189 protein-coding genes, 5 tRNA genes, 1 other RNA gene and 9 pseudogenes (2 of these 204 cut by a window edge) are annotated in these 230,686 nt (G+C 71.2%); 109 read left to right on the plus strand and 95 right to left on the minus strand.

Annotated features, from left to right (window positions below):
- Positions 1–326 (minus strand): annotated as a pseudogene (locus ACSMXO_RS06440) (hypothetical protein); its annotated part reaches 682 nt to the left of the window's first position; the annotation flags it as partial.
- Positions 327–702: 376 nt separating this feature from the next.
- On the opposite strand from ACSMXO_RS06440, the gene pruA reads away from it, so the two are divergent.
- From pruA to ACSMXO_RS06485, 9 genes are all read left to right on the plus strand, one after another.
- On the plus strand, positions 703–2,331 hold the full coding sequence (pruA, locus tag ACSMXO_RS06445; RefSeq protein ID WP_346260077.1) for an L-glutamate gamma-semialdehyde dehydrogenase: 1,629 nt from the start codon (positions 703–705) through the stop codon (positions 2,329–2,331).
- Between the two features lie 506 nt (positions 2,332–2,837).
- Complete coding sequence (locus ACSMXO_RS06450) at positions 2,838–4,469, plus strand: protein kinase domain-containing protein (protein WP_455417032.1); 1,632 nt, start codon at positions 2,838–2,840, stop codon at positions 4,467–4,469.
- Between the two features lie 426 nt (positions 4,470–4,895).
- On the plus strand, positions 4,896–5,408 hold the full coding sequence (locus ACSMXO_RS06455; RefSeq protein ID WP_346260076.1) for a PadR family transcriptional regulator: 513 nt from the start codon (positions 4,896–4,898) through the stop codon (positions 5,406–5,408).
- 109 nt (positions 5,409–5,517) lie between these two features.
- Entirely contained in the window at positions 5,518–6,639 is a 1,122-nt protein-coding gene (prfB, locus tag ACSMXO_RS06460) for a peptide chain release factor 2 (RefSeq protein ID WP_346260075.1), read from the plus strand.
- 164 nt (positions 6,640–6,803) lie between these two features.
- Positions 6,804–7,484: a cell division ATP-binding protein FtsE gene (gene ftsE / locus ACSMXO_RS06465; RefSeq protein ID WP_101369892.1), complete on the plus strand. Its 681-nt coding sequence runs from the start codon at positions 6,804–6,806 to the stop codon at positions 7,482–7,484.
- 100 nt (positions 7,485–7,584) lie between these two features.
- Positions 7,585–8,460 (plus strand): permease-like cell division protein FtsX, encoded by an 876-nt coding sequence (gene ftsX, locus ACSMXO_RS06470; RefSeq protein ID WP_346260074.1) that lies wholly within the window; start codon positions 7,585–7,587, stop codon positions 8,458–8,460.
- Positions 8,461–8,595: 135 nt separating this feature from the next.
- Positions 8,596–9,072: an SsrA-binding protein SmpB gene (smpB, locus tag ACSMXO_RS06475; RefSeq protein WP_346260073.1), complete on the plus strand. Its 477-nt coding sequence runs from the start codon at positions 8,596–8,598 to the stop codon at positions 9,070–9,072.
- A 213-nt stretch (positions 9,073–9,285) separates the two neighbouring features.
- Positions 9,286–9,661: a transfer-messenger RNA gene (ssrA, locus tag ACSMXO_RS06480) on the plus strand.
- A 218-nt stretch (positions 9,662–9,879) separates the two neighbouring features.
- Complete coding sequence (locus ACSMXO_RS06485) at positions 9,880–10,386, plus strand: hypothetical protein (protein WP_455417033.1); 507 nt, start codon at positions 9,880–9,882, stop codon at positions 10,384–10,386.
- Positions 10,387–10,465: 79 nt separating this feature from the next.
- Here the strand turns inward: ACSMXO_RS06485 and ACSMXO_RS06490 are convergent, their stop codons facing one another.
- Positions 10,466–11,269, minus strand: a complete 804-nt coding sequence (locus tag ACSMXO_RS06490) for an S-methyl-5'-thioadenosine phosphorylase (protein ID WP_455417034.1) — start codon at positions 11,267–11,269, stop codon at positions 10,466–10,468.
- 115 nt (positions 11,270–11,384) lie between these two features.
- Here ACSMXO_RS06490 and ACSMXO_RS06495 point away from each other — a divergent pair, with 115 nt between their 5' ends.
- From ACSMXO_RS06495 to ACSMXO_RS06505, 3 genes are all read left to right on the plus strand, one after another.
- Positions 11,385–11,522: a hypothetical protein gene (locus tag ACSMXO_RS06495; protein WP_318402074.1), complete on the plus strand. Its 138-nt coding sequence runs from the start codon at positions 11,385–11,387 to the stop codon at positions 11,520–11,522.
- An 11-nt stretch (positions 11,523–11,533) separates the two neighbouring features.
- Positions 11,534–12,124, plus strand: coding sequence for a YqgE/AlgH family protein (locus ACSMXO_RS06500; protein ID WP_318402109.1), 591 nt, complete (start codon positions 11,534–11,536; stop codon positions 12,122–12,124).
- 94 nt (positions 12,125–12,218) lie between these two features.
- Positions 12,219–12,291: transfer RNA gene (locus ACSMXO_RS06505), tRNA-Ala, on the plus strand.
- A 59-nt stretch (positions 12,292–12,350) separates the two neighbouring features.
- On the opposite strand, the gene ACSMXO_RS06510 is transcribed toward ACSMXO_RS06505, so the two are convergent.
- Together ACSMXO_RS06510 and ACSMXO_RS06515 are read right to left on the minus strand one after the other, a co-directional pair.
- A complete protein-coding gene (locus ACSMXO_RS06510) occupies positions 12,351–12,614 on the minus strand; it encodes a hypothetical protein (protein ID WP_455417035.1) in 264 nt (87 codons plus the stop codon).
- Complete coding sequence (locus ACSMXO_RS06515) at positions 12,611–13,177, minus strand: hypothetical protein (protein ID WP_346260065.1); 567 nt, start codon at positions 13,175–13,177, stop codon at positions 12,611–12,613. Before ACSMXO_RS06515 ends, ACSMXO_RS06510 begins: the two co-directional genes overlap by 4 nt.
- A gap of 156 nt (positions 13,178–13,333) precedes the next feature.
- Between ACSMXO_RS06515 and ACSMXO_RS06520 the strand changes: the two genes are divergently transcribed.
- Entirely contained in the window at positions 13,334–13,735 is a 402-nt protein-coding gene (locus ACSMXO_RS06520; protein ID WP_455417036.1) for a YbaB/EbfC family nucleoid-associated protein, read from the plus strand.
- Positions 13,736–13,766: 31 nt separating this feature from the next.
- Here ACSMXO_RS06520 and ACSMXO_RS06525 read toward each other — a convergent pair.
- Positions 13,767–15,182, minus strand: a pseudogene (locus ACSMXO_RS06525) (O-acetylhomoserine aminocarboxypropyltransferase/cysteine synthase family protein).
- Complete coding sequence (locus ACSMXO_RS06530) at positions 15,100–15,705, minus strand: fatty acid desaturase (protein WP_455417037.1); 606 nt, start codon at positions 15,703–15,705, stop codon at positions 15,100–15,102. The pseudogene ACSMXO_RS06525 and the gene ACSMXO_RS06530 overlap by 83 nt, the downstream one beginning before the upstream one ends.
- Before the next feature lie 177 nt (positions 15,706–15,882).
- On the opposite strand from ACSMXO_RS06530, the gene ACSMXO_RS06535 reads away from it, so the two are divergent.
- Positions 15,883–16,155: a hypothetical protein gene (locus tag ACSMXO_RS06535; protein WP_455417038.1), complete on the plus strand. Its 273-nt coding sequence runs from the start codon at positions 15,883–15,885 to the stop codon at positions 16,153–16,155.
- A gap of 117 nt (positions 16,156–16,272) precedes the next feature.
- A complete protein-coding gene (locus tag ACSMXO_RS06540) occupies positions 16,273–16,806 on the plus strand; it encodes a GNAT family N-acetyltransferase (protein WP_455417039.1) in 534 nt (177 codons plus the stop codon).
- A 91-nt stretch (positions 16,807–16,897) separates the two neighbouring features.
- On the opposite strand, the gene ACSMXO_RS06545 is transcribed toward ACSMXO_RS06540, so the two are convergent.
- Both ACSMXO_RS06545 and ACSMXO_RS06550 read right to left on the minus strand, forming a co-directional pair.
- Positions 16,898–17,185: a hypothetical protein gene (locus ACSMXO_RS06545; protein WP_455417040.1), complete on the minus strand. Its 288-nt coding sequence runs from the start codon at positions 17,183–17,185 to the stop codon at positions 16,898–16,900.
- A gap of 90 nt (positions 17,186–17,275) precedes the next feature.
- Entirely contained in the window at positions 17,276–18,634 is a 1,359-nt protein-coding gene (locus ACSMXO_RS06550) for an MFS transporter (RefSeq protein WP_455417041.1), read from the minus strand.
- Between ACSMXO_RS06550 and ACSMXO_RS06555 the strand changes: the two genes are divergently transcribed.
- Positions 18,624–19,844 carry a DUF5937 family protein gene (locus tag ACSMXO_RS06555; RefSeq protein ID WP_346260059.1) on the plus strand — a complete coding sequence of 407 codons (1,221 nt, stop codon included), beginning with the start codon at positions 18,624–18,626 and terminating at the stop codon, positions 19,842–19,844. The genes ACSMXO_RS06550 and ACSMXO_RS06555 overlap by 11 nt on opposite strands.
- Positions 19,845–20,039: 195 nt before the next feature.
- Here ACSMXO_RS06555 and ACSMXO_RS06560 read toward each other — a convergent pair whose 3' ends face one another.
- Positions 20,040–20,399 (minus strand): hypothetical protein, encoded by a 360-nt coding sequence (locus ACSMXO_RS06560; protein ID WP_346260058.1) that lies wholly within the window; start codon positions 20,397–20,399, stop codon positions 20,040–20,042.
- A 278-nt stretch (positions 20,400–20,677) separates the two neighbouring features.
- On the opposite strand from ACSMXO_RS06560, the pseudogene ACSMXO_RS06565 reads away from it, so the two are divergent.
- Both ACSMXO_RS06565 and ACSMXO_RS06570 read left to right on the plus strand, forming a co-directional pair.
- A pseudogene (locus tag ACSMXO_RS06565) lies at positions 20,678–21,076 on the plus strand (RNA polymerase sigma factor); the annotation flags it as partial.
- A 1,277-nt stretch (positions 21,077–22,353) separates the two neighbouring features.
- Positions 22,354–22,968: a hypothetical protein gene (locus ACSMXO_RS06570; RefSeq protein ID WP_455417042.1), complete on the plus strand. Its 615-nt coding sequence runs from the start codon at positions 22,354–22,356 to the stop codon at positions 22,966–22,968.
- A gap of 50 nt (positions 22,969–23,018) precedes the next feature.
- On the opposite strand, the gene ACSMXO_RS06575 is transcribed toward ACSMXO_RS06570, so the two are convergent.
- The 9 genes from ACSMXO_RS06575 to ACSMXO_RS06615 all read right to left on the minus strand — a co-directional run bounded on the left by ACSMXO_RS06575 (position 23,019) and on the right by ACSMXO_RS06615 (position 39,699).
- Entirely contained in the window at positions 23,019–24,575 is a 1,557-nt protein-coding gene (locus ACSMXO_RS06575; RefSeq protein WP_455417043.1) for a phospholipase D-like domain-containing protein, read from the minus strand.
- Positions 24,568–25,746, minus strand: a complete 1,179-nt coding sequence (locus tag ACSMXO_RS06580) for a hypothetical protein (protein WP_455417044.1) — start codon at positions 25,744–25,746, stop codon at positions 24,568–24,570. Before ACSMXO_RS06580 ends, ACSMXO_RS06575 begins: the two co-directional genes overlap by 8 nt.
- A gap of 16 nt (positions 25,747–25,762) precedes the next feature.
- Positions 25,763–29,074 carry an AAA domain-containing protein gene (locus ACSMXO_RS06585; RefSeq protein ID WP_455417045.1) on the minus strand — a complete coding sequence of 1,104 codons (3,312 nt, stop codon included), beginning with the start codon at positions 29,072–29,074 and terminating at the stop codon, positions 25,763–25,765.
- A gap of 11 nt (positions 29,075–29,085) precedes the next feature.
- Entirely contained in the window at positions 29,086–30,531 is a 1,446-nt protein-coding gene (locus ACSMXO_RS06590; RefSeq protein WP_455417046.1) for a TIGR02710 family CRISPR-associated CARF protein, read from the minus strand.
- A 331-nt stretch (positions 30,532–30,862) separates the two neighbouring features.
- Positions 30,863–32,110, minus strand: a complete 1,248-nt coding sequence (locus ACSMXO_RS06595) for a TIGR02679 family protein (RefSeq protein WP_455417047.1) — start codon at positions 32,108–32,110, stop codon at positions 30,863–30,865.
- Entirely contained in the window at positions 32,107–36,405 is a 4,299-nt protein-coding gene (locus ACSMXO_RS06600; RefSeq protein WP_455417048.1) for a TIGR02680 family protein, read from the minus strand. Before ACSMXO_RS06600 ends, ACSMXO_RS06595 begins: the two co-directional genes overlap by 4 nt.
- Entirely contained in the window at positions 36,402–37,613 is a 1,212-nt protein-coding gene (locus tag ACSMXO_RS06605; RefSeq protein ID WP_455417049.1) for a TIGR02678 family protein, read from the minus strand. Before ACSMXO_RS06605 ends, ACSMXO_RS06600 begins: the two co-directional genes overlap by 4 nt.
- A complete protein-coding gene (locus ACSMXO_RS06610) occupies positions 37,610–39,175 on the minus strand; it encodes a TIGR02677 family protein (RefSeq protein WP_455417050.1) in 1,566 nt (521 codons plus the stop codon). The genes ACSMXO_RS06605 and ACSMXO_RS06610 overlap by 4 nt, the downstream gene beginning before the upstream one ends.
- Before the next feature lie 119 nt (positions 39,176–39,294).
- Entirely contained in the window at positions 39,295–39,699 is a 405-nt protein-coding gene (locus tag ACSMXO_RS06615; RefSeq protein ID WP_455417051.1) for a cellulose binding domain-containing protein, read from the minus strand.
- Positions 39,700–39,860: 161 nt separating this feature from the next.
- On the opposite strand from ACSMXO_RS06615, the gene ACSMXO_RS06620 reads away from it, so the two are divergent.
- The 6 genes from ACSMXO_RS06620 (at position 39,861) to ACSMXO_RS06645 (ending at position 46,798) form a co-directional block, all read left to right on the plus strand.
- Complete coding sequence (locus ACSMXO_RS06620) at positions 39,861–41,255, plus strand: cellulase family glycosylhydrolase (RefSeq protein ID WP_455417052.1); 1,395 nt, start codon at positions 39,861–39,863, stop codon at positions 41,253–41,255.
- Positions 41,256–41,286: 31 nt separating this feature from the next.
- Positions 41,287–41,685 (plus strand): hypothetical protein, encoded by a 399-nt coding sequence (locus ACSMXO_RS06625; RefSeq protein WP_346260042.1) that lies wholly within the window; start codon positions 41,287–41,289, stop codon positions 41,683–41,685.
- Between the two features lie 121 nt (positions 41,686–41,806).
- Positions 41,807–42,838 carry a WXG100 family type VII secretion target gene (locus tag ACSMXO_RS06630; RefSeq protein WP_346260041.1) on the plus strand — a complete coding sequence of 344 codons (1,032 nt, stop codon included), beginning with the start codon at positions 41,807–41,809 and terminating at the stop codon, positions 42,836–42,838.
- Positions 42,835–43,212 (plus strand): hypothetical protein, encoded by a 378-nt coding sequence (locus ACSMXO_RS06635; RefSeq protein WP_346260040.1) that lies wholly within the window; start codon positions 42,835–42,837, stop codon positions 43,210–43,212. The genes ACSMXO_RS06630 and ACSMXO_RS06635 overlap by 4 nt, the downstream gene beginning before the upstream one ends.
- Positions 43,213–43,518: 306 nt before the next feature.
- Positions 43,519–46,224 carry a rhamnogalacturonan lyase family protein gene (locus ACSMXO_RS06640; protein WP_455417053.1) on the plus strand — a complete coding sequence of 902 codons (2,706 nt, stop codon included), beginning with the start codon at positions 43,519–43,521 and terminating at the stop codon, positions 46,222–46,224.
- Positions 46,225–46,318: 94 nt separating this feature from the next.
- Positions 46,319–46,798, plus strand: a complete 480-nt coding sequence (locus ACSMXO_RS06645) for an OsmC family protein (protein ID WP_455417054.1) — start codon at positions 46,319–46,321, stop codon at positions 46,796–46,798.
- 56 nt (positions 46,799–46,854) lie between these two features.
- Here ACSMXO_RS06645 and ACSMXO_RS06650 read toward each other — a convergent pair whose 3' ends face one another.
- On the minus strand, positions 46,855–47,793 hold the full coding sequence (locus ACSMXO_RS06650; RefSeq protein WP_455417055.1) for a DUF6282 family protein: 939 nt from the start codon (positions 47,791–47,793) through the stop codon (positions 46,855–46,857).
- A 36-nt stretch (positions 47,794–47,829) separates the two neighbouring features.
- Entirely contained in the window at positions 47,830–48,657 is an 828-nt protein-coding gene (locus ACSMXO_RS06655; protein WP_455417056.1) for a GntR family transcriptional regulator, read from the minus strand.
- A 585-nt stretch (positions 48,658–49,242) separates the two neighbouring features.
- Between ACSMXO_RS06655 and ACSMXO_RS06660 the strand changes: the two genes are divergently transcribed.
- The 4 genes from ACSMXO_RS06660 (at position 49,243) to ACSMXO_RS06675 (ending at position 52,688) form a co-directional block, all read left to right on the plus strand.
- Positions 49,243–50,262, plus strand: coding sequence for an ABC transporter substrate-binding protein (locus ACSMXO_RS06660; protein WP_455417057.1), 1,020 nt, complete (start codon positions 49,243–49,245; stop codon positions 50,260–50,262).
- 173 nt (positions 50,263–50,435) lie between these two features.
- Positions 50,436–51,224: an ABC transporter permease gene (locus ACSMXO_RS06665; protein WP_455417058.1), complete on the plus strand. Its 789-nt coding sequence runs from the start codon at positions 50,436–50,438 to the stop codon at positions 51,222–51,224.
- Positions 51,225–51,366: 142 nt separating this feature from the next.
- Positions 51,367–51,768 carry a cold shock domain-containing protein gene (locus ACSMXO_RS06670; protein ID WP_455417059.1) on the plus strand — a complete coding sequence of 134 codons (402 nt, stop codon included), beginning with the start codon at positions 51,367–51,369 and terminating at the stop codon, positions 51,766–51,768.
- 44 nt (positions 51,769–51,812) lie between these two features.
- Entirely contained in the window at positions 51,813–52,688 is an 876-nt protein-coding gene (locus ACSMXO_RS06675) for a metallophosphoesterase family protein (protein ID WP_455417060.1), read from the plus strand.
- Positions 52,689–52,703: 15 nt separating this feature from the next.
- Here ACSMXO_RS06675 and ACSMXO_RS06680 read toward each other — a convergent pair whose 3' ends face one another.
- Positions 52,704–53,555, minus strand: coding sequence for a class I SAM-dependent methyltransferase (locus ACSMXO_RS06680; protein WP_346259488.1), 852 nt, complete (start codon positions 53,553–53,555; stop codon positions 52,704–52,706).
- 107 nt (positions 53,556–53,662) lie between these two features.
- On the opposite strand from ACSMXO_RS06680, the gene ACSMXO_RS06685 reads away from it, so the two are divergent.
- The 3 genes from ACSMXO_RS06685 (at position 53,663) to ACSMXO_RS06695 (ending at position 56,251) form a co-directional block, all read left to right on the plus strand.
- Positions 53,663–54,163, plus strand: a complete 501-nt coding sequence (locus ACSMXO_RS06685) for a hemerythrin domain-containing protein (RefSeq protein ID WP_455417061.1) — start codon at positions 53,663–53,665, stop codon at positions 54,161–54,163.
- Between the two features lie 57 nt (positions 54,164–54,220).
- Positions 54,221–55,495: a sensor histidine kinase gene (locus tag ACSMXO_RS06690; RefSeq protein WP_455417062.1), complete on the plus strand. Its 1,275-nt coding sequence runs from the start codon at positions 54,221–54,223 to the stop codon at positions 55,493–55,495.
- Between the two features lie 96 nt (positions 55,496–55,591).
- The gene (locus ACSMXO_RS06695; RefSeq protein ID WP_346259485.1) at positions 55,592–56,251 is read left to right on the plus strand and encodes a response regulator transcription factor; all 660 of its coding nucleotides are present in this window, start codon (positions 55,592–55,594) and stop codon (positions 56,249–56,251) included.
- Between the two features lie 464 nt (positions 56,252–56,715).
- On the opposite strand, the gene ACSMXO_RS06700 is transcribed toward ACSMXO_RS06695, so the two are convergent.
- Positions 56,716–57,546 (minus strand): peptidylprolyl isomerase, encoded by an 831-nt coding sequence (locus ACSMXO_RS06700; protein WP_455417063.1) that lies wholly within the window; start codon positions 57,544–57,546, stop codon positions 56,716–56,718.
- Between the two features lie 86 nt (positions 57,547–57,632).
- Here ACSMXO_RS06700 and ACSMXO_RS06705 point away from each other — a divergent pair, with 86 nt between their 5' ends.
- Complete coding sequence (locus tag ACSMXO_RS06705; protein WP_346259483.1) at positions 57,633–58,409, plus strand: N-acetyltransferase; 777 nt, start codon at positions 57,633–57,635, stop codon at positions 58,407–58,409.
- Here ACSMXO_RS06705 and ACSMXO_RS06710 read toward each other — a convergent pair.
- Together ACSMXO_RS06710 and ACSMXO_RS06715 are read right to left on the minus strand one after the other, a co-directional pair.
- Positions 58,387–58,575 (minus strand): DUF397 domain-containing protein, encoded by a 189-nt coding sequence (locus ACSMXO_RS06710; RefSeq protein WP_455417064.1) that lies wholly within the window; start codon positions 58,573–58,575, stop codon positions 58,387–58,389. The two genes, ACSMXO_RS06705 and ACSMXO_RS06710, sit on opposite strands and share 23 nt — an antisense overlap.
- A complete protein-coding gene (locus tag ACSMXO_RS06715) occupies positions 58,566–59,369 on the minus strand; it encodes a helix-turn-helix domain-containing protein (protein WP_455417065.1) in 804 nt (267 codons plus the stop codon). The genes ACSMXO_RS06710 and ACSMXO_RS06715 overlap by 10 nt, the downstream gene beginning before the upstream one ends.
- A gap of 572 nt (positions 59,370–59,941) precedes the next feature.
- Between ACSMXO_RS06715 and ACSMXO_RS06720 the strand changes: the two genes are divergently transcribed.
- The 3 genes from ACSMXO_RS06720 to ACSMXO_RS06730 all read left to right on the plus strand — a co-directional run bounded on the left by ACSMXO_RS06720 (position 59,942) and on the right by ACSMXO_RS06730 (position 62,466).
- Positions 59,942–60,331: a hypothetical protein gene (locus ACSMXO_RS06720; RefSeq protein WP_346259480.1), complete on the plus strand. Its 390-nt coding sequence runs from the start codon at positions 59,942–59,944 to the stop codon at positions 60,329–60,331.
- A gap of 190 nt (positions 60,332–60,521) precedes the next feature.
- Positions 60,522–61,223 carry a class I SAM-dependent methyltransferase gene (locus ACSMXO_RS06725; RefSeq protein WP_455417066.1) on the plus strand — a complete coding sequence of 234 codons (702 nt, stop codon included), beginning with the start codon at positions 60,522–60,524 and terminating at the stop codon, positions 61,221–61,223.
- 154 nt (positions 61,224–61,377) lie between these two features.
- The gene (locus ACSMXO_RS06730) at positions 61,378–62,466 is read left to right on the plus strand and encodes a hypothetical protein (RefSeq protein ID WP_455417067.1); all 1,089 of its coding nucleotides are present in this window, start codon (positions 61,378–61,380) and stop codon (positions 62,464–62,466) included.
- 94 nt (positions 62,467–62,560) lie between these two features.
- Here the strand turns inward: ACSMXO_RS06730 and ACSMXO_RS06735 are convergent, their stop codons facing one another.
- A complete protein-coding gene (locus ACSMXO_RS06735) occupies positions 62,561–62,758 on the minus strand; it encodes a hypothetical protein (RefSeq protein ID WP_346259475.1) in 198 nt (65 codons plus the stop codon).
- A gap of 97 nt (positions 62,759–62,855) precedes the next feature.
- On the opposite strand from ACSMXO_RS06735, the gene ACSMXO_RS06740 reads away from it, so the two are divergent.
- Positions 62,856–64,388, plus strand: a complete 1,533-nt coding sequence (locus ACSMXO_RS06740; protein WP_455417068.1) for a magnesium chelatase — start codon at positions 62,856–62,858, stop codon at positions 64,386–64,388.
- A 2-nt stretch (positions 64,389–64,390) separates the two neighbouring features.
- Positions 64,391–66,346 (plus strand): hypothetical protein, encoded by a 1,956-nt coding sequence (locus tag ACSMXO_RS06745; protein ID WP_455417069.1) that lies wholly within the window; start codon positions 64,391–64,393, stop codon positions 66,344–66,346.
- Between the two features lie 21 nt (positions 66,347–66,367).
- Here the strand turns inward: ACSMXO_RS06745 and ACSMXO_RS06750 are convergent, their stop codons facing one another.
- Positions 66,368–68,578 carry an Hsp70 family protein gene (locus tag ACSMXO_RS06750; protein ID WP_455417070.1) on the minus strand — a complete coding sequence of 737 codons (2,211 nt, stop codon included), beginning with the start codon at positions 68,576–68,578 and terminating at the stop codon, positions 66,368–66,370.
- Positions 68,579–68,686: 108 nt separating this feature from the next.
- Between ACSMXO_RS06750 and ACSMXO_RS06755 the strand changes: the two genes are divergently transcribed.
- Both ACSMXO_RS06755 and ACSMXO_RS06760 read left to right on the plus strand, forming a co-directional pair.
- Entirely contained in the window at positions 68,687–69,157 is a 471-nt protein-coding gene (locus ACSMXO_RS06755) for a hypothetical protein (protein ID WP_346259472.1), read from the plus strand.
- A gap of 89 nt (positions 69,158–69,246) precedes the next feature.
- Complete coding sequence (locus ACSMXO_RS06760; RefSeq protein ID WP_455417071.1) at positions 69,247–70,818, plus strand: PQQ-dependent sugar dehydrogenase; 1,572 nt, start codon at positions 69,247–69,249, stop codon at positions 70,816–70,818.
- 71 nt (positions 70,819–70,889) lie between these two features.
- On the opposite strand, the gene ACSMXO_RS06765 is transcribed toward ACSMXO_RS06760, so the two are convergent.
- Positions 70,890–71,936 carry a GlxA family transcriptional regulator gene (locus ACSMXO_RS06765; RefSeq protein ID WP_455419186.1) on the minus strand — a complete coding sequence of 349 codons (1,047 nt, stop codon included), beginning with the start codon at positions 71,934–71,936 and terminating at the stop codon, positions 70,890–70,892.
- A gap of 157 nt (positions 71,937–72,093) precedes the next feature.
- On the opposite strand from ACSMXO_RS06765, the gene ACSMXO_RS06770 reads away from it, so the two are divergent.
- Genes ACSMXO_RS06770 through groEL form a run of 3 tightly spaced genes read left to right on the plus strand, consistent with a single transcriptional unit; the run spans position 72,094 to position 76,330 of the window.
- The gene (locus tag ACSMXO_RS06770) at positions 72,094–73,410 is read left to right on the plus strand and encodes an MFS transporter (protein WP_455417072.1); all 1,317 of its coding nucleotides are present in this window, start codon (positions 72,094–72,096) and stop codon (positions 73,408–73,410) included.
- Positions 73,411–73,467: 57 nt separating this feature from the next.
- Entirely contained in the window at positions 73,468–73,980 is a 513-nt protein-coding gene (locus ACSMXO_RS06775; protein WP_346259469.1) for a hypothetical protein, read from the plus strand.
- Positions 73,970–76,330 (plus strand): chaperonin GroEL, encoded by a 2,361-nt coding sequence (gene groEL, locus ACSMXO_RS06780; protein WP_455417073.1) that lies wholly within the window; start codon positions 73,970–73,972, stop codon positions 76,328–76,330. Before ACSMXO_RS06775 ends, groEL begins: the two co-directional genes overlap by 11 nt.
- A gap of 99 nt (positions 76,331–76,429) precedes the next feature.
- Here groEL and ACSMXO_RS06785 read toward each other — a convergent pair whose 3' ends face one another.
- A complete protein-coding gene (locus ACSMXO_RS06785; protein WP_346259467.1) occupies positions 76,430–76,966 on the minus strand; it encodes a roadblock/LC7 domain-containing protein in 537 nt (178 codons plus the stop codon).
- A 606-nt stretch (positions 76,967–77,572) separates the two neighbouring features.
- Here ACSMXO_RS06785 and ACSMXO_RS06790 point away from each other — a divergent pair.
- Both ACSMXO_RS06790 and ACSMXO_RS06795 read left to right on the plus strand, forming a co-directional pair.
- The gene (locus ACSMXO_RS06790) at positions 77,573–78,094 is read left to right on the plus strand and encodes a hypothetical protein (RefSeq protein ID WP_346259466.1); all 522 of its coding nucleotides are present in this window, start codon (positions 77,573–77,575) and stop codon (positions 78,092–78,094) included.
- Between the two features lie 946 nt (positions 78,095–79,040).
- Positions 79,041–80,213 (plus strand): hypothetical protein, encoded by a 1,173-nt coding sequence (locus tag ACSMXO_RS06795; protein ID WP_455417074.1) that lies wholly within the window; start codon positions 79,041–79,043, stop codon positions 80,211–80,213.
- Positions 80,214–80,226: 13 nt separating this feature from the next.
- On the opposite strand, the gene ACSMXO_RS06800 is transcribed toward ACSMXO_RS06795, so the two are convergent.
- From ACSMXO_RS06800 to ACSMXO_RS06820, 5 genes are all read right to left on the minus strand, one after another.
- Positions 80,227–80,859 carry a hypothetical protein gene (locus tag ACSMXO_RS06800; RefSeq protein ID WP_346259464.1) on the minus strand — a complete coding sequence of 211 codons (633 nt, stop codon included), beginning with the start codon at positions 80,857–80,859 and terminating at the stop codon, positions 80,227–80,229.
- A 132-nt stretch (positions 80,860–80,991) separates the two neighbouring features.
- A complete protein-coding gene (locus ACSMXO_RS06805) occupies positions 80,992–82,224 on the minus strand; it encodes a serine hydrolase domain-containing protein (protein WP_346259463.1) in 1,233 nt (410 codons plus the stop codon).
- Between the two features lie 98 nt (positions 82,225–82,322).
- The gene (locus ACSMXO_RS06810) at positions 82,323–83,132 is read right to left on the minus strand and encodes a YqeB family protein (protein WP_455417075.1); all 810 of its coding nucleotides are present in this window, start codon (positions 83,130–83,132) and stop codon (positions 82,323–82,325) included.
- Between the two features lies 1 nt (position 83,133).
- Positions 83,134–83,967: an ABC transporter permease gene (locus tag ACSMXO_RS06815; RefSeq protein ID WP_455417076.1), complete on the minus strand. Its 834-nt coding sequence runs from the start codon at positions 83,965–83,967 to the stop codon at positions 83,134–83,136.
- Complete coding sequence (locus ACSMXO_RS06820) at positions 83,964–84,863, minus strand: ABC transporter ATP-binding protein (protein ID WP_455417077.1); 900 nt, start codon at positions 84,861–84,863, stop codon at positions 83,964–83,966. The genes ACSMXO_RS06815 and ACSMXO_RS06820 overlap by 4 nt, the downstream gene beginning before the upstream one ends.
- Positions 84,864–84,993: 130 nt before the next feature.
- Between ACSMXO_RS06820 and ACSMXO_RS06825 the strand changes: the two genes are divergently transcribed.
- Complete coding sequence (locus ACSMXO_RS06825) at positions 84,994–86,394, plus strand: sensor histidine kinase (protein ID WP_455417078.1); 1,401 nt, start codon at positions 84,994–84,996, stop codon at positions 86,392–86,394.
- Positions 86,382–87,116 (plus strand): response regulator transcription factor, encoded by a 735-nt coding sequence (locus tag ACSMXO_RS06830; protein WP_455417079.1) that lies wholly within the window; start codon positions 86,382–86,384, stop codon positions 87,114–87,116. Before ACSMXO_RS06825 ends, ACSMXO_RS06830 begins: the two co-directional genes overlap by 13 nt.
- A 28-nt stretch (positions 87,117–87,144) precedes the next feature.
- Here ACSMXO_RS06830 and ACSMXO_RS06835 read toward each other — a convergent pair whose 3' ends face one another.
- Both ACSMXO_RS06835 and ACSMXO_RS06840 read right to left on the minus strand, forming a co-directional pair.
- The gene (locus ACSMXO_RS06835) at positions 87,145–89,955 is read right to left on the minus strand and encodes a hypothetical protein (protein ID WP_455417080.1); all 2,811 of its coding nucleotides are present in this window, start codon (positions 89,953–89,955) and stop codon (positions 87,145–87,147) included.
- A 416-nt stretch (positions 89,956–90,371) separates the two neighbouring features.
- On the minus strand, positions 90,372–90,887 hold the full coding sequence (locus ACSMXO_RS06840) for a winged helix-turn-helix transcriptional regulator (protein WP_455417081.1): 516 nt from the start codon (positions 90,885–90,887) through the stop codon (positions 90,372–90,374).
- Between the two features lie 88 nt (positions 90,888–90,975).
- Between ACSMXO_RS06840 and ACSMXO_RS06845 the strand changes: the two genes are divergently transcribed.
- The 5 genes from ACSMXO_RS06845 to ACSMXO_RS06865 all read left to right on the plus strand — a co-directional run bounded on the left by ACSMXO_RS06845 (position 90,976) and on the right by ACSMXO_RS06865 (position 95,249).
- A complete protein-coding gene (locus ACSMXO_RS06845) occupies positions 90,976–91,308 on the plus strand; it encodes a nuclear transport factor 2 family protein (RefSeq protein ID WP_455417082.1) in 333 nt (110 codons plus the stop codon).
- A gap of 236 nt (positions 91,309–91,544) precedes the next feature.
- Complete coding sequence (locus ACSMXO_RS06850) at positions 91,545–92,285, plus strand: hypothetical protein (protein WP_455417083.1); 741 nt, start codon at positions 91,545–91,547, stop codon at positions 92,283–92,285.
- A gap of 145 nt (positions 92,286–92,430) precedes the next feature.
- Positions 92,431–92,883 (plus strand): sigma-70 family RNA polymerase sigma factor, encoded by a 453-nt coding sequence (locus tag ACSMXO_RS06855; protein WP_455419187.1) that lies wholly within the window; start codon positions 92,431–92,433, stop codon positions 92,881–92,883.
- Positions 92,880–93,644 carry a hypothetical protein gene (locus tag ACSMXO_RS06860; protein ID WP_455417084.1) on the plus strand — a complete coding sequence of 255 codons (765 nt, stop codon included), beginning with the start codon at positions 92,880–92,882 and terminating at the stop codon, positions 93,642–93,644. The genes ACSMXO_RS06855 and ACSMXO_RS06860 overlap by 4 nt, the downstream gene beginning before the upstream one ends.
- Positions 93,645–93,740: 96 nt before the next feature.
- A complete protein-coding gene (locus ACSMXO_RS06865; protein ID WP_346259452.1) occupies positions 93,741–95,249 on the plus strand; it encodes an Nramp family divalent metal transporter in 1,509 nt (502 codons plus the stop codon).
- A gap of 77 nt (positions 95,250–95,326) precedes the next feature.
- On the opposite strand, the gene ACSMXO_RS06870 is transcribed toward ACSMXO_RS06865, so the two are convergent.
- Positions 95,327–96,148, minus strand: coding sequence for an ABC transporter permease (locus ACSMXO_RS06870; RefSeq protein ID WP_346259451.1), 822 nt, complete (start codon positions 96,146–96,148; stop codon positions 95,327–95,329).
- Position 96,149: 1 nt separating this feature from the next.
- The gene (locus ACSMXO_RS06875) at positions 96,150–97,166 is read right to left on the minus strand and encodes an ABC transporter substrate-binding protein (RefSeq protein ID WP_455417085.1); all 1,017 of its coding nucleotides are present in this window, start codon (positions 97,164–97,166) and stop codon (positions 96,150–96,152) included.
- A 292-nt stretch (positions 97,167–97,458) separates the two neighbouring features.
- Here ACSMXO_RS06875 and ACSMXO_RS06880 point away from each other — a divergent pair, with 292 nt between their 5' ends.
- The gene (locus ACSMXO_RS06880) at positions 97,459–98,403 is read left to right on the plus strand and encodes an LLM class F420-dependent oxidoreductase (RefSeq protein ID WP_346259449.1); all 945 of its coding nucleotides are present in this window, start codon (positions 97,459–97,461) and stop codon (positions 98,401–98,403) included.
- A 65-nt stretch (positions 98,404–98,468) separates the two neighbouring features.
- Entirely contained in the window at positions 98,469–99,104 is a 636-nt protein-coding gene (locus tag ACSMXO_RS06885) for a pyridoxamine 5'-phosphate oxidase family protein (protein ID WP_346259448.1), read from the plus strand.
- A 38-nt stretch (positions 99,105–99,142) separates the two neighbouring features.
- Here the strand turns inward: ACSMXO_RS06885 and ACSMXO_RS06890 are convergent, their stop codons facing one another.
- The 5 genes from ACSMXO_RS06890 to ACSMXO_RS06910 form a co-directional block, all read right to left on the minus strand.
- A complete protein-coding gene (locus tag ACSMXO_RS06890; RefSeq protein ID WP_455417086.1) occupies positions 99,143–100,618 on the minus strand; it encodes a (Fe-S)-binding protein in 1,476 nt (491 codons plus the stop codon).
- The gene (locus tag ACSMXO_RS06895; RefSeq protein WP_455417087.1) at positions 100,618–102,009 is read right to left on the minus strand and encodes an FAD-binding oxidoreductase; all 1,392 of its coding nucleotides are present in this window, start codon (positions 102,007–102,009) and stop codon (positions 100,618–100,620) included. The genes ACSMXO_RS06890 and ACSMXO_RS06895 overlap by 1 nt, the downstream gene beginning before the upstream one ends.
- Before the next feature lie 3 nt (positions 102,010–102,012).
- The gene (locus tag ACSMXO_RS06900) at positions 102,013–103,479 is read right to left on the minus strand and encodes an FAD-linked oxidase C-terminal domain-containing protein (protein ID WP_455417088.1); all 1,467 of its coding nucleotides are present in this window, start codon (positions 103,477–103,479) and stop codon (positions 102,013–102,015) included.
- Between the two features lie 123 nt (positions 103,480–103,602).
- Entirely contained in the window at positions 103,603–105,183 is a 1,581-nt protein-coding gene (aceB, locus tag ACSMXO_RS06905) for a malate synthase A (protein ID WP_455417089.1), read from the minus strand.
- A 105-nt stretch (positions 105,184–105,288) separates the two neighbouring features.
- Positions 105,289–106,599: a phospholipase D-like domain-containing protein gene (locus ACSMXO_RS06910; RefSeq protein WP_346259443.1), complete on the minus strand. Its 1,311-nt coding sequence runs from the start codon at positions 106,597–106,599 to the stop codon at positions 105,289–105,291.
- A gap of 82 nt (positions 106,600–106,681) precedes the next feature.
- On the opposite strand from ACSMXO_RS06910, the gene ACSMXO_RS06915 reads away from it, so the two are divergent.
- From ACSMXO_RS06915 to ACSMXO_RS06925, 3 genes are all read left to right on the plus strand, one after another.
- Positions 106,682–107,767 carry an NAD(P)-binding domain-containing protein gene (locus tag ACSMXO_RS06915; RefSeq protein ID WP_455417090.1) on the plus strand — a complete coding sequence of 362 codons (1,086 nt, stop codon included), beginning with the start codon at positions 106,682–106,684 and terminating at the stop codon, positions 107,765–107,767.
- A 326-nt stretch (positions 107,768–108,093) separates the two neighbouring features.
- On the plus strand, positions 108,094–108,384 hold the full coding sequence (locus tag ACSMXO_RS06920) for a HesB/IscA family protein (RefSeq protein ID WP_346259441.1): 291 nt from the start codon (positions 108,094–108,096) through the stop codon (positions 108,382–108,384).
- Between the two features lie 255 nt (positions 108,385–108,639).
- Complete coding sequence (locus tag ACSMXO_RS06925) at positions 108,640–109,563, plus strand: DMT family transporter (RefSeq protein ID WP_455417091.1); 924 nt, start codon at positions 108,640–108,642, stop codon at positions 109,561–109,563.
- A gap of 131 nt (positions 109,564–109,694) precedes the next feature.
- Here ACSMXO_RS06925 and ACSMXO_RS06930 read toward each other — a convergent pair.
- Positions 109,695–110,516: pseudogene (locus ACSMXO_RS06930) on the minus strand (NAD-dependent protein deacetylase); the annotation flags it as partial.
- Positions 110,517–110,642: 126 nt separating this feature from the next.
- Positions 110,643–111,104: a fibronectin type III domain-containing protein gene (locus tag ACSMXO_RS06935; protein ID WP_455417092.1), complete on the minus strand. Its 462-nt coding sequence runs from the start codon at positions 111,102–111,104 to the stop codon at positions 110,643–110,645.
- A gap of 641 nt (positions 111,105–111,745) precedes the next feature.
- Between ACSMXO_RS06935 and ACSMXO_RS06940 the strand changes: the two genes are divergently transcribed.
- A complete protein-coding gene (locus ACSMXO_RS06940) occupies positions 111,746–112,138 on the plus strand; it encodes a cupin domain-containing protein (protein ID WP_107267926.1) in 393 nt (130 codons plus the stop codon).
- A gap of 16 nt (positions 112,139–112,154) precedes the next feature.
- On the opposite strand, the gene ACSMXO_RS06945 is transcribed toward ACSMXO_RS06940, so the two are convergent.
- From ACSMXO_RS06945 to ACSMXO_RS06955, 3 genes are all read right to left on the minus strand, one after another.
- Positions 112,155–113,651, minus strand: a complete 1,497-nt coding sequence (locus tag ACSMXO_RS06945) for an MGH1-like glycoside hydrolase domain-containing protein (RefSeq protein ID WP_455417093.1) — start codon at positions 113,649–113,651, stop codon at positions 112,155–112,157.
- 147 nt (positions 113,652–113,798) lie between these two features.
- Positions 113,799–115,001: a threonine synthase gene (locus ACSMXO_RS06950; RefSeq protein ID WP_455417094.1), complete on the minus strand. Its 1,203-nt coding sequence runs from the start codon at positions 114,999–115,001 to the stop codon at positions 113,799–113,801.
- Positions 115,002–115,151: 150 nt separating this feature from the next.
- Positions 115,152–116,249 (minus strand): DNA polymerase ligase N-terminal domain-containing protein, encoded by a 1,098-nt coding sequence (locus tag ACSMXO_RS06955; RefSeq protein ID WP_455417095.1) that lies wholly within the window; start codon positions 116,247–116,249, stop codon positions 115,152–115,154.
- Between the two features lie 74 nt (positions 116,250–116,323).
- Between ACSMXO_RS06955 and ACSMXO_RS06960 the strand changes: the two genes are divergently transcribed.
- Both ACSMXO_RS06960 and ACSMXO_RS06965 read left to right on the plus strand, forming a co-directional pair.
- Positions 116,324–117,112, plus strand: coding sequence for an aldo/keto reductase (locus tag ACSMXO_RS06960; RefSeq protein ID WP_455417096.1), 789 nt, complete (start codon positions 116,324–116,326; stop codon positions 117,110–117,112).
- Positions 117,113–117,281: 169 nt separating this feature from the next.
- Entirely contained in the window at positions 117,282–118,283 is a 1,002-nt protein-coding gene (locus tag ACSMXO_RS06965) for a hypothetical protein (protein WP_455417097.1), read from the plus strand.
- Positions 118,284–118,381: 98 nt separating this feature from the next.
- On the opposite strand, the gene ACSMXO_RS06970 is transcribed toward ACSMXO_RS06965, so the two are convergent.
- Together ACSMXO_RS06970 and ACSMXO_RS06975 are read right to left on the minus strand one after the other, a co-directional pair.
- Positions 118,382–119,518: a GH12 family glycosyl hydrolase domain-containing protein gene (locus ACSMXO_RS06970; protein WP_455417098.1), complete on the minus strand. Its 1,137-nt coding sequence runs from the start codon at positions 119,516–119,518 to the stop codon at positions 118,382–118,384.
- Positions 119,519–119,763: 245 nt separating this feature from the next.
- Positions 119,764–120,687: an IclR family transcriptional regulator gene (locus ACSMXO_RS06975; protein ID WP_455417099.1), complete on the minus strand. Its 924-nt coding sequence runs from the start codon at positions 120,685–120,687 to the stop codon at positions 119,764–119,766.
- 54 nt (positions 120,688–120,741) lie between these two features.
- On the opposite strand from ACSMXO_RS06975, the gene ACSMXO_RS06980 reads away from it, so the two are divergent.
- The 4 genes from ACSMXO_RS06980 to ctaD all read left to right on the plus strand — a co-directional run bounded on the left by ACSMXO_RS06980 (position 120,742) and on the right by ctaD (position 125,979).
- Positions 120,742–121,401, plus strand: coding sequence for a bifunctional 4-hydroxy-2-oxoglutarate aldolase/2-dehydro-3-deoxy-phosphogluconate aldolase (locus tag ACSMXO_RS06980; RefSeq protein ID WP_346259431.1), 660 nt, complete (start codon positions 120,742–120,744; stop codon positions 121,399–121,401).
- A 114-nt stretch (positions 121,402–121,515) separates the two neighbouring features.
- On the plus strand, positions 121,516–122,613 hold the full coding sequence (locus ACSMXO_RS06985) for a sugar kinase (protein WP_455417100.1): 1,098 nt from the start codon (positions 121,516–121,518) through the stop codon (positions 122,611–122,613).
- 165 nt (positions 122,614–122,778) lie between these two features.
- Positions 122,779–123,885 (plus strand): FAD-dependent monooxygenase, encoded by a 1,107-nt coding sequence (locus ACSMXO_RS06990; protein WP_455417101.1) that lies wholly within the window; start codon positions 122,779–122,781, stop codon positions 123,883–123,885.
- Between the two features lie 333 nt (positions 123,886–124,218).
- Positions 124,219–125,979: an aa3-type cytochrome oxidase subunit I gene (gene ctaD, locus ACSMXO_RS06995; protein WP_346259428.1), complete on the plus strand. Its 1,761-nt coding sequence runs from the start codon at positions 124,219–124,221 to the stop codon at positions 125,977–125,979.
- 162 nt (positions 125,980–126,141) lie between these two features.
- Here the strand turns inward: ctaD and ACSMXO_RS07000 are convergent, their stop codons facing one another.
- From ACSMXO_RS07000 to ACSMXO_RS07015, 4 genes are all read right to left on the minus strand, one after another.
- A complete protein-coding gene (locus ACSMXO_RS07000; RefSeq protein WP_455417102.1) occupies positions 126,142–127,404 on the minus strand; it encodes an MFS transporter in 1,263 nt (420 codons plus the stop codon).
- Positions 127,405–127,453: 49 nt separating this feature from the next.
- On the minus strand, positions 127,454–128,038 hold the full coding sequence (locus tag ACSMXO_RS07005; RefSeq protein ID WP_455417103.1) for an isochorismatase family protein: 585 nt from the start codon (positions 128,036–128,038) through the stop codon (positions 127,454–127,456).
- 2 nt (positions 128,039–128,040) lie between these two features.
- Positions 128,041–129,336 (minus strand): nicotinate phosphoribosyltransferase, encoded by a 1,296-nt coding sequence (locus tag ACSMXO_RS07010; protein ID WP_455417104.1) that lies wholly within the window; start codon positions 129,334–129,336, stop codon positions 128,041–128,043.
- Positions 129,337–129,398: 62 nt separating this feature from the next.
- Positions 129,399–132,077: a LuxR C-terminal-related transcriptional regulator gene (locus ACSMXO_RS07015; RefSeq protein WP_346259424.1), complete on the minus strand. Its 2,679-nt coding sequence runs from the start codon at positions 132,075–132,077 to the stop codon at positions 129,399–129,401.
- Positions 132,078–132,301: 224 nt separating this feature from the next.
- Here ACSMXO_RS07015 and ACSMXO_RS07020 point away from each other — a divergent pair, with 224 nt between their 5' ends.
- From ACSMXO_RS07020 to ACSMXO_RS07030, 3 genes are all read left to right on the plus strand, one after another.
- On the plus strand, positions 132,302–133,897 hold the full coding sequence (locus ACSMXO_RS07020; RefSeq protein WP_455417105.1) for a hypothetical protein: 1,596 nt from the start codon (positions 132,302–132,304) through the stop codon (positions 133,895–133,897).
- Between the two features lie 71 nt (positions 133,898–133,968).
- Positions 133,969–134,259, plus strand: coding sequence for an ATP-dependent Clp protease adapter ClpS (gene clpS / locus ACSMXO_RS07025; RefSeq protein WP_318401841.1), 291 nt, complete (start codon positions 133,969–133,971; stop codon positions 134,257–134,259).
- Positions 134,235–134,771, plus strand: a complete 537-nt coding sequence (locus ACSMXO_RS07030; protein ID WP_346259422.1) for a DUF2017 domain-containing protein — start codon at positions 134,235–134,237, stop codon at positions 134,769–134,771. Before clpS ends, ACSMXO_RS07030 begins: the two co-directional genes overlap by 25 nt.
- A 73-nt stretch (positions 134,772–134,844) precedes the next feature.
- On the opposite strand, the gene ACSMXO_RS07035 is transcribed toward ACSMXO_RS07030, so the two are convergent.
- Positions 134,845–135,705 carry an aldo/keto reductase gene (locus tag ACSMXO_RS07035; protein ID WP_346259421.1) on the minus strand — a complete coding sequence of 287 codons (861 nt, stop codon included), beginning with the start codon at positions 135,703–135,705 and terminating at the stop codon, positions 134,845–134,847.
- A gap of 179 nt (positions 135,706–135,884) precedes the next feature.
- Between ACSMXO_RS07035 and ACSMXO_RS07040 the strand changes: the two genes are divergently transcribed.
- The 7 genes from ACSMXO_RS07040 to rdgB all read left to right on the plus strand — a co-directional run bounded on the left by ACSMXO_RS07040 (position 135,885) and on the right by rdgB (position 140,893).
- Positions 135,885–136,373, plus strand: a complete 489-nt coding sequence (locus tag ACSMXO_RS07040) for a Mov34/MPN/PAD-1 family protein (RefSeq protein ID WP_101370024.1) — start codon at positions 135,885–135,887, stop codon at positions 136,371–136,373.
- Positions 136,374–136,442: 69 nt separating this feature from the next.
- Positions 136,443–136,820, plus strand: coding sequence for a MoaD/ThiS family protein (locus ACSMXO_RS07045; RefSeq protein WP_346259420.1), 378 nt, complete (start codon positions 136,443–136,445; stop codon positions 136,818–136,820).
- A 10-nt stretch (positions 136,821–136,830) separates the two neighbouring features.
- Positions 136,831–137,796: a PLP-dependent cysteine synthase family protein gene (locus tag ACSMXO_RS07050; protein WP_346259419.1), complete on the plus strand. Its 966-nt coding sequence runs from the start codon at positions 136,831–136,833 to the stop codon at positions 137,794–137,796.
- A 137-nt stretch (positions 137,797–137,933) separates the two neighbouring features.
- Positions 137,934–138,410 carry a hypothetical protein gene (locus ACSMXO_RS07055; RefSeq protein WP_455417106.1) on the plus strand — a complete coding sequence of 159 codons (477 nt, stop codon included), beginning with the start codon at positions 137,934–137,936 and terminating at the stop codon, positions 138,408–138,410.
- A gap of 279 nt (positions 138,411–138,689) precedes the next feature.
- Entirely contained in the window at positions 138,690–139,436 is a 747-nt protein-coding gene (locus ACSMXO_RS07060) for an MBL fold metallo-hydrolase (protein ID WP_346259417.1), read from the plus strand.
- A 108-nt stretch (positions 139,437–139,544) separates the two neighbouring features.
- Complete coding sequence (gene rph / locus ACSMXO_RS07065) at positions 139,545–140,273, plus strand: ribonuclease PH (RefSeq protein WP_346259416.1); 729 nt, start codon at positions 139,545–139,547, stop codon at positions 140,271–140,273.
- Entirely contained in the window at positions 140,270–140,893 is a 624-nt protein-coding gene (rdgB, locus tag ACSMXO_RS07070) for an RdgB/HAM1 family non-canonical purine NTP pyrophosphatase (RefSeq protein WP_455417107.1), read from the plus strand. The genes rph and rdgB overlap by 4 nt, the downstream gene beginning before the upstream one ends.
- Positions 140,894–140,959: 66 nt before the next feature.
- Here the strand turns inward: rdgB and ACSMXO_RS07075 are convergent, their stop codons facing one another.
- Positions 140,960–142,141, minus strand: a complete 1,182-nt coding sequence (locus tag ACSMXO_RS07075; RefSeq protein WP_455417108.1) for a low temperature requirement protein A — start codon at positions 142,139–142,141, stop codon at positions 140,960–140,962.
- Between the two features lie 191 nt (positions 142,142–142,332).
- Here ACSMXO_RS07075 and ACSMXO_RS07080 point away from each other — a divergent pair, with 191 nt between their 5' ends.
- Entirely contained in the window at positions 142,333–143,517 is a 1,185-nt protein-coding gene (locus ACSMXO_RS07080) for a low temperature requirement protein A (protein WP_455417109.1), read from the plus strand.
- Between the two features lie 63 nt (positions 143,518–143,580).
- Here the strand turns inward: ACSMXO_RS07080 and ACSMXO_RS07085 are convergent, their stop codons facing one another.
- Complete coding sequence (locus ACSMXO_RS07085; protein WP_455417110.1) at positions 143,581–144,078, minus strand: hypothetical protein; 498 nt, start codon at positions 144,076–144,078, stop codon at positions 143,581–143,583.
- Between the two features lie 187 nt (positions 144,079–144,265).
- Between ACSMXO_RS07085 and ACSMXO_RS07090 the strand changes: the two genes are divergently transcribed.
- Positions 144,266–145,306: an NBR1-Ig-like domain-containing protein gene (locus ACSMXO_RS07090; protein ID WP_455417111.1), complete on the plus strand. Its 1,041-nt coding sequence runs from the start codon at positions 144,266–144,268 to the stop codon at positions 145,304–145,306.
- A 100-nt stretch (positions 145,307–145,406) separates the two neighbouring features.
- Here the strand turns inward: ACSMXO_RS07090 and ACSMXO_RS07095 are convergent, their stop codons facing one another.
- Positions 145,407–145,988 (minus strand): TIGR03086 family metal-binding protein, encoded by a 582-nt coding sequence (locus ACSMXO_RS07095; RefSeq protein WP_455417112.1) that lies wholly within the window; start codon positions 145,986–145,988, stop codon positions 145,407–145,409.
- 63 nt (positions 145,989–146,051) lie between these two features.
- On the opposite strand from ACSMXO_RS07095, the gene ACSMXO_RS07100 reads away from it, so the two are divergent.
- Entirely contained in the window at positions 146,052–146,795 is a 744-nt protein-coding gene (locus tag ACSMXO_RS07100) for an AraC family transcriptional regulator (RefSeq protein ID WP_455417113.1), read from the plus strand.
- Between the two features lie 55 nt (positions 146,796–146,850).
- Here ACSMXO_RS07100 and ACSMXO_RS07105 read toward each other — a convergent pair whose 3' ends face one another.
- Complete coding sequence (locus tag ACSMXO_RS07105) at positions 146,851–147,378, minus strand: CGNR zinc finger domain-containing protein (RefSeq protein ID WP_346259408.1); 528 nt, start codon at positions 147,376–147,378, stop codon at positions 146,851–146,853.
- A 25-nt stretch (positions 147,379–147,403) separates the two neighbouring features.
- Here ACSMXO_RS07105 and ACSMXO_RS07110 point away from each other — a divergent pair, with 25 nt between their 5' ends.
- The gene (locus tag ACSMXO_RS07110) at positions 147,404–147,619 is read left to right on the plus strand and encodes a hypothetical protein (protein WP_346259407.1); all 216 of its coding nucleotides are present in this window, start codon (positions 147,404–147,406) and stop codon (positions 147,617–147,619) included.
- An 81-nt stretch (positions 147,620–147,700) separates the two neighbouring features.
- Here ACSMXO_RS07110 and ACSMXO_RS07115 read toward each other — a convergent pair whose 3' ends face one another.
- The 8 genes from ACSMXO_RS07115 to ACSMXO_RS07150 form a co-directional block, all read right to left on the minus strand.
- Positions 147,701–147,976 (minus strand): DUF4190 domain-containing protein, encoded by a 276-nt coding sequence (locus tag ACSMXO_RS07115; protein WP_346259406.1) that lies wholly within the window; start codon positions 147,974–147,976, stop codon positions 147,701–147,703.
- Positions 147,977–148,136: 160 nt separating this feature from the next.
- Positions 148,137–148,829: a hypothetical protein gene (locus tag ACSMXO_RS07120; RefSeq protein WP_455417114.1), complete on the minus strand. Its 693-nt coding sequence runs from the start codon at positions 148,827–148,829 to the stop codon at positions 148,137–148,139.
- A 10-nt stretch (positions 148,830–148,839) separates the two neighbouring features.
- Positions 148,840–150,393: a histidine ammonia-lyase gene (gene hutH, locus ACSMXO_RS07125; RefSeq protein ID WP_455417115.1), complete on the minus strand. Its 1,554-nt coding sequence runs from the start codon at positions 150,391–150,393 to the stop codon at positions 148,840–148,842.
- A complete protein-coding gene (hutI, locus tag ACSMXO_RS07130) occupies positions 150,381–151,553 on the minus strand; it encodes an imidazolonepropionase (RefSeq protein WP_455417116.1) in 1,173 nt (390 codons plus the stop codon). The genes hutH and hutI overlap by 13 nt, the downstream gene beginning before the upstream one ends.
- 83 nt (positions 151,554–151,636) lie before the next feature.
- A complete protein-coding gene (locus ACSMXO_RS07135; RefSeq protein WP_455417117.1) occupies positions 151,637–152,977 on the minus strand; it encodes a formimidoylglutamate deiminase in 1,341 nt (446 codons plus the stop codon).
- Entirely contained in the window at positions 152,974–154,197 is a 1,224-nt protein-coding gene (locus tag ACSMXO_RS07140) for an allantoate amidohydrolase (RefSeq protein WP_455417118.1), read from the minus strand. Before ACSMXO_RS07140 ends, ACSMXO_RS07135 begins: the two co-directional genes overlap by 4 nt.
- Before the next feature lie 7 nt (positions 154,198–154,204).
- On the minus strand, positions 154,205–155,854 hold the full coding sequence (gene hutU / locus ACSMXO_RS07145; protein ID WP_455417119.1) for a urocanate hydratase: 1,650 nt from the start codon (positions 155,852–155,854) through the stop codon (positions 154,205–154,207).
- A gap of 79 nt (positions 155,855–155,933) precedes the next feature.
- The gene (locus tag ACSMXO_RS07150; protein WP_346259399.1) at positions 155,934–156,800 is read right to left on the minus strand and encodes a MurR/RpiR family transcriptional regulator; all 867 of its coding nucleotides are present in this window, start codon (positions 156,798–156,800) and stop codon (positions 155,934–155,936) included.
- Positions 156,801–156,851: 51 nt separating this feature from the next.
- On the opposite strand from ACSMXO_RS07150, the gene ACSMXO_RS07155 reads away from it, so the two are divergent.
- The 3 genes from ACSMXO_RS07155 (at position 156,852) to ACSMXO_RS07165 (ending at position 159,817) form a co-directional block, all read left to right on the plus strand.
- Entirely contained in the window at positions 156,852–157,700 is an 849-nt protein-coding gene (locus ACSMXO_RS07155) for an O-methyltransferase (protein ID WP_455417120.1), read from the plus strand.
- Positions 157,701–157,780: 80 nt separating this feature from the next.
- Positions 157,781–158,617, plus strand: a complete 837-nt coding sequence (locus tag ACSMXO_RS07160) for an MOSC domain-containing protein (RefSeq protein WP_455417121.1) — start codon at positions 157,781–157,783, stop codon at positions 158,615–158,617.
- A 132-nt stretch (positions 158,618–158,749) separates the two neighbouring features.
- Entirely contained in the window at positions 158,750–159,817 is a 1,068-nt protein-coding gene (locus ACSMXO_RS07165; protein WP_455417122.1) for an expansin EXLX1 family cellulose-binding protein, read from the plus strand.
- 24 nt (positions 159,818–159,841) lie between these two features.
- Here ACSMXO_RS07165 and ACSMXO_RS07170 read toward each other — a convergent pair whose 3' ends face one another.
- From ACSMXO_RS07170 to bcp, 3 genes are all read right to left on the minus strand, one after another.
- The gene (locus ACSMXO_RS07170) at positions 159,842–160,360 is read right to left on the minus strand and encodes an N-acetyltransferase family protein (RefSeq protein ID WP_455417123.1); all 519 of its coding nucleotides are present in this window, start codon (positions 160,358–160,360) and stop codon (positions 159,842–159,844) included.
- 108 nt (positions 160,361–160,468) lie between these two features.
- A tRNA-Leu gene (locus ACSMXO_RS07175) sits at positions 160,469–160,549 on the minus strand.
- 30 nt (positions 160,550–160,579) lie between these two features.
- Positions 160,580–161,056 (minus strand): thioredoxin-dependent thiol peroxidase, encoded by a 477-nt coding sequence (gene bcp, locus ACSMXO_RS07180; RefSeq protein WP_346259394.1) that lies wholly within the window; start codon positions 161,054–161,056, stop codon positions 160,580–160,582.
- 139 nt (positions 161,057–161,195) lie between these two features.
- Here bcp and ACSMXO_RS07185 point away from each other — a divergent pair, with 139 nt between their 5' ends.
- From ACSMXO_RS07185 to ACSMXO_RS07200, 4 genes are read left to right on the plus strand one after another with little or no spacing between them, the layout of a single operon-like run.
- On the plus strand, positions 161,196–161,915 hold the full coding sequence (locus tag ACSMXO_RS07185; protein ID WP_455417124.1) for an energy-coupling factor ABC transporter permease: 720 nt from the start codon (positions 161,196–161,198) through the stop codon (positions 161,913–161,915).
- 17 nt (positions 161,916–161,932) lie between these two features.
- Entirely contained in the window at positions 161,933–162,427 is a 495-nt protein-coding gene (locus ACSMXO_RS07190; protein ID WP_455419188.1) for a PDGLE domain-containing protein, read from the plus strand.
- A gap of 11 nt (positions 162,428–162,438) precedes the next feature.
- The gene (gene cbiQ, locus ACSMXO_RS07195; protein ID WP_455417125.1) at positions 162,439–163,209 is read left to right on the plus strand and encodes a cobalt ECF transporter T component CbiQ; all 771 of its coding nucleotides are present in this window, start codon (positions 162,439–162,441) and stop codon (positions 163,207–163,209) included.
- The gene (locus tag ACSMXO_RS07200) at positions 163,206–164,024 is read left to right on the plus strand and encodes an energy-coupling factor ABC transporter ATP-binding protein (protein ID WP_455417126.1); all 819 of its coding nucleotides are present in this window, start codon (positions 163,206–163,208) and stop codon (positions 164,022–164,024) included. Before cbiQ ends, ACSMXO_RS07200 begins: the two co-directional genes overlap by 4 nt.
- Here the strand turns inward: ACSMXO_RS07200 and ACSMXO_RS07205 are convergent.
- From ACSMXO_RS07205 to ACSMXO_RS07215, 3 genes are read right to left on the minus strand one after another with little or no spacing between them, the layout of a single operon-like run.
- Complete coding sequence (locus ACSMXO_RS07205; protein WP_455417127.1) at positions 164,014–165,261, minus strand: hypothetical protein; 1,248 nt, start codon at positions 165,259–165,261, stop codon at positions 164,014–164,016. The genes ACSMXO_RS07200 and ACSMXO_RS07205 overlap by 11 nt on opposite strands.
- Positions 165,258–165,977: a DsbA family protein gene (locus ACSMXO_RS07210; RefSeq protein ID WP_346259389.1), complete on the minus strand. Its 720-nt coding sequence runs from the start codon at positions 165,975–165,977 to the stop codon at positions 165,258–165,260. Before ACSMXO_RS07210 ends, ACSMXO_RS07205 begins: the two co-directional genes overlap by 4 nt.
- Entirely contained in the window at positions 165,970–166,515 is a 546-nt protein-coding gene (locus tag ACSMXO_RS07215) for a MauE/DoxX family redox-associated membrane protein (RefSeq protein ID WP_455417128.1), read from the minus strand. The genes ACSMXO_RS07210 and ACSMXO_RS07215 overlap by 8 nt, the downstream gene beginning before the upstream one ends.
- 527 nt (positions 166,516–167,042) lie before the next feature.
- Here ACSMXO_RS07215 and ACSMXO_RS07220 point away from each other — a divergent pair.
- The 3 genes from ACSMXO_RS07220 (at position 167,043) to ACSMXO_RS07230 (ending at position 171,881) form a co-directional block, all read left to right on the plus strand.
- Entirely contained in the window at positions 167,043–169,019 is a 1,977-nt protein-coding gene (locus ACSMXO_RS07220; RefSeq protein ID WP_455417129.1) for a copper resistance protein CopC, read from the plus strand.
- Between the two features lie 11 nt (positions 169,020–169,030).
- The gene (locus ACSMXO_RS07225) at positions 169,031–169,780 is read left to right on the plus strand and encodes a YcnI family copper-binding membrane protein (protein WP_455417130.1); all 750 of its coding nucleotides are present in this window, start codon (positions 169,031–169,033) and stop codon (positions 169,778–169,780) included.
- A gap of 190 nt (positions 169,781–169,970) precedes the next feature.
- The gene (locus ACSMXO_RS07230; protein WP_455417131.1) at positions 169,971–171,881 is read left to right on the plus strand and encodes a hypothetical protein; all 1,911 of its coding nucleotides are present in this window, start codon (positions 169,971–169,973) and stop codon (positions 171,879–171,881) included.
- 283 nt (positions 171,882–172,164) lie between these two features.
- On the opposite strand, the gene ACSMXO_RS07235 is transcribed toward ACSMXO_RS07230, so the two are convergent.
- Positions 172,165–173,463 (minus strand): glycosyltransferase family 87 protein, encoded by a 1,299-nt coding sequence (locus tag ACSMXO_RS07235; RefSeq protein WP_455417132.1) that lies wholly within the window; start codon positions 173,461–173,463, stop codon positions 172,165–172,167.
- Positions 173,464–173,531: 68 nt separating this feature from the next.
- Between ACSMXO_RS07235 and orn the strand changes: the two genes are divergently transcribed.
- Together orn and ACSMXO_RS07245 are read left to right on the plus strand one after the other, a co-directional pair.
- Entirely contained in the window at positions 173,532–174,128 is a 597-nt protein-coding gene (gene orn, locus ACSMXO_RS07240) for an oligoribonuclease (protein ID WP_346259493.1), read from the plus strand.
- A gap of 145 nt (positions 174,129–174,273) precedes the next feature.
- A tRNA-His gene (locus ACSMXO_RS07245) sits at positions 174,274–174,349 on the plus strand.
- A gap of 154 nt (positions 174,350–174,503) precedes the next feature.
- On the opposite strand, the gene ACSMXO_RS07250 is transcribed toward ACSMXO_RS07245, so the two are convergent.
- The gene (locus ACSMXO_RS07250; RefSeq protein ID WP_455417133.1) at positions 174,504–175,817 is read right to left on the minus strand and encodes a L,D-transpeptidase; all 1,314 of its coding nucleotides are present in this window, start codon (positions 175,815–175,817) and stop codon (positions 174,504–174,506) included.
- A gap of 178 nt (positions 175,818–175,995) precedes the next feature.
- A complete protein-coding gene (locus ACSMXO_RS07255) occupies positions 175,996–177,234 on the minus strand; it encodes an Ig-like domain-containing protein (protein WP_455417134.1) in 1,239 nt (412 codons plus the stop codon).
- A gap of 188 nt (positions 177,235–177,422) precedes the next feature.
- On the opposite strand from ACSMXO_RS07255, the gene ACSMXO_RS07260 reads away from it, so the two are divergent.
- Positions 177,423–177,498 (plus strand) — tRNA-Lys (locus tag ACSMXO_RS07260).
- A gap of 230 nt (positions 177,499–177,728) precedes the next feature.
- Here the strand turns inward: ACSMXO_RS07260 and ACSMXO_RS07265 are convergent.
- Positions 177,729–178,778, minus strand: a pseudogene (locus tag ACSMXO_RS07265) (tyrosine-type recombinase/integrase); the annotation flags it as partial.
- Here ACSMXO_RS07265 and ACSMXO_RS07270 point away from each other — a divergent pair.
- The gene (locus ACSMXO_RS07270) at positions 178,764–179,087 is read left to right on the plus strand and encodes a hypothetical protein (RefSeq protein WP_455417135.1); all 324 of its coding nucleotides are present in this window, start codon (positions 178,764–178,766) and stop codon (positions 179,085–179,087) included. The pseudogene ACSMXO_RS07265 and the gene ACSMXO_RS07270 overlap by 15 nt on opposite strands.
- 939 nt (positions 179,088–180,026) lie before the next feature.
- Here ACSMXO_RS07270 and ACSMXO_RS07275 read toward each other — a convergent pair.
- On the minus strand, positions 180,027–181,436 hold the full coding sequence (locus ACSMXO_RS07275; protein WP_455416449.1) for an IS1380 family transposase: 1,410 nt from the start codon (positions 181,434–181,436) through the stop codon (positions 180,027–180,029).
- A gap of 185 nt (positions 181,437–181,621) precedes the next feature.
- Positions 181,622–182,236 carry a hypothetical protein gene (locus ACSMXO_RS07280; RefSeq protein WP_455417136.1) on the minus strand — a complete coding sequence of 205 codons (615 nt, stop codon included), beginning with the start codon at positions 182,234–182,236 and terminating at the stop codon, positions 181,622–181,624.
- A 216-nt stretch (positions 182,237–182,452) separates the two neighbouring features.
- Between ACSMXO_RS07280 and ACSMXO_RS07285 the strand changes: the two genes are divergently transcribed.
- Positions 182,453–182,523, plus strand: a tRNA-Met gene (locus ACSMXO_RS07285).
- Between the two features lie 384 nt (positions 182,524–182,907).
- On the opposite strand, the gene ACSMXO_RS07290 is transcribed toward ACSMXO_RS07285, so the two are convergent.
- Positions 182,908–183,354 carry a helix-turn-helix domain-containing protein gene (locus tag ACSMXO_RS07290; protein WP_455417137.1) on the minus strand — a complete coding sequence of 149 codons (447 nt, stop codon included), beginning with the start codon at positions 183,352–183,354 and terminating at the stop codon, positions 182,908–182,910.
- A gap of 163 nt (positions 183,355–183,517) precedes the next feature.
- On the opposite strand from ACSMXO_RS07290, the gene ACSMXO_RS07295 reads away from it, so the two are divergent.
- Positions 183,518–183,739, plus strand: a complete 222-nt coding sequence (locus tag ACSMXO_RS07295; protein ID WP_455417138.1) for a helix-turn-helix domain-containing protein — start codon at positions 183,518–183,520, stop codon at positions 183,737–183,739.
- 238 nt (positions 183,740–183,977) lie between these two features.
- Here ACSMXO_RS07295 and ACSMXO_RS07300 read toward each other — a convergent pair.
- Positions 183,978–185,563: pseudogene (locus tag ACSMXO_RS07300) on the minus strand (IS1634 family transposase).
- A 109-nt stretch (positions 185,564–185,672) separates the two neighbouring features.
- Here ACSMXO_RS07300 and ACSMXO_RS07305 point away from each other — a divergent pair.
- The 3 genes from ACSMXO_RS07305 (at position 185,673) to ACSMXO_RS07315 (ending at position 187,732) form a co-directional block, all read left to right on the plus strand.
- Positions 185,673–185,819, plus strand: a complete 147-nt coding sequence (locus ACSMXO_RS07305) for a hypothetical protein (RefSeq protein WP_455414517.1) — start codon at positions 185,673–185,675, stop codon at positions 185,817–185,819.
- Between the two features lie 56 nt (positions 185,820–185,875).
- Positions 185,876–186,616, plus strand: a complete 741-nt coding sequence (locus ACSMXO_RS07310; protein WP_346258464.1) for a hypothetical protein — start codon at positions 185,876–185,878, stop codon at positions 186,614–186,616.
- A 333-nt stretch (positions 186,617–186,949) separates the two neighbouring features.
- The gene (locus ACSMXO_RS07315) at positions 186,950–187,732 is read left to right on the plus strand and encodes a transposase family protein (protein ID WP_455417139.1); all 783 of its coding nucleotides are present in this window, start codon (positions 186,950–186,952) and stop codon (positions 187,730–187,732) included.
- Positions 187,733–187,992: 260 nt separating this feature from the next.
- Here the strand turns inward: ACSMXO_RS07315 and ACSMXO_RS07320 are convergent, their stop codons facing one another.
- Positions 187,993–188,907 carry a helix-turn-helix transcriptional regulator gene (locus tag ACSMXO_RS07320; protein WP_455417140.1) on the minus strand — a complete coding sequence of 305 codons (915 nt, stop codon included), beginning with the start codon at positions 188,905–188,907 and terminating at the stop codon, positions 187,993–187,995.
- Between the two features lie 130 nt (positions 188,908–189,037).
- Between ACSMXO_RS07320 and ACSMXO_RS07325 the strand changes: the two genes are divergently transcribed.
- Positions 189,038–189,943, plus strand: coding sequence for an oxidoreductase (locus ACSMXO_RS07325; protein ID WP_455417141.1), 906 nt, complete (start codon positions 189,038–189,040; stop codon positions 189,941–189,943).
- 261 nt (positions 189,944–190,204) lie between these two features.
- On the opposite strand, the pseudogene ACSMXO_RS07330 reads toward ACSMXO_RS07325, so the two are convergent.
- Positions 190,205–191,026: pseudogene (locus ACSMXO_RS07330) on the minus strand (MFS transporter); the annotation flags it as partial.
- Positions 191,027–191,168: 142 nt separating this feature from the next.
- Positions 191,169–195,563, minus strand: coding sequence for an FG-GAP-like repeat-containing protein (locus tag ACSMXO_RS07335; protein WP_455417142.1), 4,395 nt, complete (start codon positions 195,561–195,563; stop codon positions 191,169–191,171).
- A 280-nt stretch (positions 195,564–195,843) separates the two neighbouring features.
- Between ACSMXO_RS07335 and ACSMXO_RS07340 the strand changes: the two genes are divergently transcribed.
- The 3 genes and pseudogenes from ACSMXO_RS07340 to ACSMXO_RS07350 all read left to right on the plus strand — a co-directional run bounded on the left by ACSMXO_RS07340 (position 195,844) and on the right by ACSMXO_RS07350 (position 203,434).
- Positions 195,844–202,272 carry an RHS repeat-associated core domain-containing protein gene (locus ACSMXO_RS07340; protein WP_455417143.1) on the plus strand — a complete coding sequence of 2,143 codons (6,429 nt, stop codon included), beginning with the start codon at positions 195,844–195,846 and terminating at the stop codon, positions 202,270–202,272.
- A 448-nt stretch (positions 202,273–202,720) separates the two neighbouring features.
- Positions 202,721–203,271, plus strand: a pseudogene (locus ACSMXO_RS07345) (NYN domain-containing protein).
- Positions 203,198–203,434 (plus strand): OST-HTH/LOTUS domain-containing protein, encoded by a 237-nt coding sequence (locus ACSMXO_RS07350; protein WP_455417144.1) that lies wholly within the window; start codon positions 203,198–203,200, stop codon positions 203,432–203,434. The pseudogene ACSMXO_RS07345 and the gene ACSMXO_RS07350 overlap by 74 nt, the downstream one beginning before the upstream one ends.
- On the opposite strand, the gene ACSMXO_RS07355 is transcribed toward ACSMXO_RS07350, so the two are convergent.
- From ACSMXO_RS07355 to ACSMXO_RS07390, 8 genes and pseudogenes are all read right to left on the minus strand, one after another.
- Complete coding sequence (locus tag ACSMXO_RS07355) at positions 203,422–204,204, minus strand: transposase family protein (protein ID WP_455417139.1); 783 nt, start codon at positions 204,202–204,204, stop codon at positions 203,422–203,424. The genes ACSMXO_RS07350 and ACSMXO_RS07355 overlap by 13 nt on opposite strands.
- 59 nt (positions 204,205–204,263) lie before the next feature.
- Positions 204,264–204,548, minus strand: coding sequence for a hypothetical protein (locus tag ACSMXO_RS07360; RefSeq protein WP_455417145.1), 285 nt, complete (start codon positions 204,546–204,548; stop codon positions 204,264–204,266).
- Between the two features lie 765 nt (positions 204,549–205,313).
- Positions 205,314–205,448 carry a hypothetical protein gene (locus tag ACSMXO_RS07365; RefSeq protein WP_455417146.1) on the minus strand — a complete coding sequence of 45 codons (135 nt, stop codon included), beginning with the start codon at positions 205,446–205,448 and terminating at the stop codon, positions 205,314–205,316.
- 550 nt (positions 205,449–205,998) lie between these two features.
- Positions 205,999–206,349, minus strand: a complete 351-nt coding sequence (locus ACSMXO_RS07370; protein ID WP_455417147.1) for a hypothetical protein — start codon at positions 206,347–206,349, stop codon at positions 205,999–206,001.
- Positions 206,350–206,371: 22 nt separating this feature from the next.
- Positions 206,372–207,628 carry an IS256 family transposase gene (locus tag ACSMXO_RS07375; protein WP_455419189.1) on the minus strand — a complete coding sequence of 419 codons (1,257 nt, stop codon included), beginning with the start codon at positions 207,626–207,628 and terminating at the stop codon, positions 206,372–206,374.
- A gap of 995 nt (positions 207,629–208,623) precedes the next feature.
- Positions 208,624–208,911, minus strand: a pseudogene (locus ACSMXO_RS07380) (IS701 family transposase); the annotation flags it as partial.
- A gap of 53 nt (positions 208,912–208,964) precedes the next feature.
- Positions 208,965–209,564 (minus strand): hypothetical protein, encoded by a 600-nt coding sequence (locus ACSMXO_RS07385; RefSeq protein WP_455417148.1) that lies wholly within the window; start codon positions 209,562–209,564, stop codon positions 208,965–208,967.
- Positions 209,561–210,859 carry a glycosyltransferase gene (locus tag ACSMXO_RS07390; protein WP_455417149.1) on the minus strand — a complete coding sequence of 433 codons (1,299 nt, stop codon included), beginning with the start codon at positions 210,857–210,859 and terminating at the stop codon, positions 209,561–209,563. The genes ACSMXO_RS07385 and ACSMXO_RS07390 overlap by 4 nt, the downstream gene beginning before the upstream one ends.
- A gap of 184 nt (positions 210,860–211,043) precedes the next feature.
- Here ACSMXO_RS07390 and ACSMXO_RS07395 point away from each other — a divergent pair, with 184 nt between their 5' ends.
- Positions 211,044–211,613, plus strand: a complete 570-nt coding sequence (locus ACSMXO_RS07395; RefSeq protein WP_455417150.1) for a TetR/AcrR family transcriptional regulator — start codon at positions 211,044–211,046, stop codon at positions 211,611–211,613.
- Positions 211,614–211,921: 308 nt separating this feature from the next.
- Here the strand turns inward: ACSMXO_RS07395 and ACSMXO_RS07400 are convergent, their stop codons facing one another.
- On the minus strand, positions 211,922–212,524 hold the full coding sequence (locus tag ACSMXO_RS07400; protein WP_455417151.1) for a hypothetical protein: 603 nt from the start codon (positions 212,522–212,524) through the stop codon (positions 211,922–211,924).
- A gap of 771 nt (positions 212,525–213,295) precedes the next feature.
- On the opposite strand from ACSMXO_RS07400, the gene ACSMXO_RS07405 reads away from it, so the two are divergent.
- Together ACSMXO_RS07405 and ACSMXO_RS07410 are read left to right on the plus strand one after the other, a co-directional pair.
- On the plus strand, positions 213,296–215,797 hold the full coding sequence (locus ACSMXO_RS07405) for a non-reducing end alpha-L-arabinofuranosidase family hydrolase (RefSeq protein ID WP_455417152.1): 2,502 nt from the start codon (positions 213,296–213,298) through the stop codon (positions 215,795–215,797).
- Positions 215,798–216,015: 218 nt separating this feature from the next.
- Positions 216,016–218,712 (plus strand): RICIN domain-containing protein, encoded by a 2,697-nt coding sequence (locus ACSMXO_RS07410; protein WP_455417153.1) that lies wholly within the window; start codon positions 216,016–216,018, stop codon positions 218,710–218,712.
- Between the two features lie 637 nt (positions 218,713–219,349).
- Here ACSMXO_RS07410 and ACSMXO_RS07415 read toward each other — a convergent pair.
- Together ACSMXO_RS07415 and ACSMXO_RS07420 are read right to left on the minus strand one after the other, a co-directional pair.
- On the minus strand, positions 219,350–220,225 hold the full coding sequence (locus ACSMXO_RS07415; protein WP_455417154.1) for an alpha/beta fold hydrolase: 876 nt from the start codon (positions 220,223–220,225) through the stop codon (positions 219,350–219,352).
- Positions 220,226–220,429: 204 nt separating this feature from the next.
- The gene (locus tag ACSMXO_RS07420; RefSeq protein ID WP_455417155.1) at positions 220,430–221,878 is read right to left on the minus strand and encodes an alkaline phosphatase PhoX; all 1,449 of its coding nucleotides are present in this window, start codon (positions 221,876–221,878) and stop codon (positions 220,430–220,432) included.
- A gap of 955 nt (positions 221,879–222,833) precedes the next feature.
- Between ACSMXO_RS07420 and ACSMXO_RS07425 the strand changes: the two genes are divergently transcribed.
- The 3 genes from ACSMXO_RS07425 (at position 222,834) to ACSMXO_RS07435 (ending at position 226,630) form a co-directional block, all read left to right on the plus strand.
- The gene (locus tag ACSMXO_RS07425; protein WP_455417156.1) at positions 222,834–225,560 is read left to right on the plus strand and encodes a type 2 lanthipeptide synthetase LanM family protein; all 2,727 of its coding nucleotides are present in this window, start codon (positions 222,834–222,836) and stop codon (positions 225,558–225,560) included.
- Positions 225,557–225,769: a hypothetical protein gene (locus tag ACSMXO_RS07430; RefSeq protein ID WP_455417157.1), complete on the plus strand. Its 213-nt coding sequence runs from the start codon at positions 225,557–225,559 to the stop codon at positions 225,767–225,769. The genes ACSMXO_RS07425 and ACSMXO_RS07430 overlap by 4 nt, the downstream gene beginning before the upstream one ends.
- 267 nt (positions 225,770–226,036) lie before the next feature.
- Complete coding sequence (locus tag ACSMXO_RS07435) at positions 226,037–226,630, plus strand: hypothetical protein (protein WP_455417158.1); 594 nt, start codon at positions 226,037–226,039, stop codon at positions 226,628–226,630.
- A gap of 6 nt (positions 226,631–226,636) precedes the next feature.
- Here ACSMXO_RS07435 and ACSMXO_RS07440 read toward each other — a convergent pair whose 3' ends face one another.
- Complete coding sequence (locus tag ACSMXO_RS07440; protein WP_455417159.1) at positions 226,637–227,131, minus strand: tetratricopeptide repeat protein; 495 nt, start codon at positions 227,129–227,131, stop codon at positions 226,637–226,639.
- 160 nt (positions 227,132–227,291) lie between these two features.
- Between ACSMXO_RS07440 and ACSMXO_RS07445 the strand changes: the two genes are divergently transcribed.
- The 3 genes from ACSMXO_RS07445 to ACSMXO_RS07455 all read left to right on the plus strand — a co-directional run.
- Positions 227,292–227,471, plus strand: coding sequence for a hypothetical protein (locus ACSMXO_RS07445; protein ID WP_455417160.1), 180 nt, complete (start codon positions 227,292–227,294; stop codon positions 227,469–227,471).
- Positions 227,472–228,103: 632 nt separating this feature from the next.
- Positions 228,104–230,317, plus strand: coding sequence for a catalase/peroxidase HPI (gene katG / locus ACSMXO_RS07450; RefSeq protein ID WP_455417161.1), 2,214 nt, complete (start codon positions 228,104–228,106; stop codon positions 230,315–230,317).
- A gap of 160 nt (positions 230,318–230,477) precedes the next feature.
- Positions 230,478–230,686, plus strand: partial view of a hypothetical protein gene (locus ACSMXO_RS07455; RefSeq protein ID WP_455417162.1) — the start only. It continues 796 nt past the right edge of the window; the window shows 209 of its 1,005 coding nt (coding positions 1–209); the start codon lies at positions 230,478–230,480; its stop codon lies off the right edge, out of view.

Below are 230,686 nucleotides of genomic sequence, written 5' to 3' on the forward strand. Positions count from 1 at the left end.
AGGAATCGGGGAGTGCTGCGCCACACCCCGAGCCGGGTCATCAGGTTGCCCAGGACCAGACTGACCGCGGCACCGCTGACCAGGCTCGCCGAGATGACCCCGGGCAGGGCGTACGCGGCCGAGGTGATCGCCATCGAGGTGATGCCGGAGGAAGAGATCTCGGCCTTGGCCGACCAGAGCATCGCGGCCAGCCAGCCCAGGGCGAGCAGTGCGAGGACGAGCGCGCCGGGCGCCGGCACCAGGGACGGGGCGGCCGTCACCGGCGCCTCCGGCTCGACCGGTTGGTCGGGAGCGGAGGTCGCGGTCGTGCCGGACTCTTTCGTCATCATCTCCCCTTCAGCAGGTGGCCGGCCGTGGCGGCGGGGCGGCGACGGGGCTGCGGTGGCGTGGCCCAGCCGCCGGTCCCTCAGCGTACGCGGGCCCGTCGGGGCGGTGGCTCGGTGCCGGTACCGACGGGACGGAACGGACCTCCGCGGCGGTCGGCGCTGCCCGGGAAGTACCGGACGGGTGATGATCCGGTACGGCCGCCGCGGTCGCCCACCGGCGAGGGGGCCGGCGGCGGCAACCATGTAAGGATTGGCGCAGGTCCCGCCCCCGTACTCCCGGCATCTCCCGGGGCACGGGGTCGAGGTGCCCGGCCGACCGGTCGGCACCCGCGGGTCCGGTTTCGCCGTCGCTGTCGAGATCGCCCAGGAGAATCCCATGGACGCCGTTCTCTCCGTACCCGAACCGCGCAACGAGCCGGTCCGTGACTACGCGCCCGGCAGCGCCGAGCGGGCCAGCCTGCAACGCCGGCTCGGCGAGCTGGCAGCCGTTCGGCTCGAACTGCCGATGACGATCGGCGGTACGCAACGGATGGGCGCGGGTGCCGCGATCGACGTCGTAGCGCCGCACCGGCACCAGCATGTGCTGGGGGTCACCCACAACGCAACCAACGCGGATGCGCAGGCGGCGGTGACGGCTGCGAAGCAAGCCGCCCCGATGTGGCGTAATTTGTCCTTTGCCGACCGTGCCGCCGTTTTCCTCCGGGCCGCCGACCTGCTCGCCGGACCCTGGCGGGACACCCTGAACGCGGCGACGATGCTCGGCCAGTCCAAGACGGCGATCCAGGCCGAGATCGACTCCGCCTGTGAGCTGATCGACTTCCTGCGCTTCAACGTCGCCTTCGCCCGCAAGCTCCTTGCCGAGCAGCCGCTGTCGTCGAGCGGAGTGTGGAACCGGTTCGACCACCGGCCGCTGGAGGGCTTCGTCTACGCCGTCACGCCGTTCAACTTCACCGCGATCGCCGGCAACCTGCCGGCCGCGCCCGCGCTGGTCGGCAACACGGTGGTCTGGAAGCCGGCACCGACCCAGCAACTCGCGGCACACTTCACCATGCGGCTCTTCGAGGCGGCCGGCCTGCCGCCCGGCGTGATCAACATGGTCACCGGGGATGGCATCGCGGTCTCCGAGGTCGCCCTCGCCGACCCCGACCTGGCCGGCATCCACTTCACCGGGTCGACGAAGGTGTTCCAGAAGCTGTGGCAGGGCGTCGGCGCGAACATCGCGAACTACCGGGGCTACCCCCGGCTGGTCGGCGAGACCGGCGGCAAGGACTTCGTGGTCGCGCACCCGAGCGCCGACGTGGACGCACTGCACACCGCGCTGATCCGCGGTGCGTACGAGTACCAGGGGCAGAAGTGCTCGGCCGCGTCCCGGGCGTACGTGCCCCGCTCGCTCTGGGAGGGCGGCCTGCGGGACCGGCTGGCCGCCACCGCCGACGGGCTGGCGTACGGCGACGTCACCGACTTCACCAACTTCGGCGGTGCGGTGATCGACGCCAAGGCGTTCGCCCGGCACACCGCCGCACTCGACATGATCTCCGGTGACCCCGCCTGCCGGATCGTGGCCGGCGGCACCGCCGACGACTCGGTCGGCTGGTTCGTCCGGCCGACCCTCTTCGAGTGCGACGACCCGGGGCACAAGTCGTTCACCACCGAGTACTTCGGGCCGATCCTCGGGGTGCACGTCTACGAGGACGCGCGATTCGAGGACGCGGTGCGGCAGGCCGAGTCGGTCGCCCCGTACGCCCTGACCGGCTCGATCTTCGCGACCGATCGCCGGGTGGTCGACTGGGCCACCGAGACCCTGCGGTACGCGGCCGGCAACTTCTACATCAACGACAAGCCGACCGGTGCGGTGGTCGGGCAGCAGCCGTTCGGCGGTGCCCGGGCGAGTGGTACCAACGACAAGGCCGGCTCCTGGCACAACCTGGCCCGGTGGATGTCGCCGCGCACCGTGAAGGAGACCTTCGCCCCGCCAACCGACCACCGCTACCCGCACATGGACTGACCCCCCCCGGGGCTCGACTCCCGGCGGTCATTGAACCTGTTCCAACCTCCCCTTGCGGTCCGGCGGACCGCAAGGTCGGACGCGGTGCGTGGGCGCCGCGCGGTTCAGGTTGAAAAGTTCATCGGGTCATCGCCCGCGCCTGACTCCGCCGTCTCGGCGTCGCGTTCCGGCTCCGGGCTGATCGGGCCGGCGGCGGTCGACCAAAGTCCGGCCCCGTTCCGGCTCCTGCTCCGACACCCCGGGCGTCCGGTCCGGCTCCTGCTCCGACACCCCGGGGCCCGGCACACCGCCGGGCCCCGGTTCCGTGTCGGGTCCGGGCCGGCGCCGGGTCCCGGGTTCGTGCCAGCCGGTCCCGCCCGGCGTCCCCGGTTCGTGCCAGCCCGGCCGGGGCCGGCTCGCCACCTGATCCGATCGACCTAGCGTCACTTCCAGACAGCGGAAGGTGACCGCCCGTCGGCCAGCGGCGGTGGGACGGACGGCGACCCGGGGTCAGGGGAGGGCATGTGATGGATCGGGTGCTGTACGGCCGTTACCGGCTCAGACGGGAGGTCGCCTCCGGCGCGACCGGGGTCGTCTGGCGGGCCGTCGACCTGCGCGACGGCGAGCCGGTGGCGGTCAAGTTGCTGCGCCCGCTGGCCGCGACCCGGCCGGACCTGGTGGCAGCGTTCGCCGCCGAGACGGAGATCGTCGTCGGCCTCGACCACCCGTGCCTGGTACGCCCCCGCGACGTGCTCGGGCACGGGCGGGACCGCGCGCTGGTGATGGAGCTGGTCGAGGGGGTGGATCTGCGCCGGCGGCTGCACCGCACCGGACCGGTCCCGCCAGCGATCGCGGCCGAGGTGGCGGCACAACTCGCCGGTGCGCTGGCGTACCTGCACGGCCGGGACATCGTGCACGGTGACGTGAAACCGGGCAACCTCGTCGTGCCGGCCGACGGCGGCCTGGTCCGGCTGGTCGACTTCGGCGCGGCCCGCCGGGTGGGTGCCGGACCCGCCTGGCCGAACACCCAGGCCACTCCCGAGTACGTGGCGCCGGAGGTGGTCGACGGCGCCCCACCCACCCCGGCCAGCGACGTGTACGCGCTCGGCATCGTGCTCTTCGAACTGGTCAGCGGGCGCAGCCCGTATCGGGGCGGGCCGCCGGCCGAGATACTCGACCGGCACCGGCACTGCCGCCCCGTGCCGCCGCCGGGCCTGCCGCCGATGGTCTGGCAGTTCATCGAGGACTGCCTGGCGGCCGATCCGGCCGACCGCCCCGACGCGGCGCGGGCCGCCGCCCGGCTACGGGGCATGGAGCCGGCGCTGGACGGCCTGGCCGCGCTGCCCCGGCCCGCCGCGGACCAGGTCACCTGGTGGCCCCGGGCCGCCGGCACGGCCACCGGGACGGCCCCGGTCGGCTGCTCGCCCGCCCCGGCCGCCGGCCGCGCCCCCTACCGACCGGGCACTTCTGTACTCGCAGGCCGGGGCTGGTCCGGTTCGGCTGACACCGTTCCGCCCGGCCCGGGCGCGTCCGTTTCCGCTGGGCGGCGCCGGTCCGGTTCGGCCGACAACAGTGCGCCGCCCGCCCCGTCGACGGTGCCGGGTCTCGTCCGCCGCCATCGGCCACCCGTCGCGGCGGTGCTGGTGGGTGCCGGTGCGATCGTCACCGCCGCAGTGCTGGCCGCCCTGTCGGCCGGTGCGGGGACGATGCCCGATCGGCACCGGGGAGCCGTCCCCGTCGCACCGAGTCTGGTCGGATCGGCGCCGGAGGGTGCCGGGTCGCCGGCTGGCAGCCTGCCGCCGACGTCCGGTGCCGGGCCGACGCGTACCGCCCACGGGGTGCCGTCGGCCGCTCCGACCGGGGCGGTCGACGGCGAGCCGGCACCGGGCGGGACGATCCCGGTGCCCGGCGACACCCCGGGACCCGGGGACCCGGACGCGCCGGAGAGCGGCCGGGATCCGCTGGTCGGTCCCGACGAGCCGGGTACGACGCCGCCCGGCGAGCCCGACGCCCGGCTGGAGCGGTCCGGGCCGGAGCCGACCTGCCCCCGTTCGCCGAACCGCCCGCCCTCAGCGCGGAACGGCCAGGCGTACGGCAGGATGCTGTCCAGCCTCGACGGCCCGGACCGGTGCGGGTGTACGCCCTGTGCCGGCCGGTGAGCCGCCCATCGGTGGGCGGACGGCCAGGCAGCACCTTGCGGCAAAAGCCCACATAAGCGATGAAAGTTGACTAACCTCCGCAATTGACACTTGCCCTGACCAGGGAGCCGCCGGCTGTCGACCGAGGAGCCGCGCGGGAGCGGACCCCCAGGGGTACCCGATCCCGCCGGACCGCGAAGTTGACCGTCCCGGCCGCCGACGGCGATCGGGACCCGCGCGGTGCGGCCGCCGGGAGGGCGCCGGGACGGCGCCACCGGGGCCGGTACGCGCCCGTCGGGTGGTCGGCTCCGCCGTGCCCGGTGAGCCCCGATCCATCGATCGTCCTCATCCGACTGTCGTCCCAGAACAGTGCACAATGGAGATGACGAACCAGCGGATAGTGCCAAATCCTGGACGCGGCGCCAGCAAAGTGGCAGCGTGGAGGGCATGGCGGATGTTGCAATCAATCCCACCGCGGCAGCCCTGCTCGGGCTGCTCCACGAAGGACCGATGACAGGCGGCCAACTGATGGCTGCCGCCGAGCGGCGCTTGGCGCCGTACTGGTCGATGACCCGGAGCCAGGTCTACCGGGAGTTGCCGGCGTTGGCCGAGCAGGGACTGGTCCGGCTCGGCAAGCCCGGCCCCCGGTCCAGCCAGCCGTACGCGATCACCGCGGCCGGGAAACGGACGTTTTCCCGCTGGCTCACCGAGACGCCGGGGCGGGACACGGTGCGTAACCCGACCGCACTCCGGGTGGCCTTCGGCCCGCAGCACTCGGCCACCCAGTTGCGCACCCTGGTGAGCAGCGCCAACGAGTACCACACCGAGGCGCTCGCGGCAGCCCGGGAGCAGGCCAGGGACGCCAAGAAGGCCGGTGACTCGTACGGTGCCGCCGCCCTGGAGTTCGCGGTGGCGTACCACAAGGCGGCCCTGTCCTGGCTGAAGAGCGCGCCGGTCTGACCCGGATCCGGCCCGGCCGGCCGGTCCGGGTGACGCCCGGCGGACGCGCCGAAGCGCTTCGCTGGCGGTGGCGACCCGGTCCCGCGGACGACCAGTACTCTTGACTGTCGTGACCGCTGCCGAATACGCCGACCAACTCAAGGATCTTGACGCTACGCTCCGCAACATCGAGGCCGTCCTCGATGTCGATCGTCTGCGTCAGGCCAAGGCGGAGCTGGAGGAGGCGGCCTCCGCGCCGGACCTGTGGGACGACCAGGCTCGCGCGCAGGAGGTGACCTCCAAGCTTTCGTACGTCAACGGGGAGATCGCCAAGCTGGAGAGCCTGCGCGGTCGGCTCGACGACGCCCGGGTGCTGCTGGAACTCGCCGAGGCGGAGGCCGACGCGGGCGTGCTCGGCGAGGTCGGGACGGAGATCGGCGGGCTGACCAAGGCCATCCAGGAGATGGAGGTTCGCACCCTGCTGTCCGGGGAGTACGACTCCCGGGAGGCGCTGGTGGCGATCCGGGCGGGTGCCGGTGGCGTGGACGCGGCCGACTTCGCCGAGATGCTGCTCCGGATGTACCTGCGCTGGGCCGAGCGGCACGGCTACCCGACCGAGGTCTACGAGACGTCGTACGCCGAGGAGGCGGGCCTGAAGTCGGCCACCTTCGCGGTCAAGGTCCCGTACGCCTACGGGACGCTCAGTGTCGAGGCCGGCACGCACCGGCTGGTCCGGATCAGCCCGTTCGACAACCAGGGGCGCCGGCAGACCAGTTTCGCCGGGGTCGAGGTGCTGCCAGTCACCGAACAGACGGACCATATCGACATTCCGGAAAACGAGCTGCGGGTAGACGTCTACCGTTCGTCGGGGCCGGGTGGGCAGAGCGTGAACACCACGGACTCGGCGGTGCGGATCACACACATCCCGACGGGCATCGTGGTCACCTGCCAGAACGAGAAGTCCCAACTCCAGAACAAGGCGTCCGCGCTGCGCGTGCTCCAGGCCCGGCTGCTGGAGCGGAAGCGCCAGGAGGAGCAGGCCAAACTGGAGGGCCTGAAGACCGACGCCGCGGGGTCGTGGGGGGACCAGATGCGGTCGTACGTCCTGCACCCGTATCAGATGGTGAAGGATCTGCGTACGGAGCAGGAGACCGGCAACCCGGCTTCGGTGTTCGACGGTGATTTGGACGGATTTATCGAGGCGGGCATCCGGTGGCGCAAGCAGCGCCAGCTCGCCGGTGACGCCGCGTGAACACGGCTCGCGTCCACCTCGCTGCGGTGCGTCGACATCGGTGATCGTTTCCATGTGCAGGGCGTGAGGGACGCCGGACGCAGTGCAGTTTCGCGATAAATGTCGGCCGGACAGGCCGGGCTCCGGGCTTGGCCTTTTCGTTACGACGCGTAGACTCACCACCCGTGATTCAGCTTGAGCAAGTGACGAAGACGTACCCGAAGGCGTCCCGGCCGTCGCTCGACAGCGTGTCGGTCTCGATCGAGAAGGGTGAGTTCGTCTTCTTCATCGGCCCCTCCGGTTCCGGCAAGTCGACAATCATCAAGCTGCTGCTGCACGAGGTGACCCCGAACAAGGGTCGGGTCATGGTCAACAACAAGGACGTCACCTCGATGCGCTCCTGGAAGATCCCGAACTTCCGGCGCTCGATCGGCTGCGTCTTCCAGGACTTCCGGCTGCTGCCCAACCGCACCGCGTACGAGAACGTCGCGTTCGCCCTCGAGGTCATCGGCAAGACCAAGGCGGTCGCCCGCCGGGTCGTGCCCGAGGTGCTGGAGCTGGTCGGGCTCGGCGGCAAGGAGCACCGCTACCCGCACGAACTCTCCGGCGGTGAGCAGCAGCGCGTCGCGGTGGCGCGGGCCTTCGTCAACCGGCCACTGATCCTGCTGGCCGACGAGCCGACCGGAAACCTCGACCCGGACACCTCGATCGAGATCATGCGCCTGCTGGACCGGATCAACCGCACCGGCACCACGGTCGTGATGGTCACCCACGACTCCAACATCGTCAACCAGATGCGCCGTCGCGTCATCGAGATCGAGAGTGGTCGCATCGTGCGTGACCAGGCCCGGGGCGTCTACGGCTGACCTCCCCGTCGTGCCGTCGCGGCCAGCCCTCGGTCGCGCCCGGCACCGGCCCTGATTCGACGACGAACGACTCCTGCGGAGATCCGGAAGGAACCCCCCGATGCGCTTGAAATACGTCCTGTCCGAGGTGTTGGTCGGGCTGTGGCGCAACGTGACCATGACCATCGCGATGATCATCACGATGGCGGTCTCACTCACCATGCTCGGCGCGAGCGGCCTGATGTACCTCCAGGTCGACGCCATGAAAGACGCGTACTACAAGGACATCGAGGTGTCGATCTTCCTCGTCGCGGGCGTGACCGAGGAGCAGCGCACCCAGTTGCAGACCGACCTGGAGGGCGACCCGCTCGTCCGGGAGGTCAAGTACGAGTCCAAGCAGGAGGCGTACGAGCGCTTCCAGAAGCTGTTCGCGGACTCACCCGACCTGGTCAAGGCGGTGCAGGCGGACAAGCTTCCCGAGTCGTTCCGGGTCAACCTCGTCGACCCGGAGCAGTACCAGAAGATCTTCGACACCTACAAGGGCCGCGAGGGCATCGACGACATCATCGACCAGCGCCGGCTGCTCGAACAGATCTTCAACATCCTCGGCGCGATCCAGAACATGGCGCTGGTCTCGGCGTCGGTGATGGCGATCGCCGCGCTGCTGCTGGTCGCGAACACGATCCAGGTGGCCGCCTACAGCAAGCGCCGTGAGGTCGCGGTGATGAAGCTGGTCGGTGCCTCCAACTGGTTCATCCAGGCACCGTTCGTGCTGGAGGCCGTGGTGGCCGGCCTGCTCGGCGCGATCATCGGGTTCGGCGCGCTCGTGCTGGGCAAGATCTTCCTGCTCGACGGCTCGCTGCGGGACCTGACCGACCTGCTCACGCCGATCGAGTGGAGCACGGTGCTGCTGATGTTCCCGTTCATGGCCGGAGTCGGTGGCCTGGTCAGCGCGATCACCGCGTGGGTGACGCTCCGGTTCTACCTGAGGGTCTAGCTCTCTGCCGCGGTCGCGGCTGTCGATCAACCGCAGGGCCCCTGGCGCGCGTGAAAAGCGCGCGCCAGGGGCCCTGTGTCGCGAGGTAGCATTGCGCGGTTGTCCACGGGTACGACGAGGAAGGGGTGTGTGCCGATGCCACGGGAGAAGGGGCGGAAGGTCGTCGCCTCCAACCGCAAGGCGCGGCACGACTACGCCATCCTCGACACCTACGAGGCGGGCATGGCGCTGACCGGCACCGAGGTCAAGTCGCTGCGTGCCGGCCGGGCGTCCCTGGTCGACGCCTTCGCCCAGGAGCGGGACGGCGAGATCTACCTGCACGGCATGCACATCCCGGAGTACGCCCAGGGGACGTGGACCAACCACGAACCCCGGCGTACCCGCAAACTGCTGCTCAACCGCCAGGAGATCAGCCGGCTGATCGGCAAGCTGAAGGAGAGCGGCCTGACCCTGGTGCCGCTCTCGGTCTACTTCTCCGACGGCTGGGCCAAGGTCGAGATCGGCCTGGCCAAGGGCAAGAAGTCGTACGACAAGCGGCAGGATCTGGCCAAGCGGGACGCCGAACGCGAGATCTCCCGGGTCGCCGGCCGGCGTGGCAAGGGCATGGGCTGACGGTCTGGTCCGGCCGTCCGGCGGCGCCCGTCGCGGCCCCGGAGTCGCGTCTGGAACGGCTGTGACGGACGTTACCGCCGAGTCGTCCGGTTCGAGCGGTGTGGCGGGGCGGTATCTGGAATGAAGTCGGCGGGCCGAGGCGTTAGGCTTGGGGTGGCCGCCGACAGGCGGTGCGGAAACTCCACCGGTCCGCGTCCGGACCAGTGGGACACAGGGGGTGACTGGTTTCGACTTCGTACGTTACGGCAGGGGAAGCGAGCCGAGGAAGCCGACGTCGTCTCGAGAATCGTTCGTCGGAAACCAATAAGCGCCAAGCAGAATCGCGCTGACTTCGCTCTCGCCGCCTGAGGCGGGTAGCAAGTCTGTCGGCCTGGGAGTGCCTTCGACCCAGTTAGCCGGCATCAGCTAGGAGGCTGGCCAACCGGACCCGGTCGCGGGGTCCGTGCGGCGAGATTAATCAGCGACTGGGCCCGTCACACCGACTCGCTCGCGTGATCGGAGGGGCCGAGTAGAGGCACAGCGAGCTGCGCTCGGAGAAGCCCTGGCAAGGCGACGAAGGACCCGGGTTCGATTCCCGGCACCTCCACGACAACAGCGGCGCCCCGGTCCGGCAGGACCGGGGCGCCGCCGTCTCCACGTCAGCCCGACCCGGCTGGGACTCGGAGCCGTCGCCGTGGCTGGTGGGGCCGCTGTGCCCGGTGGGACGTACGGGACAAATGAGCCGGACCGCAAGGGTCGACAGCGGTGCACGGCGGGCCGCACCATCGGGGTTACGTTCCGGTAGGTGCCGCTCTGCGGGAGGTGGTCATGCCGACCGACCCGAACCAGCACCAACTATCGATCTCCGTGCCGTCCGCGGCGCCGTCGTTGGCAACGCCGACCGGGTCGACGACGTTACGGATGGCCCGACGGCGCCGGGCCGCACTGCTGGGCGAGATCCACGTCCTTGAGCAGGCGATCGCCGCGCCGGCCCGGGATCCCGGCTGGCGACCCCGGGTCCGGTCCAGCCTGGGTGGACTGCGGGGCGCCTTCGCCGAGCACATGGTGAGCACCGAGGGACCTGACGGGCTCTACGCCGAACTGCTGGACCACGCGCCGCGACTGGCTCGGGGCGTACACGTGCTGATCCGGGAACACGCGGCGGTGGTCGCCACGATGGCCGCCCTGCAACGCCGGGTCGACCTGCCGGACATCGGCGTGACCGAACTCCGGAACCGGGCCACCGATCTGCTCCGGGAACTGTCCCGGCACCGGCAGCGCGGTGCGGACCTGGTCTACGAGGCGTACCAGACGGACATCGGCGGGGAGACCTGACCGGACTTCCGCATTGGCCGCGCCCGTGCGCAGGGCAGCTCGACCGGCGGCGTGGTGCCGTCGAGGCTGTCGGCCCTGCTCAGGGCAGCTCGACCGGCAGCTTGATGCCGTCGAGGCTGTGCGGGCACGGGCAGTCGCGGTCGGTGGAGAGCCGGCCGACCGCGTCGAGCAACACCTCGCGCAGCCGCGCGGTGTTCTCGCCGAAGACCCGGAACACCTCCTCCTGGGTCACAGCGTGCCCACCCTCCACCCCGGCGTCGAGATCGGTGACCAGCGCCACAGCGGTGTAGCAGAGCGCCAACTCGCGGGCGAGTACCGCCTCCGGGTGCCCGGTCATGTTGATGACCGCGCCACCGATCGCGGAGAACCAGCGCGACTCGGCCCGGGTGGAGAACCTGGGCCCCTCCACCACCACCATCGCGCCACCGTTGTGCGCCTCGATCCCATGCGCGGCCGTGGCGGCCAGCACGGTGTCCCGGCCCCGGGGGCAGTACGGGTCGGCGAACGAGACGTGCACCGCGCCCCGGTCGTAGTAGGTCTGGGCGCGGCCGCTCGTCCGGTCGATGAGCTGGTCCGGAATCACGAACGTCCCCGGGCCGAGTTCCGGCCGCAGCCCGCCAACCGCGCAGGGGGCGAGAATCTGGCGTACGCCGAGCGACCGCAGCGCCCACAGGTTCGCCCGGTAGGGAATCAGATGCGGTGGAAACCGGTGGTCGCGTCCGTGCCGGGGCAGGAAGGCGACCGTACGACCCGCCACCTGCGCCACCGTGATCGGATCGGACGGCGGCCCGTACGGCGTCTCGACCCGGTGCTCGGTGGCCTCCTCAAGCAGGGCGTAGAGCCCGGATCCGCCGATCACCGCGAGTTCCGCCTGCGGACCCATGCCCCCGCCTCTCCTGCTCAGCTCTCGTCCGGGCTGCCAATTGTCGTCAAAGCGCTCTGTGGACTAGCCCTACAGACCTTAACCAGCACCAGTGCCGCAAGCTATGGTGCGTGGCATGGCGTTTACTGCGCGCAGGATCACCATCGATCCTGCGGATCCGGCGAGGCCGGTGAAGGGCCGGGTCGTGGTGACCGACGACGAGACGCGGCGGCGGTCCGGGGAGTGGTTCCTGGTCCTCGGGCCGGCCGAGTAGCGGTGGCTGGCGTGTTCGGCGAGGGGCAGGCGATCGGGGGACGGTCGATGGAGTCGATGACCGGGCAGTTGCTGGTCGCGACCCCTGCGCTGAAGGACCCGAACTTCGACCGGACCGTGGTGCTGCTGGTCGCCCACGAGGCGGGCGGCGCACTCGGGGTGGTGCTCAACCGGGCCACCGAGGTACCGGTCTCCGAGGTGCTCGGCGCCTGGGGCGGACTGGCCCGGGACCCGGCAGTGCTCTTCGAGGGTGGTCCGGTGCAGCCGGAGTCGGCGATCTGCCTGGCCCGGATGCGTACCCCGACCCAGCGGGTGAAGGGCATCCACCAGGTCACCGGGGCGGTCGGCACGGTGGACCTCTCGGTCGACCCGGACCGGCTCCGGGATTCCGTCACCGGGATACGCGTCTTCGCCGGCTATTCGGGCTGGTCGCCGGGGCAGGTCGAGGAGGAGGTCGCCCGGGGCTCCTGGTTCGTCCTGGACGCGCTGCCCGGCGACGCGTTCATGGAGCGCCCCGACGACCTGTGGCCGATGGTGCTCCGCCGGCAGGGCGGGATCATGGCGGCGGTCGCGCACTTCCCGCCGGACGTACTGCTCAACTGACCCAGGGCGGCACGGTAGCCCCTCGGATGACCCGGGCCGCGAGGGTGTGTACTATTGCGCGGGTGCCCGGGAGACCGGGCAGGCAGTAAAGCAAGGGGCCGTGGCGCAGCTGGTAGCGCACCACACTGGCAGTGTGGGGGTCAGGGGTTCGAGTCCCCTCGGCTCCACCCTTGCGTGAGACATGGCGATAGCCCTGGTCGGGAGTGATCCCGGGGAACCAGGGCTATCACTGTCTTAGGGTGTCGAATTCCTCTACGTGCCAGATCTGTGCCAGATCAGGCGGCGGCCGTGCTTCTTGCCTGTAGCGTGCCAAAACTCTCCAGACCGTGGCGGCCTGCTCTCCGACGGGGAGTTCGGGGAACTGGCTCCGGTCCGGCACCGCGCCCCCGTCGCTGAGGCCGCGGGACAGGACGTCAACCCGGCCCGCCAGCTCTGCCAGCCTGGCTGCGACGCCGCGCAGGTGATCTGGGTCGGCCGATATGTCGCTCATGAGGTCTCCTCGATTTGGGGAAACTGCTCGGTCGGGTAGAGATCGGGAAATCGGCCGCCGGATGCCGAACGTATGACCCTCACCAGCGCCTCCGGTGGCTGCTCGAAGCGGTCGAGGGGTACGTCAAGGATCCAGCGGGACGGGTTGACCAGGCGTTGCACGAGATGTCTCACGGGGGAGGCCTGGACGGTCGCGTCGGTCGGGCCGGCCTGTCCGGGTACCCGCCTTGCGAAGATCAGCCGACGCGACCGGCGGGGTCGGGCCGTGACGACGACGTGGTCCAGCTCCGTCCAGGCGACGGATCCGGCGACGGCGCCGGACCAGTGCGCTCCGGCGTCGTCGAGCACCAACGTGAAGTCTCTGAGCAGCGCTGCCTGGCGACGGAGGTACCTGCCGACGAACATCAGCGGTGCGGCGACGCAGATCCCTCGTCCCGCCCAGAGGAACAGACTGGTGGCGAATCGTAGGTCGTCCCCGGACACCCACCGGATGCCGAGCAGCACGACGGCGACGATCGCCACGACGGTCGAGGCGGCCAGCAGCGCGGCGCCCGCGAATTCCATACCTCGGCCGAGCGCCGAGCGGGACGCGCCACCGGCAGGACGAGTTCGGATCGTCGATCGCGCCTCGGGCGATACATCCATTCGCGGCCTCCGATCGAACGTGCATCGACGGTATGGTGAGGCATCGCTGGGTGGTCGAGAGGTGGACCCATGGTAATGAGCCGCGAGCCCGAGCGGGACCCCGTCGCCGATCCGGTGCTGGCTGCCCTTGACCGGGTCAGCGGACATGGGCGATCGGAGGACGGGCTGGTGGGGGCCGCCATCAACGGTGGCGGCATCCCCAGCGAACTCACCATCGACGCCGAGGCGATGCGGCAGGCCCCTGCGGCGCTGAGCGCGTCGATCCTGGAGGCGCTGCGCCACGCGCACGAGGATCTGGGCGTTCAGGTGGGACAGGAGCTTGCCAGGGCCGCCGATGCTGGTGACCCTGCCGGTACTCCGTCCGCTGCGGCCGCTGCCGCCCGAGCTGCCGATGATTTCGATCGAATGGCCCAGGACGTGTCCGGGGAGTTCGAGGTGATGCGCCGGCGCCTCTTCGACGCTATCGACGGCAGGTAGGAGTCGAAGTTCCCCACCCGTCGCCGGCCGGTCACGCCCGCTCCAACGCCTGCGCGAGATCGGCGATGAGGTCGTCCGGATGCTCGACGCCGACCGCCACGCGGACGCCGCCCGGCGTCACCCCGGCCGCCCGCTGCTCGGCTTCCGGAAGCTGCGCGTGGGTCGTCGAGGCGGGATGGGTGGCGTACGACCGCACGTCCCCGATATTCGTAACATGAGATCAGCCGGAGCGTCTCCATGAACCGGACGCCCATCGCGTGGCCGCCGGTCAGTTCGAAGAAGACCAGGGGCCCGAAGCCACCGTTCAGGTAGCGCGCGACGCGCTCGGCTTCCGTCCCGGTGGCCAGACTCGGATGGATGACACCGGCAACCTTAGGGTGCTCGGCAAGGAACCGTGCGACGGCCAGCGCGTTGTCCGAGTGCGCGCGGATCCGCAGCGGAAGTGTCTCCAGGCCCTGCAGCAGAAGGAAGGCGTTGAACGGGCTCAGGCAGGGTCCGAGATCACGCAGCAGCGTCTCGCGCATCTTCAGTAGATAGGCACTGCGTCCGAGCGCGCCGCTCAGCTTCGTGCCCGTCCGGGTCCACACCACACCGCCGTGCGCCTCGTCGGGTTGGGTCAGCAGCGGGAACCGGCGTGCATGCTCAGCCCAGTCGAAGCGCCCGCTGTCCACGATCAGGCCACCCAACGTCGAGCCGTGCCCGCCGATGCACTTGGTCGCGAATAGATCAGGATATCGGCGCCGTGTTCGATCGGCCGGCAGGCGTACGGAAGCATCGTGTTGTCGAGGATCAGCGGAACGCCCAAGGCACGACCCAGCTTGGCCACCTCCTCGATTGGGAACAGTCGCAACCGTGGATTGGGCAGCGTCTCTCCGAAGTAGCATCGGGTCCGGTCGTCGGTCGCGGCCGCGAAGTTCTTCGGGTCGTCCGGGCTGACGAAGCGCGTCTCGATGCCGAACCGGCTCAGGGTCTTGGCCAGCGGCAGCCAGCTGCCGCCGTACAACTCCTGCGAGCTGACCAGGTTGTCGCCGGCCTGGCACAGGTTGAGCACCGCCAGGGCGGTCGCCGCCTGTCCGGACGCCACCGCGAGCGCGGCGACGCCGCCGTCGATCCGCGCCATCCGCTCCTCGAGCACGTCACAGGTCGGGTTGTTCAACCGGCTGTAGGCGTGCCCGTCCGCTTGGAGATCGAAAATGCCGGCTGCCGCTTCGACGCTGGGAAGCATGAACGCCGCGGTCTGGAAGATGGGCGTCACCACCGGTGTTGTCAGGCCCAGCCGAACCTCGGAACCGCCATGGACGGCGGCGCTCTCCCGGTTGACGTAGGCCCCGCCCGGTTCCGCACCTTGGGCGCGGCCCGCCTCGTCATGCCGCGACACGGTGCGGCTCCGTCCTACCGGCCGGTGCTGGTTGCTCGTTGAGCATGCGGATGATGCTGGTGAGGGCACTCGTTTGGTCCTCCGGACCCTTGGTGCAGAGTCCGCCGGTGGCCGCGTCCAGCGCCGCGTAGTTGGGATCCCGCAGCCGGATCTGCCGGGCCTTGTGCAGATTCCAGAACGGCGTCCGAGGATCCAGATGATGTTCCAGGTGGTAGTTGTCATTGTGAATTCCGGTCAGCCATTTTTCCAGGCCGCGGCTCTTGCGGTTGCGTGTCATGTAGAGATCGATGCTGTGGTCCCGGACCAGTGGCGTGTGCTCGGACAGTTCGATGTACCAACCGAGGATCTGGAAGCTGGTCAGGAACGGGATTACCCAGAACAGCAGCAGTCCGTCGAGGGCGCCTGCGTACCAGCACAGACCGGCGACGACGGTCCAGAACGACCAGAAGGCCGCCACGTCCAAGCGCTTCTTCCGGCGCTGAACCGGTGACCGCGTCTGTTCGGGCCGGCCCTTGCCCTGCAAGACCAGGTACCGGTTGCGGACCAGGTAACGCAGATATGCGACGGTCTGTCGGCCGAGAGCCGGCCACACCAGTACGCGACCGATGTACCGGGCCCGCGAGGCTGGCGTGTAAACCTCTCCTCCATGAAGAACTGCAGGTCCGGGTCACCATCCGGATCTCCCAGTCTGGGTTGATGGGTGAAGACGTGGGAGGTCTTGTAGGCATAGTGCGTCTGGAAGATCGGGTACGCTGTCAGCACCGTACCGATGATCATTCGCGGCCTCCTGTCGGCGGCGGCCGACGCCGTGGGCGCAGTCGTGCAGAATGGTCGACAGGCCGCGCTGGCGCGCGCCGATGACAAGGACCGCTACCGGATACAGCCACCACGAGATCAGATGGCAGGCGGCGGCGTATCCGGCGATCAGGGCGATGTCCGTGCTCCAGGCGAGCAGGGGTGCCAGTTGTCGCTCGTGTTGAGCGTCTTGATGTCCTTCTCGACGTCGGCCGGGAAACGGTACATCGTGTACCGCCTGCCCTGATACGCCCATGTGATGGCGCCCAAGACCGAACCTCCATGATCTCTCAAGTCTCGTGATGCCGAACTGGTGCACAACAGCGATCCCCGTCGCGCTCCGCCGACCCGTAGCCTGATCGTCGTGTCCTTTGACCGACAACCCGTGCTCACCGGCACCCTCGTCCGTCTCCGGCCGCTCACCGCCGACGACCTGTCCGGTCTGCAACTGGTGGCTTCCGATCCGCTGATCTGGGCGCAGCACCCGGACCGGCAGCGTCACACCCCGCAGGCGTTCCGCCGCTTCTTCGACGACGCGCTCGGTTCCGGCGGCGCGCTGATCGCCGAGGACACCTCCGACGGCGAGATCATGGGCGCGTCCCGGTATCACGGGTACGACCCCGAGGCCAGCGAGATCGAGATTGGGTGGACGTTCCTCGCTCGGAAGTACTGGGGTGGAGCCGTCAACGGCGAAATGAAACAGCTTATGTTGCGCCACGCGTTTCGCCAGGTCGACTCGGTGATCTTCCTGATCGCTCCGGAGAACGCCCGCTCCCGGCGTGCTGTCGAAAAGATCGGTGCGGTCCCGGACGGTCGTCGCCTGGACGGCGGTGGCCGGGACTGCCTGCTCTACCGAATGACGGCGGCGGCGTGGAAGGCTGCTCATCAGGACACATAGAGATACTCCTGCTCGATCTCGCGGATCCGGGCGCAGTCGTTGATGATCTGCTGCCGATCCGGTGAGATGAGATAGACGAAGCCCGGTGAGGTCACCACGTCGATCGTCCGTGGGATCTGGTGTCCAGCCGGGAACGCCAGCAGTCGTGAGCGTACGACGGCAGCGCGCGGATCTCGGCCAGCGCATCGTCGGGCGGCACCCGTCCCCACGCGTACGGATTGATGAGGGAAACGTGACGCGGACGCTCGATGATCCGGTAGGCGATGTCGTCGAGCGTGGCGAATGCCCTGGGATCGGTGAGGGAGAGCGCCAGCAGATCCACCGCCGACGCGCATGACACGACGTTGTCCGTACCCGCGCTCGCCACTGGCTTCAGCACGACGGGCCACCCCACGGACAACTCCGCCCACTGGACTACCTCGCCTGGGACGCACGATCAGGGTGAGCCGGGACCAAGCGTTTGGTGCTCTCAGGTCGAGTAGCCGGGAGGGGTCCAACCTCCGGCTTTCACAGATCTGGACGTAACAGTCTCACCGTGAACGCTCTTGGTCAGGGGACCATCGACGGCCGGGCTTTCGCCATCTGCCGCGGCATGACTCATGGACTGCCCGGGCGATCGGTGGAGACGATGCCGTCGAGTGCCCAGGCGCACCGTCGTTGCGCCCAGCAGGGTCGCGGCGGCCAGCGGCAGCCACAGCGCCGCCGCGCCCAGGGTGAGCAGACCGGTGATGATGATGGGATCGACGGCCCGGGCCAGGCCGTAGCTGAGCTGCCAGCGGGCGAGCGCGCGCCCCATCAGGTGTGGCGGTGCTGACTCGATCACCAGCGGCACGCTGCTGCCGGTGTAGAGAATTTCACCCAGCGTGTAAGGCACGATGACCAGCGCGACGAGCGCCGTGCCGGGGCCGCCGCCGGTCGCGCCGCCGAGCCAGAAGGCGAGGTAGGAGCCGGCGAGCAACAGGCCGGACCAGAAGAGCACGGTGCGGTGTGGCCACTTCGCGAGGCGCACGACAACGACCAGCTGCAGCGCAATCACCATGACGGTGTTGGCGACGAAGATGCCCGAGGGCCACGCCAGGGACGCGTGCAGGTCCTGCACCAGCAGCAGCGGCAGGGCGATCTCGAGGATGTCGGCGTAAAACGCGTACGGAATGCCGGCCAGAGCCAGGATGGTAACGGTGCGTAGGCCGGCACCGCGCGCTTCCTTCGTCGCCGCAGCCGGGGCGGGGGCCGGAACATCTTGATGGGGCAGCGGCACCCGGGCGATCACCGCCGCGCCGAACGCGCACCCGAGCGCCGTCGCCAGCGCGAGCCAGCGGAGCACCTCCGGCCCGCTCGCGACCAGAACCGTGCCGAGCAGGGCGCCGGCGCCCAGGCCGGCGTTGCGCAGCGAGCGGCCCGCGGCCAGCGCCGCCGTACGCTGGGCCGGGCCAGCCAGCGCGGCGACCAGCGCGGAATTGGTGGGTGGAGCGATCTGCGTGCCGACGCCGATGAGCACCGCACCGATCGCGAATCCGGCGATGCCGGGCACCAGGGCAAGCAGCAGCGACCCCACCGCTCGCACCAGTAGCGCGGCGACGGCGGGGGCCCGCCGCGCTCCGTGGTCGATCCACCATCCGGCGAGCGGGACGGCGCCGAGGCCGGCCAGCATGCCGACGGTCAGCGTCATACCGGCCTGCCACGCGCTGAGCCCGATCAGCACGGCGTAGATCACGATGAACGGGCGCAGCATCCCGGAGGTCGCTGCCTCGACTGTGGCGCTGAGCGCGTAGCGGCCGCCGCCCGGGATGCGGACCAGCTCACGAAGCGTCGTACGGGTGGTCGTCACGGCTCCGATCGTCCGGCCGTACGGCTGCGAAGGGACCCCGGTTGGCCAGCGTCGTCAATCCATGCCTCGTCGATTGACAAACCACGTCAATCGGTATGACCGGGCGCGGACCCCTGCCATGATCGGTACTGTGGTTACCTCGGTCGACATCGCCGGCGTACCAGCCGATCGGATCCGGATAACGCCGTCGCCGCTCGCGGAGCTCGGCGCGGTGCTGCACGTGCTCGCGGAGCCGCAGCATCATCCGGACACCGCCGCGGCGGTTGCGATGATGGCGGCTGCCCTTCCCGCAGAGCTGGCTCCAGACCTCGAGGAATTTGGTCTGCTCTGGCACTCCGGCCGGGCCGACTTTCTGTTCCCGTCCGACCCACGGCCGAGCCTGCGCGAGGAACTGGACGACGTCGACCGCCTGGACGACGAGCGCTGGGTCGCTGCGGCGCTCGCCGCCCATCGGGCCGTCTCACCGGCGCCGCGAATGTGGTCGCCGCTGCGTGACCCGATCGTGCGGCAGCGGGCGCTGGCCGCGGCCCGCGCCCGAGGGCCGCGGCAGGCGGCGTGGGCCGAGCGGGTGCTCGCCGATCCGGCCGCCGAGCGCGAGCGGGTACGACGCTTTCTGCTCGCCTGCGAGTCCGCCTTCTTCGCCCCGGTCTGGAAACGCGTCCGCCCAGCGCTCGCCGAGGAAGCCGACCGTCGACGCTTCGACCTGGCCCGCGAGGGTATCGGCGCCCTCGGCCGGATCTCGCACGCAATCGGGGTCGACACCGAGCGCGGCATGTTGACGATCGACAAGCTGCAGGACCAGACCGCAGACGGTCGCGGCGGCGGGATGACGCTCATCCCGAGCGCGTACGGCGCACCGCATATGACCGTCGTGTACGCGCCCGGCTGGCTGCCCGTGCTGCAGTACCCGGCGCCGGGCTGGGACCCGCGCCCGGTGTTGCGGGTGGACGAGCTGGATGCTCGGCTGACCGCGCTTGCGCACCCGCTGCGGCTACGTTTCTGCCGCACGCTCGCCCGAGGTCCGCACACGACCGGCGAGCTGGCCGACTTTTGGCGGGTGACGGCGCCGGAGGTGTCCAGGCACCTCGCGGTGCTGAAGGCGGCCGGGCTGCTGATCTCGGCGCGCCGCGGCCGCTACGTGACGTACCGCCTGGACATGGAGGCCTGCACCGGCCTGGGGCAGCAACTGGTGGACGTCCTCGGGCGCTGAACAGCCAGGACCCGTACGTGGGCAGGAAGACGAGGTCGACGTTGGTTCGTTGCTTCCGCCTGAGGGGTCCGGGGCAAAATCCGGCCCCGACCTGCTGGCGGCCTCCGGCCAGCATTGGCCGGCCGACCACGCACAACGGGGGAGCAGCGTGCCAGATCCGTGCCAGGTCAGTAGGTTACGTTGGGTGATTGACGCCTACCGCAACCACCGGAGTGCGGCGTCGGCGGTGTCCTCGGGACTGCTGTTGAAGGCGATGGCCGCGCCGGGTGCATGCTGCCGGACAAGGTTGACCACCTTCTCGAAGAACTCGAGCAACGGCTCGTGCTTGCGAATACCGCCCCCGATGACCACGCAGGCGTAGTCCGTTCGGGTCAGCGCCTCGACGATCGCTCCCTCGGGGTTCTCGTCGGGTACCACCAAACACAGGTCGGCCTCGATGCCGTGATCGGCGAAACGGGCCTGGCCACGGGCTATCGCCGCGACGACAGGCTCAGGATCCCAGCCAGGGATCCTGACGGGATCGATACCGATCACCAGCGTTCGCCCCAGCGTCATGCGTCCTCCTACCGGCAGAAAACCGTCCACCACAGCATCGGCGCTTGCCGCCCAGTGGCATGGACGCCACGTCGATGGTGGCGGGCCGCAGGCTTCGAGAGGTCGGTACGTCCGACTACGAATCGGACCAGCTCGGGCTGTCGTCTGCGGGCGGGAGACCTCGGCCGCTGGTCGTCGACGGTTCCGGCGGAACGTCTGGTCGCTAATGTGACTGAGGCCATAGACATCCGAGAACTCCGAGGGGTCTGCCCGTCGTCTTGCCTGGTGTGAGAGGGAGCTTGGACGGGCTCGACGAGGGTGAGCTGCTGCGCCGCGTCGCGCGGAGCGACCGGCGTGCCTTCGACGAGCTGTACCGGCGTACCGCGCCCTGGCTGACGGTACGGCTGCGCCGGCGCTGCGCCGACGACGACGTGGTGGCCGAGGTGCTGCAGGAGACCTACCTGGCGGTGTGGCGTTCGGCCAGCAGCCAGGCGCACGCCTCGGCCGGGGGCAGCGCCCTGGGCTGGCTCTGGACGATCGCCGCCCACCGGCTGATAGACGCGTTCCGCCACCGGGCCCGCCGGGAGCGGGTCCCGGCGGTACGGACCTTCGAGACCGTGGCTCCGGCGGCCGAGGAGGAGGCGCTGGCCGGCGGGATCGACGCCGATCTGGAGCGGGCCCTGCTGTCGTTCCCCCAGGGCTTCGCGGGGCGCTGGATGCAGCTGGCGGTGGCCGTCCGGTTGATGCTGATGCTGTCGTGGCCGCTGGCGCTGGCCGGTGGAGCGTGGCTGGGCCGCCGCGACGCGCGCAGCCGGGTCGACGAGTTGTTCGCCAGCACCGCCAGGCCGCGGTGGCAGCGGGTCCTGCCGACCGCCGCCGCGCTCGCGGTCACGCTGGTGGCCGGGTACGCCCTGACGTTCCTCGTCGCCGCCGGGTGGGTGGTCCCGACGGCGGGATACTTCCCGATCACCGCGATCGCGGTCACCGCGGTCGGCGCGCTGTCGGTGATCGCCGCGGGCTGGCTGGGCATGGCCGTTGGTCGGGCGGTGCCCCGGCTGGTCACCGCACCCGCCCTCGCCGTGGCCGGGGTCGCCCTGGCGGGGTTGCTCCCGGACTGGCTGAGTGCCGCCGCCTACGCGGGCGATCCCGTGGTCCGGCCCGAGCCGGCGGCACTGCTGCTCACGCCGGTCTACATGGGGGAGTTGCACGACTTCCAGACGGTCGTGGCGCGGGTCAACCTCACCCAGGCGTTGTGGCTGGCGGCCCTCGCGGCCACCGGGCTCCTGCTGCTCGGCGCGGTCGGCCGTCGGGCGGTCGCGCTGGCCGTGCTCCCGGCGGTGCTCGGCGCCGCGGTGGCCGTACCGCTGATGCCCACCGGGGGCTACGACGCGGCGGCGGCCGTCGATCCGGGCGCCGTCGAACTGGTCTGCGACAACGACGGCCCGCAGGTCTGCGTGACCCGGGTGCACGCCAGTCTGCTGCCCGACGTGGTCAGCCCGGCCCGGCAGGCCCTGACCATGATGGCGGCCAAGCTGCCCGACGCTCCCGTCCGCGCGGTGGAGAGCCGACAGATCACCCTCCCCGCCCGGCCGGTCCCGGCCACGGCCGGGCCCCGGTCCGACACGCTCGTCTTTCCCGGACCACCGATCGGGCGTACCGGCCGGGCCGACGTCTCTGTCGAGCCGGTCCTGCCGTCCCTGCTGCGGGCGGCCTGGCAGCCGGACTGCGGCGACGGGTCGGAGCAGAGCGCCGAGGCGTACCTGGCCCGCGCCGTGGCCGCTGCCTGGCTGACCGGTCAACCACCGGCCCCGGAGGACTGGTGGGCATCCGGGGAGCGCAGGCGGGTGGAGCGCGCGTACCAGGCGCTGGTCGGCCTGCCGCAGGACGAGCAGCGACGCCGGATGGCGGCAGCGCGCGAGGCCGTGCTGGACTGCCGGAGCGACGCCCTGCTGTCGATCCTGCCCAGGGAGACCCTGTGAGGTGGCTCGGGTTGTACCTGCGCTCCCGGCGGGTCCCGCTCGCGCTGACCACCGCCGCGGCGGCGGTCGCGGCGACCTGGGCGCTGTGGTCGGTCTTCGCCGAGACGCCGACGATCAGCCCACGGCTGCTGAGCCTCACCGTGATGCTCGCGGCGGTCGCGTTCGCGCACACCCTCAACGGCGCCGACGATGCCCTCGACCGTACTGCCTCGATCAACTGGCCGGTACGTCGTGCCGGTCACCTGGTGGTCACCGCAACCGCGATCATCGCGCTGCTGCTCGCCACCGCCACCACCGACGCGCGCTTCGAGCCGCTCTCCCTCGTGCTGCGCGACACCGCGGGCATGCTCGGGCTCACCGCCCTCGGCGCTGCTCTGCTCGGCGCCGCCCGCTGCTGGATCGCCCCGCTGACCTGGACCCTCGTCACGGTCCTGCCGTTCATGGGACCCAGCCCGAACCTGAACATGCAGGTCGCCGGCTGGCTGGTTCAACCGGCCGGCAGCACCGCCGCGACCGTCTGCGCCACCGTCCTGGCGGTGAGCGGTCTGCTCGGGTACACCCTGCGTGGCGGGCCGCCGCGCCCCGCCGCCGAGACGGCCCCGGACCACTGACGCAGCGCGGACGATCGGGCCGAACGCCCGGTACGCCGCGCCGAGCCGGGTCAGCGGAGCCGGGTCAGCAGGGCCGGGCAGCAGCCCCGCTTCGGCCGAGCGGTGCCGGTGCCGGTGCCGGCGCGCTCGGCGTACCAATCCCGCATCCGGGTGGCGGCGTCGGGCCGGCTCTCCGCCACGGTGAGCTGGAACCGCGCCGATCGCGCCGGCCGGAGGGTGGCGACGACCTCCCCGACGTACAGCCGGAGGTCCTCCGCCTCCTCCCAGAGCACCGGCCCGGTGGCGGCCGCGTCGACCAGCCGCCGCCAGTCGGCGTCCGCCGCCGACACCGTGAGCCGTTCGCCGTGTGGCCAGCGGCGCCGCCACCGGGCGCCGAGCCCCTGATCGAGTTCGCGCTGCGTCGGCGCCGGCACGAAGGCCAGGTCGGCGTGCTCCATGGCGTGCCGGAAGTATCGCCGGGCCTCGGCCAGGGCCGGTCGGCCGTCGAGCCGGGTGCCGACCTCGACACCGGAGAACATCCCGTGTACGGCGTCGAAGTTCGCCGAGAAGAGCGCACCGTACCGGCCGTCGGCGATCACACCCTTGGCGTGGGTGTCCGAGTCGCCGTGGACCGTCACGCCCAGTTCGGCCAGGGCCGCCGTGTCGGCCCGGTGCTCGGGGACGTTGTTGCGGGCCCGGACCAGCAGCCGTACGTCGAGGTCGTGCGCGGCCATCGCCCGGCGCAGCGGATCGAGCAGCAGGTCGGGCCGGTCCCGGATGCCGACCAGGCTGAAGGTGGCGAGCAGCAGCTCCCGCCGGGCCCGACCGATCACGTCGTGTACGGCTTCGAGGATGCCCCGCTCCCGGTGCGGCCCGGCACCGTCCTCGCCGTCGTACGTCCAGATCACGCCCGGCCCGCCGGCCAGCGGTGGCACGGTGACCGGGCTCGGTGCCGGAGTACGCCGGTGCAGCGCGTACTCGGCACCGGGCAGCGCCGCCCAGGTGCAGCCGGCGAACCAGAGCCGGGTGAAGAACCGGGCCAGCCGGTCGACCTCGGCCGGGTCGCCGACCAGCACCCCGTTTTCCCCGGTCGCCCGCTTCCGTTCGGTGTCGACCAGGGCGCTGGTCTCCAGGTTGGCGCTGGAGACCAGCGCCACGCTGTCATCGACGACCAGGAACTTGGCGTGGCAGCCCTCGTGCCCGCGCAGCGCGATCCCGCGCCGGGTCAGCTCGTCGAACTGCTTCTTCTGGGCCTGCACGTCGACCTCGTCGACGTCCTCCAGACTGGACAGGTCGCGCTTGAGCGACTGCTCGGTCCAGGAGGTGACGACGTAGACCCCGCCGTGCAGCCGGTCCACGGCGGCGAAGAGCGCGTCCAGCAGTTCCCGGTCGCCGATCCGGAAACTGGCCAGGAAAATCTTGTGCCGGGCGCCCTGGATCAACTCGATCGCCGCCCGCCGGATCGAGGTGACGGAACCCCGGTAGGTGAACCGGTGCCGGTATTCCCGGTCGGTGTCGGGCGCGTCGAGGAACGGCTGCCCGGGTGCGTTCCGGAGCAGGAAATATCCCTCCGGTGCGGTGACCGCGCCCAGATCCAGCTCCTCCGGCAGCACAGCACCGTCAGGCATAACGGAAGTCCTCCGCCTCGCGCAGCGCGTACACCAGACCGGGGAATCCCAGCCGCCAGGCCCGGTCGCGCAGCTCGGGGCTGCGGGGCAGGGCCGTGACGTCGGCACCCGGCTCGGCAGCGGCGGTGATCCGGCGATCCACCTCGATCAGCGCCTCGGCCGTCCGGTCGGCACCGACCAGGTCGATCGCCACCTCGACCACGGCGTCCTCGCTCCGGGCGGCCAACCCGAGCGGCAGCGCGAGATTCCGGCCCTGGTCGGCGAGGCGCCGGGCGATCGCCCCGGAGATCGAGCAGCGCCACCGGCCCGGTCCGGTCCGGTCCGTCCGGGGCGCCACCCGCTGCGTCCAACCGAGCAGCCCGTCCCAGGCCCGGGCCCGGGTTGCCGGGTCGTGCAGCGCGTCGACCAGCCCGAGCCAGTGCTCGGCGAGCCCGACCGCGCCGGGCAGGTCGAGGCTCACCGGATCGCGCTTGCCGTCCCCGGGCAGGGTGAGGACCGGGCGGTACCGGTCGCCGTCGACCCGCAGCTCGCCCCGGCACCGGTACACCGGGCACCAGCCGTTGCGGCTGATCACCGGCGACTGGGTCACGGGCTCTGCCACCTCGGTGGTCTCCTCGCCCACCCCGGCGACCGTGCCGGCGGCCAGCCGGGCGCGCAGTTCGTCGGTGAGCGTGCTGCCGGCCAGCCGGGGCGGCATCGGGGCGTTCCCGGCCGCCCGGGGGCGGAGCCGCTCGACCTCGCGCAGCCCGGAGGAGCGCGGGTCGAGCACGAGCAGGTCGCCGGTGCGCGGCAGGAGTACGACGTCCAGGCTGACCTGCCGCTTCCGGTACACCGTCCGGGTCCGGGCGGCCCGCTCGGCGCCGGGCGACAGTGGCCGGTACCCGTCGCCGTCCCGGCCCAGTGCCCCGGCGGCGACCAGCCGGCGCGCCGCCACCGGCAGCAGCGTCACCCCGGGCAGGTTGGTGATCTCGAAGAACTCGTCCGGGTCGGCCCGGCCGGTGGTCATCGCCAACTCCAGCACGAACCGCTCCAGCGGGGTCATCTGCACCGGCGCGGCGCGTTCGAACGACACCCCGCGCCACCAGCGGATCGGCACCAGCACCTCGGGCAGTACGGCGACGGTCCCGGGCGCCGGCTCGGCGGGCGGGTCGGCCGGGACGAACTCGATCATGCGACACCCCGCACGGTCACCCGACGCCCTTCGCGATCTCCATGTCGGACCGCTTGTCGAGCAGCCCGAACAGGTTGCGGTAGAACTCCTCCGCCGCCGGTACGCCGTTCAGCCCGCGCAGCGTCGGGGCGTGCCCGACCAGCACCAGCCCCCGGCGGGCCCGGGTGCAGGCGACGTTGAGCCGGCGGATGTCCTGCAACCAGCGGCCGTACCGGGCCGACGGGGTGCCCCGGCCGACGAAGGCCCGGCAGAACGACAGGAAGACGAGGTCGCTCTCCTGGCCCTGGATCTTGTCGATCGCGTCGACCACCTGGAAGTCGAGGGCCCGGAAGTCGTCGAACGCCGGCCCGCCGAGCCGACCCCTGATCTCGGCGGCCTGCCGGCGATAGAACGTCAGCACGCTGACCGTCACCCGGTCGCCGCCCGACCGTCGCAGCCGCGCCTCCCACGAGCGGCACATCCGGGCGACCAGGTCCGCCTCGAGTTCGTTGACGAAGCCACTGCCGACGGTGCGCTCCTTCGCCCGGCCGCCGTAGACCGAGGTGTCCACCAGTACCACCGGGGTGTTGGTGCCGCCGTACCGCAGCGGGGTCACGTCCGGCCGGTCCGGCGTCAGGTAGTCGCCGCCGTAGACCGGACCCGAGACCAGCGACGCGATCGGCTCGATCATCCGGCGCTGCACCCGCAACCGTTGCCGCAACGCTGGCGGCACACCGGCGACCGAGACCTCGAAGAGGCTGCGCACCAGGTGGTCGCGCATCGCGGTCAGCAGGGTACGTTCGGCGTCCGCACCGTCGGAGCCCAGCCGGCGCCACGCGGCCTCGAAGGTGCGCTGGTACCGCTGCCGCCAGCTCCCCGACTCCCGCAGCCGCTCCGCCGTCGCCAGTACGGTGTCGGTGCGGAACTGGTGCAGCTCCTCGTCCTCGGTCCAGATCGCGGCGAGCTGGTCGACCGCGGCCCGCAGGTCGGCGGCGGCGCCCCGGCCGACCATGTGCAGCGCGGCGAGCGCGTGCAGGTGGTGCTCGTCGGTCGGCTCCACGTACGGCGGGAGCTGGTGCTCGTCGCCGACCAGCACCCAGCGGCGGGCCCGGACCGCCCCGATCAGGAACTCGCTGTCCACCACCCGGCTCGCCTCGTCCACGATCAGCGTGTCGAAGTCGGCGTCGCCGAGATCGCGGTTCACCCCGGTGGTCGTGCAGCAGATCAGGTTCGCCGACCGGCGCAGGTCGGCGTCGACCTGGTCGGCCAGCGACTCCGGGGAGCCGCCGACCAGCCCGGAGAGCGCGAACCAGCGCTGCTCCAGGTGGATCCGCTGCTCGCGCCGGGTCAGCTCGGCGTCGAACCGGTCCCGCCAGCGCCGTACCTCCGGTTCGGGCCGGCCGACCGGGTCCTGGTCGGTCAGCGTCCGTACCCGGTCTCCGGCGCGCCCGGCCTCGGCGCGGGCCGCCTCGGTCTCGGCCTGCCGGCGCTGCACCTCGGCGCCGTGCCATCGCTCCCCGGTGACCCGCTCCGCCTCCAGCGCGGCGGCCCGGGTCCGGGCCGCCTCCCAGCGCCCGGACCAGGACCGCCGGTCGTGGTCGAGCCGGCGGCGTTCCGCCTCGCTCGCCCGGTAGGCCTCGCCCAGCCGGGCCACCTCGTCGGGAGCCTCGAAGAAGACCCGGACCCGGGACCAGAACCGCCGGCTCAGCGGCACCGCCGCGAGTTGCGCGCGCAGCGCCTCGGTCCGGGCCGCCACCGGGGGCAGGGCCGCCGCCAGCCGCTCCAGCGCCGCGGCCGCCTCGATCTCCCCGGCCCGGCTGCCGGCCAGGTCGGCCGCCAGCCGTTCCCGCCAGGCGCGGCGATCGTGCTCCGCCGACCGCAGCGCCTCGGCCCCCGCCCGCCGCCGGGCGTCGGCGGCCAGGAAGGCGTCCACCGCGTCGCGCCGGTCCCGCAGCCGGTCGGCCTCGGCCTGCCAGCGCCCGGCCTGCGAGTTCGCCGGCCGGCGGGCCTGCCGCAGGTACGTCCGGCTGACCTCCTTCGGCAGGTACCGGCGGAGTTCCTTGGCGACCCGGGACTCGTCCCAGGAGATCCGCAGCGCCAGGATCCCCGGCTGGTCGGCGAGTCGGCGCAGCACCTCGTCGACGGCCACGTGCATCGGGGCGAGCAGCAGCACCCGCTCGCCCCGACCGACGAGTTGGCGCACGACCTCGGTGATCACCGTCGTCTTGCCGGTGCCGGGCGGGCCCTGCACGTGGTAGACGTGCGGGGTACGGACGGCACCGCTCACCGCGGCCCGCTGCTCCGGGTTGAGCCGGTCGTCGAAGTACGCCGGCAGTGGCGGCAACTCCACCGCCGGCAGCCGCCCCGGGGCGCCGAGCAGCAGTGCCAGGTGCTCCCAGTCGCCCTCGACCTGCTCGTCGAGGAACCGGCTCAGCGCGGCGCTGTGCTTGCCGAGCGCGAACCGGCCCTGCTGCTCCAGCCGGACCGGGGTCTGCGGCGCGATCGGCGTACGGGGTGCGGCCAGGGCGAGCATCGGGGCGGCGCCGTCCGGTTCGACCGAGAGCAGCCGCAGCTCCGCCGTTGCCTCCGGGACGTTTGCCGTCACCGCGTCCCGGCCCGCTGTCGCATCCGGAGCGCGCACCGTCACGGTACGCCCCTCGGCGAAGGTGGCCGGCTGGTCGAGCCGGAGCCAGAGCACCGGCTGCTCCGCCAGCCGACCCTCGCCGACCACGGTCGCGCTGCCGCGTACCGTGCCCTCGTGAATGCTGCGCTGCTCCAGCAGCTCCAGCATCTGGAGCAGCGGCTGGTAGCGGCGCCGGATCCGGGCGTGCAGGTCGCCCCGGGGCCGGGGTTGCGCGGCACCGCGGTGCAGCTCGCGGCCGGCCGAGTCCCGCAGCGACCGTCGCCGTTGGACGATCCGCAGCCCCTCGGTGAACGTCTCCACCAGCTCCGGGAGGTAGCAGTACTCCTCGTCCCAGACCGGCACCAGGCGGACCTGTCCGGGCCGGACCGTCTCGGTGCGGCCCAGTCCACGCGCCGGCTTCACCGAGGTGACGTACGCCTGCGGTACGCCGCTGTCCCGGGCGCCGCGGGACTGGGCGTAGACCTCGAACCGGGTACCGGTCAGCCGGTAGTACCGGCCGTCCTTCCCGGTCAACTCCTCGACCAGCAGACCCCCGGCGAGGTCCGCCCGGATCTCGTCGAGGCCGTGCTCGGCGAGCCAGCGGGCCCGTTGCGGGTACGACAGGCACACCTCGGTCTGCTCGGCCTCGCTCGGCGCGAACAGCTCGGGCTCGGTCGCTCGGCAGTACTCGTCGGCCCACGACTGCGGAATGCGGAGCGGTGCCATCCCGGGCACCGTCACCGGTCGTCGCGGAGGAAGCGGAGTTCGACGCAGAGCTCGTCGACGTCGTTCCCGTCCCCGTGCAGCGCCCAGTACGCGGTGAGCAGCCCGGACGCCTCCGCCCGGAGCGACTCGGTGTGCTCGGCCGCGATCGGCTGCGTGCCGTGCGCCAGCACCGACTTGTTCCGGGCCCAGGTCCGGTCGCGCAGCTCGCGCAGCCGCTCCGGGTCGACCAGCCCGGTACGCCGGGCCAGTTCGTCGTCGAGCGAGGCGAGCAGGATGGCGGCGGCGAACAGCGTCAGCTTGTTGGGCGGCCCGGCGGAGGCGGGCGGGGCGAGCGAGCGGGACACCTCGGCGTAGCCGGCCCGGACGGCGGCGGGGTCACCGAGGTGGGACCAGTCGCAGTCGTCCGGGTCGAATCCGGGATAGCGGTGCCGCAGCCGCGTGGTCAGGCAGGCCTCGACGGTCCGGTAGAACAGCAGCGCCGCGAAGTCGTGCCGGCCGAGCTGCTGGTAGTGCAGCCCGAGCACGTAGAAGCAGACCACGAAGGCGGTGGTGTCGCCGGCCGCCAACCGGCGGGCGAAGGAGAGCTGCCGGTCGATGGTCGCCGAGGTGTCCGGCCGGAGGTGCCGGCGGCCCTGCCTTAGGCCCTGCTCCACCCCGGCGACCGCGGCCGGCAGCGCGGCCAGGTCGAGGTCGCACCAGGTCCGGTACAGCTCGGCGAGGGCACGCATCAGCCGGGCCCGGCCGGGCACCGCGATCCGTTCGGCGATCTCGTCGTAGCGGCGCCGGGCCGCCTCGAACGCGCCGGACCGGAACATCTCCAGCGCCCGGGCGAGTTCCTGCTCGCCGAAGAGCGTGGTCGGGTTCTCCAGGGAGATGAGCCGGACCTCGCCGTGCCGGAGCTGCCGGGTCACCGGGTCGAACTGGTTCTCGATGTAGGTCAGCCCGAGGTTGAGCTGCCAGGCGGCCAGCGCCGCGGCGGCACTCATCACCTTCCGGCCACCGGTGATGTCGATGACCGCGTGCCGCCCGTCGCGCCCGGCCAGCTCCCGGGCGATCTGCTGGTACATGTCGAGCGGGTCGCTGGCGTCCACCGGTACGTGCCGGAAGTCCTGGTGCCGCAGCCGGTCCGGGCCGACCAGCCGCTGGCCGATCAGGTCCACACTGTCCGGTGCGTCCCGGGAGGTGATCACGACGAGCCGGCTCGGGCGGAGCAACTCGTAGGTGAGCACCGTCGGGGTGGCCGCGAAGCCGCAGAGGCTGATCAGCACCTCGACCTTGCGCCGGGGCAGGTCGCTGGCGGCCCGGGCCCGGGCGACCGCGTCGGCGAGCAGATGGTCGAGATAGTACGCGGTGGCCTGGAGGGCGGGGCTGCCGTCGGCGTACCGCTGCTCGCCGCGTTCGATCCGGCGCATCGTCTCGACCCGTTCGGCGAAGGATCCCGCTTCGTCAGACGGCATGCCTGACCCTATCGAACGGGGTCGCTCACTGCGCGACGATGTGATCCGGCGTGCTGGCCGGTAGACCGCGAGTTGGTCTACCGAGCGCTGCTTGGCCGGCGTGAGGACCAGGGGCCGGGTCTGCTTCTGAAAGGGGTGACCCCGGGTTGGTCAGAAATGTGACAGCGTAGGCGATTCGCAATCGGGCGCCTGACGACAATGGTCCGGCTCCGTTCAGGCGACGGACCCGGCGACGGCACCACTTGACGCGTCATAGGGTCGTCCGCGCAGACGGAGAACTGCCAGGTGATCCGATCGGTGCTGAACGGCCCGGGCCGGCGCGGTGGACCGGTCAGCGTGGGGTCGACAGGTCCAGGAGCAACTCGTCGAGGACCAACTCCTCCTCGACCCGTACGCCGTGCCGGCGCATGGCCGTGGTCAGCCCGGTATCCCACGTCGCCTCGGCCGGAGTTCCGCGCAGCGACCCCGGCACGCCGGCGTGGACCGCACCCAGGTACGCGGAGGTGTCGTACCGCCACGGCTGCCACGGCACCCGGGCCCGGAGCAGGTTGGCGATCCGCACCCCGCCCCAGTCGAAGTCGCCGTGGTAGCGCAGCTCGCATCCGCCGACCGCCAGGGCGGCGAGCAGGCGCAGCGCCGCGGTCGTCGGCTGGCCGTTGACACAGACCAGCGGCGGGCACGCCCGGCCGAGCCGGTCCGCCGCGGCGGCGAGAATCGTCGGATTCTCACAGACGTGCACGCGGGCCGCGTGGAAGCCGGGTCGCGCACGAGCGATCTGCCGCAGGGTGAGCACCACCGGTTCGCCGAGGTCGGCAGCGGACGCGGTGAGGGCGTGCAGCCGGCTGCCGGCCACGGCGGGCAGGTTGAGCGCGAGCACGGTCGAGGACAACTCGTCGACGAGTACGCCGACCGCGTCCCACAGCGCGCGCCGCTGCTCCGCGGCGGAGGCGGGCAGCGGTCCGGCCCGCCACCAGGTGGCCCGGACGGCGGAGAGCGCGAGCGTCGAAAGCGGACGGTCGGGGTCGAGCGCGTGCGCGTCGCCGGTGGCGTGCACCGCGAGCCGCGCCAGTGGTACGCCGCCAGCGGGCAGTTCGCCGAGCACGGCAACCAGGTCGGCGGTGAGCCGGGCCGCCGCCTCCGGGGTCCGGCCGAGCCGCCGGAGCAGCGGGAGCGTGCCCGGGTCGGCGTACCAGCCGGACAACTCTGCCCTGCGCTCGCGCAACGCCGCCAGCGGCGCCTGTGCGGTACGCCAGGCGGCCGCCTCCGCGGCCCGGACGTCCGCGACTACCGCGACTGCTCCACCGAGCAACTCGACCGCGGCGGCCAGGCCCTCGCTGTGCATTCCGCTGCGCCGGACGACGCGGTCGAGTTCGTCGAGGTTGACGGTGAGCGAGGTGCCACGCCCGGGGCGCCGCCCCAGCAGCCGCTCCACCGCCCGTCGCTCATCCTCCGTGGCATGGTCGAGCGAGAGGACGCCGGTGAGGGCCCGGCCGTGGGCCAGCCGGTGACGCAGCCGTTGCACGAGCCGGGCCGTATCCGCCCCGCCGAGTTGGCGGCGCAGTCGCTCCGGGTCGGTCACTCGACAGCCCGCAGGCCCGGCGACTGTTCGTCGGGCCCGGCGAAGGTCGCCGGGTCGCCGGGCTCCGAATCACGCTGCCGGGGCGGCTGCGGTGTGGTAGGGGGCAACAGGTGCCGCTCACGGCCGTCCCACCGCCACGGCGTGACCAGTACGGCGTCGATGCCCTCGTGCCGGGCCAGCTGAGCGATGCCGAGGCCGGGGACCTGCGGGTAGCAGCCCCACTCGCGCTCGCTGGTCATCACCACGTCCAGGTCGAAGGTGGCGAGCAACCCGAGGCATTTGGCCCGGGAGTCGTCGTCGACCCCGGCGAACGCCTCGTCCAGGGCGATCAGCCTCGGGGCGTACGGGTTGCCGGCGGAGCCGTAGTACGACGAGGCCGCCGCGAACAGCGGGATGCTGGCGGCGAGTACCCGTTCGCCGCCGGAGGCGGGGCCGGTCGCCGGACGCCACTGCCCGTCCTGGCGGCGCTGCACGGCGAACTCGTGCCAGGCGCGGTAGTCCAGTGCCCGGGTGAGCTGTTCGGTCCAGGTGGCCGCCTCGTCGCGCAGGCGTTCCCGGTCGATCTGCTGTTGCAGGAACGCGCCGACGGTACGGCGGTCCTCCTCGTTCCACACGTCGGTGCTCTGCCGCAGTTGCCGGGCGCGCAACTCGGCGAGGCCGGCGGGCGCGTCCCGGGTCGGCCGCCACAGCAGGCGCAGCCGCATCCCGGTCGACGTCGGGCGCGCCTCCAGCTCGCTGTTCATGCTCTCGACCTGCCGTTCGGCGCCGGAGATGAGTTCCTGGAGGGCGCCGGCGACCTCGTTGACCAGGTGGGTCTCCAGCACCTCCCGCTCGTGGGCCGAGAGCACCCGTTGCCGTTCCTCGATCTCGCCGACGAGCGCTGCGGCGAGGTCCGCGACGGTACGGGCCTGCCCCTGGAAACCCACCTCCACGATCATCGTTTCTTCCCGTACAGCGGGCAGCACCTGGTGCCCGTGCCGGGAGAGATTGTCGGCGAGCAGCTTGATGTCGACGCTGACCTGCTGTTGCAGGCGTTCCCACCGGGCGTGGTCGGTGTCGACCTCGGCGAGTGACCGGTCGATGCCACGGGCGAGCGCCACCGCCGGGGTGGCGGCCCAGGGCTGCCGTGGATCGGGCACGTCCTGCCCGGGGCAGACCAGGCCGATCAGGCCGGTGCCGGCGAAGGCGCGCAGGGCCTCCACGGCCTCGTCCCGGCCGCGGCTGACCTCGTCGAGTTCCCGTTCGAGCCCGTCCCGCCGGCCGCTGGCGACACCACGCGCGTCACGGGCCGCGCCCTCCTGCTCGCGGGTGCTGCGCTGCGTCTCCGCACACCGGGCCAGTGCCCCGGTCACCTCGCCGATCTGCCGTTGCAGTTCGGCGACGGAGGCTCCGGCGGTCGCGTCGAGCGTATCGAACTCGATCTGGGCCGCGGCGGCCTGCCGCTGGGCCGAGGCGGCCTCCTCGGCGGCCGGTTCGAGCCGGGCCAGCCGCTCCTGGTACGCCCGCCGCGCCTCGCCGTACCGCCGCGCCGTCGTCCATGCGCCGCCCACCGTCGGCCACCACGCGGCGAGCGCCACCCGGTACGCCTGCAACCCCTCGCGTACGTCGGCGAGCTGCTCGGCGGCGTACGGCAGCCCGACGTCACCGGCGAAGTCGGTTGCCTCGGCCAGCGTGGCGGCGGCTACTGCGGCGGCCGCCTCCAGTTCCGTCCGCGCCTCGTCCCGCCGGGCGAGCGTCTCCCGGCGGTGGTCGTAGGCGGCCCGGACGAGGGTGTGCGCCTCGTGCACCGGTTGGTCGGCGGGAAGCGCCTCGGCCTCCTCGACGATCCGTCGGCGTCGCCCGTCGAGCGCGGTGCGCTGCTCGGTGAGGTCGTCCGCCAGCGCCGACAGCTCGGCGGCCTCGTGCCGCAGCCGGCTGACCCGGGCACGTCTCGCCGCCGCCCGGGCCCCGTCGCCGATGTGTTCCGCCGCCGGCTTCGTCCACCGCCCGGCGACGATGCCGGTGCCGTATCGGCCGTTCGGGTCGACCCACGTCACCGCCGACCCGGCGCCGTACCCGATCGCGGCCAGTACGTCGGCCACCTGCCGGTCGGTGAGCGCGGCGGCGCCGGGATCGGCGGCGTCGATGGCCGGCCGGAGCAGGCCGTCGAGGTTCACCGGACCGGAACCGGTCGGTCGCGGCACCGGGTCGCCGGAGACCGGGTCGGTCGGTCGCAGCACCGTGTCGCCGGAGACCGGGTCGCGCAGCGAGCCGTCCGGGTCGAGCCAGGCGTCGAGCACTCCGGCGGCCTCCAGGGCGGCCTCGATGCCGGCCCGGTCGGCGTCCGGCACGCTCTCCGCGAAGTCCACCACCCGCCACAGCGGCGCACCGGGCCGGTCCGCCCGTACCTCCGGCACCCGGGTGTGCGGCGTCGGCGGCGGCTGGTGTACGCCGTCGGCGAGCCGGCGCAACTCCGCGTCGATCTCGTCCAGCCGGTCCCGGGTACGGCGCTGCTCGGCCTCCAGCGCGGCGTCGCGCCGGGCGACCACCTCGGTCGCCGAGGTGGCGGCCCGGGCGATCTCCCTGGTCGCCGGGTTGTCACCGGCCAGCCCGGAGACCCACTGCTCCAGTTGGGCGAGGACGGCCTCGGGGTCGGAGATCGGCAGCTCGACCAGGCCGGCGAGGTGTTCCCGGACCCGCCGGACCAGCAGGTCGCCCTGCTGTGTCGCGGACGTCTCCGCGTCGGCGATCCGCAGGTCGGCGGCGGCCAGCTCCCCGTCGAGCCGGTCGAGTTCCCGGCGCGCCCGGTCCGCCCGTACCTTCGCGGCGTCGGCCGCCTCGCGCAGCCGGTCGAGGGTACGCAGCGCGGTGGTCCAGGTGTCGACCAGCTCGGCGGCGGCGCGGCTCGCCTCGGTCAGTCCGCCGGTCGCGGTGTGGCCCGCCGTCCCAGGCTCGGCGGTCCCGGTGCGGTCCGCTTCGGCTGGCCCATCGGTGCCCGGACGGTCGGCGGCCTCGGTCGGCTCGCCGGTCGGCCCGGTCGGCAGTGCGGCGACCACCCGGTTACGGTGCCGATCCGCGATCATCGCCCGTTCCGCGCTCTCCGCCACCTCCTGCCGGGCAGCCGTCTCGGCTTCCTCGGCGTGCCGCAGCTCCTCGGTCATCTCGTCGAGGAGGCGGCGGTTGCGGGCGACGTCCGACTCGACGTCGTGCAGATGTTCCCGCTGGCGGCGGGCGAGCCGGGCCCGTTCCTGGGCGATCTCCCGCAGCCGGTGCAGGTGCTCCGCCGTCCGGGCCTCCGGGCTCTCCGCGAGCGCCTGCCGCCGTGCCGCCAAGTCGCGGTTCTGGTGCTCCAACTCGTCGAGGCGGGCCTGCGCCTGCCGGACCCGCTCGTCCGCCTCCGCGTACGCCCGCTGGGCCTCGACGAGGTCGCGGCCGAGGTGCTCGTAGCGGCTGTGCCGTTGGCGTAGCACGCCGGCCTTGCGTTTGGTCGCCACCTGCGCGTACCGCCGGTAGCGGGCCAGGAAGTCGTCGGCGGCACGTTTCGTCTCCGCCAGCTCCCGCAGCGTCTCCCGCTCGTCGTCGAGGCTGCGGAACGCCTCGGCCACCTGGGCGATCAGGTTCTCGTCCAGCGGTGGCAGGGCGTCGCCGAGCGCCCGGGACAGGCTCTTCTCGTCCGGCCGCTTCGACAGCTGTGGCTGGCGTAGCTTGATCAGCAGCGAGATCAGCGCCTCGTACCGGTTGCCGAGCCCGAACAGTGCCTCGTCGACGGCCCGCCGGTAGTCGCCGGCCCGGTCGTAGACCATGCCCGCGCCGCCGAGCGCGTCGCGGAGCCGTTCCCGGGCCAGTGCCGTGCCGGCCGGGGTGAGCAACCGCAGGTCCGGGCCGATCCGTTGACTGGTGACGAAGAACCAGTGCCGGGCGATGCCGCGCCCGGCGACCGCCTTCAGCCCGGCGCCGAGGGTCAGGAAGTGGTACCGGCCGTCGGCGTCCCGGCGGCCGAACTCCAGCCAGGTGTAGCCGAGCCGCTCGGGGTGCGGGTGCCGGCCGCCGAGCAGCAGGTTCCATTCCATCCGCTTGTTCGGGTCGCCGTCCGGCTCCACCCGGTACGGCGCGAGTTCCCCGTCGAGCAGGAACGGCAGGGTCAGCGCCAGCACCTTCGACTTGCCGGTGCCGTTGTTGCCGCGCAGCAGCAGGCTCCCGCCGTGGAAGTGGAACTCCTCCTGGTCGTAGTAGAAGATGTCCACCAGGCCGGCACGCAGCGGCTGCCAGCGCTCCCGCTCGGGCAGGGGCAGTGCCGGGGGCGTGGGCACCGTCACAGCGCGGGTTCCTTCCGTTCGCGGATGGTCGGGTCGGCCAGGGCGTACCGGGCGATCGCCGGACGGGCGACCACGAGCGGGTCGTCGGCCGGCTCGACGGTGATCAGCTTGAGCGCGCGCAGCGCCTCCAGCGCGGTCGCCACCAGGTCGAGCTCGGCGCCCGGGTCGGTCGCGTGCTTGCGCCAGTAGGACCGGTGTTCCCGGGCCAGCGTCCGGGTGTGCCGGTGCAGCTCGCTGACCCGTACGCCCCGGTCGGCCGTGGCGATCCGCTCGGCCAGCAGCAGGGTCAGGTGGCTCTGCATACCCTCCGCGGGCATCCGCACGTCGGTCAGTTCGTCGTCCGGGTCCACCATCGCGATCCCCTCGGCCCGCACCTCCGCGACCAGTCCGGTCAGCTGGGTGATCCGGTTGAGCAGCGCGAAACGCTGACTGGTCAGATAGGCCCGTTCGGGGTCGGAGAGTTCGTCGTAGTAGACCACGGGTTGTTCCAGCAGCAGCCGGGTCAGCCGGTGGCGCAGCGCGCGGTTCCGTGCGTCGTCGAGGTCGAGTACGACCTCCCGGGTCAGCGCGTCCAGCCGCCCGGTCGGGGTCGACTCGGAGATCATCGACGGGCCGCGTGCGGCGGCGAGCAGCCCGGAGACGACCCGGCGGTCCACGTCGTAGAGGACGTCTCCGCTGGCGCCCAGATACGCCTCCTCGTCGCCGGCCACCCGGCGCAGCACCCCCCAGCGCAGCAGCAGCCGGACCACGGCCACCATGTCGGCGCGGCGTTCCCGTCTGTCGAGGGTGAACGTGAACCCGGTGTCCGCCAGCGCCGGCTCGGCGGCGGCCAGCACGATCTCCTCGGCCAGCCGGCCGAGCGTGACCTGACCGTCGGCGCGCTCCAGCGCGGCCATGGCCAGGCAGGTCAGTACGTACCGCTGCCGGGAGAACGGGGTCTTCGCGCGCGGGTCGCGGGCGGGATGGGTCTCGTCGTACGGGTCGGCGGTGAGCTTCATCAGCCGGATCGTCTGCGCGTCGGCGACGAGACGCCAGCCGGTCTCGCGTTCGAACCACTCCCGCAGCTCCGAGGCGCACGCCCGGACCAGCCGGAACTCTTCGGTGTCGGTGATACCGGCGACCAGCAGTGGACGGGCGAGCAGGATCCGCGCCGCCTGCCGCAGCCGTACCGCCGGCTCGTCGCCGGCCGAGATCCTGGTTCTTCTCATCGGGCGGCCAGGGCCGGGGCGAGATCGGTGATCTCGATCAGGTGGTCGGGGCCGGTGAGCACGCCGTCCCGGGTGACGACGCGTACCGGAGGAGCATGCTCCAGCCGGGCGAGCCGGACCAGCAGCGTGCCGTCGGACGTGGTGGTGACCACCTCGTCGGCGTCCGGTCGCCGCGCGGCGAGCGCGTCGCCGAGCAGTTGCAGGAAGAGCCGGAACTCGGCGCTGTCCAGCTCGCCGAGCTGCGAGAGCATGATCGGGCCGGGGGTGGCGAGCGCCGCCCGAGCCCTCGCCACCTGCGCGGACTGGAGTTCCATCCGCTCGGCGAGGAGCCGCCGCTGCTCGGAACGGTCGATCACCCGGTTCGGGGAGCCCCGCCGCTCGTACGACCCGGTCCGCCGCAGTCGGGGGCTGATCTCCAGCCGCGGTGCCTGGGCCCAGGGTGTCGAGGCGGAGACCGGCTGCTCCTCGGCCAGGGCGAGGCTCTCCGCCGTGGTGCTGAGATGACGTGCGGGGGAGAGCCCGAAGGCGGTGTGCCAGAGCCGGTGCGCGGACTCGTCGTCCGGGGCCTGGGCGAACCAGAGCGCCAGGGTCCGGAAGTCGGCCGAGCGGTCGGATCGGCCGGCCCGCCGTTCGTTGATCGCCGCCACCGTGCCCAGTAGCTGGCGGATCGCACCGATCGCCGCCGACCGCAGCAGCCTGGCCTGCGACTGCCGGCCGCTGTCGGCGCTGACGAACCAGTCGCGCAGGCCCTGCCAGCGCTGCTGCCACGCGGCCAGCGCCTCCCGGGTGGCTCTCTGCCGCGCCTGCTCGTCGGTGTTGTCGACCGGGGCGGCGTCGATCGCCTCGCGCCGCGCCGCCACCTCCAGGAGCGGATCTACGCCCGCCGCCTCGATCTGCCCGGCCAGCGCGGCGATCTCGGCGCCACGGTTGGCGAGATCGGCGATGAACCGCTCGATGTACGAGATCAGTTGCTCCTTGTACGCGAGGAAGACCTCCACCTCCGCGTCGGCGAAGTCGACGGTACGGCGTAGCGAGGCCATGAACGCCTGCGCGTTGTCGGCCAGCCCGGTGAACCGGTCGACCAGACTCATCAACAGCAGGTGCGTCTTGGCCGCGTCCGGCGGATCGCCGGCCCCCGCCTCGGTGGCGACGACCAGCAGCGCGCGCAACTGACCCGCGATGTCCGACAGCGCGACCGACTGGAGCGCCCCGCGCCGCGCCACCGACTCCTCGTAGACGGCGATCGCCTGCTCGGCGGCGTGCCCGTGCGGACTGAGCTGGTAGAGGTAGCGGGCCCGGTGGAAGTCCTCGACGGTGGTGACCCGGCCGGTGTCGGGGTCGGCCCGTAGGTTTCCCCACTCGGCGAGCTGGGTCAGGGCGGCGGTGACGGCCTCGGCTGACGTACCGGCGCCGAGTTCGGCGAGTACGTCCTCCGGGCGCAGGTGCACCGTGAAGCGCTGCTTGGCGCGGACGAAGGTCGCCAGGACGGCCCGGTAGAGCGCGACGTTCTGGGCTTGCAGGTGTGCGAAGGGCTGCACGGAGGGCTCGGTCCGGGCGGACATCGAGCCATCATCGCATCGGCGAGGCCGGGCCGGTCGTACCGGCCGGCCCTGGCGTTTCGAGCTGGCCGGTGGCGCTGGCGCTGGTACCTCGTGATCTGTTCAGCCGAGCGGTGCCTCGGTCACGGGCGCGTTGTCGACGAGCAGACGACCTGGGGTATGGCAGGGTGCCCGGTGCCGTTGTAACCCCACCGGTAGCTCTGCTTCGGCGCGATGAACTCGCCGTACCGCTCCGGGACGATGATGTGCCTGCCGTTGGCGTATGTGGTGGTCACGCCCCACGCGGTGGAGAGTGTCCCGCCCTGCAACGTCAGCGTCGCTCGCCAGGTGATCGTCGCATCGCTGGTGTTCGTGATGGTGACGCTCACCGTGAAGCCGTTGCCCCACGAGTTCGTCGTCGTGGTGACCTCGCACAACAACGGATCCGCCGACCCGGTGGCCGGCACCGCGCTCGCCGGTGCGGCGTGCAGCGCCACGGCGAACACGGTGAGTGCGGCCAGTGCTGCGATGCGTATCCGGAGGGCCATGGAGGCAATATACAGCTATCGATGTGGCGTGGGAATGCGTTCATCGACGCCGGGTGCGGCCCTTGTGTTGCGGGCACAGTTAGTTGTCCTTATAGTTCGACAGGAGTTGATGGCTCGCCGTGTGCCGGTCGGGTCGCCGTCGTCGAGCGCCGGGAGGAATCGTGAGGCGTACCCGCAGATTGCTGCTGTTGGTCGGGCTCGTCGCGGCGGTCGCGGCGGCACCGGTGGCGGTGGTCGCCCAGGCGGCGTCGACCCCGACCGCCTCGTTCGCCAAGGTCTCCGAGTGGGGGTCGGGCTGGGAAGGCCGCTACACCATCACCAACGGCGGCAGCACCGAGATCACCTCGTGGCGGGTGGAGTTCGACCTCCCGGCCGGGACCACCCTCGGCTCCCACTGGAACGCGACGCTGGCCAGCAGCGGCCAGCGGCACATCTTCGGCAACCTCTCCTGGAACGGCCGGATCGCCCCCGGTGCCTCGGTGACCTTCGGCTTCATCGGAAGCGGTACCGGCGCCCCGAACGGCTGCCAGCTCAACGGTCAGCCCTGCGGCGGCGGTACCGGGCCCACCCCGACCCCGACGGTGAGCCCGACCGGGGTACCACCGACGGTGCCGCCGGGCGGGCGCACGCCGGTGGCGGCGAACGGGCAGCTCCGGGTCTGCGGCCGGCAGCTCTGCAACGCCGCCGGCAAGGCGATCCAGTTGCGCGGGATGAGCACGCACGGTCTCCAGTGGTACGCCAACTGCGCCACCCCGGCCTCGCTGGACGTACTCGCCCGGGAGTGGCAGGCCGACGTACTGCGGATCTCGATGTACATCCAGGAGGGCGGCTACGAGACCGACCCGCGTCGCTTCACCGACCTGGTGCACAACTACATCGAGCTGGCCAGCGCCCGGGGCATGTACGCCATCGTGGACTGGCACATGCTCACCCCCGGCGACCCCAACCACAACCTGGAGCGGGCGCGTACCTTCTTCGCGGAGATCGCCGATCGACACCGGGCCAAGAACAACGTGATCTACGAGATCGCGAACGAGCCGAACGGGGTGGCCTGGAGCGCCATCAAGAGCTACGCCGACCAGATCATCCCGGTGATCCGTACCCGGGACGCCGACGCGGTGGTGCTGGTCGGTACCCCCGACTGGTCGTCGTTGGGCGCCTCCGGCGAGGGCGGCGGCGCGGACGTCATCGCCGCCAACCCGGTGAGCGCCGGCAACGTGATGTACGTCTTCCACTTCTACGCCGCCTCCCACGACGACTACTACCTCGACACGGTGACCCGGGCGGCGGACCTGTTGCCGCTCTTCGTCACGGAGTTCGGCACCCAGGACTACTCCGGGGACGGCCCCAACGACTTCACGATGGCCCAGCGCTACCTGGACCTCTTCGCCAGCCGGAAGATCAGTTGGGTGAACTGGAACTTCTCCGACGACTTCCGCTCGGGCGCGGTCTTCACCACCGGCACCTGCGCGGCCGGCGCGTTCGGCGGTACCGCTCGGCTCAAGGAGGCGGGCGTCTGGGTCCGCAGCCGGATCAACACTCCCGACGACTTCTGACACGGTCGCCCGCATCGACTACGGTGGCGGTGTGTCCGAGCAGAGACGTGAGCCGACCGAGGCGGACGGCCCGCTGTTCCGGGCGGCGTACGAGCGGGCAGGTGAGATCGACGACGCGCCGGACTCCGGCGGGCGCCGCCGGGGGTGGGGCGGCTTCCTACGGGCCGCCGCGGTCGCGCTGGCCGAGGGATTTCTCCGGGAAACCTTCGTCTGGGGCGCGGTCCTCTTCTCTCTCCTGGCCGCCGTGTTCGGGGCGACCGGCGGGGACATCGCCTGGATGGTGCCGATGATCGGGTCCGGGGTCGCCGGTATCGCGCTGGTGTTCTGGTCGATCGCCCGGCGCTGGTCGTTCGGTCGCCAGTGGCTTGTCCTGCTGGGCGTCGTCGCCGTCCAGATCGTCCTGGTCGTGACGTTCTGGCGGACCCACTGACGCCTGCCGCGCGGTCCGGTGACAGGTTGTAGCGCGGCGGACCCGATGGCACAATCCACCATGGCCGATCGCGGGGCGGATGGTACCCGGGGCGGACACGTGGAATCGGGGGAGGTCTGTCGTGACGGCTGTCTCAGTTGAACTTTCCGACCTGCGGGGCTGGGCCCAGCAGGTCGGACGGGTGTCCACGGACATGGGCTCGGCCCGGGAATACGCCGCCGGGCAGATCGCCGACGCCGACTTCGGCCGGATCCTGGAGCTCATCACCGGCCCGTACGCCGCCATGATCCCGAAGTTTCACAATGTGCTGTCCGAGGACAGTCTCCGGCTCGGCAAGACGCGGGACGGGCTCAACTCCTCCGCCGCCGCGTACCGGGAGGCCGACGAACGGTCGAGTGGCCGGCTGACCAGGTTGGCCGGTGGGCAGACCGGGCTCATCACCGACGACGGTGAGGCCAACGGGTTCAACGATCCCGGTTCGCCGGCCGGTGCTCTGGTCGCACCGGGAGGCGGTGGCGCCGGCATGCCGGACCTGCCGGAGGTCTCCTTCGGCTTCGTCTTCGACAAGGTCTGCGACCTCGTGGTCTGGGTCGGCGGTCCGGACCCGCGCGAGAAGGTCACCCGGTGGCTCGCCGGTGATATCGACAAGGCCGCCCGGCACGTCGAGGCGTGGCGGGCGGTAGCCCAGTGTCTCGATCTCGCGCAGGCGAACCTGGCCTCGGGTCGGCAGGCGATCACCAGGACCTGGAGCGGGGACGCGGCCAGCGCGGCGACCGCCCACGTGGACCGGTGGAGTTCCAGCCTGACCGAGCAGGCGGGTGCGATGCGGAAGATGGGCGACCACCTCTGGGACATGATCGACCATGCGGTGAAGATGGCCCAGGTGGTGGTCGACATCATCAGGACCCTGGTCAGCCTGGTCAGCGCGGCGCTGTCGAACGCCGCGATCCCCGCCTACGGGCAGTGGAAGCTGATCCAGACGGTCAAGGAGGGGATCACGATGGTCTGGAAGGCCATCAAGGTCGTCCAGGTCTTCCTGAACGCGCTGACCATGCTGATCAGCACCATTGAACTCTGCGTCGACTACTTCAGCGTCGCGAAGCTGCCGCCCGCCCCGGTGACCGGCCCGGTCCCGGCGATGGGTGCGGTATGACCTCGCCCGACTTCGCCTACATCGAGCAGCGGATGCGGGCCGCAACGGCCGAGCTGCGCGAGGCGATGGAGTCCGCGTTGCAGGAGATGCTCCGGTTCCAGCGGGAGAACCGGCCGACCGAGGAAGAACGCCGGGCCCTCCAGGAGGCCGCGCTGCGCGGTGATCTCGGCGACGACATGCGTACTCTGGCCCGGCTGGTGGAGGCCGGCGAGGAGGACTGGGACCGGATCTACTCCGGCGAGTCGCCCAACGCCGGGTTGCTGCGCGGGCATCTCGACCGGATGGTCGCGGAACACCGGGACGACATCGTCCGGGCGATCGAGGAGGACGAGGAGTTCGACCCGATGGACCCGGAGAGCCGGCCCAGCAGGTAGCCTGCCGGCCCGGCCCGGCCCGACCCGAATTGATCGACCCGTACGGATCGGGAGCGGCGCGGCGCCGTGCCCCCGGAAAGCCCTTCCCTTCCTGGCTTCCGGAAGTCTTGACAGCTCAGCGAGGCGGCGGCTAGCTTCGGAGAAGCGGCGATCTTGAAACGATTCACCCACGTCCGGCGCCGTCCCGTCGACGCTGTCGTCCGCCTCCGTACCCCTCGCCGCCGTACCGCTCGCCGCACCATCCGATTCGCCGACACCACCCCGGGGGCCCGTTCCTGGCCACCCCCTGGCGGAAGGAACGCACCGATGCGTCGTACCGCACCATCCGATATCCCACCCCGCCGCTGGTCGCCCCGCCGCGCCGTCGCGCTGCTCGCCGCCGTACCGCTGGTGCTGGCGGGGCCGCTGCCTCCGGCGGCCGCCCAGGCGAAGGCCCCGAAGGGCAAGCCCGTGCTGCGCCAGCTCGAACACCTCGACCGGGGACTGGTCGCGGTGAAGGTGCCCGAGGGGGTCTACCTGAGCTGGCGTTTCCTCGGTGACGAGCCGGACGACGTCCGGTACCGGATCTACCGGGACGGCACGGTGCTGACCACTGTCTCCGGGGCCAGCAACTACACCGACACCGACGGCACCGCCAGCTCCGCCTACCGGGTGGCGGCGATCGTGCACGGGGTGACCCGGCCACTGTCGCCGGCCACCACCCCGCTGGCCCAGCAGTACCGGGACATCCCGCTGCAACGGCCGGCGGCCGCGCCGTACCCGCTGGTCCAGACCTATCCGACCAGCACCACCGGCAAGCAGTTCGAGCCGGTCGACATGGAGTTGCTGCGCCGGATCCGGACCGCGCACGCCAACCGGCAGGGCATCACCGAGGCCGAGTTCGCCGCGCTGATCAGCCCGTTCCGGACCTACTTCGCCGATCCGGAGTGGGCCCCGCGCAACCCGTTCGGCACCCGGGCCACGCACGTCTCGGGGGACCGCTACCGGATCAGCGACAGGCTCTTCGCCGAGCTGGATCGGGCCTTCACCCGGTACGTCGACGAACTCGACCGGGGCAAGAAGCTGCCCTGGCAGCGCAACGCCGACGGGTCGATCCGGACCACCATGGCCGAGTACACCCCCGGGGACGCCACCGTCGGCGACCTGGACGGCGACGGCGGCTACGAGCTGATCCTCAAGTGGGACCCGGCCGGGGCCAAGGACTCCTCGCAATCCGGCTTCACCGCACCGGCGATCGTGGACGCCTACAAGCTGGATGGCACGCTGCTCTGGCGGATCAACGTCGGCTACAACATCCGGGCCGGCGCACACGACACCCAGCTCACCGTGGCCGACTTCGACGGCGACGGGCGGGCGGAACTGATCATGAAGACCGCCGACGGCACCACCAGCGGCACCGTCGCGGCGGACGGAAGCTACCGGGTCCGGGACACCATCGGCCGCGAGCAGGCCACCGCCGAGAAGTTCGCCGGCTACTTCGCCAGCGGCGACGAGGCCGCGCTCGACCGGTACTACGACGCGATGAACGGCTACAACGTGAGCTGGATCCTGCCCGGGGGCAACACGCCGCCGGAGCAGAACGTCCGGCAGTGGGGCAAGGTCTACACGTACGGGCCGATCGGCACCAGCGACGAGTACCTGACCGCCTTCGACGGGCGTACCGGCCGGGTCGTCGACACCGTCGACTACGCCTTCCCGTACGGGGCGCCGAACTGGGGTGCCGCGCCGGTCGACCACCGGGGCGCGAACTTCCAGGGCGCGGTACGCGACGGCTCCGGCCCGGGTGAGCAGGTACCGGTGGACCCGAGCGAGATCCCGGACCCGTACTGGACCGACCCGGACACCCGGTGGGGCAACTACCCGTGGGGCGACCACCAGGGCAACCGGGCCAACCGGTTCCTGACCGCCGTCGCCTACCTGGACGGCAGGCGGCCGAGCGCGATCATGGCGCGCGGCTACTACGCCCGGACCACGGTGGCCGCGTACACGCTGCGCAACGGCGAGCTGGTGCTCGGCCGGACCTTCGACTCGGCCACGCTGCCCGACCCGCACCTCGGTGAGGACCGGGGCATGCACTCGCTGATGACCTCCGACGTCGACAACGACGGCCGGGACGAGATCGTCTACGGCGCGATGATCCTGGACGAGAACCTGCGGCTGAGCACCGTGGCGGGGACCTGGTTCCCGTACCCGGTGCCGCCGGTCAACGTCGACCTGACCCCGCAGATCACGGCACCGGACGCCGACGACCGGTTCATCCACCTGGCGCACGGCGACGCGTACCACGTCGGCGACTTCGACCCGGCGCGGCCCGGCACCGAGGTCTTCCTGGTCCAGGAGCAGGCGGCCGGGCTTGACTCGGTCGGGCGGGACGGCAAGACCGGCCTCGGCTACCGGCCCGGCGCCGCCGTCTACGACCCGGAGACCGGCGAGGTGACCGCCGCGATGTACGGCGGCGGCGACAACGAGCGCGGTGCCGCCGGCAACATCGACCCGAACAACCCCGGTGCGGAGTACTGGAGCGGCGGCCGGGTCTACAGCGCGGTCACCGGTGAGCAGCTCTACGGCTCCGGCAACCTGCCGGCGAACTTCCTCGTCTACTGGGACGGCGACCTGACCCGGGAACTGCTGACCGACAACGTCATCTCCAAGGCGAACACCGACTACGGCAGCCGGCCGGCGACGGTGAACAAGACCGACCTGCTGGTCGCCCCGGGCGCCTCGGCGGTCCGGGACGGCGGCAAGGGCAGCCCGATCGTCTCCGCCGACCTGTACGGCGACTGGCGCGAGGAGGTCGTCTGGCGGGTGGGCACCTCGGCCCTGCGGATCTACACCACCGTCATCCCGACCGAGCACAAGATCCGCACCCTGATGCACGACCCGCAGTACCGCAACCAGGTCGCCTCGGAGAACGTGGTCTACAACCAGCCACCGCACCCGAGCTTCTTCCTCGACCCCGCCGCACCGCTCCCGCCCCGCCGCACCGACATCGACGTCACGGCGAAGCACTAGCCCGACTGTGTGGTCTGTTACTACCCCCGGCGGGGTGGTAACAGACCACACTCGTCTGGTCGATACTCGCGGTAGCGAGCCGAGGAGGAGACCAGTGCCGAGGAGCCACGACTACCGGTTGACCGTCACCTGGACCGGAGCCGGCGAGGCCGGCACGGTCAACTACCGCGACTACGGCCGGGACCACCGGGTCACCGCCGACGGTCCGGCACCGCTGCTCGGCTCCGCCGACCCGACGTTCCGTGGCGACCCGGCCCGGTGGAACCCGGAGCAGTTGCTGGTCGCCGCGCTGGCCCAGTGCCACATGCTGTCGTACCTGAGCCTCTGTGCCCGGGGCCGGGTGGTGGTCACCGGGTACGTCGACGAGGCGGTCGGCACGATGGCCGAGAGCGGGGACGGCGGCGGCGCGTTCACCGAGGTCGTCCTCCGGCCCCGGGTGACCGTTGCCGCGCCGGAGATGGTGGACCGGGCGACCGAGCTGCACGAGCAGGCACACAAGCTCTGCTTCATCGCCAGCTCGGTCAACTTCGCGGTACGCCACGAACCGGTCGTCGAGGTCGCGCCGCCCGCCTGAGCATCGCCACCAGCTTCGGCTGGCGGGGACGAGAGCGCGGGCCGGGTCGGCCAGGGTCAGGCCGGCACCCGGTCCGCGCCGACCACCGCCAGCCGGCGGGAATTCTGCACCGCCATCGTCTGGACGTCCCGCTCGGTGAAGCCGGCCTCCAGCAGCCGGTCGGCGAAGAGCGCGAGGCCGTCCTCGACCGGCGGGTTGAACGGCTGTCCGAGGTCGCTGGAGAGCACCGAGTGCGCGACGCCGACGGCCCGGATGTTGCCGAACAGGTCGTCCCAGGAGACCTTCCCGGTGTACGCGGTGGTGAAGCAGCGTTCCAGCAGGGCGCCGGCCTCGGCGAGTTCCCGCTGCTGGGCGACGGGCAGTCGTTGCGAGGTGAACTCGGGGTGGGTGACGACGATCCGGCGTACTCCCTCCTCGCCGGCGGCGTGGACCACGGCCAGGATCTCCGGGCCGGACAGGTGCCCGGTGGCGAGCACGAGGTCGTGCCGGGCGATGACCCGGAGTACCTGGCGGACCGGTTCCCGCACCTGTCCGTCGGAGTCGACCACCTCGACGACGTCCGGGACGATGCCCTGGGCGTGCAGGTCGGCCTGGAGTGCTCCCCACATCGCCGGTTTGGCGCCGGGCAGGTCGGTGGCGGTGCTGCGGCGCTGGTTGCCGGAGTCGACGGTGGGCATCCAGACGATCCGGGCGCCCTGCCGGCCGGCGATCTCGACCGCGGCCGGGTTCATCCCGCCCACCGAGCCGTTCAGGGTGAGCGCGCCGAGCACGTCGACGTCGGGGCGTACCTTGCGCACCACGGCCGCGCGCTCGGCGGTCGGCACGTAGTGGGACTTCAGTACGAAGCCGGCGAGCCCGACCTCGGCGAACCGGCCGGCCAGGTCGAGGTCGTCGATCCGCCGCTCCATGACGTCGGGTGCGACGTGCACGTGGGTGTCGTACGCCCCGGCGACCAGGGCACGGGCGCGGGCGGACGGGACGGGGTGCGCGGACATGACGCTCCTTGGCGGGGTGGGCGGACCGGACACCGGTCAGCCCGGACGGGTGGGATCGGGCCGGCCGCCCCGGCGACGGATCGCGGTCGCGGTCCTGGCCAGAGTGGACTCGACGTGCCCGAGGTGCTGGCGCATCGCCGCCTCGGCGGCGTCCGGGTCCCGGGCCGCGATCGCCTCGACGATCGCGGTGTGCTCCTCGAAGGACCGGTTCGGCCGGCCGGGCACCAGGATGGTGCGGTACTGGAACCGGACGAGCTGGGCCCGGAGCCCGGTGATCAGCCGGGCCGCGGTCTCGTGCCGGGCCGCCGCGATGATCGCGGCGTGCAGCTTGGCGTTCCCCTCCGAATAGCCGAGCAGGTCGTCGGAGTCGAGTTTCCGGGCCATCCGGTCGAGTATCCGGCGGATCCCGGCGATCTCCCGGGCGGTGGCGTGCAGTGCCGCCTGCCGCGCGGTGAGCGCCTCCAGTACGGCCCGCACCTGGAGGATCTCGACCGCCTCCTCCTCGGTGACCAGCCGGACGTGTGCGCCCCGGTTCGGGGTGAGCACGACCAGTCCGTCCTGACCGAGTCGGACCAGCACGGTCCGGACCACCGCCCGGCTGACCTGTAGCCGGGTCGCCAGCTCGACCTCGATCAGCCGCTCGTTGGGCATCAGCTCGCCCCGGTAGATCTCCTGCCGGAGCTGGTCGTACGCCTCCTCGGCGGACCGGGCCGGACCCCGCCGGCCGGCCGTCGGTGGCTCCGAAGTGGCCGGTGGGTCGGTCCGGTCGGCCGGCGGCGGCGGCGGATCGACCGCCCGGTGCTGCCGGGCGATCCGGGCACGACCGCGGTCGGCCGATGGTGGCTGCTGCGCGGATTCGGTCATGATCCGGTCACCGCGGCGATCCGTGCCCGGTCGATCCGGGCGGAAATCTGTCCAACGTCCAACGTCGGTCAACATTTGGGCGATTTCGGTGGCAGCCGCGACGGAATCGATCGGGACGGTGAGACTGGTACGTCGGGTCCGCGGAGTCCACTGTGTCGACGGGGATATGCACGCGTCGGACCTTAGCCGGAGTGCGCCCACCAACCGGGCAGTACGCCGGCATGGCGCGACCGGTGTCGGTCGGGCCGACCGGGTGCCGGCACCCCGTCAACTCCCAGCTCAGTACGGCTGAACGCAACATTGTCTCCCGAATTATCAACAATATTGCGGACAGGTTGGCTGCTGTCGATGCCGAATGTCAATCGTCGTGACCTGCTGATATCTGCTGGCGGGAAACGATCATGCATCTGCTTGCCAGAATCTTGACCGGATCTTGTCGATGACATTTCGGACAGGGCTCATTTACGATTCTCGACCGAACGAGGGCCGGCAGGCCGGATACGCGCCGAGGGGTCGCGGCGCGCTGTTCGCGCGGGAGGCGTCGATTGCCCGCCCTCGGGTCCATTCCACAAGCGGGAGGCACACATGATCAGACGTTCTCGCCTGCTCGCCGCAGCGTTACTGGCGGCGGCGCTGGCGGTCACGAGCGGGTGTAGCGGCGACTCCGGCTCGGATGCCGAAGCATCCAAGAAGGATCCGGACAAGGTCGCGTACATCACCGCCTTCGGCGCGGTCGGCCGGGACGCGTTCGCCTGGGTGGCCAAGGAGAAGGGCTACTTCGCCGAGGCCGGCATCGAGGTCGACATCCAGAAGGGTGCGGGCAACGTCCCCAACCTGACGGCGTTGAAGTCCAACAAGGTGCAGTTCGCCGCCCTCGACTTCACCGGTGCGGTGATCCAGGCCGGCAAGGGCGAGTTCACCGACTGGCGGGCCGTCGCCGCCGTACACCAGCAGACGCTGGTCGCGGTGATGACCACGAAGGACACCAACATCAACACCCCGAAGGACCTGGAGGGCAGGACCATGGCGACCGGCGCCGGGTCGGTCACCGAACTGCTCTTCCCGGCGTACGCCCGGCTGGCCGGCATCGACACGGCGAAGGTGAAGATCCAGGGGGCGCAGGCCACCGCGCTGAACGGTCTGATGGCGTCCCGGCAGGTCGACGCGCTCGGCACCTTCCTGCTCAGTCGCACGGCACTGGGGAACGCCTCCAAGAAGGAGGTGGTGGTGCTGCCGTACAGCGACTACCTCCGGGACCTGTTCGGCAACGCGGTCATCACCACCCCCGCCCTGATCGCGAAGGACCCGGACCTGGTCCGCCGGTTCACCGGCGCACTGCTGAAGGGCTTGCAGTACTCGATCGAGCACCCGGAGGAGGCGGCGCAGATCCTCAACAAGGCGGAGCCGAGCTACGCCGTGCCGTCCGGGATCGGGGAGATCAAGGCGATGACGCCCTACGTGGCACCGGTCGGCGGCGCGCCGATCGGCTTCATGGACGAGCAGCGGGTGATGCGGACCATCGCCGTGATGCAGGGCGCCGGCCTCATCCCCGCCGGCCTGACCCCGGACAAGGTCGTCGACTTCGGGTTCGTCCCGAAGCCCTGAGGGCTGAGGGCTCCGTACCGATGCCCCGAGAGGCCGGTCGGTGACGGAGTTGGATCGGGACGGCGGTCGCATCGGCCGCCGTCCCGGTATCGTCCGCACCGTTCCCGGCGGCGCACCGACCGGGCCGCCGGCCACCCCCTGCCGTCGCCGCGTCACCCCACCCGGAGGCCGTCATGACCAGCTCGCCGACGAACACCCGCCTGGCCCGACTCTGGGCCAACGTCGGGCTGCCGGTACTGGGTGCCGTGCTGGCGATCGGCCTCTGGTGGCTGGTCACCCACCTCTTCGACATCTCGTCGTTCTTCCTGCCGGCGCCGCCGGACGTGGTCGACGCGTTCCTCCGGCTGCCTGGCTATCTGCTCGCGGAGACCTGGGTGACCCTGCTGGAGACGGTGATCGGGTTCGGCATCGCCGCCAGCACCGGGCTGCTCGTCGCGCTGCTGCTGGCGGCATCCCGGACGGTCGAGCGGATGACCATGCCGCTGATGGCGGCGGTCAACGCCGTACCGAAGGTGGCGCTCGCGCCGCTGCTGCTGGTCTGGATGGGCTTCGGGTCGGAGCCGAAGATCGTCATGGTGATCCTGGTCTGCTTCTTCCCGATCGTGGTCTCCGCGATGGCCGGGCTTACCTCGACCCCGAACGACCTGCGCGAGCTGGTGCACTCGCTCTCCGCCTCGTGGTGGCAGACCTTCCTCAAGGTACGACTCTCCTGGGCGCTGCCGCAGATCTTCGTCGGGTTGAAGGTGGCGATCTCACTGGCGATCATCGGCGCGATCATCGGCGAGGTGGTCAACCCCGACCGGGGGCTCGGCGCGGTCATCGTCAACTCCGGAGCGTCCGCCGACACCCCGCTCGCGTTCGCCGCGCTGACCCTGTTGGCGTTGATGGGCGGGCTGCTGTTCTATCTTGTGGTGGCGGTCGAGCGGCTCGTCGTACCGTGGGCGCGGGCGATCACGTCGTAGCCGGTGCCCGCCGGGCGGGGCTGCACGAGAGCCGGTCCGCTCGCTACTGTGTCGCGAGGGGCGGCCCGGCCGGTCTGGCAGGTGCTGTCGGGCCGGGGTGGCCCAGTGTGTTGGTGTCGGTCAGGTTGAGGTGGCGGTGGTTGTGGTGGCATCGGGAAAGTTGCTGAGGTTCGACGAGGTACGCGGCTACGGGTTCATCGCCCCTGACAGCGGTGGTGAGGACGTCTTCGTGCACGCCAACGACTTCGGCGAGGACAAGCACCTGATCCAACCGGGGATGCGGCTGGAATACGAGGTTGAGCAGGGGGAGCGGGGGCTGAAGGCGTCGGCGATCCGGATCACCGACCGACCGGCCACCAGCCCGCGTCCGAGCCGGGCGGCCGGAGACGACGAGTTGTGCGACGTACTCTCCGGAGCCGAGTTCAGCGTCGAGGTCACCGAGATGCTGATCGAGAAGGTGCCGTCGCTGACCGGTGCCCAGATCGGCGTGATCCGGCAGCAGTTGGTCGGGCTGGCCCGGTCGCACGGCTGGGTCGAGCCCTGAGCGCGGACGCCCGGCCCGACGTACGGGCCCGGTAGGGTCGCCGGGTGATCACCTCGCGTCCCGGCGGCACCCTGCTGGCCGTCAGCGACCTGCACGTCGGTTACGCCGAGAACCGGAAACTGGTCGAGAGCTTCGTTCCGGGCTCGGACGAGGACTGGCTGCTGGTGGCCGGCGACGTCGCCGATCGGGTGGAGGACATCTTCTGGGCGCTGCGGCTGCTGAAGGAGCGTTTCTCCACCGTGGTGTGGGTGCCCGGCAACCACGAGCTGTGGACGCCCCGCCAGGACACGGTCCAGTTGCGCGGAGTCGCCCGGTACGAGCTGCTGGTCGAGATGTGCCGGCAGATCGGCGTACTGACCCCGGAGGACCCGTACCCGGTGTGGACGGGTGCGGGTGGGCCGGTCACGGTGGTGCCGCTCTTCCTGCTCTACGACTACACGTTCCGGCCGGCGGGCGCGCAGACCAAGGAGGCCGGGCTGGCGCTGGCGCACGAGGCGGGGATCGTCTGCACCGACGAGTACTTCCTGCACCCCGACCCCTATCCGAGCCGGGAGGACTGGTGCGCGGCCCGGCTGGCACTCACCGAACGCCGGCTCGCCGAACTCGCACCGGGCACCCGGACCGTGCTGGTCAACCACTTTCCGCTGGTCCGCGAGGTCACCGCGATCCTGCACTACCCGGTCTTCGCGCAGTGGTGCGGCACCGTGCACACCGCCGACTGGCACCGGCGCTACCGGGCCGCCGCCGTGGTCTACGGCCACCTGCACATCCCCCGGGTGAACTGGTTCGACGGGGTCCGGTTCGACGAGGTGTCGCTCGGCTATCCGCGTGAGTGGCAGCGGCGGGCGAAGCCGCCCCGCGGCCTCCGGCCGATCCTGCCGGCCGGCTCGCCGGAGCGGGACGCCGACCTGGCCTGGTGAGCCGGGTCCTGTCGCTCATTGGTCGGCCCGGCGCATCCAGAACGCGCCGGTGGGCAGCCCCCGGAGTTCGGCCGGTAGCGCGTCCGGGTGGCACGACCAGAGCCACGAGGTGAAGAGCAGTACCCGCCACGCCGCGTTGTCGGTGAGGAACGCCCGGAGCAGGTAGACCTCGGTCCAGTCCCGGCCCTCCCGGAGCCACCGCTCCGGATATTCGAACGGCCAGTGGATGTCGTGGATGTGCACGATCACCCCGGGACGCAGCGTCGGCAGGACGTGCAAGAGCAGCCAGACGACGTCCGAGCCGGCCTTTGCCACGTGCGTCGAGTCGATCAGCAGGATGTCGCCGGAGTCGAGCCTGGCGAAACTGGACCGGTCGACGTCCTGGACCCGGCGCTGGACCAGGTCGACCCGGTCACCGGGGCGCAGCCGGGAGCGCAGCCGCTCCGGATGCGGTTCGACGCAGGTGATCCGCAGATCCGGCAGGTAGCGGTCGGCGACGTCGAGGGCGACCGCGGTGGAGTACCCGGAGCCGACCTCGATCAGCCGGGCCGGCCGGTGGTGCCGGAGCATCGCGTGCAGCACGGCGGCGTCGGCGCGGCCGTACATGCCGTTCTGGTCGTGCCAGCGGTCGCTGGGAAGTTCACGCATCAGCGGACCGAGTTCGGCGGCCAGCCGGAGCTGGTCCGGCTCCCGCAGGTCGACGCCGACCGGGGCCAGGTCACGCCAGCCGATCGCGGTGGTCCGGTCCGCCGGCGAGGTGGCCGGCGAGTAGAAGTGCCCCGGTTTCACGTACGGCGGTGTGCTGAGGGCGGCGCTGATCCCCCGGGCACGCCGGACGACCTGCGTCTGGAACTCTCCAACAGCCATGCGGGGAATTCTGTCCTTTATCGCGATACTTTCGCTAGTACCCCGCAAAAATGGAACTTCCGTGTCTATCGGGCAAGTGTCGATCTGTTCGAGGAGGGCAGACCACGATGGAGGACATCACCGCGCTGATCCTGGACGACCACGCGGCGCTCCGCCGGGGATTCGCCCGGCTCGACGACGCCCGGGGCGAGGCGGCGCTCCGGGCGATCTGGGAGCCGCTGGCGCTGCACCTCGACATCCATGCCGAGGCGGAGGAGGCGATCCTCTACCCGTACCTGGTCCGGCACGGGGATTCCGGGGCGGCCGAGGAGACCGACGACGCGATCGGGGACCACAACAAGATCCGGGACGCGATCGCCGCGTCGAAGCGGCACGTGCCCGGCACCGACGGGTGGTGGGCGGCGGTCTGGCAGGCCCGACGGGAGAACAGCGAGCACCTGGCCGAGGAGGAGGACGGCGCGCTGGCGGACTTCCGGCGCAACTCCAGCCGCGAACTACGTGCCGAGCTCGGCGCCCGCTGGCTCACCTTCTACGGCGAGCACCCCGGCGGGCGGGACCTGACCTTCCAGGACAAGGACCCGAAGGCGTACGTCCAGGAACACCGCTGAGCCGACCGAGCCGAGGTGCCCCGGCTCACCCGAGCCGTCCCGAGGCAGAATGACCGGGTGACGCTCCGGGCCGCCCTGGCACCGCTGACCAGTGGCGCCACCTACCGCCGAGGGATCTTTCTACTGCTCGGCGGGGTTCTGCTGCTGCCGTACCTGCTGCTGGTCACGGTCTTCGCCGAGATGCTGCGCACCGACGAGGTACCCCGGCCGGCCGTGCTGCTGCTGATCGCGGTCGCCACGGCGATCGCCGCCGTGCCGCTGTTCCTGCGCGGCACCCGGGCGCTGGAGATCGCCGCCGCGCGTACCCTGCTCGACGTCGAACTGGCCGAGCCGGCCGCCGACAGCGGGATCGACCGGGAGGGCCGGCTGCGCTGCGCCCTCTGGATCGGCATCCACCTGGTCTCCGGCGGGCTGGTCGGGTTCGCGCTGATCGCGGCTCTGCCGATGGCGCTGCTCTTCCTCCTCGCGCAGTTCGGAGTCGGCACCGAGACCGTCGACGGCCTGCGGATCGGTCCACTCGTCGACTGGCACCAGGGCTGGCTCAGCCTGGTCGGGGTGGCCCTGCTGGTGCTGCTCGGCTACGCGGTCGCCGGGCTGGGCGCGCTGGCCAGGCTGATGGCCCCGGTGCTGCTCGGCCCGTCCCAGACCGAGCGGATCGCCGCGCTGGAGCGGCAGGCCAGCCGGCTCGCCGAGCGCAACCGGCTGGCCCGGGAACTGCACGACTCGGTCGGTCACGCGCTCACCGTCGCCACCCTCCAGGCGGCGGCCGCCGGTGAGCTGCTGGAGACCGACCGGGAGTTCGTGCGGCGGGCGCTGCGGGCGATCGAGGAGACCGGTCGGGCGGCAATGGCCGACCTGGACCACGTACTCGGACTGCTCCGCCAGGGTGACGCCGAGCCGTCCGGCGACGGAGGCCCGCCCGGCGAGGACGGTGGTCCGTCGGGCGACGGGGCGGTGCGGGCGCCGCAGCGTACCCTCGACGAGCTGGACCGGCTGGTGGCCGACACCCGGGCGACCGGGCTCCCAGTCACCGTCGAGCTGGCCGGCGACCTCGGCGCGGTGCCGGCGGTGGTGGGCAGGGAGGGCTACCGGATCGTCCAAGAAGGACTGACGAACGCGGCCCGGCACGGCGGTCGGCGACCGGTTACCCTGCGTGTCGCGGCCCGCGACGACGCCCGAGATCGAGCTGGTCAACGCCGTCGGCGAGCCGTCCGGCGCGGTCCGGGGCAGATCCGGCCCGGCGCGTCCGCCGGGGCAGCGGCGCGGGCGCGGACTGGCCGGCATCCGGGAGCGGGTGGTGCTGCTCGGCGGCCGGGTCAGCGCCGGGCTTGAGGACGGCAACTGGCGGGTCGCGGTGTGGCTGCCGACCATGGTGGCCGAACTGCCCGCCTCAGCAGCGGGGGGAACAGCGCGCGGAATGGAGCGGACATGACCATCAGGGTGCTGGTCGTCGACGACGAGGAGCTGATCCGGGTCGGCCTGCGGGCCATCGTCGACGCGCAGCCGGACCTGACCGTCGTCGGCGAGGCCGCCGACGGGGCCGAGGTGCCGCCGCTGGTCGCCAAGTTGCGCCCGGACGTGGTGCTGATGGACGTCCGGATGCCGGCCATCGACGGCATCCAGGCCACCCGGCACCTGCTGGCCACCTCGGCCGACCCGCCCCGGATCCTGGTGGTCACCACGTTCGAGAACGACGAGTACGTCTACCAGGCGCTCCGGGCCGGCGCACACGGCTTCCTGCTGAAGCGGGCCCGGCCGGCCGAAGTGGTGGACGCGATCCGGGTGGTCGCCAAGGGCGAGTCCCTGCTCTTCCCGGCGGCGCTGCGCCGACTCGTCGCGGCACACACCCCCGGCCCGCCCGGTGACCGGCTCGGTCGGGCCCGGCTGACCGAGCGGGAGGCGGAGGTGCTGCGGCTGATGGCCACCGGGCTGTCCAACTCCGAGATCGCCACCGAACTGGTGCTCGGCGTCGAGACCGTCAAGACGCACGTCGGCAACGTACTGGCCAAGCTCGGCGCCCGGGACCGGACCCAGGCGGTGATCGCCGCGTACGAGGCGGGCTTCGTGGTGCCGTCGCCGAACGGCTGAGAAGTCAGCTACAGCTCGGCCGACGGCTGGAACCAGGGACCGCCGAATCGGGCGCTGACCAGCGGATTCAAGGTTCTCGCAGGCTATCCGCTAGGTCGCTGGGGCAGTCTCGGGGACGGATGGCCGGTCGGGGGCACAACGGTGTGCGGCGGGGAAACCCGACCGGGTCACAGTGGTCGAGAGATGACGATGAGGCGACGGCACATGTCGACCAGATCAACCAGTGGTCACGGACGTGGCCAGGACCCGTGGTGAAGTCGACCAGATGACGGCACCGGTACGCTGCGCTCGGCCGGCAGTCGGGTGCCACCGGACACCGCTGGCCAGCAGCGGCGGTCTCCGGAGTACCAGGACTGACGGGGGACGGACGCGTCACCCCGCCGGCCGAACGTGACTGGGGCGGTACGTCCGTAGCACAGCAGCCCGTCCCCGCTTTCCGGGCAGCGGGGACGGGCTGCTGTGTGTCAGTCCACCGAGAGGGTCTGGATGGTGATCCCGACCTTCGGCGTCCCGCCGCCGGCCGCGATGGAGTTGTCGTGGCCGCCGGCGGCCACCCGGTCCACGACGTCGAGCCCGGTGGTGACCGTGCCGAACGGGGTGTAGAGCGGCTGGAGCCCGCTCGTACTGTCCTGGAAGATGATGAAGAACTGGCTGCCGTTGGTGCCTGGCTCCCCGGTGTTCGCCATCGCGACCACGCCCCGGCCGTACCGCGCGCCGGTCAGGTTCTCGTCGGCGAACCGGTAGTCCGGCCCGCCCATCCCGGTGCCGCTCGGGTCGCCGCACTGGAGCACGAAGATCCCTTCCGTGACGAGGCGGTGGCAGGCGCTTCCGTCGAAGAACTTCCGCCCGGCGAGATGCTGGAAGCTCGCCACCGTGCACGGGGTGCGGGCCCGGTCCATGGTGATCGCGATCTGGCCGAGGTTGGTGCTCAGCCGCATCGTGGCGGTGCCGGTCTGCGCTGCCCCGTCGAAGTCGGGCAGCCCGACCACCTTGGTCTGGGCGTGCGCCGGGGTGATGCTGCCGGCACACTGCGCCGACGCGGTGCGCGTCCCCGGGCTCGGCGCAGTTTCCGGGCCCTTGCTGCTCGCGTCCGAGCCGCTGTCGTTGCCGAGCTGCACGTAGTAGACCACCAGGCCGGCGCAGCCGATGCCCAGGCAGAGCACGATCGCCACGGCCGCGGCCACCAGGCCGATCACCAGCGGGCGCCGGCTCCGCGCCGGCTGCGCTCCCGTCTGGTACGGCGGAGCGGGCGGGACGGGACCGGGCGGCGGGAATTCGGCAGGTGGCTGGCTCACCCGGCCAGCCTACCGACAGTGCTCGATGAATACCCGACCGGCAAATGCGTGGCTCGAATTGCCTGGTCATGGCAGTATGCGCGGTCGTGACAGACCTCGACGGCATCCAGATCACCACGCTCGCCGAACGGCCCGAGTTGACGGCCCGGATCTACGAGATCACCGACACCTGGCCGGTCTTCGCTGGCGAGGACCTGCTGGCGAGCGCGCTGCACCTGCGGGTGCCCGGGGAGTTCCCGGAGTACTGCGTCGTGGCGACGGACGGCGACCGGGTCGTCGCGCGCGGGTTCGCCGTCCCGTTCAACGCCGTGCTGAAGGGCCGGGAGGAGATGCCGGCACAGGGCTGGGACGTGGTACTGGTGTGGGCGTTCAACGACCGCCGCCGGGGGAACGCGCCGACCGTCGCCAGCGCGCTGGAGATCACGATCGACGTCGACTACCTCGGCCGGGGCCTGTCCCACCGCATGGTGGCCGCCCTGCGGCAGGCGGCCGGGAGGCAGGGCCACGACACGCTGCTGGCTCCGGTCCGCCCGACGGCCAAGCACCTGCAACCGCGCCTGCCGATGAGCGACTACATCCGCCAGCGGCGCGACGACGGCCTGCCGGCCGACCCGTGGCTGCGGGTGCACGTCAGGGTCGGCGGCACCATCGAGAAGGTCGCCCCGGCGTCGATGACGGTGGCCGGGTCATTGGCCCAGTGGCGGGAGTGGACCGGCCTACCCTTCGACCGCGACGGCGACATCGAGATCCCCGGTGGCCTGGTGCCGGTACGCTGCGCCCTCGCACACGACTACGCCGTCTACGTCGAACCGAACGTCTGGGTACGGCACCGCACGCGATCTACCGCCGAGGCAGGTCGCTGACGAAGGCCCGCCAGGCATCCGGGCCGAAGCTCAGCGCGGGTCCGCTCGGGTCCTTGCTGTCCCGCACGGCGACAACGCCCGGCAGGTTGTCGGCGACCTCTACACAGTCGCCGCCGGTGCTGTTGCTCCGGGTGCTTTTGCGCCACCGGCCTCCGGTCAGGTCCACGTCTCCGCCACCTCCGCGATCAGGTCGAGCGACTGCTGGTGCGGCAGTGCCACGCTCCGGACGGTTTCCCAGACATCGATCATATAGTTCACGTAGTCCGGCCGGTCGTCCATCTGACCATGGCGGTGCCCATCGAAGTAGACGACCGGCTCGCCCGTCGGTGGAGTAGCGAGCACAAACGAGCCGTCCAGCCCGGCGTAGGAGCCGGCTGACGCCGGCACGACGTGGATCCTCACCTGCGGCACGCTGGTGCCGACCTTGACCAGGTGCAGCAACTGTTCGCGCATCACCGCTGGGTCGCCGATCGAACGACGGAGCACATACTCGTCGAGCACAAAGGTGAGCAGCGGAGGCTTCGCCCGGGCCAGGAGTTCCTGCCGGTCCAGCCTGGCGGTCACCTGCTCCTCGACCTCCTCGGTGGAGAGCAGCCCCGGCCCGGAGAGAACGGCCCGGGCATATGCCTCGGTCTGCAACAGCCCTGGGACGTAGGCCGGCTGGAACGACCGCAGGGCTTTCGCTTCCTGTTCTATGCCGGCCCATTCGCGGAAGTACTGGACGACGATTTCTCGGCTGATGCGCTTCTGGATGCGTACGAAACGGCCGTCGGTGTTGAAGACGGCATCGCAGCGTCGGGCGAAGTCGAGGCTCGGACGGCGTTCGCAGCTCTCCACCTTGGCGACCATCGGCTGGGAGTAGTTGATCGCCTCGGCCAGCGCCGTTTGCGACATGTTGGCGGCGGCCCGGGCGAGCCGCAATTCCTCGGCGAAGTGTTCGAGCATCGGGGACCGTTCCATATGACTCCTCCATGACGAAGGGCGTACAGGCGGGATAAACCCGGATACGCGCGGGTCGTACCGATCGAGAAGCTTCTCAGCGTAGTGCCTTCCGCGGCAGAGTGTCACGAGCGGAACCGCGCGGGGGCCGTCGGTTTCCCTTTCCCACCCGAGGCGGCCCCCGCTTCCACATATCAAGGAGGTGCCGGGCGTGAGCTGGTTTCGACGTACGCCGAGAATTCACCGCCGGGACTGGCGACGGCTCTGGCGGTACTGCCGGTGCGGGCACCGGTGGGGTTGTCTCGGCACGCTTCCGCCGCCGATGCCGACGTCGCCTCCACCGACGCCGATGCCGCCCTCACCGAGGCCGTCGGTGCGTGGGCGGGTACGGCCGACGAACCGGGGTCACCTGCGCGACTGGAATGTCCCGACGGCTGCACACCGTGACCGGGTCCGCTGACGAGTCGACCCCGAGTGGGCGAGCGGATGACGCTGATCGTGCCCGCCGGCCCGGGGAGGAGTCGCCCGGTGGAGAGCCTTTAGAGCTGGGTGCACAGACGGGGCACCCGGCCGCTGTCGAGCCCGGGCGCAGGGTGGGTGCACAAGCGGGGCAGCTCGACAGTCTCGCGAACGAGGTATTGCCGGCCGGCGGGCGTACCCGTCGGGAAGCGGACGGACGGCCGGGACGGGCGCATCTGCCGCAACGGCCGATCTGGCTGTGCCGGGCCTGCGGCGCGGCATGGCCGTGCCCGGTCGCGCGCTCGGCGCTGACGCTCGACCATCTCCGGGACCCGGCCGGCCTGACGACCTGGCTGGCCGAGGCGTTCGCGGCGGCGATGCGGGACCTCTACCTGCTCAATCCCGATCCGGGGCCCGACCCGGCCCGGATGTACGCCCGGTTCCTGGGCTGGGTGACCCCGCGCCTGGACATCATCCGGCGGCGGGAGGCGTCCGGGTCAGTCGGGCAGCCGCGCGAGGGATAGCTTCGCCAGGATCTCGTCGATAGCCTCGTCCGGCGTCTGGTCGGAGTCGATCCGGGACACTCGCTGACGCTCGCGACCCTGTTCGACAGTGGGTGAACAACCACGTCTCCAGGCTGGCGGGGCCGTCGGCGAGCCGGTTAGCTGGGGATGCGAGGCAGTAACCAGGGAATACGCGGGAGGAAACACCGCCGTGCCACCGCCGCCCGAGGAGGTCATCGCCGGCCAGGCCGTCTACAACCGGCTGATGCTCGCCGGCTACGACGTGCTCGTGCTGGGCTTCCACTGCCGACTCGTCTGGCGGTGCGCCAAGCGGCACATGCTGGACAACTACCGGCGCAACATCGGAGCCCGGCACGTCGAGTTCGGCACCGGCACGGCGTACTTCCTGGACCGGTGCGGCTTCCCGACCGCGATGCCGGAACTGACCCTGGTCGACCTGAACCCGACCGTGCTGCGGGTCAGCGCGGCCCGGGTTGCCCGCTATCACCCAGCCGTCGTGCAGGCGGACGTGCTCCAGCCGCTCCCCTTCGACGACGGCAAGCTCCGGACCGGTCACTACGACTCGGTCGGGGCGAACTTCCTGCTGCACTGCCTGCCCGGCTCCTGGTCCGAGAAGGCCGCCGTCTTCGACAACGCGGCGGCGGCGCTCCGCCCCGGCGGGCGGGTCTTCGGCAGCACGATCCTCTCCTCGGGTGTGCCGGTCACCGCCCCGGCCCGGCGGTTGATGAAGGTCTACAACGCGCGCGGAATCTTCCACAACACCGACGACGACCTGGCCGGGCTGCGCTGGCAACTCGACCAGCGATTCACCGACATCCAGCTCGCCGTACGCGGTTGCGTCGCCCTCTTCGAGGCCACCAAACCGGCGCCGGAGGAGGACAGGACCGGCTGACGGGAGGGTCTTCCCGCTGAGGTCAACCGCCTCCCTCTGCCAGGGGAACCGGCTCACTCCGGCACGTGAGGTCTGCGGTGCCGTGCGCGCGGATGGTGTGGGGAGCGGGCACGGCACAGGTCGCCGGCCCGGGGAAGTCGAGGAGGGAACGACGATGTCCCGCACCGTACCGATCGACCGGACGGCCGCCCGGGCCGTGCCGCAGCCGCAGCCACACTCGCACCGGATCGGCTACCTGGCCGCCGGCGCGACCGCGTTCTTCGGCTCGCTCGCCCTGCTCTGGACCGTCACCGGGCACGGCTATCCGTTCGGCACCGCCGACCCGGACGGCTCCGGCAGCCTGCTCTGGCGGGTACCGGCCTGGGTCGGGGCGCCGACCTTCGCGGTGCTGCTGCTCGGCGCGGCGGTCACCGCGCTGGCCATCACCGGCCCGCACGCGGTACGCCTGCGCGGCGCACCCCGACTCGCCCTGCTCGGCTACGGCTGGCTGGCGGTGGCCGGGCTGCTGCTGGTCGTCCCGGACGTGCAGGTGCTCACCTATCTCGGGTACGCGCCTATGCTGATCGGCGGGCTGCCGTTCGGCTGGCCACCGGTCGACTACGCCGAACTCTTCACCCTCGCGCTCGGCTACAAGGTGTTCTCGGTCGCCACCGGGCTGCTGCTGGCTCGGGCCGTACTCACCTGGCAGTTCCGTACCGCCGAAGCCTGTGGCCGGTGCGGACGCCGCCCCGGCGACGCGGGCTGGACCTCGGCGAAGTCGGCGGCCCGCTGGGGGCGCCGGGCGGTCTGGGTGGCGGCGGTGATCCCGGTGCTGTACGCGGTCGTCCGGCTAGCCTGGGCGGCCGGCATCCCGCTCGGCATCACCGACGGGTTCCTCCGGGAGATGCACCGGACCGGTCTGGTCTGGGCTGGCGCCGGACTGGCCACGTTCGGGCTGGTCGGCGCGGTACTCACCCTCGGGCTGGTGCAGCGGTGGGGCGAGCGGTTCCCGCGCTGGATGATCGGGCTGGCCGGTAGGCGGGTGCCGATCAAGCTCGCCGTCGTCCCCGCCACCGGGGTCGCTGTCGCGATCACCGCCGCCGGCCTGGCCCTCTACGGGCAGCCGGAACTCCTCGACGAACTGGGCGGGAGCACCCTGATGGTCGTCCCGATGCTGCTCTGGCCGGTCTGGGGGATCGCGCTCGGCGCCGCCACCCTGGCCTACCACCTGCGCCGCCGGGGCGCCTGCGACCACTGCGCCTGACCCTCGGCGCTGCGCCGGCTGCGACTGGGCCCGGACCTGCGCCGGCCCCGGGCGACTGGCTTGATCGGCGGTCGCCCGGGGCCGGTGGCCGCCGTCACTCCCTGGCGCGGCTGCCTCCCGAGAGGGTGCCGACCAGCGTCCCGAACGTCACCCCGATCAGCGCGCCGAAGGCCAGGCCCAGCGCGACGTTGCCGAGGAGCAGGCCGAGGAGCAGGCCGACCAAGGCGCCGAGTGAGATCCCGAGGCTCAGGCTGATGCCGAGTTTCGTCCCGTTTTCATGCGGTGTACTCATAACCCTCCCCCTTCCAGCGGATCCGACGGTACCGGATCGATCTTGACTGGACCGTTGGCGACCCGCGATCGACACGATCGAGAGCTAGCGTAGGTGCGTGACGGAAATTTCCCAGGTCCCACCGACCCCGCCGGCCGAGCTTCCCGGCACCCTCGGCGAGCTGCGCGCCGCCGGGCACCGGTACCGGACGGTCAAGCAGGAACTCCGGGACAACCTGCTGGCCCGGCTCCGGTCCGGCGAACCCCGCTTCCCCGGCATCGTCGGCTACGACGAGACCGTGCTCCCCGAGGTCGAGCGGGCCCTGCTGGCCGGGCACGACATGGTGCTGCTCGGCGAGCGCGGCCAGGGCAAGACCCGGCTGATCCGCGCCCTCGGCCAACTCCTCGACGAGTGGACCCCGGTGATCCATGGTTCCGAGCTGAACGAGCACCCGATGCACCCGCTGACCCCGGCGTCCCGCCGGGCGGTCGAGGAGTCCGGTGACGAGCTGCCGATCGGCTGGCTGCACCGGTCGATGCGGTACGGCGAGAAGCTCGCCACCCCGGACACCAGCGTCGGTGACCTGATCGGCGACGTGGACCCGATCCGGGTGGCCCAGGGGCGTACCCTCGGCGACCCGGAGACGATCCACTTCGGACTGGTACCCCGGACCAACCGGGGCATCTTCGCCGTCAACGAGCTGCCCGACCTGGCCGAGCGGATCCAGGTGGCCCTGCTCAACGTGCTGGAGGAACGGGACATCCAGGTACGCGGCTACCAGCTCCGGCTGCCGCTGGACCTGCTGCTGGTGGCGAGCGCCAACCCCGAGGACTACACCAACCGGGGGCGGATCATCACCCCGCTCAAGGACCGGTTCGGCGCCGAGATCCGCACCCACTACCCGCTCGACCTGGAGCTGGAGCTGGACCTGATCCGGCAGGAGGCGGCGTTGGTCGCGGCCGTGCCGGAGCACGTACTGGAGGTGCTGGCCCGGTTCGCCCGGGCGGTGCGGGAGTCCCCGGCCGTCGACCCGCGCTCGGGTGTCTCGGCCCGGTTCGCCATCGCCGCCGCCGAGACGGTCTCGGCCGCCGCACTGCGCCGGGCCGGGCTGCTCGGCGCCGGTGGGCCGGACGGGCAGCCCGCCGCCCCGGCCGACACCGAGCCGGTGGCCCGGGTCGGTGACGCGGTCTCGGTGACCAGCACCCTGCGTGGCAAGGTCGAGTTCGAGAGCGGCGAGGAGGGCCGGGAGATCGAGATCCTCGGTCACCTGCTTCGGACCGCCACCGCCGAGACCTTCCGGGCCCGGATGGCCGGGTTGGACGTCTCCGGCTTCACCGCGCTGGTCGCCGACGGCGCGATCATCGAAACCGGTGAGCTGGTCGGCCCGACCGAGCTGCTCCGGCAGGTCGGCACCGTACCGGGGCTGGCCAAGGCGCTGGACCGGCTCGGGCTGGGCGACGCGCCCACCCCGGCGGAGGCGGCGGCCGGGATCGAGTTCGTACTCGAAGGGCTGCACCTGACCCGGCGGCTGGCCAAGGACGTGACCGACGAGGGCCGTACCCGCTACGGCGGGCGCAGCCCCGACGGTGGCCGTGGCCCCGGCGAGCGTGGTCCGGGCGAGCGCTCGACCCGCGACGACGACTGGGCCTGAGCGTGGCCGGCGGAAACCGCTTCCGGTACGGCTCCTGGCGCGGCGGCCCCGACCCGCTCGCCCCGCCCTACGACGTACGGGCAGCAGTGGATTCGGTCGGCGCCGAGGTGCTGGCCGGCGGCAGCCTGCGCGAGGCGCTACGCAACCTGCTCCGGCGCGGCCCGCAGGGCCGGGGCGGCCTGGACGACCTGGTCGCCCGGGCCCGGCGGATGCGCCGGGACGCGCTGCGCCGGGGTGACCTGGACGGCGCGGTGACCCGGGCCCGGGCCCTGCTCGACCAGGCGCTCGCCGCCGAGCGCGACGAGCTGCGCGGCCGGGACGACGACAACGCCCGGTTCGCCGAGGCGGTGCTGGACAACCTGCCCTCGTCGACCGCCCGGGCGGTGGAGGAGCTTTCCGGCTACGAGTGGGCCAGCGACGAGGCCCGGGCCGCCTACCAGCAGATTCTCGACGGGCTGCGCCGGGATGTGCTGGAGCAGCGGTTCAGCGGGCTCCGGGACGCGATGCGCGGTGCCGCGAATCCGGCGGCGCAGCGGCAGCTCTCCGAGATGCTGCGCGACCTCAACGACCTGCTGGCCCGGCACGACCGGGGCGAGGACACCACCGACGCGTTCGCCGAGTTCATGCGGCGGCACGGCGAGTTCTTCCCGGAGAACCCGGAGACGGTGGACGAGCTGGTCGACGCGCTGGCCCGGCGGGCCGCCGCCGGGGAACGGCTGATGCGCTCGCTCTCGCCGGCCCAGCGCGAGGAGCTGTCCCGGCTGATGGAGTCCTCGCTCGGCCCGGAGTTGGCCGGGCAACTCTCCGCGCTGGACGCCAACCTGCGCTCGCTCCGCCCCGACCTGGCCTGGGACCGCCGGGAGCGGGTCCGGGGCGACCAGCCGCTCGGCTACGGCGAGGCGGCCGGGGCGCTCGGCGAGATCGCCGACCTGGACGACCTGCTGGACCAGCTCGGCCAGGAGCATCCGGGGGCGACCCTGGACGACATCGACGTGGAGTCGGTGCAGCGCAATCTGGGCCGGGACGCCGCCGACGACGTACGCCGGCTACGCGAACTGGAGCGGGAGCTGCGCCGGCAGGGCTGGGTGACCCGGGGCGCCGAGGGGCTGACCCTGAGCCCGAAGGCCCTGCGCCGGCTCGGCGGTACGGCGCTGCGCCGGATCTTCGCCGAGTTGCGCAGTGGCCGGCAGGGGCAGCACGACCTGCGCTCGGCCGGTGCCGCCGGTGAGGTGACCGGCGCGTCCCGCCCCTGGGAGTACGGCGACGAGCAGCCGCTCGACGTGGTGCGTACGCTCGGCCGGGCAGTCCGGCGCGGCGGTGCCGGGGTGCCGGTGGCGCTGGCGGTCGAGGACTTCGAGGTGGTGGAGACCGAGCGGCGCGCCTCGGCGGCGGTGGCGCTCTGCGTCGACCTCTCCTTCTCGATGATCTCGGAGGGTCGCTGGGGGCCGATGAAGCAGACCGCGCTGGCGCTGTCGCACCTGGTCGCCACCAGGTTCCCGCAGGACGCGTTGCAGATCATCGGCTTCGGCCGGGAGGCGATGCCGCTGACCCAGCAGGAGCTGGCCGGGGTGGAGCCGGACATGGTGCAGGGCACCAACCTGCAACACGCGCTGATGCTGGCCGGCCGGCACCTGCGCCGGCACTCCGGTTCCGAGCCGGTGGTGCTGGTGGTCACCGACGGCGAGCCGACCGCGCACCTGGATCCGGAACTCGGCGGCGGGGTGTTCAACTGGCCGTCGTTGCCGGAGACCATCCAGTTGACGGTCGCCGAGGTGGACAAGCTGACCCGGTACGGCGCCACGATGAACCTGTTCATGCTGGGCGAGGATCCCGGGCTGCGCCGGTTCGTCGACGCGGTGGCGCGGCGCTGCGGCGGCCGGGTCTTCACCCCGGACCTGGAGGACCTCGGCGAGTACGTGGTCTCCGACTACCTGCGCGCCCGCCGTGGCCGGAGCTGACCCGTCGGAGATCGGCCGGCGTCAGAGGTCGATGCAGGGGGTGGTCACCGTGTCGCTGCCGCCGGTCCAGACATCGCCGTCGAGCCGGACCTCCAGCCCCGTGATCTTGGCTTTGAGGTAGAAGGAGCCCGAATAGCTGTCGACGACGTTGAGGGTGGCGCTGAGCCTGCTCCCCTGCCGTTCGGTGAGTCCGGTGTCTGTCTGGTCGACGAGCCCGCCATCGCACTTGTACGTCTCGACCACCAACCGACCCTTGAAGCTCGTGCTGTCGTGGTAGTCCTGGATGTTCCCCAGGTAGACGCCGCCGTTGCCGTTGGCCGCCCATCCGTTCCGACCCTTGATGCAGCCGTCGAGATCGATCTCCGGCCCAGGTCCTGACCCGGACTTGCGGGTCATCCGGATCCCGACCGATTGACAGACGAGTTCTGGGTCGTCCTGACTCTTCCGTGCCGCCGGGGCGGGTGCACCCGGTGCGTTCCCCCCGCCGGGCGCGGCGCCACCGCCGGGATTGCCGGCGGTGGATCGGGGCCGGGTGGTGGTCGCCCCCGTTCGTGGCGACCCTCCGGGACTCCCGGACGCGCCGGCCCCCGGAGATGTGCTGACCGTTGGGCTGGGCTGACCGGACACGGCCGGCCCGCCGGCCACGTCCGCCACTCCGAGGGAGCTGGTGTTTCGGCCGTCCGCCGAGAACTGGCCGTCACCGTCCGGCTCCCTGAAGAACCGGTCCCAGCCCACCACCAGCCCGGAGACGGCGAGGGTGATCACGACGACGACGGCGGCCGCCACCAGCCAGACCGGGTGACGGCGGGTGGTCGGCGGCTCGACGTCGGAGGCCGGCGCGGACGTCAGCGGTGTCGGACCCGCCGGAACCACTGCCCGCATCACCACGGTAGGCGCCTCGCTCGGCGTCGGTGCCGGACCGGCCGGCTGGCCCGGAATGCCGGCGCCGACTCGCGGTCCGTCGCGCTGTCCCGGTTCGGCGCCGCCGCCGGATGCCCCGCCGCTCCCGCCGTTGCCACTGTTGTCCGCGCCCACGCTGGCGCCGATGGCGTTGCCGGCGACGATGCTGGTGCCGGCGGCGATCGCGCTGCCCGTGCCGACGCTGGTGCCGGCGCCGATCCCGTGGCTCGCGGCGCCGCCGTCGCGGGTGGCGAGCAGGCTGCCCTCCGCCACTACCAGCTCGGGCTGTTCGAGCACGGTCGGCGCGATCCCGAAGACGCGGTGCAGTTGGGTTGCCACGATCGGCATCCGGCTCGCTCCGCCGACCAGGATCAGCCCGGCGAGCTGGTCGAAGCCGACTCCCGCGTCCAGCAGCGCACTGCGGGCTGCGGCGACGGACCGGTCCACCACCGGCCGGGCGAGCTGCTCGAACTGCTCGCGCCCGAGCGGCGCGTCCTGATCCAGCAGCGGTACGTGGACCAGCGCCGAAGCGGTCCGGGACAGCGACTCCTTGGCCGCCCGTACGCCGTCCCAGAGCTGTCGGTGGTGCCGGCGCTCGGCCGGCGTACGCGGATCCCGGAGCCGCTGCCAGTTCGCCGGGTGGCGTTCGCCGTGCACCGCGCCGAGGTGCGCGACGACGGCCGCGTCCACGTCGACTCCGCCGGTGTCGGCGAGACCCTCGGTGGCGACCACCGTGAACCCGTCGGCGGTGCGGCGTACCACGGACGCGTCGAAGGTGCCGGCCCCGAAGTCGTATACCAGGAGGTGACCGCCGATCGGCACCCGGGTGCCGAGCAGGCCCGTGAAGTGGAACGCCGCCGCCAGCGGTTCGGGGACCAGGCGCGGCTCGGGTAGCCCGACCCGGAGCGCCGCGTCGCGCAGTACGCCGCGACGGCGTGCCGCCCAGGCGGCCGGACAGGTCAGCACCACCTCGGCGGCGGCCCGGCCGGCGACCCGGTACGCCTCGGCCGCGACCCGGTGCAGTACGGCGGCTATCGCGTCGCCGACCGGGATCTCGGTGTCGCCGAGCAGCAGCGTCCCGTCGTCGATGCGCCGCTTCGGGTATGGCTCGAAGCGGTCGGGATAGGACAGTGCGGCGTTGACCGCGTCCCGCCCGACGAGCAGGGCATCGGAGGCGTCCAGGCAGACCGCCGACGGCAGCAGCGGTGCGCCGTCGAAGAGCAGCGGTCTGAGCCGGCCGTCCGGCCAGGCGAGTACGGCGACCGTGTTCGATGTACCGAAGTCGATGCCCAGCCGGAATCGTCCGACATCGGCATTCAGCTCGGGCCTCAATCAAATCCCCCCGTGGACCACCCTGTCCGCTGCCATTCGGGCGCCGAGTTTACGACAACCGCCGCGAACCCAGGTCCGACGCGCGCGGCCCGCCCTAGACTTGGCCAGGTGGAGACGGCCGAGCTGCGCCGGGCGTACGCGGACCTGCTCGCCGAGGTCGACGGGGGCTCGTTCGGGCCACCGCCGCCGGGGGAGTTGACCGTCGAGGAGGTGCTGGTGCACCTCGCCGCCAACGACGAGTTGCTGACCGAGGCGACCGAAGCGGTGCTGGCCGGCTCCCCGTGGGCGTACTACGACGGGCAGTCGACGCTGCGCCCGCAGGTGGACGCGATGCTGCCGCGCGACGGCGGGCTGCCCGAGCTGGCCGCCCGGCTGCGCTCCACCAGCGAGCGGCTCTGCGCGCTGGTGGACCGGCTGGGGCCGGAGGCGGAGACGCCGGTCGACTCGCATCTGCGGGAGGGCTTCGAGCTGCACATCGAGGAGTCCCTGCCGTGGGGGCGGATGCTCGACATCCACGGCCGGATCCACCTGCCGGCGCACCTCGAACAGGTGCGCGCCATGCGTACCGACGGCCGGTAGTTGCGCGTGGGAGCGTTCCCACACTTCGGGACGTCGTGATCTAGCGATCGTTCGCAGCATTACCTTCCTGTTAACCGATGGGAGTGAATATGTTGCGACGTCAATCCGTCGGGCGCCTCTGCCTGGTCGGCGCGGCCGCCCTGATCGCCCCGCTCGTCGCGTTCGGCACGCCACCCGCCGCCGGACAGCCCGCCCCGGACCGGGCGGCGGCGGCTGCCGTGCCACCCCTGGACCAGCTCACCGTCAGCACCACTCAGCTCGCCTTCGGCCTTCAGCGGCCGACCGCGATCTTCGCCCCCGACGACGGCAGCGACCGGCTGCTGATCGCCGAGAAGCAGGGGACGATCCGGGTCTACCACCCGGACACCGGGCTGGCGACGGACCCGCTGCTCGACATCAGGGACCGGGTCGACACCTCCGGCAACGAGCGCGGACTGCTCGGCCTGGTCACCACGCCGGACTTCGGGCAGACCCGGACCCTGTACGTCGCCTACACCGCACTGCCCGAGGGCACGGTCACGCTCTCCCGGTTCACCCTCGACGCGGCCGACCAGACGCCGATCCCGGCGGACGGGGAGCAGGTGATCCTGACCCAGGCCCACGCCGAGTTCTCCAACCACAACGGCGGGCACGTCGCCTTCGGCCCGGACGGCTACCTCTACTGGAGCATCGGCGACGGCGGCGGTTCGGACGACGTACTCAACTCGGGGCAGAACCTGAACACCCTGCTCGGCAAGATCCTCCGGCTCGACGTGAACCGCTCCTGCGACGGGCGGCCGTACTGCGTACCGGCGGACAACCCGTTCGTGGGCACCGCGAACGCCCGGCCGGAGATCTGGACGTACGGGCTGCGCAACCCGTGGAAGTTCTCGCACGACCTCGGCGGGGACGGCTCGCTCTGGATCGCCGACGTCGGGCAGGGCACCTTCGAGGAGATCGACCACCTGGGCGCGGACCAGGCCGGTGCCAACCTCGGCTGGTCCTGCCGGGAGGGGCCGCAGGTCTTCAACCCCGACCGCTGCCAGGCCGGCGCCGAGTACGTCGAGCCGATCTACTCGTACCGCACCTCGACCGACGGCTGCGCGGTGATCGGCGGGTACGTCTACCGGGGCGAGGAGTACGCCGAGATCGCCACCGGCACCTACCTGGCCACCGACTACTGCTCCGGTACGGCGTTCGTGGTGCGGCCCCCGGCCAACCCCGGTGGGGCGTACCAGACCCGGGCGCTGACCGAGCTGACCATCCAGCCGACCAGCCTCGGCCAGGACGCCAACGGCGAGCTGTACCTGGTGAACGACCTGCCGGGCCAGCTGCACAAGATCGAGTTCGGCACCACCGCCCCGCCGGCCGCCTGCCGGATCAGCTACCGGGTCGACCAGCAGTGGGGGACCGGCTTCAACGCGACCGTGACGGTCACCAACACCGGCACCGAGCCGGTCAGCGGCTGGACGGTGGGCTGGACCTTCCCCGCCGCGCAGCGCGCCGGCACCTTCTGGAACGCCGCCGGCAGCCAGTCCGGCGCGGTGGTGACCGCCCGGAACGTCAACTGGAACGGGAACATCGCGCCGGGCGGCACGGTCCAGTTCAGCTTCCTCGCCTCGAACACCGGCCCGAACCCGGCACCGACCGCCTTCACCCTCAACGGCAACACCTGCACCTGACGCCGCGAGCCGATCCGTCCACAACGCTGAAATCCGCCGAGGGGCCCCGCCGCACCAGCGGGGCCCCTTCGCTACGCCTGGGCCGGGTCGACGCCGACGGCCCGGGGCGCCCGGAAGGTACGCCGGTAGGCGGTCGGCGGCACCCCGATCCGCTGGTGGAGCTGTTGCCGCAGCGCGGCGGCGGTGCCGAAGCCGGACCGCCGGGCCACCTGGTCGACGCCGAGATCGGTGGTCTCCAGCAGCAGCCGGGCATGCTCGGTGCGCTGCCGCAGCAGCCACTGCGCCGGGCTGAGGCCGGTCTCCTCGCGGAACCGCCGGGTGAAGGTCCGGACGCTCATGCTGGCGTGCGCGGCCATCTGCGGCAGGGTCAGCGGCTCGTGCAGCCGGTGCTGGATCCAGTCCCTGGTCCGGCCGGTGCCGGTCTCCGCCGCGTCCGGCAGCGGTCGTTCGATGTACTGCGCCTGCCCGCCGTCCCGCCAGGAGGGCACCACGCAGCGCCGGGCGGACCGGTTGGCGACCCCGCTGCCGTGGTCGGTCCGGATGACGTGCAGGCACAGGTCGAGGCCGGCGGCCACCCCGGCCGAGGTGAGCAGGTCGCCGTCGTCCACGAAGAGCACCTCGGGATCGAGCCGGACCCGCGGGTGGAACCGGCGGAACCGGTTGGCGTACGCCCAGTGGGTGGTGGCGACCCGGTCGTCCAGCAGTCCGGCGGCGGCGAGGACGAACGCCCCGGTGCAGATCGACATGATCCGTACGCCCCGGTCGTGCGCCTCGCGTAGCGCCGCGCGAATCTCCGGGTCGACGGTGCCGTCGGTCAGCGGCGGGCCGTCGTGGATGCCGGGCAGCACGATGGTGTCGGCGTCGGCCAGGATCTCCAGCCCGTGGTCGGGCAGCACCTGGAACCCGGCGGTGCTGCGTACCGGCCGGCCGCCGGAGGTGCAGGTGGTGACGGTGTAGAGGGGCTCCTCGTCAGTGTCCCGGGCGGTGCCGAAGACCTGGGCCGGGGTGCCGAGGTCCAGTCCCACCACCGAGTCCAGGGCGAGCACCACGATCCGGTGCGGCCGGGGCGGTGCCGATGTCGACCGGCGGCCGGTGCGGCCCTGACCCGACGTGCCCATGCCCGGGCGTGCGTCCGAGGAGTTCTCCGGCGGCGTACCCGCCGGCGTGATGATGGTCACCCGCTGCTCCGCTCTCCCGTCGTGTTGGCCCAATTCTTGCGCATCATGGCTTTCCGGCCACTCGTCCGGGGGTCCCGCCGGCCCGCAGACTCGTCGGGTGAGCTCCCGCCGCCTGCACCCCGCCTGGGTGGTCGCCGCCGTCGCCTTCGTCGCGCTGGTCGGCGCCGCCGGGTTCCGGGCCACCCCATCCGTCCTGCTGCATCCGCTGCACGCGGAGTTCGGCTGGCCGCTGGCCACCATCTCGGCCGCGGTCTCGGTCAACCTGCTGCTGTTCGGGCTGACCGCACCGTTCGCCGCCGCCCTGATGGACCGGTTCGGCATCCGGCGGGTGGTGGCGGCCGCGCTGACGCTGGTCGCCGCCGGCAGCGGGCTGACCGTGTTCATGCGGACCAGCGCGGAGCTGATCCTCTGCTGGGGCGTACTGGTCGGGCTGGGTACCGGGTCGATGGCGCTCGCCTTCGTGGCCACGGTGGCCGGGCGGTGGTTCGTCAAGCGCCGGGGACTGGTCACCGGGGTACTCACCGCCGGTGGCGCCGCCGGGCAACTCGTCTTCCTGCCGCTGCTGGCGAACCTGGTCGAGGCGTACGGCTGGCGGACCGCCGCGCTGGTGGTGGCCGGCTCGGCGCTGGCCGTCGTACCCCTGGTGGGGTGGCTGCTCCGGGACCACCCGGCGGATCTCGGGCTGCCGCCCTACGGTGCGACCGAGGTCGTGCCGGCGCCGGTCCGGACCGGCGGGGCGGCCTCCCGGGCGCTCCGGGCGCTGCGCACCGCGGCCCGGACCCCGGCGTTCTGGCTGCTCGCCGGCGGCTTCGCGATCTGCGGCGCCTCGACGAACGGCCTGGTCGGTACGCACTTCATCCCGGCCGCACACGACCACGGGATGACCGAGACCGCCGCCGCCGGCCTGCTTGCCCTGGTCGGGCTCTTCGACATCGCCGGCACCATCGCGTCGGGCTGGCTGACCGACCGGTTCGACAGCCGGGTGCTGCTCGCCGGCTACTACGCGCTGCGCGGGCTGTCGCTGCTGGTGCTGCCGAGCCTGTTCAGCGGCTCGACCGAGCCGAGCATGCTGGTATTCGTGATCTTCTACGGGCTGGACTGGGTGGCCACCGTGCCGCCGACGGTGGCGCTGTGCCGGGAGTACTTCGGGGCCAGCGCTGCCGTGGTGTTCGGCTGGGTCTTCGCCGCTCACCAGGTCGGGGCGGCGGTGGCGGCCACCGGCGCCGGGCTGATCCGGGACCAGCTCGGCAGCTACACCCTGGCCTGGTACGCCGCCGGGGCGCTCTGCGCCGCCGCCGCGGCCTTCTCGATCCTGCTGCGCCGCCGCCCGGGCCAGCCCGGCGAGCCGGACGCGCCCGCCGCCCCCGCCACTTCGCTGGCCGGACGATCCGGGGCACCGGTGTCAGCAGGCTGACGGGACAGTGTCGGTAACCCGACAGGAGATTACTCATGGTTACGACACCATTACTCTATGAATGCTGGTGTGCTCACCCTGGTGGTTTCCGGGCCGGTCCCCGGTAGCGCGCGCGGCGACGCCGAATCCGCCTCCGCGCTGGCTCGGGAGCTGCACACCCGGACGATCCTGCACGTCGTCCGGCCCGGTGTCGACGATCCGACGGTCCCGCCCGACCCCGACACGCCGCCCGACCCGCACGCACCGCCCGAACTCGGCGGAGTGCCCGGTCGCGGCGACCTGTCCGACCTCGGCGGGTTCGGCGGCACCGGCGCGTTCGCCCGCAAGGGCGGTGCCGCCGGATCACTGGCCGAGCTCGTGGTCACCGGCCTCTTCTCGGCCAGCACCGTCGCGGCGCTGGCCCAGGTCGCGGTCGCCTTCCTCGAACGCGGCGCCGCCCGGCGGATCACCCTGCGGGACGGCCGGCGCACCCTGACGATCAGCGCGCCCAGCGAGGACACCGAGCAGATGGTGGTCGAGTGGCTCGGCGTGCCGCCGACACAGAGCGGCCCCGGCCCCGGTGCGGATTAACCCGCCGGCCGGCCGTTACGCGCTGCTGGTCGCGGTCGGCGAGTACGACGACCCGTCGCTGGACCAGCTCCGGGCTCCCGAGCAGGACGTGGAACGGCTGGCGGCGGTGCTGGAGGACCCGTCGGTGGGCAACTTCACCGTGCGCACCCTGCAGGACGCCTCCGACCAGGAGGTACGCCGGGAGATCGAGGACCTGCTCACCGACCGGGTCAACGACGACCTGGTGCTGCTCTACTTCTCCTGCCACGGCATCGTCGACCCGTTCCACCGGCTCTACTTCGCCGCCGCCAACACCGTGCGGACCCGACCGGCCAGCACCGCCATCTCCCGCTCCTTCGTCAACGAGCAACTGGAGGCGTGCCGGGCCGCCGCCAAGGTCCTGGTGCTGGACTGCTGTTTCGCCGGTGCGTTCGCCGAGGGCTTCAAGGGCGCGCCGCAGGGTGCGCTGGAAGGCCAGGTCGGCCGGGGGTACGTGGTGATCAGCGCCTGCGACAGCTACGAGTACGCCTTCGAGTCCGACGGCCTGGTCGAGTCCGCGCCCCGTGGCTCGATCTTCACCGACGTGCTGCTGGAGGGGCTGGCCACCGGCGGTGCCGACCTGGACGGCGACGGCCGGGTCGGCGTCGACGAGCTGTTCCGGTACGTCCACGACGGGGTGGTCCGCCGCCGGCCGGACCAGAAGCCGAAGTGGAGCGCGTACAACGCCGAGCCGCACATCTATCTGGCCACCGTCCCGCCGACGGCCAACCTGCCCGGGACCGGCGAGGGCCGGCCGGGCGGGGTGGTCAAGGAGACCGTCGCGGCAGTGCCCCGGCCCAGCAACTTCAACCGGCACCAGGCGATCGTCGCCCGCGGCTTCCGGGCCGGCGCCGATCTGGTACGGCGTACCTTCGGGCCGCTCGGCCGGCGGGTACTGGTCGAGGACGCCTCCGGGGCCTACCACGAGCTGGCCGACGCGGCGAGCGTGGTACGGCTGTTCACCGCGTACGACACCCGGGACGCGATCGGCGCCAGCTATGTCCGGGAACTGGTGGAGGGGGTACGGCACCGGGTCGGCGACGGCGCCACCACCACCGTGGTACTGGCCCAGGCCATGCTGGACGGTGCCTCGGCGGCGTTGCGGGCCGGCGCCAACCCGGTGGCGCTGTGCCGGGGGATCGAGTCGGCCGCCCTGGCGGTCCTCGCCGAACTCGGCGACCTGACGGTGCCGGTGGAGACGAAGGAGCAGCTCAGGATGGTCTCCACGATCGCCTCCGGCGACGAGGTGATCGGCGACCTGCTGGCCACCGCGATGGAGCGGGTCGGCAAGGACGGCGTGGTGATCGTCGAGGAGAGCAACCTCTTCGGGCTCGAACTCGAACTCACCAGGGGGACGAGGGTGCCGGCCGGGCACGTCTCGCCGTACTTCGTGACCGACCCCGAGGAGGCCGAGGCCGTGCTGGACGATCCGTCGATCCTCATCGTCGACCAGCGGCTCTCCGCCGTACCGGAGTTACAGCCGCTGCTGGACGAGGTCGGCCGGTCCGGGCGGCCGCTGGCGGTCTTCGCCCGGGACGTCCGGGACGCCGCCCTGACCGCGCTGATCGTCGGCAAGATGCGGCACACCCTCAACTCGGTCGCGGTCCGGCTGCCCTGGCCGGACGAGGAGCGCTGCACCGTGATGGCGGACCTGGCGCTGCTCACCGGGGCGCAGGTGGTCGGCGACGCCGAGGGCGGGCTCGCCGCCGCCACCGCGCAGGTGCTGGGTGGTGCCCGAAAGGTGATCACCACTCGCCGGGACACCACGCTGGTGGACGGGGCCGGCGATCCGGACCTGGCCCGGCGCCGGGTGCAGGAGCTGCGGGCCGAGTTGGCGCGGCAGGCGGCCGGGCAGGACCGGGAACTGCTGCGGGAGCGGCTGGCCCGGCTGGGCGGCGGGGTGGCGGTGATCCGGGTCGGCGAGTCGACCGAGGGGCAGCTCAAGAAGCGCAAGCGGCAGATCGACGACGCGGTACGCAACGCCAAGGCGGCCGTCGAGTGGGGACTCGTCCCCGGCGGCGGGGCGGCCCTGCTGACCGTCGCCGGTCGGATCGGGCCCCGGCTGCCGCCCGGCGGTGACGAGGCGCTCGGCTACGCGGTGGTGGTCGACGCGCTGGTCGCGCCGTACGAGGAGTTGATGCGCAACGCGGGGCGGGACCCGGAGGCCGGACCGGCCGACCTGTGCCGCCGTGGTCCGGGGGTCACCTTCGACGTGGTGGCCGGGACGTACGTCACCGCGCTGGACGCCGGCATCGTGGACGCCGCCGCGACGCTGCGCCAGGCGGTCACCGCCGCGGCCGGGGTGGTGACCCGCTACCTGATGATCGGCTGACCGCGTCCGGGGCCGGTGGGGGATTCGGCCGGCGGGTGGAGCGGGAGTTGGCGGGTGGCCGGCGCAGGGCTTGCCCTGCGCCGGCCCCAGCCCATGCTGCTACGTGGTGCCGCCGACGTGCAGCAGGTCAGCGATCCGTTCGGCGACCGGTCCCGCCTCCAGGTGCAGCCACGACACGTTCAACCGGTCGTCGCCGAGCACGGCGAGCAACACCTGGTCGCTCACCCCGTACACCGTGAAGTAGCCCTGGTGGCTGTGGACCGTCAGTTCGCGCAGCGGACCCTGTTGGAGCGTCAGGCCGCACTGCCGACCGAGCCCGAAGGTGGTCGCCGCGAGCGCGGCGAGGTCGAGCGGCTCGGGGCCGGCGGTGAGGTCGTGCACGAGGAGTCGCCCGTCGATGCCGGCGAGCACGGCACCGCGTACTCCGGGCACCCGGTCCCGGAGCACACCCAACTCGGCGTGTACGGCCGACTGGCCGGACCGGGGCTGGCCGGCGGCGCCGGGACCCGGTTGGTCGAAGGCGCTCTCGGGCAGGGCCTCCTCGCCGCCGCTGTCCAGCCGGGCCCCTGGAGAACGCCGGGGCAGCGGGCTGTCGAACAGGTCCCCTCTGGCGTCCTGGAACTGCGTCACGGTCATCACCGCTCCTCGACCTGGCGCGCGTGGCGCGGGGCGGATGCGAGGTCAACCTGGGGGCAGGCCGGAGCAGCATGACGGATGGCTTCCTTGCCCGCGCGGGAACTCAGCGGCCGGATCAGCTGGTGCTTCGCCACTGACAGCGCCTCCATTCTTGGTGTGAACGTCACTGCCCGTAGTGCCGTCACCGCTGGACGGCGAATGTGGGCGGCGGCCGGTCTGACGCGCGAGTTGCTCCTCGGGGGAGAGTGGCATGCCGTGGTGCAAGTTGCATCTCGCGAGACAGGTATTTGTCTGTGCAGCTAACTTACTGTTGACCCGTCCGCGAGGGAACAGGGCGATACGACCGATGTTGCGCGGCATGGGCGGTCGTTCTACGCATCACATCACTGCGCACAGTGACCAAAACGGAGTGTGATTGCACGTGGCGTCTGCAAACCGCAAATGCACGTGCGCTTCCCAGGTCATCACGGGACGCGAGTGGACGGCATCGAGGTGCTGTGTCAGAGTGCAAGGGAAGACATTTACGAATACAACTGTCTGATGCGCTGATGCGGGGAGAAGCGCGGTGCTGCCCATCACCGCCCTACGTGGAACGGGTGAGCGACGTTGATACCCCTCGGGGCGGGGTCGCTGCTCGAATACCGGGTGACCGACGCGATGTGGGTCTGTGCCGGGGTCGTACGCGTCGCCCGGTCCTTCTTCTGCCTGACCGATCCCGATCCGCCGCCACGCTGGCACTGGCAGGCCAACGCCCGGGACAACGGCCTGGTGGGAGTGACCGAGGGAGCCATGCTGGTGCGTACCGGCTGCGGCGGCGGCTGGGTCAACCTCACCGTCGAGCTGCACGCCGAACGGCCGGCGGCGGAGACGGCCGGCTGGGACGACGCGGTCGAGATCTCGTACCGGACCGAGGTCGGCCAGTCGCACGTCCGGTCGGCGCGCGGCGGCGGTACCGACTTTCCCCGGGTCAGCTTCCGTGGCGCGGGCAGCTACCGGATCCGGGTGCACGCCCGGGGGCGGCATTTCTGCGTCGGCCGGCCCGTCGCCGGCCGGGTGGAGGACTACCTGTTGCAGGTCTGGCCGGCCCCGGTGGGGCGTACCGAGATTCTCCGGGCGGCCGGCGGATGACGGGCCGCCCGGTGCGGGACCGGCTCCGGGGGACGCCCGTGCGCGGTGCCGGGCCGTCGTCGGTGGTTTCGGGCTAAGCGGACGGATTGTCCGACATCGGGACCCGGGGTGACGACATGCTTCGCTGGTCGGTCCGCCGCGCGACCCGACGCCGGCGGGCCGCCCTCCGCCGACGTGGCGGCGGGCCGGTGGAGGTCGGTCACCGGCGCGACGTCGTCGGTGGCCGACCCGGACAGGCCCCGGGGCGGGCGCCCGCAGTACGGCCGTCACCTTCCCCCGTAGTTGACGGCCGGCCCAGCCCGCCCCGGTGCCGACCCTCCGGCACCTAATCGGTCCGGCTTCGGCAGCCGCCGGCGGGGCCCGGACGATAACCGGGAGGTCAAGGTTTGGTTATTGAGGATATCCAGCAGGTCTCTCCGTGCTATACCGTGACCGGGTGAGAGTCGAGCGGCACTGGTGGAACGGCGATCGGGGTCCGCGCTCACGGCGCGACGTCTACATTCGTACGGATGGGCAGCGATGGGAAGTCGAGGCCCAGGTCGGGGGCGCCCAAGGGCGCTCGAAGGTGCAACAGTGCCCCGGTGAGGCGTCCGCGCGCATCCTCGCGGATGCCTGGCTAGGTGGGCGCCCGGGCTGGCGAGAGATGGTGCTCTGAGCCGACCGCCGTCCGGGCTGGTCGCGCGTAGCTGTCTCGCGGCTCGATAGTCTTCCGCAAAGATCCGAGAGGCGGGCCACGCCGAGGGTGAAAGTCACCCGTCGGCGCGGAGTTGCGCGTCCACCCGGGCGGCGCGGGGTTCCGTTACCGGAACCGGTCGCGGTGGCCAAGGCACTTTCCGCAATCTGCCAAAGGAATTGCACCCCGGTTACCTCCCTCGGTTGCGTCAAGTTACCATCTAAGCACTCATGGTGATCAATGTCTTGACGACGATCAGCGGGGTGAGGGTTCGTGGCGCGGGACCTTGACGGGCGATCGGGCGGAACGGTGCGGCGGATCGGGGATCTCGACCGCAGCCTGCTGCTGCACTGCCGGACCAGCCAGGTCACCCAGGCGGCCGAGGTGGCCGACCGGTGCGGCGGCGGCCTGGTCGTCACCGCCGACCGGGGCAACCTGCGCGGCTGCCTGGGCCGGGCCCGGCACCTGCGGGAGGTCGACCACTACCGCCGGCCGGTGCTGCTCGACGCGGCCCGGTACGCCGGAGACGGCCGGCTGCCCGCAGCCGCCCCGTTCGACCCGCGGTGGATCGACTGCCAGCGGGACCTCGGGCTGCCGGTGCTGACCGACTCGGGTTACCTGGACCGGGACGACACCGCCGGCCTGGCCGGGATCCTCGAACGGGCCGCCCGGCTCGGTGACGCCATCGCGCTGCTGCCGATGCACCCGTGCTGGCTCGCCGACCGGATCGCCCGACAGACCCTGGTCCGCTACGTGGCGGCGGTCGGCGTACCGGTGGCGGTGGTGGTGGAGGAGTCGGCGAACCCGTTCACCCCGGCCAGTACGGTGCGGGGGCTGCTCCAGTTGCTCGGCTGCGGCGTACCGGTGCTGGTGCTCCGGGCCGACCTGCCGGTGCTCGGAGTGCTCTGCTCCGGGGCGACCGCGGTGGCGATCGGCACCGAACCCGCGCTGCGCCGGCTCGATCCGCGCCGGCCCGCCGGATCCCGGCCACCGGTCGGGGTACCCCGACCGTCGGCGGTGGTCCGGCAATGCCTGTCGTACGCCCCGCTGCCCGAAATCGAGGCCACCATGCGCCGGTACCCGGACAACGGGATGTGGCACTGCGACTGCGCGACCTGTGCCGGCCGGGGCCTGGGCTGGCTGCTCGACCGGCCGGACGGCGAACGGAGCCGAACCGCGTTCCGGCACTCCGTCGACGTTCTGCTCGACCTGCGCGCGGAGTTGACCGGGCCGTCCGGGCAGCTCGGCGAGTGGAGCTGGCGGGCCCGCTGCGCCGCCGCCGCGTCCCGGCGGCGCGAGGTCGGCTGGGACCTGCTGCCGATGCTGGAACACTGGCAGCAGGCGGTCGGCGCCCCGCCGGGCACCTCCCGGCTGCCCGCCCCGACCCGCCGGGCCGGCGGGTCGAGCCGGTTCTCCCGGGCGACGACCCCCCGATCGGCGGCCTGACCGGCGGGCAGGATCAGGCCAGCGCCATCCGGGCCCAGCGGCTCGGGCTGAGCGTGAGCACCCGGAACGGGCAGTGCCGGTCGGTGAGCAGGGTGTACGCCTCGATCGCCCGCTCGGCCGCGTCCTGGGCCTGCTCGGCCGGGCTCATGCCTCGGCCCCGGTTGCGGAACAGCGCGCCGTAGAAGGCGGAGCAGAAGACGCCGCTCTCGTGCCAGCCGATCTGTGCCGAGGTGCCGATGTAGGTGACCTCGTCCTGGAGGCAGTCCCGGACCGCCTTCTGCCAGGCGCCGGTGCCGGTCCGGCAGCCGTCCGCGAGGATCGCGTGCGCCGAGATGCCCCGGCCCCGGGCGGCCGCCTCCTCGCCCAGCGCCTCCAGCGAGATCTTCGTCCGGCCGTCGCTGCTGGCGAAGGTGGGGGTACTGCTGTGGTCGCCGTGCGCCATCACGTGCAGTACGTCGCAGGAGGCGGTGAAGGCGGTCAGCACCGTGTCCGGGTCGCGGGAGCGGACGAAGTCGATGTCGACGATCGGCTGCTGGTGCTCGGCGTTGATGTTCTGCAACGTGGACTGGACGAACGTCATCGCCGCGTCGAACGACGAGTCGAGCCCGATGTCGAGCAGACTCACCCGCTTCGCCCTCATCGCCATGGCGAACCTCCCCCGGATTCGATCAACCACGCTACCCCTGCCCCGCCAACCCCGATGGCCCGGCGAGCGGCCCTTCTGGACCCGACGCCTGTCGGTACGGGGACGCGGGGCCGACCCGCCGGATGGGCCGGGTCAGTCGACCAGGGCCGCGTAGACGAGCTGGCGCAGCTCAGCACGGAGCGGATGGGTGCTGGAGGGGACGAGCTGGGTGAAGAGCAGCGCGGTCACCTCGTCGACCGGGTCGACCCAGAACGCCGTACTCGCCATGCCGCCCCAGTAGAACTCGCCCGCGTTGCTCGGGGTGCGGCTCGGCACCGGATCGAGTACCACCGCGAAGCCGAGCCCGAACCCGATCCCGTCGAAGGTGGTTTCCGCGAACCCGCCGGTCGAGAGCCGTCCCAGGTCCTGCCCCTCCGGGAGGTGATTGCGGGTCATGAACCGGACCGTCCGCGGACCGAGCAGGCGTACCCCGTCCAGCTCTCCGCCGCGCAGCAGGAACTGGGTGAACCGGTGGTAGTCGGCCGCCGTGGAGAGCAGGCCGCCACCGCCGGAGAGCAGGGCCGGCTTCGTACGCGCCAGCGCGCCGACCTCGTCGTACCGGACCGCCTGGCCGGTCGTCGGGTGCGCGGCGTAGCAGGCGGCCAGCCGGTCCGCGTCGGCGCCCTCGGCCCACCAGCCGGTGTCGGTCATGCCGAGCGGGCGGAGGATGCGTTCGGTGAAGAAGACGTCCAGCGACTGGCCGGAAACCACCTCGACCAGCCGGCCGAGCACGTCGGTGGCGACCGAGTAGCCCCAGGCGGCGCCGGGCTGGAAGAGCAGCGGCAGCCGGGCCAGGCCCTCGGTGGCGGTGGCCAGGTCGAAGTGCGACGGGGGGTAGAGGTCGTACCCGGCGGCCCGGTACAGCCCGTCGACCACCGAGGTCTGTAGGAAGCCGTAGGTCAGCCCGGCGGTGTGGGTGAGCAGGTGCCAGACGCGGATCGGCTCGACCGCCGGCACCGTGTACGGCTTGAGCGCCGACCCCCGGTCGTAGACCCGGACGTCGGCGAACTCCGGCAGCCAGCGGCTGATCTCGTCGGTGAGCTGGAGCCGGCCCTCCTCCCAGAGCATCATCGCGGCGACCGAGGTGACCGGCTTGGTCATCGAGTAGATCCGCCAGAGGGTGTCGGACTCGACCGGCAGCCCCGCCTCCCGGTCCCGCATCCCGTAGGTCGAGGAATGGGCGATCTCGCCCCGCCTGGTCACCACGATCTGCCAACCGGCCAACTGCCCCGCGTCGACGTACCGGGCGAAGTGGTCGTCGACGCGGGCCAGCCTCGCCGGGTCGAAGCCGACCTGGTCAGGGTCGACGCTGCGCTGGAGGCTCATTCGCGGAACCATACTGCCGGCTCGGAAAGGGCGGCAACGACCTCCGGGTGTCGGTCACGGCACACCCCGGCCCCCGGCCGGCACGGTCGGCCACCTGGTCAGCCGGGCTCCGCCGGCCGACCGACCGATCCGTCCCCGGGTTGTCCGGGTGGTCGGGTCCGGCGCCAGTACTGCCGCTTGCCCTCGTCCCGGACCACCACGCCGAGCGGGACCAGTTCGCTCCGCAACTCGGCCACGTCCGCCTTGTCACCCTTGTCCAGCGCCCGTTGCCGGGCCTTGAGCAGCGAGTTCGCCCCGGGAGGCAGCTCCGGGCCGCCGTCGGTCCAGCGCCGGAAGTCCGTCCGGTACGGGTCGCCGTCGGCGTGCCAGCGGTAGCCGTACGCCTCGAAGGCGGCCCGGAGCCGGTCGGCCGGCAGGTCCGACGGCTCCCGGGCCAGCTCCTCGGCGGCGGGCCCGAGCAGGACGAGCCGCTTGCCGTCCCGGAACGCCCCGGTGATCTCGTCCCGGCGGATCCGCCGGGTGGCGGTGCCCCGCACCAGGGTCACCCCGTCGGCGGCGACGGTGACCGTCAACCGCTCGGCGGCGGCGATCCCGGCCAGGAGCAGCCCGCCCAGCGTGCCGAGGACCAGGGCCCCACCGGTGGCCCACGGCTCGTCGACCGCGTCGATCAGCATGAACGGGCCGCGCATCGGGATCCAACGCAGCGACGCCAGCCAGCCCGCCGAGAACTGCACCAGCCAGAGCAGGGCGGCGCCGAGCGGCGGGCAGAGGATCCAGACCAGGGCCACCCGGCCGGCCGGCTCGGCCACCACCGTCGGCTCGCCGGGCGCCGCCGCCGGGATACGGCCCGGGGCGGGGGCGCGGTACGGCGTCCGGGTGCGGTCCGGCGGGGTCGCGTCGGCGGTCATCTCAGGACACCTCCCGGCGTACCGTCCGGATCAGCCCGCCGACCAGCGGCACCAGCACCCAGACCGCGACCGAGACACCGAGCCGGGCCCACTGGCCGCCGTCGAGGTGCCCCGGGTTCGGCGGCTCGACCAGCGCGGCCGTGGTGAGCCCGGTGTCCAGCCACTCGGCGGCACCGCGCAGCCGCTCGATCATCCCGCCGAGGGTGGACCAGGCGATCGGCAGCACCAGGGAGAGCACGATCGCCAGCGGGGTGCTCTGGAGCAGCAGGCCGAACGCGATGCCGAGGAGCACGTTGACCACCTGGAAGACCGCCGCACCGGCGAACGCCCACCCGTCGGTGGACCAGGAACCGCCGTCGCCGGCCAGCCCGGCGAGCACGGTGCCGACCGCCGCCGTCGCCAGGCTGGCCGCCACGGAGATCAGCGCCGCGACCACCCCGGCGCCGAGCTTGGCGGCCACCACCCGGTGCCGCTGCGGCACCAGCGCGAAGGTGGTCAGCACGGTGCGCTGGGAGAACTCGCTGGTGACCAGCAGGATGCCGAGGATCGGCAGCAGGATGCCGACCGGGATCTGGGACAACGCGAAGAAGTTCTCGAATCGCTGGTCGGGGTCGGGCGCGGTGAAGAGCAGCACGGCCACGATGATCGCCGCGACCAGGCCGATGGTGATCAACAACCAGTAGCCGGCCCGGGTGTCGGCGAGTTTGCGCAGCTCGACCAGGGTCAGCCGGAGCAGCGTCGGCCGGCCGGCGCCGTCCGGGCGGTGCGCGCCGGAGCCACGGTCGGCCCCGGTGCGCGGCGACGTGTCGGTACTCGAAGTGGCGTCGATGGTCATTGCACGGCCTCCCGGACGGAGTCGCCAGCGGTCAGGGTCAGGAAGATCTGCTCCAGGCCGGCGCTCTCCGCCGGCCGGAGTTCCAGCAGCGCCACGCCGGCGTCGGCGGCGGCCTGCCCGACGGCGCCGGGGTCGGCCCCGACCAGCAGGCCGCCGTCGGTGCTGGACCGCACCGGCAGCCCGGCCCGGTCCAGGGCGCCGCGCAGCGCCTCCGGGTCGCGGGACCGGACCAGCGCGCCCGCGCCGGCCAGCAACTCGTCCTTGCTGCCCTGCGCGACCACTCGGCCGGCACCGATCACCACCAGCCGGTCGGCCACCGCCTCGACCTCGCGGAGCAGGTGCGAGGAGAGCAGCACCGTGCCGCCCCGGTCGGCGAAGTCGCGCAGCAGGCCGCGCATCCAGAAGATCCCCTCCGGGTCGAGGCCGTTCGCCGGCTCGTCCAGGATCAGCACCCGGGGGTCGCCGAGCAGTGCCTGCGCCAGGCCGAGCCGCTGGCGCATCCCCAGCGAGTACGCCCGGACCCGTCGCCGGGCCGCGACCGCGTTCAACCCGACCTGGTCAAGGCACTCGTCGACCCGGCGCCGGGAGACCCCGATGGTGCGGGCCGAGAGCATCAACGTCTCCCGCCCGGACCGGCCCGGGTGCTGCGCACCGGCGTCGAGCAGCAGCCCGACCCGCCGGCCCGGGTTCGGCAACCGGCGGTAGTCGACCGACTCGACCGTGGCGGTGCCGGCGGTCGGCGGGGTGAAACCGCAGATCATCCGCATGGTGGTGGACTTGCCGGCCCCGTTCGGGCCGAGGAAACCGGTCACGGTGCCCGGTTCGCAGCGGAACGAGACGTCGTCGACCGCGGTGTGCCGGCCGTACCGTTTCGTCAGGTGTTCGACGGCAATCATGCGGTCGAGCCTGCCGGGGCCGGCCGGTCGGGCGCTGCGGCCCGGAGTCCATCCCCGGCGACCTTCGGCTATTTCGAGACCTCGACTTTGGTCGGTGTCCGGTGCCGGCGCCGGTTCGTACAGTGGGCTGATGACTGGTGTGGCGGCGCGCCCCGAGCATCCCTGGCTGCTGCCGGCCACCCTGACCGCCGACCTGGCCACCGGCCGTCCCCGGCCCCGCCGGTCGACCCGGGACTGGATCGTCGACACGATCTGCTTCCTGATCGCCTCCGGGTACGCGTTCATCGCCTTCTGGGATGTGCTGCGCCCGCAGCCGACCCTGGTGGCGGACCGGGCCGACTCGGAACTCGCGGTCGCGATCGACGCGGTACTGAGCACCGCGCTCTGCCTCGCGCTCTGGGTACGCCGCCGCTGGCCGGTCGCGCTGGCCGCCGCCGCCCTGCCGGTGGCGCTCTTCTCCACCCCGTCCGGGATCGCCACGCTGATCATCCTGCTGACCCTGGTGGTGCACCGGCCGCTCTCGGTGGCCGGCCCGCTGGTCGCGGCCCACCTTGGGGTCGCGGTGCTCTACGAGTACCGGAATCCCGACCCGGCCGACGGGCCGTGGATCGGGATGGCGCTCAGCGGGGTACTGACCGCCTCGGTGCTGGCCTGGGGGATGTTCATCCGGGCCCGACGGCAGCTCGTGCTCTCCTGGCGGGACCGGGCGTACCGGGCGGAGGCGGAGCAGCGGTTGCGGGTCGAGGCGGCCCGGCGGCTGGAACGGACCCGGATCGCCGGTGAGATGCACGACGTGCTCGCGCACCGGATCTCGCTGCTCAGCCTGCACGCCGGGGCGCTGGAGTTCCGGCCCGACGCGCCGCCGGAGGAGATCGCCCGGGCGGCCGGGGTGATCCGGACCAGCGCCCACCAGGCGTTGCAGGACCTGCGCGAGGTGATCAGCGTGCTCCGGGAGGACCCGCCGGAGGGCGGGGCGGAGCAGGACCAGGCGGTCGAGCCGGTGCCGGTCTCCGGCGTCTGGGGTGCGGCGCCGAAGGCGTACCCGCCGGACCCGCCGTATCCGCCGGTGCCGCTGCCGGCGGCCGGCGAGCCGGACCCGCCCGTTCCGCCGGCCCGGGCGCCGGAGCGGCCGCAGCCGACCCTGGACGACCTGCCGGCCCTGGTGGCCGAGTCCCGGGAGGCGGGCATGCGGGTGGACCTGCGTACCGAGTTGACCGGCACGGAGACCGCGCCGGCCGGGGTCGGGCGGGGGGCGTACCGGATCGTGCAGGAGGGGCTGACCAACGCCCGCAAGCACGCCCCCGGGACCAGTGTGCTGGTGACCGCGCGGGGACGGCCGGGGCTGGGGCTCAGCATCGAGGTACGCAACCGGTGGCCGGTCGGCCAGCCGACCGGACCCCGGATCCCGGGTACCGGCACCGGCCTGGTCGGGCTCGGTGAACGGATTGCGCTGCTCGGCGGGTGGCTGGAGCACGGGCGTACCGACTCGGGTGACTTCCGGCTGGCGGCCTGGCTACCGTGGCCATCGTGAGCGGGGGACACGTCGATCCGGTGTCGGGATCGCGGCCGGAGCCGCCGGCCGGTCCGGTACGGGTGCTGATCGTCGACGACGACGCGCTGGTCCGGGCCGGTCTGTCGATGATCCTCGGCGGTGTGCCGGAGCTGCTGGTGGTCGGCGAGGTGGCCGACGGCAGCGAGGTGCTGCCGGCGGTGGCCGCACACCGCCCCGACGTGGTGCTGATGGACATCCGGATGCCCCGGATGGATGGGCTGGCCGCCACCGAGGCGCTCCGCCGGCTGCCACACCCGCCGGAGGTGCTGGTGCTGACCACGTTCGACGTCGACGAGTACGTGCTGCGGGCGTTGCGGGCCGGTGCCAGCGGCTTCCTGCTCAAGGACACCCCGCCGGCCGAGATCGTCGCGTCGATCGGCCGGGTCGCGGCCGGCGAGGCGACGCTCTCCCCGACGGTCACCCGCAAGCTGATCGCGCACGTGACCGGCGCGGGTACGCCGGCCCGGCGGGACGCCGACCTCCGGCGGGACCGCGCGGTACGCCTGCTCGCCGGGCTGAGCGCCCGGGAGCGGGAGGTCGCGGTCGCGATCGGGCGGGGCTGGTCCAACGCGGAGATCTCCGCCGCGCTGTTCATGAGCGTGGCGACGGTGAAGGCGTACGTCTCCCGGCTACTGACCAAGCTGGAGCTGACCAACCGGGTCCAGGTGGCCCTGCTCGTGCACGACGCCGAGCTGGTCTGACCGGGCGCATGGCGGGCCGGCGGTTCGGTCAGCGCTCCTGGAGTCGCAGCACGTCCAGGCCGCTGGTGTCGACCACCGGGCCGGTCTCGCGCATCCGCTCGGCAACCTGGTGCCACCGCCCGGCCTGCCGGGTGCAGATGCCCTGCGCCTCGTCGCCGCGCAGGGGCTCGCCCCGGTAGTCCAGCTCGGCCAGCCGGCGTCGGGCGCGCAGACTGCCGTCCCCGGCGTGCTCGGCGACGGTCTGGTAGATGGCGTTGAGCCGGCGGTCCACCAGCGCGATGTTGTGCCGGGCCAGCCGCTCGATGTTCTCCTCGGCCCGGCTGCCGTCCCCGACCAGCCGGTCGGCGCCGGCCAGGCAGAGGTCGTCGTAGCGCGGGATGGCCGGCGGGAACCGGGCCTCGGCGATCCGGATCGGGTCGACCGCCTCGCGCAGCAGCCGGATGAACTCGGCCCGGTCCCGCCAGTACCGGGCGTGGTCCAGGGCGATCCGGCAGAGCGTGTCCCAGGTCTCCGCGTCCAGGTCGAGCCAGCGGATGAGCTGGTGCGGGTCGGCGGTCTGCGGCGGCAGGGCCCGGTCGTGCCAGGTCTGTTCGAGGAGTACGGCACCCTGGCAGAGCAGCTCCTTGGCGTACGCCGACATCCGAGAGTTGATCACCTTGTCCGGGCGCGGCAGCACCACCTTGAGGCTCGGGTACACCTCCTCCTCGAAGTACCCGAAGTCCTGCAACCGGCGCAGCGGCGCCAGATCGGGTTCGCTGCTCAGGATCCACCGCCGTAGCCGGTCGGCGGCGACCCCGCTCTCGGTACAGGCCAGCGCGGCCCGCAACTGCTCCACGGCCTTCGCCACGAGCGGCGCGACCGGCCGCGGCAACGGGTGCGGGGTCGGCTCCGGCGCCACCGGACCGGTCGGGGCGGCCGGCGGCGCGGCCGGCCGGCGGTGCCAGCGGGGCGCGTACGCCAGCGGCAGCGCGTCGGCGATCAGCCGGCGGCCCCGCCACAGCGCCCGGCCGGCCGCCGACAGGTACGCCGGAGCGGTCCGCTCCAGCTCCGGGAAGTACCCCTTGAGCGCGAAGGCGTAGGTGCAGGCCGCATTGTAGAAGTCGAACGACCGGAGCGAGTGTCTCGGCCACCGCCGGCGTTGCGCCCGCCGGATCGCCCGGTCCAGCAGTACGCCCCCGCACGGCCACTCCCGGCTCAGCGTCCGGGCCCGGGTGCGCGGGCCGCGCCGCCACCAGCCGGCGAGGCAGCCCCCGTCGTCGAACGGGCCGACCGGCGCGGCCGGCTCCCCGCCGTCACCGCCCCGCCCTCGGCCGTCACCGTCACCGGACCGCCCGGCCAGCCCGGTCGCGGCAGGACGGCGCGCCGGCTGCCAGCCGGCGGCGGCCCAGTCGTGCCACGCCTTCGCCAGCCGCAGCGGTGCCCAGACGTCCCGGAGCAGCAGCAGCGCCGAGTGGGTCACCTCGGACCGGGTGGCCCGGACGAACCAGGCGAGCACGGTGTCCTCGCGCAGCCGGTACAGCTCCTGGGCGGCGGCGATCTGGAACACCACCCGGGTCGCCTCCGGGAACTCCCGCAGCACCCGGCGCAGCCACGCCTTGGCGGCCGGCTCACCGGGCGCGTCGGCGAAGGTCACCACCACCGGCCAGTACCGGTCGACGAACGCCTTCTCCAGCCGTTGCCGCATCTGGCGGCGTACCTTCTCCCGGTCGCCGACACCGTCCTGCTTGAACCACTGGTGCACGGTCCGTTCGGTGTACGCGAGGGTGCAGGCGTACTGGTAGCGGAGCTTGATCGAGTCGGGCCGGCGGCGCAGGTAGCGCAGCGTACCGAGCAGGTGCCGGGGCAGGTGGCGGAGCCGGTCGGCGCGGGTGGTCCAGACGTGGTCGTCGTACCAGCCGCCCTGCTCGCGCAGCACCAGCGCCGACTGGTACGTGTCCAGCGCGTCCAGGAAGAGCCCCATCTCCTCCTGCACGCTGGCCACCATCACCCGCAGGTCGGCGTTGAACGGGTCGAGCCCCAGCGCCACGCCGTAGTAGCGCAGCGCCTCGTCGAACTGCCGCCGGTCCTGCAACTCCTTGCCCTTGTTGTACGCGGCGAAGAGTGCCGCCGGCAGTTCCCGGCCGCACCAGTTGCGCCACGGCGCGGCCCGGGCCAGCCGGGTCACCGGCAGGATCGTGGCCAGCACCCAGTACGCCGTCCGCCGGGTCGCCTCCTCCCAGGTGCCGCCCCACTGGGTGGTCATCGCGCTGCGGCCGCCGCCGAGGAACGAGGTGACGGTGGCGGAGACGCCGTAGCAGGGTTCCTGGGCCCGGACCTGCAACACCCCGGTCACCCGGTAGCCGATCTTCGGCCAGAGCCGGGGCAGCATCTGGAGCAGGATGGCCAGCGGGTGCCCGCTGCGCGGGTCCACCCCGCTGGCCACGTCGAGGAAGGTCTCGGGTGGCGGGTCGGCGGGGCCGGCGTACGGCGGATAGATGTGCGTCTCGGAGAGCCGCTGGCAGAACTGGCTCTTCAGGTCGTCGACCGGGGCGCTGCGGTCCGGGGTGGCGTCGGTGAACTCGTGCACGTCCACCGGCCCGGGCCGGTAGGCGAGCCGGACCCGGCGCCGGTGCCGCCAGGCGGCGAAGCAGATCAGGGCCAGCAGGAGTAGCCCGAGTCGCTGCCGCATCGGGTGCGGCCCGTCGCCGCCGAGGGCGATGGCGAGGCCGTCCACCGGGCTAACCAGCCAGGTGTCCGGGCGGCCGGCCCGCAGGTGCGCGCGGCCGATCCAGACCAGCGCGGCGAGCAGGGCCAGGGTGCCGAGGAGTTGCCAGGCGAGCGCCCGTCCGGTCCGGGGCATCGGCAGTACGGCGGGCGCGGCCCGGGATTCTCTGCCGATCCGCCGGGGCGTTGGCTGCTCCCACTGCTCGGACCGTTGGATACCGTGCGACGTTCTTCTTGCTCGATGAGGCATCTCGGCCACCGATGAGTCTCGGCTCGGTCCCCTTTCGTGACAAAACCCGCACCTCCAGGCTAGGGATCGTGGTAACGGCCGTGGTCCGGAATGCCCGTTCTCGGGCGTCTCGTTGGGGTGGTCGCGTCCCGCCCGTACCAGTGGTTCCGCACCGGGGCCGCTTCCCTCCGCCGGGGAAAGGCCGGCCTACCGGCGGCGTACCCGGAGCTGACGGCCGCCCGCGCGGCGGGGTGACCCCTTCCGGCGGAGACTGTCGAGCTGCCCCGGCTGTGCTACCCCCGATTCCGCCCGGACCGGTGTCCTCAGCCTCGGGGGCGCGGGGCGGGGCGGCGTGCGGTCGTGTCGGCGTACCGGGATCGCATGGCGGGGCTGGCGGCGGGGCCGGCGGCGAAGACGAAGTCGTCGCCGTCCAGCCGGCGGCCGGTGGCCCGGTCCACCACCACCGGGTCGGCCTCTACGCCGGTGGCCCGGTCCACCAGGATCATGCTGCGTTCCTCGGGACGGAGCCGGGAGTTGCCCCAGGCGGCCAGCGCGATCACCACCGGCCGGAGGCTGCGGCCGAGGTCGGTGAGGACGTACTCGTAGCGGTCCGGCCGGGTCTGGTAGCGGCGGCGCGTCAGCAGGCCGTTGTCGGTGAGGGTCTTCAGCCGGCTGGTCAGGATGCTGGACGAGATCTTCAGGTTCGCCTGGAACTGGTCGAACCGGGTGTAGCCGTCGAAGGCGTCGTGCAGGATCAGCAGCGTCCACCACTCGCCGACATGCCCGAGTGCGGTGGAGAGCGGGCACTCGCGGTCCTCAAGTCTGATCTTGCCTGCCACCTGTCTGCCTCCCGTCGAGCCGCCGTCGAGTTGATGCTAGTTTAGAAGTTAATAGCTTCTACCTTGAAAGTAACTCAGGAGGTCGATCGTGACCAGCGCCAACGCCGCCCCCGAGATCATCCGCCGGTACTTCGCGTACGCCTCGCAGCCGGACACCGAGGCATACTTCGGGTTGTTCGCGGACGACGCCGTGGTCGAGGACGAGGGGAAGACGTACCGCGGCCTCGCCGAGATCCGACGGTGGCGGGGCGAGGTGCCACTGGTCAGCTACGAAATCACCGACGTCGAGCAGACCCCGGCCGGGACGGTGGTGACTGCCACCATCACCGGAGACTTCCCCGGCAGCCCGTTCGCCGGGCTCCGCTTCCGGTTCGAGGAGTACGACGACGCGGCGATCCGGCGACTCCGCATCGCCCCCTGACCGGGGCCCGGCCCCGCATCTTTGTCGACGACCAGCGCTGCTCGCCCTCTCCCGCCCCCCTCGGCCAGGGTGTCCACTGTGGCCTCAGCTGTGCTCCGGTGTGGTCAACGGTTCGGTCGGGTCTCCGACACGGCACCATCTCCGCCCCGATCGGCTGCAACCGCGTCCCGGGGACGGATGTGTATGCCTCGACCGGGCCGACGAGGGAGCCCGGACACGAGCTTCGAGGGGGACCGATGCGAAAGATCGGGTTCGGAACCAGCCCACGCCACCCGGTGGCGATGCCGGCGGTACTGCTGGCCGCCGCGCTGACCGTGGCGCTGGCCGGCTGCGGCTCCGGTGCCGCGCCGAGCGGCGCATCGACGGTGACCGCCGGGCCGACCGGCGTACCGGCGACGCCGGTCGGGGAGGCCGGCACGGGTAGCCCCGCGACGGCCGCGCCGACCGGGCCACCCAGGAAGAGCGGGACCGGGGTGGGCACCCCGCGCCGGTCGGCTCCGGCACGGCCGACCGGTACACCGAAGCCACCGGCGTCGTACGACCCGGCCGAGGACATCACCGACCTGTCGGCACAGACTCCGGGCCTGCGGCTCAAGGCGCCGGTCGGCGGCGTCCGGCACGGCGACCTGACGGTGACCGTCCGGAACACCGGACCGCAGCCGGTGTGGGGGCTGACCTTCATCGTCGAGGTGCCGGCGAGCATGACGGCGGACGGCGGCGACTGGTCCGGCTGCACCCCGCTGCGGTGGACGCGGGTCGGCTTCCCGGCCGGCTCGAAGTGCGAGAAGGGCTACCTGGCGCCGGGCGAGTCCCGGGTGTACCGGTTGGGCATGAAGTCGCCGGCCGCGAAGGACGGCGCGGACAGCCGGACCTCCCGGTGGCTGGTCGACGTCTGGTCCGGCGGAAAGCGTGGCGAGATGTACCGGGATCTCGGGCCGGACGACAATCGCCGCATCTTCCTGGTTTACCGTGCCTGACACTATCGCTCTGGTGACCTCCCGTGTTGATCCGCCCGAGGGTTCCTGCCGTGCTGCCCCGCCGAGCGTGCCGGGCGGCGGGGCCGTCGCCGGGAGCGGCGGTGGGGCCGGGCCGGAGGTCGCCTCCTTTCAGGAGTTCTACGCGCTGACGTTCCAGCCGCTGACCGTGCAGCTCTGGGCGTACACGGGGGATCTGGCCCAGGCGCAGGACGTGGTCCAGGACGCCTTCTGCGCGCTGTTCGAGCGGTGGGACCGGATCTCCCGGTACGACGACCCGACCGCCTGGGTACGCCGGGTCGCCTGGAACCGCGCCACCAACCGGTTCCGGCGGTCCCGCACCTTCCTGCGGTGGGCGCGGCGGCAACGCGAGAGCCACGTGCCGGAACCGAGCCCGGACCGGGTGATGCTGGTGGCGGCGCTCGCCGAACTGCCCGCCACCCAGCGCCGTGCCCTGGTCAAGTACCACCTCGGCGACCTCTCCGTCGCGGAGATCGCGATCCAGGAAGGTGTTTCGGCGGGCACGGTCAAGTCGTGGCTGCACCGGGGGCGGGCGGTTCTCGCCGCCCGGCTGACCGAGCGGGAGGGGGAGCAGCGATGACGGGCTTCGACGACGAGCGGGCGGTCGACGCCGCCTTCGCCGAGTTCGACCGGGTCGGCCGGGCGTACCTGACGGCACCCGGGGTCGCCGACGTACGGGCTCGGGTCCGGCGCCGCCGGATGGTCCGGCAGTCGGCGCTGGCCGGTGCGGCCGGCGTGCTGGTGGTCGTCGCCGCGATCTCCGGTACCGCCCTGGTCCAGCGGCCGTCGCCCAGCCAGTCGGCCGCCGTCGTACCACCGACTGCTCCGGCGACCACCGCGCCCGCCGCGCCGAGTCCGACCGGCCCGGCCAGCTCGACCGTGCCCACGAAGCGGCCCTCGGCGACGGCCACCGGCGGGCCGTCCGGTGCGGGGCCGCGGGGCAGCACCTCGACGAGTTCGTCGCCGGACACGGCGGACGTCTCGGCCAGCAGCAGCTACCTGATGTTCGATCCGCCGAGCGGCGAGTCGCGGGCGGGAAGCCTGTTCGTCATGGTCGAGAACGCCGGCCCGGCGCGCGTCGCCACAGTCTCGGTGGTGATCACCACGCCGGCCACTGTGGAGCTTGGGGAGCCGGGCGGCGGGTGCCGGCTGTCCGGGTCCGCCGGCACCTTCCGGTGTACGGCCGGCCCGCTGGCCGCCGGGGCGACCGTACGGTTCCGGTTCGACTTCGTCGCACCACCCGGCCCGGTGGCCCGGACCCCCGCGACGGTGACGGTACGCGGCACCGGGCAGGACCCCGACCAGTCGAACAACCGGGTCGACTATCTGGTCCAGGATTGACCGATCTGGGAGCGTGCTGACAGAGATCGATTATTGCTTACCGGTTTCCAATGGATGACGATTGATGCCCGGGGGGATCTTCCAAGGAGGCATCTCATGGCGGAAGCGACACAGGTCCCGGATGTCCACTCCTATCCACTCGGCGCCAGCCGTCCCCCGCTCGCCGTGGCCGACCTTCCCGAGCCCGAGGAGGTCTTCAAGGTCCGCAGGCTCGGCCCCCGAGAGCTGGTCAAGTACGCCCTCGGCCCGAGCCTGATCGCGCTGGGCATCTCGATCGGCAGCGGCGAGTGGCTGCTCGGCCCGCAGGCGGTCGGCCAGTTCGGCTTCGTCGGAGTCGGCTGGGTCATTCTGATCTCGGCGGTGCTGCAGACCTTTTACAACATCGAGTGCTCCCGGTACGTGATGGCCACCGGCGAGGCTCCGGTGGTCGGCTGGGGACGGGTGCCGCCCGGCTACCTGCTCTGGGTACCGCTCTCGGTGTTCCTGGTGATCTTCGCGTTCATCGCCGGGGGATGGGCGGCCTCGGCCGGCCAGGGCATGTACGCGTTGGTGCACGGTGAGGCGCCGCCGTCCGGGGCGGAGGAGCCACGGCTCTGGGCGATCGCCCTGCTGGTGCTGGTCTTCCTGATCGCCGCCGGGGCGAAGCGGATCAGCCGGGCCCTCGAACTCGCCAACTGGGTGATGGTCAGCACCATCCTGCTCGCCCTGCTGCTGGTGGCGTTGCTGGTGGTGCCCTGGGACATCTGGTGGGAGGGGATCCGGGGCTTCGTCACCCCGGCCGCGCCGCCGGAGGGGATCACCGCCACCCAGCTCGGCGGGCTGGCCGGGTTCACCGCCCTCGTCTCCGGCCTCAACTGGTACGTGATGGGCCACTACCGGGACAAGGGCTACGGGATGGGCTTCCGGACCGGGTACATCTCCGGGCTGCGCGGCGAGCGGCGGGAACTGCTGGCCACCGGGGTCACCTTCCCGGACAACCCGGCGAACGCGGCCCGGTGGCGGCGCTGGTACCGGCTGCTGCTCATCGACATGTGGGGGATCTTCTTCGTCGGTGCGATGCTCGGCATGCTGCTGCCCACCATCCTGATGGCGCAGGCGGTGCAGCTCTCCGGCGAGGCGCCGACCGCGTCGAACGTACCGACCTTCGTGGCCACCGCCCTCGAACCGGACTACGGGCCGCTGATGTTCTACGGCATGCTGCTGATCGGCGTACTGGTGCTGTTCAGCACCCAGCTCGGGATCTTCGAAGGGATGGTGCGGGTCAGCACCGACGCCGCGCACGCGACCAGTCCCCGGCTGCGCCGGCTGCTGGAGGGCGACCCGCGCAAGTTCTACTACCCGTTCATGCTGCTGCTGCTCGTGATCATTTCAGTGGTGCTGCACCTGGCGGTGCCGGTCAACCTGGTGCAGTGGTCGGCCAACATGTCGAACCTGGGCGCGCTGCTCTATCCGTTCCTGCTGATCTACCTGAACAGCCGGCTGCCCCGGCCGGCGCGACCGCGTCCCTGGCACTACGTACTGCTGGTGCTCAATGTGCTGTTCTTCGGCTTCTTCTTCGTCAACTTCATCGCCGACTTCATCGGTGACCCGCTGATCACTTTCTGAGGTGTCAGGAGAGGTCCCCTCTCCGGCAGAGTGCGATAAGAGGGGGCCTTTCCGCGCAGTGGGCCGGTGACGGGCGCTCAACGGGCCGAGGTCGTCTCCCGTACCCACGGCAGGGCCAACCACTCGATCGCGACCAGGGCGTAGTAGAGCACGATGCTCATGGCTCCGACCAGGATGATCGCGGCCCAGGCGGTCGCGCTGTCGGCGACCCCGCTGTACTGAAGGATCTGGAAGCCCAGCCCCGCGCCGTCCGCGGCGTAGAACTCACCGAGGACGGCGCCGATGGCCGCCAGCGGCATGGCGACCTTCAGCCCGATGAACATCTGTGGCAGCGCGGCCGGGAACCGAACCTTGGAGAATGCCTGCCAGCGCGAGGCGTCCAGGGACCTGGCCAGCTCGGCTAGGTCCGCGGGGGTGGTGGTGAGTCCGGTCGTCGTGGCCAGGACGATGGGGAAGAACGCGAGCAGGACGACCATCGTCAGGATCGGCTTCTGACCGAAGTCCAGGGCAATGACCAGCAGCGGCGCAATAGTGATCTTCGGGACCGCGTTGACGGCCACGAGCAGCGGCGAAAACATCCGCTCGGTCGTGCGTGAGGCGGCCAGGGAGATGCCGATCAGGACTCCCGCGGCGGTGGCGAGCAGGAAACCGATCACGGTTTCCGCAGTGGTGGTCCAGGTGCCGTCGAGTAGCTCTCCCGGCTTGCGACGGAACGCGGCCAGAACATCGGCCGGCGGCGGCAGGACCGCCGGGTGGACGAGCGGGTACGCGGTGGTGACGAGCCACCAGGTGGCGATCGCGAGCAGCAACCCGAGGAGGGGCCATACCCCGGCGTACGCCACCCGGGCGGCGCTCCACCGGTCCCGGGTCGCGCGCGTCTCGGATCGAACCTCGACCATTTCAGGGCTTCGGCGTCAGGCTGGCGTCGACGATCTGCTCCGGCGTCACACCCGGGGGGATCGACCCGGCGGTCTCCAACAGGGCGATGCTGCCGGCCACCCGGCCCAGGTCGATCCCACCAATTCCGGTCTCCGAGGCCACGTACGTGGCCATCAGCTCCAACTCGGCGGCGGCCGGCGCGGCAGCCGCGGCCGGCACGTGCTTGTGGAGAATCTCCCCGGACTCCTCGGGGTTCGCGATGCTGTATTCCAGCCCCTTGAGCAGGGCAGCGGTGAACCGCTTGACCATGTCCGGATTCTCCGTCGCGATCTTCTTGGAGGTGACCAGCACGTTGCCGTAGAGGTCTCGCATGACGTCGCTGTACGGCAGGACGACTGCCTTCCTGCCCTTCGCGGCGGCCTCGATGGTGGGCTTGCCGACCACGAACTGCCCGATGCCCTGGACGCCCCCGCCGGCCAGCGTGCCGATCAGGGTCTGCGGGGTGCCGTTGACCCACTTGACCTTGCTCTCGTCGATCTTTGCGAGCTTGGCGTACGTCGGGAAGAGGTTCCGGACAACCGAACTGGGGCTGTCGGCCAGGGTCTTGCCTTCCAGGTCCTTCGGGACGGCGATTCCGTTGCCCTCCAGACTCATGATCGCGGCCATGGTCTTCTGCTGGATGGCGGCAACCGCGACGACGTCCTTGGCCTGTCCCTGCCCGGCGGCGAGGAGGAAACCGGTGAGGTCGACCGGACTGAACGCGGCCCGCCCCGCGGCGATCATCTTGAGGTTTTCGGCGGTGGCGTTGCCGGGCTTGATGTCCACCTCGAACCCAGCCTCCCGGAAGTACCCCTTTTCAAGGGCGACCCAGGCGTACGCGTCACGCCCGAAGTTCCCGAAACTGGTCAGGTACGCCACGCTCTGCACGGAGCCTGAGTCGCCGCCGTCGCTGTCGTCCCCGGACGAGTCCGAGCAGGCGGCGGTGAGCAGCAATGTCGTGGCCAGAGCCGCGGCTGCGGTCGTACGCGCGAGTCTCACGAGAACCTTCCTTTCGATCCGGCGGTGCCCGACCGTCCGGAGTGGGGGTTCGGTTGAGTACGGGAGCTTGGCGGAGGCAGGGCCGGGCGGGGAAGGCGGGAGAGCCCGCGTACAGCGTAGGAGAAAGCCACTCTGCCTGCGAGGTCCGGTCCACACCCGGGCGGTGCCACACTGGACCAGCGAACGGGGCTAATCTTTGCCCGCCGGGTGGCAATGGCGTGAACCACTACCGGACTGCTGCCCGCCGATGGCACGGGAGGCGCCGGCGCCGCCGGGGCGGGAGGGGCATGACATGCGCGTCGCGATCTTCACCGAGCCGCACCGCGGCGCCAGCTACGACGACCAGCTCCGGATGGCTCGATTGGCCGAGGACTCCGGGTTCGACGGCTGGCTGCGGGCGGATCACTACCAGGCGATGGGCGACGACCCCGGGCTACCCGGCCCTACCGACGCCTGGCTTACCCTCGCCGGTCTGGCCCGGGAGACCTCGCGGATCCGGCTCGGCACGCTCGTCACCTCGGCCACGTTCCGACTACCCGGCCCGCTCGCCGTGCTGGTCGCCCAGGTCGATCAGATGAGCGGCGGCCGGGTCGACCTGGGCATCGGCGCCGGCTGGTACGAGCGGGAACACCGCGCGCTCGGGATCCCGTTCCCGGCCGTGGGCGAGCGGTTCGACCGGCTCGCGGAGCAGCTCGCCATCGTTACCGGGCTGTGGAGCACTCCGACCGGTTCCCGGTTCAGCTACGCCGGCGACCACTACCAGCTACAGGACGCCCTCGGCCTGCCCAAACCGGTCCAGCTGCCAGGGCCGCCGATCATCGTCGGTGGCCGGGGCCCGAAACGGACGCCGGAGCTGGCCGCCCGGTACGCGGACGAGTTCAACATGCCATTCCGGACGGTCAAGGAGACCGCCGAGGCGTACGCGCGGGTCCGCGAGGCGTGCGACCGGCTCGACCGCCGGGCAACCGGCCGTGATCCGCTGGTCCTGTCCGCCGGAATCGTGGTGGCGATCGGACGGACCGATGCCGAGGTACGGCGGCGCCTCGCACCGCTGCACGAGAAGAGCGCCCTGCCACCGGAGGACCCGGTGGCCGGTTCGCCGGCCCGGCTCGTCGAGCGAATCGGCGAGTTCGCCGAGGTCGGCACCACCCGGGTGCACCTGCGCCTGACCGACCTCAACGACCTCGACCACCTGGAACTCATCGCCGCCGAGGTGCTGCCGAAGCTCGTAAAATAAGGCCCGGCTCACGACGTCGGCAGGAAGTCGTCGGCTGGGTGGGGCCACCGACGCGGGAGGTGGGCATGACGGTGCCGGCGGAGCTGGTGGAGGTCACATCCGAGGCCGAGCTGCGGGAGCTGCTCGGCGAGCCGATGCCACGGGCGGTGACCAAGGAGCGGGTACGACTGCACGAGATCGACCGCGAGTGGCTGGCCGCCTCGCCGTTCTGCCTGGTGGCCACGGCCGACCCGGCCGGCAACTGCGACGTCTCGCCCAAGGGCGACCCGGCCGGCTTCACCCTGGTGCTCGACGACACCACGATCGCCATTCCGGAACGGCCGGGCAACCGGCGCGCGGACGGTTACCGCAACATCCTGGCGAACCCGCACGTCGGGCTGATCTATCTGATTCCCGGCCGGGGCGAGACGCTGCGGATCAACGGTCGGGCCCGGCTGGTCCGGGAGGCGCCGTTCTTCGACGAGATGATCGTCAAGGGGCACCGCCCGATCCTGGCGTTGGTCGTCGAGATCGAACAGATCTTCTTCCACTGTGCCAAGGCGTTCATGCGGTCGTCGCTGTGGCGGCCGGAGACCTGGCATCCGGAGGCGCTGCCGCCGCAGCCGCAGATCGTCAAGCGGGTCCAGCAGACCGAGGAATCGCTGGAGGAACTGGAGCGCTACTACGGCGCCGAGTACGCTCGCCGGCTCTACCAGGGCTGATCCCACGTGCGGTCGGCCGATCGGCCGGGGAACCGCCGTCAGCGGGTGGAGAGCAGCCGCTCGACCGGCAGCCGCCGGATGGAGGCGTCGAGTACCTGCGCGGTGTGCGCCACGGCGATACCGCCGGCTCCGGCGGGCTCCGCCGAGGCCGTACCGACGAGCCGGGGGATGGCGGCGGTGATCTGCATCAGGCAGCCCGGATTGGCGGTCACCAGGAGTCGGGCGCCGGTGGCGAGCACGTCCCGGGCCTTGCGCTCGCCGAGCCGGGCCGCCGGCTCCGGGTTGAGGATGTTCCACACCCCGGCCGAGCCGCAGCACAGCTCCGGGTCGGCGATCTCCCGCAACTCCAGCTCGGGAATGGCCCGCAGCAGCTCCCGGGGCTGACTGCGCACACCTTGGGCGTGCCCGAGATGGCAGGCGTCGTGATAGGCGACGCTGACCGGCAGCGGGTGCCGTTGGGCGACCGGACCGAGTTCGACGAGGAGTTCTGCGAGGTCGCGTACCCGGGCGGCGAACCCGGCGGCCCGCTCGGCGTAGGCCGGGTCGTCGGCGAGCAGTTGGCCGTATCCCTTCAGCGACGAGCCGCAGCCGGCCGCGTTGACCACGAAGTAGTCGATGCCGGTGTCGGTGAAGGCGTCGATCAGGTTCCGGGCGAACGCCTGCGCCTCCGCCTCGCGTCCGTTGTGCACACTCAGCGCGCCGCAGCAGCCCTGCCGGCCCGGATTGATCACCACCTCGCAGCCCTCGGCGGCCAGCACCCGGGCCGTCGCCGCGTTCACCCCGGGGAAGAAGGCGCTCTGCACGCACCCGGTGAGCATCCCCACCACCGCCCGGCGCGGCCCGTACGCCGGTACCCGGTCGGGTGGCTTCGGCGCCCGGGTGAGCCGGGGCGCCAGTGACTCCAGGGTGGCCAACGTCGGCGCCAGCCGGGGCAGCAGCCCGCTCCTGGCCACCAGGCGACGCAGCCCGCTGGCCTGGTACGCCCGCAGCGGTCCGCGCAGCAGCCGCAGCCGCTTCGGGTACGGGAAGAGCGCGAAGATGGCGGCCCGGAGCGCCCGCTCCCGGGCGGGTCGGTGGTGCCGGCGCTCCACCTGCTGCCGGGTGTTCTCGATCAGCGTGTCGTAGCGGACCCCCGAGGGGCACGCGGTGACGCAGGCCATGCAGCCCAGGCAGGCGTCGAAGTGCCCCACCATCGAGTCGCTGAGCGGTTCGCCCTCCAGGCCCTGCCGCATCAGGTGGATCCGGCCCCGGGGCGAGTCCATCTCCTCGCCCCACAGCACGTACGTCGGGCAGGTGGGGAGGCAGAATCCACAGTGCACGCAGTCGGCGACGAGGTCGGCCGGCGGCGGCCGGTGCCCGTCGAAGGCGGGCCCGCCGGGCGCCGGCCCGAGCAGCCCGAGCACGTCCCGGGGCGCGCTGGCCGGCCGGGTACCGCCCGGGGACGGCGCCTCCGGCGCCGGCGGGCTGGCACCGGCTGCGGCGGATCCGGGCGGGAGCGGGTCGGGTGACGTCATCAGATTCCTCCCACGAAGCGTCCGGGCGCCAGCCGCGCGTCGGGATCGAACCGCTGCTTGACCCGGCGCATCAGCTCCAGCCCCTCCACCGGCCCCCACAGGTCGACCCGGTCCCGGACCCGGTCCGGCGCGGTCAGCACCACGGCGTGCCCACCGGCCTCGGTGGCGGCACCCCGCAGCTCCTCGACGACCCGGGACACCCGGTCCGGCGGGGCCGCCGCCGGCAGGCCGGCGTAGAGCACCCCGGTGCCGGCCGAGCCGCGTACCCCGATCGGCACGTCGTGCCGGTCGGCCGCCGCCCGGCCCGCGGCCAGCAGGTCGGGTACCCCGGAGAGCACCCCGGTGAGCTTGAGCCCGGTGTCGCCGGGCTGCCACGGGTACCGCCCCCACCAGGGTGGCGCCGCCGTGCCGGGCAGCGCCTCGGCACCGAGCAGCCGGGCGGCGGCCTCGGCCCTCCCGGCGACTCCGGCAGGCGTCCCCTCCAGCAGCAGCACCACGTCGTAACCGCCCTCCGGTGGCGCCTCGACCTCCAGGGCGGCCGGCACCAGTTGGGCCCCGAGCACGGTACGGAGCAGTCGGCCGACCCGCGCCAGCCCGTCTGCCCCGGCGGCGGTGACCGGGCAGCGCACGTACGACCGGGCGGCCGGCACCGGGTGCAGCCGGAACACGCACTCGGTGACCAGCCCGAGCGTGCCGTACGCCCCGGTGACGAGCTTGCCGAGGTCGTAGCCGGCGACGTTCTTCACCACCTTGCCCCCGGCGTGCGCCACCACCCCGTCGGCGCGGACCAGGGTGACCCCGATCAGCAGGTCCCGGAGGGTGCCGTAGAGCATCCGGCGCGGCCCGCTGCCGTTCACCGCGACCGCGCCGCCGACGGTGGCGCCGCCGACCGGATCGTCCAGCCCCAGCTGCTGCCCGGCCGGAGCGAGCGCGTGCTGGAGTTCGGCCAGCGGGGTGCCGGCCCGGACCACCACGATCAGGTCGCCGGCGGCGTGCTCGACCACTCCGGTGAGCCGCCGGGTCTCCACCACCAGGTCGAGGCTGCGCGGCGGGTTGCCCCAGTCCGACCTGCTGCCGCGGCCGGCGAAGACCACGCTGAGCCCGAGCCCGGCGGCGGCCCGCAGCAGCGCCGCCGCCTGCGCGGTCGAGCCGGGCGCCGCGACGATCCGGGCCGGTACGCCGCCGATCGCGTCCGCCGGCCCGGCCGGCCGGACCAGTGGGAAGTCGACCCCGGCCGTGCCGTCGCGGGTCGCGCGGTCGGGGTGGGTGCCGGCCGGACGGGCACCGTTCGGGCGGGTGCCGGAGGATGTCGCCGGCCCGTCGTCCCCGGCCGCGGCGATCGCGGCCCGGAGCGTGTCGAGGTGCGCGGTGGTGGTGTCGGGTCCGGGCATGGGTCAGAACACCTCCGCGAGACCGGCCTCCTGGAGTGGATGGGGACCCTTGCGCCGGCCGGGCACCTCGCCGCAGAGCCGGGGAGTGGGGAAGATCTTGCCGGGGTTGGCCAGCGAGCGCGGGTCGAAGGCGCAGCGCAGCAACTGCATGGTGTCCAGGTCGTCGTCGGTGTACATCCGGGGCAGGTACTTCGCCTTGTCCATCCCGACGCCGTGCTCCCCGGTGATCGACCCGCCGTACGCGACGCAGAGGTCGAGGATGGCGCCGGAGAGTTCCTCGGCGCGTTCGGCCTGCCCGGGCACCGCGTCGTCGAAGAGGACCAGCGGATGCAGGTTGCCGTCTCCGGCGTGGAAGACGTTCGCCACCCGGATACCGCGCTCGGCGGCGAGTTCGCCGATCCGGCGCAGCACCTCCGGCAGGGCGGTACGCGGGATCACCCCGTCCTGCACGATGTAGTCCGGGCTGATCCGGCCGACGGCGGCGAACGCCGACTTGCGGCCCTTCCAGAAGAGTGCCCGCTCGGCGTCGTCGGCGGCGATCCGGATCTCGAACGCGGCGTTGGCCCGGCAGAGCCGCTCCACCTCGGCGAATTGCGCCTCGACCTCGGCGGCCGGGCCGTCCAGTTCGACGATCAGCACCGCGCCCGCGCCGGCCGGATAGCCGCAGTGCACCGCCGCCTCGGCCGCCTCGATGGCGAGCGCGTCCATCATCTCCACCGCTGCCGGCACCACCCCGGCGGCAATGATCGCCGAGGTCGCCGCCCCGGCCGCGTCCGTGCTGGCGAAGGCGGCGAGCAGGGTACGCACCGACTCCGGCAGCCGGACCAGCCGGACGGTGACCTCGGTGGCGATCCCGAGGGTGCCCTCCGAGCCGACGAAGGCCCCGACCAGGTCGTAGCCGGGGCTGTCCGGTGCCGCCCCGCCGAGCCGGACCAGGTCGCCGTCCGGGGTGACCACCTCCAACCCGAGTACGTGATTGGTGGTGAAGCCGTATTTCAGGCAGTGCGCCCCGCCGGAGTTCTCCGCCACGTTCCCGCCGATCGAGCAGATCTGCTGGCTGGACGGGTCGGGGGCGTAGTAGTAGCCGTCCGGGGTGGCGGCCCGGGTGACCGCCAGGTTGATCACGCCCGGCTCGACCACGGCCCGTTCGTCGGCCGGCAGCACCTCCCGGATGGTGCGCAGCCGGGAGGTGACGATCAGCACCCCGTCGGCGTGCGGCAGGGCGCCGCCGGAGAGCCCGGTGCCGGAGCCTCGGGCCACGAACGGCACCCCGGCGGCCACACAGGCCCGGACCACCAGGGCGCACTCTCCGGCGGTCCGCGGCAGCACCACCAGCGCCGGCACCACCCGGTACTGGGCCAGCCCGTCGCACTCGTAGGTCCGTAACCGGGCCCGGTCGTCGATCACCTGCTCGGCACCGAGAACGCCGCGCAGCTCGGCGGCCAACCTCTCGATCTGGGGTCGGGGCATCGTCGACCTCCGGTCTCTGCGCGGCGCGGTGGCCGGCGCCGCCTGCGCGCCTCGGCCGCCACGCGTCGGGTCTCAGGGCACTTCTACGCCGCTTCCGTCCATCGTCGTCAAGGTGTGTCCGGCTCAGGGCATCCGCTCGTACGCGGGCAGGGTGAGGAAGTCGACGAACTCGTCCGCCACGGCGACCTCCATGAACAGCCCGCGTGCCTCGGCGTACCGGTCGGGGTCGGCGCCGAGCTTGGCGATCTCCTCGTCGGCGATCCGCTCGACCAGCTCCCGGGTCACCCGGACGCCGGTGTCCAGCGTGACGTCGTTGTGCAGCCACTGCCAGACCTGGGAGCGGGAGATCTCGGCGGTCGCCGCGTCCTCCATCAGGTTGAAGATTGCGACCGCGCCGGAGCCGGCCAGCCAGCTCGCCAGATATTGGATGCCGACGCTGACGTCGTTTCGCAGCCCCGCCTCGGTCGGGGCGCCGGGGGTGGCCGCCACGTCGAGCAGTTGCGCCGCGCTGACCCGTACCTCGTCGCGGGTCCGGTCGAGTTGGTGCGGCCGGTCGCCGAGCACCCGGTCGAAGACCTCGCGGCAGACCGGCACCAGGTCGGGGTGGGCCACCCAGGAGCCGTCGAAGCCGTCGTTCGCCTCCCGGGTCTTGTCGTCCCGGACCTTTGCCAGGGCGGTCTCGTTGACCTGCGGGTCCCGCCGGCTGGGGATGAAGGCGGCCATCCCGCCGATCGCGTGCGCGCCGCGCCGGTGACAGGTCCGGACCAGCAGTTCGGTGTACGCCCGCATGAACGGCGCGGTCATCGTCACCGCGTTCCGGTCCGGCAGCAGGAAGTCGGCACCCCGGGTACGGAACTTCTTGATCACGCTGAACATGTAGTCCCAGCGGCCGGCGTTCAGTCCGGCGGAGTGCTCGCGCAGCTCGTAGAGGATCTCGTCCATCTCGAAGGCGGCCGGGAAGGTCTCGATCAGCACGGTGGCCCGGATCGTGCCGCGCGGGATGCCGAGCCACTCCTGGGCGGCTCCGAAGACGTCGTTCCAGAGCCGCGCCTCCAGGTGGCTCTCCAGTTTGGGCAGGTAGAAGTACGGGCCGGAGCCGGCGTCGAGCTGCGGCCGGGCGCAGTGGAAGAAGTAGAGGCCGAAGTCGACCAGGCTGCCGGAGGTGGGCTCGCCGTCGACCAGGATGTGCTTCTCCGGCAGGTGCCAGCCGCGCGGCCGGACCACGATGGTCGCCAGCTCGCCGTCGCGCAGCCGGTAATGTTTCCCCTCCGGCGTGCGCAGTTCCAGCTTGCGGGCGATCGCGTCCCGGAGGTTGAGCTGCCCCTCGACCACGTTGCGCCAGAGCGGGGTGTTGGCGTCCTCGTGGTCGGCGAGCCAGACCTTGGCGCCGGAGTTGAGTGCGTTGATGGTCATCTTGGCGTCGGTCGGCCCGGTGATCTCGACCCGCCGGTCGACCAGCCCGGGTGCCGGCTCGGCGACCCGCCAGTCACCGGCCCGGATCTCCGCCGTCTCGGGCAGGAAGTCGAGGGTGCCGCCGGCGGCCAGCGCCGCCGCCCGGTCGTCGCGCAGCGCCAGCAGTTCCCGGCGGCGGCCGTCGAACGACCGGTGCAGCCGGGCCACGAAGTCGAGCGCTTCGCCAGTGAGTATCTCCTGGTAGCGGTCGTTCATCGGTCCGGTGACCTGGACGCCCTGCGGCAGCTTCATCGCCGACCTCCTCGTAGGTGATCCCCGTGATCAGGGTACGGCGCCCCGGGCGTTCCGGCCCGGCGTGCTCGACCCGGATCACGGGGATCGCGGTGGTGCACCGGCTCAGCGGATCGCGCCGCCGTTGGCCCGGCAGGTGTCCCGGACGTGCCAGAAGTCGCTGAGGTAGTCGTCGTGGATGCCCCGGCCCATCACCCGCAGCATCGCCTCGTCGGCCTGGCGCAGCGCGGAGACGTTGTAGTTGTGGCTGCCGGTGAAGACCCGGGGCACGATGTCGTCGTCGTACGCGCCGTCGATGATCATGTATTTGTTGTGCGTCCGGATGTCCCGGCCCGGCCCGACGTTGTAGTTGCACCGGGTGAGCTGGACGTTGCTGCCCAGCGCGTTCAGCACCCCGGCGTTCGCCTCGCTGTAGACGACGTCGACCCAGCAGCCGGCGTTGCGCAGCGCGGTGAGCTTCTTGGCCACCTCGGGGCGGTTGAACGAGAACATGTTGACCCGTACGTCGGTCTGCCGGCGGGTGCCGTTGTCGTCGTACGAGCAGGAGGCGACCGAGTCGAGCACGCTGACGATGGTGTCGGTGGCCGGGTCGCTGACCGGCTGCCCGGAGCGCTCCCGCCGGGGGAAGAAGTACGCCCGGTACGTCGTACCGGTCGGGGTGCCCCAGTAGTAGTTGTTGTTGCCGGCCGAGTTGTAGCGGTACGACCGCAGGTCCGCGAAGTACTGCCGGTACGCCTGGTAGGTGGTGGCGTCGCTGAAGGTCAGCCCGTTGTTGTACGCCTCGTTCGCGTCCCACCAGCCCAGGTTCGCCGAGCCCTGGAAGACCACGTTGGACACCGTCGAGCCGCTGTTGAGCACGATGCTGGACGCGATCAGGAACTTGTTGTGGTTGTAGGCCGTCACCGACGAGTCGGTGTAGTCGATCCGGCGGGTGCCGATGCAGCCCCGGTCGGCGCTGGGGAACTGGTCGGCGCAGTGCACGATGTACGACCCGGCGGTGTCGTTGCTGCCGAGCACCGGGAGCAGCCGCTGGTAGGGCCGCTGGCTGACCTGCTCGTGATCCAGGATGATTTTGACGCGTACCCCCCGCTGGTGCGCGTTCAGCAGCCGTCCGGGCAGGTCGGGAGTGGTCTCCGAGTCGGTGACGTCGGTGACGCCGAACCCGAACCAGGACATCTGGATCTCGCCGCCGGCCGGTACCCGGTCGATGATCCGGGCGAGCTGGATGAAGATCGCGTTCTGCTGCGCGGCCGTGCCGGTCGGCCGGTTGAAGACCGCGTCGTTCATCGTCGGATCCGGCTCGGCCGCGCTGGCCGGCCCCGCGCCCAGCGCCGGTGCCCCGAGCGTGCCGGCGGCGAGGATGAAGACGAGTGCCGACCGGGCGACCAGACGTGGCGAAAATCTACGCATCCGCATGGCTAGATGATTGCACCGAACTGTGACCGACGGAACCTCCGTTCCCGGTACGGATCGGCCGCCCGGCGCGGTTGCCCCGGAGGTGAGCGGTCGGGACGTGGACGTGGTGGTGATCGGGGCCGGTCAGGCGGGACTCTCCGCCGGCTACTTCCTCGGCCGGAGCGGATTCGCGCCGGAGACCGGCTACGTGCTGCTGGACGGCGGCGCCGGACCGGGCGGCGCCTGGCGGGACCGCTGGCCGACGCTGCGGATGTCCGCCGTGCACGGCGTGCACGACCTGCCCGGCCGAGCGCTCGGGGAGTTCGATCCGGACCGGCCGGCCGCCGAGGTGGTCGCGGACTACTTCGCCGGGTACGAGCGGGAGTTCGGCCTGCCGGTGCACCGCCCGGTGAACGTGACCGCGGTGCACGACCGGGACGACGGCCGACTCGAGGTGCGGACCGACGCCGGGCGGTGGCGTACCCGGGCGCTGGTCAACGCGACCGGGACCTGGCGGCACCCGTTCTGGCCGTACTATCCCGGCCAGGAGTCGTTCGCCGGCCGGCAGTTGCACACCGCCGACTACCGGGGACCGGCCGAGTTCGCCGGCCGCCGGGTGGTGGTGGTCGGCGGCGGCACCTCCGCCCTCCAGTTGCTGGACGAGATCGCCACGGTCGCCGCCGAGACCCGCTGGGTCACCCGACGGCCGCCGGTGATCGTCGAGGGTGCGTACACCCCGGAGTGGGGTCGGGCCGCGGTCGCCCGGGTCGACGCCCGGGTCCGGGCCGGACTGCCGCCGGCCAGTGTCGTCGCCGCGACCGGTCTGGTGTGGACGGAGCAACTGCGCCGGATGCGGGCACAGGGCCTGCTGCACCGGCTGCCGATGTTCGCCCGGATCACCCCGGACGGCGTCGTCTGGCCCGACGGCACCAGCTTCGCCGCCGACGTGATCCTCTGGTGCACCGGATTCCGGGCCGCCCTCGACCATCTCGCGCCGCTGCGGTTGCGGGGGCCGGGCGGGGGAATTGTGATGGACGGGACCCGGGTGGTCGCCGACGACCGGGTGCACCTGATCGGGTACGGACCGTCGGCGAGCACGATCGGCGCGAACCGGGCCGGCCGGTCCGCCGTACGGGAGATAAGGCGGCTGCTCGACGCGGCGTCGGCTCCGGCCGGAATGCCGCGCTGACCTGCTGAGACGTCCTGCCGAGCGGACCGGCGGAGCGCCCTAACACGCCCCGCCGGGCGGCTCACCGCATTTGACGAATCGGGCTGGAAGCGGCAACGTAGGGCAAGTACGGCCTGTCGCCACGAGTTGGGGGCTCGGCGCGACGTGCACCGGCCGTACCCAGGCGTCAGCCCGGTCCGCGCAGCGGGTGGACCAGACGAACGGGCTGGCTACATGACCGATGGCCGTCGCGCTGTAGGGCCCAGTTGGCCTGACGCGGGTGCCCGGGGCACGCCCGCCGGATGGGCGCACGGGCCGAGCACACGAAAAATCCACGAGGAGTCTGCATGCTCACCATGACCGAGAACGCCGTACTCGTGATCCGGGACCTGACCGCACAACAGGAGGTGCCGGACGGCGCCGGCCTGCGTATCGCCAGCGACCTCACCGCCGGGTCGCTCAACCTCACCCTGGCGGAGAGTCCCGCCCAGGGTGACCAGGTGGTGGACAGCGACGGCGCCCGGGTCTTCCTCGACCCGCAGGCCGCGCAGATTCTCGACGACAAGGCCCTGGACGCCGCGGTGGACGCACAGGGTGCGGTGCAGTTCGGCTTCGCGGAGCAGGGCCCGACGACCTGACCCGTAGCCCGGACCTTCGACCTGGATCGGGCCTCCCGCCGGCTGGGATCACCGGCGGGTGGCCCGGTCCTGGTCAGGTACAGTCCAGCCGTGCATCGCTGCTTCCCGATCACCCCGCCCCCGCGCTTCTGAGCGGGGCGACAACCCCAGCGCGTCGTGCCGATCCGGCCGGTGCGCTGTTTCCTGTCGGGTGATCCTGGGCTCGCCCCGCTTCCGCGACCATTTCCCCCTCTCGTCGCAGGAGCGCGAACCCTCATGCACACCTCTTCCGCACCACTGGTCGCCGTGCGCCACCGGTCCGGTGCCGGCCTGTGGTTTCTGATCGTCTCTGGCACCCTCTGGGGCACCGGTGGGCTCACCGGCAGCCTGCTGGGTCGGCACACCGGGCTCTCTCCGGTCGCGGTCGCCGGATACCGGCTGGCCGTCGGCGGGATCCTGATCGTGGCCTTCCTCGCCCTCACCGGACGCCGCCCGCCGCGCGGCCGGGCGGCCTGGACCCGGATCGCCGTCTTCGGCGTACTGGCCGGGCTCTACCAGGTCTGTTACTTCGGCGCGGTGTCGCTGACCTCGGTCAGCCTCGCCACCCTGGTCACCATCGGCGCCGCCCCACTGCTGGTGCTCGGCGCCGAGGCGGTCGCCGGCCGGCGCCGGGTGGACCGGCGTACCGCCGGAACCTGCGCGCTGGCGGTGGCCGGGCTGGCGCTGCTGGTCGGGCTGCCGGCCGGCGGCTTCGGGGCACTCGCGGTGCTCTCCAGCGCGCTGCTCGCGCTGGTCTCCGCGGCCGGATTCGCCGCGATTACCCTGGTCGGGGCCCGGCCGGTGCCGGGACTGGACGAACTCGCCGGCACCGGGTACGGCTTCACCCTCGGCGGGCTGCTGGTGGCGCCACTGGCCGCCGGCACGGTGGGGCTCGGTTTCCCGCCCGGTCCCGCCGCCCTCGGGCTGCTGGTCGCGCTGGGCACCGGGCCGACCGCGGTGGCGTACCTGCTCTACTTCCGCGGGCTGCGTACCGTCCGGCCCGGCACCGCGGCGCTGCTGGCGCTGCTGGAGCCGCTGGTCGGCGCGGTACTCGCCGCGCTGCTGCTCGGTGACCGGCTCGGCCCGGTCGGCCTGCTCGGCGCGGCGCTGCTCGGTACGGCTGTGGTGCTCGCCGCCCGGTCGCCGGTCGCGCCGGCGTAGAGTCGCGGGCCGACGTCCACCGCCCCGTCTCCGGCCCGGGACCGCGCCGGGGCGGGGACGGGGGAGGGAGACGACGGGACTTCAACGAGCGTGCCCGCCGCCGCGGTGCGGCGGGCCGGGTCGGCGAGCCGGGCCAGCTCCGGCAGCACCTGGCCGAGCGGTGCGTCGATGGTCAGCTCGGCGTAGTCGTCGCCCCGGGTCGGGCCCTGGTTGACGATCACCACCGGGATGTCGAGCTTCGCGGCCCGGATCACGAACCGGCGGCCGGACATCACCGTCAGGGAGGAGCCGAGCACCAGCAGCAGCCGGGCCCGCTCGACCAGTTCGAAGCAGGTCCGGACCCGGTCCGGCGGTACGGACTCGCCGAAGAAGACCACGTCCGGCTTGAGCATGCCGCCCGGGCACGCCTGGCAGTCCACGGTCTGGAAGCCCTCGACCAGCTCGTCCGGCAGCTCGACGTCGCCGTCCGGGTTCACCGTGTCGGACCGGGCGGCGAACTCGGGATTGGCGAGCCGCAGCCGCCGGTCCAGCGTCCCGCGGTCGGTGGTCTCGCCACAGCCCAGGCAGATCACCCGGGCCAGACTGCCGTGCAGTTCGACCACGGACCGGGCGCCGCCCGCCTGGTGCAGGCCGTCCACGTTCTGGGTGAGGATGCCGGTCAGCAGCCCGCGCCGGTCGAGTTCGGCGACCGCCCGGTGCCCGGCGTTCGGGGTGGCCCGGGCGATGGTACGCCAGCCGAGGTGGCTGCGCGCCCAGTAGCGGCGCCGGGCCAGCGGGTCGCCGACGAACGCCTGGTACGTCATCGGGGTGTGCCGGCGCAGCGCCCCGCTCGGCCCCCGGTAGTCGGGAATCCCGGAGTCGGTCGACAGGCCGGCACCGCTGAGCACCAGCACGTCGCCACCGGTCAGCAGTTGCGCCAGCGGGGCGTAGCGTTCGGCGCTCGGGTTGTCCACCCGTCCATGCTGCCTCGCCGCACACCGCCGTGGCGAGTCGCCGATGCGTGGCGAGTACGGCACCGGCCAGGGGTAACGCAGATCACCGAGCCCTTTCAGCCGGAACCGTGCGGCCGAGCTCCCCGGTCAGCGTGCCGTGCGGGGAGCAGTTGCCGTACCGGCCGACGGAGGTGGCGACGGTGCGGTCCCGTCCGCTGCCGGTTCGGCCGGCGGGGTGCTGAAGGTGAGCGGTTCGGAGAGCGGGCTCAGGGTGTAGCCCGAGCCGACCAGCGCGGCGGCGCGGACCGCCACGGTGTACTCGGTGCCCGGGGTCAGCGCGACGAAGGTGACGGTGGTGGACGGCATCGAGGAGAAGCCCTGCCACTCGCCGTCCACCAACCGCTGCATGGAATACCGGAAGACCGGACCGGCGGATGGCGCCCAGGTCAGCGTCGCGCCGGTCGGGGTGATGCCGGTGGCCACCGGTTGGCCGGGCGGCGGGAGCGGGATCAGTGGATCGGCCTGCGCGGGGGCAGCCGGCAGGGCCAGCAGGGCGGCCACGGTGAGGAGGGCGGTGTGCAGGAGGGTGGGCAGCTTGCGTCCGAGCATGGTGAGAGCCTTTCTGAGTACGACTGCTCCAGCGCCCGACCCCTATTGACAGTTATCAAACTATGTCGGCTCCCCTGTTGTCCAGCGGTGGCGCCTCCGGTCGGGTCGCAGCCCGTGTCCTCGATCGGACAGGCGTACTAAGTGTGGTCGGATGTTGACTGAGAGTAATGTCGACCGGGCAGGTATCGCCGCGCGGACCAGGCGTTCCACCTGTACGTCTACCCCCTGAACCACACACCGACGTCAGGCCGGCGCGCCACCGGCCGGGCGTCCCCCGGTCCCCGCGGTGCGGCCCGGCACCGCGGGGACCGGCCTGCTTCGGGTGGGGCCTGGCCGCAGGTGGAGCGGGGCCGGCCACGAGCGCGCGGCGCCGCCGGTGGAACGTTGGCGTCGCCGCGCTCTGGCCGTCTCCCGCCCGCGCAGCCCATCGGCGGTACGCCAGCGGGGACCTGGCTCGACCGGTCCGCCTCGTCGGTCGTTCCGGCTAGGTGTGGGGTTTCCCACCGTGCCCGGAAGCAAACCCGATGCCCGGCCGGACCTGGTAGGGGCTGAACCGGGTGGGTTCGTCGGCCGTCCCAGCGGCCACACCCGTCCCAGGAGGCGCCGAATCAACGCCCCGCTTCCTGGGTAAGGAGGGGGCCATGGAGCACTTCACGATCGCTACCGTCGCCGAGGAGAGCCCGGACTTCCGCCGGGTGTTGTGGACCGGCAAGCACACCCAGTTGGTCATCATGACGATCCCGCCGGGCGGCGAGATCGGCGAGGAGGTGCATGAGGACATCGACCAGATCCTCACCTTCGTCAGCGGCACCGGGGAGGCCCGGGTCAGCGGCCAGACCCGCAAGGTGACCCAGGGCGACCTGGTGGTCGTACCGGCCGGGCGGAAGCACAACTTCGTCAACACCGGCCCCAACCCGCTGGTGCTCTACACGATCTACGGCCCTCCGGAGCACGCCGACCAGGCGGTGCACCACACCAAGGAGGAAGCCGACGCGATGGAGGAGGCCGGCAAGGACGAGCCGCCGACGAGCTGACCGGGGTACGGCCGCGTCAGTCCATCGGTTCCGCGAGGAGATCGAGGGTGAGCGCGGCCGTCCAGCTGAAGGCCGCAGAGCCGATCCCGGCACCGCTGTCGGGGTGGAAGTACTCGTAGTAGCCGGAGTTCCGGGCCAGGTCGAGCAGTGCCGAGCGCAGCTTGTCGGCCAGCCCGTCCCGGCCGTGCGTACGCAGTCCGGACCGGAGCAGCCAGTTGATGTTGAACCAGACCGGTCCGCGCCAGTACCGGAACGGGTCGAAGTCGACGGCGGAGCGGTCGTAGCTGGGTACCGGCATGGGGCCGACCCCGAACCGGGTCGACTCCAGCGCGGCCACCAGGCTTGCCACCTGCGCGGCCGGCAGCCCCGGCAGGACCAGCGGCAGCAGCCCGTTGACGCACCGGGCCGGGCTGTGCCGGCCGGTCCGGACGTCCAGCGCGTGGAACATCCCGGTGGCCGGGACGAAGAGCCGGTCCAGCAGTTGCCGGGTGATCTCGGCGGCCTGGTCCCGGTGCGGTGCCGGGTCGGCGCCGACCACCTCGGCGATCCGGGCCAGCGCCAGCTCGGCCGCGCCACGCAGCGCGTTGAACCCGGGGCACTCGACGAGGAACGGATGCCGTACCGCCAGATCCGCGTCCCGGTAACCCCCGTCCCGGTACGACAGTGCGATGGCCAGGTAGCGGGCGTAGTCGTCGTCGGTGGGGCGGTGGTCGGAGGAGACGACCTGGTTGTCCCGCCGGGCGTACCGGCGCAACACCTCCGCGGCCACCGGTACGGCGCCGAGCGCCTCGTCCCAGCACGGGCTGTTGTCGAGCCCGGACTCCCACGGGTGCACGATCGCGGCGAGCCCGGCGCCGCCGACATCCCGGGCGGTGGCCAGGTATTCCTGCTGGGCGACGAGTCGCGGATAGAGCCAGCGAAGTTCCGCCGTGGCCGCCTCGTCCGGCGCGCGCCGATAGACCTCCCAGGCGCCGACCGCGTGCACCGGTGGCTGGACTATCCCGCTGCTCAGCCTGACCGGCCCGGCACCGTTGCCCGACGCGCCGATGCCGCCGGACGCCGCCCTGCCGTTGGGGCTCGGGAGACCGCCGGATGCCGTACCGACGCTGGCGGCCGGGAGGTCGCCGTCGTGCGTCACGCCACCGGGGCGGAATGGACCGCCGCCGGTCCAGAAGGTCGGGCCCGGGAAGTAGTCGCGTTCGGTGACCCCGGGGTCGAAGACGATGTGCGGTACCCGCCCGTCCGGCCACTGCGCCGCGAACAGGCTGCGCAGGTCGCGCCAGGCGCGGTCCGGTGCGACGTGGGCCAGCCCGATGCTGATGAAGCCGGCGTCCCAGCTCCACTGGTGCGGATAGAGGGTACGGGACGGCACCGTGTGGGTGCCGGTCCAGTTGGTGGCCAGGATCGCGGCCGCGCCGCGCCAGGTCTCCGCGTCGGCCTCGCCGAGGTGCTCCGGTACGTCAACTGGTTCGCTCGATCCGGTCGCCCGGACGCGCTTCGCGGCGTGAGACATAACCACTCAACGCCTAGTGCCAGTACGCCGTCGTTGTCAAATTTCGGTCCACCTCGCCGCCCCCGGTCCGGCCACCGGCGCCGACCCGCCGGGGTGCGGTCACCGGGAGGTCGCCGAGGTCGCGCCGCGACCGGGAGATCGCCGACGTCATCCCGCCACCGGCAGGCTGTCCACGTCGACGGTCTCCGGGTACTTCAGCCCGGCGCCGGTGTTCAGCACCACCACCCGCTCGTCGGCGCGGATCCAGCCGCCGGCCCGTAGCTGCCGGACGGCGGTGAGGCAGGCGGCTCCCTCGGGGCAGAGCAGCAGACCCTCCCGGGCGCCGAAGTCGTGCAGGTCGGCGAGGATCGCCTCGTCGTCGACGGCGACCGCGGTACCGGCGGTGTCCCGGAGCGCGTCGAGGATGAGCTCGTCGCCGAGCGGCGCCGGCACGTTGATGCCGAAGGCGACGGTCCAGGCGTCGGCCCACGGCTCGGCCCGGGTCGCACCGGCGCCGAAGGCGCGCACGATCGGGGCGCAGCCGGTGGACTGCACGGCGACCAGCCGGGGCAGGGTGTCGCCGATCCAGCCGAGGTCCCGCATCTCGTGCAGTGCCTTGTGGATGCCGATCAGCCCCACCCCGCCGCCGGTCGGATAGACGATGACGTCGGGCACCCGCCAGCCGAGCTGCTCGACGATCTCGTACCCCATGGTCTTCTTGCCCTCCAGCCGGTACGGCTCCTTGAGGGTGCCGACGTCGAAGATCTCCCCGTCCGGTGAGCCGCCCGAGTCGGCGATCAGTTTTCCGACGTACCGGCCGGCGTCGCCGATCAGGCCGTCGATCAGGTGCAGTTCGGCACCGGCCGCCACGCACTCCCGGCGGGTGATGGTGGGCGCGCCGAGCGGCATGGCGATGGTGGCCCGCAGTCCGGCCCGGGCGGCATAGGTGGCCCAGGCGGCACCGGCGTTCCCGTTGGTCGGCATCGCCACGTGCCGGATGCCCAGTTCGCGGGCCCGGGACACCCCGACGGCGGCGCCCCTGGCTTTGAACGAGCCGGTCGGCACCAGCCCCTCGTCCTTGATCAGCAGACCCGGTACGCCGACCGACTCGCCGTACCGGGCTGCCGGCAGCAGCGGGGTCCAGCCCTCGCCGAACGTGGTGACGTGCCGGTCCTCGGCGACCGGCAACAGTTCGCGGTAGCGCCAGAGGTCGGCCGACCGCCCGGCCAGCGCGGCCGGGTCCACCGCCTTGCGCACCTCGGCGAGGTCGTACCGGGCCAGCAGCGGCGAGCCGCACGAGCAGAGGTTCTGCGGGCGGTCCGCGGGGTAGCGGGTGTCGCAGCGCGGGCAGTGCAGGTGCGTCAGATACACCGGGCGGCCTCCGATACCTCGGTTTCTCCCATGATCCCTGCCGGGCGGCCGGCCCGCGCGGTAACGGCCGCGTGTTCGATCACTCTTTCGCGCCCCGGCCACCGGGAAGTCGGGCACCGCCGGTGCCGAAGTGGCGTCGCGGGCGTCGGGTCAGTTGTCGACGGCGAGCCAGTGCCGACTGCGCCGGCCCGGCAGGTATCCGGCGTCCAGCCGCTTGGCCAGCACGCCGGCCAGCCCCTGCTCGCGGCTCGCGTCGAGGGCGTACCGGCCACCGCCGGGAAAGTACGGGGGCGTCTGCCAGTGCGGCCCGGACAGGGCCAGGCCGTCGAGGAGTTCACGGCGCTGGGCGTACGGCAGGTCCAGGCTGCTCGTCCCCTCCAGCCAGAGCAGGTCGAAGATGAGGTACTGGCTGCCGTCCCGGGCCGGAGGGCGCTGGCCAGCCGAGCGGGGCGCCGCCGGGCGTACCCGACCGGCCCGGTCGAAACTGACCAGCTCGCCGTCCAGCACCGCCTCGGTGGGAGCCAGCGCCTCGGCCAGCTCCCGCAGTTGCGGGTACGCCGAGGTGAGGTCGTCGTCCTCGCCGGAGCGGAGCCGGAGCCGGCCGCCGGAGATGTACCCGATGGCCCGCAGGCCGTCCCAGCGCATCTCGTAACCCCAGGCCGCGTCGTCGGCCGGCAGCCTCGCCGCCGTGGCGGCGCGCATCGGGCGGACCCGTTCCGGCATCGACTGCCAACCCGGCGGTGCCGGATCCAGCCGGCGGACCATCCAGTCCCGCTCGCTGCGCCCGGTGCCGGCCCGGCCCGACTCGCCGCCCCGGGCCGCCCGGAACAGCACGTAACGCCCGGAGACCTTCCCGCCGCGCAGCGCCACCAGCACCTCGTCGTCGCGCCACTTCTCGCAGGTGTAGTCGCCCCGGTCGAAGACGGTCATCCGGCCGCCGCCGTACTCGCCGGCCGGGATCTCGCCCGAGAACTCCAGGTATTCCAGTGGATGATCTTCGGTGTGCACCGCGAGGTGGCTGCGCCCGGGCTCGCGCGGCAGCCCGCGCGGCACCGCCCAGGAGGCGAGCACCCCGTCCCGCTCCAGCCGCAGGTCCCAGTGCAGCGCCCGGGCGTGGTGCTGCTGGATGACGAACCGGTTCCCGGGGCGCGCCGCGGCCGGCTCTGCGCCCGGTTCCGGCTCCGGCACCGGTTCGGGCGTGCGCGCCCGGTCGCGCTTGCGCCGGTACTCGTCCAGCCGGTCACCCATGCCGGCCATTCTCCGCCGATCCGGCGCCGGATGCCGGAATGCATGGTCAGGGCGTACCCGGGTAGAAACCCACCATGACCTCTGCGATCGACCAGCCCACCGTCACGTTGCCGAGCGAGGTCCGGATGCCGCTGCTCGGCTTCGGCACCTGGCAGCTTCACGGTCGCCGCGCCTACGACGCCGTCCGGGAGGCGCTCGACGTCGGCTACCGGCACCTCGACACCGCCACCATGTACGGCAACGAGGACGAGGTGGGCCGGGCGATCCGGGACAGCGGAGTGCCCCGGGAGGACATCTTCGTCACCACGAAGCTTCCGCCGGAGCAGGCCGGTCGGGAGCGGCAGACCATCGCGGCCAGCCTCGCCGCGCTCGACACCGGGTACGTCGACCTGTGGCTGATCCACTGGCCGCCCTCGCAGGACCGGGCCAGCATCGCGAGCTGGCGGGAGCTGCTGGCCGTCCGGGACGAGGGCCTGGCCCGGACGGTCGGGGTGAGCAACTACGGCACCGGCCAGCTCGACATGCTGATCGAGGCGACCGAGGAGGCTCCGGCGGTGAACCAGGTCCGCTGGGGTCCGGCACTGCACGACCCGCGCCGGCTCGACGAGCACCGGGAGCGGGGCGTGGTGCTGGAGGGGTACAGCCCGTTGAAGACCACCGACCTGGACGACCCGGTACTCGGGGAGATCGCCCGCGGGCACGGGGTCACCCCGGGCCAGGTGGTGCTCCGCTGGCACATCGACCACGGCATCGTGGTGATCCCGAAGTCGGGCACGCCGTCCCGGATCCGGGAGAACTTCGACCTCTTCGGCTTCTCGCTGAGCGAGAGCGAGCTGCGCCAGCTCGACGCGATGGGCCGCTGACCCGCCACATCCCGGCACTGAGCCCCGCATTCCCCGGCTGAGCCGCTGAGCCGTCGCGTCGCCGAGCGACTACCCTGACCGGCAGCCGCCGCCCGGGGCACCGCGCGCACGCGCCGTCCGGCCCCCGGGGCCGTCGACCCGGCGTGGCGGCGCGAGGGGAAGGTGCGGGATGTACGACCAACTGCTCGGCGGCGGCCTCGGCCAACCCGGGCCGGAGGAGAACGGGCCGGAGCCGGACTTCGTCACCTGGCTGCTCTACCTCGACCGGGCCGAGGATCCGGGCTGGCTGGGAACGTTTGCCCGCTGGTGGCACGACGAGGTGTGCCGGATGCTGCTGCCGTTCGTCCATCCGGTCGGCGCCGCCGCCCCGACCACCTCGTTGACCGCGTTCGAGCAGGACGCCGCTGGGCGCGGGCGGCGCCGCCGGCCGGGACGCTGGGTGGACGGGATCACCGCCGACTTCGCCCAGCTCTCGGCCAGGTGGTTCGACGTCGCGCCGACCGCGATCGCCTCCGAACTGGACGTCTTCCTGGCCCGGTTCGCCGGTCGGCGGCACGTCCGGCTGCAGATCTCGATCGGCTTCGAGGGACGGTCCGGAGGGCTGCCGCTGGTGCTGCCGGCCCTGGTCGAGCTGGCCCGGCTGGTCGGCGACGCGACGGACCCGGCGTACGGCGAGATTGTGGTCAACGCCGGCCTGCTCTCCCCGGCGACGATGCTGGACGCGGCGCTCGGCCGGTCCGCGGAATCCTCCGCCGAGCTGAGCCGTACGCACCTGCGCGGCTACGAGTGGGTGACGGTCTGTCCCCGGGAACTGGTCGCCGAGCTGGGTGGGCCGGAGCGGCTCCGGGCGAGCGGCGCCTTCGCCGAGGTACGCCCGCTGCGGCACGGCGGTGTACTGCTCCGGGCGACCGACGATCCGGCCGACTACCGCGCCGACCGGGTACGCGCGGCCTTTTGCGCCCTGGCACCGGTGCTGCCGCCCGGGCAACCGGGTGCGCTGCCCACGGTGCCGCCAGCCGGCTCGGCGATGCTGTCGGCGGTGCCCGGCGTGCTGGCCGGCGACCCCGGCGGGCACGACCTGAGCCGGGTGGTCTTCGCCGACCCCCGCACGCTGCACCCCCACCTCCCCGGCCAACGCCTCCACCTGGGCCCCGGCCCCACCACCCGCTGACCGGCGTGTGCTCCTACCACCCCGGCGGGGTGGTAGGAGCACACGATCGGAGCTGTGCCCGGGACGGGGCGGCTGGATGGGAGCGGGTCAGGCAGGGGTCAGGCGCGGGTGCAGGGGGAGCCGTTCAGGCTGAACGACGTCGGTGAGGAGTACGTGCCGCTGAACGTGCCCTGGTAGCCGAACGAGGCCGTGCCGCCCGGTGCGATGGTGCCGTTCCAGCTGATGTTGCGGGCGGTCACCGCCGATCCGCTCTGCGTGACGGTGGCGTTCCAGGCGTTGCCGACCTGCTGCCCGGACGGCAGGTTGTAGGTCAGCGACCAGTTGTTGATGGTGCTGGAGCCGGTGTTGGTGATGGTGACCGACGCGGTGTACCCGTTGTTCCAGGAGTTCGCCGTGTAGGCGACCCGGCAGGGGGTGCCGCCCGGCGGGTTGGTCGGCTGGCCGGTGGGCGGGTTGCTCGGCTGCGGGTTGCCGCCGCCGTTCACCGACGCGGAGAACGAGTTCACGCCGAGGCCGGTGCCGCCGATCCACGGCTCGAAGCCGGCCTGGATGCTGGTCAGGTACCACGAGTTGGTGATGGCACCCCGGTTGCGGACGTCGTTGATGAAGTCCAGCACGCTGAAGTTCCAGCTGTTGATCGGGGACGGCGCGAGGTACGAGATGACGTTGTTGGAGCCGTTGCTCCCGCGCCACACGTCCCAGGTACGCCCGGCGACGGTGGCGCTGCCGACCGAGGAGCCGATCGGTTGGATCGAGCCCTGCCGGTTGAACCAGATCATGATCTCCATCTGGTTGACGCCGTCCCGCTTCGGTGTCGGGTCCAGCCAGATGTCGTACGAGGCGTTGTAGGTGGCGCCGCTGACGAAGTTGTAGTTGATGCTGCTGCTGGCGCTGCTGATCTGGCTCACCTGCATCGGCAGGTTGGTCCCGGGCGAGCAGTTGGTGTAGTGGCAGCCGAGGAAGACCGACGGGTACGAGACGGGGGCGCCGCTGGTGTTGCCCTGGCCGTCCTGCCGGGTGATGGAGAAGCCGGTGTCGGTGACGTTGATGCACTGCTGGGCGGTGGTGCCCCAGCGGTTGTTCTGGACCACGTACCGGCCCTGGATGGTGGTCGAGCCGTACTGCTCGCAGATCTGGACGTCGGCCTGGGCGGGGCCGGCGGCGCTGAGTACGGCGATGGCGGCGCTGGCCAGCAGGCCGGCGACCGCCGCGAAGACGGGGACGGAACGTCTCATGATGCTCCTTGGCGTGGTGGGTGTCCGTGGAGTGGTGCGGTGCCGCGAGGTACCGGGCGGTGCGGCGGGGTGGTGCGAGGGAGCGCTCCCATGGCAGCCAGAGACACATTTACATGCTTGAAATCGGAAAGCAACTGGGCGAGAGTCGCCCCGGTGTCGTTCATGTCGATGAGCCGGTTATGGCGGTAACGCAGCCGGGCTGAACGGCGTACCGGAAAGCAGGGCGACCGGCGGCGGTGGCCGGGTCAGGCGCCGGCCAGCAGGGCGCGGGCGGCCCGCACCTGCCGGACCGCGCCGTGCAGCGCGGCGACGATCCGCTCCTCGCTGTCCGCGTCGAGCCTGGTCGCCGGCACGGAGAGGCTGATCGCGTCCACGGCCGGGGAGTGCAGCGGCACCGCCATCGCGAAGCAGACGATGCCCTCGGTGTTCTCCTCGCGGTCCACCGCGTAGCCCTGGTCCCGCACCGAGGCCAACTCCGCGTGCAGCAGTTCCGGGTCGGTGATGGTGTGTCGGGTGAGCGCGGGCAGCGGCCAGTTCAGCAGCCGGTCCACCGCCTCGTCGGTGCGCTGCGCCAGCAGCGCCTTGCCCAGCGCGGTCGCGTGCGCCGGGAGGTGCCGGCCGATCGCGCTGTACAGCCGCAGCCGGTGCACCGACTCTCGCTTGGCCAGGTAGACGACGTGCGGCCCGTCCAGCCGGCCCAGGTGCACGGTCTCGCCGAACTGGCCGGCCAGGTCGTCGAGCACCCCGGCCAGCAGGCCGGTGGCGTCGTCCGCCTCCAGATAGGCGGCACCGACCTGGAGGGCGCGTACGCCCAGCCCGAACCGGGTGCCGGTGGCGTCCGCCTCCACCCAGCCGCGCTGGATCATCGTGCGCAGCAGCCCGTGCAGGCTGCTCTTCGGGATCCCCAGCGCGCGGGCCAGCTCGACCAGGGAGCGGCGCTGCGGCGAGTCGGCCAGCGCCTCCAGCACGTCGAGGGTCCGGCCGGCCGACTTCACCGGCTGGAACGCCTCGACCGCCCCGAGCGGAGCGGTGGCGCCGGACGGCACCGTCCGGGCGGCCTCGTCCGACCGGCCGGACAGTGCCGGGCCGGCCTGGTCCGACCGGCCGGGTACGGGCTGGCCGGCCGGACCCGGCCGGATTTCCGCGCCGCTGGTCGTACCCGTCGTCATGCCGGCCACTCTAGTCGGCTTGACAGTGTCCGGGAGCGCAGTAGGGTCGCGTATGTGACCAGCGTTCAACATGATGAACAGATTGCCGGCGTACCAGAGACCATCGCGGCGACCCGGATCCTGCCGGTCGTGGTCCTCGAGGATGCGGCCTCGGCGCCGGCGCTGGCCGCCGCGCTCACCGAGGGCGGCCTGCGGGCCATCGAGGTGACCTTCCGGACGGCCGCCGCCGCCGACGCCATCCGGGCGATGGCCGAGCGCCCCGACCTGTTGGTGGGCGCCGGCACCGTGCTGACGCCGGCCCAGGTCGACCAGGCCGCCGAGGCGGGCGCCCGGTTCGTGGTCAGCCCCGGCTTCTCACCCGCGGTGGTACGGCACTGCCAGGAGCGCGGGCTGCCGGTCTTTCCCGGCGCCGCCACCGCCACCGAGATCCAGATGGCGCTGGACGCCGGACTGGACACGGTCAAGTTCTTCCCCGCCGAGCAGCTCGGCGGGGTCGGCATGGTCAAGGCGCTGGCCGCCCCGTTCCGGTCGGTCCGGTTCATCCCGACCGGCGGCGTCAACACCGGCAACCTCGCCGACTACCTGGCACTGCCCGCCGTGCTCGCCGTCGGCGGCACCTGGATGGTCGCCCCCGCGCTGCTCGCCGAGGGGCGCTGGGACGAGGTCACCCGGCTGACCGCCGCCGCCGTCGAGGCCAGCCGCTCCGCCGGCTGAGCCCGACCGACCCGACCCGACCCGGCCCGCGCCTGCCCGACTCGGCTCCCGTCCCGCACCCTCCACCGCTGACCGCCGTCCCCGCACCGTCCGGCCCGCCTGAAAGGTCCGCCCATGCTGACGCTCCGCTCCGCCGACGACTGCCGCTTCGACCTGGTCTCGCTCGGCGAGGTGATGCTCCGGCTCGACCCGGGCGAGGGCCGGGTACGCACGGCGCGGGCGTTCCGGGCCTGGGAGGGCGGTGGCGAGTACAACGTGGCGCGGGGGTTGCGCCGGTGCTTCGGGCTGCGTACCGCGCTGGTCACCGCGTTCGCCGACAACGAGGTGGGACGGCTGCTGGAGGACCTGATCCTGACCGGCGGGGTGGACACCTCGTTCGTCAGGTGGGTGCCGTACGACGGCATCGGCCGGAGCGTCCGCAACGGGCTCAACTTCACCGAGCGGGGCTTCGGGGTACGCGGTGCCGTCGGCACCTCGGACCGGGGGCACACCGCGGCCAGTCAGCTCCGCCCGGACGACGTCGACTGGGACCACCTCTTCGGCACCCTGGGCGTGCGCTGGCTGCACACCGGCGGCATCTACGCGGCGCTCTCCGAGGTCACCCCGGAGACCATCGAGGCCGCGATGACCTCCGCCCGCCGGCACGGCACCCTGATCTCGTACGACCTGAACTACCGGCCCAGCCTCTGGAAGGCGGTCGGCGGCCAGACCCGGGCGCAGGAGGTCAACCGGCGACTCGCCCGGTACGTCGACGTGATGATCGGCAACGAGGAGGACTTCACCGCCTCGCTCGGCTTCGCGGTGCCGGACACCGACGAGTCCCTCGCCGAGCTGGAGGTGGCGAACTTCCAGCGGATGATCGAGGCGGTCACCAAGGAGTACGACAACTTCCAGGTGGTGGCGACCACGCTGCGCACCGTACGCAGCGCGACCGTCAACGACTGGGGAGCGATCGCCTGGTCCGCCGGAAGCGGCTTCGTGCAGGCGACCCACCGGCCCGACCTGGAGATCCTCGACCGGGTCGGCGGCGGCGACAGTTTCGCCTCCGGGCTGATCTACCGGTTGCTGACCGGCGGTGACCTGGCCAGCGCGGTGGAGTACGGCGCGGCGCACGGCGCGCTGGCGATGACCACCCCCGGCGACACCTCGATGGCGAGCCTGAAGGAGGTCGAGGCACTCGTCCGGGGGGCGGGTGCCCGGGTCCAGCGGTGAGGTGGTGACCCGACCTGGTCCTTGGGGCCGACGCCGCTGATCTAGTGGCCGATGCCGGCGACCCGGTCGTGAGCTGGGCACATCCGATCGGATCTTCCCTGGGGTGATAGCGCGGAGTAGTGTCTTGCCTTCAACGCGTGCCCATCCCTCCGGAGGCGTCACCAGATGGCCGCATCCCACCTGCGCGTTCTCGTCGTCGGCGCGGGGATCGCCGGGCTGGCGGTCGCGCGTACCCTCCGGCTCGCCGGCTTCCGGCCGGAGGTCACCGAGCGGTCGTCCGGGGCCGGTGCCCCCGAGATCGGTCTCTACCTGCCCGGCAACGCCGAGCGGGCGCTGCGGGAGATCGGGCTGGACGATCCGGTGCGACCGCTCGGCCAGGTCATCCGCTGCCAGCGGTTCTTCGACGCGCAGGGCCGGGAACTCTGCGAGGTCGACCTCGACAAACTCTGGTCGGGGGTCGGCGAGTGCCGGGCGCTGCCCCGATCCGACCTGCACCGGGTGCTGCTGAGCGGGGCCGGCGGCGAGGTGCGGTACGACACCGAGGTCCGCGCCCTCGACCTGCACCGGGACGGCGTCACGGTCACCTTCGGCGACGGCGGCCGGGCCGAGTACGACCTGGTGGTCGGTGCGGACGGGCGCCGCTCGGCGGTCCGCGCGCTGGCCGCGCTCGGCGGCCCGGCCCGGCCGGCGGGGCATGTCGGCTACCGTGGCGTGGTCAGCGGCGGCCCGCCGCTCGACGACTGGACCGGATTGCTCGGCGAGCGGGCCGCGTTCGTCGCGATGCCGATGGGCGCCGGCCGGCTGCACTGCTACGCCGACGAGGTCGGCACCGCGCCACCGGCCGACCCGCTGGCCCGGCTACGGGAACTGTTCGGCGGGTACGGCGGCCCGGTGCCGGCCATCCTGGCCGCGATGGACCAGGTGCAGGTGACCCGTACCGACGAGGTGGAACTGGGCGCGTGGTCCCGGGGCCGGGTGGTGCTGGTCGGTGACGCCGCACACGCCACGGCGCCGACGCTGGCCCAGGGCGCCGCGATGGCCCTGGAGGACGCGCTGGTGCTGGCCCGTTCGCTGTCCCGGTCGGCGAGTGTGCCCGAGGCGCTGGACAGCTACGAGAGCCGGCGCCGGCCCCGGATCAAGTGGGTGCTGGACCGGACCCGCGACCGCGACCGGACCCGGGACGTACCGCCGCCGCTGCGCGACCCGCTGTTGCGGATCCGGGGCAACCGGATCTTCCAGGAGCACTACCGGCTCCTCGTCGACCCGGCGTGACGGTGCGCGGACCAGGTGGTCCGGAGCGGGTGGCGCGGCCATGGGATCCAGAGCGGGCGGCGCGGCCACGGGATCCGGAGCGGGCGGTGCGGAGCAGGGTGCTGCGCCCGCGGGGACCCGCGAAGGGCGCTGCGGCCCGCGCGGCGAGCCGGCTGACGGCGGGTTCCGCCGCCCCGCGCGGCGGTGCCGGGCGGGGCTGGTGGGGCGGTCCCGGCGGGTCGGGGCGTACCCGAGGAGGGACCCGCCGCTGCCGGGGACTATTCTGCCTGCGAGGTACGGCTCGCAGATCAACAGCGCGTGCCGAGTGGGACTAACGAGAACCGGAGGCCACTCGTGACCACCGTCGCACCCAAGCCGATCGTGACCCGGCCCTGGCCGGTCCGCCAGCCGGTCAAGGGCTCGGCACTCACGCGGCTGCTGCGTACGACGGACGCGAAGCAGATCGGGATCATGTATATGGTCACGGCGTTCGCGTTCTTCATGATCGGTGGCCTGATGGCGCTGCTGATGCGCGCCGAGCTGGCCCGGCCAGGACTCCAGTTCCTGTCGCCGGAGCAGTACAACCAGCTCTTCACCATGCACGGCACGATCATGCTGCTGTTCTTCGCGACGCCGATCGTCTTCGCGTTCGCGAACTTCGTGGTGCCGATCCAGATCGGCGCCCCGGACGTGTCGTTCCCCCGGCTGAACAGCTTCGCGTACTGGCTCTATCTGTTCGGCGGCACGCTGGCGCTGGGCGGCTTCTTCACCCCCGGCGGCGCGGCCGACTTCGGCTGGTTCGCGTACACCCCGCTGAGCAACGTGGAGCACTCGCCCGGGGTCGGCGCGAACATGTGGATCGTCGGCCTGGCCATCTCCGGTCTGGGCACCATCCTCGGTGGCGTCAACATGATCACCACGATCCTGACGCTCCGGGCACCCGGCATGACGATGTTCCGGATGCCGATCTTCACCTGGAACATCCTGGTCACCAGCCTTCTGGTGATCATGGTCTTCCCGCTGCTGGCGGCGGCCCTCTTCGCGCTCGCCGCGGACCGGATCCTCGGCGCGCACGTCTTCGACGCCGCCACCGGCGGCCCGATGCTCTGGCAGCACCTCTTCTGGTTCTTCGGGCACCCCGAGGTCTACATCGTCGCGCTGCCGTTCTTCGGCATCATCAGCGAGGTCATCCCGGTCTTCTCCCGCAAGCCGATCTTCGGCTACAAGGGTCTGGTCGGCGCGACCATCGCGATCGCGGCGCTCTCGATGAGCGTGTGGGCACACCACATGTTCGCCACCGGCCAGGTGCTGCTGCCGTTCTTCTCGTTCCTGAGCTTCCTGATCGCGGTGCCGACCGGTATGAAGTTCTTCAACTGGATCGGCACGATGTGGCGGGGGCAGCTCAGCTTCGAGACCCCGATGCTCTGGTCGGTCGGCTTCCTGGTCACCTTCCTCTTCGGCGGCCTCACCGGCGTACTGCTGGCCAGCCCGCCGGTCGACTTCCACGTCTCCGACTCGTACTTCGTGGTGGCGCACTTCCACTACGTGCTCTTCGGCACCATCGTCTTCGCCGTGTACGCCGGCATCTACTTCTGGTTCCCGAAGATGTTCGGCCGGATGCTGGACGAGCGCCTCGGCAAGGTGCACTTCTGGCTGACCTTCATCGGCTTCCACACCACGTTCCTGGTGCAGCACTGGCTCGGCAACGAGGGCATGCCCCGGCGGTACGCCGACTACCAGCCGCTGGACGGGTTCACCACGCTGAACATGATCTCCACGATCGGTTCGTTCATCACCGGCATCTCGACCCTGCCGTTCCTCTACAACGTCTGGAAGTCCTACAAGGCCGGTCCGGTGGTGGAGGTCGACGACCCGTGGGGTCACGGCAACTCGCTGGAGTGGGCGACCAGTTCGCCGCCGCCGCTGCGCAACTTCGACCGGATGCCCCGGATCCGCTCCGAGCGGCCGGCCTTCGACGCGAAGTTCCCGGAGCTGGCCGCCGGCGGGCAGTCGCTGGCCGGCCCGCCCGAGGGCGGCGCCAAGCCGCTGACCAGCGAGTCCGATCACGGCGCCAGTTACACCGAGGACACCGCCAGCAACATCGACCAGCGGTAGCCCACCCCGTTCGATCTCGCGGCCGGCACCCGGAGCAGCCCTCCGGTGCCGGCCGCGAGCGCGTTTGCCCGGTGGACCCCGCGCCGAGCGGCGCTCAGGGGTCCGACGCCGAGTCGGGCAGCAGGTCGAGCATCCAGTCGGTGGACCCGCGCCGAGCGGCGCTCAGGGTTCGGCCGGGGCCCGCAGCGCGGGTGGCGGGACCAGATCGGCGTCTGGTGCCGGATCGGCGTCCGGTGCCGTTGGGTCGGCTCCGACGGCCGCGCGCCGCCGGCGCACCTCGACGGGCAGGACGGCCAGCCCGAGCAGCGTGCCGACCAGGCCGGTGGCGGCGAACCCCCAGGCCGGCCCGGAGGCGTCGATGACCGCGCCGGCCAGCGGTGCACCGAGGGCCAGTCCGACCGTGAGGGCCGAATTCTGCAACCCCATCGCCTCGCCCCGGGCCCCGGACGGGGCGAGCTGGCTCACCGCGTTGGAGGTGGCGGCGAGCGCCGGCGCGCAGAGCACCCCGGCCGGCAGCAGGGCGAGGCCCAGCGTCCACCACTGGGCACCGCCGAGCCCGATCGGGACGGTGCAGATCCCGAGCAGCAGGACGATCGCCAGCGGCGGGAGCGGCCGGGTCAGCATGCCGTACATGAAGCCGCCGACCAGGGAGTAGACGGCCCAGACGCCGAGCACCACGCCGGTCCAGTGCACCTGGTCGGCGGCGCGCAGCACCGCCACCACGGCGACGTCGGTGCCGCCGAGCACCAGGGTGGCGGCGGTGGTGATGGCCAGCATCCCGACCAGTCGGGGCGTCAGCCACTCCCGGCGGGACGGCGGCCTGCCCGGCACGGCCGGCTCGCGGTCGTCCCGGGTCGGCGGATCCAGCCAGACCAGCGCCAGGCCGGAGAAGACGATGCCGGCGCCGACCACCAGCAGGGTGGCCCGGGGCGACACGCTGGTCGCCAGCAGCACCGCCACGGCCGGCCCGACCATGAACGACAGTTCCACCGACATCGAGTCCAGCGCGTACGCCGGCCGGCGCCGGTCCGCCGGCACCAGTGCGGCGATCGACTGCCGGATCACCGAGAAGACCGGCAGGGTCAGCAGGCCGCCCAGCAGCGCCCCACCCAGCAGCACCGGGTACGGCATGAGTGGCGAGCTGAACCAGAACGCGGCCTCGGCGACGGTGGTCAGCACGAGTACCGGCCGGAGCCCCCGGCGGTCGACCAGCCGGCCCAGCACCGGCGCGCCGAGCGCGGAGCCGACCGTCATCGCGGCACCCGCCAGCCCGGCTGCCGCGTACCCGTGCCCGAGGTGCTCCACCACGTAGAGGGTGAGCGCCAGCAGGGTCATGGTCTTGGGGATCCGGACCAGCAGGGCGAGCAGCATCAGGGGCCGGACCCCGGGCAGCGCCAGGGCGTCCCGGTAGGGCGTGAGCTTCATCGGGTGATCACCTCCCCGGCCATCCTGCCGGGCGGGTACGACGTACCCGCTAAGGGTTGCCGCCGACCCGGGGCGTGCCGTGCAGGGTGACGCCGGCCTCGCGGAGCATGGCCAGCGCCGCGTCGGTCGTGCCCGGGTCGACCCCGGCGGTCAGGTCGAGCAGTACGGTGGTGGCGAAGCCCTCCCGAGCCGCGTCCAGCGCGGTGGCCCGGACACAGTGGTCGGTGGCGATCCCGACCACCTCGACGGTGTCGACCGAGCGCTGCCGGAGCCAGTCGGCCAGCCCCTCGGCCCCCTCCGTGGTCCCCTCGAACCCGGAGTACGCCGCCGCCCACTCGCCCTTGCGGAACACCGCCTCGACCCGCTCGGTGGTCAGGTCCGGATGGAACTGCGCGCCCTCGGTGCCGGCGACGCAGTGCCGGGGCCAGGAGGTGGCGTAGTCGGGCCGGTCCGCGAAGTGCCCGCCCGGATCCACGTGGTAGTCCTTGGTCGCCACCACGTGCTCCCAGCGGTCCGGAACGGCTGCGAGCAGCCGGGAGATCCCGGCCGCCACCGCGCCGCCGCCGGCAACCGCGAGGGACCCGCCCTCGCAGAAGTCGTTCTGCACGTCGACGATGATCAGTGCTTGGCTCATCGCTACCCTTCCGGCTGGTCGGCGGAGACGACGGTGACCGGGATGGTCGGGTCGCCCGCCGAGAGCTTGAGTCCCTCCCAGGGGATGGAGATCAGGCACTGCCGCAGGTGCTCCCGCGACTCGGTCAGGCTCGGCAGCGGCTCCGGCTCGCCGTTCGTGACGTACCGCCGCTGCAACGCCCGGTCGCCGGGCTGCGGTTCGGGTGCGCCGTGCGAGACGACCTCCTCGGTCGCCGTACCGCTCGGCTTGTGCCGCCGGACGGCGACCTTGCGCCCGCCGACGGTCGCCTTGTGCTCGGAACGCTTGACCACCGAGCGGCCGTCCACCTCGACCAGCTTGTAGACCAGCCCGGCGGTCGGGGCGCCGGAGCCGGTCACCACGGCGGTGCCGGCGCCGTACATGTCGACCGGCTCGGCGGCGAGCGCGGCGATGGCGTACTCGTCGAGGTCGCCGGAGACGATGATCTTGGTCTCGGTGGCGCCGAGCGAGTCCAGCAGTTCCCGCGAGTGCTGGGCCAGCACCGCGAGGTCGCCGGAGTCGATCCGCACCGCCCGCAGGTCGGGCCCGGCGATCGCGATCGCGTTCCGGATGCCCTGGGCGATGTCGTAGGTGTCGACCAGCAGCGTGGTGCTCTTGCCCTGCGCCGCGACCTGCGAGGCGAACGCGGTCGGCTCGTCGTCGTGCAGCAGCGTGAAGGCGTGCGCGGCGGTGCCGGCGGTCGGTATCCGGTAGCGCTGCCCAGCGGCCAGGTTGGAGGTGTAGCCGAACCCGGCCAGGTAACTGGCCCGGGCCGCGGCCACCGCCGCCTCCTCGTTGGCCCGCCGGGCACCCATCTCGATCAGCGTACGGCCGCGGGCCGCGGTGACCATCCGGGCCGCCGCCGCCGCGATCGCCGAGTCGTGGTTGAGCACCGACAGCGTCAGCGTCTCCAGCAGTACGCACTCGGCGAAGGTGCCGGAGACGGTCAGGATCGGCGAGCCGGGGAAGTAGAGCTCGCCCTCGGCGTAGCCGTCGATGTCGCCGCTGAACCGGTATCTCGACAGCCACTCGGCGGTCGGCTCGTCGACCACTCCGCTGTCCCGGAGGAAGGCGACGTCCGCCTCGTCGAACCGGAAGTCCGCCAGCAGGTCGACCAGCCGGGCGGTGCCGGCGACCACGCCGTAGCGGCGACCGGTCGGCAGCCGACGGGTGAAGACCTCGAAGACGCAGTGCCGGTCGGCGGTGCCGTCCCGGAGGGCGGCGCTGACCATGGTCAGCTCGTAGTGGTCGGTGAGCAGCGCGGGGCGGGAACTGTGCACCACGCCAGCCTAAGCGTGCCGCGCCGCCGCCGGTCACCTCGTCGCCCGGTGGCCGGCCCGGGTCAGCGGTCGGGCTCGCCCTCCTGCTCGGGTATCGCCTTCAGCGCCGGCCACAGTTCCCCGCGGCCGGCCACGCCGAGTTTGTTGTAGACCCGCTGGAGGTGGTTCTCCACGGTGCGGGTGGAGATGTAGAGCTGCTCGGCGATGTTCCGGCTGGCCAGCCCCCGGGCGGCCAGCCTGGCGATCTGCCGCTCCCGCTCGGTCAGCGCCGGCTGGCGTACCGACAGCGCGGGCGTACGCAGCACGTCGCAGCGCCGGAGCAGCCCGGCGAGTCGCAGGTTCGCCTCGTGCGACCGGTTCGACCGGGCCGCCCGGAGCCGGGTCACCGCCCGGCTGGTCGCCTCGGCCGCAAAGACGTTGAGGTCGAGTTCGGCGAAGCCCTCCGCGACGGCGAGGAGCTGGTCGCCGGAGTGGCCGTACTCGGCCCGGGCGTGCCGGGCCATCAGCGCCGGCAGCGGGCCGTCGACTGTCTCGCTCAGCTCGGTCAGCCGCTGGGCCACGGTCCGCCGCCGGCCGGTGACGGTCGGCTCGCCGACCTCGGTGTCGGCCCGGCCGAACCGCACCAGGTCGTGCAGGGCCAGCACCTCGTGCCCGGCGAAACCGTCCGCCTGGAGCCGGTGTACGAGTTCGCGGAGGGTGCCGACAGCGCTGCCGAGGTCGCCGGTGGCGGCCTGCACGGTGGCCCGGGCCTGTTCGAGCCAGGGGTAGAGCACGGCCATCCCGGAGGTCTGCGACCGGTCCGACTCGGCCATCGCCTCGACCGCGGAGTCGACGTCGCCGCGCATCGCCGCCGCCTGGGCCCGCTCGGCGTGGGCCAGCCCGGCGAAGACCCGGCTGGTGGCGAGGACGGCACAGGCACCGAGGCTGGTCCGCAGCGCCTCACCGGTCTGGCCGCGCAGCCGGGCCGCCTGGGCACGCAGGATCGAGAGATAGCCGGAGCCGAGCCGGAAGTCGCCCGCGTCGGCCAGGTCGGCGAACTCGGCGGCGACGATCGCGTCGATCCCGGCCAGGTCGCCGGCGAGCGTCAGCCGGGTGCCCCGGGCCAGTTCCAGCGCGAGTTGCAGGTAGGGCATCTCGGTCCGCCACTGCGCGGCCTCGGCGGCCACCCCGTCGACGGCCCGGCCGCTGAGCGTCAGCTCGCCCCGGGCGGCCTGCAGGTGCGCGATGGTGCACCGGGCCAGGCCCCGGGCGGCCACCGTGGCGGCCGGCCGGTCCAGCACGGAGCGGCTCAGCCGCAGCGCCTCGGCGCATTCCAGCCGGTGCAGTCGCATGATCGCCTCGAAGGCGACCACCCGGGCCCGGTCGGCCGGGTCGGTCAGCCGTGCCGCGTCCGCCGCGATCTCGGCCACCGTGGACTCCCGGTTGAGCCCCCAGTACGAGACCATGCCGCGTACGGTCAGCCACCGGCTGCGCCGCTCGTCCGAGGAGATCTGGTCGGCGACCGAGTCGAGCACCCGGATCGCCTCCTCGGCCTGGTCGCCGAACATCAGGATGGTGGCCAGCAGCTCGGCGGCCTGGTAGCCGCCGCCGGCCCCGAGCGCGGCCCGGGCCAGCCTGGCGGCGAGCGGTACGTCGAACTGGCTGAACGCCTGCCCGCCGGCGCGCAGCAGCAGGGCCGGATCCTGCGCGGTGCCGGAGTCGAGCCGCCAGACCGCCACCCGGAGCAGGTCGTCGCGGCGCCGGGTGCCGGCCCGCTCGACCAGCTCGGCGAGGTGGGCGTTGAGCCGGCGGGCCCGGGTGACCGGGCAGCGCCGCCGGACCACCTCGCCGTAGAGCGGGTGGGCGAGCCGGACGTCCGAGCGGCGGTCGTGCACGTCGACCCGGATCAGGCCGCGCTCCTCGGCGGTCTCCACGCTGGAGCCGTCGGTCGCCCGGTGCAGCAGGGTCAGCCCGATCGGCTCACCCATCGCGACCAGTTCGACCACCGCGCGCACCCCCGGGTCGAGCTGGCCGATCCGGGCGTCGATCAGCTCGTCGAGGCTGGCCGGGAGCTGGCTGCGGCCGGTCCACCGCCAGACGCCGTAGGTCCGGGTCAGTTCGTCGCTGGCGTGCGCCGCGATGACCAGCTCCCGGAGCATCAGGGCGTTGCCTTCGGAGAGCCGGTAGAGCCGGTCCGCCGAGGGCCCGTCCACCGGGTCGCCGAGCATCGCGGTGAGCAGGTCGTTGCTGTCGTCCGGGGTCAGCGGGGCCAGCTCGGCGTGGTCGACCAGGTCGTCCGTCCACAGCGCGCGGATCGGCAGCGGTACCGCCTCGCCGCTGCGCAGCGTGCCGAGCACCGTCGCGTTGTCGGAGCGGGCGATCAGATAGACCAGGGCGGCCGAGGAGGGGTCGAGCAGGTGCGCGTCGTCGATGCCGATCACGATCCGCCGGCCCGCCGCCTGCTGGTGCAGCGCGTCGACGGCCCAGCGCATGATGCCGGCCGGGGAGAGGCCGGCGGGCTGGTCGGTCGGGAGCACCTGGGCGAGTCCGCCGAACGGGATGCCGGCGGTGGCGATGTTGGCGGAGGCGGACCAGACGGCGCAGCCGTGCGCGGGCAGCGCCGCCAGCCCCTCGCCGAGCAGGCGGCTCTTGCCGACGCCGGCGGTGCCGCTGAAGAAAATGCCTCGGCTGCCCGGGCTGGTGGCGGCACTCACCAACCGGTTGAGTTCATCCGTTCGGCCAACGAAGCTCCACCGCCCCATCGGGGCAGCATATAGACCGGATGCCATCCGCGCGCGTCTGGTGACTGAATGAATTTGAGTAGCCGTGCGGCCATCCATGAGTATCGTTGATGCTCGTAGCGTACCGGCATCGACACGTAGCGTTCCGATATTCGGCGGGACCTCGGCCAGTACCACCGGTCGAGCCTTGCCGACGGCAGCGGTCCGGCCGGAGTGTTCCGGTCGGCTGGGAGGTGCAGACGGCGATGGAGTTCCGGTCGCTCCCCGTCTCCGGGTCGCCGGCAGCGCCCGGCACCCGGACGCCCCGCCGTACGCCGGGCGACGAACCGGCGCTGGTCGAGTCCCCACCCGACGAACCGCTCGCCGTGATCACGGTCGGGCCGTCCGGCGAGGACCGCCGGGCCGTACTCGCCGGACTGCTCGGCGCCGCCGCGCCACCGCTGCGAGTGCCGGCGGGCAGCTTCCTGGTGGTCGACTACGCGCCGTCCGTCGGCGGCGCCGCCTACGTGCCCGGACTGCGCTCCTCCCGGGAGTACCGGCCGGAGCCGGTCGGTGCCGGCCCGGCCCTGGCCCGCCCGCCGCGCCGGGTCGAGCTGACCGTGCCCGACCCGCTGCTGCGGCACTTCACCCTGGTCGACGCGCCGGATACCGGCACGCTCGGTGTGGCCGGCATCCGGGTGGTCCGCGACGCCGTGCGCCGGGGCGGCGCGCTGCTCTACGTACTCCCCGACGACCAGCCGGTCGCCGGCGCCGAGCTGGACCTGCTCGCCGAGGTGGCGGAGGAGGCCGCGGTCTTCCTGGTCGGTACCCCGGGCGCGGCCGACCGCTGGGCCGCCGCCGGGTGCGGCCCGGCCGACGGCATCGGGCGCACACCGGCGTACTCCACCGGTTCCGCAGCCGCCACCGTCAGCGGGTTCGCGGCGCCCGGCCAGGACGACGAGGAACCGGCACCTGACGGGTCGTCGGCAGGCTGGCTGGAGGCGCGCCGGACCACTCTGGTCGCCGCGGTGCCCGCGCTCGCCGGAGTGGACTGGATCGACCTCGATCCGGCCGCCGCCGACACCGCCTACCTGCGCCGGGCCCTGATCGACTGGGCCAGTGCCGAGGGGCTGCGCCGGGCCAGCCTCACCCCGCCGGTCGCGCCCGGGTCCACCCGGACGGTTCCGGTCGCGCCGGCCGCCCGGACCTCCGACTGGGCCGACCGGTTGGAGCGGCGGTCCCGGGGCCTCGCCCACCAGCTCCGCCGGGACATCGCCCTGGAGATCGCCGCCATCCATCTGCGCTGCGTGCGCGAGGTGGTCGGCGGTGCCGGCGTACCGGGACTGCCCGGGCTGCTCGACCGGGAGGTCGAGGCGCTGTCGCTGGAGGTGGTGGCGGCCTGCGACGCGGGTGTGGACAAGATGCTGGGCGAGTCGCTCGCCCTGGTCTTCGGCGCGGTGCCGGACGAGGGCGTACGGCTGCGTGCCGCCGCCGCGGTCGGCTGGGGACTCGCCGCCGCCCGGGCCGCCCGGGACTTCGACCGGGTACTGCTGATCCGGGAGACCGGCGAGGTCGAGACCGTACTCGGGCTGGGTGCGGTCGGCGCGCTCGCGGCCTATCCCGGCGGTACCGGCGGGGTCATCCTGCCGCCGCTCGGGGTCGGCCTCTCCGGCGGCTGCTACCAGTACTGGCGCAACCCGTTCCGGGCCGACCCGATCCAGGCCCGGTCCTGGCTCGGCCGGGCGCTGCGGGAGACCGAGCTGGAGCTGTGCCGCGAGGTGTCCCGGCGGTTCGAGGCGGTCGCCGACTCGCTCACCGACGTGCTGGCCGAGGCGATCCGGCACGGTCGTCTGCTCGCCTGAACGAGCCCGGTTCGGGCCCGGGCGGCGTTCCGGTTCCTCGCTACGCCGTCGACGGTGGCACGATGGGGGGCATGGCGGCTCCACAGGTTGCACCGGTCGACGCGCCGGACACCGAAGACGTGCCGGTCGCCGACCGGGCATGGGTGACGATCGTCTGGGACGACCCGGTCAACCTGATGTCGTACGTGACCTGGGTGTTCCAGAAACTCTTCGGCTACAGCCACGAGAAGGCCGAGAAGCTGATGCTCGACGTGCACAACAAGGGCAAGGCGGTGGTGTCCAGCGGCGCCCGCGAGCGGATGGAGCACGACGCGTCCCAGCTGCACGCGTACGGGCTGTGGGCGACGGTGGACCGGGCGTGAGTACGTTTCGTCGACAGGGCGAGCACTGCGTCGCCACGTTCGCCGCCGACGAGGTGCGGGTGCTCCGCAAGGTCGCCTCCGAGGTGGTCGGCCTGCTCACCGATGGCTTCGACCACTCCGACCCGGTCGTCGGACGGCTCTTCCCGGACACCTATCCGGAGAGCCCGGGTGACTCGGCCGAGTTCCGGCAGTACACCGAGGGCGACCTGAAGACCGGCAAGATCGACCAGGCGGGCGCGGTACTCGCCGCGCTGCCCCCGGTGACCGGCGGCGAGGTACGCCTCGACGCCGAGGCAGCCGAGGCGTGGCTGCGGGCCCTCAACGACGCCCGGCTGGCCATGGGCGTACGCCTGGACATCTCCGCCGACACCGACCTCGGCGACGAACTGGACGACGCGGTGCTGCACGACCCGACCTCGACCCGGGTCTTCCAGCTCTCCATCTACGCCTACCTGGGCTATCTCCAGGAGTCGCTGCTCACCGCGCTGGTCGACGGCAAGCTCGCCGACTGACCGTCCAGGCCGGCGCCGCGCATCGTGCGTTGGCGCGGCGCCGGTTCGTGCGGTTCGGGCCCGTCCGGGCGGTTCAGGCCCGGTCCAGGGCGGCAAGCTCGTCCGGGTCGAGCTGGAGTTCGGTGGCGGCCACCGAGTCCCGGATGGTCTCCGGCCGGCTCGATCCGGGGATCGGGATCACCCGCGGCGACCTGGCCAGCAGCCAGGCCAGGCAGACCTGCTGCGGGCTGACGCCCCGGGCGGCGGCGACCTCGGCGAACGGCGCGAACCGGCTGCCCAGCTCGCCGGCCCGGGAGATCCCACCCAGCGGGGACCAGGGCAGGAAGGCCAGTCCCAGCTCGTCGCAGAGCGCCAGCTCCGGCTCCGAGCTGCGGAACGCCGGGGAGTACTGGTTCTGCACCGAGACCAGCCGGTCGCCGAGGATCTCCCGGGCCTGCCGGATCTGCTCCGGGTTGGCGTTGGAGATGCCGGCCATCCGGACCTTGCCGGCGTCGACCAGGTCCCGGATCGCGCCGATCGCATCGGCGTACGGGACACGGGGGTCGGGGCGGTGGTGCTGGTAGAGCCCGATCGCCTCCACCCCGAGCCGCTTGAGGGACGCCTCGCAGGCGCTCCTGAGATATTCCGGTGAGCTGTTCACCGACCAGCTTCCGTCGCCGGGCCGCAGGTGCCCGCCCTTGGTGGCGACCAGTACCCCGGAGGTGTCCCCGCCGTAGCTGGCCAGCGCCCTCGCGATCAGCGACTCGTTGTGCCCCACCTCGTCGGCGTGCAGGTGGTAGGCGTCGGCGGTGTCGATCAGGGTAACGCCGGCATCCAGCGCGGCGTGGATGGTACGGATCGAGCGTTCCTCGTCCGGCCGTCCCTCGATCGACATCGGCATGCCGCCGAGACCGATGGCGCTCACCTCGGTGTTCCCGATGCGGCGTGAGTTCATCGCACTACCTCCTCCACTCGGACACCCGGCCGGCGGCCCGGCGCGACCGGGCCGTTCCCGTCGCACTCTTTCTGTCACAGGCTGGCACCGCCCGCCACGTGGGATCACGTGAGGTCGGCCACTCCCGTCGGCCGAGCTCGACCGCTCCCGACCGGCCCGACAGGCGGTAGGCTGGGCCTGTGCTGAGCATCGACCGGTCGATAGTCGAGGCGATCGTCGCGCACGCCCGCCGGGACCACCCCGACGAGGCGTGCGGCGTGGTCGCCGGCCCGGCCGGCGCCGACACCCCGACCCGGCACATCCCGATGGTGAACGCCGCACGGTCCATGACGTTCTACGAGTTCGACTCGATGGAGCAGTTGCGGGTCTGGCGGGAGATGGACGATCGCGACGAGGAGCCGGTGGTCATCTACCACTCGCACACCGCGACCGAGGCCTATCCGTCCCGCACCGACATCTCCTTCGCCGGAGAGCCGGGCGCGCACTATCTGCTGGTCTCCACCCGTGATCCGGAGACCGAGGAGATCCGTTCGTTCCGGATCGTGGACGGGGTGGTGACCGAGGAGCCGGTCAGGGTCGTCGACGCCACGGTGGACCCGAACGCCGTGCAGTCGTACATGTTCGGGCAGAGCCCGGCGACGGTCGACTACGAGTGTTCCGGCCGCTGACTTCCGCAGCTCAGCAGCCGTTTTCGTAGTCCGTTCCCCCACTCCGTCGTTCCAAGGAGCACATCAGTCATGGCCATCGAGGTTCGCATCCCCACCATCCTGCGCAGCTACACCGGCGGCGCCAAGGTCGTCGAGGGGTCCGGCGACTCCATCAACGAACTCCTGTCCGACCTGGACGGTAAATACGCCGGCCTGCGTGGCCGGCTGGTCACCGAGCAGGGGGCGCTGCACCGCTTCGTCAACGTCTACGTCAACGACGAGGACGTCCGGTTCCTCGGCGCGCTGGACGCCAAGCTCTCCGACGGGGACACCGTCACCATCCTGCCGGCCGTGGCCGGCGGCGCGTTCGGCTTCGCCGCAGCCGCGGCGATCATCGGGCACAGTGCGGCGGCAGCCGCGAACATCGGGCCCGGCACGTCAGTGCCGGCCGCGTCCGCCGCCCGCTGAGGAGGCCGCCATGACGCGGTACGAGAGCCTGCTCGACGCGTGCGGCGGTACTCCGCTGGTGGGGTTGCCCCGCCTGTCGCCGACGGTGCCCGACGGGGCACCGCCGGTGCGGCTCTGGGCGAAGCTGGAGGACCGGAACCCGACCGGCAGCATCAAGGACCGGCCGGCGATGTTCATGGTCCGCGAGGCCGAGCGGGCCGGCCGGCTCCGGCCGGGTGACACGATCCTTGAGCCGACCAGCGGAAACACCGGGATCTCGCTGGCCATGGTGGCGAAGCTCCGGGGCTACCGGCTGGTCTGCGTGATGCCGGAGAACGTCTCGGCGGAGCGGGTCCAACTGCTCCGGATGTACGGCGCCGAGATCATCTTCTCGCCGGCCGCCGGCGGCTCCAACCAGGCGGTGGCGACCGCCAAGCAGATCGCCGCCGAGCACCCCGACTGGGTGATGCTCTACCAGTACGGCAATCCGGGCAACGCGCAGGCGCACTACGAGACCACCGGTCCGGAGCTGCTGCACGACCTGCCCACGATCACGCACTTCGTCGCCGGGCTGGGCACCACCGGCACCCTGATGGGGACCGGGCGCTACCTGCGGGAGAAGGTCGACGAGATCGAGATCGTCGCCGCCGAGCCCCGGTACGGCGAACTGGTCTACGGGCTGCGCAACATCGACGAGGGCTACGTCCCGGAGCTGTACGACGCCCGCGTGCTGACCCGGCGCTTCTCGGTCGGTACCCGGGACGCGGTGCTGCGTACCCGGCAGCTCGTCGAGGTGGAGGGGATCTTCGCCGGGTTCTCCACCGGGGCGATCCTGCACGCCGCGCTCGCCGTGGCGCACGAGGCGGTCAAGGCCGGCCGCCGGGCCGACGTCGCGTTCGTGGTCGCCGACGGCGGCTGGAAATACCTGTCGACCGGCGCCTACGGCGGCACCCTCGCCGACGCCGAGGATGCCCTGGACGGCCAGCTCTGGGCCTGACCGGCGAACCCGTCCGGCCGGGCGCGGTGCACCGAACCGACCCGGCCGGCGGGGTTCCGGCCCGCTGTCGTACCCCGGTGGTCTGATCTTCCCGACCGCGACCGCGACGGTGGCGGGAACCACCGGGGAGGTCTTCGATGGGCGTGCTGTACGACTACTTCCGCGCGCGGGACGCGGACGCCGTGCTGGCGCTGATGACGGCGACCGGGGGACACGCGCTGGACCCGGCGGCCCATCCCGAGACCGGCGTGCTGGACCTCAAGGGCATCGAGCCGGCGGTGACCCTCGGCCGGCTGGTCGGATTCGTCCTCGGCGAGCAGTGGAGGACGGACCTGGTGCCGACCGACCTGGTCTGGCCGCCCCCGGACCAGATCGACCAGCGAGAATACGAGGGCCCGTGGGTGTTCACCGTGGGGGAGCGGGCCCGGGACGCACTGGCCGGCGTGACCGACGACCAGGTGCCGGGACTGGCCGCCCGGTGGGCCGCCATCGAGGAGTTCGCCTGGCACCCGCCCGAACCGCAACTGTTGGCCTCTACCATCGCCGAACTGGTCGCACTGGCTCGGGCGGCGCGGGCCGCCGGGGACAATCTCTACTGCTGGTGCTGCCTGTAGGCGACGGTGACCGAGGGTGCCCTCGGCGGGGTCGGAAGCGGATACCGACATGCCCGTCGAAGGTGACGGAACGTAATGGTCGGGCCGTTTGCGGCGTCTAACCCGTACCGGGCCGGGTCGCCCAGACCGGATGTCACGTTGACGACAACTGTACCCAGATCTTTCTTGTGCCCAGGTGTCGCGGCGTAGGCTGCGCACCGTGACAGACCTTCCGGCGTTGATCGTTCGCGCATTGGTCGGCGGGCTGTCCGTGACCATCAGTAATGGCGGGGCGACTTGATGCGACTGACCATCCTTGGCTGTGCGGGCAGTTTCCCGGGCCCCGAAGCGGCCTGTTCGGCCTATCTGGTCGAGGCCGACGGCTTCCGGCTGCTGCTTGACTTCGGCTCGGGCTCGCTCTCCGCGTTACAACGTTATGTCGGGCTGAAGGCGGTCGACGCGATCCTGCTGACCCACTTGCACGGCGACCACATCCTCGACGCGGTCCCGTACATCGTGGTCCGGCGGTACGCCCCGGACGGCCCCTACCCGCCGCTGCCGGTGTACGCCCCGAGCGGCGCGCCGGACCGGCTCGCCAACGCGTACAGCCTGGACGAGGGCCTGCTCGACGACGTCTACACCTTCTACGGCCTGCAACCCGGGACGTTCCCCATCGGGCCGTTCGCGGTGACCGTCGACCGGGTCAACCATCCGGTGGAAACCTACGGGGTGCGGCTGGAGCACGGCGGCCGGTCGCTCTGCTACTCCTCGGACACCGCCCCCTGCGAGTCGCTGCTCCGCCTGGCCCACCGCGCCGACCTGTTCCTCTGCGAGGCAAGTTATCTGGACGGGGTGGAGAACCCGCCCGACCTGCATCTGACCGGGCGCGAGGCGGGCGAGGCCGCCGCCAAGGCGGAGGTGGGCAAGCTGCTGCTGACCCACCTGGTCGCCGCCTGGGGCAGCGAAGCGGTGACCCACGAGGCGGCGCTCTCCGCCTTTGCCGGCCCGGTCGAGATCGTCCGGCCCGGCGCCCGCTACGAGGTGTAGCCCCGAGATCTGCCCGCCGCCGGACCCACCCGCCCGGCCCCGACCCGGCACGTGGGCGCCCGGGGCACCCTCGGGCGGCGCGATCGGGCGAGCACATAGGCTGCGGGGATGGCGCGACCTGACGGGCGGCGGCCCGACCAACTCCGACCGGTGACCCTGACCCGACGCTGGAGCATCCATCCCGAGGGGTCCGTACTCGTCGAGTTCGGCGACACCCGGGTGCTCTGCACGGCGAGTGTCACCGAGGGGGTGCCGCGCTGGCGCAAGGGTTCCGGCCTGGGCTGGGTCACCGCGGAATACTCGATGCTGCCCCGCTCCACCACCACCCGCTCGGACCGGGAGAGCGTCCGGGGCAAGATCGGCGGCCGTACCCACGAGATCTCCCGGCTGGTCGGCCGGAGCCTGCGGGCCTGCATCGACCTGAAGGCGCTCGGCGAGAACTCGATCGTGCTGGACTGCGACGTGTTGCAGGCCGACGGCGGCACCCGGACCGCCGCGATCACCGGGGCGTACGTCGCGCTGCACGACGCGGTGAACTGGCTGGCCGAGCGGAAGGCGTTGGCCGGCAAGCCGGCGAAGGTGATGCACCGGTCGGTGGCGGCGGTCAGCGTCGGCGTGGTGGAGGGCGAGCCGCGACTCGACCTGAACTACCTTGAGGACGTGGCGGCCGAGGTGGACATGAACGTGGTATGCACCGGCACCGGGGACTTCGTCGAGGTGCAGGGGACCGGCGAGGCCGGCGTCTTCGCCCGCGAGCAACTCGACGCGCTGCTCGACCTCGGTGTGCTCGGCTGCGCCGAGTTGACCGACGCCCAGCGGAAGGCGCTGGCCGAATGACCAAGGTGCTGCTGGCGACCCGGAACGCCAAGAAGCTGACCGAACTCCAGCGGATCCTCGACCACGCCCTCGGCCCGCAGCGCATCCAGCTCGTCGGGCTGGCCGACGTCGCGCAGTACCAGGAGGTTCCGGAGACCGGACTGACCTTCGGGGAGAACGCCCTGCTCAAGGCGCGCGAAGGCGTCAAGTGGAGCAACCTGCCGACGATCGCCGACGACTCCGGGCTGGCGGTGGACGCCCTGAACGGCATGCCCGGGGTGTTCAGCGCCCGCTGGTCCGGCGGGCATGGCGACGACCGGGCCAACCTGGAGCTGGTACTCGCGCAGATCGCGGACGTACCGGACGAGCACCGGGGCGCCGCCTTCGTCTGCGCGGCGGCCCTGGTGCTGCCCGGCGGCAAGGAGCACCTGGTCGACGGCCGGCAGACCGGACGGCTGCTGCGGGCGCCCCGTGGCGAGGGCGGCTTCGGCTACGACCCGATCTTCCTCGCCGACGGGCAGGACCGGACGAACGCCGAACTCTCCCCGGAGGAGAAGGACGCGATCAGCCACCGGGGCAAGGCACTGCGGGCGTTGGCGAAGGTGATCGCCAAGGTACTGCCGGAGCCGGGCCGCCCGTAGCGGGCGGCCCCGCACCCGAACCGGGCAGCCGGCGATCGCCATCCCGTGCCGGTCGGGACAGGTCGGTCAGGCCGGTCCGGGGCTTCCGGGCAGCCGGTGCCCCAGTACGGTCAGCTCGGCCAGCAGGGTGACCAGCAGGACCAGGTTCGCCACGACCATGATCCCGAGCGGCGGGAGCAGCGGCATCGCGGGGCCGAGCGCGGCGAGTGCGAGGATCGCGACCAGGCGGGGCCGGAAGAGCCGGCCGGTCACCACGTAGTCGAACAGGCAGGTGCCGAGCAGGAAGAGCGCCGGGCCGCCGAGCAGGGTGACTATCCAGGCCACCGGCGCCGGGCCGAGCGGACGGCCGAGCACCAGGGTGGTGCCGGCGGACACCACCACGGTGCCGGCCACCATCACCAGGTGGGTGTACGAGGTCGAGGTGCCTGGCCGGACTCGCTCCACCGACGACACGTTCCGGGGGGACAGCAGTTGCTCTATGCGGTGGAAGTAGAGCAGGAACAGCAGTACGGCGTTGCCGAAGGCCACCGCGCAGACGGCGAGCCGCATCTCCCCGGTGCGGTCGAAGGCGAGGCCGGCGCCGGCGGTCAGGATCAGCTCGCCGAGCGCGATGAGGAAGATCTCCCGATGCCGCTCGGCCAGGTGGTTGCCGGTGAAGATCTGGCTGGCCAGCTCGGTGCGGCCGAGTCGCGGGGTGGGCCAGCCGATCCGGGCCGATCCGAGGTCCACCGCGACCGCCGCCGCCCAGAGCACCAATCGGGTCGTACCCTCGGCGAACACGCCGCCGACCCACAGCCCGGCGGTGACGACGAACCAGAAGAAGACCCGGACGCTGCGGGCCTGGATCGCCCGGTGCACCCGGGTACCCGGAATCAGCACCGCGCCCCGGGCCAGGTGGATGCCGAAGTACGCCGCGACGAAGACGAAGCCCAGCTCGTCGAAGGCCCTCGGTACGGTGACCGCCATCACCAGGGTGCCGAACATGACGACGAGCACCAGGGCCTGGATCACCGGTAGCCGGGGATTGAACAGGTCGGTGAGCCACGCGGTCAAGACCCAGACCCACCACGCCGCGAGCAGCAGCACGGCCATCTGCGCCGCGGTGCGGACGCTGGGATCCTCGGCCAGCCCCTGCGAGAGCCGGGAGAGCATGAACACGTAGACCAGGTCGAAGAAGAGTTCCAGGAAGGTCGGGTACTCGGGCTCGTCGCGCCGGCGGAGGATCCTCGGCAACTCGCTGGTCGTCACGGGTTCTGGCCTCCTGCCGACCTTCCCGAGGCATCCGCTCGCCCGCGGCGGGGCCGGACTCCCGACGCCCCTAAACCTACAAAACCGGGCGTTATCAGAGAGCGAAACCTCTAGTCTCGAGGCGGTGACGTGCCGGGTCGGGCGCTGTCGGGACGGGGCGGGCGCGCGCCGGGAGGGAAACGGGCTGACCGATGGCGATGCGCGGTGAGGCCGGTGAACCCGCCCCCGCCTCGGCCCGGCCCGATCCGACCCGTCCGACGTACCTGGAACTCTTCTTCGACCTGGCGTACATCTTCGCGCTGATCGTCGTCACCGAGGAGTTGCTCAACGACCTGAGCTGGGGCGGTACCGGTCGGGCCGTGGTGCTGTTCCTGGCGTTCACGCTGATCTGGGCGCTCGCCACCTGGGCCGGTGACCTGCTGGACCTGACCCGGCCGACGGTGGTGCCGCAGGTCGTCGGCGTGATGGCGGGCAGCCTGCTGCTGGCCGGTACGGTGCCGGAGGCGTACCAGGAGGGTGGGCTGCTGTTCGCCATCACCTACCTGGCGATCCACTTCGGCAGCGGGCTCTACTACACCCTGGTCCCGTCGGGCGCGGCACGCACCCGTACCCACCGGACGATGCTCTGGGAGGCGGTCGCCGCCGTACCGTGGATCATCGGCGGGCTCCAGACGAACGCCGGGACCCGGGCGACGCTCTGGGCGGTGGCGCTCGCGGTCGAATACCTCGGCGTCGTGCTCGGCTGGCCCACCCCCTGGGCGTGGCGCCGGCCGCCCCGGGAACCCCGGCGCGTCGGGGAGCGGGTCGCCGAGCGCTACCGGCAGTTCGTGATCGTCGCGCTCGGGGCGTCGCTCTTCCTGGTCGGCAGCGAGTTCAGCGAGGGTCGCTACACCCGGGACCGGGCGGTGGCCCTGGTGGTGGTCTTCACGACCACGGTGCTGATCTGGCGGATCTACATCTACCGGGCCGGGCAGTTGATGACCGGCACCATCGCCGGGGCCGCCAACCCGGCCCGGCTCAGCGAGATCACCGCCTTCGTCCACCTGGTCATGGTGGCCGGCATCGTCGGCACCTCGGTCGCCAGTCAACTCGTCATCCGCCAGCCGTTCGGTGACACGCCGCCGGCCCTGGCGGCGGTCATTCTGGGTGGCCCGGCACTCTTCCTGGTCGGCCGGGCGCTGCTCGACTACACCGTCTTCGCCCACGTGAACCGGGCCCGGTTGGTCGGGCTGCTCCTGCTGGCCGGTCTGGCGGCGGCGACACCCCTGCTGCCACCGGTCATGGTCGGGCTCACCGTGGTAGGTGTGCTGGCCGGCATCGCGACGTCGAACCTGATCCAGACCCTGACCAATCCGCCGAGGCCGGCGACCCGGTAACGGCCGCCGGGCCGGGGTGCCCCGACGGCGGGACACCCCGGACGGTACGCGCCGATGCTCGGCTCAGCTGATGTACCAGGAGGAGGCGTGGTCGTTCCAGCCGAAGCCGCCGAGGTTCGGCGTGTAGTGGTTGACGGTGAACGACGGACCGGTGAAGCGACCGTGCTGGTAGATCCGTACCGAGCACCTGGTGCTGGCGGTGCTGCGATCGGTCTTCACCGAGGTGAGCTTGTCGTTCCAGCCCGTCGGCACGACCGGGACCGAGATCTCCCGGTCGGCCATCGTGGCGGTGCAGGCCCGGGACTTGTAGTAGCGCAGCGTCCCGCCCTGATAGCCGGCGTCCTTCCACAGTTGCGCCACGAGATAGCTGGCCCGGCTCCCCACGTCCCTCCTGGCCTGCTCCGGCGTGGCGGCACAGGCCAACTCCGCGGTGTCCGCGTTGTACGCGCAGTGCGGCGCTGCCGCGCCGTCCGGCCCGGCAGCGTACGCGGTGGAGGTGCCGAGGACGGTCGAGGCGACGGCGAGGGTGAGCATCATGCCGACGGTGGCGGTGAAACGCATTCTCATTCTCTTTCCCGCTTTCTTCCGAGGCCATTTCCGATTGAGGTTCATTGGTCATCGGAATCCGGCAGCGCCAATCTCTCGCTGTCGGATCGACGTCCCTTGTGCTTCGAGGCTCGGCCGCCGTCCCGTTGTACGGTAGGGTCTGACGTAGGCTGACAACGCTTCTGACAAGGTGGGGGTCTGGATGCGTGCCAGCGACGATCCGGATCGGGACCGCATTTCCGCCGGAACACCCGACCCGGTCACCGAATTCGCCGACGCATTACGCCGACTGCGCGCCGGGGCGGGAAACCCGTCGTTTCGGCGAATGGCCGCGATGTCCCGGTCGATCTCGCACACCACGCTGCACGAGGCGGCCTCCGGAACGCGATTCCCGTCCTGGGAGACCACCCGGGAATTCGTCCGGGCGTGCCACGGCGACGAGACGGCGTGGCGGGCCAGATGGGAGTCGGCCCGCCCCGCCGCCGACTCCATCCCACCGGCCACCGGAGAATCCGGATCAGTGAACCTTTTTCAACCTCCCCTTGCGGTCCGGCGGACCGCAAGGTCGGACGCGGTGCGTGAGCGCCGCGCGGTCCAGGTGGAAAAAGGTTCAGTGCCGATGACCCGCGAATCCCCGGCGGCGGCGTGGGGTCGTCGTCTTGGCCCGGGGTGGGGCCGGCCCGGTTCGGCCCGGCTCGGCGGGGCGGTCACGCTGGGGGCGCTGGCCCTGGCGGGCACGCTGCTGGCGGTGGCCCTGCTCGTCGCCGCCCGGCCCGACCCCGAGCGGTCCGGCGCCCCGGCCGGCGTCGCGTCGGCGGGCACCGGCACCACCGCCCCGGCAGGGGTGCCGACCGGACCGCTGATCGACGGCGACCGGAGCCGGTTCATCACCGACGTCACCATCCCGGACGGCACCCGGGTACGGGTCGGCGAGAACTTCGTGAAGGTCTGGGAGATCCAGAACGCCGGTACGGTGTCCTGGCGCAACCGCTATCTCCAGCGGGAGGACGTGCCGGCCCAGCCGGGGAGCTGCCGGACCCCGGAGCGGATCCCGATCGGCGACACGCTGCCCAACGAGCGGGTGTGGATCACCGTCGCCGTGACCGCGCCGTCCGCGCCGACCACCTGCATGGTGCGGTGGAAGATGGTCGACGCACTCGGCCGGCAGCTCTTTCCCACCGCCCGACCGTTGTTCTTCCTGGTCCACGTCGACGCCACGACCGGCACTCCGAGCCCGCTCTGAGCCGGAAGGCCGGTCGACCGGCCGACGGGTCAGCGGCTCCGGCCCGGAGCGGGTCGTCGGGTCAGCGGCTCTGGATCAAAGCCGGTCGGCGGGTCAGCGGTCAGCGGCTCCAGGCGGGGTCGCGGCCGACGACTCCGAGGATCCGGTCCAGGGTCGGCGCCGTGGCCGGGACCGCGACCTCGGGCCCGTAGACACCCATCTGCCGGCCCTGCTCGGCGGTCTTCGCCACCTCGTCGTGCACGTAGCCGAGCAGGTCGTCGTCCCAACTCGGGCGCTGCCCGGTCGCCTTCGCCAGGTCCCAGGCGTGCACCACCAGCTCGGTCACGATCATCCCGCCGACCAGCGCGGCCGGTAGCTCCGTCGGGCCGCCCATGTGGGTGGTGCCGTCCCAGGCGGCCGGCTCGGCCCAGGTGCCGGCGATCCGCTCCACCAGCGCCGCCAGGTCGGCGGTCCAGTCGCCCCCGGTCAGGTCCAACTCCGTCTCGCTGCCGGCCGGCGGCGGTACGGTCTCCTTCCGCCCGGCACCCTCCAGCGACGGACCCCAGAACAGCAGGTGGTTGACCAGCTTCCGGACGTCGTACTCGGCGCACGGGGTGGGGTTGTCGAGCTGGTCGGGTGTGATGTCGCGGATGATCTCGATCAGCGGTGCGGCCGCCCTGGCCACGAATGGTGCGTCAGGCATGTCGGCAAGCACACCACGAGGTGTGGCGGTTGTCTTGAACGAACGCGACATACCCTGGCGGGAGTGCGGAGGGACGTACGCGAACTCGGCGGGGCGTGGACCAGATACCAACGGCACGCCTTTGCGACCCCGTCACCGGACCTCGCCCCGTACGTCGAGCGCTACTGGATCGTCTCCTGGGAGTACCCCGAGCCGTACCGGCAGTTGATCGTGCCGTACCCGAACGTGCACCTGACGTTCCGCGGCGGTCGCGGGATCGTGACCGGCGTCAGCAGCGGACACCAGGTCAGGGTGCTGACCGGCGTCGACGGGGTCTTCGGGGTGGCGTTCCGGCCGGGCTGCTTCCGGCCCTTCCTGGGCGCGCCGGTCTCGACGATCACCGACCGGTCGATCGACGCGGCGGAGGTCTTTCCGGGCGACCTGCCCGATCCGCTCGACGTGCCGACCGTGGAGGAATATCTGCGGCGCCGCCGGCCCGAGCCCGATCCCCGGGCGGCGGAGGTTGCGGAGATCGTCGCCACGATCGCCGCCACTGGCCGGATCAACCGGGTGGACGCGCTCGCCGAGCACCTCGGGACCGGCGTTCGGGCGGTGCAACGGCTCTTCGCCGAGTACGTCGGGATCGGGCCGAAGTGGGTGATCCGGCGCTACCGGCTGCGCGAGGTGACCGAGCGGCTGGCCCGGGGCGAACCGGTCGACTGGGCCGCGCTCGCCGCCGAACTCGGCTACGCCGACCAGGCGCACTTCACCCGCGACTTCCGGAAGATGTTCGGCGAGTCCCCGACGCACTACGCCGCCCGCTACTGACATCCACCCCGCCAAGATCTTGACGACGTGTTGCGGTTGGAGCGACAAAAAGTCGTCAAGATCTAACGGATTCGGCCGCCCGGTGGCGGCGGACGGCGTCGCGGTTGGCGCAGCGGGGCGAGCAGTACCGCTGTTGGCCGCCCCGAGAGGTGTCGACGTAGATGGTCCGGCAGCCGTCGGCGGCACAGCGGCCGAGCCGGGACATTCCCCGCCCGGCGAGGTGTAGCGCGGTACCGACGCTGACCAGGGCCCGCAGCACCGCACCGAGCGGTACACCCTCGTCCCGGTAGTGCAGGTGCCATCCGGTACCGCCGTGGTCGGTGAGCCGGGGGTACGCCGACGCCGCCGCCAGCAGCCGGTTGACCAGGGCGGCCCGCTGGGCCGGCTCGGTGGCGTCGACGATCTCGGACCACTGGTCGACCAGCTCCAGGGCCACGGTCAGGTCCTGCTCGCCGACGGGCATGTCCAGCACCAGCCCGGCGGCGCCGCACCGGCGTACCAGGTCGGGCAGGGAGCGGGGCGGGTCGTTGGCCAGGTCGGCGATCAGTCGTACGGCGTCCTGCCCGTAAGGGTTGAGATGCACAATGCCATTACAGCAGGCTCGGACCATGAACGACGAGAACGGGCACCTCTGGCGGACCCGGTCACGCCACCGGACCAGTGACGGGATCGTGAGCTACCAGTCGTGCCACTGCGGGATGTGGCGGCTGCTGGCCGGGACGGCACGACCGTCGGCGGTGCCGACCGGGGTCGCCCGAGCGCCGGTCAGCACGTTCGCGGCGGGTGGCCCGGGCTGGTTCAGCCGGCGGCGTTGGCGCAGGTGACGTACCAGGTGAAACGCCGCAGGGTGGTTCCGCCGGCCCGCGACCGGACCGGACGAACCACCCCGGGTGTTCGCGCTGCGCTCAGCTTCCGTTCGAGGCCGCCGCGACGACGGCGATGAGGACGAACCAGAGCACGGTGAGTGCGGTGAAGACGATGCCCAGCCAGAAGCCCGCCTTGGCGAGCCCGCTGCCCTGCTCGCCGGTCTGCTGGATCTGCCGCTTGGCGACGACGCCGAAGACGATGCCCAGTGGCGCGAAGACGAAGGCGAAGACCAGGGAGAGGATCGCCATCACGTTGGTGCCGCGAACCGACCCACCTGCCTGCCCGGCCGCCCCGCCGGTGCTCTGCGATGCCATTTGTCCTCCTCGGTGTGGGTGTCCACAGGGGAGTTACCCAGACGGCTCAGCCCCGTAACGCTCCGAGCGGAAGTCGAGCCGTAGCGACCACTGGGGAGTAGACCGCCTTGAGGTGGCCCGCCAGCGGTAGCCGGCGAGCACCTACCGGACAGCTCCGCCGTCAGCCTTCGTCCGGCCCGTCGACCGGGGCGAAGCTGAGCCCGTCCGCCGGGTCGACCTCGACCACCTCGCCGTTCCGCACCACGTACGCGACGTTGTGCCGGGTCCTGGCATGGTATTCCGTCCACTGGGCGTCGCCCCACTCGCCGGGATCCGCCGCGTCGATCTCGTCGTAGTCGGGCGGCGCCGCGTAGTGGACCGCGTAGACGACGTTGTCCCGCAGCTCCAGCCGCCACCGGTCGTCCGGCTCGTCGCCCTGGGCCTCGATCACACCGTTGACCACATGGTCGAAGGTGAACTCCGCGAACTCCTCGGCGTAGACCCGCTCCGGAAGCGGCGCGGCGAGTTCCCCGGCCAGCGTGGCGCCGGGCTTGAGGAAGGTGTCGACCAGGTACGCCATCCAGCGTTCGGCGTCGTAGAACTTCTCCTCCTCGTCCCAGCCGAGGGTGCAGCCGTCCTCGGACGGCACCCACTGGCACCAGAGGCCGGGCTGCCCGGGCGGTGGCTCGCTGCCGCCGTCGAGTACGTCCGGCTCGATGTCCTGCCCTGCGTAGCCGCCGCCGTCGACGAAGTAAGGTCCCTTGGTCCGGTGCATGTGCCGGACCTCGGCGAACCGGGTCAGGTAACGGACCTCGGCCGGGTTGAGTGGTGGGGAGATGCTGACCCGGCCGGTGAACCATGTCTCGTAACCCATGCCGGATGTTCTACCCCAGGGGTCCGACCTCCGCCTCGATCGCGGCCCGCAACTCCGGCCCGGCGATCACCGCCCGGGCCGCCTCCATCACCGGGGCGAGGAAGATGTCCGGCCCCGGCTCGCCGACTGCCTCCCGCAGCGCCGCCAGCGCTGCCCGACCGGCCGGGGACGGCGTCAGCGGGGCCCGCAACTGCAGGCCGCGTACCCCGGCGATCAGTTCCACCGCGAGCAGGCTGGTCAGGTTCTCCAGCACCGTACGCAGCTTCTTGGCCGCCGCCCAGCCCATCGAGACGTGGTCCTCCTGCATGCCGCTGGTCGGCAGCGAGTCGACCGAGGCGGGTGCGGCGAGCCGCCGGTTCTCCGCGACGATGCCGGCGGCGGTGTACTGGGCGATCATCAGCCCGGAGTTGACCCCGGCGTCGGGGGAGAGGAAGGCCGGCAGTTCCCGGGACCGGGTGACGTCGAGCAGCCGGTCCACCCGTCGTTCGGCGATCGCCCCGACCTCGGCGGCGGCGATGGCCAGGAAGTCGGCGGCGAAGCCGAGCGGGGCGCCGTGGAAGTTGCCGGTCGACTCGACCCGGCCGTCCGGGAGTACCACCGGGTTGTCCACCACCGAGCGCAGTTCCCGGCCGGCGACCTGGTCGACGAAGGTGAGGGTGTCCCGGGCCGCCCCGGCGACCTGTGGGGCGCAGCGCATCGAGTACGCGTCCTGCACGGCGTGCGACAGGTCGTCCCGGTGCGAGTCCATGATGGACGAACCCTGGAGCAGCCGGTGGATGTTGGCCGCCGACAGCGCCTGCCCGGGATGCGGGCGGATCGCGTGCAGTTCCGGCAGGAACGGCCGGTCCGAGCCGAGCATCGCCTCGATGGCCAGTGCCGCCGTCACGTCGGCCATCGTGAGGAGGTGGCGTGCGTCGGCGACCGCCAGCAGCAGCATTCCGAGCATCCCGTCGGTGCCGTTGACCAGCGCCAGCCCTTCCTTGGCGGCCAGTGTCACCGGGCGCAGCCCGGCCGCGCGCAGCGCCGCCGGGGCGTCCTGCCGGCTGCCGTCCGGGCCGAGCACCCAGCCCTCGCCGAGCAGCACCAGCGCGCAGTGCGCCAGCGGGGCCAGGTCGCCGGAGGCACCGAGCGAGCCGTGTTCCGGCACCCACGGGGTGATGTCGGCGTTGAGCAGGTCGGCCAGCGCCCGGGCCAGCTCGGGGCGTACCCCGGAGTGGCCGAGGGCGAGGGAGCGGATCCGCAGCAGCATCATCGCCCGGACCACCTCGCGGGGCATCGGGGCGCCCACCCCGGCGGCGTGCGAGCGGATCAGCGCGTGCTGCAACTCGGCCCGCCGCTCCGGGGCGACGAAGGTGGTGGCCAGCGCGCCGAACCCGGTCGAGACGCCGTACACCGGGCGGCCGGTCTGCTCGATCCGGTCCACGATCGCCCGGCTGGCCGCCATGGCGTCCAGGGTGGACGGATCGAGGACGACGGTGGCGGTGCCCCGGGCCACCGCCAGCACGTCGGCCGGGGAGATCCCGGTGGGCTGGACGGTGACGACGGGTCGGGTCACGGTTGACATTGCGGTACTCCGTTGTGCAGGACCTGGCTGATCAGTGGAACACCGGGCCGGTAGGCCAGGTGCAGATAGGAGGGCGCGTCGAGGATGCTCAGGTCGGCCGGTACCCCCGGACGGAGCACTCCGGCGTCCGCGCGGCGCAGCGCCCGCGCGCCACCGGCGGTGGCCGCCCAGACCGCCTCCGCCGGGGTCATGCCCATCTCCCGGACCGCGAGCGCGATGCAGAACGGCATCGACGAGGTGTACGACGACCCGGGGTTGCAGTCCGTGGCCAGCGCCACCGTCACCCCCGCGTCGAGCAGCCGCCGCGCGTCCGGGTACGGCGACCGGGTGGAGAACTCCGCGCCGGGCAGCAACGTCGCCACCGTCTCCGACATCGCCAGCACGTCCACGTCCACATCGGACAGGTGCGTGCAGTGGTCGACGCTGGCCGCGCCCAGCTCCACCCCGAGCTGCACCCCCGGCCCGGGACCGAGCTGGTTGGCGTGCACCCGCACCCCGAGCCCGGCGGCCTGCCCGACGGTGAGGATCGCCCGGGCGTGGTCGGCGTCGAAGGCGCCCCGTTCGCAGAAGACGTCGATCCACTTCGCGTACGGCAGCGCGGCCCGGAGCATCGGCCCGCAGACCAGTCCGACGTAGTCGTCCGGCCGGTCGGCGTACTCCGGCGGCACGACGTGGGCGCCGAGGAACGTCGTCTCGGCGGTGAACTCGGCGGCGATCCGCAGCGAGCGGGCCTCGTCGGCGACGCTGAGCCCGTACCCACTCTTGATCTCGATCGTGGTGGTGCCCTGCCGGACCGCCTCGGCGCGCAGCCGCCCGACGGTGCCGCGGAGCCGGTCGTCGTCGGCGGCCCGGGTGGCAGCGACGGTGGTCCGGATGCCGCCCCCGGTGTACGGCTCGCCGGCCATCCGGGCGGCGAACTCGGCGGCCCGGTCCCCGGCGAAGACCAGGTGGGCGTGGCTGTCCACGAACCCGGGCAGCACCGCGGCGCCGTCGGCGTCGATCCGCCGGTCGGCGGCCGGGGCGTACCGGGCCGGGCCGATCCAGGCGACCTCGCCCTCCTCGACCAGCAGCGCCGCCTTGCGGCGGATGCCGAGCGGCCCGCCCTCGCCGATCCCGGTGTTGGTGACCAGCTCGCCGATGTTGTCGATCAGCAGGTTCACGGGGCCACCGTCCCGATCAGCAGGTTCACGGGGCCACCGTCCCGATCAGCAGGTTCACGGGGCCACCGTCCCGATCAGCAGGTTCATCGCGTCACCGCCGCGATCGCCGCCGCCAGCTCGGCCGGCACGTCGACCGTCGCATGCCGCCCGTCCCGGACCACGGGCCGGCCGTCGGTCAGCACGTCGGTCACGTCGGCCGCGCCGGCCGCGAAGAAGATCCCGACCGGCGGCACCCCGGCGGTCCGGGCGCTGTCCAGCCGCACGGTGACCAGGTCGGCCCGGCCGCCGGGCGCCAGAGCGCCGGCGTCCGGCCAGCCCAGCGCGGCGTGCCCCCCGGTCGCGGCGTGCAGCAGCTCGGCCGGGGTGACGTGGCCCCGGGTCAGGGTGGCCAGCCGCAGGTTCAGCTCCACCGCCCGGGCCTCCTCGAAGAGGTCGACCACCGCGTGGCTGTCGCTGCCGAGGCTGATCGGGCTGCCCTCGTCGGCCAGCTCCCGGATCGGCCCCACCCCGTCGGCCAGGTCCCGTTCGGTGGTCGGGCAGACGCAGATCCCGGTGCCGCTGCGGCCGAGCGCCCGGACGTCCGGGCCGGTCAGGTGGGTGGCGTGCACCGCCGTGGTGGCCGGGCCGAGCACGCCGGCCTCGGCCAGCAGCGCGGTCGGGCTCTGCCCGTGGTACGCCAGGCACGCCTCGTTCTCGGCCGGCTGCTCGGAGAGGTGCAGGTGCAGCGGGGCGGCCCGGTCGGCGGCCCAGCCGGCCACCTCGGCGAACTGGTCGGCGGGTACCGCCCGGATCGAGTGGATCGCCGCACCGACCCGGGCGTGCCCGCCGGCCGGGGTGAAGGCGGCGGCCCGCTCGGCCCAGCGCACCGCGTCGCCGTCACCGAACCGCAGTTGCGGCCCGGCCAACGGCTTACCGTCCACGCTGGCGGTCAGATAGCAGGTGTCCAGCAGGGTGAGCCGGACACCGGCCTGGGCGGCGGCTTCGACCAGCGCCGCGCTCATCGCGTTCGGGTCGGCGTACGGGGCGCCGCCCGGAGCGTGGTGCAGGTAGTGGAACTCGCCGACGCAGGTGATGCCGGCGAGCGCCATCTCGGCGTACGCCGCCCGGGCCAGCGCGAGGTAACGCGCCGGGTCGAGGCGGTCGGCGACCGCGTACATCTGGCTGCGCCAGGCCCAGAAGTCGCCCCGGCCGCCGTGGGTGCGCCCGCGCAGCGCCCGGTGGAAGGCGTGCGAGTGCGCGTTGGCCAGCCCCGGCAGGGTCAGCCCGGGCAGCCGCCGGGCGTCCGGCGGCGGCACCGGCACCCCGGCGGTGACCGTGCCGAACCGGCCGTCGACCACCTCGATCAGCACGTCGGCGTCGGGCTCGGGGCGGTCCGGCAGCCAGGCGTACTCGGCGTGGTAGCGCACCGGCTCGGTGGCGGTCATCCGGCGGCCAGGTGGGCGAGCAGGTCGGCCAGCCGGCGTACGCCCTCGGCACAGTCGTCGTCGCCGGCCGCCTCGGCCGGGGAGTGCGACACCCCGGTCGGGTTCCGCACGAAGAGCATCGCGGTCGGCACGTGCTCGGCCAGGATCCCGGCGTCGTGCCCGGCGGCGGTCGGCAGCACCGGTACGCCCTCGGCGAGCACCTCGCGGAACGCCTTGACCAGTCCGCCGTCGAACTCGACCAGTGGGCTGAGCGACTCGCGGGTGACGGACAGTGTCGTACCGTCCCGGGTGGCCCGGTCGGCGGCCTTGGCCCGTACCCCCTCGACCAGCGCCTCCAGGGTGCCAGCGTCGGCGGCCCGGGCGTCCAGCCAGCCGCGGACCCGGGCCGGGATCGCGTTGGTGGCGTTCGGCTCCACCTCGACCCGGCCGATCGTGGCGTGCGCGCCGCGCAGTCGCGCCTCCTTGTTGGCCGCCAGCACGGTGAAGGCGTAGGTCAGCATCGGGTCACGCCGGTCGGCCATCCGGGTGGTGCCGGCGTGGTTGGCCTCGCCGGTGAAGTCCAGCCGCCAGCGGCCGTGCGGCCAGATGCCGCTGGCCACCCCGACCGGCGCGCCGAGGTCGACCAGCGCCCGGCCCTGCTCGACGTGCAGCTCGACGAAGGCGCCGATCCCGTCCAGCAGCTCCGGCCGGGCCCCCGCCGGCCGGCCGCCCATCGCCTCGGCCAGGGTGACGCCGTCCCGGTCGGTCAGCGCCGCCGCCCGGTCCGGATCGAGCGCCCCGGTCAGCAGCCGGGAGCCGAGGCAGGGTACGCCGAACCGCGAGCCCTCCTCCTCGGCGAACGCCACCACCCCGACCGGGCGGCGGAACTCCCGCCCCTCCGCCCGGAGCGCCCGTACCGCCAGCAGGGCGCTGACGATGCCGAGCGGGCCGTCGTAGCCGCCGCCATGCGGTACCGAGTCGAAGTGGCTGCCCAGCAGGACGGCGTCGCCCCGCTCGGGCGGCGGGCCGTACCAGGCGATCAGGTTGCCGTTGCCGTCCGGCGCGACGGTGTGCGCCCCGTCGGCCTCGGCGACGCCGCGGAACCACCGCTCCAACTCCCGTACCGGCTCGGTGAAGCCGTACCGGAGGTAGCCGCCGGTGCCCGGGTCACGGCCGATCGGGGCGATCTCCGCCCAGAGCCGGGGAAACCAGGTGTGCACCGGGATCGGGTTCGACGTCAACGCCCGCCTACCCTTCGGCCATCGGGATACGCAGGTTGCCCCGGGCGGCGGCCGCGACGGCCTCCGGATAGCCGGCGTCGACGTGCCGGAGTACGCCGGTCGCCGGGTCGTTGCTGAGCACCCGCTCGATCTTCTGCCCGGCCAGCGGGCTGCCGTCGGCGACGCAGACCTGGCCGGCATGGATGGAACGGCCGATGCCGACCCCGCCGCCGTGGTGGATGCTCACCCAGGAGGCGCCGCTGGCGGTGTTGACCAGCGCGTTCAGCAGCGGCCAGTCGGCGATAGCGTCGGAGCCGTCCGCCATCGCCTCGGTCTCCCGGTACGGCGAGGCGACCGACCCGGCGTCCAGGTGGTCCCGGCCGATCACCACCGGGGCGGTCAGCTCGCCGCTGGCGACCATCTCGTTGAACCGCACCCCCGCCTTGTCCCGCTCGCCGTGGCCGAGCCAGCAGATCCGGGCCGGCAGGCCCTGGAAGGCGACCCGCTCGCCGGCCAGCCGGATCCACCGGGCCAGCGACTCGTTCTCCGGGAACAGCTCCAGCACCGCCCGGTCGGTGGCGGCGATGTCGGCCGGGTCACCGCTGAGCGCCGCCCAGCGGAACGGTCCCTTGCCCTCGCTGAACAGCGGCCGGATGTACGCCGGCACGAACCCGGGGAACGCGAACGCCCGGTCGTACCCGCCGAGCTGCGCCTCGGCCCGGATCGAGTTGCCGTAGTCGAAGACCTCGGCACCGCCGTCGAGGAAGCCGACCATCGCGGCGACGTGCCTGACCATGGCGGCCCGGGCCCGCTCGGTGTACTCGGCCGGCTTCACCCGGGCCAGCTCGGCGGCGTCGGCCAGCTCCAGCCCCTCCGGGACGTACGACAGCGGGTCGTGCGCGCTGGTCTGGTCGGTGACGACGTCGATCTCGACGCCCCGGCGGAGCAGCTCGGGAAAGACGGTCGCGGCGTTGCCGACCACCCCGACGGAGAGCGCCCGGCGCTCCCGCTTGGCGGCGAGGACCTGCTCGACCGCCTCGTCGAGCGAGTCGGCCACGGTGTCGAGATAGCGGGTGGCGACCCGGCGGGCCAGCCGCTGTGGGTCGACGTCGACGATCAGGCAGGCGCCGCCGTTCATGGTCACCGCGAGCGGCTGCGCCCCGCCCATCCCGCCGCAGCCGGCGGTCAGGGTCAGGGTGCCGGCCAGCGAGCCACCGAACCGTTTGGCGGCCACGGCGGCGAAGGTCTCGTAGGTGCCCTGCAGGATGCCCTGGGTGCCGATGTAGATCCACGAGCCGGCGGTCATCTGGCCGTACATGGTCAGGCCGAGCTGTTCGAGGCGGCGGAACTCCGGCCAGGTGGCCCAGTCGCCGACCAGGTTCGAGTTGGCGATCAGCACTCGGGGCGCCCACTCGTGGGTCCGCAGCACCCCGACCGGCCGCCCCGACTGCACCAGCATCGTCTCGTCGTCGGCGAGCGAGCCGAGCGTCCGGACCAGTGCGTGGTACGACGGCCAGTCCCGGGCCGCCCGGCCGGTCCCGCCGTACACGACCAGGTCGTCGGGGCGCTCGGCCACCTCCGGGTCGAGGTTGTTCATCAGCATCCGCAGCGCCGCCTCCTGCGGCCACCCGGCGGCGGTCCGGGTGGTGCCGCGGGCGGCGCGGATCGGCTCGGGCATGTCAACTCCTCCTGCAGTGGAACGGTTCGATGGTGGTGTGCGGTGCGGGGCGGTGCTGCGGGATCGGCGACTGCCGGTGTTATCCGACGAACAACTGGCGGCGGGCGGCCGACTGCTCGAACTCCTCCAGCCGGCGCTGGGCGTCGGCCGGTGCGGCGTCGCAGACCGCCTGGAGCAGCACCATCGACAGCGCCATCGGCGCGGTGTGCAGGTCGAAGACGAGCTGGGCGCCGACCGCGGCCGGCAGCACGATGTCGGCGTACTCGGCGGCCGGGCTGACCGCCGAGTCGGTGATCACCACCACCGACATCCCGGCCGCGCGGGCTTCCCGGAGCGCGTCCAGCGACTCCCGGGGATAGCGGGGCAGCACGATGCCGAGCAGCGCGCTCGCCCCGGCCGCCCCGGCCTGCTCCAGCCGGTCGGTCAACAGCGTCCCGCCGGAGTCGAGGACCCGTACGTCCGGATGCACCTTCGCCGCGAAGTACGCGAAGTAGCCGGCCAGCGGGGCGGCGGCGCGCAACCCGAGTACGACCAGCGGGCGGCTGCCGGCCAGCAGCGTGCCGGCGGCGGTCACCCCGTCCCGGTCGGCGAGCTGCTCGGCGAGCCGGTCCAGGTTGTCGGCCTCGGCGCGGATCGCCCGCTGCATCTCGTTGCCGGCCGGCATCCCGAGATCGGGCCGGCCGTAGCCGGCGGCGGCGATCTCCCGGAGTCGGCGGCGCAGCGCCGGATAGCCGTCGTAACCGAGGGCCATGGCGAACCGGGTCACCGAGGGCTGGCTGACCTTGGCCAGTTCGGCGACCTCGGCCGCGGAGAGGTAGGCGGCGGAGGCGGCGTGCTGGACCAGGCTGTGCGCGATCCGTCGCTGGGTCGGCGTCAGCCGGATGCCCTGGAACAGGTCGAGCACGCGGTCCATCGGCGGCGCCGCGATGACAGCGCTGTCATTCACAAGAAGACTGTATGCATGAAATAATTCAGAGGGCAATGGGGACCCGGGAACGTGACAAAACCTCGGGAAGGATGGGGTGATCTCCGGCGTGCGATCGCCCGCACCCGCCTCGCCCCCGTTGCCGCCTTCCCCAAGCGGTTCATGCGGGTGGCCCGGCACGACGCCCGGGTGATCACTCTCTCGGCCAAGTGGCTGCTCACCTCCCGCGAGCACCACAACTACACCTACGACCTGACCACGCTCAGCCGGGAGCACCTCGCCTGGTTCGTCAGCCTGACCTGTGACGTACCGGTCAAACAGGTGCGGGCGTACCTCACCGAGATCGAGCAGGACGAGCCGCTGCGGCGGCACATCGAGCAGTCCACCGCCGCCTCCTACCGGCGCGGGCTGGCCGACCGGCGCGTCCGGTACGCCCGCCGGATCGGCTGGTACGCGATCGTCCGGGCCATCCGGCCGAAGCACGTCGTGGAGACCGGGGTCGACAAGGGGCTCGGCACCTGCGTACTCGCCTCGGCCCTACTGCGCAACGCGGCCGACGGCGAGCCGGGCCGGGTCACCTCGCTGGACATCAACCCGGAGGCCGGTTACCTGGCCAAGGCCGAGCCCTGGGCCAGCGTGGTCGACCTGGTGATCGGGGACTCGCTCGCCTCGATCAAGGCGCTGGACCGCCCGGTCGACCTCTTCCTGCACGACAGCAACCACAGCACCGGGTACGAACGCCGGGAGTTCCAGGCCGTGTCCCCGAAGCTGGCTTCCGGGGCCCGGCTGCTCACCGACAACGTCACGGTGACCAACGTGCTCGCCGAACACGCCGAGAAGACCGGCCGCCGCTTCCTCGCCTACCGGGAGACCCCGGCCCAGCACTGGTACCCCGGCGACGGGATCGGCATCGCCTGGTAGGCGTCCGGTTCCGCGCTCCGCGCCCGGTGACCGGAAACCACCTACCCGCCCACCCGAACCGCTGTGGCAGGGTGAACACCATGCGGCTGGTCTCCCTGCACACGTACCCGGTCAAGGGCTGTTACCGGCTCGACCTCGACGCCGCCCGGGTCGAGCCGTGGGGCCTGGCCGGCGACCGGCGCTGGATGATCGTGGACGACGACGGCATCGGCGTCACCCAGCGCCAGGCGACCGGTCTGGTGGCCATCCGCCCCGAACTCCGCCCCGGCGGGCTGGTGCTGCGCGCCGCCGGCCGGCCCGCGCTGGAGGTCACCGAGCCGACCGACGGCGAGCCGGTCGCGGTACGCGTCTTCTCGAACATGCCCGCCGCGCCGGCCCGGCGGGCGGAGCCGGCGGCCGACGACTGGCTCTCCCGGCTGCTCGACCGGAAGGTCCGGCTGGTCTGGCTCGGCGACCCGACCGTGCGCCCGATCCCGGACACCGCTCTGGCCGACCCCGCCGACCGGGTCAGCTTCGCCGACGGCTACCCGCTACTGCTGGCCAACCGCGCCTCGCTGGACGCGCTGAACGAGTCCCTGGTCGAATCCGGCAACGTCGAGGCGCCGCTGCCGATGACCCGGTTCCGCCCCAACGTGGTGGTCGGCGGGGCCGACCCGTGGGCCGAGGACGGCTGGACCGGCCGCCGGCTCCGGATCGGCCCGGTGACGTTCCGGGTGGCCAAGCCCTGCGGCCGCTGCCTGGTCACCACCACGGACCAGGAAACCGGGGTACGCGGCCGCGAGCCGCTGCGCACCCTGGCGAAGTACCGCCGGATCAACCAGCAGTTGGTCTTCGGCCAGAACCTGGTGCCGGTGTCCGGCCCGGCCGGTTCGAACGGCACGCTCAGCGTCGGCGACCCGGTGCGGCTGCTCGACTGAGGCGGTCCTCTTCCGCCCGGCGGTAGCCGGGCCGGGCGGCCGGCGCCGGCCGATCGGCGCCCGTCGACCGGCCCGGCTCGCGGCCGCTGGAGATCTTGCGAAAGCCGCGACGGCTACGGCAACATGCCCCGGGTGACCGAGGCGGAACTTCCCGACAGTACGGACGGCGGCGCCCCGGCGGCTGCCCCGCAGTCTGGCGACGGCGCGGGCGCGGGTGCCGCGGTGTCACGGCGGCGGCCGTCGCGGCGCTGGCTGGCCGGCGGTTTCGCGGCGGTACTCGCCGCCGTCCTCGGGCTGGTGCTCTGCTGGCAGCTCTCCGAGTCGGCCGCCTGCGCCGCCGCACTGGCCGCACCGCCGGTGGAACGGCTCGGGCCGATGGTGGAGCGGGCCGGGCCGCCGGTGGAGCGGCTCGGGCCGCCGGTCGGTGCGACCGTCTACAAGGGAAAGGCGTCGCACTACGACGGGGGCAGCTCGGGCGGCAACTGCTCGCTGCCGGGCCCGCCGGCCAACCGGCTCTACGTCGCGCTCGGCTCCAGCCAGTACGCCGGCTCGGCCGCCTGCGGCAGCTTCCTCGACGTGACCGGCCCGAAGGGCACCGTCCGGGTGATGGTGCTGGACCGCTGCGCGGGCTGCACGAACAACAAGATCGACCTGTCCAGGCAGGCGTTCGCGAAGATCGCCGACCTGTCCCAGGGCATCGTCCCGGTGCGTTACCGGGCGGCGGTCGACCCGCCGCTGCCCGGCCCGCTCACCTTCCGGCTCAAGAGCGGCGTGTCGCAGTACTGGTTCGCGGTGCAGGTGGGCAACCACGGCAACCCGGTGAAGTCGGTGGCGGCGAAGCGGGCCGGTTCGGGCTGGCGGGCGGCGAAGCGCGGCTCGGACAACTACTGGGTGATCGACGGCGGGATCGGCCCAGGGCCGTACTCGATCCGGGTGACCGACGTCTACGGGCACCAGGCGGTCGCCACCGGTATCCGGCTGGCGCCCCGGCAGGTGCAGCGCGGCACGGTACGGATGTACGACGCCACCCCGGCGGGTACCGGCTCGCCGAGCCCGTCCGGCTCGCCCGCCCCCAGCACCACCCCGGCGCCGACCGCGTCGTCCACGCCCGACCCGGGTACGCCGACCGGAGCGGCCCCGTCCGGACAGCCGGTGGCCGGCGCGGCCGGCGGCCCCGCCCCGGCGGTTGGCTGCGGCTGACCGCCATCTCCCGAGGGCCGGTCGTCAGGTCAGCGGCAACCACATCTGGATCTCGTCGCGGTCGTCGCCCGGCCCGACCCGGAGCGCCCCGGGCAGCCGGCCGACCTCCCGATAGCCGAGTCGCCGGTAGAACTCCTCCACACCCCGGCCGTCCCGGACGGTCAGGTGCAGGGCCTCCCAGCCCGCCTTCCGGGCCACCTGCTCGGCCTCGCGCAGCAGGGCCTGGCCGTAGCCGTACCCCTGGCGGTCGGGGTGCACCATCACCCGCTTCAGCACGCACCAGTGCGCCTTGAGGTGGAACCGGTTGTCGGTGAGGAAGAGCAGCGCGATCAACTCGTCGCCCTGGTAACCGACCAGGAGCTGGTCCGGCCCCTCGTCCGCCGCATGCAGGGTGGCCAGCGCGAACGGCCGGACGTCGTCCTCGGTGACCGGGCCGACGAACCCGACCGCGCCACCGGCGTTGGTCACCGCCGTCCACAGTTGGACGATCTCGTCGCGCAACTCGGGGGACGACGGCGGGTCGAGTACGAAGCGGATGCCCACCGAGCCATCCTCGTCCGCCCCCCGGCTACCCCCGTCGGCCCGCGCGCCGGGCGTGACGGTGCTAACAGCGGGGCCGGCGCCCGCGGGGGCGCCGGCCGGACCGAGCTGTGCGGGAGAGGGGAGTCGAACCCCTACGCCCGAAGGCACAGGAACCTAAATCCTGCGTGGCTGCCATTACACCACTCCCGCTCGCGCTCAAAGTCTAGACCGCTGGCGGGCTCAGTCCAGGCCGAGGTCCCGGCGGAGTTTGGCGACGTGCCCGGTGGCCTTGACGTTGTAGAGCGCCCGCTCGATCCGGCCCTCGGAGTCGATGACGAAGGTCGACCGGATCACTCCGGTGATCGTCCGCCCGTACGACTGCTTCTCGCCGTACGCCCCGTACGCGACGAGTACCGCCTTGTCGGGGTCGGAGACCAGCGGGAAGGTGATGGCGTCCCGGTCCCGGAACTTCGCCAGCGCGGCGGGGGAGTCCGGTGAGATGCCGACCACCTCGTAGCCGGCGGCCTGGAGCGAGGCGAGCGAGTCCCGGAAGTCACAGGCCTGGGTGGTGCAGCCCGGCGTCATCGCCTTCGGGTAGGCGTAGAGCACCACCTTGCGGCCGCGGAGTTCCTTGAGCGAGAGCGTCTCTCCGGAGTCGGTGGTCAGCGCGAAGTCGGGCGCGGTGTCCCCGGGGGCGAGGCGGATCGGCGAGGTCATGGCCACGACCCTATCGCCAGGTGGACCGGAGATTGCGGTTGCCGTACCAGCTCTTGCAAAATCTTGGCAATAGTGATGGCCGGCTCCTAGGCTGGGCCGGCCGGCGGGGCGGATCCCGCGCCGGCACCTGGGAGGTGGCGTGGAATACCTGGCAATGCACATCTCGAACGGGATCATCAACGGTCCCGTGGCGGCGGCGTTCGGGGCGTTGGCCCTGGTCGCGCTCGCGCTGTGCGTGTTCCGCGGTCGGCAGGACCTGGACGACCGGCTCGCTCCGATGGCCGGGCTGGTCGCCGCGTTCATCTTCGCCGTCCAGATGCTCAACTTCCCGATCTTCACCGGCGCGGTCAGCGGCCACCTGCTGGGCGGGGCACTCGCCGCAGTCCTGGTCGGGCCCTGGGTCGGGGCGCTCTGCGTGGCGGTGGTGCTGATCGTGCAGTCGCTGATCTTCGGTGACGGCGGGGTGGCGATGCTCGGCCTGAACATCACCAACATGGCGCTGATCGGCGTCGCGGTCGCGTACCTGCTGGTCGCGCTCCTGCTCCGGATCCTGCCCCGTACGGTGACCGGGCTGGCCGTCACCGCGTTCGTCGCCGCGGTGCTCAGCGTGCTGGTCGCCTCGCAGGGCTTCGTCCTGCAGTACTGGCTCGGCGGCACCACCGACGTCGGCAGCAGCCTCGGCGGGCTGGCCGGCACGATGGCCGGGGTGCACCTGCTGATCGGCGTCGGCGAGGGCCTGATCACCGCGACCACCGTGGTCACCGTGGCGAAGGTCCGGCCCGACCTGGTCTACGCGCTGCGCTCGCTGCGCCCGCTCCAGACCGCCAACCAACTGCCGCTGGCCGGAGGTGCCCGATGACGACCGGAGGAACCCGGATCTCGAAGCGCTCCGGCGCGTTCATCCTGGGCGGCCTGCTGGTCGCGCTGCTCCTGGCCGGAGTGGTCAGCAACTTCGCCTCGGCCCACCCGGACGGCCTGGACTCGTCGCTGCGCGAGGGCTGCACCTTCGACGCGGACGACAACATCACCGGTGGTAGCTGCCCGGCACAGCAGGCCAAGGACCACGAGTTGGCCGACTCGCCGCTGGCCGACTACGGGGTCCGGGGCGTCGACAACGCGTTCCTCTCCACCGGGCTCTCCGGGGTGCTCGGCGTGCTGATCACCTTCGCCGTCGGCGGCGGCCTGTTCTGGCTGACCCGCCGCCGCTCGACCACCGCTTCGGCGCAAGCCACCGGTTCGGCGCAGAGCGCTGGCTCCGGATCCGGCCCGGAGCGGACCGCCGGCAGCGGCACGGGTACGCCCACGCCGCGCGGCGGCGTCGGGTCGACCGCGACGCCTGCCGGCCGGACCGGCACCGACGGCACCGAGTAGGGGCGGCGGAGATGGGAGCCGGGCACGCCCACGTGCTCTACCGGGACCGGACGTCGGCGGTGCACCGGCTGCCGCCCGAGGTCAAGATCGCGGCGATGGTGGTCTTCACCCTCGCCGTGGTCGCCACCCCCCGGGAGGCGTTCTGGGCCTTCGGCGGCTACCTCCTGCTCGTGCTGCTGGTGGCGGCGGTGTCCCGGGTCGGGCTGCGCTGGCTGGCCAGCCGGTCGCTGATCGAGCTGCCGTTCGTGGTGTTCGCGTTCGCGCTGCCGTTCCTCGGCACCGGCGAGCAGGTGAGCTGGCTGGGGCTCGAACTCTCCGTCGACGGGCTCTACGGCGGCTGGAACATCCTGGCCAAGGGCACCCTCGGGGTGCTGGCCTCGCTGCTGCTCGCCGGTACCACCACGATGCGGGACCTGATCCTCGGGCTGGACCGGCTGCACTGCCCGCAGATCCTCACCCAGATCGCCACCTTCATGCTGCGCTACCTGGACGTACTGGTCGGCGAGGCGCGGCGGATGCGGGTCGCCCGGATCTCCCGGGGTGACGATCCCCGGTTCCTGTGGCAGTTGCGCGGCTTCGCCGCCGGGGTGGGTGCGCTCTTCCTGCGCGCCTTCGAGCGGGGCGAGCGGGTCTATCTGGCGATGGTCTCCCGGGGCTACCAGGGCCGGATGCCGGGAGTGTGGCTGGCCACGGGCGCGGCCACCACCCGGCACTGGCTGGTGGCGGCGACGGTGCCGCTCGCCGCCACCGGCATCGCCGCCGCCGCAGTCGTGCTGGGATGATCGGGGCCGTGGACACCGCCCCGGCCGCCGACCCGCCGTCCCTGGACGTCCGCGGAGTGCAGTTCAGCTATCCCGACGGTCAGGTCGCGCTGCGCGGTGTCGACCTGACCGTGCCGCGCGGCGAGCGGATCGCCCTGCTCGGCCCGAACGGCGCCGGCAAGACCACCCTGGTGCTGCACCTGAACGGGATCCTCGCCGGTGGTGCCGGCACGGTCACCGTCGGCGGGCTGACCGTGGACCGGGACCGGGCCACCCTGGCCGAGATCCGCCGCCGGGTCGGGATCGTCTTCCAGGACCCCGACGACCAGCTCTTCCTGCCCACCGTCGCCGAGGACGTGGCGTTCGGCCCGGCGAACCTCGGTCTGCGCGGCGCCGAGCTGGCCGAGCGGGTGACCGAGGCGCTGGAGGCGGTCGGGATGGCCGAGCACCGGGACCGGGCGCCCCAGCACCTCTCCTTCGGGCAGCGCCGCCGGGTGGCGGTCGCGACCGTACTGGCCATGCGCCCGGAGATCCTCGTCCTGGACGAGCCCTCCTCCAACCTCGACCCGGCCGCCCGCCGCGAGCTGGCCGGGATCCTGCGCCGGCTGCCGGTGACCCTGCTGATGGTCACCCACGACCTGCCGTACGCGCTGGAGCTCTGTGACCGGTCGGTGATCCTGGACACCGGTCGGATCGTCGCCGACGGGGCGACCGCCGAAATCCTCGCCGACGCCGACCTGCTCGCCCGGCACCGCCTGGAGCTGCCGTACGGGTTCGACCCGGCGGTGGCCGCCCGGCAACTCACCGCCAACGGCCCTACCGCTGCTAGCCGCTGACCGCTGGCTCGTCGGCGCGCCCTGCGTCGGCGCGCCCTGCGTCGGCGCGCCCTGCGTCGGCGCGCCCCGCGTCGGCGGCGGAGCCGGGCTCGCCCGCCGGCAGGGTCACCGACCAGCGGCGGGCCGGCTCCCGACGTGCACCGGTGCCGGTCGGTGCGGGGCCGGCCGACCGGCCGGTGGCGCGCAGCCGCAGCATCCCGGCCACGGCCAGCCCACCGCCGACCGCGATCACCACCGCGACCAGGACCCGGGCCGACTGTGCCGGCCACGGCACCGGGACCACCGAGCGCAGGAAGACCGCCGCGTTGGTCACCCCGGTGAAGAGCGCCAGACAGGTACCGGCGAGCGCCAGCGCGAAGTCGCCGGTCGGTCGCCGGGTCAACGCGTACACCCCGGCGGCCAGTGCCCCCACGCCGGTCAGGGTCGGCCAGAGCTGCCCCGTGACGAGTCCGAGCAGCATCCCGCCGAGCCCGGCGTCGGCGCCCCGGGCCAGCGCGAAGCCCAGCGCCGCCACCCCGCCGACGACCGCGAGTACGGCCAGCCCGACGGTGACCCGGCGGCCCGGTCGGGAGTTCCGGGGCAGCACCCCGAGCGCCCCGATCGCCAGCGCACCGAGCAGGCTGGCGCTCCACCAGGGCAGCGGGTCGGGCGGCGGCAGCCAGTCCAGCGTGCCGCGCAGCTCCACCGGGCGCAGCCCGTCGCGCAGCGGCACCACCCAGTCGCGTACCCGGTGCGGCCGGTCCGGGCCGGCGGCGACCTCGGGCGGTGGCGCCTCCGCCAGCCAGCGGCTGCGCTGGTCGTGCCAGCGGACCACCGGCTCGGTGCCGACCCGCCGCCAGGACGGTGCCCGGGTCGGATCGGCCCCGTCCGGCAGCGCGGTGTCCCCGGCGAGGGTCCGGTTCAGGTACGTCGCCGGGGAGGCGGTGTTCTCGTAGACGCCGTCGGGGCGGATCTCCAGGTACGGCTCCCCGGCGTAGCCCAGCACCTCGACCGTGCGACCCGTCCGGTTCTCCAGTTCGAGTCGCGCCCCGCCCTCCACCACCCGTACCCGCAGCCCCGGCAGCGCCGGACTCACCCCGGTGACCTCGGTGCGGTAGTTGGTGCCGTCCGGGGTGTCGGCGGCGTGTGCGGCGGCCGGCGCGGCGGACCCGAGTACGCCGGCCAGGGCGGCCACCAGGGCGATCCCGATCCGCCGCAGCAGGCCGCTCCGACCGCTGCCGGGGGTGGGGAAGCTCACTTGCCGGCCGCCGCCACCGCCGCGGTGATCGCCTCGGCGCTGGCCTGCACCTGCTTGCCGGCGACGAGCACGGTCGGCGTGCCGGTCACCCCTGCCCGGGCCGCCTCGTCGGTCACGTGCTCGGTCCACTTCTCGAAGGTATTCTCCTCGACGCAGTTGCGGAAACTGTCCCCGGCCAGCCCGATGCTGGTGGCGACCTCGACGAGCTGGTCGTCACTGAGCCCGGCGCCGCCCTCCGGTGGCTGCCGGTCGAAGAGCGCCTTCGCGTACTCCCGGAACTTGCCGCTCTGCGCCGCGCACCCGGAGGCGGCGGACGACCGGGTCGAGTACTCGGTGCTGGAGAAGCGGTTGAGGAACGCCACCGGGTGGTAGGTGACCCGTACCTTGCCCTCGGCGACGAGCTGGTCGAGGGTACCGCCGGCCTGCTGCTCGAAGGTGCGGCAGATCGGGCAGATGAAGTCCTCGTACACGTCGATGTTGACCGGTCCGGAGCCGAGCACGATGCCGGTGCCCTCCGGGTTGGCCCCGCCCGGCGGGGTGAAGTCGCCGGAGTCCTGGCTGGCCGAGACGCCCCAGCCGATCAACCCGGCGATGATCAGCACGACGACCGCGCCGACCGAGGTCCACAGGGTGCGCTTGCGGCGCCGCTCCCGGGCCATCTGCTCGCGTACCACCCGGGCGGGCCGGCGCTGTCCCTTGCGGTTCCGGTCACTCATCGTCGCTCTCCTCCTCGCGGGTGTCCCGACCCAACGCCGCGTCCACCGAGATCGGGGTACGCGGCCAGACCAGCAGGAAGCCGGCGAGCACCAGGAAGCCCACGTCGCGGAGGACCTCTGTGCCGTACGTCGGGTCCTGGCCGGCGGCGAGGTCACCACCGCTGCCGAAACAGCCGCAGTCGATGGAGAGGCCGCGTGCCCAGGCCGAGGCGATCCCGGCGATGAAGATCACAAGGAGTGCCGCGGAGATCCCGGCGGCGAGCCGGGTGGCGAGCCCGACCAGCAGGATCAGTCCCAGGGCCAGCTCCACGAACGGCAGCGCCGCGCCGATCACCACCGCCAGGTCGTACGGGAAGATCTTGTACGCGTTGACCGCCCGGCCGGAGGCCGCGAGGTCACCGACCTTGGACCCGCCCGCGGTGAGCCACACGGCGGCGAGGCCCAGCCGGGCGGCCGTGCCGAGCCACGGGCGGGCGGCCCGCCAGCGGCTGTGGCCCGGTGCCGGGGTGCTTGCTGTGGTCCGCTCAGTCACAGTCATTAGTCGTCTTGGTCGGTGGGAGGGTTTCCGGCTCCGGTGTGGCTTCGGTCATCCGGAGCGCCGTACCGGGTGAGATCACGCTCACCAACGGTAGGGGGCATTACGGTGGCAGGTGGGCATTACCGGGCAGAACCTCCGGCCGTCGGTCGCCCGAGCCCGGTGGCGGAGCCGATTCGTGCGTCGGTGGTGCCTGCCGTCCCCGGGCTGGTCCACCGTCTCTTGGATCGGTGTCGCGGGGTCGGGAACTTTTTCGGGTCCGGCGCCGACTATCGATCCGTGACTTCTGACGGGACCGGGCCTGGGCGCCGGGCAGCCGAGGACTTCTGTGCCGCCCGGCGCGCCGGGCGCCGGCCGGCCTCCGGCGGCCGTTCCCCCGAGCTGGCCGCCGGTGCCCGTCGCCCGGGGCTGGCGGCCGGTGCCCGTCGTCCGCGGGTGGCCGCAGGTGGCCGTCGTCCCGTGTCGGGCGGTGTGACCGAGGGGGGCCGGGCGTGACCCGAGGTCGCGCGGGGCCGGGGTGGTCGGCCACGATGTCGGGCATGATTGCTGCGAATCGTCGATGGTTGGCCCGCGCCGGCGCCAGTCTCGGCCTGCTGCTGGCCGCCCTCGCCCTGCTGCTCGGCCCGGCCGCCCCGGCCAGCGCGCACGCGGTGCTGGTGAGCAGCAGTCCGGCCGCCGACGTGGTGCTGCCCAACTCGCCCGCCGAGGTGGTGCTCACCTTCAGCGAGAGCGTCCGGGAGGTGCCGGACAAGATCCGCATCCTCGGCCCGGACGGCGCCCGGGTGGACCGGGGCGACCCGACCTTCAACGGCGCGGTGGTGACCATCCCGGTCGACGCGTCCGGTGCCCAGGGGACCTACCTGGTCAGCTACCGGGTGATCTCGGCGGACAGCCACCCGGTCGCCGGCGCGTACACCTATTCCGTCGGTGCCCCGTCCACGCCGCCGTCGGACAGTGGCACCGAGGACGTGCACCCGGCGGTGGGCGCGGCGGTACGGGTCTTCAAGTACGTCGGCTACGCCGGCCTGCTGCTGCTGATCGGGCCCGTGATGGTGCTCAGCCTGCTCTGGCCCCGACGGCTCGACCGGCGCGGCCCGGCCCGGCTGATCTGGACCGGCATCGGGCTGATCGTGCTCTCCACCCTCGCCGGGCTCTGGCTCCAGGTGCCGTACACCACCGGTGGCGGGCCGTTCGCGGTCAGCGGCAGCGCACTCGGTGACGTACTCGGCAGCACCTTCGGCGCGGCTCACCTGGTCCGGCTCGGCATCCTGGCCGCGGCGGCGATCCTGCTCCGCCCCGTGATCAGCGGCCGGGCCGGCCGGGGCGACCAGATCCTGCTGACCGTGCTCGGGGTGGCTGGCCTGGGCACCTGGCCGATCGCCGGGCACGGTGCCGCCTCGCCGGTGCCGGCGGTCTCGGTGGTGGTCGACAGCGTCCATCTGGCCGGCATGGCGGTCTGGCTCGGTGGACTGGTCATGCTCGGCGGGTTCCTGCTCCGCCGCGCGAACGACCGGGAACTCGACGCGATCCTGCCGGTCTGGTCCCGCTGGGCGACCGTCGCCGTCTCCGCGCTGCTGCTCGCCGGGGTCGTCCAGGCCCTCATCGAGGTGAGTACGCCGTCCGCGCTGGTGTCGACCACCTACGGCCGCTTGATCATCGCCAAGGTCGTGCTCTTCGCCGCGGTGATCGCGGTGGCCGCGTACTCCCGGCAGTTGGTCCGGCGGCGGCTCCTCGCCGACGGCCCGACCGAGCCGGAGGACGGCTACGCCGACGACGAGCCGGACGGGACCGGCAAGCCGGACCGGATCGACGGCGCGGACGAGCGGGACGAGATCGACGGCGCGGGCGAGCGGGACGAGATCGACGGCGCGGGCGAGCGGGACGAGATCGACGGCGCGGACGAGCGGGAGGACGGCGGGCGAAACGAGCCGGCTGGTTCCGGTTCCCATGGCTCGGGTGGTCGCGACGAGCCGGCCGGAAGGGCGCTGGCCGGCGGTGCGGTCGCGGGCACCGCCACGGCGCTCCTCGCCGACGACCCGGCCCGGCCGGTCGGCTCGGCGCGGCGGATCCGGCGGGCGGTCTGGGTCGAGCTCGCGATCACCGCTGTCGTGCTGGCCCTCTCCGCAGTACTGGTGCAGACCCCGCCGGCCCGGACCGCCGGCGAGTACGGGGATGCCGGCGGTCCCGGCTACTACACCACCACGCTGACCAGCTCGCTCTACTCGTTGCAGGTCGAGGTGGACCCGGCCGGGACCGGCAGCAACTCGGTCCACCTGTACGCGTACACCCCGGACAACAAGCCCCTGCCGGTGGTCGAGTGGCGGGCCACGGCCGCGCTGCCGGACCAGGGTGTCGAACCGATCGAGATTCCCCTGCTGCCGCTCACCGACAACCACGCCACCGGCGAGATCAGCCTGCCGACCGCGGGCAACTGGCAGCTCAGCTTCACGGTCCGGATATCGGACATCGACCAGGCCACGGTGACCAGCACCGTGCCCATCACCTAGAGAGGTACACCATGATCCGTCACCGTCGGGCAGCGCGCGTCGCCGCCCTCGTCGTCGGGGCAGCCGTGATCGGCGTGTTCGGACTGGCCTCGTCGGCGTCCGCGCACGTCACGGTGAATCCGAGGGAGGCGACCCAGGGCGGTTACGGGCGCGTGGCGTTCCGGGTACCGACCGAGAGCGACACCGCGTCGACCGTCAAGCTGGAGGTGACGTTCCCCGACGACGCGCCGCTCGCCTCGGTCTCCACGATGCCGGTGCCCGGCTGGACGGCGGCGGTCGAGAAGCGCAAGGTGAACCCGCCGGTGGAGGTGCACGGCAGCCAGGTCGGCGAGGTGGTTTCCAAGATCACCTGGACGGCGTCGGCGACCGCCGGGATCAAGCCGGGAGAGTTCCAGGAGTTCCCGGTCTCGATGGGGCCGCTGCCCGAGGTCAAGCAGTTGGTGTTCCGGGTACTTCAGCACTACTCGGACGGCAACACGGCACGCTGGATCGAGCCGCCGGCCGCCGACGGCACCGAGCCGGAGAACGACCCCGCCCCGGTGCTGAAGCTGCTTCCGGCCGCCGGGGAGGGCACGCCGGCGAACTCCGGCCCGGCCGTGGTGCAGCAGCAGGAGCCGGCGGCCACGTCGAGCGAGGACGGCGGAGACTCGGCCGCGCTGGGGCTGGGGGGCGCGGGCCTGGTTGCCGGCCTCGCCGGCCTGGCGTTGGGCGGGCTGGCGTTCGCCCGTACCCGACGGCAGGCCGCGCCGCCCGCAGCCTGATCCCGGACGCTCCCGCACCTACCGGTGCTCTCGCTGGCCTGTCGGCAGAACTGCCGACAGGCCAGCGGCGTTTTCGGTTGATAATCCGTGTTGAAGCGATTTCGCTCGGTATGGTCGGCGGGTACTGCGACCCCGCCGCCGGTCGTGTGACGCCGTCGGCGGATACCGCGACCGGAGGGAAAGAATCGGTATGCGCTTCGTGCGGCTGATCGCCGGGATACTCCTGCTCACGATCGGGCTGCCGGTGCTCCTCGTCGGCGGTGCACTGTGGACGCTCTCTGAACAGCGGAGCGGCGACGGGGGCTTCGTCGCCACCCTGGACCGGATCGAAACCGGCGGGCACGCTGTGGTCGTACCCGACCTGGCCGCGATGCTGCGCCGGGACGTGCCCTTCCTGGACAACGGCCGGACCGGGTTGCGGGTCGTCGCCCGTACCGGAGCGGAGCCGGCCTTTCTCGGCCTCGCGCCCACCGCCGAGGTCTCGACCTACCTCGCCAACTCGCCGCACGTGCGGGTCGCCCGGGTCAGCGTGACCAGGGGCAGCCTGCCGGTACGCGTCGACCCGGCCGACGAGCCGGCCACGGCAGCCGCACCCGCACGCCCCGGCGACCAGGGACTGTGGATCCGCAGCGGTCTCGGCACGCTGGACCTGACCGCCGACGACGTACGCGCACCCCGGCTCAGCCTGGTCGTCATGCGCCCTGACGCGGGAGCCGGCGTCGTCGCCGACCTGCGTGCCGAGGTACGCCCCGGCTGGCTCGGTCCGGTCGCCTGGAGTTCGTTGGCCGTCGGCGGCCTGTTGGTGCTCTTCGGCGTCGTGTTGCTGGCCCGGCCGGTTCGTCCCCGCGAGGTGGTCTTCGTCGTCGAACCGAGCCAGGTGCCGGTGCTCGCCGCCAGGTTCGGTATCGCCACCCTGGACGAGGTCGGAGCCTCCTCGGACCGTCCCGCCAGGACGCCGGAGCGGCGGGCGGACCTGCCGGGTCGGGCCGGGGGGCCGCCGGACCGACCAGCGGGCCTGCCGGCTCAGCCTGGGAACCCGCCGGGCCGTGCCGGGCTCGGTGAGTCTGCGCCGCTGCCCGGCGCGATCGGTGCGCCGGTGCGGGAGGCTGCCGTGTCGCCGACCGGTGCGGCGTCGACCAGGGGCGCGTCGACCGACCTGGCATCGACCGGAGTGGTGCCGGGCGTGGTGGCGTCGACTGGTGTCGCGTCGACCGGCGTGGCGTCGACTGATGTCGTGTCGACCGGGACGGCGTCGACTGATGTCGTGTCGACCGGGATGGCGCCGGGCAGGGTGGTGCCGGGCAGGGTCGTGCCGCCGGGCCGGCGGGTGCCGTCCAGCCGGCCGGCGACGCTGGCGGACGTGCTGACCCCGGCGGGCGGCACCGGAGCGGTGCGATCCGGCCCTGAGCCTTCTGCGCGGCTGTGCTGGCCGCCGCTGAACCCGGCTGCCGGTGCCTCGACCGGCGCCGCGACGGTACCCGCCGCCGAGGGTGCGGTCCCGGCCTCGGCTGGCTCTCCCGGGTCGCCCGGCGCGGTCAGACCGCCGGGCGCGGCCGGATCGACAGGCTCGGTGGCAGCGGTGCGGTCGGCCCGTGCTCCCGCACCGGCACCCGCGCCCGCGCCGGTACCAGCGCCACCACCCGCGCCGGTGCCGGCACCTTCGCCGACGCCGCCGTTGCCAGCCCCGGCACCGCCGATGCCGGCGCCGCCGAGGCCCGTACCCGTTCCGGCGGCCGACGTCACCCCGGGACCGACCAGCGCCCCGACGACGGCGCGGACGGCCGGACCCGCGTCAGGCGCCGAGTCGACAGCCGCGGCAGCCTCCTCGGCCGAGGACGGACCGGTTCGGCAGATCCCGCTGCGTCCGGCGACTCCGGGAACGGCGGCGTACGGCGCCGGGCAGCCGCGTACGGGGCGTGGTGCACTGAACCGGCCGAGGGGCTACGAGCCGGCGACCAGGTCCGCGGCGATGGACGCTCCGGCGGGGCGGCACAGTGGCAGCGCCGCTCCTGGGTACCCGCGTGTGCCGGGTCAGGAGGAGGAGCCGGCCGGGCGAGGGGGCGACATCAGGCGGCCCAGCCCGAGTCCAAGGCCCCGCTGACCTCGGCTGCCGGCGCATCCGCCCTCGGGGCGAAACCGGTCTGGGGCGTCGGGCTCGTGGCGCCCGACGGGGCGTCGGGCTCGTGTCGCCCGACCAGCCGGAGCCGACGGAGTCGAGGTCCGTTGCGAGGGGGAAACGGATGGCGGGTGGCCCCCCGCGCTGCCGACACGGGGGGCCACCTTCACCGGGGGATCGGTGTACCGAAGGGACGTTTCAGATGTTGTCGTTAGATTAGCGGCATCGAGACGTACTAGATAGATCTGTCCATTTGGTGCAACTTCTGCTATTGCTGGATACTTGGTTCGTGTTTCGGGGTGCCGCCGCCGCCCGTACCCGTCCCTGGCGACTCCCGGCGGGTCGGCAGCACGACGAGCAGCACCAGCGCGAAGAGCACGTAGAGGTTGCGCAGCAGGAACTCACCGGGGGCGTTGGTCCGGTCGAAGGCGCGTCCCCAGTCGTAGTACGAGACCACCCCGTACACGATCACGGCGGTGACCAGCGCGGCGAGCGCCAGCAGTGCCGCCCTGCGGCGGCGCCCGGCCCGGCCGGCGGCCGGATCGGGGGGCCGTAGTCCGACGTCCAGCAGCACCAGCACCGCCGGGATGAACCAGTACGCGTGATGGGTCCAGGTGATCGGGCTCACCAGCACCGCGACCAGCCCGGTCAGGGTCAGCCCGGTGACCTCGTCACCGGCTCGGGCGGCCCGGGTGGCCCGCCACAGCCCGTACGCCGCCACGGCGACCACCAGCACCAGCCAGAGCGCCTGGCTGGGTTTTCCGGGGGTGGTGAACCGGCTGAGTAGCCCGAAGAGCGACTGGTTGCCGGTGTAGTCGGGCCGGCCGACCCGGTCGGTCAGCCAGAGTTCGTGGGTCCAGAACCGCCAGGAGTCGCTCGGGGCGATCGCCGCCGCCAGCAGCGTCGCGCCGGCCGCCGTCGCGGAGGAGACCAGCGCCGCCCGCCACCGCCGGGTGGCGAGCAGATAGACGATGAAGATCCCCGGATAGAGCTTGAGCGCCGTCGCCAGCCCGATCCCGACGCCGGCCCAGCGCGAGTTCCGGGGTACGGCGAAGAGCAGGTCGGCCAGGACCAGCACCACGAGCAGCATGTTGATCTGACCGAAGACGATGGTCTCCCGGGTGCTCTCCACGGCGAAGGCGAGCGGTACGGCGAGTCCCGCCGCGAACCACCGGGGTACCCCGTGCCGGTCGGCGATCGACGAGACGAGCCACCAGGTGGTCACCAGCAGGGCCAGTACGGTCAGCGCGGTGAAGACGACGACGGTGACCCCGATCCGCAACCCGGCGAAGGGGCGCAGCAGCAGGGCGGTGAAGGGCGGGTAGGTGAAGTACAACTTGCCCTGCAACCCGTCCGCCTGCACGTAGTCGTAGAGCGGGTTTCCGTCCGCCCACCACCGCATCGCACTCATGTAGATCTTGAGGTCGTAGAAGTCGTGCGGGTTGCTGGCCAGATAGAGCAGCGGCACCGCCGCGGCGACCAGCACCACGATGATGATCTGGCGTGCGGTGCGGCCGCCGGGATCGTCCTCGTCGGTGGCGGATGGCGCGGGGGGATCGGCTGGCACGGGAAAACCCTAGCGGGCCGTTCTGTCCACAGCGTTGAGGCGCGGGTCCCGGGGCTACGCGTAGTCTGATCGTCGTGGCTGATCTTCTCGTCTGGGTCGACTGTGAGATGACCGGGCTCGACCTCGGCAAGGATGCCTTGATCGAGGTCGCCGCGCTGGTCACCGACCGTGACCTCAACGTGCTCGGCGAAGGTGTGGACGTGGTGATCCACGCCGACGAGCAGGCGCTGGCCGGGATGCCGGAGATTGTGCGGGCGATGCACGAGCGCTCGGGCCTGACCGAGGAGGCCCGCCGCTCGACGGTCAGCCTGCGCGAGGCCGAGGACCTGGTGTTGGAGTACGTCACCTCGTTGGTCAAGGACCCGCGTACGGCACCGCTCTGCGGCAACTCGATCGCCACGGACCGCGGCTTCCTGGCCCGTGACATGCCGCGACTCGACGCCCACCTGCACTACCGCATGATCGACGTCTCGTCGATCAAGGAGCTGTGCCGTCGCTGGTACCCCCGGGTCTACTTCGGCCAGCCGGCGAAGGGGCTGGCTCACCGGGCCCTGGCCGACGTGCGGGAGAGCATCCGGGAACTGGAGTACTACCGGCGGACGGTCTTCGTGCCGCTGCCGGGGCCGGACGTGGACACCGCCAAGGCCATCGCCGCCGAACTCTGACGGCCTCGGCGGAGCGGCCGCGCCGCCGACCGATCAGGGTGCAACCCGGTCGACGGCGGGGGGAGAGGTGTGGCTATCATTGGTCGTCGCCCCGCCGGGTCCGCTGATCCGGTGGTCGCGGATGTTCCTGATCAAACTGAACATGGTGGCTGTAGCTCAGTTGGCAGAGCACCGGGTTGTGGTCCCGGGTGTCGTGGGTTCAAATCCCATCAGTCACCCCACTTGTGGATCTCCTCCACTGCTGGTCAGGCCCCTCATGGCAGGGGGCCTTGATCGTTTCAGGGGCCGGGTGGGGGAGATCACGGAACGCCCCCGCCCTCTCCGGAAGGTTCCGAGGAGGAGCGGGGGCGATGCCCGTACGGGGTCGCCGCCGGCTCAGCCCGTGGTGGTGCCGGCGGCGGTCGGCTCGGTGGTCGGTACGGTCGCCGTCTCGCCGACCGGAATCGCACTGCCCTTGACGTACTGGTCCCAGCTCATGTTCCAGTCGGTCCAGCCGTTGCCGTTCTCCAGCTTGCGTTCGGTGCCCTTGACCACGATCGGGTCGCCGATCCGGGTCTGGTTGAACAGCCAGCTCGCGTTGGCGGTGGACATGTTGACGCAGCCGTGCGACACGTTCGTACGCCCCTGCGAGGCGACGGACCAGGGCGCGGCGTGGATGAACTCGCCGCCCCAGGTGAGGCGCTGGGCGTACTCGATGTCGGTGACGTAGCGGTTGGCCGGGTTCGGGTCGTCGCGGGTGTCGAAGACGGTCTTCTTCAGCTTCTCGATGACCACCATGGTCCCGCTGGAGGACGGGGTGCTCCTCTTGCCGAGGCTGATCGGAATGGTCTTGATGACCTTGCCGTCCTTCTTGACCGTCATCTTCTTGGTCTTGTTGTCGACGGTCATCACCACCGCTGGCCCGGTCTTGAGGTCGACGGTCAGGTCGGCCCGGCCGTACCATCCGCCGCCCATCGGCAGCCCACCGGCCTGGATCTTGTAGAAGATCTTGGTATTGGCCTTCCAGTACGTCTTCGGGCGGTAGCGCACCTCGGTCGGGCTCACCCAGTGCCAGATCCCCTCCTGGGCCGGGGTGGCCCGGACGGTCATCCGGCGCTGCACGTCGTCCCGGTAGTCCTCCGGCACGGCCCGGCTGAACTTGACGATCAACGGCATGCCGACCCCGACCGTCTGGCCGTCGCCGAGGAAGCTGGTCACCCGGATCTGCTTGCTGGGCTTGGCCATGGTGGTGAAGGTGCTGGTCGTGGTCGCGGGCTTGCCGTCGTCGCCGGTCGCGGTCACGGTCGCCGTGTACGTCGTACCGTATTCGAGCGCCTTCTCCGGCAGCCACGTCCCGGTGCCGGTGAGCGCGCCCTTGACGCTCTCACCGGCCGCGTTCTTGACCTCGACGGTGGTCTCGACGGCATCCTTGCTGCTGAAGGCGATCTCCGCGGAGGCGGGTACGTCCTTGGCGTCCGCCGCCGGCGTGGTGATCGCGGCGGAGGCCTTCGGCTTCTGCTCGGCCTCGCTGCCGCCCTGGAACGACGGCCCGGCGCCCTTGTCGCCGTCGCCGGTGCAGGCGGTCGCGGTGACCGCCAAGGCGCCGGCGATCAGGACCGAGGCGAGGGCCCGGAGCGGCGCGGGCCGTCCCCGCGTCGCCAGACCCCGGTCGGAGGTACGACGGGTCAACTGATCTCGGCCTGGTCGCATGATCCCCTCACACTGCTGTTTTCCACAGCTGTACCCACTCGGTCCCCACAGTCATCCTCTCCCAATGACGTCTGTGAGCAAGCTTTCGTTTCCTGCCGTGCCGTAGAACACCATCGGATGGGGTCGATTTAGCCGGTTAGAGCCTCAAATGCCGATGGGGCGTCCTCGATCCGTCCCGTCAGGCGCCGAGGTCGGCGGGGACCGGCAGGGCGCTGCCCTTGACGTACTCCTTCCAGGGCAGGTTCCAGGCGGTCCAGCCGTTGCCGGAGACCAGCTTCCGCTCGGTGCCGGTGATCGTCACCGGGTCGCCGGGCTTGGTCTTCTCGAAGAGCCAGCGGGCGTTCGCGGTGGAGACGTTGACGCAGCCGTGCGAGACGTTGCGCCGCCCCTGGTCACCGACCGACCACGGGGCGGCGTGGATGTACTCCCCACCCCAGGTCAGGCGCTGGGCGAAGTCGATGTCGGTCACGTACCGGTTGGCCGGGTCCGGGTCGTCGCGGGTGTCGAAGACCGTGGTCTCCTTCTTCTCCATCACCACCATCGTGCCGCTCGACGACGGGGTGCTCTTCTTGCCGAGGCTCACCGGGATGGTCCGGACCAGTTTGCCGCCCTCGAAGACGGTCATCTTCTTGGTCTTGTTGTCGACCTTCATCTCGAACTTGCTGCCGATTTTGGCGGTCGCCTTGCGGTCGACGTTGCCGTACCGGCCGTTGCTCAGCGGGATGCCCTCCAGCCCGATCCGCACGCTGAGCGTGGTCCCGGGCTGCCAGTACTCCGGGGCCCGGTAGTAGGCCTGGGTGCCGTTGGAGACCCAGTGCCAGGCGCCGGGCTGCGGCGGGTCGGAGTCGACGAACATCCGCCGCTGCACCCTGGCCCGGTCCTTCTTGGCGATCCCCGGCGAGAACTCCACCACCACCGGCATGGCGACGCCGTAGGTCTTGTCGTCGAAGAGGTAGAGGCCGGAGCCGATCACCGACCTCGGCTTCGCCATGGTGGTGAACGAGGTGGTCCTGGTCTCCGTCTGCCCGGACGCGGAGGTCGCGGTGACCTGCGCGGTGTAGGTCTTGGCGTACTTCAGCGGCGCCGCCGGTACCCAGGACGAGCCGTCCGGCCGCATCGCGCCGCTGACCGCACCCCCACCGGCGACGGTCAGGCTGACGCTGCTGATCTTGCCGCCCTTGACGCTGGTGCCGATCTCGACGCTCACCGGCTGCTTCTTGGCGCCGTTGGCCGGGGTGACCGCGAATTCGAGCGGCTCGGCGGATGGTGTCGGGGTCGTACTCGCTCCCGCCGCCGCGCCGTTACCGCTGACGAACTGCGGCTTCTCGTCCCCGTCGCCGCCACACGCCGCCGTACCCAGCGGCGTGGCGACCGCCAGAGCGATGATCATCGCCCAGTTGCGCGTGCTCCTGCCCATCCCCACCTCGGTCCACTCGAATCCCGGGAGACATCGTGCACTATCGGGGCCACAGTTTTAGCCCCGGACGCCGAAACTTATGGGTGTAATGCCCGTTTTGCCGTCTGTGCTGGCCGGTCGCGACCGGGAGGGGAACTGGTTGGAACCCCCTCGTCGGGCCGTGTTAAGGTTTCTCCCGTTGTCAGCGAGCGCCGCTAGCTCAACTGGCAGAGCAGCGGACTCTTAATCCGCGGGTTCGGGGTTCGAGTCCCTGGCGGCGCACCAGGCATGACCAGCGCGTTCTCTCCAAGCGAGAGGACGCGCTTCGTCATTTTCGAGCCAGGGGAGCCCGAAGGGAGACCATCCGTCCCCGTAGCCATCCCGTCACTGACCGGTGGGATGGCGCGCGGCACCATCGCGGCGGTCTTCTCGGCTGCCTCGCGGGCCAGCCGAGGTGAGACGCTGGTGTAGGTATCGCGGGTGAGAGTGCTGGAGGAGTGGCCCAACTCCTCCTGGACGACCTTGATGTCGACGCCGCCGTCCAGGGCCAGGGTGGCGGACCCGTGTCGGAGGTCGTGCAGGCGGATCGGCGGCAGCCCGGAGGCGGCGACCAACTCGTTGAAATGTTTGGTGACGTCGGCGGGATGCAGGGCGCTGCCGTCCTCCCGGGTGAAGATGCGTCCCGAGTTGATCCACGTCTCGCCCCAGGCCAGACGCTCGGCGACCTGGCGCCTACGCCACACCTCAAGGACCTTGAACGTCGCGTCGTCGAGGGTGAGTTCGCGTCCACCGGCTTCGCTCTTCGGAGAGTCTGGCACGACCTCCCAACCGACCTGCACGAGCTGTTCGCTGATCGTGAGTGTGCGTGCACCCTTGTGCAGGTCCACCCAGCGGCAGCCGCACGCCTCGCCGCGGCGGGGGCCGCGATAGGCGATCAGGTGGTAGAGCGCGTAGAGGCGCTCGTTGTGGATGAGGTCGAGAAAGAAGCCGGTCTGGGCGGCGGTCCAGACCATCACCGGCGAGGGTCGCTCGGTCGCGTCCAACCGGTCGATCTCCACGAGTAGCCGGTGGATGGCTGAGGCGTCGCGTCGTTCACTGGCTGCCTCGAGTTCAAGGGCTATCTCGGAGCGGTGCGACCGGTTCTCCTTCCATGCCTCGACGCGCTCGTCGGTCCACATCAGGGCCTTCGGACGCTTGCCCGACTCGAGTTCGACGAGCTTTGCCGGGTTGAGGGTGATCATCTGCTTCCTGATGCAGTGGTTGATGGCGGCCCGGAGGGTTGCCCTGATCCGCTGCTTCGTTGCGGCGCCGACGATCCGCCGTCCTCGCACCTTCCTTCGTTGCTCGGGGTCGCCCGAGACTCGTGCTGCTCGGATGAACTCGCTTTCGGCGTCGATGGCGTCGAACATCGTGGAGATGTGTACTCGCCGGAGCCGGTCGATCGGCAGGTGCCCGAGGTGGGGCTTGAGGTAGAGGCGGATGTGGCCCTCGTATGACCGGCGGGTGCCCTTGGTGATCTTGCGCCGACCAGTCAGCCACTCGTCGAGGCATTGTCCGACCAGCATGTCCCCGTTGATGATCTGCCCGGACTGGTAGCGCTTGCGGGTCTCGTCGTAGTTAGGCAGGGGCTGTTTCTTTTCGAAGGCTCGCTCGATGGCGTCGAGGATGTCGCGTCGAGCCTGGTCGCCTGTCATGCCGGCGTCGGGGATGGCCATCAGCAGTTCGACCTGCTGGCGAACGTTCTCGGCTGCGGTCTGTGTGGCGTAGCCGCCTCGCTTCATGACCTTCCGTTGGGCTCCGTGGACAACCGGAAGCTCGGTTCGGAAGTACCACTGGCCATGTCGGGGGTTCCAGGCCCCGTCCTTGCGGCGTAGGGAGGCGCAGGATGCGCCTAGCTCGCGGCCACCCTCTCCTCGGCATCGGCATCTCTTGTACGTGGAGCCGCTCACGACTTGCTCCTTCCAGCTTGTGCGGCCCTGGTGGAGGCTAGTTGATCTAGGTACCTAAAAAAGGTACCAGACGTGATGTGGAGAGGCCGCCAGGCGAACTGGGGGGCAAGTTGTTGGGATCGCGGGCGCGTATGGCAAGGTCCACCTGTCGAAGTCGCCAGTTACGAGGAGTTCCGATGTCGCGACGTTCGGTGGATCCTGCGCTTCCTCCGCTGCCAGAGCGGCCAAAGCGAGATCAGCAGGTAAAGATCAGACTGACCGAGAGCGAGGTCAGGCAGTTGCGAGAGTTGCGTCCGGATCTCGCGGTGTCTGCTGTGGTTTCGAATCTTGTTGCTGACGTTTTGGCTGGAAAGTATCGTCCTAATTGGGCTACTGAACCTAGCCCACACTCCGGAGAGTTGACGCCTGGAGATTCCGTAGAATTGGGTCGTTAGATGCAAGACACTCATGCCCCTTCGCTCCTGTGCGCGCAACTATCTGTGTCACAATAATCTGAACAACCCCATCACCGTCTTGGGCGCTGTCCACCAGGCTATCTTGATCCTTCGTTGTCTGCTGGGAACGAGCGCAGGTAGGCAACAGTAGTCGCGTGACTGGACCGATTCCGCATTTTTTAATACCAACCACGTCATTCGTGTCGAGGGATTCCGAAGTTCAAATGTCCGTCGAACAACCGTCCTGCCCTGCGGATATGGGAGACCTTGGACCGTCTAGCCTCCGTCTTTCATTAAGCGGTGGTGCTTGGTGCGGTGATTGATCGTGGTGGTTCGGGATTGGTGATGGTGGCTGTGGGCAGGCGGTGTCGCCCGGCCGCGGGCCGGGTTGCTCCGTAAGTCCTGGTCGCTGGTGCCGCGGATTTCGTTGTCAGGTAACGGGTTCGGGTAGTTCGCTGAGCCGGTGGAAGGCCCGGATGAGGTGTTCGGTCCAGGGCCATCCTTCGGCGATGCGCAGGGTGGTGGTCCGGGCGGTGCGGCTGATCTTCGCCGCGACGTGCAGCAGCCGGTAGCGCAGTTTCTTCGGCTCGGCCAGAGCGATGGGCCCGTCGAGCAGGAGGTGCCGGGTCCAGGCGAGCAGGTCGATGCCGGTCAGGGCGAGTTCGAGCCAGGCCTGGTTGATCGCGAACTGCCGGGACGGGAACCGGCCGAACCCGGTGGTCTTGCCACAGCGGATGCGGTCCTCGACCCGGGCGTGCGCGCGGTGGCGGACCTCCAGGAACTGGATCGACAGGCCGCTGCCGTGTGGTGTGTCGGTGGCGAAGACCTGGTGCCGCATGCCGTTGACCTGGTCGAATAGCGACAGCTGCGCGCCGGGGTGCGGGACCTCGCGTCGGCAGATCAGCCTCGTACCGGACGGGAATCCGGCCAGCACGGCAGGGTCGATCAGGTCAGTCAGCTCCGTGACCTGCGCCGCGTCGCGCAGGCTGCCATCGCCGTCCAGAGCGGGGATCCAGACCCGGGCGGCAGTGACCGCCGCCCGGACCGGCTCGCCGATCGCGACACCGACGGAGAACTCGGTGTCCAGGCCATGCTCACGCAGCCTGCGGATGTGGGCCAGGAACGCGTGGCTGCTGCCCGCTGAATCGGAGCGGATGAGGATCGGATTGCCGTAACGATGCTGCTCGGGGATCTGCGTGAGGGCGTGGTCGAGGACGGTGACGTGATCGGCGGCGGTGTTAGATCCGGCGTTGCCCGGCCGCAGCAGGCCGGCCAAAGCCTCCCCGGTCGCGTCGAGGAAACACAGCAGCGGATGGAAACCGAACGTGTGTTTCCAGGTCGGCGCCGCCGCTTCTTTCTCCGAATGCGACAGCACGATCGTCGCGTCGATGTCCAGGACGAACCCCGGCAACACCCGGCCCAGGATCGTCGTTGCCGGCAGCGACCGGCGGGTCTCGGCCAGTTGGGCCCAGGCCAGTTCCCGGGCGGCGGCGCGAGCGGCCCGCAGCCGCCGCAGGGCCGACTCGTCGATGCCGTCGAGGACCCGCCACGCGGTCGCGTCCGAGGCCACCGGCCCGAACAGGCCCGGCTGCTGCCGCAACACCGCCAGGTCCGCGATCGCCTCGCCGCCGTCGGCCAGCAACACCGCCAGATCGACCGCGACCCGGCCCGGCTTATGCACCGACCGGCGCACCCGGTCCAACCCCAACGCCTGAACGAAACCGCTGCTCAAACCGGTCTTGTCAGCCAGATCAGCGAGCAGCCGAGTGCCGGCATGACCGACCACACCCCGAGCCCCACCAGTGACGACAACCTTCGGACGCGTGCCGGTACCCTGCACCCTGGAAGTGCCTTCCGAGACGGACAGATGGAACCCTAGACAAGTCCCATCGTTCCAGATCAGAAGGCACTTTCGCGTTCCCGGCCACCGCCACCGTCCGCCCTTACTGAAGGACCGAGGCTAGGTTGTTGTGTAGGGACGTTGTCAGCGGCGTAGGGCTGTCGAAATCGTTGCCTGAGTCCGGCTCACGGCTTTACTAACTTCAGGGTTGCGGCTAGTTTCTGTGCAAGTTCGCACCGACCTGCCTCCGGAAGATGTTGGCTGCGGCATGGGCAACCGAATTTTCTGTTGTCAATGAGCTCAATCGCGCGTTCAAGACCTATTCGACTGTAAGCCACTGTTGGGCCGTCGACGGAGGCCCAGGAGGCGTCCTCACCTTCGCGGAGTGCGGCCCCAAGTCCGGCGATAGCGTCGGCGGTGTCGGTGAGTATGCCTAAGGTATCGGCGGGTGCTGTCTCGATGTGATCGGTGGCCAATTTGACCACCATGCCGAGTGCGGATACCACGTCGCCGACATGTTTCGTGAGCAATCTCATAGGTTCAGTTTCATCAATCGTCTGCCGGTACTGCGCAGAAGCATTTGCCAGGACTCCGGCGAAGGCAACGACCTCCTCGGTCCGTAAGTAGCGGTAGAGAATCGTTTGCTGCGTAACGCCGAGGCGGTTGGCACACATGGCCAGATGCTCTGCTAGAGTATCTGTGGCCTCCGCTGAATTCATGATTAACCCGCGGACTGCGGCTTCATCTCGTAACAGGATGGCGCGCTTGCGGAACTCCTTGTTGTTGCGAATATCGGGCACGGTTGCCTCCCTCTTGCTTGCCGCTTTTGTTTAGCATGCCCAATATCTTAGGAAAGCTCTAGGTGCCTGCTAGTGATCCGCTCCGGTTTCAGGTTCTGCCCGGTCGATGAATCATCTTCTGGAGACCTCGCCACATCTCGACCTCCGACACACGAAGATCCTCAATCCACCGCAAAATCTGGCCGACCACGGCGCATGAAGCAGTGTTGACGAGCGAACGCGGTGGAGCAGTTCAGTAGCTCGCTGGGCTCATAACCCAGAGGTCGCAGGTTCAAATCCTGTCCCCGGTACAAGTGAAAGCGCAGGTCACAGCTGTCGGCTCCGCCCTGAAGAACATGGCCGGGATTTCTAATCTCCTTCCGGACATAGTCCGGGCAGACGAACCACGAGGCGACAGGGGGAGCAGACGGTTGGCCTTCGCTGTACCGGTCATCGAAGCGACGTCCAGCCTTGACTGTGTCACGGGAAGCTGGTGATCTGTCCAGGGTCACTTAAGTTCAAGGACATCTACTCCAGGTCGACAGCAGCCCAAGTCTGCCGGTCCATGTCGTGGCCGGCTGTATTGTGGTGATTACGCACCGAGCCCCTGAGGCTCGCTCCCGTACATTATAGGGCCACCATCCACCTGGCCGTCATCAATGAATGGCTGTAACCGACCTCGACGGACGCCCTTATATGACCGTTGTGGCTGCCCTATTGTCCTTGGCTGTCGCTGGCGTCCAAGTGCTATCAATGGTCGGCTCGTCCGTGCACGCCGCTTGCGCGAGCTCGCCTAATGTGAGACCGACGGCGTGCGCGATGGAGTGCAGAACCCCGATACTGCTGTTAGCTTGACCTTGTTCGATCTCGACCAACATCCGGCGGGACACTCCGCCGCGCTCCGCGAGCCCTTTGAGGGTGAGGTCGACGGCCTGTCGGGCTCTTGCAACGGCATGACCGAGGGCCGCAAGATCCACGGCTGGCGGGGCCTCGGTCAAAGGCTTCAGGCAAGTCGCTGCGAATCCACTTGTCAGTGCAAGATATTCCCCTAAGTGCAGGATCCTGCACTGCGGTCGCTCGTTGAGAAGAGAGGGTTGTGCTGGTGCGTGACACTCATGCGCCGACAGTGACCCCCGCACCTGGTTGCAGGGACGACGCTTCGCCTAGTCGCTCACTTGTCGCTGTTGTGGGACGAACTGTCGGTGCTGTCCAGGTTCAGGGTTCGACCCGATGGCAATGTGTAGATCGATCTTCGCGACCCGCTGATGAATAGATGACCTGCGGTACGCCCGGGAGTGCGACATGAGTGACAAAGCCAGGTCCAGGAGAGTGTGGACTGTAAGCGATGTGCGTGCCCTTGGGACGGTAACGGACGTCGTGACGGCGGCTTCGATTCTTGGGATAGGAAGAACCAAGGCTTACGAACTCGCTCAGGAGGGGCATTTTCCGGTACCGATTCTTCGCATTGGTAGGCGGTACATCGTTCCTGTCGCCGCAATTACTGAACTTCTAGGAGGGTGCTAGCCTCGGCCCTTCATTGAGGGCTCGCCTGGCTGCGGGTCGTGAGTGAGGAAGCGCCTTCCGATCCGAGAAGATTCGGCTTGTCGAAGGCTTGATCATTCCGTCGAGAAAGGCACTTGCCAGATGAAGGCTACCGGAGCGCGGCCAGGGGTCGTGGTGAGCGCCGATGGGCGCGGCGTGGTCGGCCACGCCGGTGTCCGGCTGTTGACGGACAGCGCCGATGTAACCCGACTTGGCTCATTTAGTGCGTGCCGTGGATGACGTCGAGCGCGGCGCGGAGTTCGTCGGGTAGGGGGTCGGCGGCGGTGATGCTGTGGTCGCCGGCCTGGATCGTGATCGTCCGGTAGCGGCGGGCGGTGGTGACGAACCGTTTGATGCTCCAGCCGGTGGTGTTCTCGATCCAGCGGGACACGGCCAGGGCGGCGAACACGATGGTCAGGTGCGCTTCGATCGATTCGCTGGTGTGGTGGTAGATCGGCCGGGCGGCCAGGTCGGTCTTGGACATTCGGAAGGACTTCTCGACCTGCAACAGTCGGCTGTAGGCGCCGATGACCTGCTCGGGGTCGGGGTTGGGCAGGTTGGTGACGTAGTCCTTGATCCCGGCCAGGGCCCGGTTCTTGACCTCCAAGGCCCGGTTCACGCTCTTGACCGCGCCGGTCAGGCGCACGTACCGGTTCCGCTTGACCGCTGTCCGGCCTGCGACCGCGTTTTCGGCCTTGGTGATCTGCTGGTCGATTCCGCGCAGGGTGCGGCGGGCCCGGTCAGCCCGGTACTGGTAGTAGATCGTGTGGTCGCGGCGGTTGTCGCCGGGGCCGGCGGGCCAGGGCTGGACGAACACGTGCCCGTCTGGGATCTCGGCATCGGGGTGGGCGTTGCGCCACTCTGTGACGACGTAGGGCACGTCGGGGACGCGGGCGCCGAGGATAAACGACAACCCGGCGGCTTCGATCGCGCGTTTGTTCGCCTCCGACATCATCCCCGCGTCGGCCACGACCGTGACATTCGACAGGTGGTGCGCGTTCAGGAAGGCCCGTAGGACCGGCAGCATGGTGGTGGTCTCGGCCCGGTTGCCCTCGAACGCGTGCACCATCAACGGGAACCCCGACCCGTCGGGGAGCAGCCCGACGGTGATCTGCGGCTCCAGCCGGCGTTCCTTGGAGAACCCGGGCTCGCGGAACCCGTCACCCTCGTCGGTCTCGAAGTACAGCGTTGTGACGTCGTAGAGCAGCAACGTCGCCAGCCCCAAGCTGACGTGCGCGGCGCAGGCGCGGACCAGCCGGGCCCGCCATGGGCCACCGGCCGGATCGAACGTCGGCTCAGCGTCGCCCTCGACCGGCACACCCTCGGTCTTCCCACCGGCCGCGGAAGCCTTGCCTCCCGTGGCATACACCCCCAGCCGCCGCTTGATCGTCGCGTACGACGGCGCCCACGCGCCGGCCTCGTCCAGCACCCGCACCGAGTCGAGCTTGCTGGTCGGCTCGATGATCCTGGCCAGGACCAACGCCTTGAACACCTCGTCCCGCTCGGCAGCCGCAGCGAACCCCAGCGTGTCGTATCCGCGGCCCAACGCGTCCAGCAGGTGCCCCGCACGCGTGGACGTGATCGGCAACGGACCGCCTCCGTTGCCGGACCGTCCGGCAGACGCAGATCCAACTCGCCCTGCCCCACGGCCAGCCGCTGCCGCGCCACCGCCTTGAGCAGCTCCAGGTCCGCATCCGTGTACGCAGATCCGACGTGCTCGATGTCCCGCGAACCCCGCCGCTGGGAATGCACGATCTGCACCGCCCGCGCCCCGGACGCCGTCTTCACCATCCGCACGTACGCCACGACCGACACCATAGAACCCGACCCGTTTAGTGCGTGCCTCCCGACACAACACCCCAGGTCACACCCCCACAGACCCCCGAATCAGCCAACCGTGAGTCAAGTCGGGTTAGTGCGTGACTTTGCGGCGTGGATCCTCGAGGATGGCCTGCTTCTCGGCGGGGATGGCGGGGCGAAGGTCTGTGTCGTGTCATTGATCGCGATGGTCGCCGAGCGCAGCGGCCGCGGCTGCTTGATGACGTTGCGGATCGCCAGCTGAGTCGGCAACCGAGACCTCGCCGCCGACGCTGGTGGCTCGCTGCAAGGATGGTGGCCATGGCGAGCTTCCACGCGCGGTACGTGTCCGGTGATCCCGACGACGTATGGCGCGACCTGCGCGGTCTTGGCCTACGGGTCTTCGACGCCCCGTACCGCGAGGACGCCGAGGCGGTGGCGCGCGAGTTCGCCGACCGTGCCCGCAGGAACGTCGAGACGCTCGTTGAGCGGCTGCAGGCGCGGGGCTTCCGTGCGGAGGAGAACGACGACGAGGGGACGCCGTGTCGCGCCCACGTTCCCCCGTCGCCGGGCGCGCCCGCGCTGGCCGACTGGCTGGAGGTGACGTTCGCGCCGTTCCCGATGACGATCAGCGCGTGGATCCGGCAGGTGGGCGATGTGTGGCTCGTCGGGGAATTGCCGGGTTGGCCGGCCAGCGTGCTCGCGGACCCGTTGGTGGTGCAGCTCGAGTGGGCCGAGCGGGGCGGCTCGCGCTCCTACTACGAGGCCGAGCACGCCGCGTACCTCAGGGACACCGCGCGCCGGGACGCCGGCATCCCGTTCCAGCTCGACTACGCGCCCGACGAGCTCCACAAGGCGAACATCAGCGGCGACGCGCCCTACGGCATCGACCTGCCCGGCCCCGGAATCGACGGGAAGGTGGGGCCCGCGATCTGGTTCGTCGACGATCTCAACACTGCGTTCGCGGCCGGCGGCTTTCCCGGTGCGCTGTGGGACGAGGGCTACCAGGAGCCGCCCGCCGGATTGCGTGAGTCGCTCGCCGCGGGGCTGCTGCGGCTCTGAGGCCGCCAGACGGCTGGCCGGTCAGACCCAGTTGACTCATTCGGTTAGTGCGTGAAAACAGCCCCACCTGCAGGCATCACCGCAGGTGAACGCGACGCGGGCCTCACGAGCGCGGCACAGTGAGCCAACTCAGGAGGGCTCGCCTGGCTGCGGGTCGTGAGTGAGGAAGCGCCTTCCGATCCGAGAAGATTCGGCTTGTCGAAGGCTTGATCATTGAGCCATTTCCAACCTGATGATGCAGGTCAGCGACGTGGAGGGGCCGGTAGCCGGGTGAGGTGAGGCTCCCGTTAAGACAGCAATCGACCAAGAAAGATGCCCCTACCGGGAGCCTCGTTGCTGTCTTACCCTGCCTCGATCCCGCTGTCCACCCGGTCGCTGAACCACGTCGCCGACCTGATCCGTAGCCATCGCCGCCAGCGACGGTCCCGGTGGCGTCGGCTCGATCCCGGCCGCCAGGCGCTGCTCGTCCTGGCCCACTTGCGCAACGGCGACACCTTCACCCGTCTGGCCGCCGGGTTCGAAGTCGGGGTGGCCACCGCCTGGCGCTACGTCCGCGAGGCGATCACTCTGCTTGCCACGACCGCCGACGACCTGCACCAGGCGATGAGCAGGATCCGTCTACTGGCCTACGCCATCGGCGACGGCACCCTGATCCCGATCGACCGCATACACGACCAGAAGCCGTACTACTCCGGGAAGCACCGGCGACATGGGATGAACGTGCAGGTCATCGCCGATCCGGCCGGACGCCTCGTCTGGGCGTCGGCGGCGCTGCCCGGCTCGACGCACGACCTGACCGCCGCCCGCACCCACGGCATCGTCGCCGCGTTGACCAGTTCGAACGTGATGACCTTCGCGGACAAGGCGTACCAGGGCGCCGGCGGATGTGTCCGCACCGGGTTCAAGCGTCATCGCTACCGGCCGAAGCTGTCCCGCCGGCAGAAGGCCGTGAACAAGGCCCACGCCCGCATCCGCGCCCGCGGCGAACGCGCCGTCGCCACCCTCAAGACCTGGAAAATCCTGACCAAGATCCGATGCTGCCCGTCCCGGACGACCGCGATCGTGCAGGCGATCCTGGTCCTGCACCACGTCGAGCACCCGACCTATCGAGGATGAAAAACGCTCACTGGTTCACTGACGTTCACCCTTTCGGTCTTCCCCTCACCTGTGACCCCCGGTCGGAACGGGCGTCCTTGGGCTTCCCCCTGGGCTTCGCACCCGGCCATTACTGACCACGCACGCCAGAGGCGGGGACCGGGTTCAGGGACACTGACCAGAGTCACGTCTTCGACATCACGTCGAACCTCCCATCGACGAAACTACTCAAAACGTGCGACATCGTGTCGCACCGGAGAGCGGCATGAGCGCGCACCCGATCATGAAGTCCCGCTAGGGTGGGGCCGGCCCGTCTGGGAGGGGTGCTTGTTGGCGAGCGTTGAGCGGGTCGCGTGCAACGACGCCAGGAGCTGCAGTCGGTCTGCGTCGGCGCTGCCCGGCGCGGCGGTGAAGACGAGCATGACCGGGCCGGGGTTTCCCGGCAGGGGGTACGTGTCCCAGTCCAGGACGATGTCGCCTACCTCAGGAACCCGGAAGGTCTTGGTGCCGCTGACCGACTCGCGTACGTCGTGCTGGGCCCACAGCCGCCGGAACTCGGCGCTGCGGATGCTCAGCTCGCCAACGATCGCGGTGGCGCGTGGGTGGGTGGGGTCGGTGGCAACGGCGGCGCGCATCATGCCGATGTAGTCCAGGGCCTGCCGCTCCCAGTCCGGGCAGCTACGCTTGCCGGTCAGCGTGTCGTCGAACAGCAGCAGGAGCATGTTGAGCCGATCGGTCGGATAGGCGTCCGGGTCGCCGAGCAGCGCTCGCGCCATCGGGTTCCAGTCGAGCAGGTCAAGATGCCGGCTGAGTACGACCGCTGGGGTGTCCATCACCCGCAGCAGGCGCCGTGTGCTGACCGGCACCCGCTCCGGATCGCGGTTCACCCGGGCGGGTAGCGACCGGCGGGCGGCGTGGGCCAGGGTGAACAGGTGCCGGCGTTCCTTGTCGTCGAGGCCGAGCGCGCCGGCAAGCGCGTCCAGGACATCATCGGACGGGCGTACCTCCCGGCCCTGCTCGATCCGCTGGTAGTAGTCGGTGCTCAGCCCGGCCAGCAGGGCCAGCTCCTCGCGCCGCAGCCCGGTGACCTTGCGCCGGCCGCCCGGCTCCAGGCCGACGTCGTGTGGACGCAGCCGGCTACGCCGAGCGCGCAGGAAGTCGCCGAGCTCACGGGCGTACGGATGAGGGCTGTTCATGCCGCAAGTGTGCCGCGGCCCGGACGGCCGAAGGTAGGTCCCTCAGACCTAGGCAACCGAGAACGACCGAACCGACGCGGACCGCTCCTACGGTCGATGGCCAGCGCACCAACACCTCCAGGAGCAGCAGATGACCGGATGGACCGCCGACCGCATCCCCGACCAGCGCGGTCGGGTCGCCGTCGTGACCGGCGCGAATTCAGGCCTCGGCCTGGTCACCGCCATCGAACTGGCCAGCCACGGCGCCCACGTCGTGCTCGCCGTTCGCAACACCCCCGCCGGCGAGGAGGCCGCCCGCCAGATCGGCGGCGACGTCGAGGTGCGCGAGCTGGACCTGGCCTCCCTCGCCTCCGTGCGGGCCTTCGCGGCGAAGCTGGCCGGCGACCACCCGGCGATCGACCTGCTGGTCAACAACGCCGGCGTAGTGCTGCTTGGCCCGCGCCGCACCTCCGCCGACGGATTCGAGGTGCATCTCGCCACCAACATGCTGGGCCACTTCGCGCTGACCGGCCTGCTGCTTGGCAACCTGGCCGCGGCGCGGGAAGCCCGCGTGGTCACGCTCAGCTCGATCACCCACAAGAACGCGCAGCTGGACCTCGATGACCTGATGTTCGAACGTGACTACCGGGCGGCCGCTGCCTACGGCCGGTCCAAGCTCGCCGCCACGGTCTTCGGCATCGAACTGGACCGTCGCCTGCGCGTCGCCGGAGCGCCGATCGTCAGCGCGCTGGCCCACCCCGGTCTCACTCGCACCAACCTGACTCCGCGGGCCTGGGAGCACCGTGGCCGGTTCGGGCGGCTGATCGCGTGGGCGGGGCTGCTGGCAACCCAGCCGGTGGAGCAGGGCGCGCTGCCGCAATTGCGCGCCGCGACCGAGCCCGGTGTGCGGGGTGGCCAGTTCTTCGGCCCGTCCGGGCTCTGGGAGACGCGGGGCAGGGTCACAGAGGCCCGGCTCAGCCGGGAGGCCGCCGACCCGGCCGTCGGCAAGCGGCTGTGGGCGGCAGCCGAGGAACTGACCGGCGTCAACTACCTCTGACCTACGACGGTCACCGGCCGGCCACCGGCAATCCGCAGCGTCGCGATCAGCCGCCGCACTCGCACGCCTGCCGGCCACGATCGCGCGTCCGCTCGTCGGCAGATCCGGACGTCGAGCGTACGGCGGGCCGGTTACGAAGCGTGGCGGCACTGGGCTGGGGCGGCGTGCATGGTCGGCGGCAGATCTGGATGCCTGTTGGGGCTGTCTGTGCTTGAGCGCCCGGGCCCCGGACGCGCTCCGTTCGGGGCCCGGGTGGGGTTGTTAGGCGGTTGCCTCGCGCAGGCGGTGCCAGGCTAGGGCGGTGACCGCTGTCATCATCACGGCGGCGATCCAGAACGGTGTGGTGATCTCCCAGATGCTGGCGATCAGACCGCCGAGGAGGGAGCCCAGCGCGGCTCCGCCGAGGTCCAGCAGCGCGTATACGCTGCCGACCCGACCGCGCAGATGTTCGGGCACCGCCCGCTGCCGGACGGAGGCGACGGTGATGCCCCAGACCATGGCGTGGATGCTGAATACGATCAGGATGGCGGCGGCCACCCAGGGTGTCGTCGTTGTCGCCAGGGTCGCGTGCGTGACGGCCTCGATGGCGAGGCCGGCGCGTAGCACCGCGGTGGTTCCGATGGCTCGGGTGAGCTTGGCGGCGATTGTCGTGCCGAGTAGGCCGCCGAACGCGAAGGCGGTCAGTAGGAAGCCGTAGCCGATGTCGGACAGGTTCAGTTGCTGCTGGCAGTAGAGGACGAACACCGCGAACGCGGCACCGAACGCGATGTTACCCAGGCCCATGGTGACGGCGAGGGTCCGCAGCAGCCGGTGCCCCCACAACCACCGCACACCGGCGGCGATCTCGCCCCGCAACGAGACGTGCGGCTGGGCTGGCTTCGGTACGCGAACTGGTCGGATGCTCGCTATCAACGCTGCGGCCACCACGAACGTGAACGCGTCGAGCCCGAACGGTACGGCGGCGGACATGGCGAAGAACCACGCGCCCAACGGTTTGGCGACGAACTGGTTGCCGATGGTGAAGCTCGCATAGAGCCGGGCATTGGCGCTGGGCAGTCTCTCGGGTGCAGCCACCGACGGGAGTAAGTAGGCCGATCTGATGCGAGGTTTGCAGTCTCCGTACCTGGCTCTGTGGTTGTGCTGGTAGGGCGGCGCGGGTGGTGCTGGCGAGGGTCGCCGGCACCACCCGTGCGGTGGTCTACGTGCGGTGGTCTATCGGTGGGTGTCAGCCGATGGTTTTGGCGGTGGTGGTTGTCCAGTTGCTTGCGATTTGGGTTCGGGTGTTGAGGCTGCCGGTGCCGTTGCCGGGGTAGAGCCAGACGTTGTTGCTCGTGTCGGCGCCGATGATGTCGGGTTTGCCGTCGGAGTTGATGTCGGCGATCGCTACGCGGTAGGTGGACCAGCCTGATCCGATTGACTGGCGGGGGCCTAGCATCGCCAGGCCCGCCTGTCCGGTGTTGGGGTAGAACCACAGAGCACCGGTGCTTTCGATTGCGACGATGTCGTCGCGGCCGTCTGAGTTGAGGTCTGCCGGGTAGATGCGGTAGTTGGTCCAGCCGGATGTGCCGATGCGGGTTTTGCAGCATCCGTCGGGGTAGTAGAAGAGTTCGCCGGTCGATGTGTTGATGCCGAAGTGGTCTGGGTTCCGGTCGTCGTCGGCGTGGCCGGTGGCGTGGGTGTAGTTGGTCCAGCCGACGCCGACCTGGCGGCGTTGTCCGGAGCTTGGTGCTCCGTTGACGTTGGGGTACATCCAGAGGAGCCCGTCGCCGTCGATTCCGAGGACGTCGGCGCGGCCGTCCATGGTCCAGTCTCGGATGTTCCACCGGTAGGTCGACCATCCGACTCCGATCTTGACGGGTGTGCCGAAGGTGGACAGGCCGCCGTTTCCGGTGTTCGGGTGCAGCCACAGGCCTCCGGATGAGTCGGCGGCGACGATGTCGGCTCGGCCGTCGCCGTTGAGGTCGTGGGCTGTCGGCTCGGGGCCCATGGTTGCCACGTCCCAGGTCTGGGTGAGGGAGACCTCTCCGTTGAGGTAGCCGCTGTAGCTGGTCGACCCGGTTTTGACGGCGCCGATGCGGAAGCCGTTGGTGGCGTTCCAGACGGTGGTGTGGGTTGCGGAGGCGACGTTGCGGCCGTCGATGAAGAGGAACATGCTGTGCAGGTTGCCGGCGGCGGGGCTGAAGATGGCCGTGAGCTGGGTCCATACCCCGAGTCGCGCGGAGCCGGGGCCGGCGCTGGCGGTGTCCCAGACCGGGCTCGCGACGTCGCTTCGTGTCATGGCGAACCGCCAGGACTTGTCGCTGGATTCGGCCCAGACCTTGAATCCGGCGGTGTTCGTGCCGTCCTGGGAGAGCACGGTGCCGCCGTGGCTGTTGAGTTTGATCCAGGTGGAGACGGTGAAGGCGGTGTTGGTGGGTACGGCCGGCCCGGGGGTGGTGAGGGTGCCGGTGGTGCCGTTGAGGGCGACGTCGGGGTCGAACAGGTCGCCGGTGCTCCAGGTGGCGCCGGTGGTGCCGGTGGCGTGCAGCGTGCCGGCGGTGTCGTTGGCGGTGGTGACGGTGCCGGTGTCGCTGTCGTTGAGTTGCCAGGCGTGGTCGGCGGTGATCAACGCCCTGGTGGGTTGGGCGGTGATGGTTCCGGTGCCGGCGGTGAGGTCGGTGACGTGCCATTCGGTGGTCTGGCCGCCGGTGGTGGTGGTCCAGAGGTCGGGGGTGTCGTCGGCGTTGAGGTCGGCGGCGCGTAGGTCGAGGGTGGCGCCGGTGTTCCAGCCGTTGGCCGCCAGGGTGTGGGTGGTGTGGGTGAGCTGGCCGGTGGTTTCGTCGTAGGCGAGGGCGGTCCACAGGTGCAGGGCTCCGGTGGTGCGTTCCCAGAGGAACATGGCGGTGCCGGTGGTGGTCTGGGTGGTGGCGATTGTCCAGTCGTTCCAGTTCGTGCCGCCGGTGGGGGTTAGGGCGGTGGTCTGGTAGGCGAGGAGGTAGGCGTTTGGGGCGCCCAGGTTGGGGTGGTAGGTGAGGTGGTAGCCGTGTTCGGCGCTGCCGGCGATGCCGATCAGGTCGGGCAGTGGGGAGCCGCTGCCGCGGGGGTCGCCGGCGTTGACCAGCTGTTGGGGTGAGTTTCCGTTCTCGTCGCGGAGCTGGTCGGCGTCGATGAGCTGCTGGACACCGCTGCGGAGGGATTCGATGGTGGAGCCGTCGCCGTTGCCGCGCAGGATGCTGGCGCCGCCAGCGTGCGGACCGGTGCCGTAGTAGACGAGGACGTCCTGGAAGCCTTCGCCGAAGAAGCGGCCGGTGACGGCCTGGGCGCCGTTGAAGTCCGCCGGGTTGTTGCTGGCGGGGTCTTCCGGGTTGGTGGTGGCGGAGATTCCGTTGCCGCGGGCGCCGATGTTGGTGGCGAGGATGTTGCCCTGTCCGGGGCCGCCGGGTGCGAGCCAGAGTCCGGACGGGAGTCCGTGGCGGCCGCCGATGGTGAGCAGGTCGGGGGAGTCGTCGCCGGTCAGGTCGGCTTCGGCCGCGTCGACGGCTGGTATGGAGTTGAAGGTGACGCTGGCGGTGTCGCCGAAGTTGCCGCCGGCGGAGACGCTGGTGACCGACAGTGTGTTGACGAAGCGGGTCGGCGCGACGGTGATGGTGGCGTTGCCGGTGGCGTCGGCGGTCACGTCGACGGGCGGGCCGGCGTTGAGCTGGTAGACGTAACCGCTCGGGACGGTAGTGCCGGCCGGTGGGGTGACGGCGAAGGTCCACGGTTGTCCGACCGCTGTTTCTCCGTCGGTCGGCTGTGGGACCGTTGGGGCGCCGGGGCGGGTCGGGTCGAAGGTGAATGTGCAGGTGGCTGACCAGTCGCTGGGGGTGCGGAAGTCGGTGGCCTGGACCTTCCAGGAGAAGCTGGTGGGGGCGCCGGCGGCGGCGGTGCGCAGGGTGGCGACCGGGACGACGAGTACGGCGGTGCTTCCGGACGGGTAGGTCAGCAGGTTGGGGTTGGACGAGGCGAGGGCCGTCTGCGTGGCGTCGCTGGTCTTCCACAGCTTGAACGACACGCCGAGCGTGCCGCGGTTGGGGTCGGAGACGGGTGCGTACAGCGAGACGCTGCTGTCGCCGACGTAGGAGCCGCCGCCGCAGACGGTTTTGGGGGAGGTGGTCAGGTTCGTGGGTTTGTTGGGTTTGTGGTTGTAGAGGATCGTCAGGGTGGGGCTGGTCTCGTGGAACTCTTTCCAGCTCTGGGTGTCGCTGGCTTCGTTGGCGGCGACCATCCAAAGGGTGCGGGTGGCCCGTTTGCCGGTGACGTCGGTGCGGATCTGGCTGGTGATGTCAAAGGAGACGGCGGCGGCGTCGCAGTCGGAGTAACCGTAGGCAAAACTCTTGGAGGCGATGGCGGAGCCCTTGCTGACGCCCTCCCAGTAATTCCAGGTGGCGTTCGACCGGGTCAGTGTGGTGGCGGGGCCGTAGATGTAGACGGTCTTGGGGGTGCAGTTCCAGGACCGGGTGTTGGTGATTTTGAAGGTGGCGGAGCTGATTTCGGCGTTGGCGAGGGTGCCGTAGGGGACGGGGAAGTTGATCAGGGTGTTGGAGCGTTGGCTGCCGGAGTTGCCGACCTGCATCCGGCCGATCAGGTCGGGGGTGTTATTCCAGTAGTTGGTGGATTGGTGGTGGTAGGAGATGGTGGCCCAGCCGGACATCTTCGGGCCGACGGGCGTCCAGACGAAGCTGGGATCGATGTAGACCGGATAGACGGTCTCCTCCCCGGTCAGCAGGTCACGGTCGGGAGTGAGTGTGAGCTTGTCCGGGGCGATCTCGACGCCGACCGGGGCGGTGCGGCCGGGGACGGGGGTGTCGGAGGTGACCTGCCCCTGGCTGGTGGCTTCTGCGGCGGGCGCTGTGGAGTCCCACATGAGCGGTGCGGGGGCGGTGAGGACGGTGGCGCCGGTGCGGTCGCGGCCGGTGATGTTCCTGTCCCCGTCGGCGGTGAGGGTGACGCCCGTGGTGGTGGTGGCGAGTTCCAGGGCGGTCAGCTGCGGGTGTGTGGCGGCCTGCCGGGTCTTGATGACGAACGTGTGGGAGAAGGCGCCCTCGGTGGTGACGCGTACTGTCAGGTCCACGCCGGGCAGCACTTCGGTGTAGACGGCGGTCGGGCCGTCGAGGGTCGGTGCCGGTAGTGGCATCGGTGCGGTGAACGCCACCGCCCGGTCGCCGCTGGTCAACTCCGCGAGGGGTCCGGTGCCGCCGCCGGACAGGCGGATCGTGTTGGTGGTGACCGCGGCGGTGATGCTGCCGTCGGCCTGCCGGACCAGGGTCGGATCCAGTGTCTTCCAGACGCCGTCGACCCGTTTGCGGGTCGGTACCGCCGACTGCGTCAACTCCAGCAACCCGTCGGGGCGGGCGGTGAGGGTGGATGTCGGGCTGCCGGCGGCGGTGGCCTCGACCGGCCTGCCGATCCGTCTCGCCTCGGCGATCGCCGCGTCCGCGTCGAGGAGTCCCGCGGGCCGGGGGGCGGGAGGAGGCGTCGGTGAGGCGGCGGCCGGGCCGGTCGACAAAGGCAGGCCGGCGACCAGGACAGCGCCGGCAGTAACGCCGACGGCTCCGATCCGAAGTGAACGCAGCCCCGCCCGGACGTCGAATGTGGACAACAAAGGTACCTCCCCCATGCGATGCCACCGGTGCGCGCGTGTCGCGTCCGGTGGCGGCCACAGTGAAGCAGGTGGCCCTGGGAGAGGGGAACGGCTTTCGTCACAAGGAGTCGTCCTGTTCGTGCGTTCTGCGACTGAATTGCGCGGCGCGCGCTTGATCATCGTTATCTCATCGTTACCAAGTGCGGTCGGTGACATGAAAGATTGTCAGCGCCACGGGGGGTGTCCATCCGAACACTCAAACGGTGGCCTGTGTCGATCTTCGCTGAGGTGAGGTTGCATGAGCAGGTTCGGCCGGTCAGGCCTGTCCGCATTCGGACGGACCGCCATCGCTTTCGTTGCCGCTGGTTCGCTGCTGGCGGGCATGCTGACCGCGACACCGGCACAGGCCAAGCCGGAGCAGCCGGCGCCTACTCCGTCGCCGGGTCCGTCGGTGAAGGGCGTCAAGCCGTTGCCGACGAGGTTCGTGACCCCGCCGAACGCGGCGAAGGACTCCTACCGGCCCACCCGAACGGCGTGGCCCAAGGCGGCAACGTCCCGCCTGGACCTCGCCGGCGTGGCCGCCCGGGCAGCCACGCCAGGGAAGGTGCGCGCCGTCGGCGCTCCGGTGTGGGCGCAGCCGGTCCCGCGCGATGGCTCCTACCACGGCCCCGGCCAGGTCGAGGTGCGTATGGCGGACCGCGCCGCCGCCGAGGCGGCCGGTGTCGACGGGGTGCTGCTGTCACTGCGGCCGGAGGCGGCGCCGGCGGCGGGCGTGGTGCGGGTCGGAGTGGACTACGCCGGGTTCGCGGAGGCGTTCGGGGGCAACTTCGGGTCACGGCTGGGCCTGGTACGACTTCCGGCGTGCGCGTTGACGACACCCGAGGTGGCGTCATGCCGTACAGGCTCGCCCCTGGTGTCCTCGAACGACCTGTCGACACAGTCGGTGTCGGCGGAGATACCACTGCCCGCAGGCGGCCCGCAGAACCGGTCCACCACTGACGCCGTGGTGGTGTTGGCGGCGGTCGCGGACGCGGGTGACGAGGGCGGCGAGGGCGGCACCTACGCGGCCACCGACCTGAAGCCATCAGGATCCTGGACCGGTGGGGAAAGCGCCGGGTCCTTCACATACTCCTACCCGATCACCGTGCCGCCGGCGGCGTCGGGCCTGGCACCGACGGTGGAATTGTCGTATGACTCGGCGAGCGTGGACGGCCAGACGGCGTCGACGAACGCGCAGGCGTCGTGGGTCGGCGATGGCTGGTCGACGGGCCGGTCGTTCATCGAGCAGACCTTCGCCTCGTGCCAGGACGATCCCGGCGGTACACCGTCGCCGGTAAAGACGTACGACCGGTGCTGGGACGGGCCGGTGTTGACGATGTCGCTGAACGGGTCGTCGACGGCGTTGGTGTGGGACGCCGCCAAGGAGATCTGGAAACCGGAACTGGACGACGGTGAGGTCATCACCCGGGTCACGAACTCGAACAACGGTTCCGGCACATACAACACCGACTACTGGCGGGTGACGCTGCGCGACGGCACCGTCTACGAGTTCGGCCGCAACCGCCTACCCGGGTGGACCTCCGGGAAGCCGGAGACGAAGTCGGTGGACCACACGCCGGTGTACTCGCCGCATGCGGGGGACCCCTGTTACGACTCGGCGGGCTTCTCGTCCTCGGTGTGCACGATGGCGTACCGGTGGAGCCTGGACCACGTGGTCGATGTCCACGGGAACGCGATGGCGTACTACTACGGGCAGGACACCAACTTCTACGGCCGGAACAAGGGCGCGACCGATGTGTCCTACATCCGGGACTCGTGGCTGAGCCGGATCGACTACGGGTTCCGCGATGGCGGCGCGTATGGGACGGTGCCGAACCGGGTGGTGTTCCACACCGGGGACCGGTGCCTGTCCGGGACGTGTCAGCCGTTGAACGCGGCGAACAAGGCGAACTGGCCGGACGTGCCCTTCGATCTGATCTGCGCCTCAGGGACGGACTGCGACAACTGGAGTCCGTCGTTCTTCTCCACGGTACGGTTGACGTCGATCGAGACCCAGCAGTGGAACACCGGCACCAGCCAGCACGAGAAAGTCGACTCGTACGCGCTGGCGCACACGATGCCGGCGACGGGCGACGGCACGTCTCCGACGTTGTGGTTGTCGTCGATCACCCGCACCGGCCACGACCTCAGCGCGGGCGGGACGGCAGCGATCACGCTGCCGTCGGTGAGCTTCAGCGGGATCAAGCTACCTAACCGGGTCGACACCGCGGGTGGGCTGCCGTCGTTCTACCGGCAGCGGATCTCGGCGATCACCACCGAGACCGGGTCGGTGATCGCCCCGAGCTACGAACTACCCGTACCATGCACCGCCCCGGTCACCCAGTCGCCGCCGTCGAACACGAAGTCGTGTTACCCGTCGTACTGGACGCCCGACGGGTATGTGGACCTGCACCGGGACTGGTTCAACAAGTACGCGGTGACCCGGGTGACCTCCACCGACCCGACCGGCGGCGCCCCGGCACTGACCACCAGCTACAAGTACCTCGACGGTGCGGCGTGGCGGTATGACGAGAACGAGGTCGTCAAGGCCAAGTACCGCACCTACGGCCAGTTCCGCGGCTACGGCAAGGTACAGACGTTCACCGGTGACGGTGTCAACGACCGCCGCACGATGTCGCAGGCCACCTACTACCGGGGCATGTCGAAGAACAACTCGACGACGGTAGCGAACCTGACTGACTCGGCCGGCGGAGTGCACGAGGACGTCGACGAGTTCGCCGGCCGCGTGCTGGAGACCACCGAGTACCTGGGCGAGAACGGGCGCATCGACTCGTCGACGATCACCTCGTACTGGGCGTCCGGCGCCACCGCCATCCGCACGCGCAGCGGACTGTCGGCGTTGACGGCGCGGTGGGTGCAGCCGGTCAAGACCTACACCCGAAAAGCCGTGACCAGCGCCGCGACACCGACCTGGCGGTACACGGCGACGGAGCACAGCTACGACGCGAACACCGCCAGCGCGACCCTCGGCTCGCTCAAGCACACCTACACCTACACCGTGCCGACCAACCCCGCGTTCGACCAGTGCACCAGCTACACCTACGCCCCGGCCAACACAGGTAGGAACCTGGTCGGGCTGGCCTCCCAGGTGGAGACCGTCGCCGTGGCCTGCGGTGGGTACACCGCCGGCAGCCCGCCATCGGAGCCGGGCAGCGTCAACACCCTGACCGCCCCGACGTCGGTGAGCAGGCCGGCGCAGGTGGTGAAGGTCGAACGCACCTTCTACGACGACACGACGTTCGCTCTGACGTTCCCCCAGGCGTCCGCTCCCACGAAGGGGAACGTGACGATGACCCGCACGGCCACGAACCACACCACCGACGGATACGAGTGGCAAACCACCGGCCGCAGCACCTACGACACCTACGGCCGGCCAGAGGACAGCTACGACGCCAACGGCAACAAGTCCACCCTCGGCTACACCATGAATGCGGTAGGCCTGACCACCGGCACATCGAGCACCAACGCCCTCCAGCAGACCTCCTCGACCACGGTGAACCCACGCCGGGGCAGCATGCTGACCAGCACCGACCCGAACAGTGTCGTGACCCGCCAGCAGTACGACGCTCTGGGCCGCGCCACATCGGTCTGGCTGCACTCACGGGCGACGAGCAGCCCGGCCAACCACACCTTCAGCTACACGGTATCGAAAACCGGCGTCACAGGCGTGATGAGCCGGAGTCTGAACCTCGCGAACGGCTACCGGACCTCCGTGACGTTGTATGACGCCCTGCTGCGGGAACGGCAGACGCAGGCGATGACACCAGACGGCGGCCGGATGATCACCGACACGTTCTACGACACCCGAGGCTGGACCCGGGCCACCTACAACGGCTGGTGGGACACCACCAGCCTGCCCGCGGTGAGCAGCCCCGTGTCGGCGGCGGACCTCGGAAAGCAGGTGCCGAACCAGACCTTCACCACCTACGACGGCCTGGGCCGAGCTGTGCTCGTCGAGGCGGCGAAGGACGGGGTCACCATCTCGTCGACGACGACCGTGTATCACGGTGACCGCACCACCGTCGTACCACCCGACGGCGGAACGGTGGCCACCACCGTCACCGACCCCCTCGACCGCAAGACACAACTGGTCGAGTACACCTCCCGACCGACGGTGACTGCACCACAGGACACCTACACCGGCACGTACACGGTCACCGGCGGCACCACAACCACCAGCAGTTACGGCTACGACGCACGCGGCAACCAGTCGACGGTGACCGACGCTGCGGGCAACGTGTGGACATCGACGTACAACCTCCTCGGCCAGGTGGTCAGCAAATCCGACCCCGACGCCGGCACTAGCACGATGAGCTACGACGCCAACGGCAACCTGCAGCAAACCACCGACGGGCGCGGCAAAACCCTCTCGTTCACCTACGACGCGCTCGACCGCAAGACCGGCGAGTACGCCGCGACCGTGGCCAACCAGTCCCAGACGAACCAGCGGGCCGCGTGGGTCTACGACAACAGCAACAACGTCGCCGGCGTCACCAACCCGATCGGCCAGCTCACCACCACCACCGCCTACCGCGACGGACACGCCTACACCACCCAGCAGAAGGCCTTCAACGTCTTCGGAAAAAGCCTCGGCGCCACCATCACCATCCCCGACGCCGAAGGCGCCCTCGCCGGCTCCTACGTGTTCGGGCATACCTACTACAGCGACCTCGGCCTGCCGATGTCCGACACGTACCCGGCCAAGGGCAGCCTGCCGGCGGAAACCGTCTGGCACACCTATACGAGCGGGCTCGACCTGCCTAATGGCCTCGTCGGACTCGACGCCTACATGCAGTACGTCACCTACGACGCGTGGGGCCGGGTCAACCAGCAGAAGATCGGTTCCGCGACCAACTTCGCCCTGGTCACCAACACCTACGACACACACACCGGCCGACTCACCAACCAGCTCGTCAGCAAGGCCACCAGCGGCACCATCGCCACACCCCTTGACGAACAGGAATACCGCTACGACCTGTACGGCAAAATCAACCGAAAGACCAGCAAACGCAACGGCGCCTCCACCCCCGCTGAAACACAGTGCTACGGCTACGACGGCCTCAACCGCCTCACCGAAGCCTGGACCGCCACAGACAACTGCACGGCCACCCCCACCCCCAGCAACCGCAGCATGGTCGGCAACAACATCGGCTCAGGCAGCGCCTACTGGACCAGCTGGGAAATCGACGCCATCGGTAACCGCACCAAGCAGACCGAACGCAACCTCACCGGCGGCAACGACACCACCACCACCTACACCTACGACGGAAACGGCCAGAACAAGCCCCACACCCTTACCGCCACCAGCACGACTGGCGCCGCCACGGGCATCGGCGCCTACGCCTACGACACCGCCGGCAACATGACCGGCCGCAAGGCCGCGGAAGGCAACCAAACCCTCGGCTGGGACGACGCCGGGAAACTCGTCTCCGTCATCGGCGGCACCAGCGGCACCAACACCTTCATCCACGACGCCGACGGCAACCTCCTCCTGCAAAAGGAAACCGGCAAGACCACGCTTTACCTTCCCGGCCAACAAGTCACCCTCGACACCACCACCGGCGCCATCGAAGGCGACCGCTACCACGCGCTGCCCGGCGGAGGTACCTGCATCCGCTCCGGCACCGGCACCAACTACACCTTCGCCCTCGCCGACCACCAAGGCACCCCCAGCCTCTACCTCGACAACACCGCACAAACACCCACCTGGCGCCAATACACCCCCTACGGCGCACCCCGCGGTGCCGCAGCCACCTACCCCGACAACCGCGGCTTCCTCAACAAACCAATGAGCCCCACCGGACTCACCACCATCGGCGCCCGCGCCTACGACCCCGCCATCGGAAAGTTCATTTCCGTCGACCCAATCCAGGACCTGGCCGACGCGCAGCAGTGGAACGGTTACAGCTACGCAAACAACAGCCCAATCACTCGCTCCGACCCCACCGGCCTGATTTCAGACGAGGTCGCAGCCGGTCGAATGACGCAGGATGAGGCGAAGAATCACCAGAAGAAGATCTGGGGTCCAAAAACGAACGAATGGAAGGATGGCTCCGGTGGGAAGCCGAAGAGCCCTTATAAGTGCGCCGAACGCCCAGGAGGCTGTGTCGCTCTGCCGAAGCCGTTGTATCGAGATGGGTTCGGTGCATGCACCGATGGTGCTGGTAATGACGCGGCCTGCCCGCCGGCGCAGCCAGGCAAACCGTCGGAAATTCCGGTACGTCCTCGCCCTGATTGCGAAGTCAGCAAGGACGCTCAGGACTGCAAGGGACGATTTGATTGGCTGAACAACTTCTGGAAGGATGTGCATCGCTACGGGCAGGTTAGCGTTTCGGGGTGTTTCATGTTCTGCATTTCACTAACCTACCAAGACGGCTATATTAGCAGTTCGGTAGGCCTAGGGGTCGGCGTTGGTGTCAGCGGGACCGTTGGGGCTGTAAGCGCCAGGCCGTCTGAGCAAAGCCCCAAGGGATGGATGGGATGCTATGGTGATGGGCCTGGCGCTTGTTATGTCGGCGGCGTCAAGAGCGGTGAGGGCGATCAATATGGGCATGCGGAAACGTATCACGGTGGAGGTATTGGGGTCGGCATATCTCTGTGGGCCGGAGTCACCTACAATTGGCTCGGGTGGAGGATTGGCACCGGTCACGGCTGGTTCCTCCCATAATCGTAGTGAGACATTCGCGGAGGTGTCGCAGTGTGGCGGGCGATAGTTGGACTCTTGTGGGGAGTCGTGCTGCTCCTATTGGGATTGGCTCTCGCGGCTGACTACCGAGGCATTGCGACAAGACATATCGAACTTGCTTCGCGATTTGTGCGTCCAATTAGCCCATCGAAAAGGATGGACTGGGAAGACAATCGACTTGTTCGGCGTCGAAATCGGTTTGTTTTGCTAGACCGACTTCTCGGAGTAGGGATTGCTCTGCTGGGCGTTGGGTCAGTTGTTGCCGGCGCATATCTGTTTACGAGTAGTTACTACTAAAGCCGTTTTCGGCGCGCAGCATGCTGCGCGCCGAAAACCCTGTACCGTGCCAAAACTCGTTAATGGTGGTGGTGTTTTGCCCTTCCCTCGTAGCGTGGAGGCTACGTAACGCTGCGGCAGAAAGGGAGCAACGATGGACGCTGTCAAGCAGAGCCCCACGCGGCTGGCGGTCCTCATTGACGCTGACAACGCTCAGCCCGGACTCATCGCCCCGCTGCTGGCCGAGGTCGCGAAGTACGGCACCGCGCACGTCAAACGCGCCTACGGCGACTGGACTGGCACCGGCCTACGCGGCTGGAAGGAACAACTGCTCGCGCAATCGATCCAACCCATGCAGCAGTTCGCATACACCACGGCAAGAACGCTACAGACGCCGCCTTGATCATCGACGCGATGGACCTGCTCTACACCGACCGGTTCGACGGCTTCTGCATCGTGTCCAGCGACAGCGACTTTACTTGCCTGGCCTCTCGGATCCGCGAATCCGGCCTCACTGTCTACGGCTTCGGGGGAGCGGAAGACGCCCAAATCCTTCGTCGTCGCCTGCGACAGGTTCGTCTACACCGACAACCTCATCTACGACCGCCCGATCCCACCGGCCGAGGCCACCGTGGTCAAGCCCCGAACCCCCGCCCGCTCCCGGCAGCTCAAGAACGACACCGACCTCGTGACGCTGCTTCGTGACAGCGTCGAAGCCGCCTCCGGCGACGACGGCTGGGCCAACCTTGCCGCCATAGGGCAGTACCTGACCAAACGGCGTCCTGACTTCGATTCCCGCACCTACGGACACGCCAAACTCACCGACCTGGTCAGGGCGACAACTCTGAGCGTTTTTCATCCTCGATAGGTCGGGTGCTCGACGTGGTGCAGGACCAGGATCGCCTGCACGATCGCGGTCGTCCGGGACGGGCAGCATCGGATCTTGGTCAGGATTTTCCAGGTCTTGAGGGTGGCGACGGCGCGTTCGCCGCGGGCGCGGATGCGGGCGTGGGCCTTGTTCACGGCCTTCTGCCGGCGGGACAGCTTCGGCCGGTAGCGATGACGCTTGAACCCGGTGCGGACACATCCGCCGGCGCCCTGGTACGCCTTGTCCGCGAAGGTCATCACGTTCGAACTGGTCAACGCGGCGACGATGCCGTGGGTGCGGGCGGCGGTCAGGTCGTGCGTCGAGCCGGGCAGCGCCGCCGACGCCCAGACGAGGCGTCCGGCCGGATCGGCGATGACCTGCACGTTCATCCCATGTCGCCGGTGCTTCCCGGAGTAGTACGGCTTCTGGTCGTGTATGCGGTCGATCGGGATCAGGGTGCCGTCGCCGATGGCGTAGGCCAGTAGACGGATCCTGCTCATCGCCTGGTGCAGGTCGTCGGCGGTCGTGGCAAGCAGAGTGATCGCCTCGCGGACGTAGCGCCAGGCGGTGGCCACCCCGACTTCGAACCCGGCGGCCAGACGGGTGAAGGTGTCGCCGTTGCGCAAGTGGGCCAGGACGAGCAGCGCCTGGCGGCCGGGATCGAGCCGACGCCACCGGGACCGTCGCTGGCGGCGATGGCTACGGATCAGGTCGGCGACGTGGTTCAGCGACCGGGTGGACAGCGGGATCGAGGCAGGGTAAGACAGCAACGAGGCTCCCGGTAGGGGCATCTTTCTTGGTCGATTGCTGTCTTAACGGGAGCCTCACCTCACCCGGCTACCGGCCCCTCCACGTCGCTGACCTGCACCATCAGGTTGGAAATGGCTCTCTGTTCGAGGTCGATCGCCGCGTTCCTGGCGATGGAAAGCCCGCAGTCGTCTACATCCGCGACCGAGGCCGGCCCATACCCGAACGAACCATCCCGGCATCCGAGCATCGGGCAGGCGACGGCACCGATGGCATCCGCGACAGCGGAGTCGCGGAGGCCGACTGCCTCGTTGAAGCGGATGGGCCAGACGAGGACCGCCTTCCGACCCGTCCGCTCAACCCACAAGCGCGGTGCGCGGCAAGCGCACCGAGGATGATTGCACGGCGCAGGTCTGCGAAAGGTGGTCGCTGACCACGCCACGGTCGTGCTGCGGATGCTGGGCGACCGCCGAGACGAGCCTGGCCGGCACGAGCGCTTCACGGACGCCCAATCTTCATTACCGCAGGCTCACGAGTCCTGAAGCGATCCTCTTTCGGAGGCAGGCTGTAGCGGCAGAAGATCTCCACCGGGGCTTGTTTGCGCAGGTCAGCAATTGTCGCGGATGCTCTGCGTGTCATCCCGACGGCACGGACCGCGGCTGACCACCGCTGGGAGGCACGAGTAGTCGGCGCCGAGCCGAACCACCTGCCCCTCCTCCCGAAGGGAGGGCAGGGTTGGTAGGGCAGGGGACGCGTGAGTTACGCGTGTCGGGATGCGGCCCGGCGGGCGTCGAGCACCGTACCCCGCAACATCCCGGCAGCAGCGAGTCACCGCCCCGTGTGCAAGCCACCCGCCGCGCTACGGCCGTCAGACCAGCGTCAGCACGGCGGCCCGGAGCACCGGCTGGCTTGGCTTCCCAACAGGCGCGATGCCGGCCGGCGGACTACCGCTACGCTCGGAATGAGTCAACACCGTGTCGGTTCTCGCCATCCCGCCAGCACTGACGTACCGTTCGGCCAGCCGAACACATCCTTCACAGCCGAGACGAATCTCGTCACGACCGTGAAGGATGTGGGAGCAGAAACGCAAGAGGGGCGGGACGCGGCGCGTCCCACCCCTCAGCTCAGGCAATCAACGACGCCAGTAGCTCGCCAGCACGAACGCCGTTGACTGCCCCACCACCGCGAGGGCCTTGGCCAACACGGCGAGGCCCTCGCGCTGTTGGTGAGCCGCGACCAGCGCGACCACCTCAAGCACGGGCCCCACGATCCGCCAGCGTTCGGGCCACCCTCGTGAGACACGACGACGCCAGGGAACGGTAGGGATCATTGCCCGCATCGTTTCTCGGGGCCGCGGCTGCCCACCGCCGGTAGCTTGGCAACATCGCGTATGCCGCTGCTCGTCGCATCGATACCGGACCCCAGCGGATTCGGTCGCCGCCGATGATCACCGGTTCCCCGTGCCAGCGCAGGAACAGGCCAACCAGGGCAAGGGCTTCTGCGGGGGAGAACAGGTTCGCTAGGTGCCTGGCGTGGCGGCCGGTCCGCTGTGCCAGCAGCCATGGGCGGGACTTGACGATGGCATCGCACTCGATCTGGTTCCCGATGGGCGGCAGGAGCACACCGGCCAACGCGTCCGTGATCGATAGCCCGTGGCGGTCGGCGAGCACCTGTGCCTCGGCGAGCGACTCTCGGTAACCGTCAACTCCCGTCCACATCTTGTCGCCTACCGTGAAACACACCTCGTCGCGCTCACTATTCGGATCCTCCAGAACGACGAGGGATCGTCAAGACTTGTGGATTGGTGAGTTTGCCTGTTACGTCGGGTCGTCGGTTTGCCAGGGGTGAAGGAACTGCTCGGGTCGCAGGTTCCATGCATCGAGGGCCGCGGCGAGTTTGGCCTCGCCGGTGACGGTCGTGGTTTGCACGAGGACGGCGCCGATGTCGTAGTCGAAGCCGGCGATCTGGTCGGCGTCGTAGTCCCAGTGCTCCAGCTTGAAGGTGCGGTCAGGGTCGGATCGGGTCCAACCCTGTCGCCGGGCGTCGGAATCGGCGACGGTCGTGATGGGTCGGATCTCGATGAACGCTCGCCGGCGTGGGCCGCGGGCGGGTACCTCGGTCACCAAGCGCCGGCCGACGCGTAGCGCGGTCAGCTTGTCGGTGGGCACTGCGGCCGGCTGCCGCCGGCGGTCATGCTGCGGCCTGGTCGGCGGGGCGCTCGACGAGGTGACCGCCGACGAACGTGGCGCCGGCACGGACCAGAGCCACGAGGTGGGGTGCGTTGATTGCCCGCCATCGGTCCTGAGCGGCCTCGATGAGCTTGAACGCCATCGCGAGGCCGGCGGCGCGGCTGCCTGGACCCTTGGTCACGCGGGTGCGGTGCCGGACGGTGGCGAAGGTCGATTCGATCGGGTTGGAGGTGCGTAGGTGCACCCAGTGCTCGGCCGGGAAGTCGTAGAACGTCAACAGGACGTCGAGGTCGTCGGTGACCTTCGCGACGGCCTTGGCGAACTTCGCTCTGTACAGGTCGGCGAACCTTCTTGCCGCGAGTTGGGCGTGGGTCTTGTCCTCGGCGCCCCAGATCTCGGCCAGGGCGGCCTTCGCGCCCGGATGCGCGGACTTCGGCAGCGCGGCCAGCACGTTGGCGGTCTTGTGCACCCAGTCCCGCTGTTCACCGGTGTCGGGGAACACCTCCCGCAGCGCGGCCCAGAACCCCAGTGCGCCGTCGCCGACCGCGAGGACCGGGGCGCGCATGCCCCGGCGGGCGCAGTCACGCAGCACATCGGCCCAGGAGCCGGTCGATTCGCGGTAGCCGTCGGCCAAGGCGACCAACTCCTTGCTGCCGTCGGCACGCACGCCGACGATCACCAGCAGACAGAGTTTGTCCTCCTCGAGGCGCACGTTGACGTGGATGCCGTCGGCCCACACGTACACGTAGTCGACCTGCGACAGGTCCCGTTTGCGCCAGGCGTGGTAGTCGTCGGTCCACTGCGCGGTCAACCTCGTGATCGCCGCCGCGGACAGCCCGGCGGACGAGCCGAGGAACTGCTCCAACGTGGGCACGAAGTCCCCGGTAGATAGGCCGTGCAGATACAGCAGCGGCAGAACCTCCACGATCTTCGGCGATTTGCGGCACCACGGCGGCAGAATCGCCGACCGGAACCGCCGACGCTGCCCGGTGACCAGGTCGGTGCGCTTGTCGTTGACCCGCGGCGCGATCACCTCGATCGCCCCCGCCGACGTGATCACCTGCCGCGGCTGGGCGTGGCCGTTACGCACCACCAGGCGCCGGCCCCGCGCGTCGCGTTCATCTGCCAGTTCCGCCAGATAGGCGTCGACCTCGGCCTCCAGCGCGGCGGCCATCCGCCGCGCCCCCTCGCGGACTACCTCGTCCAGCAGCGAGACGCCATCGCGTCGTTGTCCGTCCTCGGCGACTACAGTCAGCACGGGCGTGCCTTCCCGACCGATCCACAGGTCTTGAGCATTGCTCCAGAACGACACCTCCAGTAGCGTCCGGATCATCGGTATGAACAGCAGTTCGACCGCCTCATGCTGACCGTGTGAGCGCAGGACCGCCGCAGCGTCGGGGAACCCGGTAGAGCCGCCCGGTAGGAACGGGTAGCCGCGAAACTCGCCCTGTCCGTCCACGTCACCGGTCATCAGCGGCCGATCGAGCAGCACCCTCAAGCGGCGCCATTCGGCGCTTCGGTCGAACGGGTTGGACTCCCACCCCGACCGCAGGATGGGCCTCGTGTACGGCGGGATCGGCACTATACAACTCAACCACAGCATTACCAGCACGACCGAGGTCATCGACATCAGCCAGCAATCAGCAAAGGGGACGGCCTGGTGCTAGACAGGTTCGGCTGGCCCTGAGTACGACCCCACCGCTGTCGTGACCGCTGCGGACGCGAGCCAGCAGAGCCGCGATGCCCGGCGCGGCCCCCCGCCGTGCCGGCACCGCCGCAGGCGGCATCTGCCGTGTCCCGGCCCCACTCGCGACGGCCTACGACGGGCGCCTCGAACAGCACTAGCGCGTACCACTCGACATCCGGGATCCGCACGACGAGGTGCTCGTTGATCCATGCACTCTCAACCAGGGCGCGAACCTGTGCCAGCATCCCTTTGCCGACGGCGCCGGGCAGGGTGCCCCCCGTTTACCCCCCGAAAACCTCTTCCCAGAGTTGACTATCAGTGACAAGCGACGACCAATGAAGGACGGTGTTTGTGCAGCTCAATGCCAAGATGCGAATGGCGATGACAAGCTCGAAAGGGTGACGGTTGGTAACCGCGGGTTCGGGGTTCGAGTCCCTGGCGGCGCACCAACGATCAAGGCCCTGACCTGGCGCTTCTGCGCGGTCGGGGCCTTTATCGTTCCTCGTGGTGGTGGGTGGTAGCTCGGTGGGTGCTCGGGAGCTGTTGGGCAGGGTCGGCGGCGCCGGTATCCCGTGTCGGTCGCCGAGATGCTCGACCACGTAGTCCCGCACATCGTCACGAACGGCGTCGACGTCCCAGTCCGCCCACCGCAGTAGGCGCTACATTCCGTCCGGGGACACATCCCCGGCCTGCTCCGTAAGCATCCAACCGTTCTTGCGGTCCAGACCTGAGACCAGGACACACAAGTACTGCCGCGCTCGCCTACGCGGCTGCACCCGACGGAACCGCACCCCGATCCGGCCATGCAACCGATCCAACTCCGCAGACCACCGCTCAACATCGACGCTTGGCACGCGATACTCGACGGAAGCGACGGCAACTCGATTCGGTCAGTGCCGTTGCGGTACTAATGTCCGCGACCGCCGCGGATGGTTTCGCCGAGCTTGTCGTGGCTGGCCGTGGTTGAGCTGGTTGTTGGTTGGCTGGGAAGGGCGGCGATGCCGACCGCGATGGTGGGCAGGGCCCAGAGTGCGATGGAGGGCTCGACCGGCGCGTCGGTGGCGGCCAGCGGGAACATGAATACGACGGGGTAGAGACCCATGGTGAGCGGGGCGAAGCGGCGCCAGCCGTGCCAGCGGTGCTCGCGGGCGACGGCCGCTCCTGCCATGGTCATGCCGATGGCGGTCAGCAGCGCCCCGATGGGCAGGATGGTGTCGGCGGTCTCGCCGGTGGTGATGGAGACCAGTTCGGCGGCGATGAACACGACTCTGCCGGCGGCGGCGATGCCGAATCCTGCTTTTCCGAGTCGTCGGGTCCCGTGGGGTCGTTGTTGGGCGAGCCCGATGATGCCGGCCAGTAGCAGCGCCTGGGTTGGTAGCCAGATGGATTCCGCGATGTAGAAGCGGGTACTCCCGTCGGCCGCGGCCGATCCGATCAGCGAGGCGGCCAGCCAGCCGGCGCCTGCCGCGATCCAGGCACCGGCGGTGAGGCGGGGGTGGATGGTCATGAAAACCTCCTCGGCTGTTGGTCCCCACCCTGTCGTTGGTCGGCGGTCAGCTCGTCGACGATCTCGGCGAGTTGCTGCACCCCGCGACTGGCCGCCATGTGTTCGCCGATGTGGCTGGCGGCCTCCCGGTACCGGCGGTCGTCGAGCACAGCACGCACGGCGTGGCGGATCGCGGCCGGTGTGGGGGTTTCGGTCTTGAGGCTGCGTCCGACGCCGGTCCAGGCGATCCGGGCGATGACTTCGGGTTTGTCTTCCTGGCGGCCGGTGGCGACGATCGGCACGCCGTAGCGCAGGGCGTACTGCACGCCGCCGTACCCACCGTTGGTGACGTAGACGTCGGTCTTGGGCAGCAGCTCGTCGTACGGTAGGAACTCGGCGGCGCGGGCGTTGTGGGGCAGTGGCGGCAGCGTGTCCACCGGACGGCCACCGGTCGCGACGGCGACCAGCACGTCCTGGTCGGCGAGCCCTTCGAGCGCGGGCCCGATGAGCTGGCCGTAGTCGCGGTTGGCGAGCGTGCCCTGGGTGAGGTGGACGACCGGTCGCGAGCCGTCGAGCTCCGGCCACCACGGAGGAAGCGGCGCCTGCGAGCCGGAGGCCGAGATCGGTCCCACGAAGTGCAGGGTGGTCGGGGCGTCCGACCGCGGATATTCGAACTCGGGCACCGTGAACTGCACGATCGCCTCGGCGTGCCGCGGCCAGTCGAGCACCGCGAAGGGGATCGAGCGGCCGTGCAGCCGGTGGAAAGTCTGCTCGGCGATCCGCTCGGCCGGCGGAAACACCGTCTTGGCGGCGACCGCGGCGAGCATCGCGTTACGCAGCCGGCCGAGCGGGCCGCGGAGCGGGAGCAGCCCCATGCCGAACGGCGCCGTGTCACGGCTGGAGATCGTCAACGGGCAGATGCCGCCCACCACGATCGGCGGCCGGACCCCGAGCGGGTGGCCGAGCAGGAACGCGCCACCCACGAACCCCGGGTCCGTCAGGAGTACGTCGGCCGGCTCGGCGGCGTGCGAGGCCAGCACGATGTCGTGTTGCGGCAGCCCGGGGCGTACGAAGATGTGCTCGATGTCGTGGGCGATCGCCTTCGTACCCTTCAGGGCGGCACGTTCGGGGAAGGTGTGGTTCCAGTCCTGCCGGTCGTCGAAGTCGGCTTCGGCGGGCAAGGCCAGATGCTGCGCGCCGGTTGCCTCGACGGCCCGGACGAACCTGGATCCGGTGAGGAAACGCACCCGGTCCCCGCGCTCGGCGAAATGCCGTGCGACCGCGAGTAGCGGGGTGACGTGCCCGTGGATGGGCACAGCCGCGATCAAGATTGACGACATGGCGACCCCCGGTGGCCCCGGAGCGATGGGATAGAGTTGGCGCCCATGGAGCAGTATTCATCTGTACGCGGCGGTAGTCAATATGACGGGGAGTGAGAGCCGCACCCGCAGCTACCGTTCCGAGCTTCGGCAGCGCCAGGCGGCCGAGACCAGGAGGCGCGTGGTCGAGGCTGCCGGCGAGGTGTTCAGCGAACACGGGTACCAGGCCGCCACCTTCGCGCAGATCGCGAACCGGGCTGGTGTCTCAATCGAGACCGTGCGAACGCACGGTCCGAAGGCAGCCCTCATGTGGGCCGCGGTCGAGGTGGCGTCCTTCGGCGTCGAGGGTGACGTCGACCTCTTCGCCACCGACCTCGGCAAGGCCATGCTCGAGGTCGGTGACCCTTACGGCTTCGCAGCGTTCCTGGGCGAGACGATGCTCGCGATCAACGAACCGGCGGCCGGTGTCTGGACCGCGGTCACCGGCGCCGCCCACGGCGACCGCGAGCTCCGCAGCCACCTTGCGCAGCGGCTCGCCGCGATCAGGAAGCAGGTCGCGAACGTCCTGCGGGTGGTGGCCGAGCGCGGCTGGCTGCGCACCGACGTGCCCTTCGACGATCTCGTCGAAGCCTGCTGCGTCATCACCAGCGTCGAAAGCTACGTGCGCTTCGTACGCCTAGACGGCAAATCGCCCGAGGAATACAAGGCCTTCATCACACGGACGATCGCCGACACAATCCTCGAACGCTAGTCCGCCAGCCGAGAGCCCCCGACCAGTTGGTTGATACCGATCCGGTCCTCTCGGAGCGCCTTTCGTGAACTGACCTATGCCGCCCGCGCGGCGTCGCCAACGTGCGGGAGGGCCTGGCGAACGAGACCGACAGCGACCCCCGGGGCGCTGCTGGATACCGGCCGCCTGGGAATCCTGGGGTCTGTCGGCCGCGCCGCCGTCCCGGCGCCACGCCGAATACGACGTCTTGGGACGGCAGCGCACCATGACGCGGCAAAGGGCGCAGAAAGTGGCTACAGACGTTGGATGGGCAGGGTGTCGTGTCAGTGTTAAGAGCATTGGAGCGTCTGCGAGTCGTCGTTCTGGGCTCGCCGTAGCTCGAACGTCACCTCCAGATCGGGTGGCTGGATATCGCCGCTGACGGTCGTGCTGCCGTCAGGGTTGATCACGACGATGTAGGGCTTGGCGCGCAGCCGCACGGCGTCGCGGCCGTCCCATTCGCCTTCGAGTTCGCCCAGGTCGGTGTAGGTGCCGGGTGGTCGCTTGACGCCGATTGAGATGGACAGTCCCGCGTACCGGTCGGCGGTAACCCGGCGGCACCGATGCCGACGTAGAACTTCGCGTCGTAGTCGATGATTATGGCGTTCGCGCCCACCGAGACACCTTCGACCGAGTCGACCAGGCTGTCGTTCCTCCGCAGCTCGCCTGGCCATCGCAGGCCGAACCGGCCGTTGGCGTATCCGAATCCGATGGTGCCGCCGAGGGGGTACTCGCCGGGTGGCCTTGATGGTCGAGTGTCCGGCGCTGAACCCGGTCCGGATGCCGATCGCCTGGCGCACTGTCGCGGCGAACGGGATGCCGAGGATCTGCCCGATGCTGACGCTCCAGTCCACCGGTACGAACATCGTCGGGTGGACGTTGCTGCCGGTCATGGTGGCCGCCTCGACCTGTACCCGAAGCCCCGCCGTACCGTGGATGGATCGACCGACGGCCGGAGATCTTGGACAGTGGCACCTGGCGGGCGAGAGTGATGGCCATTCTGGCGTCGCCCAGGGTCAGTGCGATGTTGACCTGGTGCAGCAGGACGTTCGTGGCGCCGACGCCGGTCCACCGGTCGTCGCCGTCGTAGCCGAGCCGCGCGGCAGGGCCAGGTGGCGGCGATGCGCAGTCGTAGCCGTCAGGATCTCGTAGCCGTCAGGATCAGGGCCTTCTCGTCTTACGGGCGCCGATGACGATCCATAGTCGACCAATGACTCTCGGTGTTTTGGCGTCGGTCGAAGGTCGCGCCGCTCGTTGAGGGAGTTTCCCTGGTGATCCCGGCTGCGACCTTCGAAACTACCGATAGATAACCGAAACTTTTGGTTTGAGAAACCTGGTCCGGTCTGCAAGCCTGAAGACATCGATCGATGTGACCGCTAACACGATCTCTCTGCCCTCTGGAGGTCCGTCCGTCCGCCTGACGAACACGCTTCGCGCCGCTGAAGCAGTCCGCCACCCAGAAAGTCCGACGCTTCCACCACCACCGGCCGGGCGGGCGACTGGGATCCACCCACCGTAACCACCTCCTGCTCTCCGGGGGCCTGAACTGCCCCGAGGTCCCCGCCGGTCGGGCGTACGCGGTAGTGCAGCCGGCCCCTTGCGAGCTGGGCGAGCCCTACCCGAACAGCGCCGGAACGTCCCTATCTCACAACTGGAGGATAAGAATGATCTCCCGGACCCGTCCCGCCGGGCGTCGATTCCGAACGCTCGTGGTTTCCGGAATAGCCGCGATAGTTGCGATCCTAGCCGTATCGTTACTACCCCATCTCGCCCATGCCGCCGAGACGACGCTGGGTGCGGCCGCGGCCCAGTCCGGCCGGTACTTCGGTGCGGCGGTCGCCGGGGGCAGGTTGGGCGACAGTGCGTACACGACGATCTTGAATCGGGAGTTCAACAGCGTCACCGCTGAGAACGAGATGAAGATCGACGCGACCGAGCCGCAGCAGAACAACTTCACTTTCGGTAACGCCGACCGGATCGTCAACCACGCTCTGAGTCGGGGTTGGCAGGTGCGCGGGCACACCCTGGCCTGGCACTCGCAGCAGCCGGAGTGGATGCGGACCATGGAGGGCAGCGCGCTGCGCTCGGCGATGCTGAACCACGTCACCCGGGTAGCCAGCTACTACCGGGGCAGGGTCGTGGCCTGGGACGTGGTGAACGAGGCGTTCGACGACGGCAACAGCGGCGCGCGTCGTAACTCGAACCTGCAGCGTACGGGCAACGACTGGATCGAGGCGGCGTTCCGGGCCGCGGACGCGGCGGACCCGGACGCGAAGCTCTGCTACAACGACTACAACACCGACAACTGGACCTGGGCCAAGACCCAGGCGGTGTACCGGATGGTGCAGGACTTCAAGCAGCGCGGTGTGCCGATCGACTGCGTCGGGTTCCAGTCGCACTTCAACGCCAACTCGCCGTACGCGAGCAACTACCGCACCACACTGTCGAGCTTCGCCGCGCTCGGGGTGGACGTGCAGATCACCGAGCTGGACATCGAGGGTTCGGGCACTACGCAGGCGAACACCTACCGCAACGTGGTCAACGACTGCCTCGCCGTTGCCCGCTGCAAGGGCATCACGGTGTGGGGCGTGCGGGACTGCGACTCGTGGCGCTCCAGCGGCACCCCGCTGCTGTTCGAGTGCAACGGCAACAAGAAGGCCGCGTACACGTCCACCCTTGAGGCGTTGAACAGCGGCACCCCCGTGCCCACCACCCCGCCGGCCACGACCACCCCACAGCCGACTCCCACCGGGTCGGGCCCGGTCGACCCGAACGCGTGGTACGAGGTGGTGAACCGCAACAGCGGTAAGGCGTTGGACGTGTGTGGGGTGTCCACGGCCGACAACGCCTGCGTCCAGCAGTACGCCCGCACCGGCGGGCAGAACCAGCAGTGGCAGCTGGTCGACTCCGGTGGCGGCTACTACCGGGTACGGGCGCGGCACTCGGGCAAGGTGCTGGACGTGTCCAACTACTCGACCGCGGATGGCGCCGCGATCGTGCAGTACGGTGACCACGGCGGGACGAACCAGCGGTTCCGGCTGGTCGACTCGGGCGGGTACGTGCGTTTGATCAACCAGGGCAGCGGTAAGGCCGTGGAGGTCCAGGGCGCGTCCACCGCTGACGGTGGCCGCGTGGTGCAGTACAGCGACCACGGCGGGACGAACCAGCAGTGGCAACTGATCCAGGTCGGCGGACCCACCAACCCGACGCCGACGCCGACGGCTAGTGCGACGCCGACGCCGACGCCGACGGGCGGTGGGTGCGCTCTCCCGTCGTCGTACCGCTGGTCATCGACGGGCCAACTGGCGACCCCGAGGTCGGGGTGGGTCTCGCTCAAGGACTTCACCTACGCCCCCTACAACGGCAGGCACCTCGTGTACGCCACGACGCACGACACGGGAACGACCTGGGGCTCGATGAACTTCGGCCTCTTCTCGAACTGGTCCGAGATGGGCTCGGCCAGTCAGAACGCGATGTCCTCGTCCACTGTTGCGCCATCGCTCTTCTACTTCGCCCCGCGGAACATCTGGGTACTGGCCTATCAGTGGGGCGGGCCCGCCTTCTCCTACCGGACGTCGAGCGACCCCACCAACGCGAACGGCTGGTCGTCGCCGCAGACGCTCTTCTCCGGAAGCATCTCCGACTCCGGTACGGGTCCCATCGACCAGGCGGTCATCGGCGACAGCTCGAACATGTACCTGTTCTTCGCCGGGGACAACGGCCGGATCTACCGGGCCAGCATGCCGATCGGGAACTTCCCGGGAAGCTTCGGCTCCTCGTCGACGGTGATCATGAGTGACTCGACGAACAACCTGTTCGAAGGAGTTCAGGTCTACAAGCTCCAGGGCGAGAACCGGTACCTCATGCTCGTCGAGGCGATCGGCTCGCAGGGGCGCTACTTCCGCTCGTTCACAGCCACCAGCCTGAACGGTTCGTGGACCCCGCAGGCCGCGACCGAGAGCAACCCCTTCGCTGGCAAGGCCAACAGCGGCGCCACCTGGACCAACGACATCAGCCACGGCGAGTTGATCCGCAGCAACGCCGATCAGACCATGACCGTCGACCCCTGCAACCTGCAACTGCTCTACCAGGGCCGTTCCCCCAACTCCGGCGGCGACTACGGCCTGCTGCCCTACCGGCCGGGTCTGTTGACACTGCAGCGCTGATGGCGTGACGCAGGTCCAGTTCGGGTGTTCCTGTCCTTCGCGGTACGTCGGATCTGGTGAGCGTTCGCACGGTTCGCGATCAGGATCGGGTGGATCTGGAACGGCGGGCTCGGCGCAGGCTGAGCCCGCCTCCATCCGTACCGTGGTTCGGCTGTCGAGTGGTGGGGATGATCTGCCCGGCGAACACATCTTGTCAGCGGCAAGTGAAAGGAAAGTAAGTGAGTTCAGCCCGTTCTACCGCTAGAACGTCGTTGTTGGCAGTCGCGGTGCTCGTCTCCGCCGCGTTGCCGGCTGTAGCCATGAATCAAAAGCCGGCTTCGGCTGCGGTCCAGGAAACCTACTATGTCGCCCCGGACGGCAACGACACCAATCCGGGAACGATCACATCACCATTTAGAACCCTGCAACGCGCACGGGACGTCGTTCGCACGGTAAATGCGAATATGACCGGCGACATCCATGTGTACCTTCGTGGCGGAAATTATCCGGTAAGCAGCACAATCGAGTTCGGGCCGGGCGACTCCGGTACCAACGGCTACCGGGTGATATATGCTGCCTACCCCAGTGAAACGCCGGTCCTCGATGGCGGAGTTCAAGTGACCGGGTGGACTCAGCACAGCGGCAACATCTGGAAGGCGCCGCTCGACCGTGCCAACAAGCTGCGTGCGCTCTACGTCAACGACAAGCGTGCCTATATGGCCTCGAAGACGGTTAACTCGGCGGGATGCTACGGAACCTACACCATTACGGCCGGGCAAGCCGCGTGGGCCTGGGAATCAGGGTCGCAGTGCGAGGGTGCCAAATACAACATGGCCGATTTTCCCGCCGTTGCCCGCAATCAGGAAGATATCGAGATCGAAACGGGGACGACCTGGACCACGGCGATCGTAGGAGTCCGCCAGGTCACCACAAGTAGTGATGGTGCGAACCGTGTCGCGCTGTTTCAGCAACCAGGTGCGGCCATCGCCCAGGGTGCGTACAACGGCAACGCCCAAGTGGGCGGCACCCACAAGGTCATGAACGCCTACGAGTTCCTGGACGCGCCGGGCGAGTTCTACTTCGACAAGACCAGCCGGACGTTGTACTACTACAAGTCCAGCACCGAGAACATGTCGACCGCGACGGTATTCGCACCGAACAACGTGTCTACCGTGCTGCGGATCGCCGGTACCTCGACGAGCAGCCACGCCCGTAACATCACGTTCTCCGGTCTCTCCGTGGAGCACTCCGACTGGAACCTGTTCAACGTCGCTGGCTCTGCGTTCAAGCAAGCGCAACAGGGCAATCTGGGTGCGCAGGCGTACGCGAGGGGAAACTTCCACGTCTACTACTATCGCAACGTTGACGTTACTCCCGGCAGCATCCACATTCAGAATGCCGACGGCATCGTCCTGCAGCGCAACCGGGTCCAGCACACCGGCGCCGACGGGATCAACATGGTCAACGACGTGCAGAGCACCCAGTTGATCGGGAACTACACCAATGACATCGCTGGCTCCGCTATCACCGTGGGTCATCCCCAGCACGTCTACATCGGAGACCACACGTCGACCAATCGCGAGAAGTATTCCCCCCAGGTCGAGGGACTGCCCAAGAACATCGAGATCAAGAACAACTACCTCTACGACAGTGCGGTCTTGTTCAACGGGCACAGCCCCATCTCGGCGTACTTCGTCGACACCCTCATCGTGCAGCACAACCAGATCGAGAAAACTCCGTGGTCGGGCGTGACGCTCGGTTGGGGGTGGTGGAACTTCGACGGATCGGCGGGCTCGATCGTACCCAACCGACCGACCACGACGGCAAGAAACAACAACGTCAGCTACAACCACATCATCGACACGGTGCAGCGCCTCAGCGATACGGCTCCCATCTATACGCTCGGCAGCCAGCCGGGAACCACTATCAACAACAACTACCTTCAAGGCGTTCCGGCCGGCCACAAGTATGGACTCCACCCGGACGAGGGATCGGCGTACATCACCTTCCGTGACAACGTTCTGAGTGTTGACAAGAATGTCACCTGGCTCATCAACTCCGACGACTTCGGTCGTAAACACGATCTCAGCATCACGCAAATATACGGTCCGATCAACAAGGTCTCCGAGAAGAACCTGCCCAACAGTACGATCCATGACATCATCGTCGCCTCCGACTATGTCTGGCCGGCGCCGGCCTATGGCATCGCCGTGAACTCCGGACTCGAAAATTCATTCCGGGACATCATCCCGCCAAGCAATCTCTCCGTGCCGGACTACGTCCTGCCGGCCAGCACGTACGTCACCAGCGGGACGTCGTCGGTTCCGATCCGAAGCGCTGGCGACGCGACCAGGACGATCTGGTTGGCTCCCGCCGGTACGACCGCCTTCGCCGTCGGCCCGACGATGACCAGCGCGGGCGGCACCGCCACATCCATAGCGGTTCCGACGTCGCCGGGTGATTACCGGCTCTACGTCCTTGATGCTCAAGGTAATCGATCGGCTGAGTCCAAATCAATCGTCAGACAGCAAAGCGGCGGCGGTCAGCAGAACGCACAGATCGTGGGCGGCCAGTCAGGCCGTTGTATCGAGGTGCCTGGCGCCACGACCGCCAACGGCGCTCAGATGCAACTGTGGGACTGCTCCGGCAGTACGAATCAGCGGTGGACCCACACCGCAAGCAAGCAGCTGACCGTGTACGGCAACAAGTGCTTGGACGCGTACGGTGCGGGCACGACCAACGGCACCACGGTCGTCATTTGGGACTGCCATGGCGGACTCAACCAGCAATGGAACGTCAACGCTGATGGCACCATCACGAACGTCCAATCCGGACTGTGTGTCGATGCCAATGGTGCCGCCTCCGGCAACGGGACAAAGATCATCCTTTGGTCGTGCAATGGCGGCGCGAACCAGCAATGGAGCTTACGCAACTGACCAGCCACACCCGGGGCCGGGCCGACCCTGCCTGGCCCCGGGGCCGTACCCGCTACGGCGCACGCCCCCTGCCCGTGGGTGCTCCATGAGTGCTCGGCGCCTTGATCCCGTCCATGGTGGACGGATAGGCGCTCGACGAGTGCTCGGCGGTTCCGGGACGGCGTGACAACACGGCGGAGAAACCTGCCCCGCTGGGACTCCCCGTTGGGCACAGGCCGGCATGGTTCATCCCGGAGAGCGCGGCGGCATTGCTGGCGACCCGATCCGGTTGTCCTCGTAGTCGGTGCGGCGCCGGTCGACGATGGCCTCCTCAGCGAGCTGTTCGTTGATCGTGACCAGCTCGCGTTGGTGACCGGTTCGGCCTGGCGGTACTCGGCCAGCGAAGCGGTGATCGCATCGTTGTGCGTGATCGGGGCGGTTGGGATAGCAGTCCCGAGCCGGAGCACGCTGGCGTCGAGGGCGTCTGCGTCGATGCCCGGCCGGTCCGGGATCGGTGCATGTTCGCCGGGACTCGACCTCGACTCGGCCTCGATCTCGACCCCACACCTGGCAGGCTTGGCGGTCGGCTGCGACCGTACCCGGGAGTCAGCGACACCGGCCACCGCGGGCAAGCACTGCCGTCCAGATGGCACGCCGGTCAGCCGGCGTCCAGCACCTCGCGTAGCCGCGCCGCGAACTCCTCGGGCTTGCCCGCGTAGCCGAACTGGTCACCGAGGAAGCCGCCGTGGTGACTCGGGAACACCACGGCCTCTTGACCGAGCAATGCCGCGGTGCCCACGGCCGTGCGCGCGGTGTAGGTGCCCGCCGACTCCTCGCCGACCGCGATCACGATCCGGGTCGGTGTCGAGGTGAGCACGCCCGCGTCGGGGCGGTAATCGGTGATCGCCCACGAACTCTTCGACAGTAGCGGGTCGTCGCGGCTGCCATCGTCGTCGGTCGACAGGCCGAACATGGCCGGCTCGGGTGCGGGCCGGGCAAAGTAGTCGTCGGTGAACTCGCCCTGCCAGGACGTCATCGCGATGAACGCGGCCATGCCCGCGCCGGTACCCCTCGCCTGGTACGCCTCGTGGAAGCCGGCCCGGGCGCGCTCGGCCGCCGCGGCGTCGGGGAGTACGGCGTTGATCGGCGGCTCGTGCGCGACCAGCGTGACGACGTCGCCGGGGTAGGTCGCCACGAGTTCGAGCGCGGTCACCGCGCCGCCGCTGCTGGCGAACACGTCGACCGGGCCGGCGCCGAGCGCCTCGATCAGCAGGTGCAGGTCGGCCGCCTGCTGCTGCGGGGTGTGATCGGACCGGCCGTCCCGACGGATGCTGCGGCCCAGGCCACGCGGGTCGTAGGTGACGACGGTGCGATCCGTGAAGCGCGCGGCGAGCGCGTCGAAGCCGTCCGCCGTCATCGGCTGACCAATCATGAGCAGCGCGGGGCGCCCGCCGGACGGTGGTAGCGGGCCGCGGACGTCGTAGACCAGGTCGGCATTGGGTACGGCGAGGGTGTGCGTGTGCTTCACATGCATACCGGTGAGACTACGGCCGCCGGGGACGGATCAGGATGTGCCTGCCCGGACCGCGCCGGCCCTGCGCCGCCCAGCCAGAGGCGTCAGGCTCCGTGCCCTGGCCGGTGCGGCACGCCTGGATTCCACTTGACTAGCTTTGGACCCATGTGGCAGATGCGGTGGGGCCAGGCGGATCGCCTGACCCCACCGGTCGGTCTGGCCCCGTTAGCCCAGGTACTTATCCCACGGGCCGGTGATGGCGAGGGTGAGGCCGGGGTCCTGCATGTTGACGAAGAGCACCTTGCCGTCGGCGGTGAAGGTCGGCCCGCAGAACTCGGAGTCGTTGAGTTGGTTGCGGGCGATGGCGCAGGTCGGGCCGCCCGGGATCGCGCTGAGCACGTGGGAGGCGCCCGAGCCGTCCTCGGCGAGCACGAGGCTTCCCCACGGGGTGACGGTCACATTGTCCGGGCCATCGAAGGTGAGGTCGTTGTACTTGACCGGCGTGCCCTCCTCCGACGCGGTCTGGTGCGGGAAGTACGTCACCAACTGGATGGTCTGGGCCCGGTAGTCGTAGAACCAGACCATGCCGTCGTGCGGAGCGGCGTCCGCCGGGAGGTCGCCGTCGTCCCACGCGTAGGAGTTGACCACGTAGACACCCTCGTCGGTGCCCCACACGCCCTCGAACTTGCGTCCGCGGGTGACCTGGCCGTCGGCGAACTGCTCGCGTACGGGCGTGGTCCGCGCGTCGCGCTCAGGCACCTCGATCCACCGCACGGGGAAAGGGCGGCCGAGCTGGGCGGAGGTCAGGTAGGCGACGTCCGGCAGCACTGAGCCGTCGTCCATGATGATCTGCATCGCGGCGAGGACGCCGGCGTCCGGAGCGAGGCGAGTGAGCACGCCAGGACCCAGCTTGATGCCGCGGGGCGCGGTCCAGCGGTAGAAGAGGCCGTTGGGTTCGTTGGCGTCCTCGGAGAGGTAGATTTTGGTGCGGTCCTTGTCGATTGCCAGGGCCTCGTGGGCGTAGCGGCCCAGGCACTTGATCGGCGTCGGGTCTGCGTGGCCGTCGGCCCAGACCTCGAAGACGTAGCCGTGATCCTTCTGGAAGACGCCGGATCGGCCGTCCTCCGCCCAGTCGTCCCCGGCGCGGTCCTCAGTCTCTTCGCAGGTCAGCCACGTCCCCCATGGGGTAGGTCCGCCCGCACAGTTGGCGACGGTGCCGGAGAGGGCGACGAACTCGCCGAGGTTGCGGCCCGAGCGGTCAGTCTTGATCACGGTGCAGCCGCCGGCGTCGACAGCACCGGGATCGTAGACGGTGCCCGCGACGTGTGGTACCCCGAACTCGGCGCCCGGGTCGATCTCGTGGTTCTGGATCAAGGTGTACCGGCCGCGGCCGGCGTCGTAGACGGCCATGCCGTCGTGGTCGGCCGGGGTCAGTCCCTGGCCGCCGTTGAGTCGGGTGACACCGGTCCGGGTAACCACGGCGTAGCTGAAGCCCTCGGGCAGGGCCAGGATGCCGTCGGGGTCGTCGACGAGGGGCGGGAAGGGTACGTGGCCGGCCCCGACTGGCGGGCGGGGCCGGCTCGGGTGGGCCTGGGCCAGGGACGGCAAGCCACCGGCGACGGCAAGGCCCACGCCGACGCCGCCAGCGAGGAAGGTACGACGAGAGGGAGGCACGAAGAATAGCTCCTGTTCAAACGATTGCGACGACTTGCCAACCAACTCCTGCCGGCCGACACCGATGCGTCATTCAAACGATGGATCGGCGACATCCGAGTAAAGAATCAGGGCTGCTCAGGCATCGTCCGGGCGACGGCGTAACACCCGAAACGCGGCGGACCGCAGAGCCGACATCACCGAGGATTGAAAGCCATCGACGAACCGGGCGCCGTCGAGGCAAACCGCTGCCGACGTTCATTGCGGGTGCATCTGGTCGGAGCTAACCCCACGGGCCGCCGCTGGCCCGGGAATCTGCTCGACGAGCGTGCGCGCGGGCCATCAACGCCAGGCTTGATCCGTTCGACGACGACACCCGGCCAGCTGCGGTAGCAGCACCGCGAGGTCAGCGAATGGCACGGCTGCCGGCCATACATGGTAGATCGATCGCCCGGGGCGAGCACCGCCGCACGCCCGAGACGCCAGACGGCACGATGTCATCCCGATCATCTCGGCGGACGACGCCGGGCAACGCGCGCGGCAGGACCGCCGGTGACACCGACGGGAGCGGCTGAGCCGCGTGGGGTACCCAGAGCAGGCCGGGTCGGAACTTCGCACCTTTCCTCAGGTTCACGCGCCGGTTGACGGGACCGTCCCAGCGTCAGCCGATCCACCGACCTGCCGCAGCCCTGCTGGCCCGCATGCCGGGCAGCCCCATCAGCGTGGCCGTCCGCCGTGCCACGGCAGCGGCGGCGACTGGACCAGCGACGCCGGTGGCGTCAGTCGCCTGCCGGATCGACAGGTTGCCGGCCGCCCGACTGACCCTAAACCCGGCGCAAGACGTACAGATGATCTCGCGCTCGCCGTCTCGCGTCCACCTCACCCGATCAGCGGGCCTCAAACGCCGGCTGGCGTATCAACTGGGGCCGCAGGCTGGTGAAGCTGAAGAGAAGCCGCGAGTTTCTAGGCTGCGGCCATGCTTGCTGCTTCCGGGTTCGCGGCGGGGTGGTGGCAACGCGGGCTGACCATCCGCGAACGCCGTACCATGCCGCCAGGCGCCACGGCGCCCGGCAGCACGCCGCCAGGCACCGCTCCGCCACCCCGCTGGGCGGTCGACGCCGAACAGGCGCTCGCCGGAGCCGTCCCCGGTCGGCCGGTGCCGCCGCGGTTCTCCTGTTGGCGGGAGGGCTACGCCGAGGTGGTGCGACCGTTGGTGGAGTGGGCGACCGGCCAGGTGCCCGCCCACCCGTCCACCCGGTCGTTCGCCGCACGGTTGCAGGCGGACCTGGTGGACCTGGCCGCGCGGACGCTCACCCTGGAACTGCATCAGCGGCGGGTAGCGGGCACGCTCATCGGTGCCGACGGCCAGCAGCGGTTCGCGGATTTCATCCGGTCGGTCTCCCGGCGGGGCGAGGTCACCGCCCTTCTCGAACGGTATCCGGTGCTCGCGCGGCTGCTCCTACAGGCGTCCCGGTTCGCCGCCGAGGCGTACGCGGAAACTCTGGCGCGGTTCGCGGCGGACCGGCACGCGATCGCCGACCAGTTCCTCGGCGGTGCCGACCCGGGTGATCCGGTCGCGGTGCACAGCCAGCTCGGTGACCGGCACCGACGTGGCCGGTCGGTGTCGGTACTCGAGTTCGCCGGTGGCCAGCGGGTGGTGTACAAGCCGCGCTCGCTGGCGGCCTGCGACGGTTTCGCGGCGCTGCTGCGGTGGCTGAACGAGCGGGTGCCGACGCTGGAGCTACGGGCCGTACGGTCGCTGGAACGGGGGGACTACGGCTGGCAGGAACACGTCCACCGGGCGCCGTGCGCGGATGTCGGCGGAGCCCGGCGGTTCTATCGGCGGCAGGGCGCGCTGCTGGCGCTGCTGTACGCGGTACACGCATCCGACGTGCACTACGGAAACCTCATCGCCTGCGGCGACCAACCCGTGGTCATCGATCTGGAGACCATCTTCCACCCCGACGTGCTGCGCGTCGACGTGGCGCGCGACCCGGCGGCGCGGCTGCTCGACTCGTCGGTGCACCGTACCGGCGTCCTTCCCAGCTTCCTGCTCGGTGACCACGGGGCACTGGACGTCTCGGCCCTCGGCGGCGACCGTGGACATCCCCATCCAACCGACGGGATCGACTGGCTGGCACCGGCGACCGACCAGATGCGGCTGGTCCGGCGACCCCGGCTCTTCGACGGCGGCTCCAATCGGCCGATCGTGGACGACCGCGAGCTGGAACCCGCCGACCACGAGGACGATCTGGTCGAGGGCTTCCGGACCGGCTACGACGCGATCGCCCGGTACCGGAGGTCGTTCCTCACCGCGGTCGCGCACCTCGCCACCCCGGCGACCAGGGTGGTGCTGCGTCCCACACACGTGTACCGGCGGCTGTTGGACGAGTCGACGCACCCGGACCTGCTGCGCGATTCGACCGCCCGGGACGGGCTGTTCGACCTGCTGTCGACCGCCGCTGGCGACGCGTTGCCGCAGGCCCGCTCCGTGCCGCACGAGATCGCCGACCTGTGGCACGGCGACGTGCCGATCTTCCTCGGCCACCCGGACTCGACCGGCTTGACCGCCTCCACCGGGACGCGGATCGACGGGGTCCTCGACGCCGGTGGCCGGCGGTGCGCCGCCGGCAAGGTGCGCGCGATGGATGCGGCTGACCGGCGTACCCAGGAATGGATCGTCCGGGCGGCGCTGGCCACCCGGCGCAGGCCGGGCGATCGCCGGCACCGCGCGGCGCCGGGGAGTTCCGAAGACGTGGAAGGTCGGGTAGCGGCCCGACCCGGCGATCCGCTGGCCGCTGCGCGGGCGATCGCCGACGACCTCTGCGACCGGGCGGCGACCGACGGCACCCGGGCGAACTGGCTCGGTCTCGAACCCGCCGGCGACAACGTGGCACTGATGCCGATGGGCGCCGCCCTGTCATACGGTTACACCGGGGTCGCCCTCTTCCTGACCCAGTTGGCCAGTCTCGGCGGCGACGCCCGGTACGCCGAGATCGCGCAGCTCGCCGTACGTGGCATTCCCCAACTGCTGTCGGCGGTATCCGGCCGGGCGGACCTGATCGGCTCGGTCGGCTGCGGCGGGTACGACGGGTTCGGTGGCATCGGATACGCGCTCGCCCGGATCGCCAACCTGACCGGCGACAGCGAGGTCCGTGAGTGGGCGTACGAGTCGGTCCAGCTCGCCGGCACCGCGGCCGCCGCGAACGGACCACCGGGCGTCGCCGACGGCCACGCGGGATGCCTGGCCGCGATGATGGCCGTACACGCCGAGCTGGACCACGCGCCCGCCGCCGCGCTCGCGGCCGACTGTGCACGACTGCTCGCCGGCCTGGCCGACGAACCGCACGAGGCGCGCCGCGCCGCGATCACCACCACCGGTTTCGCGCGTGGTCCGGCCGGCATCGCGTGGGCGTTGCACCGGTACGCCGCCGCGGTGCCCGCACCACGCTGTCGCCGGGCTGCGGACATCATCCGGGCATGGGACGACTCCCCGCTCCGGGAACCGTGGGGAGCCGACCCCGGCGTCGACACACCCGGCCTCGTCAACGGACTCGCCGGCACGGGTTACCGGCTACTGCGGATCGCCGCGCCGGAACGCGTGCCGTCAGTGCTCCACCTGGAACCCGGCCCCACCGCCGCACAGAGCGTGCGGCTCGCGATTGCCAGTCCGGCACCACACACCACCCTGGAGGAACGATGAAGGAACAGGATCACCACGCTCCGTCCGACCTGACCGAGGCGGCCGGCGGCGACGCCGGGCACCCGGCCGGCGACGTCGAGCTCACGCCGGCCCGGGCGGTCGGCCTGCGCCGGGCGGTCCTGGCGGGACTGGCCGTCGGCGCGGGCGCATACGCCCTCAGCCTCGACCTCGCCACGTACACCGTCGCCCACACCACGTGCTGCGGCTGACGGCCTGACGGTACCCGCGCTGCTGGTGTCCGCCCGCCGAGGCGGACACCAGCAGCGAAGGCTCTGTGCTGAACAGATCGAAGAGGGTTCACTGGTGTGATCAGGCGATGCCGTCGGGGCGAGGCGGCAGAACAGGAGGGCGAGATGGCCGATCCCCCCGCAGTCGAGCCGCCCATCGGGTCGGTCGAGCCAGGCCGCCTCCCGGCTCACCCAGTCGCCCCTGTCGCCGTACGAGCGCAGATCCTCTCCACCGAGCACTGGAGCCTGTTGGCCACCCGAAACCTGGCGTGGAGTGAGAGCTTCAGCCGGGCGAGCTGGTTCGTGACGGTGGTGTCGGCGACGGTGGTGGCGCTCGCCCTGGTGGCGGACAGCACCGACTTCGGCGTCGGCTTCCGCTTCTTCGCGTTACTGCTCATCCCGTTGCTGGTCGTCATCGGCGTGGCCACCGTCGTCCGCCTGGTGCAGCTCAACAGCGAGGACGTGGAGCTGGTCATCGGGATGAACCGGCTGCGCCGGGGCTACCTCGATCTGGCGCCCGAGCTGGAGCGCTATTTCGTCACCGGCCACGGCGAGGACGTCGCCGGGATCATGCGGACGTACGGTGCCAGCCGCACCCGGATCCCGGCCACCCAGTACCTGTCGAGCATTCCGCTGCTGGTCAGCGTCATCGTCGCCGTCCTGATCGGGGCGCTGGCCGGCCTGATCGGCGATTCGTTCGGTGTCGGGATCGAAGCGGCCGTCGTCATCGGCGTCGTTGCCACCGTCGCCGCCCTGGCAGCGCTGGCCCTCGCTGTCGTCCGGCACGTCAACCACACCTGGGACCGGCGCCGCGCCACGAGCCGCGGCGACAACGCCGGATGATCGTGCTCAGTCGCGCCGGCTGAGCCCGGTGTCGAGGTGGCCGAGCTTGGCGTGTACCCGTTCGGCGTCGGGCTCGCGGAGCTGCTCCAGCACGTCGAGCGCGTCCCGCCACGCGCGCCGGGCCGCTTCGGCGTCGCCGAGCGCTTCATAGGTGTCGCCGAGGTGGTCGAGGGTGTTCGCCACGCCGTACCGGTGCCCGACCTCGCGGCGTAGCCGCAGCGCGGTCTGGTACGCCTCGATGGCCCGGTGGTGTTCGCCGAGGTGGTGGTGGGCGTACCCGATGCTGTCCCAGGTGGCCGCCTCGGCGACCCGGTCGCCCGTGTCGGCGAGCAGTTCGAGTGCCTCCCGGTTGACGTGCAGCGACTGCCGGTGGTCGCCGAGTTGGCCGTGGCACCACCCGACGGTGCCGGGTGTGGGTGTCGAACATCCCGCGACCGGCCCGCTCGACCGCGGCGAGCAGCCCGGTGTACTCGGCGCCGAACCACGCCAGCGCCTCCGCACGCCCGGCGGGTGGCCGGACCGACACGGCCGGGTCGGCCGGGGCGAGGGCGATCGGTTCGCGCAGCGGCTCGATGAGCAGCGCGGCGGCGTGCCCGGTCTGCACGTAGTGGTCGAGCACGCGGCGCAGCGCGGCCTCCCGGTCGGCCGCGGCGTCGTTGGCGTGCGTGAGTTCGGTGGCGTACGCGCGGAGCAGATCGTGCAGCGTCCACCGGCCGTCGACATGTTCGGTCACCAGGTGGGCCGCGTCCAGTCCGAGATGACCGCGCTGGAGTCGGCGCGGGGGTGGCGGTCGACGGCGGTGGGGTTCCCGCTCGCGCCACTGACCGCCGGCTCGCCGTAGACGGTTGAACCGGGCTATGGGGACACTGCGGGTGCTTTCGGGCGATAGTATCCGGGTCTGGCGTCGGCCGACGTCGGGCGGCCACCGAGGACGCCGGCACGGGTCGGGGCGGCTACCCGCTCGGGTACTCCGAAGCAGGCGTCAGACGCACTACGTGGCCCTACGGTTCGCGAACACGAGGTCGAGGACGGACGCCCGATACTTGATTGGTTCCAATAAAAGGACGAGACTTCACGGGGTGCCAACGACGCCGGACTTCGACAGCACGCTGTGCGGGGACGGGTCTGGCGCGGCGTTTCGGGTCGATCGGCCCGGTGGCGCGAACCGGGGAGAACCACTACCACCACCATCTCGTCGGTCCATCCCCTGGGGCCAAAGCCGACGTCGATGGCGTGGTCGGCCCCACCGCCTGCCTGACACCCGCTGGTCCGCTGAGACGTCCGGGTTACCGGAGCGCCGACGTCGAGGGCACCCACCGGGGCAGGCGCCCCGGGTGTCGCGGCGATCTCCGCCGAGCCCGACGGCTGGTCGCCGGAGACGCGGGGCTCGACACCACGGGCCCGCACGACCGTGGACCGAAGCAACCGACGGCAAGAGCAACCAGTCACCAGAGCGAGACAGGAAGGACAGACGTGTCTGACAAGAAGGCCGCGACCGAGAGCATCAGTGAAAGCGAAAATCCCGCAATTCCCGCACCTGCTGTCAAGGCGACCCGGCCCAGGACGAACCGGGACTGGTGGCCGAATCAGCTGGACCTCTCGGTTCTGCATCAGCACTCGCCCCGGTCCAACCCGATGGGCGAGGACTTCAACTATGCGGAAGAGTTCAAGAAGCTCGACGTCGACGCGCTCAAGCGGGACATCTTCGAGCTGATGACGACGTCGCAGGACTGGTGGCCGGCCGACTACGGCCACTACGGACCGCTCTTCATCCGGATGAGCTGGCACGCCGCGGGCACGTACCGGATCGCCGACGGCCGGGGTGGTGGCGGCAGCGGTTCACAGCGGTTCGCGCCGCTCAACAGCTGGCCGGACAACGCGAGCCTGGACAAGGCGCGCCGGCTGCTCTGGCCGATCAAGCAGAAGTACGGCCGGCGGATCTCGTGGGCGGACCTGTTGGTCTTCGCCGGCAACTGCGCGTACGAGTCGATGGGGTTCAAGACCTTCGGGTTCGGGTTCGGGCGCGAGGACATCTGGGAGCCCGAGGAGATCTTCTGGGGGCCGGAGGACACCTGGCTCGGTGACGAGCGCTACAGCGGCGACCGGGAACTCGCGGAGCCGCTCGGCGCCGTGCAGATGGGGCTGATCTACGTGAATCCGGAGGGACCTGCTGGCCACCCGGATGCGCTGGCGTCGGCCCGGGACATCCGGGAGACCTTCGGCCGGATGGCGATGAACGACGAGGAGACGGTGGCGCTGATCGTCGGCGGCCACACGGTCGGCAAGGCGCACGGTGCGGTCGACCCGCAGTACCTCGGCCCGGAGCCGGAGGGCGCCCCGGTCGAGCAGCAGGGTCTCGGCTGGCAGAACTCCTACGGCAGCGGCAAGGGCGGCGACACGCTCACCAGCGGGTTGGAGGGCGCGTGGACCAACAACCCGATCAGGTGGGACAACGGCTTCCTGGACAACCTGTTCAGGTACGACTGGGAGCTGACGACCAGCCCGGCCGGCGCGAAGCAGTGGAAGCCGAAGGACGCCTCGGCCGACGGCACCGTGCCGGACGCCCATGACCCGTCGAAGCGGCACGCCCCGATGATGCTGACGTCGGACCTGGCGCTGAAGATCGACCCGATCTACGAGCCGATCGCCCGGCGCTTCTGGCAGAACCCGGACCAGCTCGAAGAGGCGTTCGCCAAGGCGTGGTTCAAGCTGCTGCACCGCGACATGGGGCCGGTTTCGCGCTACCTCGGCCCGTGGGTTCCGGAGCCGCAGCTGTGGCAGGACCCGGTTCCCGAGGTGGACCACGAGCTGGTCACGGACCAGGACATCGCCGCGCTCAAGGGCAGGATCCTCGACTCCGGTCTGTCCGTCGCCCAGTTGGTCGCCACGGCCTGGGCCTCGGCGGCCAGCTTCCGCGCCACCGACAAGCGCGGCGGCGCCAACGGGGCGCGGATCCGCCTCGCACCGCAGAAGGACTGGGAGGTCAACAACCCGGCCGAGCTGGCCACCGTGCTGGGGACGCTGGAGCGGATCCAGCAGGACTTCAACGCCGCGCAGTCCGGCGGCAGGAAGGTCTCGCTCGCCGACCTGATCGTGCTGGCCGGGTGCGCGGCCGTCGAGCAGGCGGCCAGGAACGCCGGGCATGACATCACGGTGCCGTTCGCGCCGGGGCGTACCGACGCGTCGCAGGAGCAGACCGACGTGGAGACCTTCGCCGTCCTCGAACCGAGGGCCGACGGGTTCCGCAACTACCTGCGCGCCGGGGAGAAACTGTCGCCGGAGACCCTGCTGCTGGATCGGGCGTTCATGTTGAACCTGAGCGCCCCCGAGATGACGGTGCTGGTCGGCGGGATGCGGGCGCTGAACGCCAACACCGGGCAGTCCCCGCACGGGGTCTTCACCGACCGGCCCGGCACGTTGACGAACGACTTCTTCGTGAATCTGCTCGACGTGCGTACGGAATGGAAGGCGGCCCAGTCGGCGGAGAACGTGTACGAGGGCCGGGACCGCGCCACCGGTGAGGTCAAGTGGACCGCCACCGCCGTCGACCTCGTTTTCGGTTCGCACTCCCAGCTCCGCGCCAACGCGGAGGTCTACGCGACCTTCGACGCGAGCGAGAAGTTCGTGCGTGACTTCGTGGCCGCGTGGGACAAGGTCATGAACCTCGACCGGTTCGACCTCGCCTGATTCCCGACGTCCGGGCCGGCCGTCCACTGGTCGGCCCGGACGCCTTCAACGCGTCCCAGGCCACGACGGCATCGCATCGCCGCCAGGTGCCGTCAACGGTGTGCAGGGACCGCACGGCGCGGGCTTGGAGAACCGAGGTTCGGCGCTCGATGATCGATGCATGGAGACGGCGACCTGGCGGGTGGTAGGGCGGGCCTTTCCCGGCCCGGTCGGGTGGGCAGTGTGGATCATGGTGACCGTGCCGGCCCCGTTGGTGTTCCACGAGTGGAGCCACCGGTGGGAGGAGGACCAGGAGCTCTCGACGGCGCTGTGGTGGACCGTAGGAGCATTACCGGTGCTCAGCGCCGTGGCGGCGGCGAAGTGGGCCCG

The sequence above is a fragment of the Plantactinospora sp. DSM 117369 genome (assembly GCF_053764795.1).

What these genes read in the sequence shown, in the direction of transcription:
- pruA (WP_346260077.1), top strand. Translation starts at nt 703, where the DNA reads ATGGACGCCGTTCTCTCCGTACCCGAACCGCGCAACGAGCCGGTCCGT.
- ACSMXO_RS06450 (WP_455417032.1), top strand. Translation starts at nt 2,838, where the DNA reads ATGGATCGGGTGCTGTACGGCCGTTACCGGCTCAGACGGGAGGTCGCC.
- ACSMXO_RS06455 (WP_346260076.1), top strand. Translation starts at nt 4,896, where the DNA reads ATGGCGGATGTTGCAATCAATCCCACCGCGGCAGCCCTGCTCGGGCTG.
- ftsX (WP_346260074.1), top strand. Translation starts at nt 7,585, where the DNA reads ATGCGCTTGAAATACGTCCTGTCCGAGGTGTTGGTCGGGCTGTGGCGC.
- smpB (WP_346260073.1), top strand. Translation starts at nt 8,596, where the DNA reads ATGCCACGGGAGAAGGGGCGGAAGGTCGTCGCCTCCAACCGCAAGGCG.
- ACSMXO_RS06485 (WP_455417033.1), top strand. Translation starts at nt 9,880, where the DNA reads ATGCCGACCGACCCGAACCAGCACCAACTATCGATCTCCGTGCCGTCC.
- ACSMXO_RS06490 (WP_455417034.1), bottom strand. Translation starts at nt 11,269, where the DNA reads ATGGGTCCGCAGGCGGAACTCGCGGTGATCGGCGGATCCGGGCTCTAC.
- ACSMXO_RS06495 (WP_318402074.1), top strand. Translation starts at nt 11,385, where the DNA reads ATGGCGTTTACTGCGCGCAGGATCACCATCGATCCTGCGGATCCGGCG.
- ACSMXO_RS06510 (WP_455417035.1), bottom strand. Translation starts at nt 12,614, where the DNA reads ATGAGCGACATATCGGCCGACCCAGATCACCTGCGCGGCGTCGCAGCC.
- ACSMXO_RS06515 (WP_346260065.1), bottom strand. Translation starts at nt 13,177, where the DNA reads ATGGAATTCGCGGGCGCCGCGCTGCTGGCCGCCTCGACCGTCGTGGCG.
- ACSMXO_RS06520 (WP_455417036.1), top strand. Translation starts at nt 13,334, where the DNA reads ATGAGCCGCGAGCCCGAGCGGGACCCCGTCGCCGATCCGGTGCTGGCT.
- ACSMXO_RS06535 (WP_455417038.1), top strand. Translation starts at nt 15,883, where the DNA reads ATGATCATTCGCGGCCTCCTGTCGGCGGCGGCCGACGCCGTGGGCGCA.
- ACSMXO_RS06560 (WP_346260058.1), bottom strand. Translation starts at nt 20,399, where the DNA reads ATGACGCTGGGGCGAACGCTGGTGATCGGTATCGATCCCGTCAGGATC.
- ACSMXO_RS06575 (WP_455417043.1), bottom strand. Translation starts at nt 24,575, where the DNA reads ATGCCTGACGGTGCTGTGCTGCCGGAGGAGCTGGATCTGGGCGCGGTC.
- ACSMXO_RS06580 (WP_455417044.1), bottom strand. Translation starts at nt 25,746, where the DNA reads ATGATCGAGTTCGTCCCGGCCGACCCGCCCGCCGAGCCGGCGCCCGGG.
- ACSMXO_RS06585 (WP_455417045.1), bottom strand. Translation starts at nt 29,074, where the DNA reads ATGGCACCGCTCCGCATTCCGCAGTCGTGGGCCGACGAGTACTGCCGA.
- ACSMXO_RS06590 (WP_455417046.1), bottom strand. Translation starts at nt 30,531, where the DNA reads ATGCCGTCTGACGAAGCGGGATCCTTCGCCGAACGGGTCGAGACGATG.
- ACSMXO_RS06605 (WP_455417049.1), bottom strand. Translation starts at nt 37,613, where the DNA reads ATGAGAAGAACCAGGATCTCGGCCGGCGACGAGCCGGCGGTACGGCTG.
- ACSMXO_RS06610 (WP_455417050.1), bottom strand. Translation starts at nt 39,175, where the DNA reads ATGTCCGCCCGGACCGAGCCCTCCGTGCAGCCCTTCGCACACCTGCAA.
- ACSMXO_RS06615 (WP_455417051.1), bottom strand. Translation starts at nt 39,699, where the DNA reads ATGGCCCTCCGGATACGCATCGCAGCACTGGCCGCACTCACCGTGTTC.
- ACSMXO_RS06635 (WP_346260040.1), top strand. Translation starts at nt 42,835, where the DNA reads ATGACCTCGCCCGACTTCGCCTACATCGAGCAGCGGATGCGGGCCGCA.
- ACSMXO_RS06640 (WP_455417053.1), top strand. Translation starts at nt 43,519, where the DNA reads ATGCGTCGTACCGCACCATCCGATATCCCACCCCGCCGCTGGTCGCCC.
- ACSMXO_RS06650 (WP_455417055.1), bottom strand. Translation starts at nt 47,793, where the DNA reads ATGTCCGCGCACCCCGTCCCGTCCGCCCGCGCCCGTGCCCTGGTCGCC.
- ACSMXO_RS06655 (WP_455417056.1), bottom strand. Translation starts at nt 48,657, where the DNA reads ATGACCGAATCCGCGCAGCAGCCACCATCGGCCGACCGCGGTCGTGCC.
- ACSMXO_RS06660 (WP_455417057.1), top strand. Translation starts at nt 49,243, where the DNA reads ATGATCAGACGTTCTCGCCTGCTCGCCGCAGCGTTACTGGCGGCGGCG.
- ACSMXO_RS06665 (WP_455417058.1), top strand. Translation starts at nt 50,436, where the DNA reads ATGACCAGCTCGCCGACGAACACCCGCCTGGCCCGACTCTGGGCCAAC.
- ACSMXO_RS06680 (WP_346259488.1), bottom strand. Translation starts at nt 53,555, where the DNA reads ATGGCTGTTGGAGAGTTCCAGACGCAGGTCGTCCGGCGTGCCCGGGGG.
- ACSMXO_RS06685 (WP_455417061.1), top strand. Translation starts at nt 53,663, where the DNA reads ATGGAGGACATCACCGCGCTGATCCTGGACGACCACGCGGCGCTCCGC.
- ACSMXO_RS06695 (WP_346259485.1), top strand. Translation starts at nt 55,592, where the DNA reads ATGACCATCAGGGTGCTGGTCGTCGACGACGAGGAGCTGATCCGGGTC.
- ACSMXO_RS06715 (WP_455417065.1), bottom strand. Translation starts at nt 59,369, where the DNA reads ATGGAACGGTCCCCGATGCTCGAACACTTCGCCGAGGAATTGCGGCTC.
- ACSMXO_RS06730 (WP_455417067.1), top strand. Translation starts at nt 61,378, where the DNA reads ATGTCCCGCACCGTACCGATCGACCGGACGGCCGCCCGGGCCGTGCCG.
- ACSMXO_RS06735 (WP_346259475.1), bottom strand. Translation starts at nt 62,758, where the DNA reads ATGAGTACACCGCATGAAAACGGGACGAAACTCGGCATCAGCCTGAGC.
- ACSMXO_RS06760 (WP_455417071.1), top strand. Translation starts at nt 69,247, where the DNA reads ATGTTGCGACGTCAATCCGTCGGGCGCCTCTGCCTGGTCGGCGCGGCC.
- ACSMXO_RS06765 (WP_455419186.1), bottom strand. Translation starts at nt 71,936, where the DNA reads ATGGGCACGTCGGGTCAGGGCCGCACCGGCCGCCGGTCGACATCGGCA.
- ACSMXO_RS06775 (WP_346259469.1), top strand. Translation starts at nt 73,468, where the DNA reads ATGAATGCTGGTGTGCTCACCCTGGTGGTTTCCGGGCCGGTCCCCGGT.
- ACSMXO_RS06785 (WP_346259467.1), bottom strand. Translation starts at nt 76,966, where the DNA reads ATGACCGTGACGCAGTTCCAGGACGCCAGAGGGGACCTGTTCGACAGC.
- ACSMXO_RS06800 (WP_346259464.1), bottom strand. Translation starts at nt 80,859, where the DNA reads ATGGCGATGAGGGCGAAGCGGGTGAGTCTGCTCGACATCGGGCTCGAC.
- ACSMXO_RS06805 (WP_346259463.1), bottom strand. Translation starts at nt 82,224, where the DNA reads ATGAGCCTCCAGCGCAGCGTCGACCCTGACCAGGTCGGCTTCGACCCG.
- ACSMXO_RS06810 (WP_455417075.1), bottom strand. Translation starts at nt 83,132, where the DNA reads ATGACCGCCGACGCGACCCCGCCGGACCGCACCCGGACGCCGTACCGC.
- ACSMXO_RS06815 (WP_455417076.1), bottom strand. Translation starts at nt 83,967, where the DNA reads ATGACCATCGACGCCACTTCGAGTACCGACACGTCGCCGCGCACCGGG.
- ACSMXO_RS06820 (WP_455417077.1), bottom strand. Translation starts at nt 84,863, where the DNA reads ATGATTGCCGTCGAACACCTGACGAAACGGTACGGCCGGCACACCGCG.
- ACSMXO_RS06825 (WP_455417078.1), top strand. Translation starts at nt 84,994, where the DNA reads ATGACTGGTGTGGCGGCGCGCCCCGAGCATCCCTGGCTGCTGCCGGCC.
- ACSMXO_RS06835 (WP_455417080.1), bottom strand. Translation starts at nt 89,955, where the DNA reads ATGCCCCGGACCGGACGGGCGCTCGCCTGGCAACTCCTCGGCACCCTG.
- ACSMXO_RS06850 (WP_455417083.1), top strand. Translation starts at nt 91,545, where the DNA reads ATGCGAAAGATCGGGTTCGGAACCAGCCCACGCCACCCGGTGGCGATG.
- ACSMXO_RS06860 (WP_455417084.1), top strand. Translation starts at nt 92,880, where the DNA reads ATGACGGGCTTCGACGACGAGCGGGCGGTCGACGCCGCCTTCGCCGAG.
- ACSMXO_RS06865 (WP_346259452.1), top strand. Translation starts at nt 93,741, where the DNA reads ATGGCGGAAGCGACACAGGTCCCGGATGTCCACTCCTATCCACTCGGC.
- ACSMXO_RS06870 (WP_346259451.1), bottom strand. Translation starts at nt 96,148, where the DNA reads ATGGTCGAGGTTCGATCCGAGACGCGCGCGACCCGGGACCGGTGGAGC.
- ACSMXO_RS06880 (WP_346259449.1), top strand. Translation starts at nt 97,459, where the DNA reads ATGCGCGTCGCGATCTTCACCGAGCCGCACCGCGGCGCCAGCTACGAC.
- ACSMXO_RS06885 (WP_346259448.1), top strand. Translation starts at nt 98,469, where the DNA reads ATGACGGTGCCGGCGGAGCTGGTGGAGGTCACATCCGAGGCCGAGCTG.
- ACSMXO_RS06890 (WP_455417086.1), bottom strand. Translation starts at nt 100,618, where the DNA reads ATGACGTCACCCGACCCGCTCCCGCCCGGATCCGCCGCAGCCGGTGCC.
- ACSMXO_RS06895 (WP_455417087.1), bottom strand. Translation starts at nt 102,009, where the DNA reads ATGCCCGGACCCGACACCACCACCGCGCACCTCGACACGCTCCGGGCC.
- ACSMXO_RS06900 (WP_455417088.1), bottom strand. Translation starts at nt 103,479, where the DNA reads ATGCCCCGACCCCAGATCGAGAGGTTGGCCGCCGAGCTGCGCGGCGTT.
- aceB (WP_455417089.1), bottom strand. Translation starts at nt 105,183, where the DNA reads ATGAAGCTGCCGCAGGGCGTCCAGGTCACCGGACCGATGAACGACCGC.
- ACSMXO_RS06910 (WP_346259443.1), bottom strand. Translation starts at nt 106,599, where the DNA reads ATGCGGATGCGTAGATTTTCGCCACGTCTGGTCGCCCGGTCGGCACTC.
- ACSMXO_RS06920 (WP_346259441.1), top strand. Translation starts at nt 108,094, where the DNA reads ATGCTCACCATGACCGAGAACGCCGTACTCGTGATCCGGGACCTGACC.
- ACSMXO_RS06925 (WP_455417091.1), top strand. Translation starts at nt 108,640, where the DNA reads ATGCACACCTCTTCCGCACCACTGGTCGCCGTGCGCCACCGGTCCGGT.
- ACSMXO_RS06935 (WP_455417092.1), bottom strand. Translation starts at nt 111,104, where the DNA reads ATGCTCGGACGCAAGCTGCCCACCCTCCTGCACACCGCCCTCCTCACC.
- ACSMXO_RS06940 (WP_107267926.1), top strand. Translation starts at nt 111,746, where the DNA reads ATGGAGCACTTCACGATCGCTACCGTCGCCGAGGAGAGCCCGGACTTC.
- ACSMXO_RS06945 (WP_455417093.1), bottom strand. Translation starts at nt 113,651, where the DNA reads ATGTCTCACGCCGCGAAGCGCGTCCGGGCGACCGGATCGAGCGAACCA.
- ACSMXO_RS06955 (WP_455417095.1), bottom strand. Translation starts at nt 116,249, where the DNA reads ATGGGTGACCGGCTGGACGAGTACCGGCGCAAGCGCGACCGGGCGCGC.
- ACSMXO_RS06960 (WP_455417096.1), top strand. Translation starts at nt 116,324, where the DNA reads ATGACCTCTGCGATCGACCAGCCCACCGTCACGTTGCCGAGCGAGGTC.
- ACSMXO_RS06965 (WP_455417097.1), top strand. Translation starts at nt 117,282, where the DNA reads ATGTACGACCAACTGCTCGGCGGCGGCCTCGGCCAACCCGGGCCGGAG.
- ACSMXO_RS06970 (WP_455417098.1), bottom strand. Translation starts at nt 119,518, where the DNA reads ATGAGACGTTCCGTCCCCGTCTTCGCGGCGGTCGCCGGCCTGCTGGCC.
- ACSMXO_RS06975 (WP_455417099.1), bottom strand. Translation starts at nt 120,687, where the DNA reads ATGACGACGGGTACGACCAGCGGCGCGGAAATCCGGCCGGGTCCGGCC.
- ACSMXO_RS06985 (WP_455417100.1), top strand. Translation starts at nt 121,516, where the DNA reads ATGCTGACGCTCCGCTCCGCCGACGACTGCCGCTTCGACCTGGTCTCG.
- ACSMXO_RS06990 (WP_455417101.1), top strand. Translation starts at nt 122,779, where the DNA reads ATGGCCGCATCCCACCTGCGCGTTCTCGTCGTCGGCGCGGGGATCGCC.
- ACSMXO_RS07000 (WP_455417102.1), bottom strand. Translation starts at nt 127,404, where the DNA reads ATGAAGCTCACGCCCTACCGGGACGCCCTGGCGCTGCCCGGGGTCCGG.
- ACSMXO_RS07005 (WP_455417103.1), bottom strand. Translation starts at nt 128,038, where the DNA reads ATGAGCCAAGCACTGATCATCGTCGACGTGCAGAACGACTTCTGCGAG.
- ACSMXO_RS07015 (WP_346259424.1), bottom strand. Translation starts at nt 132,077, where the DNA reads ATGGGGCGGTGGAGCTTCGTTGGCCGAACGGATGAACTCAACCGGTTG.
- ACSMXO_RS07020 (WP_455417105.1), top strand. Translation starts at nt 132,302, where the DNA reads ATGGAGTTCCGGTCGCTCCCCGTCTCCGGGTCGCCGGCAGCGCCCGGC.
- clpS (WP_318401841.1), top strand. Translation starts at nt 133,969, where the DNA reads ATGGCGGCTCCACAGGTTGCACCGGTCGACGCGCCGGACACCGAAGAC.
- ACSMXO_RS07035 (WP_346259421.1), bottom strand. Translation starts at nt 135,705, where the DNA reads ATGAACTCACGCCGCATCGGGAACACCGAGGTGAGCGCCATCGGTCTC.
- ACSMXO_RS07045 (WP_346259420.1), top strand. Translation starts at nt 136,443, where the DNA reads ATGGCCATCGAGGTTCGCATCCCCACCATCCTGCGCAGCTACACCGGC.
- ACSMXO_RS07050 (WP_346259419.1), top strand. Translation starts at nt 136,831, where the DNA reads ATGACGCGGTACGAGAGCCTGCTCGACGCGTGCGGCGGTACTCCGCTG.
- ACSMXO_RS07055 (WP_455417106.1), top strand. Translation starts at nt 137,934, where the DNA reads ATGGGCGTGCTGTACGACTACTTCCGCGCGCGGGACGCGGACGCCGTG.
- ACSMXO_RS07060 (WP_346259417.1), top strand. Translation starts at nt 138,690, where the DNA reads ATGCGACTGACCATCCTTGGCTGTGCGGGCAGTTTCCCGGGCCCCGAA.
- rph (WP_346259416.1), top strand. Translation starts at nt 139,545, where the DNA reads ATGGCGCGACCTGACGGGCGGCGGCCCGACCAACTCCGACCGGTGACC.
- rdgB (WP_455417107.1), top strand. Translation starts at nt 140,270, where the DNA reads ATGACCAAGGTGCTGCTGGCGACCCGGAACGCCAAGAAGCTGACCGAA.
- ACSMXO_RS07080 (WP_455417109.1), top strand. Translation starts at nt 142,333, where the DNA reads ATGGCGATGCGCGGTGAGGCCGGTGAACCCGCCCCCGCCTCGGCCCGG.
- ACSMXO_RS07085 (WP_455417110.1), bottom strand. Translation starts at nt 144,078, where the DNA reads ATGCGTTTCACCGCCACCGTCGGCATGATGCTCACCCTCGCCGTCGCC.
- ACSMXO_RS07090 (WP_455417111.1), top strand. Translation starts at nt 144,266, where the DNA reads ATGCGTGCCAGCGACGATCCGGATCGGGACCGCATTTCCGCCGGAACA.
- ACSMXO_RS07095 (WP_455417112.1), bottom strand. Translation starts at nt 145,988, where the DNA reads ATGCCTGACGCACCATTCGTGGCCAGGGCGGCCGCACCGCTGATCGAG.
- ACSMXO_RS07110 (WP_346259407.1), top strand. Translation starts at nt 147,404, where the DNA reads ATGAACGACGAGAACGGGCACCTCTGGCGGACCCGGTCACGCCACCGG.
- ACSMXO_RS07115 (WP_346259406.1), bottom strand. Translation starts at nt 147,976, where the DNA reads ATGGCATCGCAGAGCACCGGCGGGGCGGCCGGGCAGGCAGGTGGGTCG.
- ACSMXO_RS07120 (WP_455417114.1), bottom strand. Translation starts at nt 148,829, where the DNA reads ATGGGTTACGAGACATGGTTCACCGGCCGGGTCAGCATCTCCCCACCA.
- hutH (WP_455417115.1), bottom strand. Translation starts at nt 150,393, where the DNA reads ATGTCAACCGTGACCCGACCCGTCGTCACCGTCCAGCCCACCGGGATC.
- ACSMXO_RS07135 (WP_455417117.1), bottom strand. Translation starts at nt 152,977, where the DNA reads ATGACCGCCACCGAGCCGGTGCGCTACCACGCCGAGTACGCCTGGCTG.
- hutU (WP_455417119.1), bottom strand. Translation starts at nt 155,854, where the DNA reads ATGCCCGAGCCGATCCGCGCCGCCCGCGGCACCACCCGGACCGCCGCC.
- ACSMXO_RS07160 (WP_455417121.1), top strand. Translation starts at nt 157,781, where the DNA reads ATGCGGCTGGTCTCCCTGCACACGTACCCGGTCAAGGGCTGTTACCGG.
- bcp (WP_346259394.1), bottom strand. Translation starts at nt 161,056, where the DNA reads ATGACCTCGCCGATCCGCCTCGCCCCCGGGGACACCGCGCCCGACTTC.
- cbiQ (WP_455417125.1), top strand. Translation starts at nt 162,439, where the DNA reads ATGGGAGCCGGGCACGCCCACGTGCTCTACCGGGACCGGACGTCGGCG.
- ACSMXO_RS07200 (WP_455417126.1), top strand. Translation starts at nt 163,206, where the DNA reads ATGATCGGGGCCGTGGACACCGCCCCGGCCGCCGACCCGCCGTCCCTG.
- ACSMXO_RS07210 (WP_346259389.1), bottom strand. Translation starts at nt 165,977, where the DNA reads ATGAGTGACCGGAACCGCAAGGGACAGCGCCGGCCCGCCCGGGTGGTA.
- ACSMXO_RS07215 (WP_455417128.1), bottom strand. Translation starts at nt 166,515, where the DNA reads ATGACTGTGACTGAGCGGACCACAGCAAGCACCCCGGCACCGGGCCAC.
- ACSMXO_RS07220 (WP_455417129.1), top strand. Translation starts at nt 167,043, where the DNA reads ATGTCGGGCATGATTGCTGCGAATCGTCGATGGTTGGCCCGCGCCGGC.
- ACSMXO_RS07225 (WP_455417130.1), top strand. Translation starts at nt 169,031, where the DNA reads ATGATCCGTCACCGTCGGGCAGCGCGCGTCGCCGCCCTCGTCGTCGGG.
- ACSMXO_RS07230 (WP_455417131.1), top strand. Translation starts at nt 169,971, where the DNA reads ATGCGCTTCGTGCGGCTGATCGCCGGGATACTCCTGCTCACGATCGGG.
- ACSMXO_RS07250 (WP_455417133.1), bottom strand. Translation starts at nt 175,817, where the DNA reads ATGCGACCAGGCCGAGATCAGTTGACCCGTCGTACCTCCGACCGGGGT.
- ACSMXO_RS07255 (WP_455417134.1), bottom strand. Translation starts at nt 177,234, where the DNA reads ATGGGCAGGAGCACGCGCAACTGGGCGATGATCATCGCTCTGGCGGTC.
- ACSMXO_RS07295 (WP_455417138.1), top strand. Translation starts at nt 183,518, where the DNA reads ATGAGTGACAAAGCCAGGTCCAGGAGAGTGTGGACTGTAAGCGATGTG.
- ACSMXO_RS07310 (WP_346258464.1), top strand. Translation starts at nt 185,876, where the DNA reads ATGGCGAGCTTCCACGCGCGGTACGTGTCCGGTGATCCCGACGACGTA.
- ACSMXO_RS07320 (WP_455417140.1), bottom strand. Translation starts at nt 188,907, where the DNA reads ATGAACAGCCCTCATCCGTACGCCCGTGAGCTCGGCGACTTCCTGCGC.
- ACSMXO_RS07325 (WP_455417141.1), top strand. Translation starts at nt 189,038, where the DNA reads ATGACCGGATGGACCGCCGACCGCATCCCCGACCAGCGCGGTCGGGTC.
- ACSMXO_RS07340 (WP_455417143.1), top strand. Translation starts at nt 195,844, where the DNA reads ATGAGCAGGTTCGGCCGGTCAGGCCTGTCCGCATTCGGACGGACCGCC.
- ACSMXO_RS07385 (WP_455417148.1), bottom strand. Translation starts at nt 209,564, where the DNA reads ATGACCATCCACCCCCGCCTCACCGCCGGTGCCTGGATCGCGGCAGGC.
- ACSMXO_RS07400 (WP_455417151.1), bottom strand. Translation starts at nt 212,524, where the DNA reads ATGACCGGCAGCAACGTCCACCCGACGATGTTCGTACCGGTGGACTGG.
- ACSMXO_RS07405 (WP_455417152.1), top strand. Translation starts at nt 213,296, where the DNA reads ATGATCTCCCGGACCCGTCCCGCCGGGCGTCGATTCCGAACGCTCGTG.
- ACSMXO_RS07415 (WP_455417154.1), bottom strand. Translation starts at nt 220,225, where the DNA reads ATGCATGTGAAGCACACGCACACCCTCGCCGTACCCAATGCCGACCTG.
- ACSMXO_RS07425 (WP_455417156.1), top strand. Translation starts at nt 222,834, where the DNA reads ATGCTTGCTGCTTCCGGGTTCGCGGCGGGGTGGTGGCAACGCGGGCTG.
- ACSMXO_RS07430 (WP_455417157.1), top strand. Translation starts at nt 225,557, where the DNA reads ATGAAGGAACAGGATCACCACGCTCCGTCCGACCTGACCGAGGCGGCC.